Genomic DNA, 224987 nt, shown 5'->3' with positions numbered 1-224987 from the left:
GCAGGCCACCCGCGGCCTCGGCGGTCGTGCGCTCGTCGAGCGCCGTCCCCGGCTGGCGCTGGACTACCGCTCGTCCCGCAACATCACGCATGACTACGACCGTGCCATTCTCGGCGAGGGCATCGCGACGCTGTTCGCGGTGCCGGTGGTCGTCTCGGGCAAGGCGCGCGGGATGCTGTACTGCGGGTCGTGGGCGCAGTCGCCGCTGCAGGAGAACACCGCGCGCAACGCGCTGCAGGTCGCGTCGGACCTGGCGACCGAGCTGCGGGTGCGCGACGAGGTGAACCGCCGGCTGTCGCTGGTCCCCTCCCCCGATGCGACGCCCAGCCTGGATGTCGCGGCGCGCGAAGAGCTGCGGGAGACGTACGCGGAGCTCCGCCGCATCGGCGCCGACGTCGCCGACCTCGGTCTGCGGCAGCGGCTCGGCGAGATCGAACGCCGGCTGGCCGCGCTCTCGCACGACGGCGCTGCGGCTGTCGAGCCGCTGGACGTGAAGCTGTCGCCGCGCGAGACCGATGTGCTGGCGTGCGCCGCGCTCGGCCAGACCAACGCCGAGATCGCCGTCACGCTGGCACTGCGCGAGGGAACGGTGAAGTCGTACCTGCAGTCCGCGATGGCGAAGCTGGATGCTGGGACGCGCCACGCCGCCGTCGCCAAGGCCCGGCGCGCCGGGCTGCTGCCCTAGGCTCCCCTCATGGCCCGCAGAATCGTGCATCAGCTCGTGGATGACCTCGACGGCACCGTGCTGGAGGTGGGCGCCGGCGAGACCGTACTGTTCTCGCTCGACGGCACCGCCTACGAGATCGACCTCACCGACGAGAACGCCGCCGCGCTGCGCGCGGCGCTCGCCCCCTTCATCGCCGCCGCCCGGTCGGTCTCGGCACGCTCCACCGCGAGCGCGCCGCGTCGCGGAAGCAGCGGAGGCGGCGGCCGGGCTCCGCAGCGCCGCTCCGGTCAGCGCGACTACGGCCCCATCCGGGAGTGGGCGAGCGCCAACGGGTACACCGTGTCCGAGCGAGGGCGCGTCCCAGCATCCGTCCTCGAGGCGTACGACGCGGCCCACTGACGGCGCGGCCGACCGGGTCAACCGGTCGGCCGTGATACACGATCCCGCCCGGGACGGCGCCGCCGCCTCGGGCGCCGAGTCCCGCGCCGGCGTCGAACACGGCGGGGGCGTACGCCGTTCCGGTCGCCGCGCTGCGGGCGGCGGCGACGGCACCGGCCACGGCGGCGCGGTCGCGCGTGCGGGCATGGACGACCTCCGCCTGCCCGATCGGCTCGGTGTCGAAGGCGGTGACCTCGCCGCCGAGGGCGCGCGCGGCCTCCTCCGCCCCGCCATCCGCCGTCACCTGAAACTGGACGGTCATCGCGCCGTCGGCGCTGTGGAGTGTCACCCGGCTCTCGCCGAACGGTGGCGTGCTGTACGACCAGCCGGCCGCCACGGGGATCTCGGCCGTCGCGCCGGCCGCCGTCAGGGTCATCGACGTGTCGCGGTCGGCGAGCCGGGTGGTGGCCGCCTGCCAGATGGCCGGGCCCACGATCACGGCCGCGATCGCGATCACCACGGCCGCGGCGGCGAGCGTCGCGATGGCGACCGGAACGCGGTGGCGGGGACGACGGCTCACCAGCCGATCACGCCAAGTCGGCGCCGTTCCCGCGCGCTCCCACGCGGTGATCGGGTCACGAGGTCAGGCGCCGGTGTCGGCGGGCTCGTGGGCGACGAAGACGCGCAGCTCGTCGCCGACGACGCGCAGCCGCAGCACGGCGTCAGCGCCGAAGGCGTCGGCGATCTCCGAGCCGGCGTAGGTGGCGAGGGCGAGGTCGAGTTGGGGATCGAAGGGAGCGATCGCGCAGGCGCCGGTGCCGCTCCTGAATTGGCCCTGCGGGATGGTGATGAAAACGCAGCGCTGCGTCCGGTCTTCGGAGAGCGTCCCGGCGGCTACCTGCATGCCGTGGAAGTCGTCGAACTGGACGATGTCGGTGACCTGATCGTCGAGCGTCTCGTTCGGGGTGGGATCGACCGCGGGGCGCACGACGGCGTCGGGGCGGTCGGCGCCCGCCGAGGTCGCCCACAGGGTGATGCCGCCGGTGATGGCCGCCGTCGCGAGCGCGGTGACAGCGCAGGCGAGGAGCAGGCGTCCACGCGAGCGCGGCGCGGTGTCGGATGCCGCGGGCGCGACGGCCGGGTCTGCCGCGGGGTCTGCGGCCCGGTCGCGGCCCGGGTCGAGGGTGTGGTCGGGGGTGTGGCCGGCATCCGGGCGGGCGTCGGTGCCGGCAACGAGTGACGCGAACACGAACGCGGACGGTGGCGGCGCGACCGCCGGTGCGGCCGGTGCCGATGGCGCGACGGCCGCCTCCCCCATGATGCGGCGGCGCTCCTCGAGATCCCGCAGTCGCGCGAGCGCGACCGGATCGTCGTGGATGTCGGCATCCGCCCCGTACGCGCGGGCTCGCAGCGCCGCAAGCTCGGCATCGACGTCGACATCGGTCATGGACTCACTCTGCCAGGTCGCGCGGCGCGTGGCTCATGGTCGCGCTCGCCTACTCACACGCGAGGCCGTCGCCTTCGCCGTCGCCGTTGTTGCCGGTGCCGTTCGCGAACCAGTCGTACACGGCGGCCTCTGCCGGGTTGTCCCGCGAGAACGGCCCCGTGGGGTGTCCGTTGGTGTTCTTCTTGAGCTTCGTGCACGACGAGTACTGCCGCCACCACTCGTCGACGGCGGGCGCAGCGGGAGCCTGCGCTGCCTGCTGCTCTGCGGCGATCCTGGCTTGCTCGGCCTCAGCGGCGGCCTGCGCCGCGGCGGCACACGCGGTCGTGCTCACGTCGCCGGAGGCGGTGAGGGTGGCGAGCTGGCCGGCACGATAGGCGGTCTCGCGCGGGTGCGCGGGATACCCCTCGGTCGAGTCGTACCGCGCGACGGCGAGGCCCGCGGCGAGCACCGCGGCGGCGACGTCGACGCCGTCGACCGTGTCGACGTAGCGCAGCAGCCTGCCGTGCTGGTCCTGATCGTTCTCACCGTCGGGAAGCTGCAGGACGACGGCATCCCCCGGACGCAGGAGCGACGCGACGAGCGCGGAGGCCTCGTCGTACCCGCATTCGCCGCGTTCGGGCGCGTCGATCCCGATGATGCGCACCGTTCCGGCGCTCGTCTCGATCGTGTCGCCGTCGACGACAGCGTCGATCGTCACCGCGGGTTCGGCCGCCGTACTGGCAGGCGGTGTCGCCAGCGGCGTCGGTTCGGCGGCGCATCCCGCCAGGACGAGGACGGCAGCAGCGACGGCGGCGAGGCCCCAGATTCCACGCATGAGCTCGAGCCTAGGGGCGCGCAGCGCGCCATCCCGGCATCCCCGCCCGACGCCGTGTCGTGGCGACCGCCGGTCGCGCCGGCATCCCTCCGCGGCCGCCCGGTCGCGGTCAGACGAGCGTGAGGAGTGCCGCTGTCGTCGCCTCCGGTGCGTCGAGAGTGGCGACGTGTCCGGCATGCGGGATGACGCGCTCGGTCACGCCCTCGGCCGCGGCCCACCGCGGCATCGCCGTGGCGATGTTGCCGGTACGGTCGTCGGCGCCGCGGATGAGGCCGAGGGGTACCGGTGTGCGATAGGCCGGGTCGGGGTCGACGAGCGAGACCGTGGCGCGCCAGACATCCAGGAACGTGCGCTTCGGCATTCGTCGGAACATCGCCTCGGTGGCGGCGACGGCGGCCGGAGTGACGGCCGACGCCTTCGCCATGAGCCCGGGCAGGCGCCCGGCGGGGATGAGTCCGAGCATCGGAGCCGCAAGGCGCAGCGCGAGGCGCTCCGCCGGGGTGAGGGGGCCGGCGTTCCAGGTGGCGCCGATCACGACGAGGCCGGCGGCGCGATCGGGGTGGCGGCGCACGAGCGCTTGCGACAGGTTTCCGCCGAGCGAGTGCCCGACGAGCACCGGATGCTGCAGATCGAGGGCGTCGAGGAGTGCGGCGAGATCCTCCAGCGCGTCGGCGGCCGTGAACCGGATGCCGTCGTCGAGGGGCGATGCGCCGTGCCCGCGGAGGTCGTGCACGATCGCCCGTCGGCCTGTTGCGCGCACCGCCTGGAGCTGGGGCGCGAAGACGCTGTGGTCCATGCCGGCGCCGTGGTTGAAGACAACCGCCGGGCCGTCGCCGCCGGAGTCGGAGTATCGGATGATCGCTCCGGGGCGGTGGAGCGCGTCGGAGAGGTGAGTCATGTCCCCAACCTCTCACGCCGCAACGAACGGGGCGGCGCGTCCCGGCGTGGCACGCGCAGCCCACCGGTCGTTGAGCGAGCGAGGACGCGATCGAGTCCGGACGTCGAGATGCGCGATTGAGCACTGTTGAGGCACTTGTCGCCGCGACGGATGCGCGTCTGCTCATCGTCGATACCGGTCGGCGCGCGAGCGCAGCCGATACCGCCGAGACACTTCGACGCGATCTCGACGACGCACATCGCGCACAGGCGCTCGTGCAGCTGTCCAGCAACCTCAAGAGCGTGGGCCCGCTCGCGAAGGCGGCTTTGACGACCGATCCGCCACTCCCCCTGGCTCCGACATGGGATGCCGCGATTGCCGGCATCGTTGAGCACGAGCTCACTCGATCCGGATTGCCCTCACCGGCATGGGTCAGCGACGTGCAGGGGCTCCCCGACGGGCGCTGGGATCCGTGGACAGCTGGTCGCCTCCTTCCCGACGCCGACAGGGTGCCCGAACCCCTACGCCGGAGAGGCGTGTGGATTGACGAGGCCGAGTTGGTGAGCGCATGCGCAGCGACCAGGCGCCGGTCAGGCTGGAACGAACGGATGCTGTTCGAGGCCTCCGCGAGCTGATCGCTGAACTCGCCCGCACGTGTACGCCCGCTCGAATCCGATTGGTGGGCGGGGCGGCCATCGCGCTCGCATGACACCAGGCACCCGTCACCGCAGTGCGCGGCGGTAGCGGCGGCGGGCGATCACCTGCGCCACCCGCAGCAGCGGATACGCCGGCCGCCACGGGCCACGCGCGGCCGGCGCTGTCAGTGAGCGGATGCTGAGCAGCACCGCATCCGCATGACGATGGACGACGAAGGCTTCCTCCCCGCGGACGGGGTGCCCCGGCAGCGCGCGGTACGAGAACCCGACGCGGTCGGGCTGTCGGATCACCGCGACGACCTCCACGGGCTCGCGCACGACGAACGGCCCGAGGCGTGCGGTGATGGTGAGCCGCTCCCCCGGCATGACGTCATGCGGTGATGCGACGGCGAAGCCGCTGCGCGTCTTCACGCCCCAGCGCAGCACCTCGGATGCCGCGCGCTGCCAGCACGCGTCGCCGCGGCCGATGACCGTCTCGCTCTGCGCAGCACGGAAGGGGTGAGTGACCCCGGGCTCCCAGGTCACCTCCTCGGGATCGGTCGACGGCGCGACGCCGAGCGCCGTGAGCAAGTGAGCGTTGCGCTGCCGAATGAGGCGCCGGAGATACGGCACCAGCACGACGCGCTCGGCGAGTCGGCCGAAGAAAGGCGATGCCAGCTCGATCGTGTCGGTCATACGGGTGCCGCTACCGACTTGCTCGAACCGGTGCTCGTGCCGGAACGACCGGAACGGCCCGCGCACTTGCTCGTCGACGAACCGGGTCGGCTCTTCGAGTTCGGTGATCCGCGAGGTCATCGTGAACCGGATGCCGAAATGCCGCGCCCGCCAAGTGACGGACTCCTCAAGACCGATCGATCCGCTCGTGACGCCGCCGACGGCGCGCTCGCCCGACTGCCGCATCGACGCGACGTGCGCATCGATGTCGAGCGAGAGCGCGTACAAGGCCTCGGGCGACACCGCGGCATCCGTCACCAGCGTGAACGAACTCGGCATGTCTCGATCCTGCCGGATGCCGGCGCGCACCCGTCAGCCGCGCAGCGCGAGGGCGAACGGCAGCACCGCGGTGGCGCCGGCGCGGCGCAGCTCGTGCGCGGCGGCGGTGATCGTCCACCGGCTGTCGACGAGGTCGTCGACCAGCAGCACCGGACCGGCCGGCACGTCGAGGTCCGCGGCGCTGAACCTCCCCCACACGCCCGCGAGCCGGAAGGCGCTGTTGCCGCCCGGGCCGCCGGTCGGACCGCCGTCCACGAGGGCGAGGGTGCCGACGAGAGGGAGTCGTCCGACCTCGGCGATCCCCCGCGCCAGCGAGGCGACGAGCTGCGGTTTTGACCGCGACGGCATCGCCACGACGGCGACCGGCCGCTCCGCCCACCCCCAGTCCGCGAGCACCCGTACGCACGCGGCGAGCACGTTCGGCGGCACGGGGCCGTCGGCGGCACCGGCTGCGAAGATCTCGCGCAGCGTTCCGCCCCAGCCGAGGTCGGTGAGGCGCGCGAGCGCCCTCCCCTCCTCGTACTGCGACTCCGCCGGGATGCGGCCGCGCAGCGGCAGGCCGAGTCGGTCGGCACCAGTCGGCCACTGCCGGCGCGGCTCGATCGGGACGCCGACGCGGTCGAGGGCGGAGGCCGCGGCATCCGTCGCCTCTTTTCCAATCGACGCCGCGAACCACGGGCCGGCGCAGTTGTCGCAGCGCCCGCACGGCGCGGCGGTGTCGTCGTCGAGCGCGCGCTGCAGGAACTCCATGCGGCACGTCGTGAGCTGCTCGTACTCGATCATGTGCTGCTGCTCGGCGACGCGCTCCGCCGCGATGCGGGTGTAGCGGTCGGCGTCGTAGGTCCACGGCTGGCCGGTCGCGACCCAGCCGCCTTGCACACGCGCGACGGCGCCGTCGACATCGAGGACCTTCAGCAGCAGTTCGAGCGGCGTGCGGCGGATGTCGACCATCGCCTCGAGCGCCGGAGTCGACAGCGGTCCGCTGGCCGCCGAGAGGGCCGTGAGGACGCGCCCGGCGCGATCTTCGTCGGGCATCGACGCGGTCGCGAAGTAGTGCCAGATGTCGCGGTCTTCGGCGCCGGGCAGCAGCAGCACATCGGCGGATGCCGTGGCGCGGCCGGCGCGGCCGACCTGTTGGTAGTACGACACCGGCGACGAGGGCGCGCCGAGGTGCACGACGAAGCCGAGGTCGGGCTTGTCGAAGCCCATGCCGAGGGCGCTGGTGGCGACGAGCGCCTTCACGCGGTTGTCCTTGAGGAGCGCCTCCGACTCCTCGCGTTCGTCGGCGTCTGTCTGGCCGGTGTACGCGCGCACCTCGTACCCGCGGTCGCGCAGCAGCCGGGCGGTGTCGTTCGCGGCCGACACCGTGAGCGTGTAGATGATGCCTGAGCCGGGCAGGTCGTCGAGGTGGCTGAGCAGCCAGGCGAGCCGGCTCTGCGCGTTCGGCAGCCGTAGCACGCCGAGCCGCAGCGAGGCGCGCGCGAGCGGGCCGCGGATGACGAGCACATCGGATGCCGGGGCGCCGGCATCCGTCGACTCTTGATCGCCTTCCAGGGCGCCGAGCTGCTCGGCGACATCGGCCACGACGCGGCTGTTGGCCGTGGCGGTCGTCGCGAGCACGGGAACGCCGGACGGGATGCGGGCGATGAGATCGCGCAGGCGCCGGTAATCGGGGCGGAAGTCATGCCCCCAGTCGCTGATGCAGTGCGCTTCATCGACGACGAGAAGTCCGATGCGCGCGACGAGCTGCGGCAGTTGCTCGTCGCGGAACGACGGGTTGTTGAGGCGCTCAGGCGAGACCAGCAGCACGTCGACCTCGTCGCGGTCGAGCTGTGCGAGCACGTCGCGCCATTCGTGCGCGTTGGTGGAGTTGATGGCGACCGCGCGGACGCCGGCGCGCTGGGCGGCGGCGATTTGGTCGCGCATGAGGGCGAGCAGGGGCGAGACGAGCACCGTCGGGCCGCCGCCGCGGCGCCGGAGCAGCAGCGTCGCGACGAAGTAGACCGCGGACTTGCCCCATCCGGTGCGCTGGACGACGAGCGCGCGGCGTCGCCGGTCGACGAGGGCCTCGATCGCCTCGAACTGCCCGTCGTGGAAGTCGGCGTCGTCGCGCCCGACGAGGGTGCGCAGGACATCGAGCGCCTCGGCGCGGGCGGAGGTCGTCGTGGTCATGCTCCCACTATCGCCGGTGCCGCCGACATCGCGGTCTACGCGTAGAAGCCGTCGCGGAGGTTGATGCCGTGTTCGACCCAGACCTTCAGCGCGGCGAGCATGCCCGTCCAGCCTTCGCAGTTGCCGAAGGCGTGCTTGGCGCCTTCGGCCGTGACGAGCCAGGAGGACTCGCTGATCGTGACCAGGGTGCGGGTGTCGTCGTCGATGGGCTCGAACTCGAAGGTTGTTCGCGTGACGCCCTTCTCCCCCGTCGTGGCGGCGCCATCCCATTCGATGACGATGCGTCGAGGCGGTTCGGCTTCGACGACGGTGACCGGGAAGGCGCCAGGGAAGTCGTGGAAGTCCCAGGTGATGTCCGCTCCCACCTCGAGACGGCCGCGGGCGCCGCCGGTGGTGAAGTAGCGGGACAGCTGCGCGGGGTCGGCGACCGCCTCGTAGACCTCTGCGCAGGGCCGGGAGATGCGGCCGGAAACGGTGAAAGACAGCGCGTCGAGCGGAGTGGCTTCAGACATGTTGTATTTTTATCACATGTCATCCTTCGAGGACCAGAGTGCCGATGACGATCGGGTCTTCAAGGCGCTCGCGTCGCCGGTGCGGCGGCGGGTACTCGATGCGTTGAAGGAGTCGACGCAGACGACCGGGGCCCTATGCACGCTGTTTCCGGAGCTCGATCGGACGACGGTGCTGCAGCATCTGCGAGTACTGGAAGAAGCCGGGTTGGTCACCGGCCGCAGGTCCGGTCGCGAGCGGCACCTCTCGCTCGCCCCGCTGCCGATCAAGCGCATCCATGATCGCTGGATCAGCGAGTACGCCCGCGCTGCGGTGCAGTTGCTCGCAGAGCTGGACGAGGCGTAGCGCGAGGGCTCGCGGGCACTGCCGCCGCACCTGGCGGCCCCTGCGGTTCGGGCGGACAATGGCGCCATGACGGCGCACGAGATCCGAGCGTTGACGCTCGAGACGTATCCGGCGTGGCTCGCGCTGGCCGAGAAGCACAATGGCGTGTGGGGCGGCTGCTACTGCAGCTACTTCCACGACGACACGACCACGAAGGCGGATGCCGGTGGCGCGCTGTTCAAGAAGCGGATGATCGAGGAGGGCATCGCCCACGCGGCGCTCGTCTTCGAGGGCGAGCAGGCGATCGCGTGGTGCGAGTACGGCAGCCCTGCCGAGCTGCCCCGCATCTACCACCGCAAGGAGTACGACGCCGGCGAGGCGCACCCCGCCCCGTGGCGCATCACGTGCTTCTTCGTCGACCGCGACCATCGCCGCCAGGGGGTCGCGCTCGAGGCGCTGCGGGGAGCGCTCGATCTGATCGCGCAGGCGGGCGGAGGTGAAGTGGTGTCGTTCCCGAACATCGTCGAGCCGGGCAAGAGGGTGTCGGCGTCGTTCCTGCACAACGTGACGCCGGGCATGTTCGAGGAGGCGGGCTTCACATTCGAGCGCCGGATCGGCAAGAACAAGACCGTCATGCGCAAGGTCGTCCTGCCGGCGTGAGATCACGGCCATGGTGCTGACGGGTCGGGCTCGAGTTGGCAGTGGTACCGTATCTGGTACGACTTACCTGAGGGGCCAGCATGTCGGCGATCACTGCGAGCGAAGCGCGAAAGAGCCTGTTCGGACTCATCCAACAGGTCAACGATGACCACACGACTGTCGAGGTCGTGTCCCGCAGAGGCAACGCGGTGATCATGTCGAAGGACGACTACGACGCGCTCACCGAGACGGCGTACCTCCTCCGCACCCCCGCGAACGCGGAGCGGCTGCTCCAGGCCGTCGAGCGTGCACGTCGCGGCGAGTTCGAACGGCACGACCTCCTCGACGCGTGACGCGGGCGCTCGTCTTCGACCCGAACGGGTGGGAGGACTACGTGTACTGGCAGACGCAGGACCGCAAGACCGTGCGGCGAGTCAATGCGCTGATCGCGGACATCCTCCGCGACCCGTTCGACGGCATCGGCAAGCCCGAACCGCTTCGTCACGTCCTCGCCGGCGCCTGGTCTCGCCGCATCGATGACAAGAACCGACTCGTCTACTACGTCACGGAGGAGCACATCGTGATCCTGCAGACGAGAGACCACTACTGACGCCCCGACAGACCAGCATGACCGACACGGCGTAGCATCCGACCATGGCCATCGCACTGGAGAACGTCGGCATCGCCGTCCGCGACATCGAAGAGGCGATCGCCTTCTTCACAGACCTCGGACTGAGCGTGGTCGGCCGCGATGAGATCAGTGGCGCGTGGGCCGACACCGCCGTCGGGCTCGACGGCAATCACGCGCAGTAGTGCGCAGGATTCGGCCCATCTCACCCGCGTCGTGCTGCTCGGCGCAAGCGGATCGCTCCGACGAAGCCCAGGATGAGGAATGTGGTCGCCACCAGCAGAGACCATCGAGTTCCGTCGGCGAAGCCCTCGGCCAGGGCGTTCGCGGTGCCGACGGGATCTGCGACGGCGCTCGGGGCTGCTGTCGCGCGCAGCTGAGCGATCGTCGTTCCCGCGGATTCTCGTGTCGCCTCCGCGAGCTGATCAGCCGTCGTGCCGGTGACGCCGGCGTCAGCGAGGGCGACCGGCAACGTGAGGGCGAGCGAGACGGAGAGCGCGGCACCGGCGAAGGCGGTGCCGAGCGCTGATCCGACCTGCCGCACGGTGCTCTGCGTCGCAGATCCTTGTCCGGAGACCTCGACGGGCACGTCCCTCAGAACGGTGCCGGTGAGCTGCGCGGACGCGAGGCCCAAGCCCAGCCCGTAGACGACGAGCGGAACCGCGACCAGCCATCCCGGCGTCGTGCCCGTGATCATCAGCGCGAGGACGAGTACGCCGACGACCTCGAGACCGAGCCCGATCAGAACCGTACCCGGGGGGCCGAACCGCGCGGCGAGATGCCGAGCGGATGCGCCGGAGAGGAAGGCTCCGATCGCCATGGCCGCGAGAACGAGTCCGGCAGACATCACGCTGAGGCCGAGCGCGTTGATGAGGTACAGGGGCAGCACGAAGATGATCGCGAACTCGCCGACGGCCACCATCGCCGCCGTGAGGTTTCCCCACGAGAACGTCGGGAGGAAGAACAGCCGCGGGTCCAGCAGCGCGGATCGACGGACCGTCTCGCGGTGCCGCTCCCACATCACGAAGAGAACGAGGGCGACAGTCGCGATGGCGAATGCGACCGGGACGGCCGAGATGGCGGCATCCGAAGGCCACACCCAGCCGAAGATCTTGAGTTCGGATCTCGGCGTCCACCAGCCCAGGTCAGGACCTTCGATGACGGCGAAGACGAGCGCGCCGAGTCCGATCGCCGCGAGGAGCGCGCCGTCGACGTCGGCACCGGGTCGGTGCTGCACGCCGCGAGTGGCGGGCACGGCGAGGATGCCGGCGACGAAGATGAGGATGCCGAGGGGCACATTCACGAGGAAGATCCAGTGCCACGACGCCCACTGCGTCAACGCGCCACCCGCGAGCGGGCCGACCGCCGCCGCACCCGAGATCACCGCACCCCACACGCCGAAGGCCGCAGCACGGTAGCGGCCCCGGAAGACGGCGTTCACCGTCGACAGCGTGGACGGCATGATCATTGCGGCGCCCACCGCCTGCACAGCGCGCGCGGCGATGAGGGGACCAGCGGCATCCGCCATCGCCGCGAGAATGCTGCCACCCACGAAGACGACGATGCCTGCGAGGAAGAGGTTCTTGCGCCCCCAGCGGTCGGCGAGCTTGCCGGTGGACAGGAGAAGCGCCGCGAGAACCACCGCGTACAGGCTGTTGACCCACTGCGCGTCGGTGAGGTCGAGGTGGAGGTCCGCGATGATGTCGGGGAGAGCGACGCCGACGATCGTGCCGTCGAGAACGATGACGCCGAGCCCGATCGACAGCACCGTCAGTGCGAGCCATTCCCGGCGCGTCGGGGGCGTGTCGATCGGGGCTTCGGTCGTCGTCATGACGCGGGTGCGAGTGCGGGTTCGGCGGATGCGTCCGCCTGCACACGGGCGTGCGTCAGGGCGCGACCGAGGGCAAGGAACAGAAGAACCATCGCGGCAGTGAGGAGGATGTGCCCGGTGCCGGCGATCCCCGCGATCATCTTGCTCGACTCCTGACCGAGGACAGTGAGGATCCCGTGCCAGATGAGCATGGCGGATGTGAGAACGACGCCCGCGTTGTACAGCCAGAAGAACCAGCCGAACATCTTGCTGCGGGAGAGCGTGAACTGCTTCTCGAGGACGAGCACGATCAGCAGCACGATGAAACCGAGCGTGAGCAGATGCGTGTGCGCGAGCCCGAGCTGCGTGGATTGCCCCTCAGGGAAGTCGTTGAGTTTCGTGAACTCGCGATAGAACAGGCCGGAGAGCACTCCGGCGACCATGTAGGTGAACGAGGCGATGTACAGGCGACGCATGGGATTCCTTTCGACGTCACCATCCACGTTCGCAATCATCGGAGCGTCCGGGATCATCCGAACGGTTGAGATGGACGCCGCCCGATCGCGGTCAGAGTAACCCGCCCTCGCGCGCCACCGCCACCGCCCGCGACCGACTGTCGACACCGAGTTTGTCGAACAGGTGCACGAGGTGGGTCTTCACGGTGGCCTCGGTGACGAACAGCGTCTTCGCGATCTCGCGGTTGGAGGCACCGGTCTCGAGGAGGCCGAGCACCTCGATCTCACGGTCGGTCAGGCGCACCCGCGGCGCGCGCATGACCTGCACCATGCGGGCGGTCAGCTCTGGCGAAAGCACGATCTCCCCCGCCGCCGCCCGGCGGATCGCGGAGGTGATCTCCTCGGATCGAGCATCCTTCAGCAGATAGCCGGCGGCGCCGGCCTCCACCGCACGGAGAATCTCGACGTCCCGGTCGAAGGTCGTGAGGATCACGACGGCGGGAGCAGGGTCCAGCGCCCGGAGTCGGCGGGTCGTCTCCACCCCGTCGATACCGTCGCCGAGACGAAGGTCGCACAGGACGACGTCGGGTCGCACGTGGCGGGCCAGGGTGAGGGCCTCCTCGCCCGTCGCGGCCTCACCGACGACCTCCACCGGTCCGTCCAGGGGGAACAGCGACCGCATGCCCGCGCGGACGATGGGATGGTCGTCGACGACGATCAGGCGCAGGTGCGGCCGCGGATCGAGCGGCCGGGCTGCCGGTGCGGCGGTCATCGGGGTGCTCCGTTCGCTGTGATCGGCAGCGACGCCGACAGGGCGACGCCGTCGCCCGGCGTGCTCTCGATGTCGAGGTCGCCGCCGAGTTCGCGCAGTCGCGCGCGCATCGCCCGCAGTCCATAACCCGTCCCGTCGGTACGGCGCGCGGCGTGCGCGTCCCACCCGGTGGCGTCGAACCCGATGCCGTCGTCGGCGATGTCGAGGCGGACCGTGTCACCGGCATCCGTCATCGTCACGACCACACGCCGCGCCGCCGCGTGCGCACGGACGTTCGCGAGGGCGGACTGGACCGTGCGCAGGAGCGCGACCTCCGCGCCCATGGGGATCGCCGGCAGCGCCTCGTCGATGTGCAGATCGGTGCGGATGCCCGTCTCTTCCTCGAGGCGCGCGAGCATGCGCCGGAGCGCATCGCCGAACGCGGAGCCCTCCAGTTCCGCCGGAGCCATCGCGTTCGCGATGCGCCGGACGTCGACGAGGCCCTCGTGTGCCAGCTGCACGATCTGGCCGAGCGCGGTCGCCATCTCCCGCGCCGAGGCGGACTCCGCGCCGCGGGCGATCATTCCGATCGACGACAGCGACTGCGCGACGGTGTCATGGATGTCGCGGGAAAGGCGGGTGCGCTCCATCCCGGCGCCTGATTCCCGCTGCGTCCGAGCGAGCTCGTCCTGCAGTTGAGCTGTCTCCTCCTGGGCCGCGACGAGCGAGGCGATGAGACGCCTGCGCTCTCGGCCGTCGCGGACGAGCTCGAGGTAGCCGCGCGCGATGCCGAAGGCGAAGACGCCGCCCACGACGGGACCGACCACGTTGGCATAGCTCGTCGTGCCGGAGTGGAGGAGCGGTGCGCTGATCACGACCGCGAGGATGGTGACGCTGAAAGCGATCGCCCACGGCAAGCGCAGGACGAACCCGGCGAGCAGCCACAGCGGGAACGCGAGCCACACGAACTCTGCCGAGATCGCGACCGCGCCGGCCCAGATGAGCGACAGTCCGCCGAGCCACCACGTCGCCAGCACGGGGTCGCGCGTGCGAGCGCCGAGGACGAGACCGCCGACGTACCAGCCCGTGAAGACGAGCGCGATCGAGAGGACCCACGCGAGGGGAACGCCGTCGGCAGCTGCGCGGATGGCGGCGACGACGAGAAGCACCGTCGTGATCGCGGTCTGCCCGAGCCGGATTGCCCAGCTCACGCTGCCGCCCGGGCGGCCACGTCGGGACGTGTCACGTCCGCGCGCGCGATGCGGGGTCGGGTTCACTGTCGGTGACGACATGATCCGATTCTCCCGGGTCGACCGGTTCGGCGCCTGCCCCGGGCCCGTTCGGCCACCACATGCGGTCGCCGAGCACCGAGAAAAGCGCAGGGACGACGAGGGTGCGGACGACGAGGGTGTCGACGAGCACGCCGATGCCGACGATGAGGCCAATCTGCCCGAGCGTGACGAGCGGAAGGAGGCCGAGCGCTGCGAAGACCCCGGCGAGGACGATTCCCGCGCTCGTGATCACCCCACCCGTCGTCGCGAGGGCGGTCACCATGCCTTCGCGCGTGCCGACCATCCGCGCTTCGGCGCGTGCGCGATGCACGAGGAAGATCGTGTAGTCGACCCCGAGGGCGACGAGGAACAGGAACGCCAGGAGCGGCACCTGCAGGTCCAGCGCGTTCCAACCGAACAGGATGCGTCCGAGCCAGGTCCCCGCCCCGATCGCCGCGAGAGCGCTGAGAGCGTTGACCGCGAGAAGGAGGAGCGGAGCGACGACCGCACGCAGGAGCACCGTCAAGATGAGGAAGGTCACCAGCAGGATGAGCGGCGCGATCAGAAGGAGATCGCGGACGTTGCCGTTCCGGGCATCCAGATCCGCCGCACCCTGACCGCCCACGAGGGCGTCTGCGTCGGACACGGCGTGCACGGCCTCTCGCAGGTCGACCACAACCGCACGGCTGTCGGGCGTTCCCGGCGACGGTCCACCCACGACGGACAACCGGACGAGGTGGCCGTCGACGCTCGTCGCCGAGACGCTGACCCGGGCGACACCGGGAACGCCTTCGGCTTCCGCCACCACGTCGTCGACCTTCGCCGCATTCGCCACGATGGTGAACGGCTGCGCCTGGCCCGCGTCGAAGTGCTCGGCGAGCACCGTCAGTCCGGCGGCCGCCTCCGATGGAACGCGGAACTTCTCCGCCTGGCTGAGACCGACCGACACCCCGAACGCTCCGGTGGCCATCATCGCGAGGAGCGCGACACCGCCGACCAGCGGCGCCCACGGTTGTTGCACGACGTACCGCGCGACCGTCCGCCAGACACGGCCCCGACTCGCGGTCGCGTCGCCGGCGCGCGGGACGAAGGGCCAGAAGATGCCCCGGCCGCACACGGCGAGGGCCGGTGTCAGCACCAGCAGCACGGCGGCGAGTGCGATGACGAGACCGACGGCGCAAGCGACGCCGAGACCGCGAGTGCCGGGGATGACGGCAAGGACGAGGGTCAGGAGGGACAGGACGACGGTGAGGTTGGATGCCAGGACCGCAGGGAGCGTCGCCCGCCACGCGCCCGCGAGCGCGCGACGGTGGTCGGGCTCCGCAGCGAGAGCTTCCCGGTAGCGGGAGATCAGCAGCAGCGCGTAGTTCGTGCCGGCGCCGAACACGAGGACACTCACGATACCGGTGTCGAACTGCAGGCTGAGGGTGCTCCCGAGCGCTGCGGTCACCTTGCTCGCGGCCTGATCGGCGAGGGCGACGACCACCAGCGGGACGAGCCAGAGCACCGGCGAGCGGTAGGTGAAGATGAGCAGCACCGCGACGATCCCGATCGTCACGAGCAGAAGCGTGACGTCGGCGCCGTCGAAGGCGGATGCCACGTCGACGCCGAACGTCGGGCCACCGGTGACCTGCAGGGCGAGACCGCCCACACCGTTGTCTGCGACGACGCCGCGGAGTTCGTCGACGAGCGCACGGTCGGCCGCCGGCTCGTCGCCGCTGATGGGAGCCGTCACCTGCACGACGGCGGCGCGGCCGTCGTGGCTCGGAAACGGGCCGAGCACGCGCGCGTCGTCCACCCCGGTCAACGCCTCGGCGAGGCTGGTGAGACCGTCGGTCTGAGTCGCCGTGAGCGCGCCGCCGTCGGTCGCAGACGCAACGACGAGAAGTGTCCGGTCATCGGCATCCGGAAACTCGTCGGCGAGCGCGGCAACTCGCGCCGCTTCGGAATCGGGAGGCGCGATCTGGCTGTCTGCGGTCATCGTCGCGCGACCGAACGCTGCGGTGAGCCCGACGAGCACCAGGATCCCGATGATGAGCGACACCCAGGCGCCGCGGCGGGACGTCAGGGCACGGGAGAGAGAGGACGAGACTGAACGCACCTGACCAGTTCAGTCGCCGCCGCGTCATTCGCCATGACCCGTCGAGTCGAGCGGCGTCTCCATCGAAAGATGGACGTCGGGATCGACCACACCTCGCGGCGGCAGTCCGGCTTCAGTTCAGCTGAAGGATTACTACACTGGCGTCATGCTTCCTCTCGCCATCGTGATCATCACCGCCGCGCTCGTCTTCTACAGCGTCGGCGTATGGGCCGAACGAATCCAGCGCACGCTAAAGTGGTGGCACGCGGGCATGTTCGCGATCGGTCTTGCGTGCGACACGACCGGCACGATCCTCATGACCCGGATCGCGGCGGACCAGCGGGCGGCGGGGATCGCGCAGAACGCAGCCGGCACGCTCATGGCGTGGACTGGCACCGCGGCGATAATCCTGATGGCTGTTCACCTCGTGTGGGCGATGGTTGTGCTCGTGCGCGACCGCGAGAACGAGAAGCGCGCCTTCCACCGGTTCAGCATCATCGTCTGGGCGATCTGGCTGATCCCCTACATCGCGGGCGCCGCGAGCGCCATGGTCGGCTGACGTCCTCGCTTCCCGATTCGCCCTGACGGACCGGATCGGACGTCGCATGTCGATTCTTCTGCGAGCAATGCGCTGGACGTCCGTGTATGTGCGGAGTCGTCTCCCGTGAGGCGATGTCGCCTGTATGGCATACGCTCACGATTGATGAGCACGATCGCGACCGAACCCGACCTCGACTTTTGGCGGGTTGCTTCCGAGCTCACGATCACCCCTACCGGTGACGATCTCAGCTCGCGCGCTGGTCGGAGGCGGCTATGAAGCGCCCTGGGTCTGATGGAGACTCGCGCTATTTGATTCCGAACAGCAGATTGTGGTCGTTGGGGACAGCATAGAACGAGGTCTCGAACTCGGCGGGCGGGACGTCGCCGAGGTAGCCGTGGAGGCGCTGCGTGTTGTGCCAGTGCACCCAGCCGAGGGTCGCGAGCTCGAGGTCTTCGACTGTCTTCCATGGCCCGGATCGAGCGGGTCCGCGGACGAGTTCGGCCTTGTAGTAGCCGTTCACCGTCTCTGCCAGCGCCTTATCATAGCTGTCTCCGACGGTCCCGATCGAGGGCGTGGCACCGATCTCCGCAAGTCGTTCGCCGTAGCGAATCGACGCGAATTGAGACCCCGCGTCGCTGTGACACCTCAAATCCTCGTGTCGGGCGCCGCGTGAGCAGCGGGCCATCTCGATCGCGTCGAGGACCATCTCGGTCCGCATATGCGACGCGACCCGCCAGCCGACGATCATCCGCGAGAACACGTCAACGATGAAGCACACATACGCGACACCGGCCCACGTGGGAACGAACGTCAGGTCCGTCACCCAGAGCCGGTTCGGCGCCTCGGCGGTGAACTCCCGCTTCACCAGATCCGGGTGCCGCGCCGACGCCGGATCCGGCCGCGTCGTCTTCACCCGCTTCGACCGTCTGGCGCCCTCGATCCCGGCGACCCGCATCAACCTGGCGGTCTGGTCCCGGCCGATCATGATGCCGGCGCGCCGGGCGGCTTTCCAGAGCTTGCGGACCCCGTAGACACGGTAGTCGGTCTCCCACAGCTCGACCAGCTACGGGACCAGCTCCTCGCCCCGCCGGGTGCGAGCCGAGGGGGCGCGGGTCTAGGCGGCGTAGTAGCTGCTCGGAGCCACCTGCAGCAGTCTGCAGATGAGCTCGACCCCGAGCCGGCGACCATCGACCAGGTCGTCCTTATTCGCGTCGATGAACGCGACTACTTCCGGTAGTGGCGGTCAAGCTCCGCCCCGAAGAAAGACGCCGCACGTTTGAGCACCTCGTTGGCCCGCCGCAGCTCCCGGCTCTCCTGCTCCAACTCACGAACCCGCTGCGCCTCCGCCGAACTCACACCCGGCGTGACGCCGTCGACGACGTCGGCCTGCTTCACCCACACCCGCACGGACTCGACCCCGTATCCGAGCTGCGTCGCGACCCGCTGGACCGTCCCTTGCGTGACGCCAAGCTCGGCACGCAGCGTCCTCACCATCCGCACTGCGGCGGCCTTCTCCTCGACCGAGTAGCGACGCGTCGTCGGCTTCCCATTCTCGGCACAACCCCATCCTCGTTTCCAAGGTCAGCAGCCTCCAACAAACTCAGGGCGCTTCAAATGTCGCCATACTGATGGGCTTTGAAGCTCCCGCGCAGCAGATCCGCGATCGACCAGATGAACGTGGCGTGGTTGTTGCTCAAGACTTGCTACCCCTCATCAGCGCGTGACGCAATCCTAATTCGCGGCGCACGCTGTGCTCTCCGCGGTAACCCCAGATCCGCTCCGGGGGCGCTACGCTTCTGCCCACCGATCAGAGACAGGAGGCGGCGACTGTGAGCCGCGGCGCCAATCAGCCCAGCGTGGGCAACTACAACCAGGCGGTCATTCTGGAACAGATCCGCCGCGCGGGGGCCATGAGTCGGGTCGAATTGGCGTCGATAACAGGACTGTCGGCGCAGACGGTGTCGAACATCTGCCAGCGGATGATCGAAGCCGGCATCATTGCCGAAGGTACGCGTTCGACCACCACCTCGGGGCGCGGAAAACCTCCCACCCCACTCCTACTCGTCGGCGATAGTCGTTTTGCTGTCGGGGTTCATGTGGATCCGAGCGTGATTTCAACCGTGCTGCTCGCGCTGGACGGAACGGTGATCACGCACCGCCGCCACCCAGCGCCTACCGCCGGTGAGCCCGCGAAGACGGTTCGACTCATCAGTCGCCAGGTCGAACGCGTACTGGCGACCGCCGCCGTCGATCGGGAGCGGGTCGTCGGCGTCGGGATCGCGGCCCCAGGTCCGATTGACATCGAACGCGGCGTCATCGTCGATCCACCGAACTTGGGTGCGTGGCATCGAGTCCCGCTGCAGAGGTCGGTCAGCGAGTCCACCGGGCTGCCTGTCGTGCTCGACAAAGACGTCACGGCCGCGGCCGTCGCCGAGCGGTGGCTCTCACCAACGATCAGGGATCTCAACTTCGCGTTTCTCTACCTCGGCACCGGCCTCGGCTTGGGTCTGGTGATCTCCGGCGAGGTCGTCCGAGGCGGGTCCGGGAATGCCGGAGAGATCGGGCACATCGTGGTCGACCCCGCCGGCCCACCCTGCTCCTGCGGACAGCGCGGCTGCGTGGCTGTCACATGCACGCCGGCCGCGCTTGTCGGCGAAGCCGAGAGACTGTCGGTGCTGCCGAGGTCACGGGTCGGCAGCGATCCGCGCAGTGTCGATGACGCTCTCTCCGAAATCGTGTCTCTCGCGCGGCGCGGGAACGCCCTCGCCTCCGACATCCTTGAGCGCGTGGGCGAGCGCATCTCGCGCATGATCACCGTGGTGTGCAACCTGCTTGATGTCGATCGTGTCGTGGTCGGCGGCCCCCTCTGGGCGAGACTCTCGCCCTGGCTCGAGAGTCAGATCCCGCTTGCGCTGACCACCCGACTGGTGGCGCACGGCATCCACGATGTCGAAGTCGTGGGCACGACCCTCGGCGCGAACGTCGGTGCGATCGGCGCCGCCTGCCTCGTGCTCGACGACACCCTGAGCCCGAAGACGGACTCGCTGCTGTTGTCGTAAGCACCCCCTTGACATAATTTACTCCATTCGCTTGGCTTAATGGAGCCAAGGCGCGCGGGGTGCGCCTTGCACCAAGCATGTGAGCAAAGGAGCGACATGAAACTCAGAGCAGCAGTCCCCGTGATCGCCACGGCAGTCCTCGCCACCCTCACCCTCGGCGCTTGCACCGCCGGAGAGACTGATTCCGACGGCGACACCACGGTCACGGTCGTCTATTCGAAGACCGACTCGTTCACCGTTCTCGACACACTTCTGAACACGGCGAAGAGTGAGTTCGAGGCGGCCCATGACGGCGTCACGATCGACCTCGAACCGATCACCGCGACCGACGACGACTACAAGACGCGACTCCAGTTGTCTCTCGGGTCGGCCGACACCGCACCCGATGTGTTCTACGAAGACACGTTTAACGTGCGCTCGGATGTCGAGGCTGGCTACCTCCTCAACCTCGACGATCACCTCGCCGAGTGGGACGATTGGGCGAAGTTCGACGAGGGTGCGAAGAAGGCTGGCCAAGGAGAGGATGGCAGCATCTACGCGCTCCCGCTCGGAACGGACACCCGCGTCATCTGGTACAACAAGCACGTCCTGGAAGCGGCGGACGTCTCGGTCCCGTGGCAACCCGCGACGTGGAAGGACATCCTCGATGTCGCCGCAAAGATTAAGTCGACTCAGCCGGACGTCGTCCCCTTCAATATGTACGCGGGCACCGGAACCGGTGAAGGCACGGTGATGCAGAGCTTCTACGAGCTGCTCTACGGCACAGGGGACGGCGTGGGGCTGTACGACGACGCGAGCGGCAAGTGGGTCGTGGAGTCGCAGGGCTTCATCGACTCGCTCACCTTCCTCAAGACGCTCTACGACGAGGGCTACGCAGTGAGCCCCGACAAGGCGCTCGATCCCAATATCTGGCAGGCGGTGTTCGGGGAAATGTTCCCGAAGGATACGCTCGGCGGCACTGTGGAAGGGTCCTACACGCCTTCGTTCTGGGCGAAGGGCGGATCCTACGAATGGCCGGAGTACGGCGACGTCATGGGTGTGGCACTGTTCCCGACGCAGAATGGGCAGGGCGACGGTGCTGTCTCGATGTCCGGCGGATGGACGCTCGCCGCATCGGCTCACACCAAGGTGCCCGACCTGGCGTTCGAGTTCATGGCCACTGTCCTGAATGAGAAGAACTCGCTCTGGTACGCCATCAACAATGCGCAGATCGCAGTGCGAACGGATGTCGCAGCTGAGTCGAGCTACCTGGAGGCGAACCCGTTCGTCGGGGATGTGTCCGCGGCGGTTGCGGTGACACATTTCCGGCCGGCCAACAGCGACTATCCGCAGATCTCCGTTGCCGCTCAGAAGGCCACTGAGGCGGTGATCACGGGGCAGTCCACACCGCAAGAAGCTGCCGCACAGTACGACGCGGACGTGCGTCAGATCGTCGGCGACGACAAGGTCGTTGCGGGGTAGCCCGAATGTCCGTCCTCACGATGGAGTCGTCCGCGGCGCCGCAACGCCGACGCCGCGGACGTGGCGACCGCGCCACGCCGATGCGGGCACTTCCGATTCTTCCTGCGGTGCTCCTCCTGCTGGTCTTCTTGGCCGGCCCCATTGTCTGGGCGCTTCTCGGGTCGCTCAGTGATCGCGCACTGACCGGTCCCGGCGCCGCGAACCCACAGTTCGTCGGGCTGGACAACTACGCGCGGCTGTTCGCCGACCCCGTGCTGCCGCTGTCGATCGGGATCACGGTCGCGTTTGTGGTCGGATCAGCGATCGTCGGTCAGAACGTCGTGGGAATGCTGCTCGCTGTGCTCTTTCGCGTCGGCAGCCGGGGGCTCAGCGGAGTGGTCGGCGTTCTCGTCGTAACGGCATGGGTGCTGCCGGAGATCGTCGCCGCTTTCGTTAGCTACGCGTTCCTGTCCGCCGACGGCACCCTCAACGCGCTGCTCGCGGGCGTGGGCATCGAGGGACCCAACTGGCTGTACTCGCTACCGCTGCTGTCGATCATCCTCGCCAATACGTGGCGAGGGACGGCCTTCTCTATGATGATCTACCGCGCAGCGCTCGACGATGTGCCACCAGAAGTGACCGAGTCGGCCATGCTCGACGGTGCCGGCGCTTGGCAGCGGCTGCGGTTCATCACGTTGCCGATGATCAAGAGCACCATCTTCACGAACCTCCTGCTCACGACCTTGCAGACTCTCTCCGTCTTTACCCTGATCTGGGTGATGACAAAGGGCGGCCCCGGGAAGCTCTCGACGACGCTCCCCGTCTTCGCGTATACAGAGGCCTTCTCCTTCGGCGACATCGGCTACGGGAACGCCATCGCCGTGGTCATGCTCCTGTTGGGCGCCGTCTTCTCGGTCGGCTACGTGCTGTCCCTACGCCGAAGCGGTGACCGGGAATGACGGTCACGAGCATGGCTTCTCCACGCCGCAGCGCCGGCCGGCTCTGGGCGAACGTCACCTTGGTTGTGGTCGGAGCAGTCTTCACCCTCCCGCTGGCCTGGGTGGTCCTGGCATCGATCGACCCGGCCGCCAGCTATCAGGTGAAGCTTCCCACCCAGCCCACATTCGACAACTTCACCGCAGTGCTCACACCGAGCCTGACTCTTATCCCACTGTTGAACAGCCTGCTGCTGTCGACCGGAGCCGGCGTGGTCACGGTGGTCCTCTCGGTCCTGGCTGCCTATCCGCTCTCCCGCTATCGCTCCCGCCTGAACGGACCTTTCCTGTACGGCATCCTGTTCGCGAGCTGCCTCCCCATCACCGCGATTATGGTGCCCGTATACAGCCTGTTCGTGCAGCTTCGGCTGATCAACCAGCCCTGGGCGGTGGCGCTGTTCCTGGCGGCCAGCTCCCTGCCGATGGCGCTGTGGATGACCAAGAACTTCATGGACTCAGTGCCGACGAGCCTGGAAGAAGCCGCGTGGGTGGACGGCGCTAGCGCAATGAAGGCACTCGCGACCATCGTCGTCCCCCTTATGCGCCCCGCCCTCAGCGTTGTCTTCGTTTTCGTGTTCCTGCAGGCCTGGGGAAACTTCTTTGTGCCCTTCGTCCTGCTCTACTCACCGGAGTGGCAGCCCGCCGCCGTGTCCATCTACTCCTTCTTCGGCCAGTACGGAACTGTCGCGTACGGCCGCCTCGCCGCCTACTCACTCCTGTACTCCGTCCCGGTCCTGGGGCTCTACCTCCTGGTCACCCGCGGGCTGGGCGGCACATTCGCCCTGTCCGGCGCGGTGAAAGGCTGATCGGAAGGCCACACATGCACAACAACGACGTTCTGTCCCTCCAGCGCATCGATCGGCTGTTCCGCGACCGCATCGGCCCGCACCTCTACCGAGCGATCGCCCCCGTCGAGATCACCGCTTGGGAGGTTCCCGGTGAGCCGACGCCGTTCTCTGCCGCCGTGGACAACACCTTCGCACCGATCTCCCCGGGGGCGCGCTGGGGGCGCCCCTGGGGGACCGTCTGGTTCCACGTGACCGGACAGGTTCCCGCGGCCTGGCGGGAGCTGCCGGGTACCGCCGTCGAGCTGGTCGTCGATCTGGGGTTCGATGAGTCCGCACCGGGATTCCAAGCCGAAGCGCTGGTGTTCCACCCGGACGGTTCGATCGTCAAGGCGATCGAACCGCGCAACGCAACTGTCCCCCTGCCCGACGACTCCATCGACCTCTACATCGAAGCGGCCAGCAATCCCAGCGTCGCCGGTACCTTCACCTTCGCCCCCACACCATTGGGAGATCCCGCCACAGCGGGGACCGAGCCGATCTACCGCCTTGACCGCATGGAGGTGGGGCTGCGCGATCTGAACGTGTGGGAGCTCGCCCAGGACGTATGGACGTTGCGCGGACTCGTCGATGAACTCGAACCAGATCGCACGCGACACGCTCGCGTCATCGCCGCGCTCGGCCGCGCCGTCGACGCGCTCGACCCGGACGACGTCGCCGGCACGGCGCCGGCCGCGCGCTCCGAACTGGCCGCGGTGCTTGCGGCACCGGCATCCGCGACGTCTCACACGGTCACGGCGGTCGGGCATGCGCACATCGACTCCGCTTGGCTGTGGCCGATCCGCGAGACCGTCCGTAAGGTCGCGCGAACCTTCTCGAACGTCCTCGATCTCGCCGCGCGCGAGCCCGACTTCGTCTTCACGGCCTCGTCCGCACAGCAGTACGCCTGGATCAAGGACCACTACCCTGAGCTCTTCGACCGGATCCGTGCCGCCGTGCGGGGCGGACAGTTCGTCCCAGCCGGCGGTATGTGGGTTGAGTCCGACACCAACATGCCGGGCTCAGAGGCGCTCGCCCGCCAGTTCATCGAGGGGAAGCGGTTTTTCATCGAGGAGTTCGGGGTGGAACCGCTCGACGTGTGGCTGCCCGACTCCTTCGGTTACTCGGCGGCGTTGCCCCAGATCATCGGCGCGGCAGGATCGCGCTGGTTCCTGACGCAGAAGATCTCGTGGAACGAAACGAATCGGATGCCGCATCACACGTTCCTCTGGGAGGGGATCGACGGGACCCGCGTGTTCACCCACTTTCCACCTGTCGACACCTACAACGCGGAACTCTCCGCCGCTGAGCTTGCCCGCGCTGAGCGGCAGTTCGCCGAGAAGGCGGCGGCATCCCACTCCCTCGTGCCCTTCGGCTGGGGAGACGGTGGTGGCGGCCCCACCCGCGAGATGATCGCGGCCGCTCGCCGGACGGCCAACCTGGAGGGGTCCCCGCGCGTGCGTCTCGGGTCGCCCGAACGGTTCTTCACGGACGCCGAAGCCGAGTACCCGTCCCCTCCGGTGTGGGAAGGGGAGCTGTATCTCGAGTATCACCGCGGCGCCTACAGTGCGCAGGCGCGCACGAAGCGCGGCAATCGGCGCAGTGAGCATCTCCTGCGCGCCGCAGAGCTGTGGTGCACTCTCGCCACGGTGCATCGCGGTGACCCATACCCGTACGACGACCTGGGTCGACTCTGGCGGACGGTGCTCCTCCACCAATTCCACGACATCCTGCCGGGCACCTCGATCGCCTGGGTGCATCAGGAGGCCGAGCGCACCTATGCGCAGGTAGAACACGACCTCAGCGCGCTCATCACCGCGGCGCTGGACACGCTCACCGGCGAGGGCGCGCTCACGCTGACCGCCAACGCGGCGCCCGTCGCCATCGCCGGAGCGCCAGCACTCTCTGTATCGCACACCGCGGTGGACGAAGACCTGCTGTGGCAGCACGTAGGCGACGGATGGGAGGTTCAGCACGCGCGGACCAACTGGCGCATCGACGGGACGGGACGGGTCACACGGATCCGCGACAAGGTGTCCGAGCGCGAACTGGTCCTTCCGGGCGGTGTCACCGCCGCGCTGCAACTCGTCCGGGACACCCCGCGAGAGTGGGACGCGTGGAACATCGACTCAGAAGACCGGACGCTCGTCACAGAGCTCGTGGATGTCGATGACATCACCGTCGAAGGAGCGGAGCTCGTCGTCCGTCGAACCGTAGGTGCAAGCCGCGTTCGGCAGACCTTCCGCATCGACGTCACGACCGGCGCACTCGACATCACGGTCGACGTCGACTGGCGGGAGCGGCAGAAGATGCTCAAGCTCGCTTTCCCGCTCGCTCTGCGCGCGGGTTCAGCCGAATCGGAGATCCAGTTCGGGCACCTGTCCCGTCCGGTGCACGGGAACACGTCTTGGGATGCCGCGCGATTCGAAACGGTGGCACACCGTTGGATCCGTTTGCGCGAAGGCGACTACGGCGTCGCTATCGCCAACGACGCCAGCTACGGACACGACGTGTATCGCGACGGCGGGAGCGACGGCGGCGGTCAGACCGTGGCGCGCGTGACACTTGTCCGCGCGCCTCTGTTCCCCGACCCCAAGGCCGACCAAGGGTCACACACGTTTCGTGTGAGCGTGCTCCCCGCCGCGTCGATACCGGACGCCATAGACGCCGGATTCCGCCTGAATCTTCCGCTGATGCCGGTGCGGGGATCAGCTACTGTCGCAGCCGCGATCACGAGCGATGACTCGGGAGTTGTGATCGAGGCTGTGAAGCTCGCCGACGATCGCTCCGGGGACGTGATCGTGCGGCTCTACGAAGCCTGTGGTTCGCACCGCACAGCTGTGCTCACCCCCGGCTTCGAATGGCTCGACGCGGTGCGAACGGACCTGCTGGAGCGGGAGCTCAGCGACACAACTCCACTACGCCAGGGCGACGGTATCCACCTAACGCTGCGTGCGTTCGAGCTCGTGACCCTCCGCGTTCGCCGCCCGTAAGCGTGACAGGGCCCGATGCGCCCACTAGCCCCTCGTGTCGGGCTGGGGTGGTTCGGTCTGTGCGACGAAGCACCGCCGTACTCGTTGGCGAATCGCTGAAACCACATGCGGATGCGCGCCCGGTCACCATAGACGTGCCACCGTGGGGTGCTGGACTCGAAGGTCAGCCAGAACTCGTCGCCAACATAGGCGAAGCCAAGCTCCGCTGCGTAGACAACGAAGGGCAACCAGTTGCCGCGCCAGTTCTTCTGATCAAAGCCGAGGGCAACCTCGGCGGGTAGGCGCAGCAGAGGAGCCTATGTCTCATTAGCTCCAGGGTTGGAGGTGTTCGTCCTGCGCGCCGAGCCCGACCTGGAGGATCAGAGCCAGCATCCGGACGACTGAACCGCGTTAGATGGCGGTCGCCGATCGCTCGCAGACGGCGGGGCTACATGACGTGCACGTTGGTGAGAAGCACCGTTCCGTCAGCGCTGATCTCAAACTCGACGCTGAGATCGCTCGGCGACTCGTCAACCGTCCACAACGGCGCCGCGCCATAGCAGGAGCCGTCTTCGCGAACCAGGAAGTCGGTGAATGGGTGATCCCAGATTGACTCCGGCTGACGCACGAGCGAAGTTCCTCGCGTCCCGTATCGCCGTACCCAGTACAGCAGCTCGGGTCTTTCCCCGGCTACCAGCGCATCCAGCTCGTGCCGCACGGCCGGGCGAACTGCCCTCGGAATCGCAGCCATAGTCAATCCTTACGGTCGACGCGTCCGATGAGCGAAAGCGCGTCCGTGACGCGCACCGCGTCTCTCGACGGCACGTCGGCGAGATCACGCGCCCCCGAAAGGCACCGCCCGGCCGCGGCTTCGGATGCCCCTCGCTCACCGCAAGGCAAGCCGGGCGAGCACGCGATGCGCGTCGGATGCCGCAACATCACGACGCCGGTAGCCCCAACGCCACAGACCGACCGGCTGGAGCGCGGTCGTCAGCGGCGCGATGACCGCGGCACCGGAACGACGGTCGACCATGCCGCCGTCCGCCTGAACGTAGCCGAGGTCGCTCAGGATCCACGCGGCATGCTCCTCGGCATCATCACGTGTGCTCACCGATCCGTCGGCCAGCGCGATCGCGACGCTGACGCAGGCGGCGCGCTCGACATCCGTCATCCGCTGGCGCAGCAGCATCCGCCCGACGTGCTCGCCGAGCAGGGCAGGGTTCCCGATCGCCGGACGGACGCGGGCCACGACCTCGAGACGGCCTTTCACCTTGCGGATGAGACGCAGCCGTTCCGCGGCTTCCCGGAGGTGGCGCATCGGGATCGTGAGGTCTTCGCGGTTCGCCTCGCCGATCCACTCGTCGCGCCACCCAAGCTCCGTCATCCCTTCGAGAACGGCGGCCGGCGGCATCCACCCTGCTTTCGTCAGCGTCAGACCGTCCGCGCCGATCCGGTCGATCAGCCACGCGTACGGGCGGATGATCTCGGCGACCACGTCGGGAAGAGGCTCACTCGTCAGGAGGTCCGTGCGGCGCAGGTGGCGGCGCAACTCGGAGCGAGATCCCGGCCACAGCCACGCGGCGAACGTCGCCACGGGCGCGTCGGCGGCAAGCTTGGGCGCGTCGCTCACCAGTCCCGACAGGTCGTCGACGCCGTCGCCGAAGAGGATGCCGAGTTCGGCGTTGGCACCGTCGAGGTCGGCGTCGTCAGGGTCTGTGCTCCCCCACGGTCCGACCGCTGATCGGACCCACCTCGCCGTCGAGGCATGGTCGGGGTGGGCGGGCTGGGCGAGGATCTCAAGGGTCTCCGAGTACCCGGTGATGCCACCGCAATCTTCGAACGGCGCGCGTCGCTCGCCGATCACCAGGCTCGCACGTGGTTCTCCGGGCCGCGCGTTGTCGCGGTCGATGAGCTCGATGCGGTGCACCCAGTCGTCGCCCAGGTCGTAGACGTACCAGAGCGGCCCGCCATCGCGCATCGCGTCGCCGATCGTCGTGTCGGCCTCGTCCTCCTCGCCCTCGACCTCGCCCTCGATGTCGCTCTCGGCCAGCGACCACGCGTCGGTCCACGCGCGAGGCCGGCGTCCGATGCGCGGGATGCCGTTCTCCCGCGCCCACGGATCGCCGTCGCTGAAGCGGTGAAGGTGCGAGCTCCGCCAGGCGAACACCTCTTGCAGAACGCGGTGCAGGTCGGCGAGCGACAGGCTCTCGTCGACGTCGACTGTCCGCCAGATCTCCGGCTCGATCCCCTGGATCGTCACACGGAGGCGGAGCATGCGGCGGCGCGGCGTGGGCATGGGATCCACCGTATCGACCCGGCAATACCGCCCGCGTCACCGACCGGGCCCCCGCATCCCGCTACTCTGCTGATCAGCATCAACCGACACTGAAGGACCGATTCGTGACCCCCCGACGAATCCGTGTCGCCGGCGTGCGTGGCGACTTTCTGACGCCCCGCGGCTGGCCCACGCCCACCGACCGCTGGATCCGCGCGAACACCTTCTGGCAGCCGCCGGAGGGCTGGACACCGGTGCCCGGGCTGAGGCCTGCGCCGAAGGGCTGGCGGTTCTGGACGACCAACAAGACGTGGGACATTGCGGCGCGCAAGTATTACGCGCCGCTGCAGGGGTGGATGCGGTCGTTCAACATCGCCAGCTTCGCCGCCACGGCGACGTTCGTCACGGCTTTCCTCGCGCATCTTCCCGTGCTCAGGGTGGCGGGCGTCGCCTTCGCATTGCTCGCGTTGGCGTGCCTCATCGTGCACGAGGTGAAGAAGCGACGCATGACGACGGAGCTGCTGACCCACGTGACGGCGGGCGCTGAGCGCGCGCGGAACGAGCGGTTGGCGCGCGAGTATCAGCGATACCTCGTGGATGCCTCGTGACACTCGACGAGGCGCGGGAGACCCTCGGCGTGGACCGCGGTGCGAGCGTGGCCGAGATCCGGGACGCGTTCCGTCGGCGCGCTCGCGAAGTGCATCCGGATCGGCATCCGTCGGAGACTGAGGCTCGCCGCCGACAGCTCGGCCGCGAGTTCGACCTCGCTCGCCAGGCACACGACATCCTCGTGAAGTTCACGAGCGACGCCGCACGCGGCACGTCGCCCGCCGGCGGGACGACGACGCGCTCTGATGCCCCGCCGCGCACCACTCCGACGACCGCGCCGGGCGGCGACCAACCCCGCACGGCGACCGCTCCCTCACCTCAGCGCGAGCGCGCCCGCCCTCGCACGAGCGAGTCCCGTCCACGCTCAGAGGCGCCGCGCGTCACGATCCGCTTCGAAGACTTCGTGAGGGCGTCGGATGCCGAGGGCTTCGGCCCCGGAAAGCGCACGCGCCGCTGGATCGATTGGCCACGCGTCGTCGCGTGGTCCACGGTCGGCGCGCTGGTTGCGCTGATCGTCGGCAGCACCTACGTCGCCGTCTACGTGCTGTAACTGGCAGACGAGAAAGCAGCGACGCACCGTCCGCAGCGATCTCAGCGCGCACTAAAGGTGTCGCGTCGAATCCATCCGCTGGTGAAGGATGCGAATGACATCGGCGCCGTAGTCAGCATCCCGCTACTTCGCCTTGTTCCGAATCTGCATGCCGCCGCCCGGACGGGGCTCTATGACGAACAGCCCGATCGCCTTCACGAGGTCGGAGAGCTTGGCGTAGCCCCAGTTGCGGGAATCGAAGTCGGGCTGCTGCTTACGCATGAGAGAGCCGACAACTGCCAGGTTCGCCCAGCCGTCCTCGCCGGATGCTGTTGTGATGCATGTGCGCAGGCCTGACACGAGCTTGGTGTCTTGACGGAGTTCCGGCGTTGGCTTGCGCGCCGGAGCCGCCACGGTCGGCTCGGCCTGAGGCTCCTGCAGAACGTCGAGATACGTGAACGTATCGCACGCGTTGCGAAACGCCGCCGGCGTCTTGCGCTCTCCGAACCCGTGCACCGTGACGCCCTCCTCGCGGATGCGCGTCGCGAGCCGGGTGAAGTCGCTGTCGGACGAGACGATGCAGAATCCGCTGAACCTACGCGTGTAGAGCAGATCCATCGCGTCGATGATCAGCGCGCTGTCCGTCGCATTCTTGCCGACGGTGTTCGCGAACTGCTGCACTGGCTGGATGACATGCTCGCTGGCCGCTTGCTTCCACGTGCTCAGCTGCGTGTTCGTCCAATCGCCGTAGATGCGCTTGACCGATGCCGTGCCGAAGCGGGCGACCTCCGAGAGCACCGCGTCGATCTTGGACGCCGAGACGTTGTCGGCGTCGATCAGAACCGCAAGCAGGTCAGCGGGTTGGGTCATTGGTCAAGCATGGCAGGGAGAGAGCGAGCGGCCGGACGTTACTGCTGGAGGTTCTTGCGCATCTCCTGGTAGGAGCCGGTGTCGAGCACCTCGCCGGTCGCGTCGTCGACGAAGCTCACCACCACATCGATATCGTCCGCACCGACTCCGTTGAACTGCTGGAACAGGGCACCCTGCAGATAGAAGCCAAGCGCGAGCAGACTCTGGAGCATGCCGTAGCGGGCCCCATCGACGGAGACGGTGAACGATGTCATCGCCTCGTCGAAATCGACGGCGGTCACAGCGTTCGTCTCATCCGCGACCAGGTCGTCCGCGGTATCCCGGGCCGACGACCGCATCTGCTCCAGCATCTCCGCTTGCTGCGCCGGTGTCATCGAGTACACGACCGTGTCGCCGTCGACAGTCGCCGCGATGCCCTTCTCGCGCGCGGCGGCGACGATCTGCTCGTCTGTGAGCGCGTCGTCCTGATCAAACAGGGAGCGCGCGATGCGGACATCAACGGTCGTGACGGCTTCTTCGACCTCAATCGCCGGAGCCGAGGACGAGGCCCCAGCGGGGCTCTGCACGGTGGCGGCGGAGCAGCCGCCCAGCGCGAGCGCGGCCACCGCAATGAACGACAGAACGACGAGACGACTATTCACAGAACTCCCCAGATGATCACGTCGGCGAACCCGCCCCATCGAGACTATGGGAGACCGGGGACACAGGATCGGCACCGAGTCGGGGTCCGGTCGATCAGTGCGAGTTAGGCTGTGCCGCCACCTCGACGCGGTACCACTCGTCGAGGATCGTGACGAGCGACTCCGCCAGCACGTCGATCTGCTCCAACGGCATCCGTTGGGATGCCGGGCCGACGATCCAGTCGATGTAGCCGGTGGTCAGCCACCTCTCGCTGTCTGCGAAGTGGTGGTCAACGATCGCGAGTTTGCGGGCGTGTGCGCGCCCGTTCTTGGTCTTCGGGTTGACGTGCGCGGAGCTCGGACGCCGGGTGCTGAGATGCAGCTCTTCGACCCGGTCACCGATGACTTCGGTCTGCAACCGCCGCACGGCGTCGACCCACGGCGGTGTGGCACGAGCGTCCCGCGGATAGCTCTTGTTGTCGGCGCGCACGCTGATTCCCACGCTGAAGCGCAGGGGCACCGGCTCACCCGCGGGCGGCATGGCACGCTGAGCGACTTGAAGCACGGCGCGGAGCTGTTCGCCGGCGAACTCTGGCGAGTAGAAGTTGATCGCCGGCATCCCCGAGCCGCCCCGATTACTGTCAATGCGCCACCCGTCGCCGAGCCGCTGTCGGGCCGGATCGATCAGCTGCCGCAGGCGCGCTTCGACCACACTCTTGCCGGCGCGTGCAGCCTGGACCTCTGCGAGTGTGAGGCGGGAATCGGGGAAACATGAGAGCGCCTCGCGCCAGGTCATGACGCTGACGCGATCCCTGTTCGCCACCCACTCTGGAGCGTGCGACCGGTCCAGCAGCAGCACGACGAGCTGGTCCGCGACACTCAGCTCGCGGGCGACCTGATCCTCGGTCAGCGTGTGGTCGAACTTGGCCTCGATGCCGATGACATAGTCGGGGTCCGCGAATGTGAGTGCGACGTCGATCTTCTGATCGCCGTGCTCTGCGCTGACATCGACGAATCGCCCGACCTGACGGTCGCCGATGATGAGCGACAAGGCAGCGACGAAACGCGTGTGATCGTGGCGGATCTCGGCGGCGAGCGCGCGAGTCGCCAGGGGCTCCGTCGTGTAGATGAGCGAGGCAGTCACGCGCTCATCCTGCCACCTGACGGACCCGGCAGCGGGGCAGGCGAGCGAGCACATTGTGATCGAGCGCGGACGCGTGCGCCGGGCGCAACACGCCGCCGGGCTCATCCCCGCTCGAACAGCTCCGCCGGCCTCCCCCTGCCCTCCGCGCGCACGCGGCCGGTGGCGCGCAAGTGCGGCAGCATCGCGCGTCGGAACGTGTCAGGCACGAGCGACTCCCCCAGCACGGCCTCGTGAAGGAGCCGGAGCTGGCGGATCGTGAAGGGCGACTCCAGCAGATCCGCGGGGTCCGGCGCAGTGAGGTAATCGGCGCGCACGGCATCCACGGCGAACCCGACGATCTCGCGATGGTCGTACTTCAGCGCGGGCAATCGGCTGATCGGCGTCAACCGCAGATTCTCGGATGCCGGGAGCCGCTCCACCCGGACGACGTCGACGTGCGCGACAGAGAGCACCCATCCGCGATCATCGCGCGCAGGCGAGTCGAACACGTGCAGCTGGCGGGGCCGCAGCCCACTGATGCCGGCCTTGGCGCGCAACGAGCGCATGACCGCATCCCGCAGCCGCTCCCCCTCATGCAGAAAGGTCCCCGGCAATCGCCACTCGGCTCGATCGCCCTGCGCGCGAACGAGGACAGCGGCGAGCCCTCCCTCGACGACGGTCAGAACCGCGGTGTCGACCGCGACGGACGGGCGCGGGTAATCTTCGAGTCGCCTGCCAGTGCTGTCGGGCCGCATGTCCACGACCTCAATTTAGCGCACTATTGCGCAATGTCGGAGCCCCACGCCATACTCCATTTAGATCGAACGCGAGCTAAATGGAGATGATCGATATGGGCGATGAGATCAGGGGAACGGTTCCCTGCCAACTGTTCGGGGGGCCGCTCGACGGCGCTAAGTACGGTGACCTCCCCGATATCGGGAAGCCGTTCACGAACTCGTCCCTGAGTCTGCCTCTGGGGCAGCCCGCCGACGAGCACCCGCACGCCGTGTACACGTACCACGGCTCCGCCCCGGTGAACGGCATGTGGCAGTTCTTCTACGAGCGGACCGAGTACCCCGCCGTCGACGAGGTGACGCAGAAGATCCTTGCCCTACCGGAGACGCCGACGGGAACCGAGCTGTCGACCGCCCCGTTCGATGGATCCGCGCAGACCGTACTCGCACGCGGTCTCGCCCAGCTCGCTCACCGCGGGCAGGTCGACCGCGACGGCGCACCGTTCATCGCGCATGTGGCCCGCGTGGCCGCCCGCTTCGATCCGACCGCCTACCCGCTCGCGCACGCGGCGGCCTGGCTGCACGATGTCGGAGCGCACCGGCGCCTGAGCTCGGCAGAGCTCGAGGCCGCCGGCATCCATCACGCCATCGTGCACGTCGTCGACCTGCTCACGCGCGGCAGGGGCATGGACGACCCGCAGTACTACGAGCGAATCCTGAGCAACCCGCTCGCTCGTGCCATCAAGCTCGCCGACCTCGACGACCGCTCGCGACGCGACCGGCTCGACGCCGTCGACACCGACACCCGCGATCGACTTCAGCGACGCTACCGTCGCGCGCGCCGACTCCTCACCCCGCAGAAAGCAGGCAACTGATGCACCTCTCCGCACAGCAACTCGATCGCGCCGTCGGCGCCGTCCTCGCTTCCGCCGCCGGCGATGCCCTCGGCTCACAGTACGAGTTCGGGCCGGCGCTGTCTGACAGTCTCACGCCGCAGTTCGGCATCGGATGCTTCGGTCACGCCCTCGGCGAATGGACCGATGACACCAGCATGGCGATGCCGATCCTCCGCGTGCTCGCGCGAGGTGGCACTATCGAAGACCGCGGGTCGATCGTCGAGATCGTCGCCGCTTGGAAGGATTGGTCGCGCACGGCGAAGGACGTCGGCACGCAGACGCGCGCCGTACTCAGTCGGCTCGACGAGGGGGCAGATGAGGATGCCGCGCGTTCCGCCGCCGAGTCGGCGCATGACCGGGCGGGCCGCAGCGGTGGCAACGGGTCGCTCATGCGCACCGGTCCGGTGGCCCTCGGCTACCTCGACCGCTCGCCGGAGGAAGTCGCGGCGGCCGCAGGCAGGATCGCGCAGCTGACCCATTGGGAGGTCGACAACGTCGACGCGTGCGCGCTCTGGTGTCTGGCGATCCGACATGCGATCCTCACTGGCAAGTACGACGTGCGCGCCCAGCTGCGGTGGTTGCCCGCGGAACGCCGCGACCGCTGGGAGCGCCTCATCGACGAAGCGACCGCAGACGGCGTACACCCGCGCGACTTCCAGTCGGGCAACGGGTGGGTCGTTCGGGCGTTTCAGGCAGCCCTCGCGGCGATTGCAGGCGCCACGTCGCTGCGTGATGCACTCGAGCGCGCGGTCCGCGGTGGTGGCGACACCGACACGGTCGCGGCGATCGCGGGGTCGCTCGCCGGCGCGGTGTGGGGCGGTTCTGCCTTGCCGCTGTCATTCAAGCGTCGCCTGCACGGGTGGCCCGGGTTCGACGCGAACGAGTTGACGCGACTCGCCTGCCTCGCCGCTCGGCACGGACGGCCCGACCGCGAGGGCTGGCCGGCGGCCGATCGGGCGACGGTGTACGCCCACAGCGACTACCTGTATCAGCATCCGCACGACGACGGTGCCTGGATCGGATCGCTCGCCGCGCTCGATCGCCTGCCCGCCGAGATCGACGCTGTCGTTTCGCTGTGCCGGGTCGGACGCGCTCAGGTCCCCGCGAGGTGCGAGAGCGTACAGGTGTGGCTGGTCGACCAGGAGGGGCGGAACGACAATCTCGATCTCGTGCTGACGGAGGCATCCGATGTCGTCGCCGCGCTTCGCGCCGAGGGCAAGCGCGTGTTCCTCCACTGCGCCGAGGGGCGCAGCCGAACGGCCGCGGTGTCCGCGCTGTACGGCGCACGGCATCGCGGCGTACCACTGGATCAGGCGTGGAGGGATGTGCGCGACACGCTGCCCGCGTTCGCGCCGGAGCCGTTCCTCCGTAGCGCGGTCGAGCGTCTGGCGCGTCGTGCAGCGGCGGTCGACGCTGGATGAGAGGATCGCGGCGTGACGATGAGTACGGATGCCGCGGAACTGTTCGCGCCGTGGGACATGCCCGTCGATAGCTGGCAGAAGCTGCAGACCTCGATCATCGAGCTGACGAGTATGTACGCGAGCGGGGCGTTCGTCTGGCGCGGTCAGTCAGACGCTGCGTGGGGGCTGCACAGCGCGCTGTCGCGGACGCTCGCTGACGTCATCGGTCGGCACCCACGGAGAGCGAACTGGTCGCGGGTCAAACCGGTTGCTGCGCTGTACGTTTCGAGCGCTTCGACGCCCGTCGGGCAGGGCCATGTGCACGTCGCAAAGACTGAGCCGTATGAGATGGCGTGTCGGATCCCTCTGGAGTCGACACCTCGCCTCCCACGCGGGAGGCCCGCGCGCATGGCGCCAGGATGCGAGCGTTCTTCACGCTATCCAGGTGTTTGTGATTCCAAGTGGCGGGGCTCACCACGAGCGCCTGCGCGCATCGCCACATGATCCTCTAGCCGGGAGCTCTGCCTCCTCATCGCCTCCGTTGTGGCTCCGTCAGGACTGCCGCCTCCGTCTCATAGAATGGGTCGGCTCATTCAGTGCCTTCGTCGGCTGGCCGTCCTTTCGGGCGCGGCGACCGGCAATGTCTGCGCAAGCAGCCAGAATTGACGTGAGCCGACCAGGCTTTACCGCACGCCACGATCGAGGAGCCATCGATGAGCACCGCGCTGCTGCACCCGCTCCGGTCGGGTCTCACTCGATCAGGCATGCCGTCTGGTGGGTCTTCGGTCTCGACGCGCAGTGTGGGTGCCGCGATCCAGTCCCTGCTCGATGAACGGCCCGAAAAGACACGACACAACTGGTTGCGTGCAGTCGCGCGACTAGTGGTCGACAGCCGCCCAGATCTGGGCCGGCAGCTGGCCGAGCATCTCGGCGCAGACCCACTCGATATAGGGAGCCCGCTTCAGGGAATGAGCATCGGCGAGATTGGAGTCGTTTACGAGGCGCTGGTGGCGCTCTCGGACCACCACGATCGCCGACAGCAGGGGCAGTATTTCACCCCCGACGACGTGGCTTCGTATATGGCACGCCAGGCCATGCGATTCGACCAAGGACATTGGCTAGATCCGTGCTGCGGCGTGGGAAACCTGTCGTGGCACCTCGCCGATTCAATGTCAGACCCTGCAGAGTTCGTCGCCATGCGCCTAACGCTTGTCGACCTGGACCCGATCGCTCTGCGCACTGCCGTGGTTCTTCTAGTGGCTAGCTTCGCAGCGGATCACGATGACGAGTGTCTCCCAAAGCTTGCCGCGCGCTGCCAGACACGCGACTTTCTGGACGCAGCGGCATTGCCGGCGCACGACTACGTAATGGTCAACCCACCTTACGGGGCCGCTGCACCCATTACGCGATTTAAAACCCGCGCTACGCGCGAGATGTACGCCTACTTCCTCGAACGCATCTCGGCAGAGTCCAGGGGCTTCGTTGCGGTAACGCCCGCATCGCACTTGAGCGCAGCAAAGTACGCTCCGTTGCGCGAGCTTCTCGAAGCACGTTCAGGTGGAGATGTGCTTGTCTTCGACAACGTCCCCGACACCTGCTTCCGCGGTTACAAATACGGGTCAACGAACACGTCTAGGACCAACTTCGTACGCGCCGCGATCACGGTGTCCGCCCCCTCCGATGTCGGCTGGCGCCTCACTCCGATTCTTCGATGGGCGTCGCGCTCAAGGAGCCGCATGTGGGCAGACGCGCGGAATTACCTCGTCGATCTGCGAAAGGGACCAAGCGGCGAGTGGGCAAAGGTTATGCCGGGGACCGAAGCCGTATGGGATGCTCTCGGCACGAGTTCACGGACCCTCGGAGATCTCGTGTGCCGTGCCCAGACATCGTTCGCGCTTCATGTCGCGTCGACTCCTAGGTACTACATCTCCGCTTCAAAACGAGATCTCGATCGTGGCTCCAAGCACGTCCTGTACTTCCGAAGCAAGGCCGACATGGAGCGAGCGTACGTTCTGTTGAACAGTTCTCTCCCTTACTGGTGGTGGCGTTGCCTCGACGGCGGGATAACGCTTCCGATCCGAATTCTCTCGTCGCTTCCCCTTCCCGCGGGACTCAAAGCCACCCGATCGGTGGTAGCCGCGCTCGAGGCATCCGAATCGAACGATCTTGTCACGAAGCTCAACGCTGGACGACAGAACGAGAACGTGCGCCGTCCACGCCAGCTGGTCGACATGATTGATAAGGAACTCTTGAGCGGCATCACATTCAGCTTCTCTGACGTCTATGCGTCTGACATGTTCGAGGAGGTGCGTCGCTAGCGATCCTGCGCGCGACTGGCCCATGTCCCAACAGCTGTACGACCTTGACTTCATTCCCGCTGGAACGCTGTCCGAGGCCGTCTCTCGTATCGGCGCGCTCACCGGCGCAACTCCCGAGCGCACGCGCGGTGAGAAGAGGGCTCTGCTCGCCCTTCGCGATGCCCTCGAGGTCGACATCCCAACGGTCAGCACTAATGCGCACCTCGGCGCCGCGCTCGCCGAGGTGCTGGGGGTTCCGTGGGAGCCAACTGAGTTTGTCGACAGGACAATGCTCACGTTGGAGGGTGTCAATGCGCTGCTCTACGGCGCATCGATTGCGTATCAGGAAGGATCGCTCAAGGAAGCCGCGGCCAATTCCGGTCCGAAGCTGGACGGCGAAGAGTGGGAAGCCTTCCAACCTGCCGTGTCGAAGATCGAAGCCGTCACGCGAATCTCGTCGCTGACTGGTTCCGGACCGGAGTGGCTCGGCCCGGGCAGCAAAGAACACAAGAGCGTACTTGAGAATCTTGCCACCAAGTTGCTGCCTCATCTGGACCGGAGCGGCCTATCCAAGACTCAGCTCGGTGCTGCGATAGCAGGAGAACTCTCGGTCCCTTGGGGAGACGAGTACATCTCGACGGGCGAAACAATTCGCCTATCTGGATTAAACGTACTTCTGGCGGGCGCAGAACGCATGCTCGGCAAACTTGGTAGTGAATACGCCGCCGGGCTAACTCCCCAGGCCGAGGGTGCGGCACTGGTCGATGCGCTTTGGCAGAAACTCCACCAGGCGCATGCCGAACCGTGGGATGGCCGCAAAGCCACAGCGTGGCTCCGCGACGAGGGCACTCGCCAAGAGAATCAAATGGAGTGGCCAGGGTTCTACTTCGAGTTTCGTGGACGGGAAATTCTTAATCGCGCGTTCCGTCCGAACCCGTTTCCGCCACGCGTGAAGTACGCGAACACAATCTTCGACTATGCGCTGAACCATGTGTGGGATCTGAAGTCTCATACGGCTGAGCAGCATCTTCCACTCTCGAACTCGACTTCGCGACCGAAGGATGCTGACCAGGTCCTCCTCAACGATGTCGACGCCGTACGGGCGTGCGTAGATGACCAGGGACTGGGCTTCCTGATCTTGAGCGGGCGAGGCGTGATGGACGAGGACGGAGCATTCAAGATTTGGCATGACACGTTCAAGGGCAAGACACCGACACCGAGCCTGAGCGGGAAGTCCAGAACCCGCAAGGCAGCCTTCATCCCGATAACCATCGAGGCGTTCTGGATCGCCAACACACCTGCGCTCGACGCTGCAATTCTCGCGGGTGCACTCAAGCCGGTCATCCAGGGACGACAGCAATCCGGCGCCTCTCGTCCAGACAAATTCAGTATGAAGCTTGTCCCAGCCCGCCGCAGCGTGCACGTTGCTGGTCGAAGCTGGTAGCGGCTTCCTTCCGACCTGAGAGTCAGGGCTGGCCAGGCACCGCTACAACAGCGCTCGCAACGCCGACCTCATTGCCTGGATCCCTTCGAGCGTGACCGTCGAACCGCCGCCCGAGATGGATCCGCGTGAGTCATATGAGGCGGAGTAGTAGTGCCCCGCCTTCCTCACGATCGCCTCGCATATCTCGGGCATGGATCCGATGCCTACTCCCACGCGACGCGCGGCTGCAATAAACACGTCGCTGGGGAGGCTGGAGCCGACCGAGACCGTCTGTCTGGGAAGGCTCAGCATGCGGGTGATGTCATCGAGCACGTCCTGCTTCGTCTCGCCGCCGTGGGAGCCATACGAGCCCGAGCGCGAAATCCCGGAGTCCGCTATCGGGCTGCAGAGCGCGCAAGTCGCGGGATCCATAAGGTGCATGCACTCATCCATGCACCCATTCTGGCAGCCATAGTGCGTTCGCTTTCGGACTTCGACACTTCCTCATCCAGCACATGCGCAACTCCGACAGTCAGGGGTGGCTCGCGAAGGCGGTGAAGCGCGCGCAGGCGACGGGTCCGTCCATCCCCCGGCTCAAGCCGCACAACCTCCGTCACATCACCCGCGATCCGTTCCGGCGCCAACGTGAATGACGCGCAGCGGACGCTCGGCCACGCGTCGGCTGCGATGACGCTCGACACCTACGCCGACCTCTTCGATGACAATGTGGATTCCGTTCCGGTGCGACTCCACGACGCCACCTCTCGTGGCGCTGCCGGCGCGCCCACCGACAGCTACCGCCGTCCGCGGGGAGGCCGGACTTGCTCGATTGCGACGTTTCGTCTCGTCGCTGCGCTCCTCGCTCAACCCTGGATCGTGTCAGTTTAGTGCCCCACGCCCGGCCGGAGTGCGGCGATGATGTCGGCGGCTTCCCCCGTTGGCGGGGTGGTCGCGGTGAGTTCGTGTCCGTCGATGGTGATCGTGACGTCACGCAGCGGGCGCAGCGCGCGGACGATACGGCGGACCGTCACGCCGGTGGTCTTGTAGAGGTGCCGGCTGATCGCGAGAGCGCAGAACACGACGGTGAGGTGCGCGTGGATCGAGTCCGCGGTCGACGCGAACATCGGCCTCGCCCGCAGGTCGGTCTTTGCCATCCGGAACGTCGCCTCGACCTGGAACAGGTCATGGTAGGCCGCCACGATCTCTGCAGCGGAAGCCGTCGCGGTGCTGAGGTTGGTGACGTACCCCTTGAGGCCGATGTATTCGCGGGCCTTCTCGACTCTTGCCCAGTTCACGCCGGGCTTGGTGCCGAGGGTGACGAACCGGTCCTTCTTCGCCGGGCGGGTGCCGGCAGCGATCTGCTCGGCGCGTTCGATCTGCTTGTTCAACGTGATGTTGTCGCGGATCTTCCGCTTGTGGGAGTACTGCCACACCACTCGCCGCTCCCGCGCGTTCACACCCGCACCCATGGTTCGGGTGGTCTCGACCGTCTCCCCATCGGTGACGATGTTCCCGACGGTCGCGTAGTGCTCGGCGAGATCGTATGGCGCGGAGGAGGTGCGGGAGCCGACGATGAAACCGAACCCGGCGTCCTCCAGCCGGTTCAGGTTCGCTGCGGACAGCATGCCGGCGTCCGCGACGACCACGACCTCGGTCGCGGAGTGACGTTCGCGGAACTGGTCGAGGACGGGCAGCAGGGTGAGAGTCTCGCCCCTGTTGCCCGCGAACTCGTGGACTTCGAGGGGGAACCCGCCCTGGTCCACGAGGAGGCCGACGAGGATCTGCGGGTCGACGCGGCGCTCTTTGCTCATCCCGACCTTGCGGAGCTTGTCTTCACGCTCCGCCTCGAAGTAGAGGGTGGTGACGTCGTAGAGCACGACGGTGAGCGGGCCAGATCGGGTCGCATGCGCGTAGGCTGCGGCGGCGATCTTCGACCGCCAGTCCTGCTCAACGCTGCGGGCGAGGGTCCGCCACACGGTCGACAGCGACGGCGCACCCGGGACACCGAGCTCGTCCCACACCCGCAGCGTGTCCGCCTTGCTGGTCGGCTCGACGACGCGGGCCAGGACCAGCTTCTTGAATGTGTCGTTGCCGACCGCGTCGAACCCGAGACGGGCGTAGGCGTCCTCGAGGACATCCCACAACAACCTGGACCTCGACCCGGTCACCGTCGGCGCGGTCGTGGCCGGCGGCGTCGCGCCCAGCCCGTCCAGATCGAACGGGACATGCCCGGCCAGCTCCGCGATCCGCTCCCGCGCGATCGCGACCAGCACCGCGAGCTGCTCATCGTCGTGCGCGGAGCCGAGGTGCTCCACGATCGTCCGCACACCACGGGTCTTCGACGCGATCTGCACCGCCGTCGCACCCGACGCGGTGCGCACCTTCCGCACGAACCACCCCACCGAGCGAGTCTAGATCGACGCCGTTAGTGCCCCGCACGAGGCACCAACACCCCCGGAAAATCAAGCCTCAACGATCCTCAACCCGCGAAATCACCCGACGGTGACACGATCCAGGCGATCCGTTCCGGCGCCAACGTGAATGACGCGCAGCGGACGCTCGGCCACGCGTCGGCTGCGATGACGCTCGACACCTACGCCGACCTCTTCGATGACAATGTGGATTCCGTTCCGGTGCGACTCCACGACGCCACCTCTCGTGGCGCTGCCGGCGCGCCCACCGACAGCTACCGCCGTCCGCGGGGAGGCCGGACTTGCTCGATTGCGACGTTTCGTCTCGTCGCTGCGCTCCTCGCTCAACGACCGGGGGCGCGCCCTCCTCGCTCGACGACCGCGGGGCGCACCTGGCTCAATGACCGGGGGCGCGCCCTCCTCGCTCAACGACCGCGGGGCGCACCTGGCTCAATGACCGGGGGCGCACGCTCCCGCACGACCGGGGGCGCACGCTCGCCCAACCACCGGGGCTCTGCTCGCTCAACGACCGGACACGGCGGCCACGCAAGAAATACCCGGTCAAAAGCTGAAAACGACGGTGCCCCTGGAGGGATTCGAACCCCCGACCCGCTGCTTAGGACGCAGTGGCTCTTCCACTGAGCTACAGAGGCTGGCTGTCCTCAATCCTATCCGCGGCGTCGCTTCGGAGCGACGCCGCGGACGGCACCGAGATCAGTCGAACATCCGTCGCCACAGATTGGTGTCGGCGAGATCCAGCAGCTCGTCGCCGCGACCGGACAACACGGTGCGCAGCGCCCACACCGTGAAGCCCTTCGCCTGCGCGATCGTGATCGCCGGGGGCATCGACAGCTCCTCGCGCGCGGTAACCACGTCCAGCAGCACCGGGCCGTCCGACGCGACCATCGTCTCGACGGCCCCGCGTAGATCGGCGCCCTTCTCCACCCGGATGCCGGTGATGCCGAGCGACTCGGCGACGGCGGCGAAGTTCGGGTTCTCCAGGTCCGTCGCGAAGTTCACGATCCCGGCGGCCTTCATCTCCAGCTCGACGAAGTTCAGCGACGAGTTGTTGAACACGACGATCTTGATCGGCAGCTTGTTCTGCTTGATCGACAGAAGGTCGCCCATCAGCATCGCGAGTCCCCCGTCGCCGGCGAGCGCGATCACCTGACGCGACCGGTCCGCCGCCTGCGCCCCGAGCGCCTGCGGCATGGCGTTCGCCATCGATCCGTGCGCGAACGAGCCGAGCAGGCGCCGGTCCCCGTGCATCGACAGGTAGCGCGACGCCCAGATCACCGGGCTGCCGACATCGGCCGTGAACACGGCATCCGACGCCGCCAGCTCATCGAGAAGGCGCGCGACGTACTGCGGGTGGATCGGCTCCTTGCCGTCGTCGACGGCCAAGTCATCCAGCTGCTTGCGCGTCTTCCGGTAGTGCTTGACGCTGTCATCGAGATGCTTCGAGGACCGATCGCCGGAGATCAGCGGACGCAGCGCCACGGCGGTCTCCTTCACCCCGCCGACCAGTCCGACGTCGATCGGGGTGCGGCGACCGAGCTGCTCGCCGCGGATGTCGACCTGAACGATCTTCGCCTTCTCCGGGTAGAACTGCCGGTACGGGAAGTCGGTGCCGAGCATCAGCAGGGCGTCGGCCTGCTCCATCGCGCGATACCCCGACGCGAACCCGAGCAGCCCCGTCATGCCGACGTCGTACGGGTTGTCCTTCTCGATGTGCTCCTTGCCGCGCAGCGCGTGCACGATCGGCGCCTGCAGCGCCTCGGCGAGCGCGATGACCTCGTCGTGCGCCCCCGCGACACCGGATCCGGCGAGGATCGTGACCTTCTTCGCGCCGTTGAGCACATCGGCCGCCGCCCGCAGCTCGCCCTCCCCCGGCAGCACGTGGCTGACCGTCTGGCGGATCGGAGCGGAGGGCCGACGCGCCGGAGCCTCCTTGAAGAACACGTCACCGGGGACCACCACGACGGCCACTCCACGCTTTTCCACCGCGGCACGGAGGGCGAACTCCAGCACCCACGGCAGCTGCGACGGGTCGCTGATCAGCTCGCAGTACACGCTGCACTCCCGGAACAGCTCCTGCGGGTGCGTCTCCTGGAAGTAGTTGCTGCCGATCTCCGCCGACGGGATGTGCGAGGCGATCGCCAGCACCGGCACCCGGTTGCGGTTCGCGTCGAACAGCCCGTTGATGAAGTGCAGGTTGCCCGGTCCGCACGACCCGGCCACGACGGCCAGGTCGCCGGTCAGCTCGGCGTCGGCTCCGGCGGCGAACGCGGCGGCCTCCTCATGGCGCATGTGCAGCCACTCGATGCGGCCGTCGCGGCGCAGCGCGTCGGTGAGGGCGTTGAGCGAATCGCCCGCCAGCCCCCAGATCCGATCGATTCCAGCCCGCTTGAGAGTGTCGATGAAGAAATCCGCAACGTTCGCCATGCCCTCGACGCTACGCCGCACGGTCGACGCGCGCCACGGGATTGACGCGCGCCGAACCTCCGTATTCGGTGTAAGTGGCACCGCAAGGTGTGTCCCCGGTTGCGATCGAGCCCGATTCTCGGAATCGTGGCCGGTCCGCAATCCACGGAAGGAGAGCCCCATGCTCACACTCACCGAGAACGCCACCACCGCGGTCAAGGACCTCGCCGCGAACCTCCCCGCCGACACCGGGGGCCTGCGCATCAGCGAGGCAGCCGACCCCCAGGCCGGCTATGCGCTGAGCCTCGCCGACGGACCCGAGCGCGGCGACACCGTCGTCGAGAACGACGGCGCCCGCGTCTACGTCGACCCCGCCGCCACCGTCCAGCTCGACGACCGCGTGCTCGACGCCCGCGTCGACGAGAACGGCGGCGTCGGCTTCGCCCTCGCACAGCGACGCTGACCCCACAGCGGCGCTGACCCTACACGACGATGCCCCGGAGCGATCCGCTCCGGGGCATCGTCCTGCCCGCCTCAGGCGGAGACTTTCGCACCCTCCAGCACCTCGAGGAACGCCTTCATCCACGTGCCGTTGTCGGGCCACGCCCGCGCCGTGACGAGGTTGCCGTCGACGACGCCGCCGCCGTCCTCGAAGACCCCGCCGGCGGTCGTGACGTCGATCGCCAGCTCGGGGTACGCCGACGACGTGCGCCCGGCGAGCACCCCCGACGCCGCGAGCAGCAGCGGGCCGTGACAGGTCGCGGCGACCGGCGCCTGCCGGTCGAAGAAGTGCCGCACGATGCGCTGCGCGTCGGCGTTGTTGCGGAGGTACTCCGGGGCGCGTCCGCCCGGCACGACGATCGCGACGTAGTCCGCCGGGTCGACGTCGGCGAGCGCGACATCCGCGTTCCAGCGGTGCCCGGGCTTCTCGGTGTACGTGTCGAAGCCGTCGACGAAGTCGTGCACGACGAACTGCAGCGCGCGCTTCTCGGGAGCGCCGATGTGCACCTCGTAGCCAGCCTCCTGCAGCCGGTGATAGGGGTAGAAGACTTCGAGCGTCTCGGCGGCGTCGCCGGTGATGATGAGGATTCTGTCGGCCATGGCCTGTCCTTTCGGAACGTCGGTGTTCGGTGACAGCATCCTGCGCGGCGCACTCCGGATGCCGCGACGTCGATTCTCATCCTGTGCGAATCGGCGCGGGCCTACACTGACGGCATGGGCGACGATGCCGTGGCGCGCGACAGCGGCATCCGTTCTGCCGATCGTGTGCTGCGCATCCTCGACGAGATCGCCGCCGCCCCGCACGGCCTCACCGCCGCCGACGTCGCCCACCGCCTCGACCTGTCGACCGCGACCGCGTACCGGCTGCTCGGCACCCTCGTCGCCCGCGACTACCTCGCCCGCAGCGCCGACGCGCGCTACGTGCTCGGCCGCGCCGTCGACGGACTCGGCCGCGCCGTCCGCTCGCAGCTCGTCGCGACGCCCGAGGTGCGGACGCTCCTGTCGCAGCTGCGCGACACGGCGCGCGCCTCCGCGTACCTCACGGTGTTCCGCGGCGACGACATCGCCGTCGCCCACGCCGCCGACTCGCCGGCCTTCCCCCGCATCGGCCAGCTGCACGTGGGTTTCGCGGAGGCCGCGCACGCGACCGCGTTCGGCAAGCTCATGCTCGCCGCCCGTGACGACGACGGCGTGCGCCGCTACCTGGAGCGCAGCGGCGCCGCCGCCCTCACGCGGCACTCGATCACCGACGAGCGGATGCTGCTCGCCCAGCTCGACGAGGTGCGCGCCCTGCAGATCGCGATCGAGGTGGACGAGTACATGCCGCACCTCGCCTGCATCGCTGCGCCCGTCCGCGCCCGCAGCGGTCGCACCGTCGGCGCGGTGTCGGTCTCGACCAGCAGTGACGACTTCCGCTCGCGCGCGCACGATCTGGAGCGGACCGTGCGCCGCGCCGCCTGGCACGTGTCGAGCAGCCTCTCCTGACGCCGCCGGTCAGTCCGCCACCCGGATCACGATCTTGCCCTGCGCCTGGCCGGCGCCGAGCGCGGCGAAGGCCTGCGGCGCCTGCGCGAGGGGGCAGACCCAGTCGATCACGGCGCGCACCTCTCCCCGGGCGACCCGCTCGGCGAGCGGCAGGAAGTGCTCAGGCCCCTGCCGCACCGCCATGACCCCCAGCCTGCGGCCGGTGAGCGCGCCCGCGAGCGCACCGACGGTCAGCATCCGCAGGAGCGTCCGCACGGTGCCCCCGACGATGAGGCACCGACCGCCCGGCGCGAGCGCCCGCCGGTACGCGAACACCGAGCGGCGCGCGACGAGATCGACGATGAGGTCGTACGGCCCGTGCCGCGTGAAGTCGTCGACGCGGTAGTCGAGCACCCTTTCGGCGCCGAGGGAGCGCATGAGGTCGAGCTTGGCGGCGTTGTCGACGGCGGTGAGACGGATGCCGGCGGCCGCAGCGAGCTGGAGGGCGAACGATCCCGACCCGCCGCCCGCGCCGTTCAGCAGCATCCGCGTCCCGGGTGCGGCCAAGGCGACCGCCTGCTCGGCGATCGCGCCCGACTGCGGGATCGTCGAGGCCACCTCGAAGCTCAGCGCCGCGGGCTTGCGCGCGAGCGCCGACTCGGGCACCACCGCATACTCGGCGAGCCCGCCCTTGCGCATCAGGTTGTCGCCGAAGACCTCGTCGCCCGGGCTCCAGCGCTCCACCCCCGGGCCGACCGCGACGACCCGACCGGCGATGTCCGAGCCGAGCACCGGCCGGCCCGGGCGGAACAGCCCGCCGATCCGCGCGTACGCCGGGGACCCCCGCAGCCCCTCCCAGTCGCTGAGGTTGAGCGAGGTCGCGACGACCTCGACGAGCACGTCGCCCGGGCCGGGCTGCGGGCGCGGCATCTCGGTGAGCGAGAGGCGCTCGACGCCGCCGTACCGGTCGTAGACGAGAGCGCGCATGACCCCAGTGTGGCGGATGCGCCGGAACGGCGGATGTCGCAGGGTGCCCCGGAACGGGTGCGGCGCTCCTTCTCACAAACGGCGAACGCGCCGTGAGAGCAAACGGTTACGCGCCGTCACATCCGCGGCACGACCGGCGAAACATCGCCGCCCTAGCGTCGGGGCATCGGCCCGCGAGGCCGCGCTCCCGTCACGGAAGGCGCTTCACATGACCTACGTCAAGCCCGCAGAACTCGTCTCCACCATCATCGACGCCGGTGCGGCGAAGGTGATGCTCTCGGCACGCGACACCATCATCCGCTCGATCCTCGGCGGGGCGCTGCTCACCCTCGCCGCGGCGTTCGCCGTCACGGTGACCGTCAACACCGGCATGCCGCTGCTCGGCGCGCTGCTGTTCCCGGTCGGCTTCATCATGCTGTACCTCCTCGGCTACGACCTGCTCACCGGAGTGTTCGTGCTCGCTCCCCTCGCCTGGCTCGACAAGCGCCCCGGCGTCACCATCGGCGGCATCCTGCGCAACTGGGGGCTCGTCTTCGTCGGCAACCTCATCGGCGCGATCACCGTCGCGGTGCTCATGGCCATCGTCGTCACGTTCGGGTTCTCCGACGCGCCGAACGCCGTCGGTGAAGCCATCGGCCACATCGGCGAGGGCCGCACGGTCGGCTACGCCGAGCACGGCTTCGCCGGCATGCTGACCCTCTTCGTCCGCGCCGTGCTGTGCAACTGGATGGTCTCCACCGGCGTCGTCCTCGCGTGCGTCTCGAAGGACGTCATCGGCAAGATCATCGCGATGTGGATGCCGATCATGCTCTTCTTCTACATGGGCTTCGAGCACTCCATCGTCAACATGTTCCTCTTCCCCTCGGGCCTCATGCTCGGCGGCGACTTCACGATCATGGACTACCTCGTCTGGAACGAGATCCCGACCGTGGTCGGCAACCTCGTCGGCGGGCTCGTCTTCACGGCCATCCCGCTCTACCTCACCTACGCCCGTGGATCGTCGCGGCGCACGCCCGCCCCGGCCGCGGCCGACGTCGCCCCTGCCACGGCGCCCGCCGCCTGAGCCCAGAAGACGCCCACCACACCCCCGCACGAGACCGGAGAGACCATGGCTCCCCACGTCAAGAACCGGAAACATGGCGCTGACGCCGCCGAAACAGCGCCCGCGTACCGTGACGACATGAGCTCCACCCGCCCCACCACCGCGCACGTCGTGGTGGTCGGGGCGGGAATGGTCGCCCATCGCTTCGTCGAGAGCCTGCTCAGCCGCTCCGGCGACGCGTGGCGCGTCACCCTCATCGGCGAGGAGCGACGCCTCCCCTACGACCGGGTCGCGCTCACCTCGTTCTTCGCCGGCGCGAGCGCCGACGACCTGACCCTCGCACGCAGCGTCACGGAAGACGAGCGCGTCGAGTTCCTCGGCGACGACCCGGTCGTCCGCCTCGACCGCGCCGCGCGTCGCGTCGTCACCCGCTCCGGCCGATCGGTCGGCTACGACCGGCTCGTGCTCGCCACGGGATCGTACGCCGCGCGGCTCGCCGTCGACGGCTTCGACCTCGAGGGATGCTTCGTCTACCGCACGCTCGATGACGTCGCCGCGCTTCGCGACTTCGTGGCGCGGCGCTCCGCCGAGCTCGGCCGCCCGCTCGTCGGCACCGTCATCGGTGGCGGCCTGCTCGGGCTCGAGGCCGCGGGCGCACTGCACGGCCTCGACGTCGACTGCACGGTGGTCCAGTCCTCCGACCGGCTCATGTCGGCGCAACTCGACCAGCCCGCCGGCGATGCGCTGCGCCGCCTCATCGAGGCACGGGGGATCGGCGTGCGCACCGGCGCGATCACCACCCGGCTCGATCCGGATGCCGCAGGTCGGGTCACCGGGCTCGAGTTCCGCGACGGCAGTTACGCCCGCACCGACGTCGTCGTGTTCACCGTCGGGGTGCGCCCGCGCGACGAGCTGGCGCGCCACGCCGAGCTCCAGGTCGATCCGCGCGGCGGCGTCGTCATCGACGCCGCGTGCCGCACCTCCGACCGCCGCATCCTCGCGGTCGGCGAGGTCGCGAGCTTCGAGGGGCAGGCCGTCGGGCTCGTCGCCCCCGGCTATGCGATGGCCGAAGTCGCCGCCACGGGTCTCCTCGGCGGCGAGGCGGAGTTCCCGGGGTTCGACCTGTCGACCAAGCTGAAGCTGTCGGGCGTCGACGTCGCGAGCTTCGGCGACGCGTTCGCGCAGACCCCCGGCGCGCTCGACGTCGTCTACGCCGACCCGATCGCGGGCGTCTACAAGAAGCTCGTGCTCTCGGACGACGCGAAGACGCTGCTCGGCGGCATCCTCGTCGGCGACGCGTCCGCGTACGGCTCCCTCCGCCCGCTCGTCGGCGGCGCGCTGGGCGGCGACCCCGCCGGCTACCTGCTGCCCGAGAACGCCGCCGCGCCGAAGGCCGAGCTGCCCGATGCGGCCCTCGTCTGCTCGTGCAACAGCGTGACGGCGGGAGCGATCCGCCACGCCGTGCACGAGGAGGGATGCGGCGACGTCGCAGCCGTCAAGGCGTGCACGAAGGCCGGCGCCGCGTGTGGCTCGTGCGTCATGACGATCAAGAAGATCGTGGGCACCGAGCTCGCGAAGACCGGCGCGACGCTGAGCACCGCGCTCTGCGAGCACTTCGCCCTGTCGCGCCGCCAGCTCTTCGACGCGGTGCGCGTGTCGGGCCTGTCCACCTTCAGCGGCGTCATCGAGCGGTTCGGCACGGGGCGCGGGTGCGACATCTGCAAGCCGGTGCTGGCCAGCATCCTGTCGACCCTCACCGGCACCCACGTGCTCGACGGCGAGAACGCGACGCTGCAGGACACGAACGACCACGTCATGGCCAACATGCAGAAGGACGGCAGCTACTCGGTCGTCCCGCGCATCCCCGGCGGCGAGATCACCCCGCACGGACTGCTGGTGATCGGTCAGGTCGCGCAGGACTTCGGGCTGTACACGAAGATCACCGGCGGGCAGCGCATCGACATGTTCGGCGCGCGGCTCGAGCAGCTGCCGGCCATCTGGAAGCGGCTCGTCGACGAGGGCTTCGAGTCGGGCCACGCCTACGGCAAGTCGCTGCGCACGGTGAAGTCCTGCGTCGGGTCGACGTGGTGCCGGTACGGCGTGCAGGATGCCGTCGGCATGGCGGTGCGGCTCGAGCTGCGCTACCGCGGGCTCCGCTCGCCGCACAAGATCAAGCTCGGCGTGTCCGGCTGCGCGCGAGAGTGCGCCGAGGCCCGCGGCAAGGACGTCGGCGTCATCGCGACCGAGACCGGCTGGAACCTGTACGTCGGCGGCAACGGCGGGTTCACTCCCCGGCACGCGGTGCTGCTGGCCGAATCGCTCGACGACGACGCCCTCATCACCGCGATCGACCGGTTCCTGATGTACTACATCTTCACCGCCGACCGACTGCAGCGCACCGCCCCGTGGTTCGAAGACCTCGAAGGCGGCATCGAGGGCCTGCGCGCCGTGATCTTCGACGACAGTCTCGGCATCTGCGGCGACCTCGACGCCGCCGTCGCGCGCCACCTCGACGGCTACGAGGACGAGTGGAAGGCCACGCTCGACGATCCCGAGAAGCTCCACCGGTTCGCGTCGTTCGTCAACGCGCCGGACACCCCCGATCCGTCCCTCGCCTACACCGTCGAGCGCGGTCAGCCGCGCCCCGCGACGGAGGAGGAACGGCAAGGCGGCGGCGTGCTCATCGCCGGGACGGTGCTGGAGGTGCGACGATGACGCTGGCGATGACGGATGCCGCGGCCACCGCCACGCGCGCGGCCTGGCTGGACGTGTGCGACATCGCGGATCTGGAAGTCGAGCGCGGGCGCGCCGCCCTGATCGGCAAGGCCCAGCTGGCCCTCTTCCTGCTGCACGACGGCCGCGTCCACGCGGTGTCGAACGTCGACCCGTACAGCGGCGCGGCGGTGATGTCGCGGGGCATCGTCGGCACGCGGGAGGGAATCCCGACCGTCGCCTCGCCCATGTTCAAGCAGGTCTTCGATCTGCGCACCGGCCTGTGCCTGGACACGCAGGGCAAGGATGCGCGCACGCTGCAGCGCTGGCCGGTGTCGGTCGACGGCGCCGGCCGCGTACTGATCAAGTGGGAGGGCGGATCATGACCACGATGCTCGGAGTCTCGTTCGCGGGGCGGGCCGTGCTCTTCGCCGGCGGGGGCGCGGTCGCCGCGCGCCGGCTGCCGCGCCTGCTCGCCGACGGCGCGCTCGTGACCGTCGTCGCGCCCGCGGTGAGTTCCGCCGTGGCCGAGCTGGTCGCGAGCGGGCGGGTCGCCTGGACGCCGCGCCGCGTGCGGGAGGACGATCTCGACGGCGCGTGGCTCGTGCACGCCGCGACCGGCGACCGGCGCACGGATGCCGAGGTCACGCAGTGGTGCGATGCCCGCCGCATCCTCTGCGTCAACACGTCCGACGGCGCCCACGGCAGCGCGCGGCTCACCGCCGAGACCCGATCGGGCGACATCGTGGTCGGGGTGGCGTCCGACACCGGGGTGGACCCCGGCCGCGCCGCGCGCCTGCGCGACGCCGTCGCGGCCCTCCTGCGTGAGGGCACCCTGCCGCTGCGTCGGCGCCGCGCGACGCGCACGGGACGCGTCGACCTCGTCGGCGGCGGCCCGGGGCCCATCGACCTCATGACCGTGCGCGGGCGCCGCCTGCTCGCCGAGGCCGATGTCGTCATCGCTGACCGGCTGGGGCCGGCGGACGAGCTGCCCGCCGTCCTCGACCCCGACGTTGAGATCATCGACGTCGGCAAGCGCCCCGGGCACCACCCCGTGCCGCAGGAGCAGATCAACGAGCTGCTGATCACTCACGCGCGCCGCGGCAAGCGCGTCGTGCGTCTGAAGGGCGGCGACCCGTTCGTCTTCGGGCGCGGGGGCGAGGAGCTCGCGGCGTGCCTGGCCGCCGGCATCGCCGTCGAGGTCGTGCCGGGCATCACGAGCGCGATCGCCGTACCGCAAGCCGCCGGCATCCCGGTCACCCACCGCGGCGTCTCGGCGGGCGTGCACGTCGTCAACGGCCAGGCCGAGATCACGCCGACGACGCTCGCCGCTCTGGTCGATGAGGCGATGACGACCGTCGTCCTCATGGGGGTCGCAGCGCTCCCCCGGCTCGCGGCGGCAGCGCTCGCGGCCGGCGCCGACGGCGACCGCCCCGTCGCGATCGTCGAGAGCGGGCACACCCCGGCGCAGCGCACGACGCGCGCGACCCTCGCGACGGTGGCGCAGCGGGCCGCCGCCGCGGGCGTCCGCAACCCCGCCGTCATCGTCATCGGCGACGTGACCCGCGCCGATCTGCTCCTCGGGGCGAGCGCCGGCGAGAGGATCGGTGAGGCGAGACGGTGACCGCTCCCGCACGCGCCGGACTGTCGGCGGCCCTCGAGGGCTGCTCGATCGTCATCGCCGTCGACCGCCGCTCCTCCGAGCTGGCGGCCGCGCTGGAGCGTCACGGCGCGCAGGTGCGCCGAGCGCCGGCGCTCAGCATCGTGCCGCACATCGACGACGAGGCGCTCCTCGACGCGACGCGTGCGCTCGTGCGCACGGCGCCCGACATCGTGGTCGTCACCACCGGCGTCGGGTTTCGCGGCTGGATGGAGACGGCGGAAGAGGCGGGACTGCTCGACGGACTGCTCGCCTCGCTCGGACGGGCGCAGATCGTCGCCCGCGGGCCGAAGGCGCGCGGCGCGATCCAGCAGGCGGGGCTCATCGCGGACTGGGTCGCGGAGTCGGAGACGTCGGCCGAGCTCGGCGCCTTCCTCCTCGCCGAGGGCGTCTCGGGCCGGCGCGTCGCCGTGCAGCATCACGGTTCGGGTGCGGACGGCCTGGATGAGCTGTTCTCGGATGCCGGTGCCGACGTCGTCAGCCTGACCGTCTACCGCTGGGGACCACCTGCCGACCCGGCATCCGTGACGCGATCGGTGCTCGCCGCCGCGCAAGGCGAGGTCGACGCCGTGCTGTTCACCTCCGCCCCGGGCGCTGCGGAGTGGCTCGCGGCCGCCGATCGGGCCGAGGTCCGCGATGCTCTTCTGGCCGCCGCCGCGACGAGACGGCTTCTCATGGCCGCCGTGGGCCCGATCACGGCCGGACCGCTGCGCACCGCCGGCTTCACCCCGCTCGTGGCGGAGCGCGGTCGGCTCGGGTCGCTCGTCCGTGCGGTCGTCACCCACTTCGGCGGCGGCCACGCCCCCGCCGTCGACACGATCGCCGGCCGGCTCGAGCTGCGCAGCGGCGGCGCGGTGCTCGACGGACGCTTCATCGCCCTCTCGCGTTCGGGCATCGCGCTGCTCGGCGCGCTGATCGCCGCGGACGGCGGCGTCGTGTCGCGAGCGACCCTGTGCAGCGCGCTGCCGCGCTCGGGCGAGAGCGCACACGCCGTGGATGTCGCCATCGCGCGCGTGCGCGAGGCGCTGGATGCCCCGGGCATCATCCGGACGGTCGTCAAGCGCGGCTACCGGCTCGAGCCCGCCGGAACGGAGGAACCACGATGACGACCCTGATCGCCTGCTCGCACGGCACGGCCGACGCGACCGGCCGCGCCGCCGTCCGCACGCTCATCGACCAGATCCGGGGCCTGCTGCCCGGGATCCGGGTGGAGGAGGCGTTCGTCGACGTGCAGGATCCCGCGGTCGACGAGGTCGTGGACCGCTGCGTCGGCGACGGCCCGGTCGTCGTCGTGCCCCTGCTGCTGTCGACGGGCTTCCACACGAACGTCGACATCGCGCGGGCCGTGGCGAAGCACCCGGGGCGCGCGAGCGCGGCACCGGCCCTGGGTCCCCACGAGCTGCTCGCCGACGTGCTGCACGACCGCCTGACGGCGGCGGGCGTGCGCCCCGGCGACGCCGTGGTCCTCGCGGCGGCCGGCTCGAGCGACCCCGCCGCGGCGGTCGATGTGCAGCAGATGGCCGCGATGCTCGCCCGCCGCCTGGACGGTCCCGTCACGACCGGCTTCGCCGCCGGCGCGGGCATCCGCATCGCGGACGCCGTCCGTGCCGCAGGCTCCGGAGCGGGCTCGGACGGCGCGCGGCGCCGCGTCGCGATCGCGAGCTATGTGCTCGCCCCGGGACACTTCGCCCGCGTCATCGCGCGCGGCGGCGGCGATCTGGTCACGCTGCCGCTCGCCCCCGATCCGCGCATCGCCGAGATCGCGGCCGAACGCTGCCTCGCCGCCCTGCGCACGCTGGAGCCGGCCGTCATCTGAAGTCCCGCGAGCGGTGCTGCACCCCCACCCGCAGGTCCTCGAACCCGTCGGCGACGAGGTTCGTCACCCCCTCCGGCGAACGCTCCAGCATCCCACGGGCGATGAGCGCCGGCGAATCGCGCAGCACCCGCCGGTAGCGGTCCCACACCCCCTTCGAACAGATCACGTTCACGAGCCCGTGCTCGTCCTCCAGGTTCACGAACGTGATCCCGGATGCCGTGGCCGGCCGCTGCCGGTGCGTGACCAGACCCGCGACCTCGACTCGCCGGCCGGTCTCGTGGGTGCGCAGTTCGCGCGAGCTGAGCACCCCGCGGGCATCCAGCGGTGCCCGGTAGTGGGTCATCGGGTGGTCGTCCGTGGAGATCCCCGTCGCCCACAGGTCCGCCGCCAGCACGTCGTAACTGGACTGGTCGGCGAACAGCGGCGGCTGCACCGCCACGAGCGTCCCGGGGAGGAACTCCGGCAGGTCCTGCGCCGCATCACCCGCCAGCCAGATCCCCTCCCGGCGGCTGACGCCCATCCCCTCGAACGCCCCGGCCGTCGCGAGCGCCTCGACCTGCGCCGCCGTCGCCTTCGTGCGGCGGACGAGATCGCGGAGGTCCCGGAACGGCCCCTCCGCCTCGCGCGCCGCGACGATCCGCTCGGCCAGCGGCTTGCCCACCCCGGTGACGGCGGCAAGCCCCAGCCGCACGGCGACGTTGCCGTCGCGGCGGTGCGCGGCCGACTCGTCCGGCGCGTCGGGCCGGAACTCCCCGACGGGCGGCTGGTGGCGCTCGGTGCAGGAGGGCATTCCGGTCGGGTCACCGCGTTTCGTCTCGCTCGCTGCGCTCGCTCGCGGGGCGACCGGGGTGGGGTCCCGGAGGGGTTCCAGCCCGGCATCCGCCCCCGAGAGGTGGATGTCGGGGCGCAGCACTCGCACCCCGTGCCGCCGGGCGTCGCCGGTGAGCGTCGCGGGCGAGTAGAACCCCATCGGCTGCGCGCGCAGGAGCGCCGCGAGGAACGCCGCCGGATAGTGCAGCTTCAGCCACGACGACGCGTACACGAGCAGCCCGAACGACAGCGAGTGACTCTCGGCGAAGCCGAAGTTCGCGAACGCCTGGATCTTCGCGTAGATGTCGTCGGCCGCCTCACCGACCAGGCCGTTGCGCGCCATCCCGGCGTACAGCTTCGCCTTCACCGACTCGATCCGCTCGATGCCGCGCTTGGAGCCCATCGCCCGGCGCAGCACGTCGGCATCCTCCCCCGACAGATCCCCCACGGCCATCCCCATCTGCATGAGCTGCTCCTGGAAGACCGGGATGCCGAGGGTGCGCTCCAGCACCGGCTTCAGCTTCGGATGCGCATACGTCACCTTCTCCTTCCCGAGCTTGCGCCGCACGTACGGGTGCACCGCACCGCCCTGGATCGGCCCCGGGCGGATCAGCGCGATCTCGATCACGAGGTCGTAGAACCGCCGCGGCTGCAGGCGCGGCAGGAGCCCCATCTGCGCCCGCGACTCCACCTGGAACACCCCGATCGAATCGGCCCGGCACAGCATGTCGTAGACCGCCGCCTCCTCTTTCGGGATCGCGTCGAGGCTCCAGTGCTCCCCCGTCGCCTCCGCGATGAGGTCGAAGCAGTACTGCAAGGCGGCGAGCATCCCGAGGCCGAGCAGATCGAACTTCACGAGCCCCATCCACGCCGCGTCGTCCTTGTCCCACTGGATGACGGTGCGCTTGTCCATCCGCGCGTGCTCGATCGGCACGACCTCGCCGACCGGCCGCTCGGTGAGCACCATCCCACCGGAGTGGATGCCGAGGTGCCGCGGCGCCTTCAGCAGCTCGCCGGCGTAGGCCAGCACCCGATCGGGGATGTCGTGATCGTGCGCCTCGTACACCCCGTCCCACCGGTCCACCTGCTTCGACCAGGCATCCTGCTGCCCCGGCGAATGCCCGAGCGCCTTCGCCATGTCGCGCACCGCGTTCTTCGGCCGGTACTGGATCACGTTCGCGACCTGCGCCGCCCGCTCGCGCCCGTACGTGTCGAACACCCACTGGATGATCTCCTCGCGCCGGTCGGAGTCGAAGTCGACGTCGATGTCGGGCTCCTCCTCCCGCATCGCCGAGAGGAACCGCTCGAACGGCAGCCGGTAGAAGATCGAATCGATCGCCGTGATGTCCAGCAGATAGCAGACGGCGCTGTTGGCCGCCGACCCCCGCCCCTGACACAGGATGCCGCGGCGCCGCGCCTCGGCGACGATGCCGTGCACGATGAGGAAGTACCCCGGAAAGTCCTTCTGCGCGATCACATCGAGCTCCCGTTCGATGCGCGCCCGGTCCTCGGCGCTGAGGTCGGGGTACTTCCGCGGGACGGCACCCCACACGAGCTCGCGCAGCCACGACATCGGCGTGTGCCCCTCCGGCACGGGCAGCTTCGGCAGCGCGGGCTTCGCGCGCCGCAGCGGGAAGGCCAGCTCGTCGGCGAGCGTCACGGTGCGCGCGATCGCCCCCGGGTAGCGCCGGAACCGCCGGGTCATCTCGGCGCCGGAGCGCAGATGCGCGCTCGCGTGCGACGGCAGCCAGCCGTCGAGCTCGTCGAGCCCCCGATTCGCCCGCACCGCCGCGATCGCCGCCGCCAGGTGCACCCGCTCAGGCACGTCGTAGTGCACGTTGTTCGTCGCGAGCACCGGCAGTCCCCGCTCGGCGGCGAGCGCCGCGAGGACGTCGTTGTCGCGGGTGTCGGTCGGATTGCCGTGGTCGATGAGCTCGACGTTGACGGCGTCAGGCCCGAAGCGCGAGATGAGCAGGTCGAGCTCGGATGCCGCCGCGCCCGCACCCCCGGCCGCCAGCGCCTGCCGGACGGTGCCCTTCCGGCATCCGGTGAGGATCGCCCAGTGCCCGTCCGCCCGCTCCGCCAGCTCGTCCAGGTCGTAGCGCGGCCGGCCTTTCTCGCCCCCGGCCAGCTGGGCGTGGGTGATCGCCGCGGCGAGCCGGTGATACCCCTCCTCGCCGCGGGCGAGCACGAGCAGGTGGGAGCCGGCGGGGTCGGCGACGCCGCTCTGCACGGCGGGCAGGCCCAGCGACAGCTCCGCCCCGAACACGGTGGCCACCTGCAGGTGCTCGGCGGCTTCGGCGAACCGGGCGATGCCGTAGAACCCGTCGTGATCGGTGATCGCGAGGGCGTGCAGGCCGAGGCGCTCCGCCTCCTCCGCAAGCTCCGCCGGCGCCGACGCGCCATCGAGGAAGGAGAAGGACGAGTGCGCGTGCAGCTCGGCGTACGGCACGGCATCCGCGGGACGCTCGATCGCGGGCGGCGCATACGATCCCCGTTTGCGCGAGAACGCCGGCCCGTCGCCGCCGTCCGGCTCGCGGGGTCCGCCGAGGGCTCGGGCGCCGGGCTTTCGCGGCGCATCCGGGGCGCCGGGCGTGCCCGCCGGGCTCGGGGCGTCGAGCAGCCGCGCCATCTCGGCCCAGGTCACCGAGGGATTGTTGAAGCCCATCAGTCGCCCTTCGACAAGCTCAGGGACCGGAAGTCGCAATCAGTCATAGATACCCTCGGCCTGCCAGCCGCCCTCTTCGCACACCAGCAGCCAGGCCGCCTGCGCGTCGTCGACCATCTGGAACCGGTGCGCCCGCCGCGCCCGCGCCGGATCCCACCCGCGCTCGATCACCGGCCAGGGACCGGCCCAGGTGCGGATGCCGCGGCGTCGCCCGGCGACCTCCAGCACGGCGGGGTCCGCGGTCAGCGCGCCGCGACCGTCGACGGCGACCATGTCGTCGTCGGCGTCGAGCACGGCCACCGGCATGCCGGCACGGAACACCGTCGCCGGCAACGGACCCGGAAGGCTCCCGGGCCAGGGCCGGTCGACACTCGCCGCCCGACCGTCCCCCCGATCTCCCCAGGGCACGAGCCGCTGGCGCTCGGCGAGCCACCGGCCCCCGCCGATCTCGGGAGTGAGCACCGCCTGGTGGCCGAGCATCGCCTGCACGCGCGAGAGGGCGCGGTGCACGCGCTCTTCGGGGCCGGAGCCGAACAGCCGCGCGGTGTGGTGGGCGGCGGCATCCACCGCCTCCGGCTCGATCCGCACCCGCACCACGGCGCTGCGCAGACCTCCGGTTCCCTGTCGCCCGGTCTGCTCCTGCTCGGCCAGCTGCCAGCGCACCCGGTCGACGATCGCGGCCGCGTCGAACGCGCCGGGGTGCAGCCATACCCGGTCGCTGCGGTCGCCGTTCTCGCCGGTGAGCACGACCCGCAGCTCGGTGCAGACGAGCCCGGCCTGCCCGAGGCGCGCGACGAACTCCTCGGCCGGCACACGCACCCCGAACGCGATCTGGTCGGCGATCTCGACCGGCGGCTCGAACACCGCCTCGCGGTGCAGCTCCGGCGGCGGCGTGCGCGGCGCCACGAGCCGGGGGTCGCACCCGGCCGCGAGCGCGTGCAGGCGCGCGCCGCGCGCGCCGAACCGCTCGCCGAGCCGATCCGCGCCGAGGGCGGCGACCTCGCCCAGGGTCTGCACCCCGAGCCGGGCGAACAGCGGCGCGAGCTCTTCGTCGAGCACCGTGACTGGCAGCGGCGCGAGGAACGCCGCCGCCTGCCCCGCCGGCACGATCCGCACCGGATCGCCGGGCCGGGTGCCCGACCGGGCGGCCTGCTCCGCCGTGAACGTGCCGTCGGCGATGCCCACCCGCACCTCCGCGACCCCCGTCGCCTGCACCGCCCCGGCGAGCACCGTGGCCGCCGCCGCCTCGCCGCCGAAGTAGCGCGCCGGTCCCCGCGCGCGTAGCGCGCACAGGCCCGGCTGCAGCAGCTGCACCCCCGGCGCCTGCTCCTCGATCTGGGCGATCAGCGGCGCGAACGCCCGGTGGTCGCGCACCGGATCGGCCTCCACGACCGTCACCTGCGGGCACCGTGCCTGCGCGTCGCGGCGCCGCTGCCCCCGGCGCACCCCCTCGGCACGGGCAGCGGCCGAGCAGGCCACGACGACGCCCTTGTGGAAGACGGCGATCGGCTGCGCGGCGTCGAGCGGATCGTCGCCGTCACGCGTGAGTGCCACGATCGGCCAGTCCGGCACCCACACCACGATGCTCCGCGGCGCGGCCTCGGCGGTGTTCGCTCCCATCTTCCTCACCCCACCGCCCGGAGAGGTGCGCTCTCCCTCGCCGCGGCGGGGACGGATGCCGGGGCCTGCCCCGCGGCCAGTCCGCCCTGCGCGTCGGGGAGCAGCACGCGCCCGGACCGCGGCATCGGGAACCGCCGGCTCGTCACGGTCACCGTCAGCTCCCGCCCCTCCAGCAGCCCGTAGCCGTCGCCGAGACCCGACCACGACGGATCGCCGACGTCGATCATCGCCTCGGTCTGCGGCCACGGTCCCTGCACCAGCAGCACCGCCTCGCGTTCGCGCATGCGCGCCGCGAGCCGCGCGATGTCGGCATCCTTCGCCCGCGCCGGCGGACGCACCGCCACGACCGGCAGCACATCGGCCACCGTCGCGGTCACGGTGAGCCACCGCTCCCCCGGCTCGGGCACCAGTACGAGGCGCTCGAGGTCGACGCCCGCCGCGCGGGCCGCCTCAGCGCCCAGGTGCGGCATGCCGATCGCGGCGCACCACGAGCCCTCGCGCGAGGGGCGCGCCAGCAGCGCGAACAGCAGCGAGGTCGAGCGGCCCAGCGAGTACGAGGCGCCGGGGCGCAGGCCGCCGCCGGGCAGCAGCGCCGCCAGCGCGGGAGGAACCGGCAGCACGGGGGTGTCCAGACGTCGGCCCTGCATGCGCTCCAGCTGCGCCCGCAGCGCACGGACGGTGCCCGCGGCATCCGCGACAGCAGCGTTCCCCACGATCGACCTCACCTCGACAGGCTAGAACATTTGTTCTAACACCTCAATCCGTCGAGGTCGAAGATAATCACGGGTTCCGACACGGACCCGCGCGCGGGTCTCAGGCGGCGAGCGACAGGTAGGGCTCCCAGGCCGGCTCGCTCCGCTCGGTGCCCCGCACCGTCCACTGCGCTCCGCGCGGCGGCTGCGGCAGCCAGCGCAGCTCCCACCCCATCTCCTGCGGTGTGCGGTCGCCCTTCAGGTTGTTGCAGCGCAGGCAGCACGCCACGAGGTTCTCCCACGAGTCGACGCCGCCGCGCGAACGCGGCAGCACGTGGTCGATGGTCGTCGCCGCCTTGCCGCAGTAGCCGCATCGATGCCCGTCTCGCCGCAGCACGCCACGCCGGGTCACTGGCACGCGCCGGGCGCCGGGCACCCGCACGTACCGGGTCAGCACGATCACCGCCGGTCGATCGCGCGAGCCGCCGATCCCCCAGACGGGATTCTCCTCGATCCGTTCGATCACGGTGGCCTTCTCGTTCATCACGAGCACGAGTGCCCGCTTGAACGAGACGACGGCCAGCGGCTCATATCCCGCGTTCAGTACCAGGGTGCGCATGCGACTTCCTCTCGACCGGCCGTGATGGCTTCAACGGCGCTCCGGTGTGTGCGAGCTCACGCGGACGAGGCGGCGCAGGCACGAAAAAAGGCGCTGTCATAAAGACAGCGCCCTGATGCCACGACAGAAGTCGCGGCAGTCGTGCACACGATGCCGAAGCACATAGCGACCGAGCGCATTCACGGTTCGAATGCGAGGTGCTGCGTCCATCGGCTCCCCCTCGGCTCTGCGAGCGTCGGGTTCAGGCTAATACAGCGCGAGAGCGGGAAGGCGAAAAGCAGGTGAACGGATGCCGCGTGTCGCGCGCTCAGCCCGCGTTGGCGACGAGCCAGCTCTCCGAGTTGACCCACGACCCGTTGACGTAGATCTCCAGGTGCAGGTGCGTGCCGTAGGCGCGACCGGTGTCGCTAACCTGGCCGATGAGCTGACCGGCCGAGACGGTCTGGCCGACCGTGACGCGGCGGCTGCCGTACATCATGTGCGCGTAGAGCGAGGTGACCGTGTTGCCGCCGATGTTGTGGGCGATCTTCACGTAGACGCCCCAGCCAGGACCGTTCTCGGTCGACTCCACGACGACGCCGTCGGCGATCGCGTACAGCGGCGTGCCGAGGGGTGCCATGTAGTCGGTGCCCTTATGGCCGGCATACGGGGTGCCGAAGCTCGTGAACGACGTGAGCGGACGCACGACGGAGCCGGCCGGCGCGATCGACTGCGCGATGGCGCCGCTGTAGGCGGCCGACGCGGCCGACGCGGTCGAGGCGGCCGCGGCGATGCGGGCCGCGGCGGCGGCCTTGGCCGCTTCCTCGTCCTTCTTGGCCTGGATCTCCTCGGGCGTGGTCGCGGAGTAGCTGCCGCGGGCGAGGGCGGCCGGGGTCGCCTCGGAGGCGACGACGAGCGACTGCGCGTTCTTGGCGGCGACCTGCTGCACCGTCGTGACGGCGGCTTCTGCCGTGTTGCCGCCGGTCGCGGCGAAAGCGGGGATCGCGACGGTGGCGACGAGGCCGGCGACGGCCGCGACGGTCACGAAGCTGCGCACCGGGTGCGCGCCGCCGCGCAGGCGACGGGGCGTGGTCTTCGCGGGGGTGGATGCTGCGGGAGCGGTCGACGTCGTCAGACGTCGAGCGATCGGGACGCGTCGCGCACGGCGCTGATCGGGTGTCGTCGCTTCGGACTCGGGTGTCTCCTGCGGCGAATCGAACTGTTCAGCCAATGGTCCTCCGGCGCCTCCGCCGCCCTCCCCCAGGGGAAGGATGCTGGTTCGTCGGCACTCGGTGTCGGGGCACAGATGTACGGGCTTCACCGCGCGAACGACGAACCGATGAGGCAATTCGTGCGGAGATCCGTGGCGGGCTTCTCGCCGTTGGACTTTTCGAGGCTACCGGAAGGTAACGAATATGTCACGCGGGAGCACGTGTGCCCAGCCGTTTACCGGGCGATGTCCAGGCTCGGCCGCGCGGTGCCGCTCACGCCTGGGGCGCGGCATCCACCAGGAAGATGTGCGATGCGACCTCGACGGGCAGCTCCAGGCCCTCGCTCTGACCGTCCATCTGCACGAGCACGTAGCCCTCGCTGAAACGGTACTGACCGCGGGCCCCGGGAAGCACACCGGCATCGCGCAGCTGCTCCAGCAGTTCGGGGTCGACCTGGGCCGGCTCGGCGAGGCGCCGCACGGTGCCGGTGAGAGGGCCGCCGACCTCGTTCAGCTGCCGTACGAGGCCCACGACACCCTCGTTGAAGGTGTGCGCGGGCACATCCCCCAGCTGGTCGAGCCCCGGGATCGGGTTGCCGTAGGGCGACTCGGTGGGGTGGCCGAGCAGCTCGATGAGGCGGCGCTCGACGAGCTCGCTCATGACGTGCTCCCAGCGGCAGGCCTCCTCGTGCACGTACGCCCAGTCCAGTCCGATGACATCGCTCAGCAGGCGCTCCGCGAGGCGGTGCTTGCGCATGACGTCGATCGCCTTCTGGCGGCCGGGGGTGGTCAGCTCGAGCGAGCGGTCCTCCGAGACGATGACGAGGCCATCGCGCTCCATGCGGCCGATCGTCTGCGAGACCGTGGGCCCGGAGTGCCCCAGTCGCTCGGAGATGCGCGCACGCAGGGGGACGATGCCCTCCTCCTCGAGCTCGAGGATGGTGCGCAGGTACATCTCGGTGGTGTCGATCAGATCGGTCATGGCTGGCCTTGAATCACGGGGCGAACGGGCGAGGACGGTCTCGTTCAGCCTAGTCGTTTGTGACGGCCCGACGTCCGGACGCGGACGGCGGCGACCCTAGAATCAGTCCATGGCCCACGTGACGCTGCCTCGCGAGATCCTGCCCACCGACGGACGTTTTGGCTGCGGCCCGTCCAAGATCCGCCCCGAGCAGGTCGCCGCGCTCGCCGGCCCCGGCGCGGTGCTGCTGGGCACCTCGCACCGGCAGGCGCCGGTCAAGGGCCTCGTCGGCCAGGTGCGCGCGGGGCTGTCCGACCTGCTGCGGCTGCCGGAGGGCTACGAGATCATCCTCGGCAACGGCGGCTCCACGGCATTCTGGGACGCCGCGGCGTTCGGACTCATCGAGAACCGCGCGCAGAACCTCGTGTTCGGTGAGTTCGGCGGCAAGTTCGCCGCCGCGGCGGCCGCCCCGTGGCTGCAGGCCCCCGACGTGCGCAAGGCCGAGCCCGGCACCCGCACCGCCCCCGAGGCAGTGGAAGGGGTCGACGTCTACGCCTGGCCGCACAACGAGACCTCGACCGGCGTCGCCGCTCCCGTCGAGCGCGTTCACGGCGATGACGGCGCCCTGACCGTCATCGACGCGACGAGCGCCGCCGGCGGCATCAACTTCCGCGTCTCCGAGGCGGACGTCTACTACTTCGCACCGCAGAAGAACCTCGGCTCCGACGGCGGCCTGTGGTTCGCAGCGGTCTCCCCCGCCGCGATCGAGCGGATCGAGCGCGTCGCGGCATCCGGCCGGTACATCCCCGAGTTCCTGAGCCTGAAGAACGCGCTCGACAACTCGCGCCTGAACCAGACCCTCAACACGCCCGCGGTCGCGACGCTGTTCCTCCTCGACAAGCAGCTCGAGTGGATCAACGACAACGGCGGCCTCGGCTGGGCGGCCGCGCGCACGGAAGAGTCCTCCGGTGCGCTGTACGCGTGGGCGGAGGAGGCCTCGTTCGCGACGCCGTTCGTCGCCGACCCCGCCGACCGCTCCCCCGTCGTGGTGACGATCGACTTCGATGAGACGGTGGATGCCGCGGCCGTCGCCGCCAGCCTCCGCTCGAACGGCATCGTCGACACCGAGCCCTACCGCAAGCTCGGCCGCAACCAGTTGCGCATCGCGACCTTCGTCTCCATCGAGCCGGACGACGTGCGCCAGCTGATCAAGGCGATCGACTACACGATCGACGCGATGCGCCGCTGACCCCGCCCCACCTCGGTCGTTGAGCGAGCGAGGAACGAGCGAGACGAAACGCCCCACCCGGTCGCGGGAGAGTCTGCCGGGTCAACGATCGGGGTCGTCGTCCTCGTCGTCGGGGGCGGACTCGTCGAGCACGTCGATGTCGACACCGTCGACGTCCCCGGAGTGCAGGATCGGCGAGCCATCGTCGTCGAAATCGGAGGCGTCGAGGTCATCGAGATCATCGAGCTCGTCGTCGTCCTCGCCGCTCTCGTCCTCGTCGTCGTCGAGGTCGTCATCGCCCTCGGCATCCGCGTTCTCGCGCTCTTCGGCGGCGAGGGCCGCCTGGGCGGCCTGGTACTCGGCCAGGCGCACCGCCCACGGCACCCACTCCGGGGCCAGCAGCGCGCCCTCGCCGGGCAGCAGTTCCACCTCGAGCACGGTGGGGTCGGCGTCATCGGTGACCGCGAGGCTCACCGTCCAGTACCAGCCCGGATAGCCCTCCATGGTGTTGCCGAAGCGCAGCGAGACGACGCCGTCGTCTTCGAGGGTGTAGCCCGCGGCGGGACCCACGGTCGACGGCGCGGTGATCTCGTGCAGCGCCGCGAGGGCGAGGTCGTGCGCGGCGAGCAGACGCGGGTCCGGCTCAGGCGTCGAGCTCATCGGCCACCTTGCGCAGGATCGCCGCGACCTTCTTGCTCTGGCCCGCGTTGGGGTAGTGCCCGCGACGCAGGTCGCCGCCGACGTTGTCGAGCAGCTTGACGAGGTCTTCCACGACGATCGCCATGTCGTCGGGCTTCATCCGGTTGCGCTTGGCGAGGCTCACGGGAGCGTCGAGCACCCGCACGGCGAGCGCCTGCAGACCGCGCTTGCCGTCGGCGACACCGAAGTCCAGGCGCGTGCCGGCCTTGAGTCCCTCGACACCGGCGGGAAGTGCCGTCGCGTGGAGGAAGACGTCCTGACCGTCATCGGTGGTGATGAAGCCGAACCCCTTCTCTTCGTCGTAGAACCTGACCTTGCCGGTGGGCATCGCAAACCTCGCTCATCGGCGCCCGCGGGCGCAGTGACAGTGGGGCGGATGCCCCGGTCCCAGCCTACGGCACCGTCACCGGCACGACGGGGCGCCGGTAGTAGTCTGAGCACGATGCCCTCTTCGCCTTCTCGTACCCCTGGTTCCGTCGACGACGTGCCCGTCCGTCGCATCGACCGCATCCTCGCGTTCATGTCGCTGGGACTGCTCCTGCTGTCGGTGCTCTGCTTCGTCGCGATCATGATCGGATCGGCCAGCGGCATGAAGCACGACGACTTCGACGCGGGCCTGTGGCCGGCCGTCGGCACGACGGTGTACATCGCGCCGATCATCGCCTTCGTGCTGCTGATGACGGTGCTCGTCATGACCTTCGTGCGAAAGGCCCGGGTCGGCAAGGGCCGCTGACGTGACCGCCACCGACGCCCGATCACTCGCGCACGATCTGCTGCAGCGCGACGATGCGTCGCTGGTGGCGCTGCTCGTGGCCCGCGGGGTGTCGCCGACGGTGACCTGGAGCGACGCGTTCGACGCCGCGGAAGCGCTCCTCGAGCCGGCGTCGGCGGAGCGGGCGGTCGTGACCGTCACCGCGGCCGAGGCCGACGCGCTCGCCGCGGCCACCCGAGGCGCCGAGCCCGAGGCGATCGCCGCGGGCGCGGTGCGCGACGCGCTGTACGCCCGCGCGCTCGTCGCCCCCGATGGCATCCCGTACCCGGCGATCGCCGACGCCGTGCGCGGGCAGGTGCCGACGGATGCCGCGGCCGCCGCCCCGGCGACGGGGGCGCCCGCGGACTCCGCCCCGGTGACGGATGCCGACGCCGCGGCATCCCGCGACGCGGCCGTCGCCGAGCAGGCGTTCGCCTCGTCGGGATCGCTCTCGGACATCCTGCACATCGCCCTCGCCGCCCCGCTGTCGCGCATCGGCACCGGCGCGCTGGGGGCGACCGAACGGCGCCGCCTCATCGAGTCCGGAGCGGTCGCCGAGCCCGACGCCGCCGACGAACTCGTCGAGATCGCTCACCGCGCGGGCCTGCTGGCGGGCCAGGACCGCCACTGGCTCGTCACGGCCGCCGGCGTGCAGTGGCTGCGCACCGGCACCGTCGCCCGCTGGACCGAGGTGGCCGCCGCGCTGCGCGCGCACCTGCCGGCCGCCGTCCGCACCTCCGCCGGCGGGTGGCGGAGCCTCGACCGGTGGGCCGGCGCCCATCCGTTCGATCCGGCGTGGCCGCAGCGAGCACACAGCGAGGCCGCCCTCCTGCGGCGGTGGGGCATGGTCGCGCCGGACGGCGAGGCTCCCCGGTGGGCGGCACCGCTGGCGGCCGGATCCGCCGTCGACACCGACGGCCTCCAGATGCTCCTGCCGAGCGAGGTCGACCGCGTCTACCTGCAGAACGACCTCACCGCGATCGCCCCGGGACCGCTGCAGCCGCAGCTCGACGTACGGCTGCGGTCGATGGCCCGCCGCGAATCCCGCGCCCAGGCGTCGACCTACCGCTTCACCGCCGACACCCTCGCCGACGCCCTGACGGCGGGCGAGACGGCCGAGACGCTGAGGGCGTTCCTCGAGGAGCTCTCCCTCACCGGCCTCCCCCAGCCGCTGGCCTACGAGATCGAGCGCACCGCCCGGCGCCACGGCACGCTGCGCGTCGGCCCGGACTGGCAGGGCCGCACGCGCGTCACGAGCGACGACGAGGCGCTCCTGCGCACGATCGCCGTCGACCAGGCGCTGCGCCCGCTCGGACTCGTCCGGGACGGCGCCGACCTCGTCTCCCGCAGCGGCGCAGACACCGCGTTCTGGATGCTCGCCGACGCCCGCTACCCCGTCGTAGCGGTCGACGCCGACGGGGCTCGCCGGCGCCTCGACCGCCATCGCCTCGCCGACGAGCCACCCGCGGCATCCGACCCCCTCGCGGTCTACGGACCGCTTCTCGCGCGGCTGCGCGCCGCGCAGGGCTCCGACGCCGAGGCCGCGTGGCTCGGCCGCGAGCTCGAGCAGGCCGTGCGCGCCCGCGCCACCATCGTCGTCGCCGTCCGGCTGCCCGACGGGACCGCGCGCGAGTTCACGATCGAGGCGACGGGCCTCGGCGGCGGCCGGCTGCGGGGCCTCGACAAGATGGTCGATGTCGAGCGCACCCTCCCGGTGTCGAGCATCAGCGGCATCCGTCCCGCCTGACCGCGCCTCGCTGTCCTGACCCGGCAGATCCGGCGCCGCGACGCGCCCGCCGCGGCAAGCGCCGGTAGACTTGACCGTTATGGCTGACGGCCCCCTCATCGTGCAAAGCGACCGCACCGTGCTGCTCGAAGTCGCCCATCCGGAGGCGGAGACGGCGCGGCACGAACTCGCGATCTTCGCCGAGCTCGAACGCGCGCCCGAGCACATCCACACCTACCGCGTCACCCGGCTGGGGCTGTGGAACGCGCGTGCGGCCGGACATTCCGCCGACGACATGCTCGCGACGCTCGACCGCTGGTCGCGCTTCCCGGTCCCGGCATCCGTCTCGATCGACATCCGCGAGACCGTCGGCCGCTACGGCCGTCTCGTCATCGAGCGGGATGCCGAGGGCGCGCTCATCCTGCGCGGTTCCGACGCCGCCGTCCTCGCCGAGGTCGCCAAGAACAAGCGCATCCAGCCGCTGCTCGTCGGCCACCCCACCCCCGACACGTACGTCATCGACGCGTGGGCGCGCGGGCACATCAAGCAGGAGCTGCTGAAGATCGGCTGGCCCGCCGAGGACCACGCCGGCTACACCCCGGGCACCCCGCACGAGATCGACCTGCACGAGGACGGCTGGACGCTGCGGCCGTATCAGCGCAAGGCCGTCGACATCTTCAGCGAGGGCGGCTCGGGCGTCGTCGTCCTCCCCTGCGGCGCCGGGAAGACTCTCGTCGGCGCGGCCGCCATGGCCGAGACCAAGACGACGACGCTCATCCTCGTGACCAACACCGTGAGCGCCCGTCAGTGGCGCGACGAGCTGCTCAAGCGCACGTCGCTCACGCCGGAGGAGATCGGCGAGTACTCCGGCCAGGCCAAGGAGGTCAAGCCCGTCACGATCGCGACGTACCAGATCCTGACGGCCAAGCGGAAGGGCGAGTACGCGCACCTGGCGCTCCTGGACGCCCTCGACTGGGGGCTCATCGTCTACGACGAGGTGCACCTGCTGCCCGCACCGGTGTTCAAGCTCACCGCCGACCTGCAGGCGCGGCGCCGCCTGGGGCTCACGGCGACCCTCGTCCGGGAAGACGGCCGCGAAGGCGACGTGTTCAGCCTCATCGGCCCCAAGCGCTTCGACGCGCCGTGGAAGGAGATCGAGGCCCAGGGCTTCATCTCGCCCGCCGTCTGCTACGAGGTGCGGGTGGATCTGCCGGCATCCGACCGCCTGGAGTACGCCGCTTCCGCCGACGACGAGCGCTACCGCCTCGCGGCCACGGCGCACGCCAAGATCGGGGTCGTCCGCGACCTCGTCGCCCGTCATGCCGGCGAGCAGATCCTCGTGATCGGGCAGTACCTCGACCAGATCGACGTTCTGGCGGAGGCGCTGGATGCCCCGAAGATCACGGGATCGACGCCCGTCGACGAGCGCGAGGAACTGTACGGCGCGTTCCGCGAGGGCCGCATCCCCGTGCTCGTCGTCTCGAAGGTCGCGAACTTCTCGATCGACCTGCCCGAGGCCTCGGTCGCGATCCAGGTCTCCGGGTCGTTCGGGTCGCGCCAGGAGGAGGCCCAGCGCCTCGGCCGGCTTCTGCGCCCCAAGTCGAGCGGGCACACCGCGAGCTTCTACACGCTGATCGCGCGCGACACCGTCGACCAGGACTTCGCGCAGAACCGGCAACGGTTCCTCGCCGAGCAGGGCTACAGCTACACGATCCTCGACGCCGAAGGGCTTGCGGCCGCTTAGTCGCGGCAGGGACCGGGGCGGCGGCGGGGTCGGGGTGTCGGCGGCGCCGGGGCGTCGGCGGGGTCGGGGCGTCGGCGGGGCCGGGGCGTCGGCGGGGTCGTCTCCCCGGGGGTGTCGTCCGGTCTCCCGGCGCGGCGTCACCCCGGGGTCACGTCTCGAAAGCAGGCTGAAACGGCACGTCGACCCGCCGCGAGGGCCGGAAAGCGCAATCCAGCCTGCTTTCGCGACGGCCGGCGTCACCGCCCGCCGGTCGCACCTCCCGGCGGGAGCGGGCAGCAGCGGCGGCGCGGCGCGGCGGCAACCGGCGGGGCGTCACCCCGGCGTCATGTCTCGAAAGCAGGCTGAACCGGCACGTCGACCCGCCGCGAGGGCCGGAAAGCGCAATCCAGCCTGCTTTCGCGACGGCCGGCGTCACCGTCCGGCGTCCGCAGCAGCGGCGGCGCGAACAGCAGCCCCGGCGCGGCGCGGCGGCAACCGGCGGGGCGTCACCCCCGCGCCATGTCTCGAAAGCAGGCTGGAACGGCACTTCGACCGGCCGCGAGGGCCCGAAAGCGCAATCCAGCCTGCTTTCGCAACGGCTGGCGTCACCGTCCGGCGTCCGCATCCGCGGCGGGAGCGGACAGCATCGGCGGCGCGGGCGACGCCGGCGGGGCCGGCGGGGTGAGGATGAGCGTCCGCGGCAGCGGGCGACGGCGCAGCATCCCCTCGACGAGAGCGACGTAGCCGCCGATCAGCAGGAACGACCAGAGGAAACTCAGCCACCCCGTCGTCGACGCCGTCGGGTCTGACCCCGCGGCCAGCGACAGGAGGAATCCGCTCAGGTTGTTCACGACGTGCAGGGCGATCGCCGCCTCGAGGCCGCCGGTGCGCCAGGTGAGCCAGCCGGCGGCGACGGCGAACAGCCCGACGCTGATCTGCCCCAGCACGTCGTACAGGTGACCAAGCACGAACAGCGGCACCGGCAGGAGGATCGCGAAGGCCGGATGCCGCAGCCACCGCCCGATGGCCTGCATGAGGTATCCGCGGAAGATGTACTCCTCCGCGGCGGACTGCAACGGCACGAGCAGGACGATCAGGATGAGCGACACCGCCCACAGCGGGTTCGGCTCCGACGCGGTCGCCGGGGCGTCGGCGGGGAGGAGGAACGACACGCCCGTGAGCACCGCCGACAGCACCGCCGCCACGAGGCCGCACATCAGCATCCAGCGCCACCGCAGCCGGCCGGCAGCCGAGGAGATCAGCCCCACGGGCTTGCCGTTGATGATGAGGGAGGCGAGGAGATACGCCGGCCACATGAGGATGATCGTGCCGAGCAGGAAGACGAGCATGACCGGATCGCCGAGGTTGAACGCGGGGTCCTGGGCGATCGCCATCATCCGGTCGAGGAACGTCGGATCGGCGATCGCCGCGACGATCATGAACACCATGACCATCGCGAGCATCGCGCAGTAGAAGGCGATGCCGAGCCCCGCGACCGCCAGCGGCGTCCACCAGCCGCTGCGCTGCCGGGCGAACACGAGGCGGTGGAAGGCCAGTCCCCCCGCGGTCGCGTCGGCGGGGAGGCGAGGGGCCACGACCGGCGGCGCAACCGGCGCGGGCATCGGGACGGGGGCGAGCGGCGCGGGCGTCGTCATCCATCCATCTTCGCGGATATCCAGCAAAGGGATGGATTCCGGTGCCAGGATGGGGCTATGACCGCACCGCGCATCCTCGTCGTGGACGACGAACCGAACATCCGTGACCTGCTGGTCACGAGCCTCCGCTTCGCCGGTTACCAGGTGCGCGCCGTCGCCAACGGCGCACAGACCATCTCGGCCGTGCTCGAGGAGGAACCCGACCTCATCATCCTCGACGTCATGCTGCCCGACATGAACGGCTTCAGCGTGACCAAGCGCCTGCGGGGTGCGGGGTACACCGCACCGATCCTCTTCCTCACCGCCAAGGACGAGACCGAAGACAAGATCGAGGGCCTCAACGCCGGCGGCGACGACTACGTGACCAAGCCCTTCAGCCTCGACGAGATCGTCGCGCGCCTCCAGGCGATCCTCCGCCGCACGATGCAGGCCGACGAGGAGTCGACGATCCGCGCCGGCGAGCTGACGATGGATCAGGACACGCACGACGTGCTCGTCGGCGACGTGTCGATCGACCTGTCGCCGACCGAGTTCAAGCTGCTGCGCTACCTCATGCTGAACCCGAACCGGGTGCTCAGCAAGGCGCAGATCCTCGACCACGTGTGGGAGTACGACTTCAACGGCGACGCCGGCATCGTGGAGAGCTACATCTCTTACCTGCGCCGCAAGATCGACCCGTACGCGTCCGAGCCGCTCATCCAGACCAAGCGCGGCTTCGGCTACATGCTGAAGGTCGGCAAGTCGTCCTGAGCGGACGGAGCCCCGAACCGTGAGCGGCGAGGGCGTCCTGGCGGCGCACGCGAAGCGCAACGACCGGGTCACGTCGTGGTGGCGTGACGTGAGCCTGCGCGCGAAGGTGACGGGGGTCACGGTCGCCGTCCTCGCACTGGGGCTGCTCGTGGCCGGATTCGGCACGGCCGTCTTCCTGCGCACCGCCCAGATCGCCGAGCGCGACCAGTCGATCAGTCAGACCGTCACGCTCGACCAGGCCTCCAGCCTGCTCGACGTCGAGGTCGTCGACGGCGTCGCCCAATTCGCCGAGCGATCGCCGGTTCCGCTGACGTCGTTCTACATCGCCGTCTATGCCCCCGACGGCACACTTCTCGCCACCGGCGGCCCCGCCTCCGCGAATCCCCCGGAGTTTCCGCCGACGTTCGGGCTCGACAAGGCGCTGGATCAGGGCACGACCCCGTTCGAGCTGACATCCGCGGATGGCAAGACCGTCTTCCATGCCGCCGTCGACATCCTTCAGATCCCGGGCGCACGCGAGAACAACGTGCAGCTGCTCGCGCTGCCGATGACACCCGTCAACCAGACGGTCGCGAACTTCATCGGCATCTACACGATCCTCGCCCTGCTGACGATCGTCGGCGGTGCGCTGGCGACGCGCTGGCTCGTCACGCTCGCCTTCCGGGGGCTCCGGCAGGTGGAGGACACGGCGATGTCGATCGCGGCGGGCGATTTCAGCCAGCGGATGGGCGACATCTCCCCCCGCACTGAGGTCGGCCGCCTCAAGACCGCCATCAACGCGATGCTCGACCGCATCGACCACGCCCTGGGGCAGCGCGATGCCACCGTGCAGCAGATGCGCCGGTTCATCGGCGACGCGAGCCACGAGCTGCGCACGCCGCTCGTCACCGTCCGCGGGTATGCCGAGCTGTACCGCATGGGCGCGATCGTCGGCGAGGAGCAGACGGCGCAGTCGATGGAGCGCATCGAGAAGGAGGCGATCCGCATGGGCGTGCTGGTCGAGGATCTCCTCGCCCTCGCGCGCCTCGACGAGCGGCGCGACATCGTGGTGACCGCCGTCGACCTCCGCCCCGTCGCGCGCGACGCCGCCCTCGATGCGCGCGCGACCTCGCCGGACCGGGAGGTGACGTTCCTCGGTGACCTGAGCGAGCGGCGCCCGCAGGCGCCGGTCACGGCATCCGTCTCGCCCGTCGATCCCGCCACGGGACGGCGGCGCCCCGGCCCGGCCGCGATCGGGGCGACGCTGTCGCTGCTGCGCCGCCGACCGCGCGGTGCAGAGACGCGCGGTGCAGAGGCCCGGGGTACCGAGACTCGCGGTGCCGACACGCGGGGCACGGAAGCGACGCCGGCGGATGCCGGGGACGTCGCGGTCGCGACGGCTCCCGTGGCGGCGGTCCTCGAGCGGGAACCCGTCGTCCTCGGCGATGAGAACCGCATCCGTCAGGTCGTGGCGAACCTCCTCGGCAACGCCCGCCGCTACACCCCCGACGGGTCGCCGATCGAGCTGGCGGTCGGCGTGGACGACGCGGCGGGGATGGGGTGGATCGCCGTCATCGACCACGGCGAGGGTGTTCCACCGCAGATCCGCGACAAGATCTTCCAGCGGTTCTGGCGCGCCGACACGTCCCGCACCCGCGAGACGGGCGGATCGGGACTGGGGCTGTCGATCGTCGCGTCGATCGTCGAGGCGCTGCACGGGTCGATCGAGGTGACCGAGACCCCCGGCGGCGGCGCCACCTTCCGCGTCGCGTTCCCCCTCGCCGAGGCGCGCGACGCCGCCGAGCACCTCTTCATCCAGACTCAGCCGCTGCCGCGTCTGCGCACCGACGGCTGATCCCGGCATCCCACCGCCCTCTCCCCAACCGACGAGCGTGAGGAGTTGTCCACGGATGCCGGGAAGGTCGCGCCGCGACGGGACGGATGCCCGTAGCGTGGGGCCACCTCGTCGAAAGGATCACCCCATGACCGTTTTCAGTGTCGACTCCGACGCCGTCCTGGGCGCCACGAGCGCCATCCGCGCCACGGCCGACCGGCTGCAGAGCGAGACCGCCGCCATGCTCGGGCAGCTGACGCAGCTGCAGGGGTCGTGGACCGGCGGGGCCGCCCTCGCCTTCCAGGGCGTCGTGGACCGCTGGCGCGGCGCGCAGGCCGAGCTCGAGGCCGCGCTCGCCGACATCGGCGGCGCCCTGGCGCACGCCGGCAATCAGTACGCGCAGACCGAGATGGCCGCGGCGGGCCTGTTCCGCTGAGCGCGTCCGGCGGCACACGCGGAAGCGCGTCCGGGCACACGTGAGCGCGTCCGGGACGCACATGAGCGCGTCCCCCGGCACACGCAGAAGCGCCCCTCCCGAAGGAGGGGCGCTTCTGTCAGGGAATGCGACTCAGAAGTCCATGCCACCGGTGGGGTCACCGGCCGGCGCGGGGGTCTTCTCGGGCTTGTCCGCGACGACCGCCTCGGTCGTGAGGAACAGGCCCGCGATCGACGCGGCGTTCTGCAGCGCCGAGCGGGTGACCTTGGCCGGGTCGATGATGCCCGCGGCGAACATGTCGACGTACTCGCCGGTGGCCGCGTTCAGGCCCTGGCCGACGGGCAGCTCCGAGACCTTGTTCGCGACAACGCCGGGCTCCAGGCCCGCGTTGAGGGCGATCTGCTTGAGCGGGGCCTCGATGGCGACCTTGACGATGTTCGCGCCGGTCGCCTCGTCACCGACGAGCTCGAGGCTGTCGAACGCCTTCTTGCCAGCCTGGATGAGGGCCACGCCACCACCGGGGACGATGCCCTCCTCGACGGCCGCCTTCGCGTTGCGGACGGCGTCCTCGATGCGGTGCTTGCGCTCCTTGAGCTCGACCTCGGTCGCAGCACCCGCCTTGATGACGGCCACGCCGCCGGCGAGCTTCGCGAGGCGCTCCTGCAGCTTCTCGCGGTCGTAGTCGCTGTCGGTGTTCTCGATCTCGCGCTTGATCTGGGTCACGCGGCCCTCGATCTGCGACGGCTCACCGGCGCCCTCGATGATCGTGGTCTCGTCCTTGGTGACGATGACCTTGCGGGCCTTGCCGAGCAGGTCGAGGGTGGCGTTCTCGAGCTTGAGACCGACCTCCTCGGTGATGACCTGGCCGCCGGTGAGGATCGCAATGTCCTGCAGCATCGCCTTGCGGCGGTCGCCGAAGCCGGGGGCCTTGACGGCAACCGACTTGAAGATGCCGCGGATCTTGTTCAGCACGAGAGTCGCGAGGGCTTCACCCTCGACGTCCTCCGCGATGATGACGAGCTCCTTGCCCTCCTGGATCACCTTGTCGACGATCGGCAGCAGGTCCTTGATGTTGGAGATCTTCTGGTTCGCGATGAGGATGTACGGGTCCTCGAAAACCGCCTCCTGGCGCTCGGGGTCCGTGACGAAGTAGGGGTTGATGTAGCCCTTGTCGAAGCGCATGCCCTCGGTGAGCTCGAGCTCGGTGCCGAAGGTGTTCGACTCCTCGACGGTGACGACGCCCTCCTTACCGACCTTGTCGATCGCCTCGGCGATGAGCTCGCCGATCTCGGTGTCGGCGGCGGAGATGGATGCCGTGGCGGCGATCTCCTCCTTGGTCTCGACCTCCTTGGCGGAGGCGAGCAGTTCGTCGGAGAGAGCCTTGACGGCCTTCTCGATCCCCTTCTTCAGCGAGATGGGGTCGGCGCCGGCCGCGACGTTGCGCAGGCCCTCGCGCACGAGCGCCTGAGCCAGGACCGTGGCGGTCGTGGTGCCGTCACCGGCGACGTCGTCGGTCTTCTTGGCGACCTCCTTGACGAGCTCCGCGCCGATCTTCTCGTACGGGTCGTCGAGCTCGATCTCCTTGGCGATCGAGACGCCGTCGTTCGTGATCGTGGGGGCGCCCCACTTCTTCTCGAGCACGACATTGCGACCGCGGGGGCCCAGGGTCACCTTGACGGCGTCGGCCAGGATGTTCAGGCCGCGCTCGAGGCCACGGCGGGCCTCCTCGTCGAAAGCGATGATCTTTGCCATAAGTGTGTCGTCCCTCCCGGACGTGAGGATGAGTCTTTAGCACTCGCGAGGAGCGAGTGCTAACTCATTCTGGCACTCTGGCATGACGAGTGCAAGCCACCCCGGTGCCGGGCTCATCCGACGCGAATCGCGGTTACCGGGCCCGATGGCCGCACTTTGCGCCGGATGAGGCCGGGATGCCGGGACTCAGACGACGCGGACCGACTCGGCCTGCGGGCCCTTCTGACCGGCGCCGACGGTGAACTCCACCGTCTGGCCCTCCTCGAGCACGCGGAAGCCCGACATGTCGATGTTCGAGTAGTGGACGAAGACGTCCTGGCCGTCGGTGACGGTGATGAAGCCGAACCCCTTCTCGGCGTTGAACCATTTGACGGTGCCCTGGGTCATGCGAGTCTCCTGATGCTGTGGAACTCCGCCATGTTATGCAGGGCGGATGCCGCGAAACCGCCGATACGGCAACTGTTGACACGGCGGCATCCAAGAGTTCACACGCGCGAAACACGCCCCGCCGGCGCGCGGGTGCGAGCCCGTCAGGGCGCGGTCGTGGCGGCCCCGGCATCCGTCCGGTCGGTGCCGATGACGACGACCAGCTGCTTGACCGATTCGTCGCCCGCGAGGCCCGTGTAGGCGTCGCTGAGTTCGACCGCCGCGCCGCCGATCGCCTGCGCGAGTCCGCGCGCGGCGCCGTCGTCGGCGGCGTCGGAGTAGAACACAGTCGTGGTGGCGAACTCGCTGCCCGCCTCGCCGGCGGTGACATCGTCGGCGGCCCAGCCGGCGGCCACGAGCTCGTCGGCCATGGCGCCGGCCAGTCCCGACTGCGAGGTGGCGTTGAGCACCGTGACCTTGTAGGCGGTGTCGAGCACCGGCTCGGCCGTGACGACGACGGCGGCCGTGGGCGAGGGCGCGGGGAACAGCGTCACCCGGCCGGTGGCGATGAGGGTGCCGAAGATCCCGATCGCGACGAGCGCGAGGGTCGCGAGCACCGACCACAGCAGCACGAGCCCGCCGCGCATGCGCGGATTCTCGGCGCGATGCGCGCCGATGCGGGAAGCCGCGTCGCCGGATACGGGCAGATCGTCGAAGCGGTCTTTCTGCGGCGGGGTTTTCGGCACCAGAGAATGCTACCGGCCGGTGCCGGTGTGGACCGTGCGCACGGCCGGGCCGGCCGCGCGGTCGGCGCGCTCGCGCTCCCGGGCGTCGCGCAGGCGGCGCAGGCGATGGACGAGCATGGCGTCGTGGGCCGCAGCATCCGGCGCGTCGATGACGCGTCCGAGCAGCTGGTAGTACCGCGCCGGGGTGAGGCCGAGCTCGGTGCGCACCGCCTCCTCCTTGGCTCCCGGCGTCGCCGTTCCGCTCCAGCGCGACTCGAAGCGGAGGAGCGACAGATCGCGGTCGGAGAGGGGCACCTGCCCACGCTAAACCCGCACCGGCGCCCCGCCCGCGCGCCACTCCAGCCATCCGCCAAGTGGATCGGCGGCAGCGAGCACCTCGCCGTCGAGCGCGAGGGCGAAGCCGCCGGGCCACGCGTCGGCATCGATCGGGTGCGCCCAGCCCTCGTGCAGGGTGGGGTGGTCCAGCGTGATCCAGCGCGCCCTGCCGCCGGCGACGGCGCGGAGGCCCGCGATCAGCTCGTGGCGGCCGGCCCGAGGGATGTGGGCGAGCACGCCCGGCGTCTGCACGACGAGGGTCGCGTCCGGCGGCGCGGATGCCGCGACCTCCGCCAGGCGCGCCGCACCATCCCCGGCGCGCAGCACCGGCGGGTCGGCGGCGGCGATGCGCAGGGCCGCGGCGACGCGCTCCCGCCGCCCGTCCTCCCCCGGCCAGACGAGGCCGGTGAGCCACGCCTCCGTCTCCGCCGCTGCGGGGTCGAGCGGTGCGAGGTCGATGCCCGCACGCCAGACGATCTCGGGACGGGTGACCGGCGGCATCCGCTCACCCCGCACCTCGCACTCCAGGACGACCGGAGACGGCCCGTCCGGCGGGTCGAGGGCGATCTGCCCGGCCGGGCCGCGGTAGCGGTAGGAGTAGCGGTCGGAATAGAGGCAGAGGCCCGCGCTCGCGCCGATCTCCAGCAGCGCGAGGGGACCGTCGATGAGCGCGAGCGCGGGCAGCAGCGCGGCGCAGCGGAGCGGCTCGTTGGTCTGCAGCGAGCGGCTGGCGCACTCCGCGACGAGGGCATCGGCGTGGGCGAGCACCCACTCCCGCCACTGCGGGTAGGGCGGCTCCCCTGACCCGAGCAGCCGGGCGACGGCGAAGACGAGCGGCGGCTGCCGGTGCCGGGCCGGGATGCGCGCCAGCACCCGCTGCACGGCGGGGTCGGCGGCGATCCCGGTCGCCCACTGCGCGTATCGCTCCGACCGGCCGGGGGCTTCGTCCCGCGCGAAGCGGCCGAAGCGCTCTGCGACAGCGGCGGTGTCGGCATCCATTCGACCATTCTGGTGCGCGCGGAACATCGACCGCTCGCGTCGGGTTGAATGGAAGGGAGTGAGGAGTCACCATGACCTACCGCGTGAACAAGACCGACGAGCAGTGGCGGGCGGAGCTGAGCCCGGAGCAGTACGCCGTGCTGCGCCAGGCCGGCACCGAGCGCGCCTGGACCGGCGAGCTGCTCGATGAGCACCGCGCCGGCCTGTACACCTGCGCCGCGTGCGGGGCGGAGCTCTTCCGCAGCGGCACGAAGTTCGACTCGCACTGCGGGTGGCCGAGCTTCTACGAGTCGGTGCGCCCCGAGGCCGTCGAGCTCATCGAAGACACCAGCCACGGCATGGTGCGCACGGAGGTGCGCTGCGCGAACTGCGGGTCGCACCTCGGCCACGTCTTCCCCGACGGGTTCGGCACGCCCACCGGCGACCGCTACTGCATGAACTCGCTGTCGCTGTCGTTCGCCCCGGAAGAGCCGGCATCGTGACCGACGGCCGCCCCGTGCTGGAGGCGGTGCGCGCCCGGCGTTCGTGGTCGAAGGTGACGGATGCCGCGCCCACCCGCGCCGAGGTGCTCACCCTCGTGTCGGCGGCCGGACGCGTCGCCGACCACTCGTCGCTGCGACCGTGGCGCATCATCGAGCTGCGTGGCGACGACCGGCGCGTGCTGGGCGCGGCGATCGCGAAGGCGGAAGGCGACAGCACGCCGTCGTCGAAGCCGCTGCGCGCGCCGCTGCTGATCGCGGTGGTCGCCAGCTACCGCAAGAGCGACAAGGTGCCGCGCTGGGAGCAGCAGGCCGTGGCCTCGGGCGTCGCGCACATGCTGAGCCTGCTGCTCGATGAGGCCGGCTGGGGCGTCCTGTGGCGCACCGGCCACTACACGCGCAGCAAGGCCGTGGCCAAGGCGCACGGACTGTCCGAGAACGAGGAGCTGCTGGGCTGGCTCTACGTCGGCGGCAAGCCGGAGCGCTCCCGCCCGGGCCGGCGCGAGGCCGTCGATCCGCGCGCCCACGTCAGCCGGATGCCGCAGCGTGCGGATCAGCCCGGCGAGCTCGTGGCCTGGCGCGAAGAGGCGGCCGCCACGGCGAAGAAGAAGTCGGGTGGCAAGAAGTCCGGCGGCAAGAAGTCGGGTGGCAAGGGCGCGAAACCCAAGGAAAAGAAGCCCGTCGACTGGGCCGCGCGGGCGGCGAAGGCCGAGAAGAAGGCCCGTAAGGCGGAGAAGAAGGCGCGGAAGGCTGCGCAGCGGGCCGACGAGGCACGGGAGCGCGCCGGCGGCGCCCCCGCCTGACGCGCCGACCCGTCCGGCGAGCGGAGCACCGCGCTCGTTGGGCGCCGCGTCGACCGGCCCCCGCAGCCCCGCCGGGCTCTCAGCCGCGCACGCGCCGCTGCCACGGCGCCGCGGCCACGACGACGGAGCTGGCGGCGACCACGACCGTGAGCAGTTCCACGAGCCAGCCCGGCCCGGCATCCGCCGGCCAGAGGGCGTCGAGAGTGAAGGCCGTGACGAGCTGCCCGGCGACGGCCCCGAGGCCGAGAAGCAGCACCCCGGTGTGCACGACGAGCGCCGCCGACAGGAAGATGTAGGTCACACCCAGGACGCCGCCCAGGTAGAGCGAGGGCTCGGTCGGCAGCCCCGCGGGCATGCCCACGATCGCGACGTGGATCGCCGCGGCGATCGCGAGCACGATGGTGCCGCCGATGAAGTTCACGAGGGTCGCCGTCAGCGGCGTGCCCACCCGCTGTCGCAGTCGCCCGTTGGTGGCCTGCTGCCACGCGATGCCGATGCCGGTGAGGACCGGCAGCACGAGCATCCACAGCGGGACGCGCTCGAGCACGCCGCCCTGCAGTGAGATGGCGACCGCGACGAGCGCCAACGCCCCGCCGACGACGCGCGGCACGGTGACGGCGACGACACCCGCCGGCCCGTAGCCCATGCGGTCGAGGACGAGGCCGCTGAGCGTCTGACCCGCCACGACGCCGACCGTGAACAGTGAGACGCCGATGATGGCGACGGCCAGTCCCTGGGTGGCGACGGTGAGCGCGCCGGCGAGGCCGCCCAGCAGCATCCACCACGGAATCGTGCGGCGACGGATGCCGGCGCCCAGCGCTCGTGCGCCGCGACGGCCGGCCGGGAGGGCGGCGGACAGGATGAGGAGGACGACGAGGCCTGATCCGAACGAGATGACGGCGGCGACGAACCCGTCACCGATGCGCAGACCGAGCTGGCCGTTGATGCGCGCCTGGATCGCCGTCAGCACGCCGACGAGCACCGCGCCGCCCAACGCCACTCCCGCGGGGAGGCGGTGGGGCGCGGAGGAGGTCACGGGGAGCCAGCCTAGTCCGGCCTCCGACCGCCGCCGTCTTCCGCGGGCGTGCCTGCGGGCCGCCCCGGGTTCGTCGAACTGCAAGGGATCGTGCGCGACACGCCGTGGCACGACGGCGGCGACCGGCGTGTCGCCCCCGCGACCTTGCAGTTGCGCAGGCGCGCCGGCGTGCCGCCGGGGTTCAGTCGTAGCCGAGGATGCAGATGGCTTCGGTGATCGGCTCGGGTTCGCTGCGCGGGTCGTAGTCGTCCACGAGGTCGAAGCTACGGGCATCCGCCTCGTGGCGTGCGGCGCATCGCCGGAGATAACCGACAGCGGAGCGTCACCCGATGGGCGCGGGAAAACGCGGAGGAGACGGTGCCGGCTACAGGACTCGAACCTGCAACCCCCTGTTTACAAGACAGGTGCGCTACCAATTGCGCCAAGCCGGCGGGCGGCGTCCAGTCTAGCCGGGCGCCCGGCGCAGACGACGGCGCCTACGGCGCGACGGTCGGCGTGGGCGTCGCCGACTTCGCCTTCTGGTAGGCGCCGCTCGCGCTCGTCAGCACGAACTGCGAGAACTCCGCGGGGTCGGTCATCTCGCCGACATACTGCTGCCCGTTGACGACGACCATCGGGGTGCCCGTCAGCGACAGCCCGTCGGCACCGGGGATGCCGGTGATCGCGCGCTCGGTGGCGGCCTTGACCCACGACGCGTACGCCTCGGTCTCGATGCACTCGCGCAGCGCCTTCGGGTCGTCGGAGCCGTTGGCCTGCGCGATGTCGGCGAGCTCCTTGTCCGACCAGCCGTCGGAGTCCACCGCGGGCTGGCGCTGCAGCAGGTCGTCGTTGAAGGTGAAGAACGACTCCGGCGCGTACGAGGCGACGCACGCCGCCGCGCTCGCGGCCCGCAGCGAGTACTTCGTGCCGTTCGACTTCGCCGTCAGCATCGACACCGGGTGGTAGGTCAGGGTCACGGCACCGTCGGCGACCCACTGGGTCAGCTGCTGCGAGTTGGCCAGCTGCCACTCCCTTGCGCCCGGCGAGAGGTAGTCGACGTACACGTGGATGTCGACGACGCCGGATGCCGTGGCGGTGGGCGACGGCGCGGCGCTCTCCTCGCCCTGGGGCGTCTCGGTCGGCGCGGGGGTTGCGGCATCCAGCGAATCGATCTGCGACGACCCGGCAGTCACCGACGTCACCGCGAAACCGTCGTTCTGCGCGTCCACGGGAGTCAGCTGCGGGCGACTGGCGGCCGATCCCACGGCCCAACTCACCACGACAGCGACGACCGCCACCGCGCCGACGACGCCCGCCACGAGCGCCGAGCGTCGCAGCATCCGGGCACGCGACTGCTGCGCGTGGACGAGTTGCGCCTTCTCCCGCACCGCATCGCGGCGGCCGGGAGCGGTCTCATCAATCGGAGTGTCGTCGTGGGACATGGAACCTTCTGGAGTGCAGAACTGTGATGCGTCGCCGAGCGCCGCGGAACGTCGCCGGACGGGTGACAGCAACGGGTTCGATGCTATCCAGGCACCCTGGGAAATGCCCAGACAGTCCGGGCGGCTCGCTTTGACAGAGCGTGCGATACTGGTCGCACGCCCAACGTCGGGCGTGCGGGTCAGCCCCCGCTCATTCCATTCACTACGGATCGTCCGGCACGTACCTGCCGGTGAAGGAGAAGAAAACATGGCATCTGTCACGTTCGACAACGCCACCCGCCTCTACCCCGGCGGCACCCGCCCCGCGGTCGACAAGCTCAACCTCGAGGTGGGCGATGGCGAGTTCCTCGTCCTCGTCGGCCCTTCCGGCTGCGGCAAGTCCACCTCGCTGCGCATGCTGGCCGGCCTCGAAGAGGTCAACTCGGGCCGCATCCTCATCGGCGACCGCGATGTCACCGACATCCCGCCGAAGGACCGCGACATCGCGATGGTCTTCCAGAACTACGCGCTGTACCCGCACATGACCGTCGCCGAGAACATGGGCTTCGCCCTGAAGATCGCCGGCGTCGGCAAGGAAGAGCGCGCTCAGCGCGTGTTGGAGGCGGCCAAGCTCCTCGACCTCGAGCAGTACCTGACCCGCAAGCCGAAGGCGCTCTCGGGCGGTCAGCGTCAGCGTGTCGCGATGGGTCGCGCCATCGTCCGTCAGCCCCAGGTCTTCCTCATGGACGAGCCGCTGTCGAACCTCGACGCGAAGCTGCGCGTGCAGACCCGCACGCAGATCGCCTCGCTGCAGCGCCGCCTCGGCGTCACGACGGTGTACGTCACGCACGACCAGACCGAGGCCCTGACGATGGGTGACCGCATCGCCGTCCTGAAGGACGGTCTGCTGCAGCAGGTCGGCACCCCGCGCGACCTGTACGAGAAGCCGAACAATGTGTTCGTCGCCGGCTTCATCGGCTCGCCCGCGATGAACCTGTTCCCGGTCGACCTCGCCAGCGCCGGCGGCATCCAGTTCGGCACCGCCGTCGTCGACGCCGACATCGACAAGCCCACGAACGCCACGCAGGTCATCGCCGGTGTGCGGCCCGAGGACATCGTCGTCAACCCGGCCGACGGCCAGGGACTGTCGGTGACGGTCGACCTCGTCGAGGAGCTGGGCGCGGACGGCTACCTGTACGGTCACACCGACATCAGCGGCAAGCGCACCGACATCGTCGCGCGCGTCGATGGCCGCAACCACCCGAACGCGGGCGAGACCGTGGTCCTGGCCCCCGTGCCGCACCACGTGCACGCGTTCGACATCGAGTCGGGCGAGCGCCTCACCAAGAAGGCGATCGCCTCGGCCTGATCCGACACCGACACGACGCGGGTGGCTCCCGATATCCGGGGCCCCCGCGTCGCGTCATATCCGACCCGCACGACATCGGGAGCCGCACGTGGCCGACTCGCTCAGCATCACCGCCAGCAGCATCGACGCGGGCCTGCTGGCCTTACCCTGGGCGACTCCGCTCGACGAGTGGAGCAGCGATTACATCGTGTCACTGCCGAAGGGGCTCTCGCGCCACCTCGTGCGGTTCGCGAACCTGTCGGGCCGCGTCGTGGCGGTCAAGGAGACCACCGGCGAGATGGCCCGTCGCGAGTACGAGATGCTCGGGTCGCTGGCACGGCTGGACGTCCCCTGCGTCGACCGCGTCGCCGTCATCGACGGCCGCCGCACGCCGAAGGGCGATCCGCTGCCGGCCGCGCTCGTCACCGCCCACCTGAAGTTCTCCCTCCCCTACCGGGCGCTGTTCACCCAGGTGCTCCGCCCCGACACCGCCGGCCGCCTCGTCGACGCCCTCGCGGTGCTGCTCGTGCGGCTGCACACCGTCGGGTTCTTCTGGGGTGACGTGTCGCTGTCGAACACCCTGTTCCGGCGGGATGCCGGCGCGTTCGCCGCCTACCTCGTCGACGCCGAGACGGGCGAGCTGCACGAGGGCGGTCTCACCCGCGGGCAGCGGGAGCACGACCTCGACGTCGCGCGCACGAACATCGCGGGCGAGATCATGGACCTCGAGGCGGGTGGGCGTCTCGAGGGCGGAGTGGACGCCGTCGCGATCGCGGACGGCATCGTCGGCTCGTACCACGCGCTGTGGGCCGCGCTGACGGATCAGGAGACGTTCGCCGCGAACGAGGCGTGGCACATCACCGAGCGCGTGCAGCGCCTCAACGACCTCGGTTTCGACATCGACGAGATGTCGATCGACACGACCTCGGACGGCACGCGGGTCTCGATCCAGCCGAAGGTCGTGGATGCCGGACACCACCAGCGGCGGCTGCTGCGGCTCACCGGGCTCGACGTCGAGGAGAACCAGGCCCGGCGCCTGCTCAACGACATGGACGAGTTCAAGGCGCGCGTCTCGCGCCTGGGGTCCGACGAGGAGATGGTCGCCCACGAGTGGCTCACACGTGTGTTCGAGCCCGTCGTGAAGGCGATCCCGTGGGATCTGCGCAGCAAGCTTGAGCCCGCCGAGGTGTTCCACCAGGTGCTCGAGCACCGCTGGTACATGTCGCAGGAGCGCGGGCGGTCGGTGCCGATCGCCGAGGTGCTCTCCTCCTACATCGACGACGTGCTGCGCCACCGCCGCGATGAGGCGACCGTGATGGGTCCCCCCACCGAGACGACGGCGCTGCCCGTCATCACCGACCCCATCGGCACCCTCGACGACGACGAGGATGCCGTGGACTGGCGCGATCTCGTCTAGTAGCCGACGGTGAAGCGCTCGCGCACGTGGCGCGGGTTCTCGATCTCGTCGAGCACGGCGATCGCGAAGTCGGCTCCCGAGATGAAGGACTCACCGTCGGCATCCGTCACGATGACGTCGCCGCCGTCGCGGTACGTGCCGGTGCGCTCGCCCGGGTTGAACGCGCCGAAACCGCCGGCGGGGTGGATGAAGAACCAGTCTCGGCCCTGGTCCTCGGCCTGCAGATCGTCGAGCACGCCGATCATCTCCAGCGCCTCGGCCTTGAACTCCTCCGGGAACCCGGCGTCGATGACGCGCGGTCCGCCCGGCGCGACGAGGCTGCCGCCGGCGCCGCCGATGACACCCAGCCGCACGCTCTCGGGGAGCACCGCGTTCAGCGCCTCCAGGTTCGGGCGCACCTGACCGGCCATCTCGCCGCGCGGCGAGATGGCGCTGACCACGACGTCGACGCCCTCGAGCTGGGCCACAAGGCCCGGCACATCCAGCAGCGTGCCCTCCACGTAGGTGGCGCCCTCGACGCGATCGGCGGCGACCGAGCGCGAGACGGCGAGCACGTTGTGTCCGCGTGCGACGGCTTCGGAGACGATGTGACGGCCGGCGTAACCGGTTCCGCCCAGGACGGCGATGAGGGCCATGGGGATTCCTTCCGTAGGTGTCGCTCGATCCAGCGTCGCCGGTGCCGGCGCTATTCCCTTTACTCGGACGCGGCGCGGATCGTCGCGACCTGATACAGGGCGACGGATGCCGCGATGCCGGCGTTCAGCGATTCGGTCGCCGCCGAGATCGGGATCGAGACGATCTGATCGCACGTCTCGGTGACCAGGCGCGACAGGCCCTTGCCCTCCGAGCCGACGACGATGACGACGGGGCGGTCGGCGAGTTCCAGCTGCGGAAGCGACACGTCACCGCCGCCGTCGAGACCGAGCACGAACACGCCCTGCTTCTTGAACTCCTTGAGCGTCGTCGTCAGGTTCGCCGCCATCGCCACCGGGATGCGGGCGGCCGCGCCCGCGCTCGTCTTCCACGCCGCGGAGTTCACGCCCGCGGAGCGGCGCTGCGGGATGATGATCCCCTGGCCGCCGAACGCCGCCGTGGAGCGGATGATCGCGCCGAGATTGCGCGGGTCGGTGACGCCGTCGAGGGCCACCAGCAGCGGGAGCCGTCCCTTCGCGGTGATCTCCTCCAGGAGGTCCTGCGGGTGGGCGTAGCTGTACGGCGGCACCTTGAGCGCCACCCCCTGGTGCACGCCGTCGAAGCCGGCCATACGGTCGAGCTCCGGACGGGTCACCTCCATGACGGGGATGCCGCGGTGCGTCGCGATCGAGAGCATCTCCTTGACGCGATCGTCCATCTCCACGCGCTGCGCGATGTAGAACGCGGTGGCGGGGATCTTGGCGCGCAGCGCCTCGAGCACCGAGTTGCGCCCGGTGACGTTCTCGGTGTCGTCGCCGGCTTTCGCCTTGGGCGCGCGCGACGGGCCCGGTTTCTGGCCGGGACGGCCCTTGCCGCCGGCCGCGACGTACCGCTCGGCGGCGGCCTTGCGCTTGCCCGCGACGTGCCAGCTGCGGTCCTCGGCCTTCGGGGTCGGGCCCTTGCCTTCCAGCGCCTTGCGCCCGTGGCCGCCGGTGCCCTTGAGCGGGCCCTTCTTCTTGCCCTTGCCGGCGGACGGATTGCCCGGTTTAGCCATCGTTCACACTCCAATGGGTCCCCTCGGGACCGTCTTCGAGGACGACGCCGGCCGCCGCGATCGCGTCGCGGATGCGGTCGGCTGCCGCCCAGTCCTTGTTCGCGCGCGCCTCGGCGCGCTGGGCGATCACGGCCTGCACGAGCGCGTCGAGCGCCGCGGCCTGCGCATCGTCGCCGGCGCCGCGCCACTGTGGGTCGGCGGGGTTCATCCCGAGGATGCCGGTCATGCGCCCGACCTCGACGAGGGCGCGCGCGGCGGCATCCTTGTCGCCCACGTCGAGCGCAGCGTTGCCGGCGCGCACGGTCTCGTGGACGACGGCGAGCGCCTGCGGCACGCCGAGGTCGTCGTCGAGCGCCGCCGCGAACGCGTCGGGCAGGTCGGCGGCCACGAGCGGGCCCCGGGTGCCGAGCACCCGCGCCGCGCGCTGCTGGAAGGTGCGGATGCGGCCGAGCGCCGCGTCGGCCTCGTCGAAGGATGCCGGGGTGAGATCGAGCGTCGACCGGTAGTGCGCAGCACCGAGGGCGTAGCGGACCGTCAGCGGGTCGCGCTCGGCCACCACATCGGCGGCGAGCAGGTGGTTGCCGAGCGACTTCGACATCTTCTGGTCGCCGACGGTGACGAGGCCGTTGTGCACCCAGTACCGGGCGAACGCGTCGCCTGCCGCGGTGGACTGGGCGAGCTCGTTCTCGTGGTGCGGGAACCGCAGGTCGATGCCGCCGCCGTGGATGTCGAACTCCGGCCCGAGGTAGCGCCGGCTCATCGCGGAGCACTCGATGTGCCATCCGGGGCGACCGGGTCCCCACGGCGAGGACCACACGGCATCCGCCGGCTCGTCCTCCTTCGCACCCTTCCACAGCGCGAAGTCCCGCGGGTCGCGCTTGCCACGGCCGTCGGCGTCGTCGGCCGAGGCGAGATCGTCGATCGCCTGGTGGGTCAGGGAGCCGTAGGCGGGCCAGGACCGGACGTCGAAGTAGACGTCGCCGGCGGCGGCGTAGGCATGCCCGGCCTGGATGAGGCGCTCGATGAGGTCCTGCATCTGCGGGATCGAAGCCGTCGCCCGCGGCTCGTACGTCGGCGGCAGGATGCCGATCGCGGCATACGCCCGGCTGAACTCCTGCTCCATTCGGTAGGCCAGCGCCCACCACGGCTCACCGGCGGTCGCGTTCAGCAGCACCTTGTCGTCGATGTCGGTGACGTTGCGGATGAGCGTGACGCGGCCGAAACGACGCGTCAGCCAGCGGCGCAGCAGATCGAACGCGAGCGCGGCGCGCAGATGATGGATGCCGGGGCCGGACTGCACCGTCGGACCGCAGACGTACATGGTGACGTGGCCGGCCTCACGCGGCGTGAAGTCGCGCAACGCCTGAGCCTGGGTGTCGTAGAGCCGGACCGTCACCGCACCAGCCTACCGGCGCACGGTATCGCGGACCGTAGGCGGTAGAACTGTAACGTGCTGTCCGTCCTCGCCGTGCTCGCCGCCGCCCTGCTGTTCGGCACGACCGGCACATCGCAGGCACTCGGGCCGGAGGGCACGACCCCGCTGTCGGTCGGCGTCATGCGGATGGTGATCGGCGGCACGGTGCTCGCGGCGATCGCCTTCACCCTCGCCGCCCGTTACCGGCGTAACCAGCCGCACTCACCACGCCTCGGCATCCGGCCGCTCGCCCTCATGGTGCTCACCGGTGCGAGCCTCGCCGCGTATCAGCCGCTGTTCTTCCTCGGCACGGCGCGCAACGGCGTCGCCGTGGGCACCGTCGTCGCGCTCGGCTCGGCGCCGATCCTCGCCGGGATGCTGGAGTGGGCGCTCACCCGCCGGCGCCCGACCGCCACCTGGATGCTCGCGACCGGGCTCGCGACGGTGGGGGTCGTGCTCCTGGGCGCGGGCGGCGAGGCGGGCACCGGCGGCGGCACCGATCCGATGGGGCTTGTCGGTTCGGTCGGCGCCGGCGCCACCTTCGCCGTCATCGCCAACGCGCAGCGGCGCCTACTCGACGCCGGGTGGGACCCGTTCACGGTCGTCGGAGCCATGGGCGCCTGCGCGGCGGCGATCTTCGCCTGCGCGCTGCCGTTCGTCGACATCGGCTGGCTCGCCGAGCCGCGGGGAATCGCGATGGCGCTGTGGCTCGGGCTCGCCACGATCGGCGTCGCCTACGTCCTGTTCACGTGGGGTCTCAGCGGCCTCACGGCGGCGACAGCGGCCACCCTCACCCTCGCCGAACCGCTGACGGCCAGCATCCTCGGGGTCGTGGTGCTCGGCGAACGCCTCTCGCCGCTCGCCGTCACCGGGCTCGTCGTCCTCGCCGCCGGGCTTGCGCTGCTCGCGCTCGGCTCCCGCGCGCCCCGCGACCCCGGTCCGTTCGCCGTCGAAGCCTGACGGGCCCACACTGGGACGATGACCGGCTTCCTCATACGCATCGACGACCTCGAGACCGAGCCGCCGCGCCGGCTCATCGCCGCGCACCTCGCGGGCATGCACGCCGTCTCGCCCGCCGAGAGCGTGCACGCCCTCGACCTCGACGCCCTGCGAAGCCCCGCGGTCACCTTCTGGTCGGCATGGTCGGGAGAGGAGATCGCCGGCATCGGCGCCCTCAAGCGCCTCGACGCGCAGCGGGGCGAACTGAAGTCGATGCGCACCGCGGAACGGTTTCTTGGCCGCGGGGTGGGCCGCGGCATCCTGCGCCACATCATGACCCACGCGGCGGCAGAGGGCATGACGAGCCTGTGGCTCGAGACCGGCACGACGCCGGAGTTCGCGGCGGCGCGTCATCTCTACGCATCGGAGGGGTTCGTCACGTGCGGGCCGTTCGAGGGCTACGCGCTCGATCCGTTCTCGACCTTCATGACGCGCACCCTCTGACCGCCCGGGCGACGGCGGCGCGGCTCAGCGCGGGACGACCAGGGCCACGGCGAACGCAGCGACCCCCTCGCCGGCGCCGGTGAAGCCGAGGCCGTCCGTCGTCGTCGCCGAGACCGCGACCGGTGCGCCGAGGGATGCCGACAGCACCGACTCGGCCTCGGCGCGCCGCGCCGCGAACCGAGGCCGGTTCGCCTGCACCTGCACCGACACGTTGCCGATCCGGTACCCGGCCGCCGCGACGAGCGCCGCCGTCCGCCGCAGGAACGCGTCGGCGTGCGCCCCGGCATACTCCGGGTGGTCGGTGCCGAAGTGGGTGCCGATGTCGCCGAGACCGGCCGCCGCGAGCACGGCGTCCACGATCGCGTGGGCGACGGCGTCGCCGTCGGAGTGGCCGTGCAGCGCCGGCTCCCCCGGCCACGACAGACCGGCGAGCCACAGTTCGCCGTCACCGCCGAAGGCGTGCACGTCGGTGCCGACCCCCACCCGCGGTAGCGGCGGCAGCGGCGCGAGCCCGGCGGTCACGGGCTCGATGGGGTCCACCAGCGCGCGCGCCCGGTCGAGGTCGGCCGCCGTCGTGATCTTGAAGGAGCGCTCGTCACCGGCGACCGTCCACACCGCGTGGCCGGCGGCCTGCACGAGGGCGGCGTCGTCGGTGTGGTCGGCGGATGCCGCGGCATACGCGGCCTGGAGGATGTCACGGCGGAAGCCCTGCGGCGTCTGCGCGGCGGCGAGCGACGCGCGGTCGACGGCCTCCACCACGGCGTCCGCCGCGACGCGCTTGAGCGTGTCGACGACGGGGAGCACGGGCAGCACCGCGTCGCGCCCGTCCTCCAGCGCGGCGATCACGCGGGAGAAGACCTCCGGCGGGGTGAGCGCCCGCGCCGCATCGTGGACGAGGACGAACTCCACATCGGGCCACACCGCGGAAAGTCCCGCCGCCACCGACTGCTGCCGGCTCCGGCCGCCGACCACGACCGACGCGATGTCGCGCCGGTCCCCGGCGGTCTCGCCGATCTCGGTGAGGGCATCGCCGACGTGCCCGGCGGGCGCCACGACGACCACCTGCGCGTACGGCGCCGCGAACACCCCGCGCAGCGCATGCCGCAGCACGGTGTGCTCGTCGATGCCGACGAAGGCCTTCGGACGATCGGCGCCGAGCCGGGTTCCCGAGCCGGCGGCGACCACGACGATCGCCGTGCGCGGGCGTGGGAGGGCAGTAGTCGTCATGCGACGAAGACTACCGAGAGGCCCGGGGGCTCAGGAGGCGAGGACCTCGTCGAGGACGCCGGAGGCGTGCTCCTCGTCGGCCTTCAGCGCGAGCGCGATCTCGGAGACGAGGATCTGGCGGGCCTTGGCGAGCATGCGCTTCTCACCGGCGGACAGGCCGCGGTCCTGATCGCGGCGCCACAGGTCGCGCACGACCTCGCTGACCTTGATGACGTCGCCCGACGCGAGCTTCTCCAGGTTCGCCTTGTAGCGGCGCGACCAGTTCGTGGGCTCCTCGGTGAACGGAGCGCGCAGCACGTCGAAGACGCGCTCGAGACCGTCCTTGCCGATCACGTCACGAACGCCGACCAGATCGACGTTGTCGGCCGGGACCTCGATGATGAGATCGCCCTGCGTGACGTTGAGCTTCAGGTATTTCTTGGTCTCGCCCTTGATGATCCGGTCTTTGACCTCGATGATCGTCGCGGCGCCGTGGTGCGGATAGACGACCGTCTCGCCAACCTCAAAAAGCATGCAATTATGTCCTTTCGGCAACGTCAAGCATACCACAGGCGACATACGCTAAGGTTCGCCGGCTGGGAGCTGGAGCCGCCGGCACCGACGACTGAACGGGCGGGTGGGCGGGTGTGCGGCGGCATAGAATGGCGCCACACCATCACACCCTGGGAGCACCCGTGAACTCGCGCCGCCTCGCCTCCGTCGCCCTCGCCGCCGCTGTGGTCTTCGCCACCGCCGGCTGCAGCATGATCTCGCCGCAGGCGACCACGATCGACTACTCCCCCGCGGAGGGCGTGAACCTCATGGGCACCGAGCCGCTGAAGGTGCGCAACGCCCTGCTGGTGGCGAACGAGAGCGGCACCGAGGCGAACTTCCTCGCCGCCATCGTGAACGACACCGACAGCGCCGAGACGCTGCTGGTCGGCATCGACGGCGACACGCAGCGCGTGCGGGTGGACGCGCACTCGAGGGTCAGCCTCGGCTTCGACGGGGCGGACCCGCTGCTGTTCGAGAAGATCGACGCGGTGCCCGGCACCGACGTGGAGATGACCTTCCAGTCCGGCACCGGCGAGGTCGTCAGCTCCCGCATCCCCGCTCTCGACGGCACCCTGGACTACCTCGCGGACTTCGTCCCCGCCGGCTGAGGCGGCCGCCGCGCCCTTCAGGCCTCGAACCGGTAGCCGAGCCCCCGCACCGTCAGGAGCATCACCGGCTCGCTGGGGTTGCGCTCGATGCGCGAACGGATGCGCTTGATGTGCACGTCGAGAGTCTTGGTGTCGCCGAAGTAGTCGCTCCCCCACACCCGGTCGATGAGCTGGCCGCGGGTCAGCACCCGCCCGGCGTTGCGCATCAGCACCTCGAGCAGCTCGAACTCCTTCAGCGGCATCGCGATGACCTCGCCGTCCACCGACACCGTGTGGCGGTCGATGTCGATCACGACGCGGCCGCCGTCGATGACGCGGTCGTCGACCTCGACATCGCCGACCTCGCTGCGGCGCAGCACCGCCCGCATCCGCGCCAGCAGCTCCCGCGAGGAGTAGGGCTTGGTGACGTAGTCGTCCGCGCCGAGCTCGAGCCCGACGACGATGTCGACCTCGGAGTCCTTCGCCGTCAGCATGATGATCGACACCTTCGAGGTCGTGCGGATGACCCGGCACACCTCGGTTCCCGGCATCCCCGGCAGCATGAGGTCGAGCAGGACGATGTCGGCGCCCCGCGCCTCGAAGGCGGTGAGGGCGGCGGGGCCGTCCTCGGCGATCTCGACCTCGAAACCCTCGCGACGCAGCAGGTAGGCCAGCGGGTCGGCGAGATCGGGCTCATCCTCGACGATCAGGACGCGGGTCATGGGTTCTTCTCTCCTTCGGGCCGCGCAGACTCGCGCGGAGGCTTCTTCTTGCGCTTCTTCTTCTTGGTCACGAGCTCCGGCGGCCCGGCCACGGCGGGCAGGCGCACGGTGAAGGTCGATCCCCTCCCGGGGCGCGACCACAGCTCCACCTCGCCGCCGTGGCGCTGCACGGCGTGCTTGACGATCGACAGTCCCAGCCCGGTGCCGCCGGTGCGGCGCGAACGCGCCTGATCGGCGCGATAGAAGCGCTCGAACACGCGATGCTGCTCGCCCTCCGGAATGCCGATGCCGCGATCGGTCACGGCGATCTCGACGACGCGGTCGTCGCTCTTCACGCCGACGCCCACCTGTGCGCCAGCGGGTGAGTACGCGATGGCGTTGGCGACGAGGTTGCCGATCGCCTCGGTCAGCACCTGCACGTCGCCGCGGACGTAGGCGTGGCGCGCGCCGCCGCGCACCACGGTGATGCCGGCGGAATCCGCCGCGATCGACTGCGACTCGATCGCCGCGGCGACCACCTCGTCGATGGAGACGTCGCGCAGCTCGGTCAGATCGTCGGCCGACTGCAGCCGCGACAGGTTCATGATCCGGGAGGTCAGCTGGCCGAGCCGCGCCGCCTCGGCCGTCAGCCGGCTCGCGAAGTGACGCACCTGGTCGGGGTCGTCGGCGGCCGATTCGATCGCCTCGGCGAGCAGGCTCACCGCCCCGACCGGGGTCTTGAGCTCGTGACTCGTGTTCGCGACGAAGTCGCGGCGCATCTCCTCGACGCGCTCGCGCTCGGTGATGTCGCGGATGACGACGAGGGTCAGCCGCGGCGTGATGCCGCTCGCCCTCGCCGATACCAGGCGCGGCTCCACTCCCCGGTGCAGCCGCAGGGTCGCCGTCTCGGCGGCCTCGGCGCGCCGCACCGTGCGCACGAGCGCCCGCAGCTCGTCGCCCGGCAGTGCGACGTCCTCCTGCATGCCGAACAGCTCCGCGGGGGCGGATGCCGCGACGATCAGCAACGACGTGTCCACGACGACGGCGACGTCGTCCATCCCCTGCAGCACGGCGCGCGTGCCGTCGGGCAGCGCCACCGAGGCCTGTACCCGCGCGCGGTCGCGCGCGCGCAGCGCGACGAGCACGAGCCCGGCGAGCGATCCGCCGATCAGCGCGCCGATCGCCAGCGCGATGAGCGCGAGCTGGGTGGGGTCCACCCTCCCAGCGTAGGGTGGGCTTCGACCCCGGATGCGACGTTCCCGCCCCGCCCGTGGGGAACGTCGCCGATGTTCACTGTCGCGGCACCGATCGTTAACCTTCGCCGGGGATGATCGGCCGGGTCAGCCGGTGGCATCGTGCCGCCGGCAGGAAGAAAGGCTTCTGATGCGCGAAGTGTTCCACCAGTCGCTCGAGGACGTCCAGTCCCGTCTCGTGGAGATCGCCGAACTGGTCACCGTCGCGATCGAGCAGGCCACGCGCGCCTTCGGCACGAGCGATGTCGCGCTGGCCGAAGAGGTCATCGAAGCCGACCAGGTGATCGACGACAAGGCGATCGCTCTCGACGAGCTCGCGATCCAGATCCTCGCCCGGCAGCAGCCGGTGGCCCGCGACCTGCGCATCGTGGTCGCGGCCCTGCGCGTCAGCGCGTCGCTGGAGCGCATGGGCGACATCGCCGAGCACATCGCGCAGCTGACGCGCATGCGCTTCCCCGAGCGCGCGATCCCCAAGGGCCTGAAGAGCACCTTCACCCGCATGGGCGAGCTCGATGTCGAAGTAGCCCGCGTGCTGACCGAGCTGCTCCGCACCGAGGACCTCTCCCTCGTGGAGACCCTGCGCGCGCTCGACGACCAGCTCGACGACCGTCACCTGTCGGTGTTCGAGAAGGTCCTGAGCGACAACTGGCAGGGCGAGGCCGGCGCCACCGTCGACGCGACGCTGGCCAGCCGTTACCTGGAGCGCTTCGCCGACCATGCGCTGTCGGTCGCGAAGAAGGTCGCCTACCTCGCGACCGGCGACTGGACCCCCGACACCGACTCGATCGCGATCATCGCCGCCGCCGAGGTGGCCGCCGAGGTCGCCGCCGCTGAGGCCGACATCTCCGGCAACGCCGGCTGAGCAGCCGCACACGACGACGAAGGGGGATGCCGACCGGCATCCCCCTTCGTCGTCGTCAGCGTCGTGTCAGCGCGCGCCGCCGTGTCAGCGCTTGCCCTGGCTCGCGACGGCCGCAGCTCCCGCGGCGGCGGCCTCTGGGTCGAGGTACTCCCCCGGTCCGAGCGGGAGGAAGTCCTCGCCGAGCTTGTAGACCAGCGGGATGCCGGTGGGGATGTTCAGCTCCGCGATGTCGGCGTCGCTGATGCCGTCGAGGTGCTTGACGAGCCCGCGCAGCGAGTTGCCGTGCGCGGTGACCAGGACGGTCTTCCCCTCCTTCAGGTCGGGGATGATCTCGCTCTCCCAGTACGGCAGCAGGCGGTCGATGACCATCTTCAGCGACTCGGTGCGGGGCACCTCGCCATCGATGCCGACGTAGCGGGGGTCGTTCACCTGGCTGTACTCGGCGTCATCGGGAAGCGGCGGCGGCGGCACGTCGAACGACCGGCGCCACAGCATGAACTGCTCGTTGCCGAACTCCTCGAGGGTCTGGGCCTTGTCCTTGCCCTGCAGCGCGCCGTAGTGGCGCTCGTTGAGACGCCACGAGCGCTTGACCGGGATCCACAGCCGGTCGGCGGTGTCCAGCGCGATGTTCGCGGTCTGGATCGCGCGGGACAGCAGCGACGTGTGCAGGACGTCGGGCAGGATGCCCGACTCCTTCAGCAGCTCGCCGCCGCGTGCCGCCTCCTCCCGGCCCTGCTCGGTGAGACGGACGTCCACCCATCCGGTGAACTGGTTGGTCTTGTTCCATTCGCTCTGCCCGTGGCGGAGCAGGATCAGCGTGTAGGGCGCAGTCATGATCGTCATCATACCGACGCGGACGCTGGCATCATGGGGTCATGCCGCCGGAGAAAGCCCCCGTTCGCGGCGGGACACGCCACGCCTCGGGCCACATCACCCGCGGCACGACGAACACCAACCGGCTGCGCCGCGTCGACCGCTGGATCGCGCGGCATCCGGTGCTGCGACGCACGACAGACCCGTTCGTCGTGGACCTCGGCTACGGCGCGAGCGGCGTCACGGCGTTCGAGCTGGAGGCCCGACTGCGCGCCGCGCGGCCCGACGTCGAGGTGCGGGGGCTGGAGATCGACCCGGCACGGGTGACGCGCGCGCAGGAGCAGTTGGCGCAGGTGCGCGCCGGACGCACGCCGTTCGCTCCCGACGCGCACGTGACCTTCGCCCGGGGCGGCTTCGAGGTGCCCGCCGACGGCGGCCGTCGTCCCGCCGTCATCCGCGCGTTCAACGTGCTGCGCCAGTACGACGAGTCTGATGTCGCGGCGGCGTGGGCGCAGATGTGCGCGCGTCTGCAGCCGGGCGGAATGCTCGTCGAGGGCACGTGCGACGAGCTCGGCCGCATCTGCACGTGGGTCGAGGTCGGCGCCGACGCGGTGCCGCGCACCCTCACGGTGTCCCTGCGGCTCACCGCGCTGGACTCCCCCGCCGTCGCCGCCGAGCGGCTGCCGAAGATCCTCATCCACCGCAACGTCCCCGGTGAGCCGGTGCACGCCTTCCTCGCGGCGCTGGATGCCGAGTGGACGCGCGCCGTGGGCACCGCCCCGTTCGGCCCGGTGCAGCGCTGGCGCACGGCCCTGGCTGCGCTGGCCGCCGCCGGATGGCCGGTGCAGGCGCGGTCCCGGTGGCGGCTGGGGGAAGTGACCGTGCCCTGGTCGCTCGTCGCGCCGCGCTGACGCGCGCCGCCCGCGCGTGCGCCGCCGCGCGGCAGGGTTTCAGACGCGCGGCAGGGCGGCGCGCGCCTCGGCGGCCGGCATGCCCGCCGCCGTCATGAGGTCCACGGCCAGCGGACGGAGCGCCCCGATGAGGTTCTGGTCGACGATCGAACTGCCCGCAGCCAGCGCGGCCGGGTCGAGGCGCGAGGCGACGGCGCGCACCGCCTCGCGGGCGGCGGGCTCGTACGCGATGTCGGTGAGGGCGTCGGAGAGCAGGCGGGCGCCCGCGCCGAGCTCGGCGAGCAGGTCGGCCGCGACGGGACGCGACGCGCCGTCGTCGCAGAGGTACACGACCCGACGCGCGATCACCCGGAGGTTGCGCGTCGCGAGGTCGAGGTGCGTGCGCACCCGGTCCTGCCGCTCGAACTCCGGCCGCTGACGGCGCAGGAACGGCGAAATGCGGGCGATCTGCGTGCCCGAGTCGATGCCCTCCCGCCACCGGTCGACGGGCGCCTGCAGCGCCCGCGCCTTCTGCAGCCCGCGGTCGGCGCGCACGACATCGCCCCGGCGGAGGGCCTGCACGAGCGTCGCAGTGGCACTGTCGAACGCCGCCAGCGCTTCGATCCCCTCCCGCGTCACCGCCCGCAGCGGGCTCCGCGGCAGAAGCGCCGTGACCAGCAGCGCCGCGACGCCGCCGACCACACCGTCCACGAGCCGCAGGAACGGGACGCTCGCCGGGATCACCAGGACGATCGCGGACTGGATCGCCGCCGCGATCGCGAACCCGGGCTGCGGCGAGAGGAAGCGCGCCACCGCGAGGCTCGCCGCGAGCGTCAGCCCCAGCTGCCACCAGCCGATCCCCGCGACCAGCACGATGAGCTCGGAGACGAGGATGCCGACGACCATCCCCACGACGGTCTCGAGCACGCGGCGGGGACGGGCGTCGCGGACGAGCCCGAGACTCGACACCGTCACCGTCGCCGCCAGCAGCGGAGCGGCGTGCCCCAGCACGGCATGCGCGAAGACGTAGGCCGCGGTCGCCGCCACCACGATCTGCACGATCGCCGGGGCCGACTCAGTGACCCGCTCCCACCCCGCCCGCGGATGCCAGCGGGCACGCCATCCGGTCGGGATCGCCGCGGTCGGCGGCTCGGCGGCGGGCTCGGGGGCGGCCACGGCGGGGCCGTTCAGCGCCGACGCGAGAGCCGCGGCATCCGAGGCACGGATGCGACCCGCCCGGCGTCGGGGGGCACGATGACCTCCTGCGCCGCCGCGATGCGCGTCGCCTCGACGGCCGCCGTCAGCGCGGCGTCCACGGGCACGGTGCGCTTGAGCAGCGCCAGCGCGATGGGCCCCTCCTCGTGGTGACGCGCGGCCGAGGTGATCGTCCCGACGACATCGTCGCCCGAGAACACGTCGGCACCGGGCTCCGGCACCTGCGCGTCGCTGCCGTCGAGCTGCAGGAACGCCAGCCGGCGCGGCGGGTGGCCCAGGTTGTGGACCTTCGCGACGGTCTCCTGCCCCCGGTAGCAGCCCTTGTCGAGGTGGACCGCCGTCCGCAGCCAGTCGGCCTCGTGTGGCAGCAGTCGGCCGTCGGCGGCTTCGGCGGTCACGCGGGGCCGCCATGCCGCGACGCGCAGCGCCTCGGCGGCCAGCCGGCCCGCGATCGCCTGGTCGCCGTCCGCCGCGGCGCGGGCGATGCGCGCGAACTCGACCTCGTCGACGATCGCCTCCGCCCAATCGCGCTCGGACCCCGGATGCGGCAGCACGGCGGCGTAGCCCCAGCCACCGGCGACGATCCCCGGCCACGGGTCGTGCCAGACCGCCCGCGTCGACAGCGCGGCGACGGCGGCGGCCGTGCCGCCGATGACGTACGCCCGGCCGGTGAGATCCTGCGGGTCCACGCGCAGGCGGAAGCGCATGCGGGTGAGCCAGGTCAGCAGCGCCGCCGCGCGCTCGCGGTCGACGACGAGCCACGTGCGCTCCCCGTCGTCGACGACGCCGGCGGCGTGCTCCACGTGCCCCTGCGGGTCGAGGACGAGCAGTTCCGTGCTCTCGCCCGCGGCGAGCCCGGTGACAGCCTGCGAGGTGATCGAGTCGAGCCACGACAGCCGATCGGGACCCTCCACCGCCAGCACGGCGCGGTCGCGGAGCGGCGCGAGGGCGAGACCCGCGGCCAGGTCGCGCTGCTCGCGGTGCGGCGCGCCGACGTGGGCGAGGCCGGCCTCGTCGACGACGGCACCGGGGATCGCGCGCAGGAGGTCGTCGGTCACGGCGCGCTCACTCCGCCCGCGCCAGGCGCGCCGAGGCGTGCGAGGCGAGCTCGCCTCCGAGCGCGGCGATGTCCCACGCCCACAGCAGGTGGCCGTCGACCAGGCCATACATGCGTGTGGCCGCGGTGTAGACCTTGGCGCTGGACGGGCGGATCACGGCATCCGTCGCAAGGTCGATGCGCGGCCCGCGCACCTGGCCGAGGTAGAGCTCACCGATGCCGTCGGAGTGGACGATCGCCACCTCGAGGTCGAAACCGCCCTCGGCGTTGCGCAGCGCCTCTACGTCGTCCGCCGTCCGCGGTGCAGGACGGGCGGCGGATGCCGGCAGCAGCGCCGGGCCGGCGTCGACGGCCGCCGCGGGGCGGGCGAGACGCCAGTATCCGGTCTCGGCGACCAGCGGCGTGCGGGACTCCCCGTCGCCGAGCAGCCAGGCGCTCGCGGCGTAGTTGACGTAGTCGCCGCCGTCGTGGCTGAAGCTGACGCGGTGCGCGAACTCGCCCTGGAACGCGGCGCCGTCGGCCTCGTAGTCGATGACCCCGGTGCCCTCCCAGACGCCGAGCAGCCACGACAGCGGAACGATGTCCGCCGGCAGATCAGTCGGAAGGTCGATCACGACGTCAGCGCTGGCCGCGGTAGAGGTTCTTGATCACGACGCCCGAGACGAACACGATCGCCAGCGACGCGAGCGCAAGAAGCCCGACGAAGAAGAGTTCGAGTGCGACGAGGTCCATGGGAAACACTCTACCCTTCACCCGAACAGGCTGATCAGTCCCATGCCGAGCCCGAACAGGCCCATCACGACGAGCGCGCCCAGCACGCTCGCCGCGACCCGCCGCAGGAACCCCTCCGCGTGACCGACGCCCAGCTGGACCGCGAACGCGAGGATCAGACAGCCGGCCAGGCCCACCGGCATCCATGCCGCTCGCCAGTCCTCCGGCGCGACGATCCCGATGACGACGGAGATCACCGCGGCGGCCACCCAGACGGCGATGATGCCGCCGAGTCCGGCGCGCGGAGCGAGCCCAGGAACGGTCATGACTCGTATTCTCGCGCACCCGCGACCCCCGCGCACACCCGCCGGTGGCGGGCGCCGCGTGACCAGCCGCGGCGAGGTCCTAGTATTGGGGTCACGGCCCGGTCGTCCGCGCCGGAAGGGACCGCATGGCTCAGCTTCTCGTCTTGAGTTCCGCCGCAGGCGGAGGGGTCGTCCTGCCCGCGCTCGAGCTGCTCAGCCACCGCGTGCGACAGATCCCCGCCGAACCGGCGCACCTCGTCAACGCCCCGAGCGCCGACGTCATCTTCGTGGACGCGCGCACCGACCTCGTGGGGGCGAAGTCGCTGTGCAAGATCCTCAACACGACGGGCCTGGACGCGCCCCTCGTCCTGGTCGTCACCGAGGGCGGTCTCACGGCCGTGTCGACGGACTGGGGCATCGACGACGTCATCCTCGTGGGCGCCGGCCCCGCCGAGGTCGACGCACGGATCCGCCTCGCGGTGGGGCGACAGAGCGCCGAGCAGCCCTCCAGCCGCATCCAGACCTCCGGCATCACGATCGACGAGTCCTCCTACTCGGCGAAGGTGCACGGCAAGCCGCTGGATCTGACGTACAAGGAGTTCCAGCTGCTGCACTTCTTCGCCACGCACCCCTCCCGCGTGTTCACGCGCGAGCAGCTGCTGAGCGAGGTGTGGGGGTACGACTATTTCGGCGGCACCCGCACGGTCGACGTGCACGTGCGGCGGCTGCGCGCCAAGCTCGGCGACCTCGAGCAGCTCATCGGCACGGTGCGCAACGTGGGCTACCGCTTCAACGTCTACGAGGACGACCAGGTGCCCGCGCCGCGGGAGCGGTCGCAGGCCTGAGCGGGTTAACGCGCCGGTCACCTCGCCCTGACATGATGAAGGGATGATCGACACCGACGTTCTGGACACGGGCCTCGGCGACGCCGACGACGACGACTTCGACGAGACCGTCGAGTACGACGATTCGCAGTTGCCCGATCACCGCTACATGGACCGCGAGCTCAGCTGGCTCGCGTTCAACCAGCGGGTGCTGGAACTGGCGGAGGACCCGACACTGCCGGTGCTCGAGCGCGCCAACTTCCTCGCGATCTTCGCATCGAACCTCGATGAGTTCTTCATGGTCCGCGTGGCGGGCCTCAAGCGCCGCATCGTGACGGGGCTGGCGGTGCCCACCAACGTCGGCCGCGCCCCGCAGGACGTGCTCTCGGACATCTCCGAATCGGCCCACGCACTGCAGGTGCGTCACACGCGCGCGTGGCTGGACCTCGTGAAGCCCGCGTTGGCGGATGCCGGCATCGAGGTCGTCTCGTGGGAGGACCTGTCGGCGGACGACCGCGACGACCTGTACGACTACTTCCAGTCGCAGGTGTTCCCGGTGCTCATGCCGCTCGCCGTCGACCCCGCCCACCCCTTCCCGTACATCTCGGGGCTGTCGCTGAACCTCGCGATCCGCATCCGCAACGCCAAGACCGGCCGGCAGGAGTTCGCGCGCCTGAAGGTGCCGCCCATGCTCCCCCGGTTCGTCCAGCTGCCGCCCTCGGGGGGGCGCGCCCGCTACCTGCCGCTGGAGCAGCTGATCGCCCATCACCTCAGTGACCTCTTCCCGGGGATGGAGATCCTCGAGCACCACGCCTTCCGCCTGACCCGCAACGAGGACATGGTCATCGAGGAGGACGAGACCGAGAACCTCATCCAGGCGCTCGAGGCGGAGCTGCTGCGCCGCCGGTTCGGCCCGCCCATCCGCCTGGAGGTGACCGAGCAGATGGACGAGGTCACCCTCGATCTGCTGATCGCCGAACTCGACATCACCGAGCAGGAGGTGTATCGCCTGCCCGGGCCGCTCGATCTGCGGGGACTGTTCGACCTCGCCAAGATCGACCGGCCGGAGCTGCACTATCCGGCACACGTGCCGGTCACGGCATCCGCCTTCCAGCCCGCCGAGCAGAACGGCCGCGCCGACTTCTTCACCGCGATCCGCAAGGGCGATGTACTGGTGCACCACCCGTACGAGTCGTTCACCACGAGCGTCGTCAGCTTCCTCGAGCAGGCGGCGCGCGACCCGCATGTTCTCGCCATCAAGCAGACGCTGTACCGCACGTCGGGCGACAGCCCCATCGTGCAGGCGCTCATCGACGCCGCCGAGCGCGGCAAGCAGGTGCTCGCCCTCGTCGAGGTCAAGGCGCGCTTCGACGAAGCCGCGAACATCGTGTGGGCCCGCAAGCTCGAGAAGGCCGGCGTGCACGTCGTGTACGGCCTGGTCGGGCTCAAGACCCACTGCAAGCTGCTGCACGTCATCCGCGAGGAGGACGGGATGCTGCGCAGCTACAGCCACATCGGCACGGGCAACTACAACCCGAAGACGAGCCGGCTGTACGAGGACTTCGGCTTGTTCACCGCCGACGAGCAGGTCGGCCGCGACCTCACGCGCCTGTTCAACGAGCTGAGCGGCTACGCGATCGAGAAGAAGTTCAAGCGGCTGCTGGTGGCTCCCCTGCACCTGCGCAAGGGCCTGCTGCGCCTCATCGACAAGGAGCGCCGCAACGCCCTGGAGGGAAAGCCCGCCCACATCCGCATCAAGGTGAACTCGATGGTCGACGAGCAGATCATCGACGCGCTGTACCGGGCGAGCCAGGCAGGCGTGCGCGTGGACGTGTGGGTGCGCGGGATCTGCTCGCTGAAGCTGGGACTCGACGGTGTCAGCGACAACATCACGGTCCGCTCGATCCTGGGCCGCTACCTCGAGCACTCGCGCATCTTCGCCTTCGCGGGCGACGGCGACCCGCAGGTGTACATCGGCAGCGCCGACATGATGCACCGCAACCTCGACCGCCGCGTCGAGGCGCTGGTGCGGGTCGTGGCCCCCGGCCACATCAAGGAGCTCGTCGACCTGTTCGACCTCGCGATGAGCGACGAGACGAGTTCGTGGCACCTCGAGCCGTCGGGCGACTGGTCCCGGCACAGCGTGGGCGAGAACGGCAAGCCGCTCGTGGATCTGCAGGAGCGGACCATGACCCAGGTGCAGCGTCGCCGCCGGGCGCGCGCGGTGCGATGACTCAGACGGCTGTCTACGCCGCGGGCGGCGTCGTGTGGCGCCTGGTCGAGGGCAAGCTCAAGATCCTGCTCATCCACCGCACGGCATATGCCGACGTGACGCTGCCGAAGGGCAAGGTGGACCCCGGCGAGACGCTCGCCGAGACGGCGGCGCGGGAGATCTTCGAGGAGACCGGCATCCGCGTCGCCCTCGGCATCCCCGTCGGAGTCTCCCGCTACCGCATGCCCAAGGGCCGCGAGAAGATCGTGCACTACTGGGCGGCCGAGGCGACCGACGACGCGATCCGCGCGTCGGCGTTCGTGCCGAACAAGGAGATCGCCGCGCTCGAGTGGGTGTCCCCCCGCAAGGCGCTCGGCTACCTCTCGTACCCGGTGGATGTGGAGATCGTCGAGGAGTTCCTCCGCTACGTCGAGGACGGAGTGCTCAGCACGTTCCCGATCGTCGTGCTGCGCCACGCGAAGGCCGTCGCGCGCGAGGACTGGGACGGCCCGGATGCCGCGCGTCCCCTCACGGCGCGCGGCGCGCGGCAGGCGAAGGCGATCGTCGGCCCGCTGCGCGCGTTCGGCGTCCGCAAGATCGTCTCCAGCGACGCCGTGCGGTGCGTGACCACCGTGACGCCGCTGGCCGCCGCGCTCGGACGCAAGATCGACCGCACCCCGCTGATCGGCCAGGACGCGTGGGAGGAGGGCACGTCCGACCCGCGCGCCGTCATCGGCCGGCGCGTGCGGTCCCGCAAGCCCGCCGTGCTGTGCAGCCACGGTCCGGTGCTCCCCAGCATCCTCACCGAACTGGCGCTCGCGACCGGCACGCTGCGCGGGTCGTATCTGGGCAGCGCGTCGGCGCTCGACACCGGTGCGTTCTCGGTCGTGCACCTGTCGGCGACGAACCCCGGTTCGGGCGTCGTCGCGATCGAGACGCACGAGCCGAAGGTCTGAGTGACGGACCTCCGTGCCTGTCCGGCCGTTCACCTGTCGTTCACCACCACAGCCCACTTTGGTAAGAGTCGGTGTCTACCGTCATGGCGAGCCCTGCACCAGGGGCGCATTTCCATGACAACCCGAAGGAACACACACGTGAAGCTCACACGCCTCGCCCAGATCGGCGCAGTCGCGGCCGTCGCCGCCCTCTCGCTCACCGCCTGCGCCGCGAACGAAGGCGGCACCACCCCGGCTGCCACCGACTCGCAGGCCCCCAGCCTCACGGGCACCCTCAACGGCCAGGGCGCCTCGTCGCAGCAGGTCGCCGTGCAGTCGTGGACCGCGCTGTTCAACCAGACCAACCCCGACGCCGTCATCAACTACGACCCGGCCGGCTCCGGCACGGGCCGCGAGTCCTTCCTCGCCGGCGCCGTGAACTTCGCGGGCTCCGACCGCGCGTTCAAGACCGACGAGATCGCCGAGGGCGGCTTCGGCGCGTGCGCCGCCGACTCGGGCCTGGTGGAGATCCCTGCCTACATCTCGCCGATCGCGATCATCTTCAACGTCCCCGGCGTCGACGCGCTGAACCTGGACGCCGCGACCGTCGCGGGCATCTTCGCCGGCACGATCACCAACTGGAACGACCCGGCCATCGCGGCCGACAACGCCGACGCGACCCTGCCGGACCTCCCCATCAACCCGGTCCACCGCTCGGACAAGTCGGGCACGACCGGCAACTTCACCGACTACCTGTCGGCCAACGCCGCGGACATCTGGACGTGGGGCTCCGTCGAGGAGTGGCCCGCCGGTGTCGTCGGTGAGGCCGCGGAGAAGACCTCGGGCGTCGTCGAGGCCGTCAAGGCCGGCGAGGGCTCGATCGGCTACGCCGACTCGTCGCAGGCCGGCGGCATCTCGTCGGTGGCCGTGAAGGTCGGCGACGAGTTCGTCGAGCACTCCGCCGAGGGCGCCGCCAAGACGCTCGACGCCTCCGCCATCGAGGACGGCCGCACCGAGGGCGACCTCGCCTTCAAGATCGACCGCACGACGACCGAGGCCGGCGCCTACCCGGTGCTCCTCGTCAGCTACCTGATCGCGTGCGAGCAGTACGAGGACGAGAACGTCGCGGCCCTCGTGAAGGGCTTCTTCGAGACCGCTGTCAGCGAGGCCGGTCAGGAGACCGCCGCCACCAACGCCGGCAGCGCCCCGATCTCGGACGACCTGCGCGAGAAGTCGCTCGCGGCGATCGCCCTCATCAAGTAACGCGCTCGGGCGGCATCCCGCTTTCGCGGGGTGCCGCCCGGCCCGTGACCGGCACCACCCCACCCGAGTTCCCTCACCAGAGAGAGTGCGATGACAGCATCCACCGCCGACGCTCCCCCGCGGATCGCCGCCAAGCGGCGCCCCGGCGACCTGTGGTTCTCCGGCACCGCGGTCTTCGCGGGCTCGATGATCGTCGTCACCCTCGCCGCCGTCGCGATCTTCCTCATCGTCCAGTCGCTGCCGGCCTTCGGCGCCGACAGTCAGAGCGCGTCGCTGCTGACGACGAACTTCTGGGACTACGTCGGCCCGCTCCTGTTCGGCACGATCTGGGCGGCGTTCCTCGCCCTGCTCGTCGCGGTGCCGCTCTCGCTCGGCATCGCGTTGTTCATCACCCACTACGCGCCGCGCCGTCTCGCGCAGGGTCTCGGCTACATCGTCGACCTGCTCGCCGCGGTCCCCTCGGTCGTCTTCGGCCTGTGGGGCATCCTCGTCTTCGCCCCCTCGGTCGTCCCCACCTACAACTGGCTGAACGAGAACCTGGGGTGGATCCCGCTCTTCTCCGGTCAGGTGCTCAACTCCGGCCGCACGATCCTCACGGCCGCCCTCGTCCTCGCGGTGATGGTCGTGCCGATCATCACCGCGATCTGCCGCGAGATCTTCCTGCAGACGCCGGTGTTGCACGAGGAGGCGGCCCTCGCCCTCGGCGCCACCCGGTGGGAGATGATCCGCATGGCGGTGCTCCCGTTCGGGCGCTCCGGCATCGTCTCGGCCTCGATGCTCGGCCTCGGCCGGGCCCTCGGCGAGACGATGGCGGTCGCGATGGTCCTCTCGGCCACGAACGTGCTCACCCTGCAGCTGCTGACCTCGCAGAACCCCTCGACCATCGCGGCCAACATCGCCCTCACGTTCCCCGAGGCCTACGCCCTCAACATCAACGTGCTGATCGCGACCGGCCTCATCCTCTTCATCGTCACCTTCGCGGTCAACGCGGTGGCGCGCTGGATCGTCAGCCGCCGCAAGGAATTCTCGGGAGCGAACTGACATGGCCACCGCCCCTGCTCCCGCGCCGGTCCGCCCGGCCGCCCCCGCGCACATCCCGCTGACCTCCGGTCACCTGCCCCGCTGGGCGCCCTGGGCGCTGCTGGTCGGCTCCCTCGCGGTCTTCGGCGCCATCTACGGGGTGCTCGGCGCCGCCGCCGGCGGCGAGTTCTCCATCGCCGGCTGGCTCATCCTGTCGGTCATCGCCTATCTGGTGCTGATCTACACGATCTCCCGCATCGTCGAGGGCGCGCGCCGCGCGTTCGACCGGTTCGTCACCGGCATCGTCTCCAGCGCCTTCGCCATCGCCATGGTGCCGCTGGTGTCGGTGGGCTGGACCGTCGTCAGCAACGGCATCGCACGGTTCGACGCGACGTTCTTCTCCAGCTCGATGCGCGGCATCGTCGGCGAGGGCGGCGGCGCCGTCCACGCGATCTGGGGCACGCTGCTGATCACGCTGACCGCCGCGATCATCTCGGTGCCGATCGGCCTCATGACCGCCATCTACCTCATCGAGTACGGCCAGGAGAAGCGCCTCGCCCGCGCCATCACGTTCCTGGTCGACGTGATGACCGGCATCCCCTCGATCGTCGCGGGTCTGTTCGCGTACGCGCTGTTCGCCCTGATCTTCGGGCCGGGTGTCCGTATGGGCTTCGCCGGCGCCGTCGCGCTCTCGGTGCTGATGATCCCTGTCGTGGTCCGCTCGAGCGAGGAGATGCTGCGCCTCGTGCCGAACGAGCTGCGCGAGGCCTCGTACGCCCTCGGCGTGCCGAAGTGGCTGACGATCGTGAAGGTGGTGCTGCCGACCTCCATCGCCGGCATCACGACCGGTGTCATGCTCGCCATCGCCCGCGTCATCGGCGAGACGGCGCCGCTGCTGATCACCGCCGGGTTCACCGACGCGATGAACCAGAACCTGTTCGACGGGCGCATGCAGACGCTGCCCGTCTACATCTACTCGCAGTACGCCTACAAGGGCATTCCGCCCGAGGCTTACGTCGACCGCGCGTGGGCCGCCGCCCTCACCCTCATCCTCATCGTCATGGCACTGAACCTCATCGCGCGCATCGTCGCGAAGGTGTTCGCCCCGAAGACCGGCCGCTGACCGGCCGCCCACCGGCATCCGCCCCGTTAGGAACCATCGTGTCCAAGAGCATCGAAGTCAACGACCTCAACGTCTACTACGGCGACTTCCTCGCCGTCGAGGGTGTGGGACTGGAGATCCAGCCCCGCTCCGTCACCGCCTTCATCGGCCCGTCCGGATGCGGCAAGTCGACGTTCCTGCGCACACTGAACCGCATGCACGAGGTCATCCCCCGCGCCCGCGTCGAGGGTGAGGTGCTGCTCGACGGCGACAACCTGTATGGGCCGGGAGTGGACCCCGTGCTCGTGCGTCGTCAGGTCGGCATGGTGTTCCAGCGCCCCAACCCGTTCCCGACGATGTCGATCAAGGAGAACGTGCTGGCGGGGGTCAAGCTCAACAACAAGCGCATCTCCAAGAGCGACGCCGATGCGCTCGTCGAGCGGTCGCTCCAGGGCGCGAACCTCTGGAACGAGGTCAAGGACCGCCTCGACAAGCCCGGATCGGGCCTCTCCGGCGGTCAGCAGCAGCGCCTGTGCATCGCGCGCGCGATCGCCGTCTCCCCCGACGTGCTGTTGATGGACGAGCCGTGCTCGGCGCTGGACCCGATCTCGACGTTCGCGATCGAGGAGCTCATCCAGGAGCTCAAGCAGGAGTACACGATCGTCATCGTGACGCACAACATGCAGCAGGCATCCCGCGTCTCGGACAAGACCGCGTTCTTCAACATCGCCGGCACCGGCAAGCCCGGCAAGCTCATCGAGTACGACAACACGAGCACGATCTTCACGACGCCCTCCGTGCAGGCCACCGAGGACTACGTCTCCGGCCGCTTCGGATAAGCGCGTCGCAGGGGGCGGATGCCGGGGGGGCGGACGCTGGGGGGCAGGAGGCCGGGGGGCGGCTGGGAGCGGCTGGGGGCGGATGCTGGGGGGCGGATGCTGGGGCAGGCGCGCCGCGTCGGGGCGCGCCGCGGCATCCGCCGTACTAACTGCAAGGGATTCTGCGCGACACGCCGCCTCGCGCCGAGGCATCGCGGCGTGTCGCTGACGATCCCTTGCAGTTGGCATCTGCCCGCCCGGGATCATCGCCCTCTCCACAGCCTGCGTTTTCCGGCGACTGTCCACGGATGCTGCGCACGCGCCTCCGAGTCGACCGTGGCACCGCCACGATGGGCCGCATGTGTGATGCCCGCGCTTCCGTTTTCACCACGTCCGGCATGCGCGCCGGCGGCGTCTCCGGGACGATACTGACCGCCCGGATCGCCGACGGGTCGCTGGTCCGTGCCCGCCGCGGGGTGTACGTCGCACCGACGATCTGCCCCGCACTGCGCGCCGTGGCCGAGCACGGCGGCCGTGCCGCCTGCATCACGGCGGCACGACACCTCGGACTGTGGGTGCTGACCGCCGATCATCGCGCGCATGTCTGGCTGTGCAGCGGACAGCGCAGTTACCACCCATCGCAGGCTTGCGCCTGCGTCGAGCATTGGGATGACGGGCCGCGCGGCGCCCCGGCATCCGCCCCGTCTCTTCCCCGGATGCTCCTGCAGATCTACCGGTGCTTCGGGATCGAGGAGTTCTTCGTCGTGCTGGAGTCGGCGCTGGCAGCGGGCATGCTCGGCACCAGCGGCATGCGCTGGCTGCGTATGCATTCCAACGCGGCGATCCGCGAAGCGCTCGCGCTCGCCCGCAACGACGCGGACAGCGGCCTCGAGTCGCTGCTGCGGTGGAGGCTGCGCCGCCGCGGACTGCGGGTGCGGACGCAACGGCAGGTCTTCGCGGTCGGACGCGTCGACCTTCTCATCGGCGAGCGCCTTCTCGTCGAAGCGGACGGCGTGGACAACCACGGCAGCCCGTCACACCGACATAAGGATCTCGTGCGCGACGCGCACGCCGCGTCATGGGGCTACATCACGCTCCGATTCGACTACGCGATGATCGTGCACGACTGGGAGCTGGTCGAGGCGGCGATCCTGGGCGCGCTGAGCACCCTCGAGGGCGCTGGGGTCGGCCGAGTCTGAACGGCAAGGGATCGCCCCGGTCTCCCGGCGTGTCGCACCGAGATATCGGCGTGTCGCACATGATCCCTTGCCGTTGACGAGAGCGAGCGCACCGCACGCCGCGCCGGCGCACCGCCGTGCCGGTCAGTCGCGGGGGCTCAGCAGGTAGGCGTTGACGGCGGCGGTGAGCTCGGCATCGACCGGCACGTCGACGTCGTCGATCGCGGTGATCGGGGCGGCCAGGCGGACGCTGGAGACGAGCCACGCCGCGTCGGCGGTGTGCAGAGCGGATGCCGGGACGTTCTCGTACACCGTCTCGTATCCCTCGGCGGCGAGGTGGTCGAACAGGCTCAGCTGGGTCGTCCCGTGCAGGATGCCGCCGTGCGGGGCGGGCGTGACGAACGTGTCGCCGCGGCGGAGGATGAGCGAGGCGGTGGGCGCCTCGAGCACGAACCCATCGGTCGTGGTGAAGATCGCGTCGTCCGCACCGCGACGGTGCGCTTCGCGCAGGGCCGCCATGTTCACGGCATACGACAGCGTCTTCGCGCCCAGCAGCAGCCACGGGGCGCGCGTGGGCGCGTCGAGCGTGTAGCCCCGGTCGAGCGTCACGACGCGGATGCCGCGGGTGCGAGCCCGGGTGTTGTCGGCGGCGGTGGCCGCCGTCACCCACGCCGTCGGCGTCGGGCCGTGCTCGATCCCCCGGCTGAGGATGAGCTTGATGACGGCCTCGCCCGGTCCGCACTCCGCTGCGGCGCGCGTGACCGCCTCCCGCCACTGACGCGCGTTCGGCTGCGGCAGGTCGCACAGCTGCGCGGAGTGCGCGAGCCGGCTCAGGTGCGCCCCGACCTCCTGCGCGTGACCGTCGACGACGCCGATCGACTCGAAGATCCCGTCGCCGCGCTGGGTGCTGAGCTCCCCGACCGTCAGCGCTGGGGCCGCCGGGTCCACGGCGGTGAACGTCTCGGAGAAGTCGGTGCGGGCATCGTCGGATGCCGCGGGGTCGATCATCAGCGCGAAGTGCAGGGCCATGATCTGAGCCTAGGCGCGGGAATGCCCCGCCGGCCGCGCACGTTACACTGGATCAGCCGGGCCGCAGTAACCCCGGGCTCCATCTTTCGCCGCTGCGAGCGGCCACGCGCCGAGAGGCGTTCTGCGGCCCGGCACTTTCACACCCGCCGAACGTCGCACCGCGGAACGCCTCTCCCGCGCAGCGGCCACGTCAACGGGCGTTCTGCGGCCCGGCACTTTCACACCCGCCGAACGTCGCACCGCGCAACGCCTCTCCCGCGCAGCGGCCACGTCAACGGGCGTTCTGCGGCCCGGCACTTTCATACCCGCCGAACGTCGCACCGCGGAACGCCTCGCCTGCGCAGCGCCCCTCAGGTCAGCGAGTCCCGGCGCCACAGACCCGCGCTCGCGCGGAGGTCGGTCGCGTAGGTGTCCAGCCGCAGCGCCCGCGTCGTGAAGGCGCTCGCCCGTTCCGGCTCGGTCGCGTCGTAGTCGTCGGCGAGGTCGGCCGAGCCTGCCGCCTCGACGCGGCAGAAGGATGCGGCGCGATCGAGCGCGACGGCGAAGTCGCCGCGGAAAACGCCTCGCAGGATCTCGTCGACGAGCGCGGTGAGCTCCTCGGGACCGGCCGGAGTGGGCGCGCCGGCGACGACGTCGTCTGCGGAGCGCAGCACGGCGCGACCCCGCTCGTACAGCAGCGCCGCGGTGCGGGCGTCGTCGCGCACCATGAGCTGCAGCAGGTACAGCCGCCACAACGTCCCGGGCAGCGACTTCGCCGGCGAATGGGACCAGAGCTCGGCGATCGTGTCGATGCCGTGGGCTTCGGTGAAGGTCACGAGGCGCTCGATGACGGCATCCGTCGGCTCGTCGCGCACGCGCGTCAGCAGAGCGGATGCCGTGGCGTGCGCGACCCGGGAGACGTCCGCCGGATCGGTCGATCCGAAGCGGCGGTCGAAGGTGTCCGCGGGACGCTGCACCGGACGGTGGTAGTCGCGCGGCTGGTCACTCACCCGTCAAGGGTACCTGCGCACCCCGGCGGGCGGGCCGGCTCAGACGGTCGGGATGGCGATGATCGGCGCGGTCGTCGGCGCGCCGCTCGGTGAACCGCCGGCAGGTTCGACCGTGACCGCGATGGTGTCGCCGGGCTGCATCGTGCCGGTGAGTTCCGCCGTCGCCGCGCCGCCGTCGGCGTCGAACGTGCCCGCCGGCACCGGCTCGTCGCCGCGCACGAACCACAGCTCGAACGTGCGGTCGGTGGGCAGCTGCGGGAGCCCCTCCGCCACCAGCACGACTTTTCCGACGCTCTGCGACCAGTGCGCCGTCGCCTGGCCGCCGTCGAAGTCGACGGCGGCTGACGCCGCGTCGGGGGCGCGCTCGATCTCGTCCAGGGCGGTGACCGCGGCAGGCGTGTTCCACAGCTTCGCGATGACACCGGTCCCCCACCCGATGCCGACGAGCAGCACGAGGCAGGCGGCCAGGGCGAAGACGCCGCGCGCCCACGTGCGGCGCCCACTGACGCGGACGTGCTTCTCGCGATTCTGCTCTTAGTACCGTCGCGACGACGCGCGATTGCATTCTCGACAGACCTCTTGCAAGCCGTCGACCCGGGAGCGCTTTCGGTTGAACTCGACGCGCGGCTTGAACTTTCCGCAGCTGCCGCACCGCTTCGCGTTAGCGCCGGCCTCTGCGCCGTAAAGAGACATACGTCAGGAATACACCTGAGCCCCAGTCTGGCAGACACACAACATGGTCTCGATCGCATACCCCCGGGTGTATAGTCGATATACCCCCAGGGGTTTATTGATCGAAGGAGTGGGCGATGTGCAGCAGGGTGACGTGTGCAGAATGCGGCAAGGCGACGTGGGCCGGTTGCGGCCAGCACGTTGAGGAGGCGCTGTGGGGTGTGCCCGAGGCGGACCGCTGCCCCGGACACGACCTTGCGGGCGTCGCGTGAGCAGGCCGCGCCCCATCCGGCTGTTGGTGATCCCGCTCCTGCTGCTGGCAGCGGGCACCGTCGCGGCCTGTGCGCCGGCGACGACATCGATCGAGGTGACGACCGGTACCACCGTCGTCGACGTGCGCACCCCCGCCGAGTACGAGGGCGGGCACCTCGACGGTGCGGTCAATCTCGACGTCAGCGCCGCCGATTTCGAGGCCGGCCTCGCAGAGCTCGATCCGACGGCCGACTACCTCGTCTACTGCCGGTCCGGCAACCGTTCCGCCCGCGCCGTCGCGCTGATGGAGCAGGCCGGCTTCACCTCCGTTCACGACGCGGGCGGCCTCTCCGACGCCGCGACCGCGACCGGACTCGCCGTCGTCGACTGACGACGCTGACACGAAAGGCCCGACATGACCACCCGAGAGATCGCCATCCGGGGGTTCCACGACGTCATCGACCAGAACGACATCGTGTTCCTCGACTTCTGGGCTGCGTGGTGCGGCCCGTGCCGGATGTTCGCGCCCGTCTTCGAGAAGGCGGCCGGGCAGCACCCCGACATCGTGTTCGGCAAGGTCGACACCGAGGCGCAGCGCGAGCTCGCGGCGGCATTCCATATCTCGTCGATCCCGACCCTCATGGTGTTCAGGGAGGGGGTGCTGGTGTTCTCACAGCCCGGTGCCCTCGGTGCACCGCAGCTGGACCGGGTGATCGCGGGCGTGCGGGGCCTGGACATGGATGCCGTGCGCGCACAGGTCGCGGCACAGAAGGCGGAGCGGGAGGCTGTGCGATGAGGATCGTGATCGTGGGCGGTGTCGCCGGAGGCATGAGCTGCGCGGCCCGGGCGCGCCGGCTCGATGAGAGCGCGGAGATCGTGGTGCTCGAACGCGGCGCGCACGTGTCGTTCGCGAACTGCGGTCTGCCCTACTTCGTCGGCGGCGAGATCACCGAGGAGCGGTCGCTGCTAGTGCAGACCCCGCAGTCGCTTCGCGCCGCTCTCGCTCTGGACGTGCGCACCGGCAGCGAGGTGACGGCCGTCGACATCTCCGCGAAGACCGTGTCGGTGCGCACGGAGGACGGTACCTACGAGCTGTCCTACGATGCGCTCGTGCTCTCGCCGGGTGCGTCCGCTCTGCGCCCACCGCTGCCGGGGCTCGACTCGCCCCGGGTGCGCACGCTGCGCACGGTGGAGGATGCCGTGGCCCTCCGCGACGAGGTGCTCGCCGGCGCCCGGCGGGCCGTCGTACTCGGTGCGGGCTTCATCGGGATCGAGGCGGCCGAGGCGCTGGCCAGGCAGGGCCTGGAGGTCTCGGTGGTCGAGCTAGCCCCGCACCCGTTGCCGCCGCTGGAGACAGAGCTGGCATGGCTGATCACGCAGGAACTGGGCGAGCTCGGAGTCGAGGTGCGTACGGGGATCGCCGCCGCGAGCGTTGAGCACGGCGACGATGCCGACGTGGTCGTACTCGCCGACGGCGCGCGGCTGGCGGCCGACATCATCGTGCTCTCAGTCGGAGTATGGCCAGACACGGCGCCGTTCGAGGCGGCCGGCATCACCTGTGAACGGGGCGCGATCGTCGTGGATGCGCACGGCCGCACCTCCGCCCCGGGAGTGTGGGCCGCGGGCGACGCGACGGTGTCGGTCGACGCTGTCACCGGCATCCGTCGCCCGGTAGCCCTCGCGGGACCCGCGAACCGCGCCGGACGCCTGATCGCCGACGACATCTTGCGACCGGACGACGCGCGAGCTCTTCCGCACCCGGTCGGCACGGCGATCGTGCGGGTCGGAAGACTCACCGCCGCCCTCACCGGCGCGAACCGCGCAGCGCTTGATGCCGCGGGCATCGAGTACCGCACCCTGCACCTGCACCCGAACCAGCATGCGGGCTACTTCCCCGGCGCCGCCCAGGTACACCTCGTCGTGCACATCCGCACCGCCGACGGTGCGCTGCTCGGTGCCCAGGCCGTCGGCACCGAGGGGGTGGACAAGCGCATCGACGTGCTGGCGACCGCGATCCGCGCGGGCCTGCGCGTCGATGATCTCATCGACCTCGACCTCGCCTACTCGCCGCCATACGGGCAGGCCAAGGATCCTGTCAACCTCGCCGGCATGGTGGGCGAGAACGTCCTCGCCGGCACGCTGCGGCTCTGGTACCCGGAAGACCTCGACGAGGCGCGGGAGAACGCGTTGATCCTCGACGTCCGCACCCCCGCCGAGTACGCCACGGGGTTCGTGCCGAGCTCGCTCAACGTCCCGCACACCGAGCTGCGGGACCGCCTCGACGAAGTACGCGCCGCCGCGGCCGGCCGGGCCGTGCGCGTCATGTGCCAATCGGGCGTGCGATCGGCGATCGCCCACCGCGTGCTGGTGCAGGCGGGCTTCGACTCCGCCTCGCTGTCGGGCGGCATGCTTACGCTGCGGGCCTGGCTCGGCGCGCGGCAGAACGAGGTCTTGGAGCGGCCAGGAGTGCTCGCGCATGCGTAGGCTCGCTGCGGCATCCTGCTCACGCAGCAGGTCAGAACGGGTGCTGATGGCACTTGCCGGGATCTTCCTCGCGGCGCTCTCGCTGAACTCGCTCGACCAGCCCTGGTGCGCGATCCCCGCCGGGGTGTGCGCAACGTTCCTGGCGATCGGCGCGATCACCGGCTAGTGTCCTGATCCGTTAATTCGTTTCAGGTATCGGGCGATGGAGTCGAGGATGTCTTCGGCGGTCTTGGTCCAGATGAATGGTTTCGGGTTCTCGTTCCAGGCTTTCACCCAGTCGCGGAGGTCTCTCTCCAGGGACTGAACGTTGCGGTGGTCGGAGCGTTGCAACAGGTCGCGGGTGACTTCGGCGAAGAGCCGCTCGACCTGGTTGATCCAGGAGGAGTACGTCGGGGTGAAGTGCATGTGGAACCGGGGATGCTTCTCCAGCCACGCCTTCACAGTCGGATGTTTGTGCGTGGAGTAGTTGTCGCAGACGACGTGCACGTCGAGGTGTTCGGGAACGTTCTTGTCGATCTTGGTCAGGAACTTCTTGAACTCAACCGAGCGGTGCTTGCGATGCACCGAGGAGATCACCGTGCCGTCGGCGACGTTCATCGCGGCGAACAGGCTCGTCGTGCCATGCCGGACATAGTCGTGCGTGCGCCGCTCGGGGACGCCCGGCATCAGCGGGAACGCGGGCTGCGAGCGGGCCAACGCCTGCACCTGGCTCTTCTCGTCGACGCTGAGCACGACGGCAGACTCCGGCGGGTTCAGGTAGAGCCCGACGATGTCGTAGACCTTCTCCGTGAACAATGGGTCGTTGGAGAGCTTGAAACCCTCCTCCAGATGGGGCTTGAGTCCGAATGCCTTCCAGATCCGCCCCACCGTCGAGCGCGACAGCCCGGAACGTTCGGCCATCTTCGCCCTCGACCAGTGCGTCGCATTCTTCGGGGTCGATTCCAGAGTGTCGACGATGACCTGCTCAACCCGGTCCACTCCGATCAGCGGCGGCCGTCCCGGCCGCGGCTCGTCGACGAGCCCATCGAGACGCTGCTCAAGGAACCGGGTCCGCCACTTGCGCACCGTGGGCAATGACACCAACAGCCGCCTGGATACCTCGGAGTTGGAGCTGCCCGTCGCGCATTCCAGCACGATCCTCGAACGCAGAGCGAGATCCTGCGCCGACTTGCGGCGACGCACCCACCGCTCCAGCTGATCACGCTCCACATCCGAGAGGGTCAGCTCGGGAAGCACAGGTCCTCGTCGCGACATACTCCATTCTACAAAACTAGAAATGAATTAGCGGTGCAACACACTAGTGCCCCACACAACTACTGAACCGCCGCGATGCACACACGCCGACGAATACGCTCGGCTGCGACGAGGCACGCCAGCCCATCGACACCCACCCCCGGCCCTGAAGGGATCCCACTCATGAGCACCACCGACGCCGACGCGCACAAGCGCATCGTCAACCGCCTGCGCCGCGCCCGCGGCCAACTCGATGCCGTCATCGCGGCGGTTGAGAACGAACGCCCCTGCCGCGAGGTCGTGACCCAGCTCTCAGCGGTGTCGAGCGCGCTCGACCGTGCCGGCTTCGCGATCGTCTCCACCGCGATGAAGGACTGCATCGCAGACCCTGACGCCGCCCGCGACCAGCAGGGCCTGACGACCGAAGAGCTCGAGAAGCTCTTCCTCATGCTCGCCTGAGCACCGAACGAAGGAGAAACCCTTGTGTTACGCCGTCGCCTGCCGAAAGTGCGGCAAGACCACCTGGTCAGGATGCGGTCAGCACGTCGACCAGGTCATGCGCGGCGTACCGGCGGCCCAGCGCTGCCAGGGCCACCAGGGCGAGAAAGGTACCGGGTTCTTCGCGAAGCTGTTCGGACGATGAACGCGGGCGATCTCGGACAGTCGAGCGTGGAGGCTACGACGGCTGCGACCCGGCTCTGGTCTCCTGGACACTAGGGAAGAGCAGCAGGGAGATGCCGATCGCCGCGCCCGCACCGAGAATCTGGGCACCGAGGAACGGGAGCACCGAGCTGGGGGCGATGCCGGCGAAGGTGTCGGTGAAGATGCGGCCGATGGTGACGGCGGGGTTGGCGAACGAAGTGGAGCTGATGAACCAGTAGGCAGCGCCGATATAGGCGCCGACCGCCGTCGCGATCACCGGTGCGGGCCGGCCGGTGCGGCTGAGCCCGATGATCAGAAGCACGAGCCCTGCGGTGGCGACGATCTCGGCGAGGAACGTGGCGGGGGTTGCGCGGTCGGTGGTGGAGATCGCGGTCGGGGTGGCGAACATCGCGTGGGCCAGGATCGCGCCGCCGATCCCGCCTGCGAGCTGCGCCGGCAGATAGACCGATAGTTCGCGTGCGGGCAGCCCGGTGCCGGTTCTGCTGCCGAGGAGGGTGTCGGCGAGCGAGACCACGGGGTTGAAATGCGCGCCGGAGACCGGGGCGAGCAGCAGGATCAGGACGCCGAGGCCGAGCGCGGTGGCGATCGAGTTCTCCAGCAGTTGCAGGCCGGGATCGGTGGAGAGGCGCTCCGCGGCGATCCCCGATCCGACCACGACCGTCACCAGCAGCCCCGTGCCGAGGAACTCGGCGAGGCTGCGCCGCCAGAGCGAGAGCCGCCTCACGACCGGTGAGCCGTGAGGTCGGGCGTGAGCTCGGTGAGCAGCTGCTGGACGTGCTGGCGGATCTCGTCACGGACCGTGCGGATGCCGTCCAGGTCGAGGTCGGCGGCCATCTGCGAGCGGCCGGAGTTCTGCACGCAGACGTAGAGGATCTCCGGCACCGGCTTGCCGATCAGCCCGCGCGACTGCGCCAGGGCGACCAGCCGGTCGCGGGCGAACTTCTCCGCAACCGTAGGCAGGTGCGTGGAGACGTTCGCGGTCCGCGCGAGGGCGGCGTAGGACTCGAACCCCACCCGCTCGACGGTCTCCTCGCTCACCATCCCGGCGAACTGCTGCGCGAGGCGTTCGGCGGCTCGGTGCAGCACCGAATCCGGGGGGAGCAGCCCCTCCTGGCCGCGCTGCGCGTTCATGCCGCCCTCCCCGCGGGCAGCAGCTCGGCGATCAGCGCCTCGACACGGGAGCGGATCTCGTCCCGGATCGGCCGGACGGACTCGATGCCCTGCCCGGCGGGGTCGTCGAGCAGCCAGTCCTCGTAGCGCTTCCCGGGGAAGATCGGGCAGGCATCCCCGCAGCCCATCGTGATCACCACGTCCGACTCGCGCACCGCATCGACAGTGAGCAACTTCGGCGTGCCGCCTGCGATATCGATGCCCTCCTCGGCCATCACGGCGACAGCGACCGGGTTGATCTGATCCTTCGGCTCGGACCCAGCCGACAGCACCTCGACCCGATCCCCGGCCAGGTGCTGCAGGTAGCCGGCGGCCATCTGCGACCTCCCGGCGTTGTGGACACAGACGAACAGAACAGTGGGCTTCTCACTCATGACGGGTCTCGCTTCCTCTCATCAGAAAGCATAGACCACCATCTATCAGTTAAGTGACGGAGGGGCCGATCAACTCCGCCAGGAGGGTGCGGACGCGGCTGTCGATGTCATCGCGGATCTCCCGGATCACGCTGAGCGGCTGGCCGACGGGGTCGGCGAGATCCCAGTCGAGATAGCGACGGCCGGGATAGACCGGGCAGGCGTCGCCGCAGCCCATCGTGACCACGACATCCGCGGCCTTGACGGCGTCGTCGGTCAGCGGCTTGGGGAACTCCCCGCCGAGCGTGACGCCGATCTCGTCCAAAGCGGTCACGATCGCGGAGCGGACCTCGGCCGCGGGGGCGGATCCGGCGGTGCGGACGATGACCTTGTCGCCGGCGAGTTGGCGGAGGACTCCTGCGGCCAGCTGGGAGCGGCCGGCGTTCTGGACGCAGACGAACAGCACCGTCGGCGTCCCCGTCGACGCCTGTTCGACCCGGTGCAGGTCGTCCAGGCGCGCCGCAGTGAACGCCGCCGCCCGCGAAGCCAGCAGCGAGGTGGTGCCGCGCGCGGCGAGCAGATCGCGAGAGTCGGCGAGGGTGCGAGCGACAGTCTCACGGTTGAAGACACCGTGGTAGCGAGCAGCGAGGTCGTCGACCACTCGCTCCCAGTCCGGCTCCTCCGCCGCGAGGGCGGGGGCGCCGAGGAGCGCGGTGATTCGGTCGGCTTCATCGGGGTTGATCGAGTACCAGACCCGCCGCCCCTCCGGTTCCCGGACCACGAGACCTTCGGCGTGCAACGCGGCCAAATGGTGGCTGACCGTGGGCTGACGCAGCCCGAGCTGCTCCGCGAGCCGGCTCACCATCGCCCGACCACCCTCGGCATCACGGATCAGCTGGACGATCCGGGCGCGAGTGGGGTCCGCGAGGACCGCCAGCACCGGGACCTCCACCACCAAATGCATAGACCGCAGTCTATCCGCCCGAGAGGATCGGCGGCCGTTGCGTGCGGAACAGGCAGGATGCCGGACTGGATCCGCCAAGTCGTTCTGGAACCCCTTCCTCACGCGCAGCTGGGCGCAGGCACTTCTGGCGGGCTGGAAGACGCGGCCCTGGGCCGTGGTGATCATCGGCGCGGCGGACGGTGTCCCGCTCCCTCTCGTGTGCGTAGGTGGTGTCGTCACAGGTCGGCTCGCGGTGTGGTCTCGTTGCTTCGCTCTTGACGCGACGGCCGAGCGGAGGTGAGTCCGCTGGGCGGGCCACCGAGAGCGCGCAAAGCGTAGAGGATCGTGGCGAGGTCGACGAGCTCCTGTGTGAGGGCACCGGCGACGGCGGGAATCACACCCGTCATCGCGACGATCATGAGGCCGACGCTCAGGCCGATACCGATCCAGATGGCGGTGAGCGCGACGCGCAGCGTGTGCCGGCCGATCGAGACGGCATCGGCGACCTTCGCGAGCGAGTCGACCAGGATAACGATGTCCGCAGCATCCCCCGCCACCGTCGCACCTTTCGCCCCATGGCCATGCCGATGTCGGCTGCGGCGAGCACGGGCGCATCGTTCACGCCGTCGCCGACCATCATCACAGGCCTCGGATGCAGCTGCGCCGCGAGACGCACCTTCTCGGGAGGCAGGAGATCGGCGTGCACCTCGTCGATCCCGACGTCCTTCGCGATCGTCTCAGCGGTGGCGGCCGTGTCCCCCGTGAGCATCGTGATGCGCTCGAGGCCCTCCTCCCGCAGCCACGAGATCACCGCGGCGGACTCGGGACGCGGATCGTCGGCGAGCACCAGCACGCCCGCGAACCGACCGTCGACCGCCACGTATGCGGCGGCTTCCCCGGCCCTGAGCGACACACGTTCGGTGTCGGCCGCCAGCGACGCGACGTAGGCGGGCTTGCCGACCACCACGGTGCGCCCGTCGATCTCCGCCGTCACGCCGTCGCACAGTCCGAGGGTGCGACGGCGATCGGCAAGGAGGGGACGAGCATCGCGATCTCGAACATCGTCCTCGCCATGCCCAAGCCCCTCGCCCAGACGATCGGCTGGTCGTCCGCGGCGCCAACGTGGACCGACGTGTTCGACGCGGCGGGGGATCCCGACCTCTGGAGCGGCCTCGGCCATCCGGAGTGGGGCGCGTTCAAGCTCGGCAAGACGAGCCCGCTCGTCGCCACGTCGGGCGAGGCCGCCATGTACGCCTCGTACGGCACCGCCGCGGGTTCGCTGGCGGACCTCACGGCCGCCGAGGTCGACGACCCCGCCATCCAGAGCACGGTGCACGCGAACGAGACCGCGACGAGCCACTACATGGCCACGCCCGAGCACTTCCTGTGGCACGCACGGCAGGCGGAGGCATCCGGTTCGTCCGCCGACTTCCTGTCGGCCGTGATCGTCGACGAGAAGTCGGTGTGGGACTACAACCGGGGCATCACCAGCCGCGACGGCATCAACCGCACGCAGGCCGACCCGCCCGCCGAGCAGCTGATCCCGATCTACCCGACGGACGGCTACTACGCGGCCGACAACCCGGCGATGCGTCTCACGGGCTCGTGGATCGACCCCGTCGAGTCCGAGGCCGCCGCCGACTTCATCCGCTACGCACTCACCGCGCAGGGGCAGTCGGTCGTGCGCGGCGCCGGCTACCGCGATCTCAACCGGGCGCTGGACGAGAGCGTGCAGAAGGTCGGTCAGCTCACGGACGAGCTGACCACCGCCCTGCCGTTCCCCGGCGCCGACGTCGTGACGGCGGTGCAGGCCTCGTTCCCCGACGTCCGCAAGCGTGCGAACGTGCTGTTCCTGCTCGACGTGTCGGGCTCGATGGACGAGCCGATCTCGCCCACCGACACCAAGCTCACCCAGGCCCGCAAGGCGATCGAGGCGGCCCTCGGGCACTTCACCACGGGCGACGACGTCGGCCTCGCCGGGTTCGCGCAGGCTCCGGACGGAGCGATGGTGCCGGGCCTCGTCGCGCCCGTGTCCGACATCAGCTCTTCGCGCGACGGCTTCCTGGCGGCCCTGAACGGCGTCGCCTCGATGGGCGACACCCCGCTGTACCAGGCGGTGGACGAGTTCGCGAAGCAGCAGGCGGCGACCTGGACGAGCGATCGCATCAACGCGATCGTGCTGCTGAGCGACGGCAAGAACGACACGCCGAACGCTCCGACCATCGGCGCCGACCAGATGATCGCCGACCTGAAAGACATGCACCACTCCACGCCGGTGCTGATCTTCACGCTCGCCTACGGCGCCGACGCCGACGTGCCGACGCTGCAGTCGATCTCGAGCGCCACGGGTGCGCATTACTACGACGCGACCGACCCGTCCAAGCTCGAGGCCGTGCTGGGCGACCTCGTCACGAGCTTCTAGCGCCGGCCGGCCCGCGCGCCTCACACCTGCCAGAGCGAGGCGACCGCCCACGGCTGCAGCACGAGGTCGATCTCGAGCACGCCCTGGTCGTCGGCGCGCAGCAGACCGTGGACGCGGTGTTCGCATGCTCCGAACTGATGGCATCCGGTGCACTGCGGGTGCTGCAGGCGGCCGGCAGATCCGTGCCGGTCGATGTGTCTCTCGTCGGGTTCGACGATGTGGCGATCGCCACCGCCTCGAACGCCCCGCTCACGACCGTGCGGCAGCCACTCGAAGAGATGGGGCGCACCGCGGCCGAGGCCGTGCTCGCGCGCGTTCGCGGCGAGCAGGTGCCGGCGGAGCACATCCTGCCGACGACCCTGATCCGCCGCGAATCGCTCTGAGCCGGTCGCCCGCGTCTCGGGCCGCGCCGGTCAGGCTCCGGGCCAGGAGTCGGCGAGCTTCGTCAGCAGCCGCGCGAGCTCCGCACGCTCGGCATCGGTGAAGGCGGCGAGCGCGGCGTCAATCGCCTCCCGGCGCTCCCCGCGGAAGCCCCGCACCAGCCGGGTGCCGGCATCCGTCAACGCCACCCGCGTACGCCGCGCGTCGTCGGGGTCGGCCTCTCGCCGCACCAGGCCGAGCTCGACCGACTGCTGCACGAGCCGTGACGCGCGCGGCTGATCGACGCCTACAGCCTCGGCGATCTCGCCCACCGAGAGCGGATGGGATGCCGCCGCCAGCGCCTCGAGCAGACGCATGCGCGCGGGGCCGCCGAAGCGCCCTCCGCCGCCCCAGGTCGGGCCGCCGTGCCCGCCACGGCCCCACGGCCCGCCGCGGCCGGGGAAGGCGCCGGGGTCGTCGGGGTCGGCGCCGTGCGGGGCGTGCCCGTGCGCGCCGTGGGGATGAGGTCCGGCGCCGTGCGGTCCGGCACCGTGCGGACCCTCTGCCCACGGGGGCCGCGGCATGCGGCGTCCGCGCAGCCGGGCAAGGGCTGCGGCGATGGCGTCGGAGGGGTCGTCGGTTGCTGCCGGCATCCTCCCAATTTACATGTGACTTGACATGTACTCAAAGTGCATGTCACACTGCATGTACATGCACTAAGACATGTAATCCGCGGCCGGACGTCGGCCGCCACGAAAGGACTTCTCATGGACGACACGAATCTGAACGACGAGAACGACACCACCCGACCGCTCGGCTACTGGCTGCGCGCGGTCGACGGCCTGCTCACCCGGGCCTTCGCCGAGGCGCTCGCCGCCGAGGGCGTCGACCGTCGCGACTGGATGCTGCTGAACGCGGTGTCGGGCGACATCGACGCGCCCGGCCTGACCGAGCGGCTCGCCCGCAAGGGCAAGCGCCTGCGGTCGTTTGAAGACCGCGGCTGGGCGCTCGAGAAGGGCGACGGCACGTGGGAGCTCACCGACCTCGGCCGCGCCGAGAAGGAGCGCCTCGGCGCCATCGTCGACGGCATCCGCACGCGGGTGACCGGCGCCGTCGGCGACGAGGGATACGCGCAGCTGACCGCCTCGCTCGAGGCCATCGCCCGGGAGCTGGGCTGGGACGAGACCGCTGCCGCCGAGCGCGGCTTCGGACGCCCCCGCTTCGGACGAGGCTTCGGCCCCGGCTTCGCGGGCCCCGGCTTCGGACGCGCGCCGTTCGGTGCCGGCTTCGGTCCGCACCGTCACGGCGGCTTCGGCCCGGGCCGTCCCGGCCGTCCGGCCGACCACGACGGCGAGCCGATGCACGGCCGCAGCGAGTGCGGCGAGCGCCACGGGCACCCGCACGCGGGGCCCGGTCGCCACGGCCACCCGCACGAGGGCGGTCACGACCACCCGCGCCACGGCCACCACCGCCGCGGTCACGGCGGCCGGCGCGCCCAGGAGGCGTACGAGCGCGGCTTCGACGCCGGGTTCGCGCACGGCCGCGAGGACCGCGCCGCCTGATCCCTCCCTCCCTCCCCGCACTCGTGTCCCACCCTTCGCCCCGCGCCGACATCCGTCGGGATGCGGAGGGTGGGACATCCGGGTGCGGGGGCGACCCGAAGCGGGAGCGGGTGCCGCCTCGCCCGTCATCCACGCGACACACGCGGCGGGCACAATGGGGGCGTGACCCGTCCCGCGCTGCTCGCGATCTCGCACGGCACGTCCTCGCCCGCGGGCCAGGCGGCCGTGTCCGCCCTCGTCGTCGCCGTGGCCGCGCGGCTGCCCGACACGATCGTGCGGCTCGGCCACGTGGACGTGCAGCAGCCGGATGTGGCGGCATCCCTCGACGCGATCCCCGCCGACACGCCCGTCGTCATCGTGCCGCTGCTGCTGTCGGCCGGCTACCACGTGCGGGTCGACCTCATCCAGCAGTCCTCGGGGCGGGGCGACGTCACGATCACCCCCGCCCTCGGCCCGGACGCGAGGCTCGTCGACGCGCTCGTCGGGCGGCTCGAGACCCTCGCGCCGGGGCCCGACGACGCGCTCGTCCTCGCGGTGGCCGGATCCAGCGACGACCGCGCCAACGAGGACTGCCGCGTGACGGCGCGGATGCTGGGCGAGCGGCTCGGACGCCAGGTCGCGGTCGGGTTCCTGGCCGCGGCCGATCCGCGGCTCGATGTCGCGGTGACCACCGCCGGGGATCGCGTGGTCGTCGCCGACTACCTGCTGGCGCCGGGGTACTTCCACGACCTCGCGGTGACCCTCTCGGGGTCGGCCCCGGTCGCACCGCCGCTGCTCGGGAGCGATGAGCCGCCGGCATCCCTCGTCGACCTCGTCGTCGATCGCTACCACGGAGCCGTGGGTTTGTCGGACTGAGTCCACAAAGGCGTCGGGCTGCAACTGTGTGACGCCCGGTTACGCCGGTTAACGTCGCTTGACGTTCGGATAGGCCCACGGGGGTGCCGCTTCTAGCCTCACGGAAAGGACTCGCTAGAGTCCCGCCCGGGGCGCGCCCCGGGATCCACCCCGGAGGCACCGTGACCATCAGCGACACCGAACCGCACGCAGCGGACCGCCCGCGCGCCGCCGTGCGTCCTCCGCGCCCGTCGTCCAAGCCGAACGGCCAGTGGAAGATCGACGGCAAGGCCCCGCTCAACGGCAACGAGGAGTGGAAGCAGGTCGACGACGGCCTGAGCGTGCGCGAGCGCATCGAGAACATCTACTCGGTCGGCGGCTTCCAGAGCATCGACCCGACCGATCTGCACGGCCGGTTCCGGGTGTGGGGACTGTACACGCAGCGCAAGCCCGGGATCGACGGCGGACGCACGGCCACCCTCACGCCCGAAGAGCTCGAAGACGAGTACTTCATGCTCCGCGTCCGCATCGACGGCGGGCAGCTCACCACCGAGCAGCTGCGGGTCATCGCCGGCATCTCGACCGAGTTCGCGCGCGGCACCGCCGACATCACCGACCGGCAGAACATCCAGCTGCACTGGATCCGCGTCGAGGACGTGCCCGAGATCTGGCGCCGCCTCGAGGCCGTGGGCCTGGGTACCACCGAGGCGTGCGGCGACGTGCCGCGTGTGATCCTCGGCTCGCCGGTCGCCGGCATCTCGTCCGAGGAGCTCATCGACCCGACGCCGCAGATCGAAGAGATCTCGCGCCGGTTCATCGGCGACCCCACGCTGTCGAACCTGCCCCGCAAGTTCAAGAGCGCCATCACCGGCCACCCCAGCCAGGACGTCGTGCATGAGATCAACGACGTCGCCTTCGTCGCCCTCGAGCACCCCGAGCTCGGCATCGGCTACGACCTGTGGGTCGGCGGCGGCCTCTCGACGACGCCGCGTCTCGGCGAGCGCCTGGGAGCGTTCGTGCGCCCCGATCAGGTGGTGGACGCCTGGCACGGCGTCGCCCAGATCTTCCGCGACTACGGCTACCGGCGCCTGCGCAACAAGGCGCGCCTGAAGTTCCTGCTCGCCGAGTGGGGCACCGAGAAGTTCCGCCAGGTGCTGCAGGACGAGTACCTCGGCTACGCCCTCGCCGACGGCCCGGCCGCTCCGCGCCCGACGACCCCCGGCGACCACGTCGGCGTGCACCGCCAGAAGGACGGCCGCTTCTACGTCGGCGTGACGCCGATCGTCGGCCGCGTCAGCGGTGAGACCCTCACGCGCCTGGCCGAGATCGCCGAGGCGCACGGCTCGAACCGGCTCCGCACGACCCCGCACCAGAAGATCGTCGTGCTCGACGTGCCCGAAGAGCACGTCGATCCCCTCATCGCCGAGCTCGACGCGCTGGGCCTGCAGGCCCGGCCGAGCCTGCTGCGCCGCGGCACGATCGCGTGCACCGGCATCGAGTTCTGCAAGCTCGCGATCGTCGAGACCAAGGTCAACGCGACGGCGGCGGTGCTCGACCTCGAAGAGCGCCTCAAGGGCTTCGAGCTGCCGCATCCGATCTCGCTCCACGTGAACGGATGCCCCAACTCCTGCGCCCGCATCCAGACGGCCGACATCGGCCTCAAGGGACAGCTCGTCACGATCGACGACGAGCAGGTGCCCGGCTACCAGGTGCACCTCGGCGGCGGACTCGCCTCGCAGGACCGCGACGACCCGGGCCTCGGCCGCACCGTCCGCGGCCTGAAGGTCGCGGCCGACGGCATCGCCGACTACGTGGAGCGCGTCGTCACCCGCTTCCTCGCGGACCGGGACGCAGCCGCCGACGAGACGTTCGCGCAGTGGGCGCACCGTGCCGACGAGGAGGCCCTGCAGTGACCGTGAGCCTGGCCCCCCGCATCTCCGTCAAGCGCACGCGCGAAGAGCTCAAGGCCCTCGCCGAGCGCGGCAACGAAGAGCTCGGCAGCCTGACCGACCACGAGGCATCCGCCGCCGACGTCGTCGCGTGGGTCGCCCGCAACTTCGGGGCGGATGCCGCGGCCGTCGCCTGCTCGATGGCCGATGCCGCTCTGCCGCACCTCGTCGCCGAGCAGCTGCCGGGCGTCGACGTGCTGTTCCTCGACACCGGCTACCACTTCACCGAGACGTACGCGACGCGCGACGAGGTGCAGCGCGCGCTCGACGTGCGCATCGTCGACGTCACACCGGCGCAGACCGTCGCAGAGCAGGATGCCGCGTTCGGCGCGAAGCTCTACGAGCGCGACGCTGCGCAATGCTGCGCGCTGCGCAAGGTCGCTCCCCTGCAGGACGCGCTCGGCGGCTACGAGCTGTGGTTCACGGGCGTCCGCCGCGACGAAGCCCCCACCCGCACGAACACGCCGCTCGTGACGTGGGACGAGCGCAACGGACTCGTCAAGGTCAACCCGGTCGCCGCGTGGAGCTTCGACGACGTGCTGGAGTACGCCGCCGCGCACAAGGCGCCCGTCAACCTGCTCGTCGGCTTCGGCTACCCCTCGATCGGCTGCGAGCCGTGCACCAAGCCGGTCGCCGCCGGTGAAGATCCTCGATCGGGCCGCTGGGCCGGGTCATCGAAGACGGAATGCGGGCTGCACGTATGACGATCACGGTCCCCTCCACGAAACTGTCGACGCTCGACCTGCTCGAGGCCGAGGCCATCCACGTGATCCGCGAGGTCGTCGCCGAGTTCGAGCGGCCCGTGCTGCTGTTCTCGGGCGGCAAGGACTCCGTCGTCGTGTTGCACCTGGCCACCAAGGCGTTCGCGCCCGGCCGTGTGCCCTTCCCGGTGCTGCACGTCGACACCGGCCACAACTTCCCCGAGGTGCTCGCGTTCCGCGACGAAACCGTCGAGCGCCTCGGCATCCGCCTCGAGGTCGCCCGCGTGCAGGACTACATCGACGACGGCCGCCTGCAGGAGCGCGCCGACGGCACGCGCAACCCGCTGCAGACAGTGCCGCTCCTGGACGCGATCGCCGCCGGCCGTCACGACGCCGTGTTCGGCGGCGCCCGCCGCGACGAGGACAAGGCGCGCGCCAAGGAGCGCATCATCTCGCTGCGCGACGAGTTCGGCCAGTGGGATCCGCGCAACCAGCGCCCCGAGCTGTGGAGCCTGTACAACGGCCGCCACACGCCGGGACAGCACGTGCGCGCATTCCCCATCTCGAACTGGACCGAGCTGGACGTCTGGCAGTACATCGAGCGCGAGGGGATCGCGCTGCCGCCGCTGTACTTCGCGCACGAGCGCGAGGTCTACGAGCGCGACGGCATGTGGCGCCCCGTCGGCCCGTTCTCACCGCCCCGCGCGGACGAGACCGTCCAGGTGCGCACCGTGCGCTACCGCACCGTCGGCGACATGAGCTGCACGGGAGCGGTCGAATCGGATGCCGCCGACCTCGCCGCGATCGTCGCCGAGGTCGCCGTGTCGACCCTCACCGAGCGCGGGGCGACCCGTGCCGACGACCGCCTCAGCGAGGCGGCCATGGAGGACCGCAAGAAGGACGGGTACTTCTGATGACCGCGACGCTCACCGCCACCCCCACGCTGTTCCGCTTCGCGACGGCGGGGTCGGTCGACGACGGCAAATCGACGCTCGTCGGCCGGCTGCTGCACGACTCGAAGGCGATCCTCGCCGACCAGCTCGAGCAGGTCGCGCGCACGTCGGCCGACCGCGGCTTCGCGCACGGCGCGTTCGACTTCGCGCTGCTGACCGACGGGCTGCGCGCGGAGCGCGAGCAGGGCATCACGATCGACGTCGCCTACCGCTACTTCGCGACGGGCGCTCGGTCGTTCATCCTCGCCGACTGCCCCGGGCACGTGCAGTACACGCGCAACATGGTCACCGGCGCGACGACGGCCGACGCGGTGATCGTGCTCGTCGACGGCCGCAAGGGCGTGCTCGAGCAGACCAAGCGTCACCTCGCGGTGGTGGCCTTGCTGCGCGTGCCGCATGTGATCATGGCGGTGAACAAGATCGATCTCATCGGGTTCTCGGAGGATGCCTTCGCCGACGTCGCCGCGCAGGCGCGGGCCGTCGCTGCCGAGCTCGGCATCGACGACCTGCACGTGCTGCCCGCGTCGGCGCTGGAGGGCGACAACATCGTCGAGCGCTCGGAGCGCACGCCCTGGTACGACGGCCCGGCTCTGCTCGAGCTGCTCGAGGCCCTCCCCTCCGCCGACGAGGTTGATCAGGAGCTCGAGCCGCTGCGGCTGCCTGTCCAGCTCGTGCTGCGCCCGCAGGGCGGTCTCGCTCCCGGCATCGCCCCCGACGAGGCCGAGCGGCTGCGCGATTACCGCGCCGTCGCGGGCCGCATCGCGAGTGGCGTCGTGCGCGTCGGCGACCGCGTCGAGCTCTTCCCCGCCGGCACCGCGGCGACCGTGAGCGGCATCCGCTCGGCGGGCATCGAGGTCGACGAGGCGACGGCGCCCCAGTCCGTATCGCTCGAGTTCGACGCCGACATCGACGCCGCCCGCGGGGCGCTCGTCGTCTCGGCCGGCACGCTGCCCGCGGCCCGGCGCGAGGTCGACGCCGAGCTGTTCCAGCTCGACGCACGGCCCTTGACCCCCGGCATCCGGGTCCTCGTCAAGCACGGCACGGCCACCGTGCAGGCGATCGTGGCGCAGATCGAGTCGCGGTACGACCTCGATGCGCTGACGCACGAGCCGGCACAGGCGCTGCAGACCAACGACATCGGCCGCGTGCGGCTGCGCCTGGCGGCCGATCTGCCGCTGGAGCCGTACCGCAGCAGCCGCCACGGGGGCTCGTTCCTCGTGATCCATCCGTCCGACGGCGCGACGCTCGCCGCCGGCATCGTGCGCGACTGACCCGTCGCGCGCACACATCCCACACCCATTGAGCACCACCCGACCTAAGGAGGCGACACCGTGAACAAGATCGTCCGCACCACGACCGCAATCACCACCCTGGGACTCGTAGCGGCGATGATGGCCGGCTGCGCCTCCGCCGCCGCGACCGACAAGCCCGCCGCAGAGCCCACCTCGAGCGCACCGTCGGTGAACGAGGTGCGCCTGGGCTATTTCGCCAACGTCACCCACGCGCCCGCGCTGGTGGGCCTCGAGGAGGGCCTGTTCGCCGACGAGCTCGGCGACGACGTGAAGATCACCACGCAGGTGTTCAACGCCGGCCCCGCCGCCATCGAGGCGCTGTCGGCCGGAGCGATCGACGCTACCTACATCGGGCCGAACCCGTCGATCAACACCTTCATCCAGTCCGGCGGCGAATCCGCGCGCATCGTGGCCGGCGCGGCCATCGGCGGCGCGGCGCTGGTGGTGCGCGACGGCATCGACTCGCCCGAAGACCTCAAGGGCACGACCCTCGCCTCGCCGCAGCTCGGCAACACGCAGGACGTGGCGCTGCGCAAGTGGCTGAGCGACGAGGGCTACACGACCGACACCTCCGGCGGCGGCGACGTCCACGTCACCCCCACCGAGAACGCGCAGACCCTGACCCTGTTCCAGCAGGGCCAGCTCGACGGCGCGTGGCTCCCCGAGCCGTGGGTGTCGCGCCTCATCCTCGACGCCGGCGCGCACGTGCTGCAGGACGAGGCCGACCTGTGGGACGACGGAGAGTTCCCGACGACGGTGCTGCTCGTGCGCAAGCAGTTCCTGGACGAGCACCCCGACGTGGTCGCCGAGCTGCTGAAGGGCCACGAGGCCGCCGTCAAGTGGATCGCCGACAACCCCGACGAGGCCCCCGCGGTCATCAACGGCGCCATCGAGAAGGAGACCGGCAAGCCGCTCGACGACGCCGTCATCGAGCGCGCGCTGGAGCACGTGACCTTCTCGGTCGACCCTGTCGCCGACACGTTCGAGACGCTCGTGCAGAACGGCATCGACGCGGGCACGCAGAAGAAGGGCTCGATCGACGGGCTGTTCGACCTGCGCCTGCTCAACAAGCAGCTCAAGGCCGAGGGCGAAGACACCGTCTCGGCCGCAGGGCTCGGCAAGGACTGACATGAGCGCCGCTCCCGCTTCCGCCTCCGGGTCCGCCTCCGCGGCCCCGGAGGCGGGCGCACCCGCCCCGGCGGGAACGCCCGCGAACCTGCTCGCCCCGAGCTTCGACGGCGTCGCGCCGGTCGCGCCCGCCGCTGAGGCATCCGCTCCCGCCGTCCGCATCGACGGCGTCTCCAAGCGGTTCGGCAACGGCCCCATCGTGCTCGACGACGTGTCGCTCGACATCGCGCCGGGCGAGTTAGTGTGCCTGCTGGGCGCCTCGGGATGCGGCAAGTCCACGCTGCTCAACCTCATCGCGGGCCTCGACCAGGCGTCGGCGGGCACCATCGAGACCCCCGCCGGCGGGTCGGCGGTCATGTTCCAGGAGTCGGCGCTCATGCCGTGGCTCACCGCCCGGCGCAACGTCGAGCTGGCGCTGCGCCTGCGGGGCGTCCCGCGCTCCGAGCGCGGCGAGAAGGCCCTGTCGCTGCTTGATGCGGTGAACCTCGCGGATGCCGCCGACAAGCGGCCGCACGAGCTCTCGGGCGGCATGCGCCAGCGCGTGGCGCTCGCCCGCGCCCTCGCCCAGGACCGGCCGGTGCTGCTGATGGACGAGCCGTTCGCCGCTCTCGACGCCATCACACGCGACCTGCTGCACGAGGAGCTGGAGCGCGTGTGGCGTGCCACGGGGCGCACGATCGTGTTCGTCACCCACAACGTGCGCGAGGCCGCGCGCCTCGGGCAGCGCGTGGTGCTGATGGGCAGCCGCCCTGGCCGCATCGTGCAGGAGTGGCGGATCACCAAGACGACCGGCCGCCGCATCGCGTCGCCCGAGGTCGCCGCCCTGTCGGTCGAGATCACCGACCAGCTGCGCAAGGAGATCCGCCGCAATGCCGCTTGAGACCCCCACCGTCGTGGGCCGCTCACTGGGCGACCCGGCCACCGTCGTGCCCGACGACCTGCGCAGCCTGGCCTCCGGCCTCGACAAGCTGCAGACTGACGCCGACGCGGGCCCCGGCCGCTGGCGCCGTTTCGCGTCGAGCGTGCTGCCGCCGATCGTCTTCGTGATCCTGCTCGTCGTGGTGTGGCAGCTGTACGTCGTCATCGCGCACCCGCGCCCCGACATCGTGCCCGGTCCGGCGGACGTCGCGGCGGCGCTCGGCGACGCCTGGGACACGGGCCGCCTGCAGCAGGCGGTCACGACGAGCCTGGAGCGCGGCATCATCGGGTTCCTCATCGCGATCGTCGTGGGCACCCCCATCGGACTGCTGCTGGCCGAGGTGCGCCCGATCCGGCGCGCCGTCGGCCCCATCATCTCGGGCCTGCAGGTGCTGCCGTCCGTCGCCTGGGTCCCGGCCGCGATCATCTGGTTCGGGCTCTCGGACGCGACCGTGTACTTCGTGATCCTCATGGGTGCGATCCCGTCGATCGTCAACGGGCTCATCGCCGGCATCGAGCAGGTGCCCCCGCAGCTGCGGCGCGTCGGCACCGTGCTCGGCGCCTCGCGCTGGCAGCTCGCGACGGCCGTGATCCTCCCGGCGGCCCTCCCCGGCTACCTCGCCGGGCTCAAGCAGGGCTGGGCGTTCTCGTGGCGCTCCCTCATGGCCGCCGAGATCATCGCGATGGGCGGCACGATCGGCTTCGGCCTAGGGTCGATGCTGCAGCAGTCGCGAGAACTCGCCGACCTGGCCGGCGTGCTCGGCACGATCCTCGTGATCCTCGCCATCGGCGTGCTCATCGAGCTGGTCTTCTTCGGGCCGCTGGAGCGGCGGATGCTCAAGCGCCGCGGCCTGCTCCTCACGGGAGGCGCGCGATGACCGATCGCGATGGCCGCATTCCCCCGCACGAACTCCTCCGTTCTGGCCGGGACCGGCAGGAACCGGCACTCAGCCGGCAGGATGCCCGCGCGCATCAGGAGTTGGTGCGCAGTGCCCCTGCGACCGGCAAGGTCTGGCTCGTCGGGGCCGGCCCGGGCGACGCCGGACTGCTCACGCTCAAGGGGCTGCGCGCGCTCGAGGCCGCCGACGTCATCGTCGCGGACCGCCTGGGCGCCCGTGCGGTGCTCGACGGGCTCGCGGCCGACGGCGTGGAACTGCGCGCCGAGGTCGTCGACGTGGGCAAGCGCCCCGGACACCACGCGGTGCCGCAGGACGCGATCAACGCCCTCCTCGTGCAGCTCGCCCACGACGGCAAGACGGTCGTACGCCTCAAGGGCGGTGACCCGTACGTGTTCGGCCGCGGCGGCGAGGAGCTCTTCGCCTGCCAGGCGGCGGGCGTCGTCGTCGAGGTCGTGCCCGGCATCACCAGTGCCGCCTCGGTGCCGGCTGTCGCCGGCATCCCTCTCACCCACCGGGGTGTCGCCACCGCGTTCACCGTGGCGACCGCGCACGACCAGATCGAGTCGCTCGGCGGCGGCCGCGACCACACAGTCGTGCTGCTCATGGGCGTCGGCACCCTGGCCAACTCGGCGATCACACTGGCCCGCGGCGAGCGCGGCGGCGACTGCCCCGTCGCGATCGTCGAGGACGGCTACGGCGCCCGCCAGCGGGTCACGGTCGGCACCCTCTCGACCATCGCGCAGCAGGCCGCCGCGCGCGGCGTGCGCTCCCCCGCCGTGGTGGTCGTGGGCGACGTGGTGCGGCTGAGCCCGTACGCGCCCGCCGAGCTCGCGACCCTCGCACGCGAAGACTTCGACCCCCTGATCCGGAAGGCCCCTCTCACGTGACCTCGTCGAATCCCCAGAACCTGCGCGTCGCGATCGTCGGCGCCGGCCCGGCCGGCATCTACGCCGGCAACATCCTGACCAACGCGGTCGCCGATGCCGGCGGCACCGTCGCGATCGACCTGTTCGAGTCGCTGCCCGCGCCTTACGGCCTCATCCGCTACGGCGTCGCGCCGGACCACCCCCGCATCAAGGGCATCGTGAACTCGCTCCACGAGATGCTGGATGCCGGCACCACGCGGTTCATCGGCAACGTCGAGGTCGGCCGCGACATCTCGCTCGCCGAGCTGCAGGAGCGCTACGACGCCGTCATCCTCGCCACCGGCGCCATCCGCGACGCCGCGCTCGACATCGCCGGCATCGACCTGCTGCGCTCGTTCGGCGCGGCCGACTTCGTGGCCTGGTACGACGGCCACCCCGACGTGCCCACCGAATGGCCGCTCGACCAGCGCGAGGTCGCGGTCATCGGAAACGGCAACGTGGCCCTCGACGTCGCCCGCGTGCTCGCGAAGCACGCCGTCGACCTGCGCCCGACCGAGATCGCCGACAACGTGCTCGCCGGTCTCGAGTCCTCGGCCGTCACGGACGTGCACGTGTTCGGGCGCCGCGGTCCCGGCGACATCAAGTTCACGCCCATCGAGCTGCGCGAGCTCGGCGAGGTGCCGGACGTCGACATCGTCGTGCACGACGAGGACTTCGTCGACGCCGACCCCGCGAACGCCGCGAACAACCAGCTCAAGGTCATGCTGCGCATCCTCAACAGCTGGCGCACGCGGGAGTCGACCGGCGCCTCACGCCGTCTGCACCTGCACTTCTACCACTCGCCGGTCGAGGTGCTCGGCTCGCAGGAATCGGGCGTCACCGGCATCCGGTTCGAGCGCAACGAGCCCGTCGGCGACGGCAGGGTCCAGGGAACCGGCGAGTTCCGCGAGTTCGCGGTGCAGCAGGTGTACCGCGCCGTCGGCTACTACGGCACGCCCGTCATCGACGCGCCGTTCGACGTGCGCGCAGGCGTCGTCTCGAACGTCGAGGGACGCGTGAAGGATGCCGCCGTCACGGGCGCCGACGACGCCCCGACCATCCCCGGCCTGTATGCCACGGGCTGGATCAAGCGCGGGCCGGTCGGACTCATCGGCCACACCAAGTCCGATGCGATGGAGACCATCGCGCACCTCGTGGCCGACGCGGACGCCGGCCGCCTCACCGCTCCGACGGTGGACGGCGACGTGCTGGAGCTGCTGGACGAGCGCGAGGTCGCCTTCACCACGTGGGACGGCTGGCTCGCCCTCGACGCGCACGAGCGCGAGCTGGGCGCGGCCCACCAGCACACCCGCGAGCGCGTCAAGGTGGTGCCGCGCGACGAGCAGGTGCAGATCTCGCGCGGAGCGCTCGTCCCGTGACCTACGTCATCGCGCTCCCGTGCGTGGACGTCAAGGACCGCGCCTGCATCGACGAGTGTCCGGTGGACTGCATCTACGAGGGTGACCGCTCGCTGTACATCCACCCCGACGAGTGCGTGGACTGCGGTGCCTGCGAGCCGGTCTGCCCGGTCGAGGCGATCTACTACGAGGACGATCTGCCCGACGAGTGGCAGGACTACTACAAGGCCAACGTCGAGTTCTTCGACGACATCGGCTCGCCCGGCGGCGCCGCCAAGGTCGGCGTGATCCACAAGGACCACCCGATCATCGAGGCCCTCCCGCCGCAGGGAGAGGGTCATGACTGACGCGCCCACCACCGAGGTCGACGTCGTCATCGTGGGCGGCGGTCCCGCGGGGCTCTCGGCGGCCCTCAACCTCGGGCGCGCCCGCGCCTCGGTCGTGCTGGTCGATGCGGGCCGCCCACGCAACGCGGCGACGCTGCGCTCCCACGGCTTCCTCACGCGGGACGGGGTGCCCCCGCTCGAGCTGCGCAAGCTGGCGCGGGCTGAGCTGGGCGCGTACCCGAACGTCCGCATCCTCGACAGGACTGTCGTGAACGCGTTGCAGCCGCGCGAGTGCGGGGAGCGTCGCTTCATCGCCGCGCTCCACGGCCGGGGCGCCGGCATCCCTCCCGCCGTCTCGGCGCGGTCGGTGCTCGTCGCGACGGGGCTGCGCGAGACGCTGCCCGACATCCCGAGCCTGCGAGCGTTCTACGGCATGACCGTGTTCAGCTGCGCGGCGTGCGACGCCTGGGAGCTGCAGGACCGTCCCCTCGCCCTGATCGGCGAGACCCCCGACCTCGCGGCGCGGGCCCGCTTGATCGCCCGCTGGACCGACCGTCTCACCGTGTTCACGAACGGATCGGACGCGGTCGACACCGTCGAAGAGGCCGAGCTCGCGGCATCCGGGATCGTCGTCGAGCGCCGCCCGATCGACGACCTCGAGGGCGACCGCGGCGACGTGTCGGCCGTGCGCCTGGTCGACGGCACGCGCATCGAGATCGAGGGCGGCTTCGTGCGCCCGCAGTGGCATCCCGCCCCCGACTTCCTGGGCGGCATCGAGCTCGACCGCGACGAGTTCGGCAATCTCGTCACCGATCGCTCGGGGCGCACGTCGGTCGCCGGGCTGTATGCGGCAGGGGATGCCGCCTCCCCCGGTCCGCAGCAGCTCATCGTCGCCGCGGGCCAGGGCGCCCGTGCCGCCGCGGTTCTCGTCCACGACCTCATCGGGGTGCGCACCGCGCACTGACGATCCGCGTCAGGCGCCGTCGGGGTGGTCGTGCTCCCACACCTCACGGCCGGGGGCGAGCATGTCGCGCACCTGCGCCTCGTTCGTGCTCGCCGGCGTGACGGTGTCGGGCCAGTCCGCGATCTGCTGCTCGGCCCACTCCGTCCACGGCAGGATGTGGTCGTAGTGGCCGATCATGAACGTGTTCGCGAGCGCGAAGAGGTGCCGCCGCTCGGGGAAGGTGCCTCCGGTGGCGCTGATGTAGGCGGCGTAGCGCGCGAACATGTCCCGATTGGCGAGCGCGCTCTCGCGCGTCTGCTGCAGCGTCGCCCGCAGGTCGTCGAGCGATCCCTGATCGGCGAGCAGGACGCGCACCATGCCCTCGAACTCGACACTCGGCGGCCTCGGCGGGGTGCCCAGCCACGCGGCCAGCGCCTCACGCCCGGCGGGGGTGATGGAGTAGATCGTGCGTGCACGCTTGCCGGTGAGCTCCTGCCGCGTGGCGACGTAGCCCAGTTCGGCCAGCCGGTTCAGCACCGCGTATCGGCCACGATCCGCCGACGGCCACAGCTCCGCCACCCCCCGGCCGAGCTGCTCGGCCAGCTGATAGGCCGACCAGTCGTGCGCACAGAGCGAGAACGAGCAGGACCGGCTCATGCAGGCCCACTACGCCGACGCGATCCCGCTCGCCGTCCTCAAACGAGAGCAAGACCGCATCCTGGGCGAGCTCGACCAAGTGAACCGTCGCCTCGACGCGCACCACGGCGAATACACCGACGCTCGCGCCCACCTGGACGACGCCCTGAACCTGCTCGTGAACTGCGCCGACATCTACGCGCGCTGCGACGACGCCAACCGGCGACTGTGCAACCAGGCGTTCTTCACCAAGGTCTACATCGAGGAGGACGACGAGCTGCGCGTCGAGAACGCCCGGCCTTTCGAGATGCTGCTTGATCCCCAGGTCAACGCCGATGCGCTGACTTGGGCCGCGAACGCGGACAAGGCCCGAACCCCAGCCCTTGATTCTCTGGGGCAAGGTTCGAGCCTTGTGCGTTGGGTGCCCCCACAGGGACTCGAACCCTGGACCCACGGATTAACCTGCTGCACTGAGTTTCCCCAGCCACCGTTTCCCCAGCCACCGAAACGGCTTGCAGTCTGGACTATATCTTCACCTTCGGCCGAGCCGGTCAGGTGCGCCGCGTGTAGTCTCTGAGGTTCCCTTTCGGTTACCTGCTGATCGCCCAATCCCTCGGATTGTCACTGCCCGTGCTCTCGCACGGACGAGTACCTCGGGCTCTCAGGGTGTTCCAGCATATAGCGGCGTTCATCCGGCGTATTTCGACGCCGGCGCTCCATTTTTGTGTTGAAGTCCGTTGCTCTAACCAACTGAGCTATAGGGGCACCTCAAGCCTAGCAAGCGTCCGGGATCTCGACGGCGTGCCCCGAGACGACGATGCCGCCCGATGCGGGGATGTCGACCGTGAGCACGCCGGGCCGCCCGACGTGCGCGCCCTGGTCGACCACGATCCGGCCGGGCACCGTCACCGCCCCTACCGCACGCAGGTAGGCGCCGAGAGCGGCCGCCGCCGAGCCCGTCGCAGGGTCCTCGGTGATCCGGCCGACGGGGAAGAGGTTCCGCGCGGCGAACCGGTCGGCGCCGGTGCGGTGCACGATCGCGATCGTCGCCGGCCAGCCGCGGTCGTCCATGAGCGCGCGCACCGCCGCCGGGTCGAACCGGAACGTGTCGAACGCGTCGCGGTCCGCGATCGCGACGATCGGGTGAGGGTTGCCGGCATGCGCGATCCGCGGGGGCAGCGCCGGGTCGAGGTCGCTGCGCTGCAGTCCCAGCAGGCGCAGGATGCCGTCGAGGTGGCCGTCCGGCAACGACCCCACCACCGGTTCGATGCTCGTGAACGCGCCGCGTGCGCCCTCGGCATCCCGCGATACCGCGATCGAGACCGGGCGCGCCGGCGTCACGAAACGGATCGTCTCGTCACCTCCTACCCGTCCCCGATCAGCGAGCGCGACGGCGGTCGCGACGGTCGCATGGCCGCAGAAGGGCACCTCGGCGATGGGAGAGAAGTAGCGAATGCGCAGCGCGCCGTCGGGTTCCCGCCCCGTGACGAACGCCGTCTCGGCATAATCCACCTCGGCGGCGATGCGCTGCATGGCCGCGTCGTCCAGACGCTCCGCGTCGAGCACGACGCCGGCGGGATTGCCACCCTCGGGGCGCGCGCTGAACGCGGCGTAGCGGAGCACCTCCGGCGCGGGGAGCAGCTCCGCGACGAGCGCCTCGATCCGGGCACGGATCTCGTCGCGGATGCCGCGGACCACCTCGATCGGCTGCCCCGCCGGATCGGCCAGCACCCAGTCCTCGTAGCGTGTGCCCGGGAAGAAGGGGCACGCATCCCCGCATCCCATCGTGATCACGACGTCGGCGCTGCGCACGGCATCGGGTGTCAGAACCGCGGGAGTGCGACCGGCGATGTCGATCCCGACCTCGGACATCGCCTGGACCGCCACGGGATTGAGGTGCTCGGCGGGCTCTGATCCCGCCGAACGCACGGCGATCCGCTCACCGGCGATGGCCGCGAGGTACCCCGCCGCCATCTGAGAGCGCCCGGCGTTGTGCACGCAGACGAACAGGACGGTCGGCACGCTCACGCCGACAGGCCGATCGGAATGCTGCCGAGTATCTGCGCGACGATCGTCGTCGCCCAGGCGATCGCGACGATGACGGCGAGCACGAGCGTGCCGATCCAGACCCAGAGCGGCGCCCACCCGCCCGCCGTGGTGCGCCGGCGCAGCACGACGGTGCGGCCGATGACGTAGACGGCCAGACCGGCGCCGGCCAGTGCGAGCAGCGCCCATGCCCAGTGGAAGGGCACGGGCACCCCGCGGCGGCGGAGTTCACGCCAGTCCAGCCAGCTGAACAGGATGGCCGCGCCGACGAAGACCCAGCTGACCAGACCGATCGTGAGGCACTGCAGCATCCACGCCACCGAGGCGGCGAAGGCGGCCTCCGCGTCGTGGGCTGCCCGCATCGTCGCGGAGATGTACCCCGACGGGTCCAGGAACAGCAGCGAGGCCAGCGGCAGCGTGCTGGCGGCGATGGCAAGCCAGATCCACACCGTGTTCGTCGGTACGTCCACCGGCCGCGGCGCCACGGGCGGCGCGAGGGTGTGCGCGGTCCACTGCGCGCCGTCCCACCAGCGCCCGCCGGGCGCACCGGTCGGGTCGGGGTACCACCCGGCCGCGGCGCTCACTCGGCGTCCGCCGTCACCAGCTCGGCTCCGGCGTGGGCGAGTTCGGCGAGCGCGGCCTGCGACGAGTCCGCCGCGACCCCGGCGACGAGGTCGGTGAGGATCCGCACGTGCAGCCCGTGCTCGATCGCGTCCCGCGCCGATGCCCGCACGCAGTAGTCGGTTGCGATGCCTGTGACGTCGACCTCGGTGACGCCGCGGGCGGTGAGGAGCTCGGCGACCCTCTCCCCGGCATCCGTCGTTCCCTCGAACAGGGAGTACGCCGGGATGCCCTGCCCCTTCTTGACGTGGTGGGTGACGGCATCCGTCTTAAGTCCCGGGTCGTACTCGGCTCCTGCCGTCCCGGCGACGCAGTGCACCGGCCAGGTGTCGACGAAGTCGGGCTCGCCGGCGGCGAAGTGGCCGCCGTTGTCGGATTCGGGGTCGTGCCAGTCGCGTGAGGCGACGATGAGCGCATAGTCACCGGCGCGTACGGCCAGCAGCCGCGACACGCCCACGGCAACGGCGTGGCCGCCGGCCACGCCGAGCGCGCCGCCCTCGGTGAAGTCGTTCTGGACGTCGACGATGAACAGGGCCCGGGTCATGCTCCGAGGTTATCGTGGGGGTCCGGCGAAAGCTCCACGGATTCGGTGGTCTGCGCCCGCAGGGATCGGCGTGTCGCGCCTTCGGGCACCGTTCTTGTGGAGTTTTCGCCGCCGCCGCGCTGGCCGTCCCGGCGCCAGAGCTTCGAGGGCCACCAGATGACCCGGCCGAGGTCGTACGCGGCGGCGGGAACCAGCAGCGACCGCACCACGAACGTGTCCAGAAGCACCCCGAAGGCCACGATGAACGCCAACTGGGCCAGGAAGAGGATCGGGATCACGCCGAGCGCCGCGAACGTCGCCGCCAGCACAAGGCCCGCCGAGGTGATCACCCCACCGGTGGCGACGAGGCCGCGCAGGATGCCAGGGCGCGTGCCGTGCGCCTTCGACTCCTCACGAACCCGGGACATGAGGAAGATGTTGTAGTCCACCCCGAGCGCTACGAGGAAGACGAAGCCGTACAGCGGCACGGCGGGGTCCGCCCCCGGGAAGTCGAACACGTGGTTGAACACCAGGGCGCTCACCCCGAGTGCCGCCCCGAACGAGACGATGACGCTGAGGATCAGCAGCACCGGCGCGACGATCGCGCGCAGCAGCAGCATGAGGATCAGCAGGATCACGACGAGGATGACGGGGATGATGACGGTGCGGTCGCGGATCGAGGTGTCGTTGGTGTCGACGTCGATCGCTGTGGACCCGCCCACGAGCGCGGTGCCCTCCCCGAGGTCGGCGGCGAAGGCGGCGCGCAGATCGCGGATCGTCTCCTCGGCCGCGAGGGAGTCGGCCTCGTGCGACAGCGTCGCGACCAGCAGCACATCGCCGGCTGAGACGGTCGGACCGGCCGGTGTCGCCGTGGGGGGTCCTGCGACGGTGTACACCGGCTCGCCGCCGGAGACGGCCACCGTGACTTGACCCGACGGGGCATCCTTCGACGACGCCGAGACCGCGTCGATGCCGTCGGTCGCATCCAGCACCCCGACGGCGTCGGCGACGCGATCCTCGGGCACGATCACGTACGCGGGACTGCCCGACCCGGCCGCGAAGTGGTCGGCGAGCACGTCCTGCCCGTCGCGCGCCTCGGAGGCACCCAGCACGAGATCGCTCTGCGGCACGCCGTCGGCCTTCAACTGCAGGACGCCGACGGATGCCGCGAGCAGCGCGACGGTCGTGATGATCCACACCGGGCGGGAATGCCGGGCGACGAGCCGCGCCTGCCGGGCCCAGAACCCGCGCACGGGCGCGCCGCTGGAGGCGAGGTCGTCGGGGATGTCGACGGCGCCCGTCTTCGGGATGAACGGCCAGAACGCCGCACGGCCGGTGAGGGCGAGGAGGGCCGGCAGGAAGGTGAGTGCGGAGAGCACGGCGAAGACGATGCCGATCGAGGCGATCGGGCCGAGGGCGCGGTTGCTCGCGAGGTCGCTGAGGAGCAGGCAGAGCAGCCCGGCGATGACGGTGCCGCCCGAGGCGATGATCGGCTCGAAGGCGCCGCGCCAGGCGCTGACCGTGGCATCCCACCGGCGCAGCCCCGACCCGAGCGCCTCGCGGAAGCGCGCGACGTAGAGCAGCGCGTAGTCCGTCGCCGCGCCGATCACGAGGATGAAGAGGATGCCCTGCACCTGCCCGTTCAGGACGAACACCCCGGCCTTCGCGAGCCACCACACCGTCAGCAGCGCGACGCAGAGCGCGAACGTCGACGTCATGAGCACCAGGATGGGCAGCAGCGGCGACCGGTAGACGATCACCAGGATGACGAAGACGGCGCCGAGCGCCACCGCGAGCAGCAGCCCGTCGATGCCGAGGAATCCCTCGACGAGGTCGGCTGTGAACCCGGCGGGCCCGGTGACCCACGCCTGCAGTCCCTCGGGCAGCTGCTCGGCGATCGCAGCGCGCACCGCCTCGACGGTCTCGGCCACGTCGCCGGAGGTGTCGATCGGGACGAACAGCTGCACCGCTTCGCCGTCTTCGGCGGGGAGGGCCGGCGACACCTCCCCCACGCCCTCGACGTCGCCGATCGACGTCGCGAGGTCGTCGACCTCGGCCAGCTGCGCCTCGGTCAGCGTCCCGTCGCCCGCGACGACCACGACGGCCGGGATGGTGTCGCCGCCGGTGAAGTCGGCGAGGCGCTCCTGCACCTGTGTCGCTTCGGCCGAGGACGGCAGGAAGGTCGACTGGTCGTTGGTGGCGACTTCGTCGACCTTGCCGAAGTAGGGCCCGCCGATGGACCCGCCGACGAGCCAGATGAGGACGAGCACCACGGGGATGCCGATGCGCAGCCAGCGGGTGGGGGTGTCGCGGCGTGAAGTCATATAGCTAGCTTATCTAGCAATATCTCTCCCGCGCCACCTCGCTAGGCTGACGCGCGTGATGTCGGCCGTCCTCGCGTTCGTCGGCGCGCTGGTGTACGGCTCCGCAGATTTCCTCGGCGGCCTCGCAGCGCGCCGCCTGCGGCCGCTCGTCGTGACCGGGGTGGCCGCAGCCTCGGGCGCGGTGCTTCTCGGCATCCTCGCACCCCTCGCCGGGGGCACCCCGACCGCAGCCGACCTGCTGTGGGGCGCACTGTCGGGCGTGACGGGCGCGGTCGCGATCGGGCTGCTCTACGCCTGCCTCGCGCGCGGCCCCATGAGCGTGCTCTCCCCGGTGACCGCGGTCGTGTCGGCGGCGGCGCCGATGCTGTGGGGACTTCTCGCCGGCGGTGAGCGGCTGGGCGCCGGGAGCGCCGCCGGCCTCGTCGTCGCGCTCGTCGCCATCGTGCTCGTGGCGCTGCTGCCGGGCGAGCGCATCACCCGGCCCACCGCGCCGGCGCTGGCCATGGCGGTCGGCTCCGGGCTCGCGATCGGTGCGTTCCTGATCCTGCTCGACCAGACGGGCGAGGGCTCGGGGATCGCGCCCCTCGTGCTCAACCGCGTCGTCAACGCCGTCCTCACCGGCGGACTGGCCACCGTGCTCGTCGTCCGCGCGGTCCGCTCGGGCCGCGGTGCGCAGTCGGCCGTGCGTGCGAGCGGAGCGCTGCCGCTGCCGCTGCGGAGCGCGTGGCTCCTCGCGATCACGTGCGGTGTCGTCGACGCGACGGCGAACCTCCTCCTGTTGTGGGCACTGCGCGCCGGCGGCGATCTCGTCGTCGTCGCGGCGCTGACGGCGATGTATCCCGCCGGCACCGTGCTGCTCGCAGCGGCACTGCTGCGCGAACGCATCGCCCCCGTGCAGGGGATCGGGCTCGTGCTGGCGCTCGCGGCCGGCATCCTGCTCGCGGTCGGGTGACCTCAGCCGCGGGCGAAGTAGAGCACCCAGCCGGCGACCAGGCACAGGATGCCGAGGGCCAGCATCCCGCCCGCCGAGATGATCACGGTGCGCAGGGAGGTCGGGCGACGGACCAGCCGCATCCGATCGCGCCACCCGTGCCGGTACCAGACCGTCGCGCGTTCGGCCTCGCCGAGGGTCTGCGCGTCGGCATCCGTCAGCGGCGCGCTGTTGACGTCGCCGTCATCGTCGATCCAGCGCGCGACCGGCCCGCCGCCGTCGCGGTCGATGACCGCGTCAGCGGGCAGCCAGGAGCCATCGGCCGCCCAGAGCCCCACGGCGACGACGGCGAGCGCGACGAAACCGCCGAGACCCACCCAGGTGAACACCTCGATCAGGATGTCGACCGTCTGATCCATGGGTCTGCCTGTAGCGAGGGGAACGGAGAGGAGGAAGTGGAGCCGCCCAAGGGAATCGAACCCTTGACCTTCTCATTACGAGTGAGATGCTCTGCCGACTGAGCTAGGGCGGCGTGCGGGCGCGAGCGCCGTGCACGATGTTCGATCTTACAGGGTCCGCGGGGGTGCCGCGAACCGAGCCTCGACCGGATGCCGCGGCATCCGGTGTCGTCGTGTTACGCCCTGATTCGGACACGTCCGCCGCCCTGCGTACGGTCGAAGAGGCACCGCGACGAGGCGAGCGCGGACAGCCGAGCACGAACGACGATCCTCCGCGCATCGCGGTGCCCCGATCCACGAGGAGCACCACATGTCCAAGAAATCCCTGGCCGCCGCACTGGCCCTCCCCCTCGTCCTGCTGCTGGGCGCCTGCGCGAGCGGCTCGTCCGACCCCGCCGCGAGCGGCGACGCTGCGCAGAGCGAGACCGTCCGAATCGGCGTCGTCGGCGCCGGCGACCCGTACTGGGAGACGTTCACCGAGGCTGCCGCGGACGAGGGCATCGACGTCGAGATCGTGAACTTCGACTCCTACGACCAGCCGAACCCGGCCCTGGCGGCGGGCGAACTGGACCTCAACCAGTTCCAGCACATCATCTACCTCGCGACCTACAACGTCGCCGCGGGAGATGACCTCGTGCCGATCGGTGCGACGGCGATCTACCCGCTGGGCCTCTACTCGACGAAGTACACCGACGTCGACGACATCCCCGCCGGTGAGACCATCGCCGTCCCCAACGACGAGTCCAACCAGGCGCGTGCCCTGCTCGTGCTGCAGTCCGCGGGCCTCATCGAACTCAAGGACGGCGGCTCGATCTTCTCGACCGTCGCCGACATCGAGGACGGCTCGAAGGTCACGGTCGAGGCCGTCGCCGCCGACTTCACGGCCTCGTCGCTGCCGGACTTCGCCGGCGCCGTCGTCAACAACGACTTCGTCGCGAAGTCGGGCCTGACGAGCAAGGAGCTGCTCGCGCAGGACGACCCCGCCGACGCGTCGGCGTTCCCGTACATCAACATCTTCGCCGCGAAGGCGGAGGATGCCGAGAACCCGACCTACCTGAAGCTCGTGAAGATCTACCAGGACACCACAGCGGTCCAGGACGGCGTGCTCGCGGCATCCGGCGGCACCGGCGTGCTCGTCAAGACGCCCGTCGCCGACCTCCTCACCTCGCTGAAGGACACCGAGGACGACATCCGCGCGAACCAGTAACACCCTGCCGTGTGCGGCCCGATCCCACCGGACGGGCCGCACACGCATGTCTCCGGGAGAACCATGACCCTCATCCGCCTGCGCGGCGTGACCAAGACCTTCCCGCCCGCGGCCAAAAGCGCCGAGCCCGTCGTCGCCGTCGACGACGTGGACCTCGACATCGCCGCCGGCGAGATCTGCGGCATCATCGGCTACTCCGGCGCGGGCAAGTCCACCGTGCTGCGCCTGGTCAACGCCCTCGAGACGCCCACCTCCGGCACGGTCGAGGTGGACGGCGTCGACATCACGCGGCTCGGGGAGCGCGACCTGCGGCGCCTCCGCAGCGACATCGGCATGATCTTCCAGCAGTTCAACCTGTTCGACTCGCGGACGGTCGCCGGCAACGTCGCCTACCCGCTCGAAGTCGCGGGGCACCCCCGCGCCGAGATCCGCGCCCGCGTCGCCGAGCTGCTCGAGTTCGTGGGGCTCTCCGGCAAGGCGGGCAACTATCCCGAGCAGCTCTCCGGCGGCCAGAAGCAGCGCGTCGGCATCGCCCGCGCCCTCGCCACGAGCCCGCGCATCCTGCTCGCCGACGAGGCCACCAGCGCTCTCGACCCCGACACGACGCAGGAGGTGCTCGCCCTCCTGAAACGCGTGAACGCCGAACTCGGCGTGACGATCCTCGTCATCACCCACGAGATGGACGTCATCCGCACCCTCGCCGACCGCGTCGTCGTGATGGAGCACGGCCGCGTCATCGAAGCGGGCGCCGTATTCGACATCCTCTCCGCCCCGCAGCACGCCGCGACGGCACGGTTCGTCGCGAGCATCATCGAAGACGTCCCCACCGGCGAGGACCTCGCCGTCCTCCGCGGCCGCCACCCCGGACGCATCGTCACCCTCGATGTGCGCGAGGGTACGGCGGCGCAGGCCGACGTGTTCGCCGCGCTCGCCGCGCACGGCGTACGGTTCGAGGTCGTGCACGGCGGCATCAACGACATCCGCGGCCGCGTGTTCGGACACCTCACCCTCGCGCTGACGGGCGAGACGGATGCCGTGGACCGCGCGATCGCCGCCGCATCCGCCTTCGCCGACCTGACCGAGGAGACCGTCCGTGGATAGGCTCATCGACCTGCTCCCGCAGCTGTGGGAGGCGACCCTCGAGACGCTGTATGTCGCGACCGCTGCGCTCATCCTCGGCGGTCTCGGCGGGCTCGTCCTCGGCATGGCGCTGTACGCCACGCGGCCGGGCAGCCTCTTCCCGAACCGGGTCGTCTTCGGCATCCTGAACGTCATCGTCAACACGTTCCGCCCGATCCCGTTCATCATTCTGCTGGCCGCGGTGCAGCCCCTCGCCCGCGGGGTCGGCATCCCCGGGATCGGCGTGCCGTTCGCGATCTTCGCGATCACGATCGCGTCGCTGTTCGCCATCAGCCGGATCGTCGAGCAGAACCTGCTTACGGTGCGCCCCGGCGTCATCGAGGCGGCGCGGGCCGCGGGAGCGAGCCGATCGCGCATCCTGTTCCGCCTGATCCCCCGCGAGGCCCTCGGCCCCCTCGCGCTCGGCTACACGTTCGTCGTCGTGGCGCTCGTCGACATGACGGCCATGGCGGGCGCCGTCGCCGCCGGCGGCCTCGGCGAGTTCGCGATCAACTACGGCTTCAAGCAGTTCAACCCGTGGGTGACGTGGGCGGCTGTGCTCGTCATCGTCGTGATCGTGCAGGCCGTGCAGTTCCTCGGGAACGGGCTGGCCCGCCGCATCCTCCGCCGCTGACGCCGCGGCGCGCGCGGCGCGGCGCGCACGCGCCTGCCGAGTGGGCCCGTTCCCGTCGAGCGCGCCCGTTATCGCGCGCCCGCAACGGGCGCACTCGGCGAGAACCAGCCCACTCGGCGCGCGGCGCGCAGCGCGCACAGCGCGCGGCGCGCGGGGTCACGACGTGCAGGTGAGGCCGTCCTGCGGCACGGTGCCGGACACGAGATACGCCTCGACGGCCGCATCGACGCACGCGTTGCCCTTGTTGTAGCCGGTGTGACCCTCGCCCTCGCGGGTGACGAGCACTCCCGAGGCCAGCTGCTCCGCCAGCGACACCGACCACTCGTACGGCGTGGCCGGGTCGTTGGTCGTCCCGACGACGACGATGGGGGCGGCGCCGTCGGCGGTGATCCGCTCCCGGACGCCGGTCGGCGGGTACGGCCACACCTCGCACACGTCCACGCCCTGCCAGTACGGCGCGATCGTGGGCGCCTGCTGTTCGATGCGGGCGGTCGCGGCATCCTGATCGGCCTGCGAGGTGTCCAGCGGATAGTCCATGCAGTTGTAGGCACGGAAGGCCTCGGTGGAGTTGTCGCCGTACGTCCCGTCGGTGCGGTTGTAGTAGAAGTCCGCCAGAAGGAACGCCATGTCGGGGTCACCGGAGAGCGCATCGGAGAGCGCCTGCGTGAGATACGACCAGCTGTCCTGGGAATAGAGAGCGGCGATGATCGCCGTCATGAGCGAATCGGCCCCCAGCATCCGGCCGTCGGTCGCCTTCAGGGGCGTCTTGTCGACGCTCGCCAGCAGCGTGCCGAGGTCGGCCATGGCGTCGTCGACCGAGCCGGTGAACGGGCACCCGCGCCCCGCGAGGCAGTCGGCCATGTACGCGCGCAGCGCGGACTCGAATCCAACGGCCTGGGTCGTGCCGACGTCCAGGCCCGACACCGACGGATCGATCGCCCCGTCGAGCACGAGGCGGCCCACGCGCTCCGGGAACAGCTTCGCGTATGTCGCGCCGAGGAACGTGCCGTAGGAGTAGCCGAGGTAGTTGAGCTTCGCATCTCCCAGCACGCCGCGCAGCAGATCCATATCGCGCGCCGCGTTGTCGGTCGTGATGAAGGGCAGGATGCCGCCGCTGTTCTGCTCGCACGCCGCAACGAAGTCCTTGTTGCGGTCAGTCAGCTCAGCCCTCCAGCCGTCGCTGCCGCGGGGGTCGGCGGGGATGTCGAACAGGTACGCGTCCATCGCCTTCGCGTCGAAGCACCGCACCGCCGTGGAGCGCCCGACCCCGCGCGGATCGAAGCCGATCACGTCGTACACGTCCGACAGCGCCGTGCCCACCGCGAAGGAGGCCGACTGCGCGATGAGGTCGTAGCCGCTGGCACCGGGGCCGCCGGGGTTGGTCAGCAGGGAGCCGATGGCATCGCCGTTCGTGGCGGCGCGGCGGATGACGGCGAGTTCCAGCGAGCCGGCGCCGGGATCACTCCAGTCCAGCGGCGCGGTCACCGTCGTGCAGTCGTAGCTGCCGGCATCCGTCCCGCTGCACGGCGTCCAATCGAGGCTCTGCGTGTAGAACGACTCGAACCCCGCGGGAATGCCGTCGAGGTCGGGCTCCCGGCTGGGGGCGGGAGTGGCCGCGGCCTCCGGGGGGATCGCCGCGTACAGACAGCCGGAGAGCGTCGTGACGGCGATCGTGACGCCGGCCAGGGCGACGAGAGCGCGGCGGGCGAGGCTCCGGCGGGGACGAGTCGTGTTCACAGGGTCCTTCCGCTCGCGACGGTCACGAGCATGCTCTCCAGGGCGAGGGCCGGTGCGGCGTTGCCTTCGAGGTTGGTGCGGGTCTGGGCGATCGCGTCGATGACGACGAGCGTGCGCGCGGGGGTCCACGCGGCCGCGAGAGTGCGGAGTTCGTCGCTCAGCTCGCGGTTGATGAGGTCGGCGTCACGGCCGAACTGCAGCATGAAGACGTCGCGGTACATCGACTCCAGGTCGGTGAGCACCCGGTCGATGCCGTCACGGAGACTGCGCGTTGCGCGCCGCTTCTGCTCGTCCTCCAGCGCGCCGAGCTGACCGCGGACGGCGGGCGGCACGGCCGCGCCGGGGGCGATGCCGAGGGTCCGCAGCAGCGCCTCACGCTCGGCCTCGTCGCGCTCCGCGGTGAGGGCCTTGGCGTCGTCCGTCGCCAGCTGCACGATGCGGGCGGCGGTCTCCACCGCTCCCCCGACGCCGCGGACGGCGAGTACCGCGCGCAACGTCTCGTCGCGCCGGGCGCGCGCATCGGCATCCGTCGCGAGCCGCACCGCCATGCCGATGTGGCGCTGCGACAGGCGGGCGGCCTGCTCGGCCGTCGCCGCGTCGGCGCCGGTGCGCGCTTGAATGAGGCGCGCCACGTCGGCGACATCGGGTTCGTGCAGCCGGAGGGTCCGCACGCGGGAGCGGATCGTCGGCAGCAGATCGGCCTCGCTCGGCGCGCAGAGGATCCATACCGTCCGCTCCGGCGGCTCTTCGAGGGCCTTCAGAAGCACGTTGCTGGTGCGCTCGACCATGCGGTCGGCGTCCTCCATCACCATCACCCGGTAGCGCCCCAGCGACGGTGAGAAGTAGGAGCGCTCCACGAGGGCGCGCGCGTCCTTGATCGAGATGATCACGCCTTCGGTCCGCAGCGCCGTGAGATCGGGGTGGGTGCGGGCGAGCACCTGCCGCATCGCGGCCTCGTCGCCCGGCTCGGCGATGAGCGCGGCGGCGAACGCGTAGGCGAGCGTGGACCGCCCCGAACCCGCGGGCCCGGTGATCAGCCACGCGTGCGCGAGCTGAGCGGGGTCGGATGCCGCGGCCTGCAGCTGTCGCAGCGCCTCGTCCTGACCCCAGACATCTCCCCGCGGCAGCGTGGCGGTGGAGACGGACGTCATGCCGACCAGCCTAAGCGGTGCCGCCGACGCGGCGACGCTTGACCCCCGCCCGGGGCGTCCTCCAGACTCGGGATGACCGGGGAGTCGCCCGGCGTGGGTCGCGGTGCCGCAGCCCGCGGGGGCTTCAACCGGCGCAAAGTGTCGCTACCGGCCCGCATAACCGCGATTCGGGTCGGATGAACGCGGGCGGTGGGTGCGGATGCCGGCGTGCCGCCCACCATGCCCCGCGGGCACGCGGCGGCGGCGTTGCGCTCAGTCCAGCAGCGCGGCGACGCGCTCGCGGACGGCGGCCGCGAGCTCGGCCGCGGGGAGGGTGGCGTCCAGGACGAGGAAGCGGTGCGGGTCGGATGCCGCGAGCGCGAGGAACGCGGCGCGCACCCGCTCGTGGAACTCCGCTTTCTCCGCCTCCAGGCGGTCGAACGGCTTGTCCGCCGCATCCAGCCGCTCCCGCGCGACCCGGGGGTCGAGGTCGAGCAACACCGTCACGTCGGGCAGCGCGCCCTCCGTCGCCCACAGCGACAGGTCGCGCACCTCACCGGCATCCAGCACCCGGCCCGCACCCTGATAGGCGACGGACGAGTCGAGGTAGCGGTCCTGGATGACGATCTCGCCGCGCTCGAGCGCCGGCCGCACGAGCGTCGCGACATGCTGCGCGCGGTCGGCCGCGTACAGCAACGCCTCCGCGCGCGGCGACACCTCGCCACGGTGGTGCAGCACGATGTCGCGGACGAGCACGCCCACCTCGGTGCCACCGGGCTCGCGCGTGCGCACGACCGTGCGCCCCTGCTCGCGCAGCCACTCCTCCAGCAGCGTCGCCTGCGTCGTCTTTCCGGAGCCGTCGCCGCCCTCGAGGGTGACCCAGAGCCCGCGGGTCATTTCTTCTTGGCTGCCGGTTTGCGCGTCGTCGTCGCGCGCCGGGTCGTGCGCTTGGGCGCCGGTCCCTTCGCGCGCTTGTCGGCGAGCATCTGCACCGCGACCTCGAACGTGATGTCGTCGGCGGTCTGTCCGCGCGGGATCGTCACGTTCGTGGTGCCGTCGGTGACATACGCCCCGAAGCGGCCGTCCTTGATGCGGATCGGCTTTCCCGACACCGGGTCGGCCTCGAACTCCTTCAGCGACGTCGCCGCGCGGTTGGCGTACTTCGGCTGAGCGTAGATCTCCAGCGCCTGTTCGAGCGTGATGTCGAAGATCTGCTCCTCGCTGCCGATCGAGCGCGAGTCGGTCCCCTTCTTGATGTAGGGACCGTAGGGGCCGTTCTGCGCCGTGATGGGCACGCCCGACTCCGGGTCGACGCCGACGGTACGCGGCAGCGAGAACAGCTTCAGCGCCGTGTCGAGGTCGATGGTCTCGGGCGACATGCTCTTGAACAGCGACGCACGCCGGGGCTTGGGCGCCTCGACCTTCTTCTTCGCGGTCCGCTTCTTGGGCGCACCCTCAACCGCAGGCTCGGCGGCGGGCTCCGGCTCGGCCGGGAGCACCTCTTCGAGGTAGGGCCCGAAGCGGCCGTCCTTCACGACGATGTCGCGCCCGTTCTCGGGGTTCTGACCGAGCACCCGGTCGCCGGCGACGGGAGCCTCGATCAGCTCGCGCGCCTTCTCGGGGGTCAGCTCGTCGGGGGCGAGGTCGCCGGGGACGTTGACGATGCGGGTGGTGTCGTCGCCGTTCGGCACCTCGAGGTAGGGCCCGTAGCGGCCGAACCGGAGGGTGGCGACGTCACCGATGCGCGTCGAGTTGATCTCGCGGGCGTCGATCTCGCCGAGGTTGTCGAGGATGTGGCGGAGCCCCACGTGGTTCTCCGACCCGAAGTAGAACTCGTTGAGCCAGGCCACCCGTTGCTGCTCGCCGCGCGCGATGGCGTCGAGGTCATCTTCGAGCGCCGCGGTGAAGTCGTAGTCGACGAGGTCGGCGAAGTGCTTCTCGAGCAGGCGCACCACGCTGAAGGCGAGCCAGCTCGGCACGAGCGCCTGACCCCGCTTGGTGACGTACTCGCGGTTGATGATGACGTCGATGATCGAGGCGAACGTCGAGGGACGGCCGATGCCCTTCTCCTCGAGCGCCTTCACGAGCGAGGCCTCGGTGTAGCGCGGCTTCGGGCTCGTGGCGTGGCCCTTGGGCTCCACGTCGCGCAGGTTCAGCACGTCGCCGACGGCCATCTGCGGCAGGGACTGGTCTTCCGCCTTGTCCGCGTCGCCGCGCTTCTCGTCGTGGCCCTCCTCATATGCCTCGAGGAAGCCCTTGAATGTGTAGACGGTGCCGGATGCCGTGAACGACGCCGTTTTGCCCCCGGCATCCGCCTCGAGGGTCACCGTCGTCGTCTCGTACTTCGCGTCGGACATCTGCGAGGCGATCGTGCGCTTCCAGATGAGGTCGTACAGGCGCAGCTCGTCGCGGTCGAGGCCCGACGCGACGGACGAGGGTGTGCGGAACGATTCCCCCGACGGGCGGATGGCTTCGTGCGCTTCCTGCGCGTTCTTGCTGTTGTTGCGGTAGCTGCGGGGATTGGCCGGCACGGCCTTGTCGCCGTAGAGGGCGACCGCCTGAGTGCGCGCGGCGACGACGGCCTGCGTGGACAGGGCCGTCGAGTCGGTGCGCATATACGTGATGTAGCCCTTTTCGTAGAGCCGCTGCGCCACGCCCATGGCGTGCTTGGCGCTCATCGAGAGCTTGCGACCGGCCTCCTGCTGCAGCGTGGAGGTGGTGAACGGCGGCTTCGGGCTGCGGGTGCCCGGCTTCGCCTCGATCGCGGTGACGGTCGCCTCGGCCTTCGCCTCTATCGCGGCGGCGAGCTCGCGCGCCTGCGTCTCGGTGAGGACGACGACGGCCTTCTTGAGCTGACCAGCGTCGTCGAAGTCGGTGCCGCGCGCCAGCGGAGCACCGTCGAGGCGGGCGAGCCGCGTGGCGAAGGACTCCGCGCCCGACGCGGCGAGCGCCTCGACGTCCCAGTACGACGCCGAGACGAACGCCATCCGCTCGCGCTCGCGGTCGACGACAAGGCGGGTGGCGGCGGACTGCACGCGGCCGGCGGAGGTGCCCTGGCCGACCTTGCGGCGGGTGACGTCGGAGACGTCCCAGCCGTAGAGACGGTCCAGGATGCGGCGGGTCTCCTGCGCGTCGACGAGCGCGAGGTCGAGCTCGCGGGTGTTTTCGACGGCGGCGCGGATCGCGTCCTTCGTGATCTCGTGGAAGACCATGCGCTTGACCGGCACCTTCGGCTTGAGCGCTTCGAGCAGGTGCCACGCGATGGCCTCTCCCTCGCGGTCTTCATCGGTGGCGAGCAGGAGCTCGTCGGCGTTCTTCAGGGCGCGCTTGAGCTCGGCGACCGTCTTCTTGCCGCGCTCGCTCTCGACGTACAGCGGAGTGAACCCGTTCTCGATGTCGATCGAGTACTTGCCGACCGAGGTCTTCTTCAGTTCGGCCGGGATGTCCTTCTTGTCTGCGAGGTCGCGAATGTGCCCGACCGAGCTGAGCACCTCATACCCGTCCCCCAGGTAGCCCTGGATCGAGCGCATCTTCGTCGGTGACTCGACGATGACGAGCTTCTTTCTCTCCGGGCTCTTGACAGCTGCCACGTGGCGTCCTTTCTCCGATGCACACCATACACACCGCCAGACGCAGAGGATGCTGAGAGCCCCGCCGCGGGCGCGGCGCGCTCAGGGCGGAGGTCCGGCGCGCGCCCGCGCCTGGGCCGCGAGCAGTCCGGCGCCGATCTGCACGCGGACGGTCGCGGTGGTGGCGTCCACATCGCACTGGACGAGGTCGGCTCCGGCGGCCGCCGCGACCTGATGCGCGCGCTCGCAGGGAACCCCGGTGGCCGCGCCGGCCGCGGCGTCCGCGGCGGCGAGGGCCGCGGCATCCGCCGCCCCGCTCGCGCGGGCCGAGAGCACCGCCGCCGCGCCGACGGCGCCGCATCCGACGGCGAGCGCCGCTGTGACGGCGAGCGCACCGACGCCCGCCGCGGTGCCGGCCATCAGCGGCCACCCGCCAGTGCGCACGAGCGGGCGCGCAGCGGCGGCAGCGGCAGCGGCACGCCTGGCGAGACGGTCGCCTCGACGCACACGAGGTCGCCGTCGCCCGCGACGCCGACGACCGCGCCGTCCGCGATCGCCGCGATCACCTCGCCGACGCGGCCGCTCTCCCCGCGCGCCGCCACGCGTGCGGCCTGAGCGACCGCCTGCTCGAGCCGGACCTGCCGGCTGACGGCCGACAGGGTGCCGGCCGTCAGCGCGATCACGAGCACGACCACCGGCACGACGACCGCGAACTCGGCCGTCGCCGAGCCCGCGTCGTCCTGCCGGAGCCTCATGCGACCGTCAGCGCCCGGCGGACGAGGTCGGTGAGGATGCCGCGCACTTCATCGCTGCGCATGATCATCACGAGCAGGCCGGCGAAGGCGACCGCCGCCATCGTGGCCACAGCGTATTCGGCGGTGGCAGCACCTGTCTCGTCGGAGATCAGGCGTCCGCCGTAGAGCGCCCGGGCGCGGCGGGCGGTGAGGGTCGGCAGGTCGGGGGCTCCGGTCACGCGCCGGGTGGTGGAGAGGATGAGGGACATGGTGACTCCTTAATTAGAGGGGGTGGACGGCGGGCACGAGGGCGGGGGCAGTGAGGACGATGCTCGATCCGGCAAGAACGGAGAGCAGCATCGGACCGACCCCGAGCAGAAGGAAGGCGGGCAGCGTGCAGACGCCCATCGGCAGCAGCAGGCGCGCCCCGAGGCGCGCGGCGCGCAGGCGCCCGTCGGTGCGCGCGCGGCGGCGGGCGTCGGCCGCGGCGGCGCGCAGCAGATCGACGGCGGGCGCCCCCGCACGTGCGGACAGGGCGAGGACACCGGCGGTGTCGTCGTCGGGTGCGCCGCCGCCGGCGCCCTCGACGACCGCGAGCGCACGCTCCACCGAGACCCCTCCGGTCAGCGCGATGGCCACGACGTCGCCCTGCACACCGGCGAGTCGATCGTCGGGCTGGGCGCGGGCGACCAGGCGCGACGTCCAGCGGCGTGCGACGAGCATGAGCAGCCCGCCCGCGACGAGACAGGCGATGCCTGCTGGCTGCGCGAGGACGACGGCGACGTCGAAGCCGAGCGCCACCCCGAGCACGACCGCCGCGAGCGGCAGCCACGCCACCAGCCGCGCGGTGGCGGCGGGGTCGGCGAGCGCCACCGCGACGTCGTCGCGTGACTCCTGGGCGTCGCGCAGCGCGTCGGCGAACCGCCGCAGGCTCGCCGCGAGCGGAGCGCCGACGGTCTCGCTGACGCGCCAGGCGACGGCGACATCCCGCCACGCGCCGCCCTCCGCCTCGAGCACCGTCCCGACCGGCGTCCCGCGCGGCGCGGCGACGACGCGGGCGCCGACGATATCGCCGGACTCTGCGAGCAGCTGCCAGGCGCGCTCCGGCGCGATCCCGGCCTCGAGCAGCACGGCCAGGCGCTGCACGGTCGCGGCGGCCGCGGTCCCGGCATCCGTCGCCTTCTCGCGCCTGCTCACTGTGCCTCCATCGCCAGCCGCCCGTCGGCGAGGGCGGGCCGCGCGAGACCGGCGATGCGGCGGATGCCGTCGCCGGCGCGTTCGACGTGGATCACGGTCCCGATCGCACTGACCACCTGCCGCGCGACGGCGCGCTCGTCCATGCCGGCGAGGGCGCCGAGCGCCTCGAACCGGGCCGGCAGATCGCGGATGCTGCCGGCGTGGACGGTGCCCGCGCCACCGTCGTGCCCCGTGTTCAGCGCCGTCAACAGCTCGCGCACCTCCTCGCCGCGGCATTCGCCGACGACCAGCCGGTCGGGACGCATCCGCAGCGCCTCGCGCACCAGCCGCGCGAGGGGCACCGCTCCGGCGCCCTCCAGGTTCGGCTGCCGCGCCTCGAGGCGCACATGGTGGGGGTGGCGCACGCGCAGCTCCGCCACATCCTCGATCGTCACGATGCGCTCGTGGGCGGGGACGCGCCCGAGCAGCGCCGCGAGCAGTGTCGTCTTGCCCGCCCCGGTCGCGCCGGAGATGAGCAGGTTCGCCCGCGCCGCGACGAGGCGCTCGAGCCGATCGAGCATCGCCGCATCGCACAGGCCGCGGCGGGCGAGGTCGTCCAGGTCGGGCAGCTCCACCTGCGGCAGGCGGATCGAGATCGCCGCGCCGGAGCACGCGACCGGCGGGAGCACCGCGTGCACCCGCGCGCCATACTCCCACCGCACGTCGACGAGCGGGCTGCCGTCGTCGAGGTGCCGCCCGCCGATGCCGATCAGCGCGACGGCGAGGGCACGCAGCTCGTCGGCCCCCGCCTGCCAGCCGGCGACCTGCTCGACGCCGCGGCCGCGGTCGACGAACAATCCGTCGGCGCCGTTGATGAAGACGTCGGTGACCTCGGGGTCGCTCAGGACATCGCGCAGCGGTTCCAGCGCCGGATGGTCGGGCAGCCGCCGCGGCGCCGGCATCGACCGCATCTCGACGCCCGCGCCCGGTGCGGTCGCGCGGCTCGGAAGGCGTCGCACCGCCTCGGGTGGCGGCGCGCCGACGCGGCGGCGGACGATGAACGGCTCGGACATGCCCCGACGCTACGTCGCGGGCCGGCGTCGCGGCGGCGCGAGACGGCGATCGGTGGACAGTTCCGCCATCCCGCCGATTGGGGAGAGAGCGATGACGTCCCGCCCCGAATACAGCACCCCGAAAACAGCGCCCAGAACACAGCCCCCGGGAAAGAAGGACCCGGAGAGAAAAAGGGGGCGGCATCCCATCGGGGGGAATGGGATGCCGCCGCGCAGTGTCCCGGCAATGGGGGGTGGTCGGGACACGCGATGCCAGAATCGATGTTTGGCCGCGACCCAGCATACGCATCCGTGCCGGGGCGCTCCACTCCAGCGGGCGTGTCGTCGGCGATATATCGTCGCGGTCATCCCCCACTATCGGCGGTAGTGCCCGGCGGGAGCCGCTGGCTACATTTCCTGCATCGTCCGGGACCGTATCCCGACCCTCGTTCGCCGCAAAGGAGCGCGCATATGAGCAGCCAGATCGACCACCTGCTGACCGAGAACCGCCGGTTCGCGCCGTCGCCGGAGTTCGCCGCGAACGCCATCGGCACCGCGGAGCTGTACGCGCAGGCGGATGCCGACCGTGAGGCCTTCTGGGCCGAGCAGGCGCGCAGCCTGCACTGGCACACCCCGTTCACCGAGGTGCTGGACTGGTCGAACCCGCCGTTCGCGCAGTGGTTCACCGACGGCGAGCTCAACGTCGCCTACAACTGCCTCGACCGGCACGTCGAGGCCGGCAACGGCGACCGCGTGGCGCTGTTGTGGGAGGGCGAGCCGGGCGACGAGCGCCGCATCACCTATGCCGAGCTGACCGACGAGGTCAAGCGGGCCGCCAACGTGCTCGAAGGGCTGGGCGTCGGCCACGGCGACCGCGTCGCGATCTACATGCCGATGATCCCGGAGGCCGTCGCCGCGATGCTCGCCGTCGCGCGCATCGGTGCGATCCACTCCGTCATCTTCGGGGGCTTCTCGGCCGACAGCCTCCGCTCGCGCATCGACGACGCCGGCGCGAAGGTCGTCATCACCGCGGACGGCGGCTACCGCAAGGGGCGGGTCTCCCCCCTCAAGCCCGCCGTCGACCAGGCGCTCGGCGACCGCGGTGCGGGCCCGCAGGAGACCGTCGAACACGTGCTCGTCGTGAAGCGCACCGGCAACGAAGTCTCGTGGGACGACGACCGCGACATCTGGTGGCACGACGCGGTGCCCGCGGCATCCGCCGATCACGAGGCGCGACCGTTCCCGGCGGAGAACCCGCTGTTCATCCTCTACACCTCCGGGACGACCGGCAAGCCCAAGGGCATCCTGCACACGTCGGGCGGATACCTGACCCAGGCCGCCTTCACGAACAAGGTCGTGCACGACATCCACCCGGAGTCGGACGTCTTCTGGTGCACCGCCGACATCGGCTGGATCACCGGGCACTCCTACGTCACCTACGGTCCGCTCGCCAATGGCGCGACCCAGGTGCTGTACGAGGGGACGCCGGACACCCCGCATCCCGGCCGGTGGTGGGAGCTCGTCGAGAAGTACCGGGTCACGATCCTGTACACCGCCCCCACGGCGATCCGATCGTTCATGAAGCTCGGTCGCGCCATCCCGAAGAAGTTCGATCTGTCGTCGCTGCGACTGCTCGGCTCGGTGGGCGAGCCCATCAACCCCGAGGCGTGGATGTGGTACCGCAAGATCATCGGCAACAAGACGGCGCCGATCGTCGACACCTGGTGGCAGACGGAGACCGGCGCGATCATGGTGTCGGCGCTGCCCGGGGTCACCGAGACCAAGCCCGGCAGCGCCCAGGTGCCGCTGCCCGGCATCGCGATCGACGTCGTCGACGACGACGGCAACCGCGTCGGCAACGGCAACGGGGGGCTCCTCGTCATCACGAAGCCCTGGCCGTCGATGCTGCGCGGCATCTGGGGCGACCCGGAGCGCTTCGTCGAGACGTACTGGGAGAAGTTCCAGAAGCAGGGGTACTACTTCGCCGGTGACGGCGCGCGCCTGGACGAGGACGGCGACGTCTGGTTCCTCGGCCGCGTCGACGACGTCATGAACGTCTCGGGGCACCGCCTGTCGACGACCGAGATCGAGTCCGCCCTCGTCGGGAACGAAGCCGTCGCCGAAGCCGCCGTCGTGGGAGCCTCCGACGAGACGACGGGTCAGGCCGTCGTGTCGTTCGTGATCATCAAGGAGAGCTACCTCGCCGCGCACGACCCCGAGGGCCTCGCCGCACAGCTGCGCAGCTGGGTCGGCGAGCAGATCGGCGCGATCGCCCGCCCCCGGGACGTCTACATCGTGGGCGAGCTGCCCAAGACCCGCTCCGGCAAGATCATGCGGCGCCTGCTGCGCGACGTCGCGGAGGGCCGCGAGGTCGGCGACACCACGACGCTCGCGGACACCGCAGTGATGAGCATCATCTCCGCGCAGGTGAAGTAGCGGCGGTCCCGAACGCGCCGTACCGCTGATCGCGGTGCGGCGCGTTCACCGCGCGGGGACACTGAGTACCTGCATCCGCTCGCGCACGGTGCGAAACACCGCAGGGTCGAACGGGAAGTCCGCTCCGTCCTCGCCGACCAGCCGCATGACCTCGTCGCCCAGTGCGATGGAGAAGTTCACGATCATCCGCGCCTCGGTGGTGTGGTCGGCGTCCACCAGACGAGCGGATGCCGGATGCTCATCGAGCCAGCTCCTGATCACCTCCTGCAGGCCGGCGCGACTCGTCCCGGCCGCCCAGGACACCGTCGTCGTCGTTCCCGGCTCACGCGCGAAGAGCGCGAATCGTTTGCGCAGGAGTTCGTCATCCCCTTGCCCGCGTACGGACTCCATCACGATCAATGAGGCCGCAACCACGAGATCGTCCTCGTGCGCCGCGAGGATGCGCTCGGTAAGAGCGAGGTCGTATGTCAACGCCGGCCCGAAGATCGCGTGTTCGAGCGACGGGAAGTAGTTGAAGAAGGTGCTGCGCGAGACCATCGCAATCGCGCAGACGCGGTCGACCGTCACCGCTTGCACGCCGTCGTCGTAGGCGAGCCCGACCGCCGCTTCTTCCATCGTGCGGCGTGCGATACGCATCTTGCGCTCTCTGAGCCCTTCGGTCATCACTCTCCCCTCGATCTGGAGGCCATCCTACGTTCGTAGATATTTGGCTTGTGTGCAAGATTGCACTTAGTCCATAGTTAGAGGAGAACGATCAGAAGGGATGGGCATGCCCCGCCTCACCGAACAACGCCGTCGCGACCGGGTGCCACGCGTGCGCACCCTCGGCGCGCTGTCAGCGATCACCGGACTCGTCCTCGTGACGGTGCCGTTGACCGCCAGCGCCGATGAATCCGAACGTGTGCTCATCACGACGACGATCTCGGATGACATGGCCTCGGCGCCGCTGGGCGGCACGACCGTGAGCGTGTATCCCGCCGACGACCCCGAGCAGGTGATAGCCACAGGCGTCACGGGCGGCGACGGAACCGTTTCCCTCGAAGTCCCGGCGACCGACACCAGCTTCATCGCCGAGGCATCCTGGCGCGGCGCCATCGGTGACCTCGTCGACTCCACGGCGCGGACCGAGTTCAACCCCGTCCTGGGCCATCCGGTCTCCGTCGTGCTGGAAGGTTCATTCGGCGCGATAGGCGGAGCGGTGACGGCGACGACGGATGCGGGACCCGTCTCAGACCTTTCCGGCTCGAGCATCACCATTCTCAGCGGCGGCACGGCCGTGCAGCGCTTCGCCGTCGCCGCCGACGGCACTTTCACCTCCGGCGCCCTGCCGACGACATCCGCCGACGATTACCGCATCTCCTTCGAGCCCGCCGCGGGCTTCACGCTCACGGATACGCAGGCGTCGACCAACCCTGCCTTCGCCCTCCCCCGCGGCGTCGAAAGCCCCAGCCTCGTCGATGTGGCTCGCTCCTTCGCGCTCGTCTCGGATACCGCAGCACCGACCCCCTCACCCACCGCCACGCCCACCGCCACCCCGACACCCACACCCACCCCGACGCCCACGCCCACCGCGACACCCACCGCCACACCCACGCCCACCCCGACACCCACACCCACCCCGACGCCCACGCCCACCGCGACACCCACCGCCACACCCACGCCCACGCCGACACCCACGCCCACGCCGACACCCACGACCACGCCCACACCCACGCCCTCCACCGACCCGTGAGGTTGCCCCCGAATCCCGGACAGGTGGTTGGTTGGTCAGGCTGCCAGCGCGAGCTGGCGGCGTTCGTACTCTAGCGGGCTGAGGTAGCCGATGCCGGAGTGGCGTCGGCGGGCGTTGTACCAGCCGTCGATCCAGGCGTATGCGCCGCGGCGAGCAGCGTCGATCGTGGCGAACACGTGCCGGTGGTAGTACTCGTTCTTGAAGATCGACCAGAACGACTCGGCGGCAGCGTTGTCCCAGCACACGCCGGTGCGGCCCATCGACCGGAGCACCCCAAGCTCCCTCGCGGCGTCCGCGAGCTGGCCGCTGGTGTACTGGGTGCCCCTGTCCGCGTGGAAGATCACCTTCCGCGGCAGCGCACCGCGGAGCGCGACTGCTTGCCGCAGTGCCGCCTCCACGAGGTCGGTGTGCATGTTGTCGGCGACGCAGCGTCCGAGGACCCGGCGGGTGTGCCCGTCGCGGACGACGCACAGGTATGCCCATCCCTCACCGGTGCGCAGATAGGTGATGTCCGAGAACCAAGCCAGGTCCCTCTCACCCTGGTCGAACTGCCGCTCAACGAGGTCGGGGACGGGGAACGGGTCATCCCCGTGGACGGTGGTCGGCGGGTGCCAGGTGCGGGGGCTGATACCCGCGATCCTCTTGTCCCGCATCAGGCTGGCGACCTTCTTCCGCGATACGGCGACACCGGCGTCCTGCAAGTCGGCGTGGATCCGCGGCGCCCCGTAGGTGCCATCCGATGCGGCGTGGAACGCCGCGATCTGGACGGTGAGGTCCGCGTCCCGCTGCTGCCGCGCAGAGGGGCCCGCGGACTGCCGGGCACGCCACTCGTAGAACCGCCGCCGGTCCACCCCCAGCAGACGGCACATCCGGGTGACCGTCATCGTCGTGCTGCCGGCCTTCTCCGCCTCGATCACCGCGAACCGCTCCTCGGGTTCTGCTTCGACGCGAAGAAGGCCGCCGCTTTTCCCAGGAACTCGTTGTCCATCCGCAGTTCCTGCACCTCACGACGCAGCCGTTCCAGCTCGGCCCGCTCGTCCAGATCCAGCGGCGCCGCCTCGCCGTCACCGGTCCGGGCACGCTCGGTATGCACCCACCGGCCCAGCAGCGCCTCGCCGACCCCGATCTCGCGGGCGACCGCCGCGATCGTGCGATCCGTGTCGATCACCAGCCGGGCCGCCTCACGGCGATACTCCGGCGTATACGACTTCCTCTTCTTGCTCGTGCCCATCACGGACATCCTCCCTGACAGGCCCGCGAACACGCGGATCCCGCCTGGTCAGTGTCCGGGATTCGGGGGCAACCTCACTCTTTATCGAGGAGTGCGGGCAAGCTGATGTGTTCTTCTAGTCCGTCATCGTCGAGGTGCGGAGTCGTTACACCAGCGTTCTTCAAGTGATACCGAACGGTGGCTTCGAGCTGTGGGACGAGGATGTGGACGGCGACGCCGAAGTCGCGGTTCCATCCAGCGGAAAGTCCAGCCGCGAACAGCACTTCTCGGCCGGGCGGCACGAACGACGACTTGCGGGCGAGATGCAGGAAGTCAACCCGACTGAGCGTGTGCTCGGCGCGAAGGACCCCAGCGCCGGCAAGATCCTTCCGTGCGTCCTGAGCGCACGACGCACCGCGGCAAGCCGTCCCATCTCGGATTCGACAGCGTCCGGGGTGTCCGCTTTGTCTGTGACTCGGGCGTCTCCGGTGAGAGTGACGGTGGGGACGAGGAGCTGACAGCTCAGCGCCGGTTCCGCCTCTTCACGCTCTTGCGCCTCCGACAGCCATGGGAAGAGGCGGCTGAACCGGTACAGGGCCGGCTCGAGCGAGAGCCCTGCAACATGCTCTCTGACCCCCTCCATCTCGTCGTCCAGGTTGATATCCGACGATTCGATGGCGACCATGTCACCGAGGGCAGCCTCATACAGCTCGGACATTCGTGCCCGCAGGTCGTCCATCCTCTCTTCCACGCGAAGCGGCGCGCGGAACCTGCGAGGCACGGTGCGCAACTGTTGGATGGCGCTCTCAATGCGGCCCTCGTTTCCCGCGGCACCGGGGCTCGATGTCGAGAACGAGACTGGTGACGGCGCTCACTGAAATTCCCCAGTTCTGCTCATCGAAGTTCCCCACCCTGGGTCGCTCCGCCGCATGAGGCGGGCCTCCCTCGATGCTGGTGGTCTCTGACCACGCACCAGCTCGAGAGAGGCCCTGTTCTTCATGCTTTCAGAGGAGGACGACGTGGATATCCACGCGCTCAGACGGCAGGGGATGACGATCAGCGAGATCGCCCGCCGCACCGACCATGACCGCAAGACGATCCGGGCGTATCTGTCCGGGCAGCGCACCCCTGGGGTGCGTAAGCGGACCGTTCCGGACGCGTTCGACGTGTTCGTCGCGTATGTGACCGCGCGGCTGATCGAGGACCCGCACTTATGGGTCATCACGCTGCTGGACGAGCTGCGCCAGCTGGGTTACGCCGGGTCGTATCAGTCGTTGACGCGGCAGATCCGCGACCGGGGGCTGCGGCCGGCGTGCGTCGCGTGCGCGCACGTCACGAAGCGGCCGAACGCGGTCATCGAGCATCCGCCCGGCGAGGAGACCCAGTTCGACTGGGTCGAGCTCCCTGACCCGCCCGCGTCGTGGGGGTTCGGTCACAAGAAGGCCTACGCTCTGGTCGGGTCGCTTGCCCACTCCGGCATCTGGCGGGGCGTGCTGTCTCCCTCGATGGACCTGCCGCATCTGCTGGCTGCGATGACGACCCTGCTGGGGTTGCTGGGCGGCCTCACCCGGGACTGGCGGTTCGACCGGATGACCACGGTCCTCAAGCAGGGCACCAGCGACCTGACGCCGATGTTCGCCGCGTTCGCCAAGCACCACGCGGTGACGGTCATCGCGTGCCGGCCCCGCTCAGGGAACCGGAAAGGCGTGGTCGAGAAGAACAACCACACCGCCGCGCAACGCTGGTGGCGGACCGTCCCCGACGAGCTCACCTTGGAGCAGGCGCAAGCCAGCTTCGAGGCGTTCGCGACGGGGCAGGACGACCGGCCACGCCAGACCGAGACGGGGAACACGACCGCGAAAGCGATGTTCGCCGCGGAGCGGCTGCGTCCGCTTCCCCAGTCGGTGTTCCCCGTCGTGGTGGCCGAGGAGCGCACCGCGACCCGGCAGGCGTTGATCGACTGGCGCGGGAACCGGTACTCCGTCCCGCCAGAACTCGCCGCAGCGAAGGTGATCGTCTCACAGCCGCTCGGCGCCGCAGTGATCGACATCGCCACCGTCTCGGGCGCCGTGATCGCTCGCCACAAGGTCGCCGAGCCCGGCCTCGGAGTCACGATCCGCGACACCGGCCACGTCACCGCGCTTGAAGCCATCGCCCTCGCCTCGGCGCCGCCGGGACGCCCGCACCGGCGCAAGGAACGCATCCCGCCCGGGACCGCCGCACTCCGCGCCGCCGCCGTGCTCACCGGCACCGGCGCACCCTCCACGACCGTGATCGATCTGGCCGCTTACGAGCAGGCCGCGAAGAACAGGAACACCCTCCAATGACCACCCCCGCCAAGACCGCGGCCAGCGTCTACCAGCAGCTGCGCGGCCACCTCACCGACCTGAAACTCGCCGACGCCGCCGAGGCGCTGCCCGCCGTGCTGGACCAGGCCACCGCCGAGGGATGGACCCTCACCCACACCCTGGAGCGGCTCCTCGCGATCGAGGTCACCGCGACCGATGCGCGGCGCCTGACCGGCAGGTTCCGGTTCGCGAACCTGCCCACCGGCGCCACCCTCGACGACTTCGACCTAGATTCCGCCTCCGGCATAGACCGGTCGCTGCTGACAGAGCTGGGCACCTGCCGATACCTCGAGACCGCGACCAACGTGCTCCTAATCGGCCCGCCCGGGGTCGGGAAGACCCACATCGCGACCGGGCTCGGCCACGCCGCCGTCACCGCCGGCTACCGGGTCTACTTCACCTCCGCCGCCGACCTCGCCGCCCGCTGCCACCGCGCCGCGATCGAAGGGAAATGGGCGACCATGATGCGGTTCTTCGCCGGCCCCACACTCCTGATCATCGATGAACTCGGCTACCTCCCGCTACCCGGCGAAGCCGCGTCCGCACTGTTCCAGGTCATCAACCAGCGCTACCTCAAAACCTCGATCGTGCTCACCACGAACCGGCCCGTCGGCGCCTGGGGCGAGATCCTCGGCGACACCACCGTCGCCGCCGCCATGCTCGACCGGCTCCTACACCGATCCGTCGTCATCACACTCGACGGCGCCTCCTACCGGCTCTGTGAGTCTTGAACCGGCTGGTCCGGGACCGGCTGCCAGGATGGTGTCGGCCGCCTCGCTCGGCGTGTGACTCATACCGGCTATGTCCTCCTCGTGGAGTGTCTTCATTGCGGACATGTCCACGCTGAGCGGGTGGCCGGCGCCGTCCCGGCCCACTTGGCGACTTGATCAGAAGACTGCCCGATCCCGCGGGGTCGTGGCCCATCACAGAGCTGTCCCAGTGACTCCTTCCCGGTCCGGCACCGGCCTCAGCGACCGGTCCTGTTCCCAGATCAAGGAAGGAGCGTCGATCGCCATGGCCATCGTCGCGCATACCCATCCATTTGTCATCGGAGTCGACGCTCACGCGAAGACGCATACCCTGGCGATCCTCGCTGCACCGTTGGGAGAACTGGTCGACACTGCACAGTTCCCGACCACTCACGCGGGTCTTCAACGCGCAATCGACTGGGCCGGGCGGCGCACCGGCGCGGACCTGGACGTTTTGTGGGTCATCGAGGGGATCGGCTCCTACGGGGCGCGACTCGCGCAGACGGTCGCGCAGACCGGCTACCAGGTCGCTGAAGCACCCCGGATGAATGCGCGCACGAACCGAGGGGTGGGCAAGTCCGACCCGCTTGATGCCCGCCGAATCGCAGCAGCTGCGCTGCCGCTGGAGATCACGCACCTGAGGAACCCACGCGACGACGACGGTGAACGCGCCGCTCTGCGCGTGCTCGTCACCGCCCGAGAACACATGACCACCGAACGCACCGGCACCATCAACGCGCTCACCGCGCTGCTGCGGACTGTCAACCTCGGCATCGACGCCCGCCGACCATTGACCAGCACTCAGGTCACCGAGATCACCCGGTGGCGTGCCCGGGCCGAAACAGTCGCTGCCGCTACGGCCCGCGCCGAAGCCATCCGTCTCGCCAAACGAGTGACCGCCCTCAATGACGAACTCGCCGAGAACAGGTTACGAATGGAAGCGCTCGTTCATGCCACTCCAGCGGCGACACTGCTTGACGAGCCTGGCATCGGTGTCGTGACGGCCGCGATCACGATGACCGCCTGGTCACACGTCGGTCGGCTCCGCTCCGAGGCCGCGTTCGCGTCTCTCGCCGGTGTCAACCCCATCCCCGCCTCTTCCGGAAACACCGCCCGACACCGTCTCAACCGTGGCGGTGACAGGCGGCTGAACCGAGCCCTGCACATGGCCGTCGTCACCCGCATGCGCTGCGACCCCGCCACCCGCGCCTACGTCGAACGACGCCGCACCGAAGGCCGCACCAACAAGGAGATCCGCCGCTGCCTCAAGCGCTACCTCGCCCGACGGATCTATCGTCAACTGAACCGTGCCGTAACGCCGACTTGACACACATAGAAGAGTCCGCAACCACCACGCCGCAGCCGACGAACTCCGCCGCGCCACCACCGGCACAAACCTGCGCTAACCTACCCACGCGACCTGAGGAACTTCGATGAGCAACTCTGAGGAAAATCGCTGAGCGCCGTCACTGGAGAGTACTTCGTTCTCGCGACTGTACGCCCGGCCCTTTTCCTCCTTGGCGTATGTCAGCGCGGTCGACTCAACGTGGTGTTTCAGTTTCTCGGACCAACCATCTTCGTAGTCGAGCGCTATCTGCGCGATCAGCTGGTTGTTATCGCCGCACAGTCCTTTGACCCTGTCTTCGAGGGCAGGTAGGAGGCCGCAGCACGTTGTTTATCCTCTAGCTCTCGCCCCTCGCGTCGCCGCCAGCGCAGGTCGGAGATACTCGAACATGTGCCCGTTAGCGCGCCACTCCTATGGCTCGGGTCAGACCGACCTCCGACGTTTAACCCCTGGGTCTGGATCTCCGCGTGTCCGGTCAGGCGCGCCGAGCACATTGCTACTCACGGTCTCGCGGGGGTCGAATACCGCGTACGAGGGCCACCGCGCCGACTGCTACTGCCGCAATTGCGAGGAGGAACCCGAAAGAGTTCGTCGGCAGTGCGCCTGAGGCCAGCACAGCCCCGCCGACACCAACCAAGATCAAGATCGCACCCAGGATAGGCATCACGACGGCCCTAACGGTCGACTTGTCGTTCAATTCAACCCCGATCTCGCATGGAAGCACTGAGGTTAGCGTTCGATGTCTGGTACGCCAGTAGATATCCGCCACTTAGAACCGCAGCAGTAGTCAGCGTGATGGCTCTCACCCCATAGAACATGGCGCTCTCTAACCAGACGGTTCCACTGAGCATCATGACACTCCACAGGACCGCGAGCGACAGTACCGTTGCGCCTGACACGCACATCGTAGCTTCAAGGGCGGCGAGGGTGAAGGTGTTTGAACGCGTTGCGCCAGCGATCCGGTAAAGGGCTAGTTCACGACGTCGACTGCGGGCGTTGAGGATCAACGGCGTGAGACAGACCAATGAGGCCACCACCCAGTACCAATTGGACGCACGCCCCTTCCACTCGTCGAGGCGCATATCGTACGTCCGCGCGTAGAGCGCATCCACATTGAGACTTCCGCCCGATGCCATGAGTGCGGGAAGGGCAGCGGCGACCGTCGGCCCGAGACCCCGTGCCGCCTCTACCCAACATTGATCAATGCGGGATGGCCAGTCCGCATGCTGGTACACCCACCGACTCTGCTCAGGCGCCCGAAAGCTAGTATCGACGACGCCAGCCAGCGCCGCCCTGCGTCCAGGGAACGACAGCATCGACCCCGCGGTCACTCCAAGCGTCAACGCGGCATTGTCGCCAGCATAGAGCGAGCCGCGCGACTCTAGATGAGGATCCACTATCGACAGATACGCGCCGCTCGCGACGGCAAGCTGATATGGGTTCCGAGGAGCCTTTTCCGGGCTTTCGACGCCGGCAAGACTTAGACCCCCGACAGCAATCACGCCCCCGACGGTATCTAGGCGTTCGCAGGCTCCTGAAGGCATGGCGCCACGGTCGGGTGTGACCACAAGCACGTCAGCGCCCCGCAGCGAATCGGCCTGCTGGACCGCTGCGAGTTGAGCAACAGCATTCGCCTCGATCCACCCCAGCACACTAAAGAGCAGCACGCATGCAATTCCGGAAATTATAAACTTCCCAGAATGCGCCCGGATGCCTAGAAGAGCTTCCTTGAGCAGTTCGCCTGGATCCATAGTTTGTTCACCCTGCCAGGTCCACGATTGCATGGGCCTGTTGGGCCAGAGCTTGATCGTGAGTCGCGAGGATCACTACTTTGCCGTCCGAGGCAGACTCAATGAGGGCGTCGAACACCAGTTGTGAGTTCAATGAGTCCAGCTGACCAGTCGGCTCGTCGGCCAGGATGATCGGAGCGGCGGATAGAAAGCACCGAGCAATCGTGACTCGCTGCGCCTCTCCGCCGGACAGTCTTTCCGGGGGGTAGTCAGCACGGTCGGAGAGACCGAATCGTGTCAGCGCGTCCAGCGCGCGCGCACGGCTTTCGCCCCTGGGCGAGCCCGTGGCGATAAGAGCGAGAGCCGCGTTGTCAACGGCAGTTCGACCGCCCAATAGCATGTTGTTCTGCAACACCCAGGAGCATCTCGGGCCGATGCGGCTGCTCTCGGCGTCGTGAAGTTCGACACTACCGGAATCTGGAAGCTGCAGGCCCCCGATGAGGTCGAGCAGCGTGGACTTGCCCGTGCCAGAGGGGCCCACAACCGCCGTCACCGTGCCAGCATCGAACGCGTAGGAGAAGTTGAGGAATAGCGGCTCGACTGATCCAGGGTAGGCGAAGGAGACATCCTCGAGTACTACCCGCATGATGGATCCTTCAGCACATCACGAGGGTTGAGCAACACGCTCACGTTGCGATCAATCTTGCCCCTGATCCTGCTCACCCCGATCTCCCCGCCGAGCACCTCCACGGAGATCGCTTTCCACGAGGGGGCAGGTGAGGCGGTAGCGGTGAACACGCAGTACCGTTCGGGATCTCCCGCCTCGACGATGGCGGACGGGGCGATATCGAACCCGGGCACCGGGTCACTCCGTTGCAAAATCCCCGTCGTCGAGGATTCGCCCGAAACGACGGGGTGAAAAACGGCTGGGTCTTCCACCGGGGCACTGGGGATACCGCTATACGGCGTGGAGTCATCACCGACGACCAGGTCCCAGCCCGCGCCCTGAACTCCTGAGAGGTCTGAACGTTCCTGATCAATCGCTGCGCTGACAACAGTCGGGAGTCCGCGCGCCACTTCTGCTCCTGGGGCAGGTGCTGGGGCGCCCACCTTGACCGCTACGGCCCCGACTCTTTGTGTGGGGTTTGGTAGCCAGATCATCCAACCAGGGTCGAACGGCGTGTCGCTGGACGAGGAGGCTCCGAGATCCTGCGCGAGGCGTGACACGCCCAGCTGAGTCTCGTTCGACCACCGGGGGCCCTTCCCGGCTGGAAGCTGCAGCGTCAATAGAAGCTCGTTCAGCATCGACACATCCCAACCAGAGTCCCCGCGCGCGATAGACCGGTAAAATGGTTGCGCAGTGTGCGACGCGAGGCGCCACACCCCGTCGATCTGGACTACTCGGGAACCGGTCTGCAGATCCTTGCCAACGATGGGGGCTACATCCGTGACTAACCCGCTCCATGCCGGTGCGAGCAGTTGAACACCATCGTCGGACACAACTTGAATGGTTACTGGTCTTGAGTCACTCCCGTTCGTCCACGTCACCGTCGTCGTAGCGGCCTCGGGTGCCGAGTCCACTTGGGTCGAGACGAGGCCGCCTACCGCCAGGGCGCTACCAGCGAGCACCGCTGGGGCAATCAAGAAGCCGAGTAGTAGCACGATGCCCCGCGCGGTTCTCCGCGCCTCCTTGCGTTTCCTCACTGCGTCAGTGGCTTTGCCGGCACCGCAAAGAAACCGGGGTACTTCTGGAAGCACTCCTGGCTCGCCTCGATTCCACCGTCCTGATAGATCGCGGCGATGATCTCATCAAAGTCCGCATCCGCGGCAACATCGAAGCCAGCGGCCTGCAGGCAACGGATCACCTTCGGACGAAGGTCCTCACGCTCCTGTGGGGTCAACAATTGCTGCTGCGCCCACACCGCTCCCACGTCGCGGCGATACAGGTTCATGCACTCGTCGGCCAACGTGTTGATCTCATTCACCGCCTCGTCGCTGTCGGCGACCACCTCGTAGTCGAAGGTGAGTTCATTGTTCCCGATCTCATACAGCTGGCCCGCGTCGGCGCCAGCTTCCGTTACGCACTGCCGGTGCGCCAACAAGGCGCTCTCGTACTCTGCGGGGGTCACCACGCCGTCCGTGAGTATCTCCTTTTGAAATTGACTGGTGGACGCTGCGAGCTGTTTCACATCAATCGACGGGCTGGATGGTGTGACGCTCGCGCACCCGCCGCCCATCATCGTGACGACGACGATCACCGCCACACTTACCAGTCGCCTCATGCCGCGCACCTCTCTGCTCTGCGGTCGGATTCGCTACTGAATCGCGACGGTGGGAGCGCCAGAGTTGAGCTTCCCGTCGTGGAATGCGCGGCCCGTCATGTTGGTGTGGCTCTTGAAGTCCTTATTTACCGACGTTGCGGAGCTCCACGCGAGCGGGAAACACCCGCTGTAGGTTCCCCAAGTCTTCGACCAGGCACTCCCACTCAGCAGCGTCCCGTACCCCCTAGCCTGACCATCACAGATAGTTCCGACGGTCACCGGGGGTGAGTAGTTGACCGCTACGGACATGCTCGTCACCCGGTTATAGGTGCCCTTAACTCCCAAGACCACGACGGTCCCGTCGCTCCCGAAAGCAATACCGTTGCCGTCTGCGTAAGCCGGAGCACCGACTCCCGCCACCGAAACGGTTGCCGCAGCGGCGGCGAGGATGATCGCCGCGATCTTCTTCTTCATCTTTGGGCCCCGATTCATATCTACTCTGATGTGATCGTCTGCTCCCATTCAGCAGGCTCAATAGAGGATATGCGGCAGATGACGGGGACGGCTGGACAGCGGGAGCGGGGTGACCAAGCTCACAACCACGTCGTTACTGGGCTCAACCACCCAAACAACGCAAACATGCCGTGCGAATTGAAGCGCCCTGGGTCTGATGGAGACTCGCGCTATTTGATTCCGACCAACGGTTCGCGGTCGGCTTGGACAGCATAGAACGCGTTCTCGAACTCGGCGGGCGGGACGTCGCCGAGGTAGCCATGGAGGCGCTGCGTGTTGTGCCAGTGCACCCAGCCGAGAGTTGCGAGCTCGAGGTCCTCGACCGTCTTCCACGGCCCCGGGCGTGCCGGTCCACGGACGAGTTCCGCCTTGTAGTAGCCGTTCACCGTCTCAGCCAGGGCATTGTCGTAGCTGTCGCCGACCGTCCCGATCGACGGTGTGGCGCCGATCTCCGCGAGTCGTTCGCCGTAGCGGATCGACGTGAATTGAGACCCGGCATCGCTGTGACATCGCAGGCCGGCGTGGTGGTGGCCGCGGGACCAGCGGGCCATCTCGATTGCGTCGAGGATCATCTCGGTGCGCATGTGTGACGCGACCCGCCACCCGACGATCATGCGGGAGAACGCGTCGATGATGAAGCACACATACGCCACACCGGCCCATGTCGGCACGAACGTCAGATCCGTGACCCAGAGCCGGTTCGGGGCGGTCGCAGTGAACTCCCGTTGCACCAGATCTGGGTGCCGCGCCGACGCCGGATCCGGCCGGGTCGTCTTGACCTTCTTCAACCGTCTGGCGCCTTCGATCCCCGCCAGCTTCATCAGCCTCGCGGTCTGGTCACGACCGATCATGATCCCCGCGCGCCGGGCGGCCTTCCAGAGCTTGCGGACCCCGTAGACCCGGTAGTTCGCCTCCCACAGCTCGACCAGCTGCGGGATTAACTCCCCATCCCGCACCGCGCGAGCGGACGGGACACGGGTTTTGGCGGCATAGTAGCTACTCGGAGCCACCTGCAACTGTCTGCAGATGAGCTCGACTCCGAGCCGGCGACCGTCCACGACGTCGTCCTTGTTCGCGTCGATGAACGCGACTACTTCCGGTAGTGGCGGTCGAGCTCCGCCCCGAAGAAAGACGCAGCCCGCTTGAGCACCTCAGTGGCCCGACGCAACTCCCGAACCTCTTGCTCAAGCTCCTTCACCCTCTGCGCCTCAGCCGAGCTCACACCCGGCGTGACGCCGTCGTCGATGTCGGCCTGCTTCACCCACATCCGCACCGACTCGACCCCGTAGCCGAGCTGCGTCGCGACCCGCTGCACCGTCCCCTGCGTGACACCGAGCTCGGCGCGCAGCGTCCTCACCATCCGCACCGCGGCGGCCTTCTCCTCGTCCGAGTAGCGACGCGTCGTCGGCTTCCCATTCGCCAGTTCCTTCGGCATAACCCCATCCTCGTTTCCAAGGTCAGGAGCCTCCAACAAACTCAGGGCGCTTCACATCGACCCCGCCAGTGGGCTTGTAGCGCGGGTTCGTGAATGCGCGGACACTGCCATCGGCGAGGAAATCGCCACCGATAGTGTAGATATCGGCCATAGTTTGTACCTTCCTTTCGGCCGATCCAGGCTGGATCGGCTCTTTCCTGTGGTGTTCAAACCCCTGCCCTTGGAATGAAGAGCAGGGGGTCTCGAGTTCTCGCCCGTGGGGCACTCAGGGTGCGCTGGCCACCAGGTCGAGGCGCTCGCCCGGTTGCAGGTATCTGTTGTAGCGCTCTGCAAGGCCATTGATGCCAAACCGCCGTTCGATACCCCAGGCGGTGTCGCCCTCGGCGACGATGTAACCGATGGGCGTGCCGTTCGCATCTAGCACCGCGGTCCCCGTGGCTGAGTCGCCCGGACCACTGTCTACCGGAACCGTGGCAGGCGCGGTTGCCGTGGCCGTCGAGGACGTGGATGCGAGTGGCGTTGCCGTGGACGTTTCGAGCGGAGCTATCTCGGTCGCAGTGCAAGCTGCTAGGGACAGGGCGACGGCAACGACGGCGACTCCGGTCAGGGCCTTGGTAATGGTGCGCATGACCCGATATTCGCATTCACCGATGACATCGCACCACTTGCGAACGCTCATGAATACGCCTCGCCACAGTATCCGTGAACGACCCTTGCCGCAGCTTCGGGATCCGCAGCTCCATATCTCCGGCCGTGGTCGGTGGGGTCCGCGGGCGGGTGCCATTGCTTTGCGTGACCCAGCTCCGGGCTGCGTTCCAACGGGGCGGCGCCGACGAACACCATCGCACGATGGCTCACCAACGTCCACGACGCCGGCGACCCTGCCGGAAACCCATCATCCCAGGGGACCTCACCGCAGAGAACGCTCCTGATGTTCACCCATTCGGACGAAACCTTCACAACCGGTTCATCGTGGCGAGCAGTGTCAACGGCCAGTAGGAATTGCCCATAGGCGGCCAGCGGAAGTGCCCGCTGGTGGCCAGTGGAACTGCCCATTCGCGGCCAGGAGTTCTGCCCACCGGGTTGTGGTGGCCCTGGCCGCGTGAGGCAGTCCCGCCGGGTCAGGTCATGGGGGTCACCCCCGTGCCGGCGAGGGCCTGCGCGAGGCGGATGGACTCGCCGGTGGTCTGCGCGAGGTGGGCATGGTGGAGGAGCCGGTCGACGGTCGCGGTCGCGAGGGTCTTGGGCATGAGCTCGTCGAACCCGGAGGGGTGCAGGTTCGAGCTGATCGCGATCGATCGTTTCTCGTAGGCGGCGTCGACGAGCCGGTAGAGGCCTTCCGCGGCGTCGTCGCCGACGCCGAGTAGACCGATGTCGTCAACGACGACGAGGTCGGCGCGGAGGATCCGGGCGACGGTGCGGGTGACGGTGTCGTCGACGCGGTGCGCGCGGATCAGCGCGCCGAGGTCCTCGAGCCGGAACCACGCGACGCGGAGGCCTTGTTCGACGGCGTGCTGGCCGAGCGCTTCGAGGAAGAACGTCTTCCCTGTCCCGGCGGGCCCGCAGATCACGAGGTTCTCCCGCCGGTGCACCCATTCCAGGGTCCGCAACGCCTGCTGGGTCGGCGCCGGGATCGTCGACAGGGACTGGTCCCAGGAGTCGAAGGTCTTCCCGGTGGGGAACCCGGCGGCCTTGCGGCGGGCGGCGAGCATGGACCGGGACCGGCCGGCGATCTCGGCGTCGAGGAGTGCTTTGACAACCTCCGCGGGTTCCCAGCGTTGTGCCCTTGCGGTCGCGAACACGTCGGGTGCGATGCCGCGGGCGTAGGGCATCTTCAGCTGCCGCATGGTCTGCTCCAACTCGGCCGGGATCGGCGGGGCGGCAGGGGTCGCGACGCTCACAGCTCGTCCTCCTCGTCCGTCGCGATGATCTCGACGACGGGGACGATCACACCCCGCGGCTGGCCGATCGCGGCCCACCCGGACGTGCCCTGCGCGAGCGACCGGGTCTCCGACGCCGCCCTCGCCGGCGTCGCGGTGATCCGGCTGCCGAGGATCGACGTGAGATCACCGGTATCGAACCGGCCATACGCGGCTGCGGTGCCGAGGGTTTCGTCGACGACCTCGATCCCGTGGATCCGGGCGAGCTGGACGGCTTCCCGCATCTTCTGGTTCATCCGCTGCGTCCCGGCCGCTGCGGCCTCGAGCAGCCAGGCCGCGGCGCCGTGACCGATACCGAGGAACTCCGCCTCCTCGGTGCTGCGGGCCTTGATCGTGTAGTCGCCGGGAACCTTCACCCCCGGCTGGGCGGGGAAGTGGGCGTCGTCGATCCTGGGGGTCCCGGGGCGGGCGCGGTCGTGTCGGGCGACCTCGACGGGCCCGTCGATGCCGTGGTGGACGATCACGACCCGCTCGGAGTCAGCGGCGCCCTGGACACGGACGAACACCTCCGCGCCCATCAGCAGGTGCGGGACGGAATACTGCCCGTTCTCGAACGCGACCATCGGCGTGTTCTCCCCGACCCGCCGGGACACTCCGAACGCGATGGTGTGAGCACGACCCGGGACCGGGTGCAGCCGCTGCTGCTCCTCAGCGAGCACCTCGACCGGGCGCCGCTTGGTCACCCGGTGCTCCCGCCCGTTGACGTCGTCCATGAACGCGTCGCAGGCCGCCTCGAGTTCGCCGAATGAGGCGTACTGGTCGCGGAGGTTCGCATCGGTGGGCACCAGGTCCGCTTTCGCGAGCTTCACCGACGCTTCCGCGCCACCCTTCGAGGCCGGGTCCGCGGGCTGACAGGTCAGCACCGTGACCCCGTAATGCGCGGCGAACGACACCGTCTGCGCGTTGCGGACCGGGACCCCCGCGATATGCATCGTGGTGACCGTCTTCTCGTTGTCGGTGAGGACATACGTCGGCGCGCCCCCGACCGCCCGGAACGTCCGATCCAACGCGGCGAACACGCTCGGGAGGGTCTTGTCGCGGATCGGGATCACCACCCGGAACCGACTGAACGCGAGCCAGGCGACGAACAGCACCGTCTTCACCCCGCCGACCACGGGCCCGTCGCCGAAGTCGTACTGCAACCACAGCCCCGGCTCGGTGACCCACGGCCGATGCACCCGACGGTTCCCCGCCCGCCACGACGCCTTCACCGCAGCGACCGCCCGCCTGGTCGACCGCTCCGACCCTTCGAACCCGATCGAGGTCAGCACCTCGTGGACCTTGTCGGCCCGAACCTTGCCCTTCGTCTTCTCGACCAACTCCTCGACCTTCGGCAGGAACTCGTCGATGACGCGCGGCCTGCGCGCCGCAGCGCCGACAGGCCGGCCCGCGTCCCGCGCCGCGACATACGCGGCGACCGTGTGATGAGAGCAACCCGCGAGCTGCCCCGCAGCCCGATACGACCCCGTCGCATCGAACGCTTCCAGAATCTCCATGACTTCTCCGTCAGACTTCAACACAGCCCCTTCCCGGGCGACGACGACCTAAGCACCCGTCATCGAACCGGGAAGGGGCCCCACCATCGCGACGACGCGCGGGGCGGAACCATCAGACGTGGGCAGAACTCATGGCCACCAACGGGCAGTTCTCCTGGCCACCTACGGGCAGGTCTCGTGACCGCCTACGGGCAGTTTTCCATGGCCACCGACAGAGCAGCTCGGGGACGACTCGTTCCGGCCACAGTTAGCCCAAGACTCCGCTATGTGAGAGCCGAAAAACTGCCCGTTCGCCGATCCGGGTGCGCCTGAACCGCCGGCCGGTGTGGGTCAGTGCGAGTGCCGTCCCTCCGCTAGATTTTCGGCCAGTCGGCTTGAAGCTTGCCGCGGAGACGGAGGCGTGGTGGAGCAGTTGATTACACGTCGTGGAGTGTTATCCGCCGTTGGCGTTCACAGGTCCGAGTCTCGCAACCTCCCGCAGCGACCAGTCAAGTGTCCTGGGTTCCCTGCGAGCCGAGTCGTAGGCGGTCCATCGCACCAGTCCTCTGTCATTAGGAGATGCGCTCATGAAGCAACAACCGAGCGGCAGCCAGTGGCCCTCTACTGGGGAGCGTGCTGAGGCACCCAAGATCGCTATCGGCCCCACGGTCACCGCAGAGCGATCAGGCTTGTCGCGGCGGGCCCTTCTCCTGATGACCGGTGTGACATTCGCGGGCGCGGCTCTGGTCGACATGCTAGCGGCACCGACTACAGCACACGCAGACGCGGGAGACGACACGAGGCCCTCGGTTCGCATCTCTTCAGTGTTGTTCGCGACCTCGTTCAACCTCGACGGCACGCTGAGAACTGAGTTGGATTTCCCAAACGTCCTCGATGTTGATGCCGGCTTTGCCGGGCCGGTCGCCTTGACCTGGGACCCTCGCGCGTTCGACGTAGCGGAGTCGATCATAATCGTGTTCGCTGACGGGCGTCCACGCGCGGAGGTCACAGGAGACCAGAGCGGCCCCGGAGCGCTGACTCTGTCGCTTCCCTCAGGAGCAACCCGAATCCTCCTCCAAGCCCGTCCGTTGCTGCGGTATCCCGCTGATCTGGTCGACGACCTCGCCGCCACGCAGGTCACTGTTAACTCTGAGGTCACTCAGCTACCGCTGCGGACGCAGGCCGCAGCGGCGTGGGGAGCGGAGTTGTATGTCAGCTGGTTCGCGTATGAAGACCGGTACCTTCCGGCTTTGGTAGAAGTTCGCAGTGTGGGTCCGCATCCGACGCCGAGCGGACTCACTGTTGAGCTGCGTGTGCCTCGACCGACGCTGGGCGAGCTGGAGCCGGATCCCTCGGCCGATTCGAGCAGGCTGGATCGTGCAGGCGCGAAGCCCGGGATCAGCATCGTTGTGGATCCGATGCCCGCCGGCGCATCGTGGCAGACGACGTTCGAGCTACCGGAGGACGCAGCAGAGCAAGAACCGTCGAAGCCGGGGCTGACTGTCGTGCCCACAGCTGCCCTGGTGTTCACGGAAGTTGTCGCCGGCGATGCGCGGGACACCGCCCTCTACTCATCCGCACCCGTGACGGCGTCAGGCTCCTCGCTGTCCGATTTCGCCTCCGAGCAGAAGGCGTAGCGATGCCCGGCGACCCGCAGATCATCTCCGTTCAGAACTGGTTGAACACCACCTACGGGTGGCATTCGCAGTGGGTAGCAGCACCCACGCACGGCTTCACCGGCTGGGAAACCATTTACGCGCTCACGCGCGCTCTGCAGATCGAGTTGAACATAACCACTCTCGCCGACGCCTTCGGACCCACGACCCAGTCGCGGTTCGTGAGCACGTTCGGTGTCCTGTCACCCAGCAGCACAGCAGGTAGACCGAACGTTGTCCGCATTCTTCAGGGCGCGATGTGGTGCAAAGGTTACCGCGGTGGGTGGGAACCAGGCGTATTCGACCAAGACCTGCTCGACTCGATTGCCGTCGTAAACGCCAACTTGGGTTTGTCGGCCTCAGTGACCTCGGTCAACGTGAAGCTGATGAAATCACTGCTCACCATGGACGCCTACACGAGGATCGGCTCGGGCACATGGGACAAACGCGAAGTCCAGCAGTGGTTGAACGGCAAATACTCTCACCGACTCGACTTTCCCCTGCTCCCCTGCGACGGCATCTTCTCCAGGAACACCCAACTGGGGCTGATGTTCGCCATCCAGTATGAACTGAACATGGCCGACGGCGTGGCGAACGGGAACTTCGGCCCCGGGACTAAGTCCGGTCTCCAATCATCCGGCTACGTCTCCCTCGGCGCTACGGATTCGACCAAGAACTGGGTGAGGCTGTATCAAGGTGCTCTCCGGTTCAACGACTACTCGACGCCGTTCTCCGGAACTTTCGACAATGACACTAAGAATGCGACTCTGAGCTTCCAAGGCTACGCAGAATTGCCGGCCACGGGTGCAGGGACATACGCCACGTGGGCGTCGCTCCTGATCAGCACGGGGGACTCGACCCGACCGGGGATCGCCAGTGACATGATGACGCAGCTCACTGGCTCGCACTGCAACCTCCTCTATCAGAACGGATACCGCACTGTAGGCCGGTACATCTCCGTGCTCAGCAAGCGATACGCTCCAGGCGAGCTAGGACGCATCTTCGCGGCTGGCCTCAAGACCTTCCCAATCATGCAGGAGGCCAACACTTCCGTCGCCGACTTCTCCCACCAGAAGGGCGTCGACCACGGGTTTCAGGCCCTGAGAAGGCTACGGCAGCTTGGCTTCAAAGGCGGGACTACTGTCTTCTTTGCCGTGGACTTCGATGCGCTAGATGAGCAGATCACGACAAACGTGATTCCCTACTTTCAAGGCGTCGCTGACTATCTGCACTCCACGTCAGTGGACTATAAGGTCGGCGTCTACGGGACACGCAACGTATGCGCTCGAGTCATCAATGCTGGGCTCGCCACGGAAGCGTTCATCGCTTCCATGTCGTGGGGCTGGAGTGGAAACCTCGGCTTCAAGCTCCCCCCGAGTTGGTCGTATGATCAGATCGCCGGCCTGACACTCACCAACTCGGCGACGAGCTTGGAGATTGACAAGAACGTGCAGTCTTCGCGGGCAGTTCCCGCAGGTAGTGCAGATGTACTCCCCACCCCGCTTGTCGTGAAGCCGCCGCTGACCGACTTGCAGTTCGATGAAGACAATTTCTGGTACCTAGTCGAACTCGATGTGCGCGCCGAGCATGCGACGGGACGAGCGGACGGGATTTCTGCAGATTTCGTTCTGCAGTTCCTCCAACACCTCCAATGGCAGTACACGGAAGGCCCGTGGCTCGCGTACACGCCTAACCTGGAGGACTTGATGCCTCCACTAAGCGCTCAACCTTTGCGAGACCAGCGAGCGTCGTTCACTGCGGTCGCTCCCCAGCCCGCTTCGTGGGTTCAACCGAGGCTGAGCCACTGGGCAGCCACCCTGAGGGGATATCGGAACTGGGATCTTGTGGCCTACTCGAAGGGAACCTGCATCCTACCCGACGTCGGAGGATGGGCCGGCGATATCTTGAACGCTTGGAACGACTACTACCTCCACTACCGGAGTTCGTATAGCGGAACACTGCGGCAGTGGTTCCGCGATAATGTGGGAACCACGATCACAGGGTCCCGATTCTCCGCTGATGACCTGAGGGCCGACATCGACGCTTTCCTGTGCAGGATGATGGATCAGTCGGTCTTGTCGCGGCCGATCTCAGACTACGTTCGAGAGATCGAAACTCAATGCGGCCTAGATTCTCATTGGCGCTACGCCCAGTTCTATCAGCAACGATTCGACGGCACTCGCGCCACGGTTGAAGCGGCTGTGGTCGATATTTTCCAGAGCGGCGCGATCTGGGTCCACTTTCCGGTACGGCACTTCATAGATGACAATGCGCGGATGCCGACATCGACAGAAGCGGCGCTGATTGCCCAGGGATTCGCAGATGCACTCCTCGACCGGATCTAGTGCCCGACCCGAAAGCCGCGGCAGGGCCGCTCACCCCACTCGAACGTGGATCGTCGGATGCCTTTACGCCGCGGTCGTGACGGCGGGCGCCTTGATTGCCGCCAACTCCGGCAGCCAAGCAGCCGCAGAGGCGGGCCGTTGTCTTCTCGCGGAGCGGAACGGACTGTGGGGAATCTACGTGACAGCGACCCTGGGAGCGGTGCCCCTGGTCGCGGAGATCTTGTGGGTACGCAGATTCCTCACCCCCACGGCGAGGTGGACAGCTGCGGCGCTGGCCGGGGTGATCTGGATGGGTCACTTCACCCTCCTTGCGCTCTTTGGGTTCCTACTAATTCGGCCGGGGGGGAGCACCGCGTCGAACTTCGCGAACCTAGCGACAATTCCGTTCAGCCTTGCGCCCACCCTCGCCGTCGCATTGACCGCAACGCTGCTGGCGCCCGCCTGGAAAACCCCCACCGTCCGCAGGATTGCCGCGCTCATCACCATCATCGCGTGCACGGCGGCGTCCGCAGTCTGCTGGGTGATTCTGATGACGCGGTGCTGAGACGCGGGTTGTGTGGGTTCGATTGCACGACCATTGACTTCGCGGCGACGCAAGTCATCATTCCCACCGGCATGCGGTTGAACTGATGGGCGTCTGTACTTGGCGTCGCGCGCGGCGCCGCCCGTCGCAATCCGGGAATCCGACTAGGGTGACGCCGTTCCTCGGCCGGTCAGCGCGAACGCGGATTGCCGTCTGCGCACCACCGAAGCTGTCCACGCCGAAGCTGGTGACGGCTCCGCGAGGTCCAACACCACCTCCATGTGGGCGTCGTCCTGCGCTCGCAGAGACTCGATGACCGACGAGCTCCGCTCATCCAACAGGGCGGCAGTTCGCCAAGGGCCCGTGGGTCCCGCGACGTCGACGATCATCCAGCCGCCTGAAGGGAGGCGCGCGGTTCTCGCGAACCGAAGGTTGTGTCCGGCGGAGTTGAGTTGATGCACCAGAAGCGTTGCCGAAACATGCTGCTCGGTCGCGAGTGAGAAGAGAGCGCCGGCATCGGGGACCTGAGTCATGCGGGCACGCGCACGCGGGAGGAGAAGCTCGAACGCGATCAAGTCGCAGAGCCTCTCAATTCCGATCCGCTCGCCGGCGCGGTGAATGATGTCGCCTTGGGCATCGAGGAGTTGATTCGATTGGTGCCGGAGCGCTTGAGCCACGCCCGAACTGACATCGAGGGTGTCGGGATCAAGAAGAGGGTTAAGCAGCAGATGTGCACACTCATGCGCGAGCGTCATCCGTCTGCGACCTTCGGTCTTGGAGATGGCAAGCCGAATCACGGGGCCACGTTCGGTCCAGTCCGTGTAGCCATGCATCCGCGTCGCGCTGTAGACGACGTCCCGCACGCCCAGACGTTTAGTGAGATCGTTCAAGCTGATGAACGGGAGACGGTGGCGACTAGGCGCGAGGCGGTCGCAGACCGTTTGCAGGGCGTTCGTGAGTGCCCAAGAATCTGGTGATGCTGGGGTACGGGCCAAGGCTCATAGCCTCCTGTCGAGCTCCGCCCAGTCCTCGATCTTCATCGTCGATGTTCAGGACCGCGCGAATCTCACTACGCACCGAAGAGGGAGCTTGAGCCCAGTTAACTGGATCAATCCAGAAGATTGCCTGCTCGTATGAAAGGCCGGACCGCTCGAAGAGTGACTGATCGGCCGCCAGAACGAGATCTCCCTCTCGACCGAGCGGCTCGTCATCCCAAAGCATGAGCTTCTCGTGCCGAGCAGCGATTTGATCACCGCAACTATCGAGGAACTCGTTGAAGAGGCCGACGGCTTCCTCACCGTCGCTGAAACGCCGAGCGCGCTGATCGAAGATAGGGCCAGAGTACCGGTCGGGGTTGAGAGGGTCTTCTTCCGCTGCGCTCCGAAGAACGAGGCAGGGAATCATGAAGATGGAGGCAGCCTCCAGCGTACGTCCCGTTCCGGTGCGGCCGCCGGTGGTCAAGACGACGCTCCCTGCACTTCGCAGGATTCCCGACCGAACCAGGTGTTCGTCACTGCTCTTCTCCTGGTGGGGGAAGGCGTAGTCGCTCGTGACCTCCGTCATGTATCCGCGCTGCTCCGCAACCGATGCGAGGCGGAGCATGAGCTTGCGGTTCATCGCATAGGTCTCGTCGTCGACGGCCTGATAGGGCGAGTTGAACTGGATTACAGGGGTGCCCGGATGAAAGCGAATGACGTCTCTCCGGGAATCTCTGGGGTGCAGCCGCTCACCAAGGTGCGCAGTTATTGCTTTGAACTGCTCCTCTGGGTCGAGATCCTGCGCGTTGATGATCGACAAGAGCGTGTCCGCAAAAGGTGAGCGGATCTCCTGCGCCAGTGTTGAGTGAGGTTGCCCCCGAATCCCGGACAGGTGGTTGGTTGGTCAGGCTGCCAGCGCGAGCTGGCGGCGTTCGTACTCTAGCGGGCTGAGGTAGCCGATGCCGGAGTGGCGTCGGCGGGCGTTGTACCAGCCGTCGATCCAGGCGTATGCGCCGCGGCGAGCAGCGTCGATCGTGGCGAACACGTGCCGGTGGTAGTACTCGTTCTTGAAGATCGACCAGAACGACTCGGCGGCAGCGTTGTCCCAGCACACGCCGGTGCGGCCCATCGACCGGAGCACCCCAAGCTCCCTCGCGGCGTCCGCGAGCTGGCCGCTGGTGTACTGGGTGCCCCTGTCCGCGTGGAAGATCACCTTCCGCGGCAGCGCACCGCGGAGCGCGACTGCTTGCCGCAGTGCCGCCTCCACGAGGTCGGTGTGCATGTTGTCGGCGACGCAGCGTCCGAGGACCCGGCGGGTGTGCCCGTCGCGGACGACGCACAGGTATGCCCATCCCTCACCGGTGCGCAGATAGGTGATGTCCGAGAACCAAGCCAGGTCCCTCTCACCCTGGTCGAACTGCCGCTCAACGAGGTCGGGGACGGGGAACGGGTCATCCCCGTGGACGGTGGTCGGCGGGTGCCAGGTGCGGGGGCTGATACCCGCGATCCTCTTGTCCCGCATCAGGCTGGCGACCTTCTTCCGCGATACGGCGACACCGGCGTCCTGCAAGTCGGCGTGGATCCGCGGCGCCCCGTAGGTGCCATCCGATGCGGCGTGGAACGCCGCGATCTGGACGGTGAGGTCCGCGTCCCGCTGCTGCCGCGCAGAGGGGCCCGCGGACTGCCGGGCACGCCACTCGTAGAACCGCCGCCGGTCCACCCCCAGCAGACGGCACATCCGGGTGACCGTCATCGTCGTGCTGCCGGCCTTCTCCGCCTCGATCACCGCGAACCGCTCCTCGGGTTCTGCTTCGACGCGAAGAAGGCCGCCGCTTTTCCCAGGAACTCGTTGTCCATCCGCAGTTCCTGCACCTCACGACGCAGCCGTTCCAGCTCGGCCCGCTCGTCCAGATCCAGCGGCGCCGCCTCGCCGTCACCGGTCCGGGCACGCTCGGTATGCACCCACCGGCCCAGCAGCGCCTCGCCGACCCCGATCTCGCGGGCGACCGCCGCGATCGTGCGATCCGTGTCGATCACCAGCCGGGCCGCCTCACGGCGATACTCCGGCGTATACGACTTCCTCTTCTTGCTCGTGCCCATCACGGACATCCTCCCTGACAGGCCCGCGAACACGCGGATCCCGCCTGGTCAGTGTCCGGGATTCGGGGGCAACCTCACCCGGTACAGCAGGCCTACATCGCGGTCTTCCAGCGCCCGGACGATGTCGGCCTCACCGGCGCTTTCAGCGGCATCTCGGAGCCCGAGCTTGCCGACCTGCTTGCGGCCGCGGCGGGCACACCGAATGTCACATTCCCTCTCCTCAACGGCTCCGGACAGGCGCTCGGCCTCGCGGAGCGGCCGTCTACGAACGAGGCGGCCGCTGCATCCCAGCTGCTGTCGCCGGTGGTCTCCAGGCTGCCGGGCGTGACCGTGAACGAAATCTCGCTCACCGCGTTCGATCTCGAAGGGGCTCTGCGCGCTGTCCAGGATCAGCGTGTCCGGCTGCTCGACCAACAGCTTTCCTCTCAGGTCACAGATGTGCAGAAACGCAACGCCCGCGTGGTCACGCTCAACGCGGCCATCACGGCCCGAATGCATACGTCGCCGGGCCGACTGATGAGTCGCTGGCCACAGCGATCGCGGCCGCACACCCGGCCGTGGAGTCGCACATTCTCCTTTCGGCGACGTCGGACTCGACCGAGGCGAGAACGGCCGCCGCCTCGCTCGTCGCATCGTTGCGCATCGAACTCGACTCCGTCACGAACACTCAGCAGATGGATATGTTGCGACTGGCCGGCTTGACCGACAAGCGCAGTGAAGCGTTCGACCTGATGTCCTCATTCCTGACGAAGATGCAGGGTTCGCAGTCGTCGATCATCGGCAACATGCGATCGACCCCGGTATCGCTCGGCACTGTCCAGTGGGACAGCGCCGCCATCACCGGCAGCTTCAACCTCACCGGCGTCACGGACGGGGAGCACCACCTCATCCTCAGCTTCGACGACATCGGCCTCACCGTCGTTGCCGCGGTGACCGTGCAGCGCAATGAACTCGCCGCGACCGGAGGCGAGTTGAGCCCGGCGCTCTGGGTCGGCGCAGCACTGCTCGTGCTCGGAGCGGGCGCACTGATCGGCTCATCGCTCCGGACGCGGCGCCGTACGCGCGTCTGATGCGGTGACACGGGCGGAGGCCGCCGGCGCCATCGGCGCGGGCGGTCTCGGGCGAGCTCGAGCTGGCGATGCTCCCCATCGTCCGCGAGACTTGTCGCGGTCTCCTCACCGGACCGGGCATCAGTCCCGACGACGAGAATGACAACGTCGCCCCGCCCCGCTCAACCCCAACGAACCGATCGCTGACGCATACTTTGACAACAACCGGTCAGGCGGTCGTCGCGTTCGTCATCATCAAGCAGAGCTACCTCGACGCGCACTCCCCCGAGGGCCTCGCCGACACCCTGCGCCGCTGGGTCGGCGAGCAGATCGGCCCGATCGCCCGCCCGCGCGATGTCTACATCGTGGGCGAGCTGCCGAAGACGCGCTCCGGCAAGATCATGCGGCGTCTCCTGCGCGACGTCGCCGAAGGCCGGGAGGTCGGCGACACGACGACCCTCGCCGACACGGCCGTCATGAGCGTGATCAGCGCCCAGATCAAGTGACCCACTCGCGCCGAGGTCGCCGGTTGCGCGCCGAGGTCGCCGGCGACCTCGCGGACGAACCGGCGATCTCGCGGACGAACCGGCGACCTCGCGGACGAACCGGCGACCTCGCGAGACGGGCCGCGTCAGGCGACGCTGAAGATGACCTCGACCTCGACGGGCGAGTCCAGCGGCAGGACGGGGACGCCGACGGCGGATCGGGCGTGACGCCCGGCGTCACCGAAGATCTCGCCGAGCACCTCGCTCGCGCCGTTGATCACGCCGGGCTGCCCGGTGAACTCGGGCACCGAGGCGACGAACCCGGTGAGCTTGACCACGCCGGTCAGACGCTCGAGGTCGCCGACCGCGGCCGCGGCCGCGGCGAGCGCGTTCAGCGCGCTCTGGCGGGCGTAGTCCTTGGCGTCGGATGCCGGGACCAGCCCGTGCCCCTCGCCGACCTTGCCGGTCGCCGGCAGGGCGCCGGAGACCATCGGCAGCTGGCCGGAGGTGTAGACGAGGTCGCCGCGCACGACGGCGGGGACGTAGGCCGCCACCGGCGGGACGACGGGGGGCAGCTCGATGCCGAGCTCGGCCAGACGCGCGGCGATCGCCATGCTCACGCCTCCTCGAACTGCTTGGCGGCTTGCGCCGCGGCATCCAGCCCCGCGTTCTGCGCGCCCGCGGCGGTGACGGGCCGCTTGAAGTAGGCCACCAGTCCGCCTTCGGGACCGGGGACGACCTGCACCAGCTCCCAGCCCTGCTTGCCCCAGTTGTTGAGGATCGCGGCGGTGTTGTGGATCAGCAGAGGGGTGGTGAGGTACTCCCACGTGGTCATACGGGACTCCGAATCGGGTGGTGCGGGTCGAGCGGAACAGCGAGGCGCACCCTGGCCCACCAAGGGTTCCCCCAGGGTTTTCCCCTAGCATCAAGCCTATGCCTCAACTCAAACGGACGGCCACCGGCGTGCTCGGCGGCCTTGCGGGCCTGGTCGGTCTGAGCGCCGTCGCCGGCATCCTGGTGACCGCGACCGTGACCCCCGCGATCGCCGTGTCCGGCTACGCCGCGACCAGCGCTCTGGACACGTTCGAGAACATGCCGAGCTTCCTGCAGGTCGACCCGCTCATGCTGCCGACGGAGATCTACCGCAAGGACAGCGCCGGCAACGACACCCTCATGGCGCAGTTCTACGACCAGAACCGCATCCCCGTCACCTTCGACCAGGTGAACCCGGTGATGTACGACGCGATCATCTCCAGTGAGGACAAGAACTTCTACACGCACGGCGGCGTCGACCTGCTCGGCACGCTCAGCGCCCTCGCCGGCAACGCGTCCAACGGCTCGAACCGCGGTGGTTCCTCCATCACCCAGCAGTACGTCAAGAACGTGCTGCAGCAGAACTGCGAGTCGGAGGCGACGACCGAGGAGCAGGTGCAGGCGTGCTACGCCTCGACGACGGTGAACACCGGCGCGGAGGGCTACCAGCGCAAGCTGCAGGAGATGCGGTACGCCATCCAGCTGGAGAAGAAGTCGTCGAAGGACGACATCCTGCTCGGCTACCTCAACATCACGAACTTCGGCGGCACGGTCTACGGCATCGGCGCGGCGGCGGAGCACTACTTCAACACCACCGCGGCCAACCTCACCATCGCCCAGGCGGCCACGATCGCCGGCATGGTGCAGGCCCCGAACACGTACCGCTTCGATCTCGGGGATGCCGGGACCACGACCGACAAGGCCGGGAACCCGGTCAACACGACGGCCGACGGGTTCTCGCTCACCCTGGCCCGGCGCAACTACGTGCTGCAGCGGATGTTCGACGACGGCAAGATCTCGCAGGAGGAGTACGACGCCGCCAAGGCGGAGCCGATCACCCCGAACATCGTCAACCGCGACCAGGGCTGCAAGACCGCCACCGGCGCGGAGTTCTTCTGCGAGTACGTCGTCTCCATCATCAAGTCCGATCCCGCGTTCGGCGAGACGAACGAGGAGCGCGCGGCGAACCTGCGCCGCGGCGGCATGAAGATCTACACGACGCTCGATCCCGACCTGCAGCAGACGGGCCTGGAGGCCATCTCCGTCGTCCCCGCCACTGTGTCGTACATGGACCTCGGCTCGTCCGGCGTCCAGGTGGAGGTCGGCACCGGCCGCATCCTGTCGATGGTGCAGAACCGCCCCTACAGCCCCACCGGCGACGTCCCCGGCACGACCCCGGTCAACTACAACGTGCGCGAGAAGAACGGTGGCAGCATCGGCCACTCGGCCGGATCGACCTACAAGGTGTTCAGCCTCATCAACTGGCTGCAGCAGGGCAAGTCCGTCAATCAGGCGATCAACGGCCGGATCGGACCCAAGAAGGTGCAGACCTGCGACGGGGCGACACAGACCGTCCAGACCGACAACACCGGTCAGCCCGGCCACATCGGCAACTTCGAGAACAACAGCGGCTACACCGGGACGATCTACAACTTCACCCGTGACTCGCTGAACTCCGGCTTCCTGTCGATGGCCGAGCAGATCAGCGTCTGCTCGACCAACGAGGTCGCCGGCCAGCTGGGGGTCACCTGGGGTGACGGAACTCCGCTGACCGAGGTGCCTTCGTGGTCGACCGACCCCGCCAACGCGCCGTACAACGTGCTCGGCTCGTCGGCCGTGGCGCCGCTCGACATGGCCGAGGCGTACGCCGCGATCGCGGCCAACGGCATCCTGTGCCAGCCGAAGTCCATCGACAAGGCGGTGGCCGCCGACGGCACGGACATCACGCCGCAGACCACGTGTGAGCGCAAGCTCAGCGAGGCGGTGGCCTCGACCGCCGCCTACACCCTCGTGGGTGTCATGAGCGGCACCGGTGTCGGCGCGCGGATCGGCGACGGTACCCCCGTCTTCGGCAAGACCGGTATCCACCAGTACGAGCAGACCTGGATGGACGGGTCGTCCACGAAGGTCGCGACCGTCGTCTGGGTCGGCAACGCGACGGGTGCCGTCAAGCTCGACAAGCACCGCGAGAGCGGCTATCAGCTCTCCCGCATCCGCAACTCGATCTGGCCCAAGATGCAGGGCGCCGCGAACGCCAAATACGGCGGCGACGCCTTCCCGAAGCCCGACGCGGCACTGACCAAGCAGGTTCTCACCGACCTCCCCTCGGTCATCGGCATGACGATCGACCGGGCGACGCGGACGCTCGAAACCGCCGGATTCTCGGTCATCGTCGGCGACGCCGTGGACGGCGTCGAGTCCGCCGGCACCGTCATCCAGCAGGATCCGGGCGCCGGACGCACCGCCGCCGGCGCGACCGTCACGATCCGGCCGAGCAACGGGCAGGGCGTCGCGGTCCCGGCCGTCAGCGGCAAGCCGGCCGACGCCGTGCAGGCGCTGCGCAGCGCCGGGTTCGGTCTCGTCGAGAGCTCCTGCACGCAGAAGGACGACGCCTCTGACGACGGCACAGTCACGGGCACCGACCCGGCCGCCGGCACCATCGTCAACCGCGGCACGCAGATCACGGTCCAGTACCAGGCCAAGAACTGCGGCGGGCCCCGGTGACCTCAGGCAGAACGGCCCTGGCCGCCCTTTCGGCGGTCGGGGCTGTCGCCGTGGGCGCGACGGTGTGGGGCACCTGCATCGAGCGCTTCCTGTTCACGGTGCGCCGGCACGAGGTCGCGGTGCTGCCTCCCGGCTCGCCGTCGCTGACAGTCCTGCACCTCTCCGACGCGCACATGGCGCCCTGGCAGCACCGCAAGCAGGACTGGATCGCCCGGCTCGCCGAGACGGCGCAGCCCGACCTCGTCGTGAACACCGGCGACAACCTCGGGCACGAGGAGGGACTCGCCGGCATCCGCGCCGCCTTCGCCCCGCTTCGCGGCGTCCCCGGCCTCTTCGTGCACGGTTCCAACGACGTCGTGGCCCCCTCGGCGCGCAACCCGCTGCGCTACTTCCAGGGGCCTTCCCAACGCGCGCACCGTGCGACGCTGCTGGACACCGCCGCGATGGACGCGTACTTCACCGACGAGCTCGGCTGGACCGACCTCGACAACACCGCGGGCGCGCTCGAGGTCGCCGGCATCCGCCTCGAGGCTTTCGGTGTCGACGACGCGCACCGCGACTGGGACGACCTGGCGGCCCTGCCCGACGCCATCGCCGCCACCCGGCGCCCTCGCCTGTTCCGCCGGACTCCCCCGACCGCGCTGCGGCTCGGCGTGACGCACGCGCCCTACCGGCGCGTGCTCGACCGCTTCATCGAACTGGGCGCCGGCATGATCTTCGCCGGGCACACCCACGGCGGCCAGGTGCGCATCCCCTTCTCGCCGTCGGCGCTCGTCGCGAACTGCGACATCCCGCTCGACCAGGCCCGCGGGCTCAGCACGTGGCACGCGGCCGGCCGGAGCGTTCCGCTGAACGTCTCCGCCGGGCTCGGGCACTCGATCTACGCTCCGGTGCGCTTCGGATGCCGTCCCGAAGCCTCCGTGATCACCCTTCGCGCCGCCGATTCGTTGCGAGCGCCCGTCACGGGGTAGACTCGGAGGGTTGCCACGGGGTGTGGCGCAGCTTGGTAGCGCGCTTCGTTCGGGACGAAGAGGCCGCAGGTTCAAATCCTGTCACCCCGACAGCAGAAGGGCTCCGCCGGAGAGAATCCGCCGGGGCCCTTCGTCGCAGAACCCCCGGAATGGAGCCGCCCCGATGCCCGCGCCCCGCCTCGTCGCGTTCGATCTCGATGACACGCTCGCGCCGTCCAAGAGCGCGATCGATCCGCGCATCGGCGACCTGCTGATCGCGCTCGCGGAGCGGGTCGAGGTCGCGATCATCTCCGGCGGGCAGCTGCAGCAGTTCCAGACGCAGGTCGTGGAGCGCCTCCCGCAGGCGGATGACGCGATCCGCGCCCGCTTCCACCTCATGCCCACCTGCGGCACGCAGTACTACCGCCTGCGGCACGAGGGTGTCGAGACGGTCTACGCCCACGCGCTCACCGACGACGAGAAGACCCGCGCCCTGACCGCGGTCGAGGAGGAAGCCCGCCGGCTGGGCCTGTGGGCGGCCGAGACCTGGGGTGACATCCTCGAAGACCGCGGCTCGCAGATCACCTTCTCCGCCCTCGGTCAGACTGCACCGCTTGCGGCGAAGGTCGCGTGGGATCCCACCGGTGAGAAGAAGAACGCCCTCCGCGACGCCGTCGCCGCCCGCATCCCCGACCTCGAGGTGCGCTCGGGCGGATCCACCTCCGTCGACATCACGCACCGCGGCATCGACAAGGCCTATGGCATGCGCCGGCTCGCCGACGTGACCGGCATCCCCCTCGACGACATGCTCTTCGTCGGCGACCGCCTCGACGAGCACGGCAACGACTACCCCGTCCTCGCCATGGGCGTCGCCTGCCAGGCCGTCGACGGCTGGGAAGACACCGCCGCCTTCCTCGACCAGCTCATCCCCACACTTCCGACCCGCTGAGTCCGCTCCGCCGCTGAGCCCGCTGCGCGGCCGCAGCGCACCGAGGGTGCGCCACGGCGCGGCGGGGCTTCGGGTTCCGGGGAGGCGTCAGGCCTTCGCGCGGGCGGGCGCGCGGCGTGCCGGAGCGGACGCAGCCGCTCCGACACCCGCGACGGGCGTCAGGCGCTGCAGCTGCGTCACGTGGCGCGGCTCCAGCTCGGCGATCGACGACACACCCAGCAGCTGCATCGTGCGCTCGATCTCGGTGCGCAGGATCTCGATCGTGCGATCGACGCCGCGGCGCCCGCCCGCCATCAGTCCGTACAGGTAGGCACGGCCGATCAGGGTGAACTTCGCCCCGAGCGCGACGGATGCCACGATGTCGGCGCCGTTCATGATGCCGGTGTCGACCATGATGGTGGCGTCCTTGCCCACTTCGCGCACTACCTTCGGCAGCAGGCGGAACGGGATCGGCGCGCGGTCGAGCTGACGCCCGCCGTGGTTGGACAGCACGATGCCGTCGACACCGAGGTCGATGAGGCGCTTGGAGTCGGCGACGTTCTGCACGCCCTTGATGACGATCTTGCCGGGCCACATCGAGCGGATGATCTCGAGGTCCTCGTAGCTGATCGTCGGGTCCATCGCCGCGTTCAGCAGCTCACCGACGGTGCCGCCGGTCGTCGTCAGCGACGCGAACTCGAGCTTGGGCGTCGTGAGGAAGTCGATCCACCACCACGGCCGAGGAATCGCGTTGACGATCGTGCCGAGCGTCAGCTGCGGCGGGATCGAGAACCCGTTGCGCTTGTCGCGCAGCCGGGCACCGGCGACGGGCGTGTCGACCGTGAACATGAGGGTGTCGAAGCCGGCGGCGGCGGCGCGCGTGACGAGACCGTACGAGATCTCCCGCTCGCGCATGACGTACAGCTGGAACCAGTTGCGCCCGTGCGGGTTCGCGGCGCGCACGTTCTCGATCGACGTCGTGCCGAGCGTCGACAGGGTGAAGGGGATGCCGGCGGCCGCGGCCGCGCCGGCGCCCGCCACCTCACCCTCGGTCTGCATGAGACGTGTGAACCCGGTGGGGGCGATGCCGAACGGCAGCGCCGAGGGGCCGCCGAGGATCTCGACGGACGTGTCGACGCGCTCGGCGGGGCGCAGGATGTCGGGGTGGAACTCGATGTCCTCGAACGCCTGCCGCGCGCGGGCGAGCGAGAGCTCGCCCTCGGCCGCACCATCGGCGTAGTCGAACGCCGCTTTGGGGGTCCGGCGCTTCGCGATGGCACGGAGGTCGCCGATCGTGAGGGCCCCCTCGAGCCGGCGCTTGGTGCCGTCGAGTTCCGGCTTCTTGAACTGCATCAGCTCGAGCAGTTCGGGGATCTTGGGCATCTGACGCTGGACCATGTCGTGTTCCTCTCGTGGCGGCGCGGCGCGCGGCCGTCGGTGGGGGCTCGGGGGCGCTGGGCTCAGGAGCCGGTGTTCGGGGCGGGCATGCCGGCATCGGCGTAGTACCCGGTGATGTGCGCGCGGACGAGGCTGCGCGCGCGCTCGGCGTCGCCCTCCTCGATCGCGTGCAGGATGTCGCCGTGCTCATGGCGCAGCCGCTGGGTTGTCGCGTCCCAGTCCGCGATGCGCTCGATGCCGGCGCGGATGTAGCTCTCGATCGTCGGGCGCAGGCCCGCCATGGTGGCGGCCACGACGATGTTGCCCGCCGCGTCGGTGAGGCGCAGATGGAACTGCGCGTCGAGGGCGAGGAACTCCTCCGAGGTGAGCGCCTCGGCATCCATCGCGGTCAGCGTCGCACGCGCGTCGGAGAGATCCGCCGCCTCGAGCCCGGCGAGGTGCGCGACCGCCCACTCCTCCAGCAGCAGCCGCGTCTCGTAGACGTCCGGGATGGGGAAGCCGTGGGCGGCCACCTGCAGGCGCAGCAGCTGCGCGAGCCCGCCGTGCGGTGTCGCGGTCACGATGGCGCCCGCCGTCGGTCCGGAGCCGGTCGCGGTGCGGATGAGGCCCATGACCTCGAGCACCCGCAGCGCTTCGCGGACGCTCGACCGGCCCACACCGAGGGTTGCGGCCAGTTCGCGCTCCGGGGGCAGCCGATCGCCGGGCCCCAGGGCGCCGGAGAGCAGATCGGCTTCGATCTTCTCGAGCACGACGCGCCAGGCGCGTGCGGGGGTGGTGTCGCTCATGCGTTCCCTTGCCGATGCGGTAATGGTCAGGCCACAGTAACGCACTGTGGCCGGACCGGCAATAAGTCCGAGTGAAACGATACAACACCCGCGGGCGCGCGGCGACACCCGGCGACGCCGCCGGACGTCCGACCGCGTCGGTCAGTGCAGCCGGCCGCCGGATTCGCGCAGATAGCACTCCGCGCACATCGACTCGTACGTGACCTTCTCGTGCGAGAGCTCGTCGATCGCGACCTGATCGCCGTCGAAGACGAACCTCCCCCCGACCAGCCGCGCGTTGAACAGCGCCTTGCGGCCGCACCGGCAGATCGTCTTCAACTCCTCGAGGCTGTGCGCGAGCTCCAGAAGGCGCGCCGACCCGGGGAACGCGCGGGTCTGGAAGTCGGTGCGGATGCCGTAAGCCAGCACCGGGATGCCGTCGTCCACGACGATCCGCAGCAGATCGTCCACCTGGCGGGGATGCAGGAACTGCGCCTCATCGATGAGCAGGCACGCCACATTCCCGCCGATGCCGGCGGCGTGCTCGGCGACGAGGGCGCGCACATCGGCATCCGGTGCGATGAGGAAATCGACCCTCCGCGCCACTCCCAACCGGCTGGAGATCTGGTCGGCGCCCTTCGTGTCGATCTCGGGCTTGGCGAGGAGCACATGCTGACCGCGCTCCTCGTAATTGAAGGCCGCCTGCAGCAGCGCCGTCGACTTGCCGGAGTTCATCGCCCCGTAGCGGAAGTACAGCTTCGCCATCTGCGGAGGATCAGACGTCGATGTCGAGCACGCGCGCCGTCTCGGCGAGCGTCGCCCGGGCGGCGTCGGGCCGCCCGTTGAGCGTCTGGCCGTAGCTCGGGATGAGGCTCTTCAGCTCCGGCTCCCACGCGTCGATGCGGTCGGGGAAGCACGTCTTCAGCAGGCCGAGCATGATGGATACCGCGGTCGACGCGCCGGGCGAGGCGCCCAAGAGACCCGCGATCGAGCCGTCCGCGGAGGTCACGACCTCGGTCCCGAACTGCAGGACGCCGCCCTTGTCGGCATCCTTCTTCATCACCTGCGCACGCTGGCCGGCCTGGATGAGCTCCCAGTCCTCGTCCTTCGCGGTCGGCATGAAGGTGCGGAGAGACTCGACCTTCTTCTTGTGGTTCTTCATCAGCTCGCCGACGAGGTACGTGATGAGGCTGGGGTTGTCGATGGCGACCTTGAGCATCGGCCAGAGGTTGCCGGGGCGCACCTGCGCGACGATGTCGGTGATGCGGCCGTTCTTCAGGAACTTCGGGCTGAACGTCGCGAACGGCCCGAACAGCAGCGACGCCTCACCGTCGACGACGCGGGTGTCCAGGTGCGGCACCGACATGGGCGGCGCGCCGACCGACGCCTGCGAGTACACCTTCGCCTTGTGCTGCGCGACGATCCCCGGGTTGGTCGTCTTCAGAAACTGCCCGCCGATCGGGAAGACGCCGTAGCCGGAGATCTCCGGAATGCCGGAGGACTGCAGCAGCTTGATCGCCCAGCCGCCGGCCCCCACGAACACGAACCGCGCGTCGATCGAGCCGGGCGTCTTGCCGAGGGCGTTGCGGTAGGAGACCCGCCAGGTGCCGTCCGCGTTCTTGCGAAGCTTTCGCACCTCGCGGTTGGTGACCACCTCGACGCCCTCACCGGCGAGGTGGTCGAACAGCTGACGCGTGATCGCGCCGAAGTCGACGTCGGTGCCGCCGGGAACCCGCGTCGCGGCGAACGGCTCGCCCTTCTTGCGCTTCTGCATGAGCAGGGGCGCCCACTGGTTGATGACGCGGGAGTCCTCGGAGTACTCGATCCCGGCGAACAGGGGCTGCTTCTTGAGCTCCTCGTAGCGCTTACGGAGGAACGCGACATCCTTCTCGCCGCGGACGAAGGTCATGTGGGGGGTGGCGTTGATGAAGGTCTTGGGTGCGTCGAGGAGGCCCTGCTCGACGAGGCTCGACCACAGCTGCCGGCTCTGCTGGAACTGCTCGTTGATCGCGACCGCCTTGGTGGGATCGACCGACCCGTCCTTGCCCTCGGGCGTGTAGTTCAGCTCGCACAGGGCGGCGTGACCGGTGCCGGCGTTGTTCCAGGCGTTGGAGGACTCCTGCGCGACCTCGCTCAGCCGCTCGAGCACCACGATCTTCCACTCCGGCTGCAGGCGGTGCAGCAGGGTTCCCAGGGTGGCACTCATGATGCCACCGCCGATCAGGACGACGTCGACGGGTTCACTCACAATGTTCCAGTCTAGGCGCCGTTTTCTCCGGCATCCGCGACTCGCGGCATCCTGCCCCGGCAACTCTCGCGGTTCTTTCGCCCCGCTCAATTCGGCGAGACACGCGCTCTGCACCGAGACGCGCGCTGCGCACCCGTGTCTCGGTGCACGAACGGTGTCTCGCTGGCGGCGGGCGGGCGGATGCCGCGGGGGCGCGGCGAGGCGCGGCGGATGCCGCGGGGCGGGGCGGATGCCGCGGGTCAGGCGGCGGTCGCGCCCAGGCGTGCGGCGACGAGCTCGGCGATCTGCACGGCGTTCAGGGCTGCACCCTTGCGGAGGTTGTCGTTGCTGATGAACAGCACGAGGCCCTTGCCCTCGGGGGCGGACTGGTCGGCGCGGATGCGGCCGACGTAGCTCGGGTCGTTGCCGGCGGCCTGCAGCGGCGTCGGGACCTCTTCGAGAGCGACGCCGGGGGCGGACGCGAGGATCTCGCGGGCCCGATCGGGGGTGATGTCGTCGCGGAACTCGGCGTGGATCGACAGCGAGTGGCCGGTGAACACGGGGACGCGCACGCATGTGCCGGCGACGCGGAGGTCCGGCAGCTCGAGGATCTTGCGGCTCTCGTTGCGGAGCTTCTTCTCCTCGTCGGTCTCGTTGTCGCCGTCGTCGACGAGGTTGCCGGCGAGCGGGATGACATCGAACGCGATCGGCGCGACGTACTTCTCCGGCTGCGGGAAGTCCACGGCGGAGCCGTCGTGCACGAGGTCAAGCGTGTGGCCCTGGGCGAGCACGCCCTCGACCTGACCGAGCAGCTCCTGCGCGCCGGCGAGGCCCGAGCCCGAGACCGCCTGGTAGGTGCTCACGATGAGACGCTCCAGCCCGGCGGCCGCGTCGAGCGGCTTCAGCACGGGCATCGCGGCCATCGTCGTGCAGTTCGGGTTCGCGATGATGCCCTTGGGCGGGTTCACGGCAGCGTGCGGGTTGACCTCGCTGACCACGAGCGGGACCTCTGGGTCCATGCGCCAGGCGCTGGAGTTGTCGATGACGACGGCGCCGGCCTCGGCGAAGCGGGGCGCGTGGGCGCGGGAGCCGGTGGCGCCCGCGCTGAACAGCGCGACGTCGATGCCCGCCGGGTCGGCGGTGGCGACGTCCTCGATGATGATGGTCTCGCCGCCGAAGTCGACGGCGGTGCCCGCCGAGCGCGCCGTGGCGAACAGCCGCAGCTCGCGGATCGGGAAGGACCGCTCGGCGAGGATCTCGAGCATGACCGTGCCCACCTGGCCGGTGGCGCCGACGACGGCGACGGAGAGTCCTGAGTCAGAGATGCGGGTCATGAGGGGTCCTTGCCGGTGGGAGGGGTTGAGTGATTCTATCGGGCACATCGGGCGGACCGGCCGCGCCCGGGGCGGCCGAGCGTCACATGCCGGCGGAATCCTGCCACTGCGGCAGCGCGTGCTGCCTCACGCACACAGGAGAAATCACCGACACAGGACGTGTGATCGTCACCACGTCCTGTGTGCGCAAGATTTCCTGTCTCGGCGAGGCGGCAGGTCGGCGAGGTGGCCGCGCGGGTGGCGCAGGGCAGGCGGATGCCGGGGTCAGCGGCGGGGGCCAGGCAGGCAGGGCAGGCGGATGCCGGGGTCAGCGGCCGGTGCCGGCGTAGACGACGGCCTCGGTGTCGCCGTCGAGGCCGTAGGCGGTGTGCACGACGCGCGCCGCCTCGGCGAGCTCGTCGCCGCGGACGACCACCGAGATGCGGATCTCGGAGGTCGAGATCATCTCGATGTTCACGCCCGCCGTCGACAGCGCCTCGAACAGGGTCGCCGAGACGCCGGAGTGCGTGCGCATGCCGGCACCGACGACCGACAGCTTGCCGATCTGGTCGTCGTGCACGAGGCTCTCGAAGCCGACCCGCGTCTGCTCGCCGGCCAGGGCACGCAGGGCGGTCGCGGCATCCGACTTCGGCAGGGTGAACGAGATGTCGGTGCGCCCGGTGGCGGCCGCCGACACGTTCTGCACGATCATGTCGACGTTGGCGCCGCTCTTGGCGATGACGGTGAAGATCTCGGCGGCCTTGCCCGGCACATCGGGGACGCCGATGACGGTGATCTTGGCCTGGCTGAGGTCGGTGGCGACACCGGCGACGATGGGCTCTTCCATGGGGGACTCCTCTGAGCGGGGCTGGGCGATGCCGGCCGGGACCGACATGCCGGGGGCGAGGACGAAGGTGCCCTGGCCCGAGCTGAACGTCGAGCGGGCGTTGATCATGACGCCGTGGCGGCGGGCGTACTCGACGGCGCGGATGTAGAGCACCTTGGCGCCGTTGGCGGCGAGCTCGAGCATCTCCTCGGCGGAGACGACGTCGAGCTTGCGGGCCTTCGGGACGACGCGGGGGTCGGCGGTGAAGATGCCGTCGACGTCGCTGTAGATCTCGCACACGTCGGCATCGAGCGCCGCGGCGAGCGCGACCGCCGTCGTGTCGGAGCCGCCGCGACCGAGCGTCGTGATGTCGCGGGTGTCGCGGTTGAAGCCCTGGAACCCGGCGACGATGACGATCGCGCCTTCGTCGAGCGCCTCCCGCAGCCGCACCGGCGTGACGTCGACGATGCGCGCGGCGCCGTGGGTGGCGTCGGTGATCATGCCGGCCTGGCTGCCGGTGAACGAGCGCGCCTCGAAGCCCATCGAGTGGATGGCCATCGCGAGCAGCGCCATGGAGATCCGCTCCCCCGAGCTCAGCAGCATGTCGAGCTCGCGCGGCGCCGAGATCGGCGCGACCTGGTGCGCGAGGTCGAGCAGCTCGTCGGTGGTGTCGCCCATCGCGCTCACCGCGACGACGACGTCGTGCCCGGCACGACGGGTGTCGACGATGCGCTTGGCGACGCGTTTGATGCTCTCGGCGTCGGCGACGGAGGACCCGCCGTACTTCTGGACGATCAGCGCCACGTGTGGAACTCCCGGGGACGTGCGGCGCCGCAGCCGCGCGAGGCGGAGCGGGATGCCGGTGGAACACGCAGGGCGCACGGATGCCGCGCCCACCGCACCATTGTAGGGATGCCGACATGCCGGCCCCGCCATGTGACGCGGCCCCGCCCTGTGACCCGGCCCCGCCCTGTGACCCGGCCCCGCCCTGTGACGGGGCCCGCTAGCCTCCGACCATGACGCCGACAGATCTGGCACGCGCGGCCGCGATCGAGCAGTGGCACGACGTCAACGTCGCCATGGTGGGCGCCACGGCCGCCCTCGCCGGCCTCGTGATCGTGGCGGCGAGCGTCAACATCGCCGACATCGTCACGGCGACGTCGCTGACGTCCCGGCTGGCCGCCGCGATCGGCGGCCTGGTGCTCGCGATCTCGGCATCCGCCATCGGTCTCATCCCCGGCATCGGCGCGACCTCGTACGGCGTCGCGGTTCTCGTGATCGCCCTGCTGTTCACGGCGTTCCCGGTGCAGGCGGCGCTGCGCATCCGGGAGAGCCGCGACCCGGTGAACCGGTTGCGTCCGCTGAAGGCCGCGCTCGGCTTCGCGGCGCCGGTGGCCTATCTCGTCGGTGCGCTGCTGCTCATCTCCGGCGCGCCGGCGGGACTCGTGGTGTTCGCGGCGGGCTCGATCCTGGCGATCATGGCGGCGCTGCTGATCTCGTGGGTCGTCCTCGTGGAGGTGCTGCGCTGACGGCGTTCAGGCCGCCGCGATCGGCGGAAGTTCGCCGTCCGCCGGCCGCCGCGGCCTGAGCCGGCCGCCGGTGGCCGCGAGCCAGCATCCGACGATCACCAGCGGGAAGCCGACGAGCAGCCCCGTCGACAGCGCCTCGCCGAGCAGGACGACGCCGAGGACGATCGCGACGATCGGGTTGACGTAGGTGAACAGCGGCGCCCGGACGGGTCCGACCTCGCCGATCAAGGCGAAGAAACCGAGGAACGCGAGCGCCGTGCACAGGATGCCGAGGGCGATCAGCGACAGTCCGCTGCGCAGGGTGGGCATCTCGTGCTGGGTGAGCAGCGCGAACGGCAGGTAGGCGATGCCGACCGCCAGCAGCGCGAGGGTGATGGTGCCGAGCGACGGCACATGCGCGAGCTTGGTTGCGATGATGAACGGTGCGATGGCGTAGAGGAGCGCGACCAGCAGCACCTGGCCGATGGCGCCGAGTGCCTGCGCGGGTTCCGCGACGGCGAGGCCCGGACCGGCGACGATGACGACGACGCCGGCGAACCCCACGAGCAGCCCCACGGCCCGCGCGGGCGAGAGCACCGACCGGTCGCCCCGGGCGAGCGCGATGCCGGCGGCGAACAGCGGCACGGTGGCCACGAGCAGTCCCGTGAGCCCGGAGGGGAGCGTCTGCTCGGCGTGGCCGAGGAGGAGAAAGGGCCCGGCCATCTCGACGGCGCCGAACGCGAGGACCCAGGGCCACACCCGCAACGCCGGCCGCAGTGCGCCCCGATGCAGGGCGATCGGCAACAGCACGGCCGCCCCGAGCAGCGTGCGGCCGGCTACGATCGCGGCGGGCGAGATGGAGTCGACGGCCTCTTTGATGAACAGGTACGGGATGCCCCACAGCACGGCCATGAGCGCGTAGAGACCCCATGCGCGGCCGGAAACGGCGGGTGACATCACACGCTGCGCCGGCCCTCGAAGGCCCGGCCGAGGGTCACCTCGTCGGCGTACTCCAGGTCACCGCCGACCGGAAGGCCCGAAGCCAGGCGAGTGACGCGGATCTCCATGGTGTGCAGCAGCCGGCTGAGGTAGGTCGCGGTCGCCTCGCCCTCGAGATTCGGGTTGGTGGCGAGGATGACCTCCTGCACCGTGCCGTCGGCGAGTCGCTGCATCAGCTGCGTGATGCGCAGGTCGTCGGGTCCGATGCCTGCGATCGGGCTGATCGCGCCGCCGAGCACGTGATAGAGCCCGCGGAACTCGCGGGTGCGCTCGATCGCGGAGACGTCCTTGGCGTCTTCGACGACGCAGATGAGCGTGCCGTCGCGACGCGGATCGCGGCAGATCGCGCAGCGCTCCTGCTCGCTGACGTTGCCACAGATCTCGCAGAACCGCACCCGCTCCCGCAGTTCACCCAGCAGGTGCGACAGGCGGGAGACGTCGAACGTGGGCGTCTGCAGGATGTGGAACGCGATCCGCTGCGCCGACTTCGGCCCGATGCCGGGGAGGCGGCCGAACTCGTCGATGAGGTCTTGGACGATGCCGTCGTACATGGGTTCTGCTCGCCTCACCGCTCCTGGAACCGCGTCGGCGGGCTGTAGGGCTCTTCACGCACGAACGTCGCACCCAGCATCTGACGCACGACGGCCTCGCCGACCCGCTCAATGCCGCGCGACGGCCGCGCACCGTTCGTCGCCCGGCCGGGGGCGTTCTGAGCGCCGCGGGGCTCGACCGCGACCGGCGCGCGCGGCGGCACCGGCGCCTCGGCGTCGACCGGCGGCGGCAGCTCGTCGTCGTCGGCATCGACCACCGCCTCGTCGCGAATCACGTCGCCGTCGCGTTCCAGCGTCAGCACGGGCGTGGCGGATGCCGCCTCTTCGGGCTCGTCGTCCACGGCGAGCCCGGCGGGGACCGGCGCGGCCGCGGGCGGGGCCATCGTGCTGGCGCGGGGGGCGTCGGCCGCACCCGCCTGCGACGCCGCCGGTGGGCCGCCGGGATCGGGCGAGGAAGGGATGCGGGCGACCGCCCACTCCGTCACAGGAGCGGCGGCCGACTCGCGCACCGCGGGCCGCGCGGCGGGCGGCGTCGGTGCGGTCGGCGCGGCGGCGCGACCGGTGGGCGCGGGCGGAGCAGACGGGCCGGCACCGGCATCCGGCCCACCGGAGTCGCGGCCGGTCGAGGGGGCGTCCGGCGGGATGGCGCCGTCGGAGTCGTGCCGGGCGACGTACTTCACCCGGACGCCGAGGACGTCGCGGATGGCCCCGCGGAGGTCTTCGCTCGGCCCCTTGCCGCCGGCGAGCTTCTTGAACGCCGCGACGTCGGCCTGGCTCTGGAAGCTCAGGGTGAGCACATCGTCGGCGAAGGCGACGGGCGTCGAGACGGTCGCGATCATCCACGACGCGCGGCTGATCGGCTCGAGTCGCTGCAGGATCTCGGGCCACGCGTCCCGGACGTGCGCCAGGGTGATCGGCCCCGCCGGCACGACCGGCGGGGGCGGCGGGACGGGCGCCGACGCTGCGGCGGGCGAGGGCGCCCGGGCGGACGCGGTTTCCGCGGCAGCAGGCGCGGGCGCTGCGGCGGCGGAGAGCGGCGCGGTGTCGCGCTCCGCACTCGGCGCGGTAGGCGCCGCCGCCGTCGTGGGCGCGGGCGCCATGGTCGCGGGCGCCGGGGTCGCGGAGGCCGCGGGCGCAGTCGCCGGGGGCGAGGCCACTGCGGGCGCCGCCACGGGAGCCGCCGCGGCACCGGGCGCCGCCGTCGCCGCCGGTGCACCGGCGGGAGCGACCGCGTCGGCGTGCGCGAGGACGCGCGCCACGAGCAGTTCGAGCTGCAGTCGCGGCGAGGTCGCTCCGGTCATGTCGTCGAGCGTGCCGACGACGAGGTCCGCGATGCGGGAGAGGCGGTCGGTGCCGAACGCCGAGGCCTGACGCCCCATGCGCTCGAGCTCGTCGGCGGGGATGCCGCGCAGCACGGCGCCCGCGCCGGCACCGGTCGCCGCGACGATGATGAGGTCGCGCAGGCGCTCGAGCAGGTCGTCGACGAAGCGGCGCGGGTCCTGTCCGGTCTGCACGACCCGGTCGACGGCGGCGAACGCGGCTGCGGCGTCGTGCGCGGAGAACGCCGTCACGACCTCGTCGAGCAGTTCGGCGTGCGTGTAGCCGAGCAGCGACACCGCCCGCTCGTATCTCACCAGGGCGGCCTCGGACCCCGTCGACGGGTCGGAGCCGGCGATCAGCTGGTCGAGGAGCGACAGCGTGTCGCGCGGCGAGCCGCCGCCGGCGCGGACCACGAGCGGCAGCACGCCGGCCTCGACCTGCACGCCTTCCTGGGCGCACAGCTGCTCGACGTACTCGAGCATGGCCGCGGGAGCGACGAGCCGGAACGGATAGTGGTGGGTGCGCGAACGGATCGTGCCGATGACCTTCTCGGGCTCGGTCGTCGCGAAGATGAACTTGACGTGCTCCGGCGGCTCCTCGACGAGCTTCAGCAGGGCGTTGAACCCCTGCGCCGTGACCATGTGCGCCTCGTCGAGGATGAAGATCTTGAACCGGTCGCGCGCGGGGGCGAAGATGGCGCGTTCGCGCAGGTCGCGGGCGTCGTCGACGCCGTTGTGGGATGCCGCGTCGATCTCGACCACGTCGAGCGAACCACCGCCGCCACGGCTCAGCTCGACACAGCTGTCGCACACGCCGCACGGGGTGTCGGTGGGACCCTCGGCGCAGTTCAGGCAGCGGGCGAGGATGCGTGCCGACGTCGTCTTGCCGCAGCCGCGCGGCCCACTGAACAGGTACGCATGACCGACCCGGTCACTGCGCAGCGCCGTCATCAGCGGCTCGGTGACCTGGGCCTGCCCGATCATCTCACCGAACGTCTCGGGACGGTAGCGGCGGTACAGGGCGGTGGTCACCAGAACAGACTACGGTGTGCTCCCGACATCGCGCCCTGGCATCCCACCCCTCCGCTCCCCGCCCCCTGCGCGCTCCCCCTCGCCCTGTCGCCGACCGGGCCTGTTCTCGCCGAGATCACCCCCTGCAGACCGTCCGCAACGGGCGCGCTCGGCGAGAACGGGCGCACTCGGCGGGCGGGGCGGGGTCTGGCGAGGCGAGGCGAGGCGAGGCGGGGGCTGGCGGGGCGAGGCGGGGCGGGAACAGCGGGCGGGCGCGGGCGTTGCACAGGGTGTGGAAGCGCAGCCGGTCGACGTCGTCGTGATCGGCGCGGGGCAAGCGGGGCTGTCGGCGGCCTATCACCTGCGCCGACGCGGCTTCGTGTCGCATCCTCCGCTCGACGGCACGCCGGCATCGTCCGCGCGCGACGCGGATTCGCCCTCGTTCGTGGTGCTCGACGCGGAGGCGGCGCCGGGCGGCGCGTGGCAGCACCGATGGGCGTCGCTGCGGATGGCGACGGTCAACGGCATCCACGAGCTCCCCGGCTTCCCGGTGCCGCCGGCCGATCCAGCCGCGCCGGCGAGCGAGGTGCTCCCCGCCTACTTCGCCGCGTACGAGCGTCGCTTCGACCTGCAGGTGCGGCGTCCCGTCCAGGTGCGGGCGGTCGGCCGCGCCGACGACGACCCGCACGGGCGACTGATCGTCGAGACCGATCACGGCGACTGGGCGGCGCGGTACGTCATCAACGCGACCGGCACGTGGCGACGGCCGTTCTGGCCGCACTCCCCCGGCGCCGAGACGTTCCGGGGGCGTCAGCTCCACGTGCACGACTACGTCTCTGCCGACGCGTTCGCAGGGCTCCGCGTCGTCATCGTCGGCGCCGGCATCTCGGCGGTGCAGCTGCTCGAGGAGATCTCCCGCGCCGCCGACACGTTCTGGGTGACCCGGCGCGAGGTGCGGTGGGATGCCGCGGAGTTCGACACCGCGGCACGCGTCGCCGCGATCGCGGGCGTCGAGGAGCGCGTCCGCCGCGGTGACCCGCCGGGGAGCGTCATCTCCGTGACCGGCCAGCACTGGACGCCCTGGGCGCGCGCCGCGCAGGCGCGCGGCGTTCTCGTCCGGCATCCGATGTTCACCGCCGTCGAGGAGCACGGGGTGCGCATGCCCGACGGCACGTTCGAGCCCGCCGACGTCATCCTGTGGGCCACCGGCTTCCGCGCCGACATCGCCCACCTCGCACCGCTGCGGCTGCGGACGGCGGCCGGCGGCATCCGCGTCGCGAACGGGCGCGCGACCGACGAACCGCGACTGTTCCTCATCGGCTACGGCCCGTCGCAGTCCACCGTCGGCGCGAACCGTGCCGGCCGCGACGCCGTGCGCGCGATCGTCGCGGACCGTTCAGGTGGCGCGACACGCGGTCTCACGGCGACGGATGCCGCGGAACGCGCCACCTGAACGCGCCACCTGAACGCGCGAGGGCGCCCCGCGGCCCCGGGTCAGGTGTCGATGCCCAGCGCTGAATCGTCCCCGCCGACGACCGGCTGGCTGCCGGTGATGACCGGGATGCTGGTGGTCATCGTCGGGACCGACGCCGACAGCAGCGTGCCGTCCTCGCGCAGCGACTCGCCGATGTCGCTCAGCGTCGGCCGGCCGCTGAGCCGGGGGCCCTGGCCGTCCAGCGGCACCGTGACCGATCCGCCGGGCTCGACCGTCACGGACGCGCCCCGCACCGAGAACGAGACCGGACCGCCACCGGCGGCATCCACCGTCATCGCGTCGCGCGTGATGCGCACCTTCAGCTCCGTCCCCCGCCAGTGCAGCGTGTACGACAGCGACGGCCAGGCCTCGGGCAGACGCGGGTCGAAGCTCAGCTCGCCGTAGTGGTCGCGCATGCCGCCGAACCCGGCGACCAGCGCCGTCCACACCCCGCCCGCGGAGGCGACGTGCACGCCGTCGGCGGCGTTGTGATGCAGATCGCCGAGGTCGACGAAGATCGACTGCGCGAAGTACTGCAGCGCCAGGTCCTGGTACCCGACCTCCGCCGCGAGGATCGCCTGCACGACCGCCGACAGGGTCGAATCCCCCGTCGTCAGCGGGTCGTAGTACTCGAAGTCGGCGAGCTTCTCCTCGTCGGTGAAGTGGTTGCCCTGCAGGTACAGCGCGAGCACGACGTCGGCCTGCTTGAGCACCTGGTAGCGGTAGATGACGAGCGGGTGGAAGTGCAGCAGCAGGGGGCGCTGCTCGGGCGGCGTGGACTCGAGGTCCCACACCTCCCGCTCCAGGAACACCGCGTCCTGGGGGTGGATGCCGAGACCCTCGCTGTAGGGGATGTGCATGGCCTCGGCCGCGGCATCCCACGCGTCGGGCTCGGCGGGGTCGAGGTCGAGCCGCTTCGCCATGAGGGCGTACGCCTCCGGCGCCGCCTCGGCCATCTCGCGCACCACCCGCGCCGCGAAGCGCAGGTTGAAGCGGGCCATGACGTTTGTGAACAGGTTGTCGTTGACGACCGTCGTGTACTCGTCCGGGCCGGTCACGCCGTGGATGTGGAACACCTCGGGCTGGCCGTCCTCGTTGTACCGCCAGAAGCCGAGCGTCGCCCACAGCCGGGCGGTCTCCACGGCGATGTCCACGCCCTCCCGGTAGAGGAAGTCGTCGTCGCCGGTCGCGCGCACGTACTTGCCGAGCGCGAAGCTCACGTCGGCGTTGATGTGGTACTGCGCGGTGCCGGCGGCGTAGTACGCCGAGGCCTCCTCGCCGCTGATCGTCCGCCACGGGAACAGGGCACCCGCTTCGTTCAGCTGCGCCGCGCGCCGGCGGGCGGCCGGCAGCATGAGGTACCGCATCCGCAGCGCGTTGCGCGCCCACTGCGGCGTCGTGTAGGTGAGGAACGGGAGCACGTAGATCTCGGTGTCCCAGAAGTAGTGGCCGCTGTAGCCCGACCCGGACACGCCCTTGGCCGGCACGCCGAGGCCGTCGGCGCGGGCGGCGGCCTGCGCGAGCTGGAAGAGGCACCAGCGCGTCGCCTGCTGCAGATCGGCGTGACCTTCGATGACGACGTCGGAGCGGCGCCAGAATCCGTCGAGCCACTCCGCCTGCCGGTCGTACGCGGACTGCACGCCCTCCGCGGCGACCCGGTCGAGCGTCCGGCGCCCCCGGTCGACCAGTTCGCGCGTGGGGACCCCGCGGGAAGTGTGGTAGCTGACGAGCTTGGTAACGGTGACCGGCACGCCGGCCTTCGCCTGCACGCGGAACACGTTCTTCGCGATGTCCGGCTCCACCGAGGTGCGCGCCGAGTACTCGTTCTCGGTGTCGATGAGGTGGTCGGCCACGACGGCGATCGTCATGCCCGACTCGGTCACGCGGTACGACAGGGCGGTGCGTCCGCCGTCCTGCCAGTACTCCTGCGGTGCCAGCACGCGCTCGGCGATCTTCTCGGCCTTGCGCGGGTCGAAGCCGGCGCGCTGCGTGCCGGGGGCTGTGCCGCCGTACACGTCCTCGCCATCCTGCCGGTTCACCAGCTGGCAGACGATCGTGACCGGGGCGTCGGAGTTCAGCACCGTCACCGTCAGCCGCATCACCGCGAGGTGCTTCTCGTCGAACGAGACGAGCCGATCGACATCGATCTGGACGTCCTTGCCGGCGGGGGTCACCCACCGCAGATGACGCGTCAACACGCCGCGGCGCATGTCGAGCACCCGCTCGTACTCGCGGATGTCCGCGGTGTCGAAGTCGAGCGGCTCGTCGTCGACGTACACGCGCATGACCTTGGCGTCCGGTGCGTTGATGATCGTCTGCCCGACCTCGGCGAACCCGTACGCCTGCTCGGCGTGACGGATCGGGAAGGTCTCGTGGAAGCCGTTGATGAACGTGCCGTGCTCGTGCGCGTGGCCACCCTCGGGGTGGTTGCCCCGCAGCCCCAGGTAGCCGTTGCCGAGGGTGAACAGCGTCTCGGTGACGCCGACGTCGGCGAGCGAGAACCTCTTCTCGATCAGACGCCACTCGTCGACGGGGAAACGGTCGCGATCCATCCTGTCCATCCCTTCGGTCGTGCCGTTCTCGGAGGTGCCGCGCATCATCGGACGAACGCCGCGAGGTCGTCCACGACGAGGGTCGCACCGAGATCGAGGAGTGCCTCGGCCCCCGCGCCGCGATCGACGCCGACGACGAGCGCGAAACCCGCCGCGGCAGCGGAGGCGACGCCCGAGTGCGCGTCCTCGACGGCGGCGCTGCGGGCCGGGTCGACGCCGAGCATCCGCGCCCCCTCGGCGAACATGTCGGGTGCCGGCTTGGAACGCAGCCGCTCGCGCTCGGCGACGACGCCGTCCATCACGACGGGGAAGAAGTCGCGGATGCCGGCGGCGCGCAGGACCTCGTCGGCGTTCTTCGAGCTCGAGACGACGCCGATCGGCGTGCCGGCCGCGCGGAGCTGCTCGATCAGGGCGAGCGACCCGGGGTAGGGCGCGATCCCCTCGCTGCGCAGAACGCGCGCGAACACCTCGTTCTTGCGGTTGCCGATGCCGCACACCGTGTCTGCCGTCGGCGGATCGGACGGATCGCCCCACGGGATCTCGACGTCACGCGAGCGCAGCAGGCTCGCGACGCCGTCGTAGCGCTGCTTGCCGTCGAGCCAGCGGAAGTAGTCGTCCTCGGTGTATGCCGGTTCGATCCCCCATGCCGTGAACAGCTCAGTGAACATCGTCTGCCACGCGTGCATGTGCACCTCGGCGGTCGGCGTGAGGACGCCGTCGAGGTCGAAGAGGACGCCGTCGAAGGTCGCGAGATCGGGAAGCTCGTTCGTCACTGTGCCAGCGTAGTCGCGGGGTGTGTCCGGCGCGTGACGTTCTCAGTCGCGCGCTCCGGCGGGGCTCGCGACCTCGAGCGTCTGGCGCGCGATCTCGAGCTCCTCGTTGGTGGGCACGACGAGGACCGTGACGGCGGAGTCATCGGTGGAGATGACGCGGATGCCGCGTTCCCGGCGCTCGTTGCGCTCGGGGTCGAGGCGGATGCCGAGGAACCCCAGCGTCGCCAGCGCCTGCGCCCGCACGAGGGGCGAGTTCTCGCCCACACCCGCCGTGAACGAGATGACGTCCACGCCGCCGAGCTGCGCGATGTACGCGCCGATGTAGGCGCGGATCCGGTGGATGTACACGTCGAAGGCGAGCATCGCGCCGCCGTCGCCCGCCTCGCGGCGCTGCTCGATGTCGCGCATGTCGCTGACGCCCGCGAGGCCCAGCAGGCCGCTGCGCTTGTTCAGCAGGGTGTCGAGCTCGCCCGGAGTCATCTCTTCGCGGCGCGCCAGCACGAGGAGCACCGAGGGGTCGAGGTCACCGGAGCGCGTCCCCATCACGAGGCCCTCCAGCGGGGTGAGCCCCATCGAGGTCTCGACCGAGTGCCCGCCGTCGATCGCCGTGATCGATGCGCCGTTGCCGAGGTGCAGGACGATCTGCGTGAGCTCGCGCAGCGGCTGGTCGACGAACCGGGCCGCCGCTTCGCTCACGAATTTGTGGCTCGTGCCGTGGAAGCCGTACCGGCGGATGCGGTGCTTTCGCGCGAGGTCGCGATCGATCGCGTACGTGTAGGCCGCGGGCGGCAGCGTCTGGTGGAACGCGGTGTCGAAGACGGCGACATGCGGGATGTCGGGGAACGCGGCGCGGGCGGCGCGGATGCCCTGCACGGCGCCCGGGTTGTGCAGGGGCGCCAGCAGCGACAGTTCGTCGATGTTGATCTCGACGAGGTCGGTGATCAGGGTGGGGTGGAAGAAGCGCGCCCCGCCCTGCACGACGCGGTGGCCGACGGCGGCGAGCTGCGCCTCCGCGAGCGACGGGCCGACGTCCTCGAAGGCCTGCAGCATGAGATCGAAACCCACCGCGTGATCCGGGATCGGCAGCTCGATCACGGTCTTGACGCCGCCGACCTCGTGCGTCGCGGCTCCACGCGGCTCGCCGATGCGCTCGACGAGACCGGATGCCAGCGCCTCCTGCGTCTCGACATCGATGAGCTGGTACTTGAACGACGACGAGCCGCTGTTGATGACGAGGACGACGCTCATGCGGTGGGGTCCGTTCCCGCAGGCTGCGCCTGCGCCTGGATGGCGGTGATCGCGATGGTGTTGACGATGTCGTCCACGAGCGCGCCGCGGGAGAGATCGTTGATCGGCTTGTTGAGGCCCTGCAGCACCGGTCCCATGGCGATCGCGCCGGCGGAGCGCTGCACCGCCTTATAGGTGTTGTTGCCGGTGTTCAGGTCGGGGAAGACGAAGACGGTGGCGCGCCCGGCGACCTGCGACTCGGGCATCTTGGTGCGCGCGACGGCGGCGTCGGCGGCCGCGTCGTACTGGATCGGGCCCTCCACCAGCAGCTCGGGCGCCCGCTCCCGCACGAGCGCGGTGGCCGCGCGGACCTTGTCGACGTCCTCGCCCGAGCCCGACTCGCCGGTCGAGTACGACAGCATCGCGACGCGCGGCTCGATGCCGAACTGACGGGCGGTGGCGGCTGAGGAGATCGCGATGTCGGCGAGCTGCTCGGCCCGCGGGTCGGGGATGACAGCGCAGTCGCCGTAGACGAGGACGCGGTCGGCGAGCGCCATGAGGAAGACGCTCGAGACGACCGAGACACCGGGACGCGTCTTGATGATCTCGAACGCGGGCCGGATGGTGTGCGCCGTGGTGTGCGCGGCGCCGGAGACCATGCCGTCGGCGAGGCCCAGGTGCACCATCATCGTCCCGAAGTACGACACATCGGTGACCGTGTCGGCGGCCTTCTCGTACGTGACGCCCTTGTGCTTGCGCAGCTCGGCGTATTCGACGGCGAACCGGTCGACGGTGGCCGGGTCGAAGGGGCTCAGGACGTCGGCGGCGCTGAGGTCGAGGCCGAGTTCGACGGCGCGGCCGCGGACCTCGGCTTCGTCCCCCAGGATCGTGAGGTCGGCGATTCCGCGGGCGAGCACCGTGGCGGCGGCCTTCAGGACCCGGTCGTCCCCGCCCTCGGGCAGGACGATGCGCTTGCGCTCGGTGCGGGCGCGCTCCAGCAGCTGGTACTGGAACATCAACGGCGTGACGACGCCGGAGTGGGCGAGACCCAGCGCCCGGGTGAACTCCTCGGTGTCGACGTGCTGCTCGAAGAGGGCCAGCGCCGTGTCGAAGCGCCGCTGCGAGCCGGCGGCAAGACGCCCGCGCGTGCCCATGACGCGCACCGCGGTGTCGTAGGTGTCGAGGTCGGTCTGGACGATCGGCAGCGACGAATCCAAGCCCGCCATGAGGTCCTGCACGGCCGGCGGGAGGGGGAAGGGACCGTTGAGGATGATGCCGGCGATGGACGGGAACGTCCCGGACGAGTTGGCCAGCAGGAGGCCCAGCAGCACCTCGGTGCGGTCGGCGGGGACGATGACGATCGCGCTCTCGGTGAGGCGCGGCAGGATGTTGTTCAGCGACATCCCCGCCACGACGACATCGAGCACTTCCCGCGTCAGCAGCTCTTCGTCGCCGCGCAGCAGCGTGCCGCCGAGGCTCAGCATGATGTCGCGAACCGCGGGGGCCACGAGGAACACGTCCTCGGGGATCGACCACACGGCGACGTCGGCCTCGCGCTCGCCGTCGACGGCCGGAAGGTCGCGCACCACCTCCGCGATCGCGGCGTTGATCTCGTCGAGCTTCGACGGGTCGGCGCGGTTGGTGATGACGGCGAACAGCTCGGCGCGCTGATGCGTGATGTCCGTGAGCGCGAGCGAGGTCAGCTGGGCCAGCTGCTCGGGCGTGCGCGCCTCACTGATGCCGAGGCGGTCGCCCTGGCCGGCGCGGCCGTTGAGCACGACGAGCACGGGGGCGCCGAGGTTCGCGGCGATGCGGGCGTTGAAGCCGAGCTCGCTCGTGGACCCGACGTCGGTGAAGTCGCTGCCGACGACGACGACCGCGTCGCACTGGGCCTCGACCGCTTTGAACCGCTCCACGATCTTCGACAGCGCGGCATCCGGGTCGCGGCGGACTTCGTCGTACGTGACTCCGACCGCCTCCTCGTAGTCGAGGTCGACGCCGATGTGATCCAAGAGCATCTCGAGGACGTAGTCGCGCTCCGCCGTCGAGCGCGCGATGGCGCGGAACACTCCCACGCGCGGCGTCGACCGGGTCAGTGCGTCCAGCACCCCCAGGACGATCGTCGACTTGCCGGACAGGCCCTCCGTCGAGGTGATGTAGATGCTCTGCGCCACGTCGTCCAGCCTAGGTGCGGCCCGGAGACGGCGGCCAGGGACCGACCGTTCAAAAGGTCCGGCGGGCAAGAGAAAGACTCTCCGCGAACCCGGCAGAGCCTGGTTACCCTTGCTACGTTTCCGTCCTGGGGGAGTTGGCCTGGATGCCGTCTCGCGGAGAGCTGTATGCGAGTTTACCCGACGTCCGGCCGCGGGGTCGCCGCCGCGGGATAGCATCGAGCAAGCACCGCCGCTGAGACAGGAACCCGCATGCTCGACAGTCCCCTCACCGCCGACGCATTCGCCCGCTCCACCGACGCCGTCCTCGCCTCCGTCAGCCGTGTGATCGACGGAAAACCCGCCGCGGTGCGCGCCGCCCTCGTCTGCCTGCTGGCGGAGGGGCACCTGCTCATCGAGGACGTCCCCGGCGTCGGCAAGACGATGCTCGCCCGGGCGCTCGCCGCGTCGATCGACGCGAGCGTGCGCCGCATCCAGTTCACGCCCGATCTGCTGCCGGGCGATGTCACCGGTGTCAGCGTCTACAACCCCGTCGACCGCGAGTTCGAGTTCAAGCCGGGTGCGATCTTCGCGCAGATCGTCATCGCCGACGAGATCAACCGCTCCTCCCCCAAGACGCAGTCCGCGCTTCTGGAGGCCATGGAGGAGCGCCAGGTCACCGCCGACGGCACGAGCCACCAGCTCGCGGACCCGTTCCTCGTCGTCGCGACGCAGAACCCGCTCGAGATGGAGGGCACCTACGCCCTCCCCGAGGCCCAGCGCGACCGGTTCATGATGCGCATCTCGATGGGGTATCCGGATGCCGCCAGCGAAGCGGTCATGCTCCGTCAGCGCGACACCCGCAACCCGCTGGAGCAGCTGACGCCCGTCGTCGGCGCTGCGCAGGTGCGCGACCTCATCGCGTGGGCGCGCAGCGTCCACGTCTCCCCCGCGGTCGAGGAGTACTCCGTCGCGCTCGCCCGAGCCACCCGCGAACACCCGGACCTGCGCCTGGGGGCGAGCCCCCGGGCCACGCTGCAGCTGGTGCGCGCGGCGAAGGTGTGGGCGGCCCTGGACGGCCGCGAGTTCGTCATCCCCGACGACGTCGCCACCCTCGTCGAACCCGTCTTCGCGCACCGCATCATCGCGGCGCGCACCTCGCCGACCGCGCGGGCGCGCTCGGCAGCCGACACCATCAGCGCGATCCTGCGCAGCATCGTCGGCGCGGTCCGCGTGCCCCTGGCCACCCACTGAGGATGCCGCCGTGTCGCCCTGGACGCGCTGGCCGCTGACCGCCCGCGGCACCGGCGCCGCACTGCTGGCGGCGCTGTGCTTCGTACTGGCGCATCAATTCGGCATCCCGGAACTGCTGTACCTGTCGCTGCTGCTCGCGCTCGGCGTGGGCGCGAGCATCGCCACGCTGTACTTCGTCCGCAGCGCCGAGCGGGTCTCCCGCGCGTTCTCCCCCGACATCGCCACCGTCGGGCAGGAGGTGCTCGTCCGGATGCGGGTCGACATCCGCTCCCCGCTGCCCGCCGGGCAGGGACGCTGGCACGACCGGCTCCCCGACGGGGTGAGCGGCGACTCCGGCGGGGTCTTCCCGCAGACGCATTCGGGCATGCGGCAGGGCGGTCCGGCCGTGACCCTCGAGTACACCGCGACGGCGCTGCGCCGCGGCATCCGCCAGATCGGGCCGCTCGCGGTCGTCTCGACCGACCCGTTCGGCTTCGCGCAGCGTCGCCACACGGTCGGCGCCGCGGTCCCGCTGACGATCGCCCCGCTCATCGCGGACTTCGGCGCCCTCACCGACCAGCCCGGTGAGGCCGGCGGCAGCATGCACACCACGACCGATCGGCTGGGTCAGGGCACCGACAACCTCATCCCCCGCCACTACCTGCCGGGCGACTCGATGCGGCGCATCCACTGGCGCGCCAGCGCGCATCGCGACGAGCTGATGGTGCGGCAGGAGGAGCAGGAGACCACCCCCGAGGCGATCGTCGTGCTCGACCGCGGCGTGCGGCGCTGGGTCGTCGAGGCGGCGCGCGCGCCCGGCGTCGATCCGGGCTTCGAGACCGCCGTGTCGGCGTGCGTGTCGGCGGTGTCGCGGCTCGTGCAGGAGGGGTACCAGGTGACGCTCGTCGACATCGACGGCTCGCCGCTCGGCGAGCCGATCGACGGAGGCGACACGACCGGGGTCGAGCTGCTGGCGATCGCGCTGGCCACCGTCACTGCGCGCCGGGACCTGCCGACCGAAGCGCTCGCCCGGCTGGTGTCGGGCACCTCGACGGGTCCGCTCGTGCTCGTGACCGGTGCGATCGACGACGCGGATGCCGCGGCGCTCGCGCCGGTCCCGCACCACAGCTCCCTGCCCGTGCTCCTCAGCGTCTCGGCGCACCAGAGCGTGCTCGCCCACGCCGCCGAGACGGGCTGGCGCGTGGCCGCGATCCCGCCCGACGCGGACCTCGCGGCGGCGTGGAACGGCGTCGTGGACCGGAGAGGCACCCATGTCGGCGCGTGACGCGCAGAACGTGCGGGAAACGCCGGTGGCGCCCGGGACCCCGCCGGCGCGTCCGGTGGGCCGCGCACGCCCGCGCGGCGAGTTCCGGTTGACCCTGGCGCTGTGGATCGGGGTCGTGATGACCCTGGTGCCGCTGACCCGCGTGGTCGCCCCCGGCCCCTGGATCCCCGGAGCGGCGGCCCTGTCGGCGGCGCTGCTGGCCCTCGGGTTCCTGCTGCGACGGCTGCGGGTGCCGGCGGTGGGCGTGACACTGAGCCTGCTGGCGGCGTGGACGGCCGTGATCACCAGCGCGTTCTTCTCCGCCGACGCCCTGTTCGCCGTGATCCCGACCGGTGCGGTCTTCGGCGAGGCGGCACGGCTCGTGGAGGTCGCGTCGGCGGAGATCTTCGTCGGCGTCGCCCCGCTGCCGGTCAGCCCTGCCCTCGCCTTCGTCATCGTCGCGGCGCTGTCGCTGCTGGCCGTCGCGCTCGACCACGTCGTGCTGACGGCGCGGATGCCCCTGTTGGCGGGCATCGCCCTCGTAGCGGTGTGGCTGATCCCCGCCATCGCCGTGCCGGCGGGGGTGGACGTCATCGCGTTCGCGCTGCTCGCGGCATCCGTCCTCTATCTCATCCGCGCCGAGACGCGCACCCGCGAGTCGGCGGCGACGGCCGCCCGATCCGGCGGCGTGACCGCGGTGGCGATGACGATCGGCGCCGTCGCGATCGTCGGCGCACTGGTGGCCGGTCCCGTGCTGCCCGCCCCCGTCGCCGGCGCGGGCACCGGCGTCGCGGCGAGCATCGACCCCACGCTCAACCTCGGCGCCGATCTGCGCCGCCGCAGCGACGTCCCGGTGCTCACGATGCACGGCGACGCGACGACGCTCCCGTACCTGCGCGTGGCGACGCTGTCGCAGTTCGACGGGCAGGTGTGGATGCCCGATCGCACCCGCTCAGTCGCCCTGCCCGACGGCCTCGAACCGCTCGTGGTCGCACCCGACGTCGCGGTGACCGAGCGACGCACCTCGATCTCCGTGTCGGCACTGTCGTCCTCGGCCCTGCCGGTGCCGTACGCCGCCGTCGAGATCACGGGCATCGACGACACGTGGCGCACGTCGCCCTACAGCCGCACCGTGCTGAGCGGGCGCAGCAGCGCGCAGGGTCAGAACTACGAGGTGCTCTCGCAGCAGGCGACGCCCACTCTGGAGCAGATCCAGTCGACGCGGGCCGCCACGGCGGAGTCGAGCATCGACGTGACCTCGCTGCCCGAAGACACCCCCGCCGTCATCGGCGAGCTGGCGGCGCAGGTGACCGCCGGTGCCGGGTCCGACTACGACAAGCTGCTCGCGCTGCAGAGCTGGTTCCGCGGCCCCGAGTTCGCGTACTCGCTCGATGCGCCCGTGGAAGACGGCTTCGACGATCAGGGCACGCTCGCCGTCGCGGAGTTCCTCGAGGTGAAGAAGGGGTACTGCGTGCACTTCGCGGGCGCGTTCGCGCTCATGGCGCGCGCCCTCGACATGCCCTCGCGCATCGTGGTCGGGTTCCTCCCCGGCGACCTCACCGGCGAGTCCGTCGACGGCGAGCCGGTGTCGCAGGTCACGACGAGCCAGTTGCACGCGTGGCCGGAGGTGTACTTCGAGGACATCGGCTGGGTCGCCTTCGAGCCGACCAAGAGCCTCGGCACGCCGACGCGCTTCGCGAGCGCCGCGGACACCCCGGTCGGCAGCGGCGCCGACCCGGAGCGCCCGACCGACGCCGCCTCGCCCGCACCGAGTTCCACGGGCGGCCCCGCGGACCGTCCCGACCAGGGCTCGGTCGACGCGTCCGGTCCGGCGGTGCGCGTCATCGATCTGCGCCCGCTGCTGACCGCTGTCGGCGCCGTGCTGGTGATCGCGCTGCTCCCCGGCGCCGCCGGGGCGTTCCGGCGCTGGCTGCGGCGCCGCCGCGGAACCGCCGGTGCGGCGTGGCGATATCTGCAGGACACCGCCATCGACCTGGGGGTCTCGGTGTCGGCATCCGAGACGCCGCGCGCCTTCGGCACGCGCCTGAGCGCCGTCGCCGACGCGCCGCCCACCGAGACGGCACGGCTCGTGGGCGCCGTGGAGCGGGAGAGCTACGGCGGCGACCGGGCGCGCGACCGCGGTACCCGCGGGACGGAGGCGCGTCGTGCGATGGCGGATGCCGTCGCGATCCGTCAGGCGATGCTCGCGGCGCTGCCGCCGGCCGCCCGCGTTCGCGCGATCGCGGTCCCGCGGTCGCTCGTCATCCGCCCCGGGTCGGCGTTCGCCGACCGCGACGCGCCCGCCTGACCCGGCGACCACCCCCGCCCCCGCCTGACCCGGCGACCGCGACGCGCCGGCCTGACTGGGCGCACCGCCGCCGGAGACGGCGAAGGGGCGGATGCCGCGGCATCCGCCCCTTCGCCGGTGTCGTGCCTCAGGCGCGCGCGGGCGCCGCCTCGAGCTCGTCCTCGGGAGCGTCCGCCGAGTCGTCGGCGAACGGCTCGCCGTCGCGCGGCGCGTCATACAGTCCTCGGTCGAGGATGCCTTCGCGCTTCGCCACGATCGTCGGCACGAGCGCCTGGCCCGCGACGTTGACGGCGGTGCGGCCCATGTCGAGGATGGGGTCGATCGCAAGCAGCAGGCCGACGCCCTCGAGGGGCAGGCCGAGGGTCGACAGCGTCAGGGTCAGCATGACCACGGCGCCGGTCGTGCCGGCCGTGGCCGCCGAGCCCACGACCGAGACGAGGGCGATCAGCAGGTACGAGACGATGTTCAGCTCGACGCCGTAGAACTGCGCGACGAAGATCGCGGCGATGGCGGGGTAGATCGCGGCGCAGCCGTCCATCTTCGTCGTGGCGCCCAGCGGCACCGCGAACGAGGCGTACTCGCGCGGCACGCCGAGGTTGCGCTCGGTCACGCGCTGGGTGAGCGGCAGCGTGCCGATCGAGGAGCGCGACACGAACGCGAGCTGCACCGCCGGCCACACGCCCGAGAAGTACTGCCGGATCGACAGCCCGTGGGTCTTCACGAGAATCGGGTAGACCACGAACAGCACGAGCGCGAGCCCGATGTAGACGGCGACGGCGAACCAGACGAGGGTCGTGAGCTTCTCCCACCCGTAGGTCACGACCGCCGAGCCGATGAGGCCGAGGGTGCCGAGCGGAGCGATGCGGATGATCCACCACAGCACGCGCTGCACGACCTTCAGCGACGACTCGGTGAAGGCGACGAACGGCTCGGCGCGCTTGCCGAGCTTCAGCGCGGCCATGCCCACAGCCACCGAGATCACGATGATCTGCAGCACGTTGAACGAAACGGACGTCACGACCGCGCCGGTGTCGAGGTCAGCCGTGCCCGAGACGCTCAGGCCCAGGAAGTTCTGCGGGATGAGCCCCTTGAGGAAGTTCCACCAGGTGCCGACCGCGTACGGGTCGCCCTCTGCGAGATCAGCGTGGTCGACGCGGTTGCCGGGCTGGATCGTCACGCCCAGGATGATGCCGATCGTGACCGCGATCAGCGCGGTGATGCCGAACCACAGCAGGGTCTGGCCGGCGAGGCGCGCCGCGTTGGTGACCCGCCGCAGCTGCGTGATGCTCGCGACGATCGCGAGGAAGATCAGCGGGATGACCGCCGTCTTCAGGAGCGTCACATAGCCGTTGCCGATCGTGGTGAGCGTCGCGGACAGCCCGTTGGGGTTGCCCTCGGCATCCGGACCCAGATTGAGGGCGAGAATACCGAGCAGGATGCCGGCGATCAGCGCGATCGTGATCTGGAATCCGAAGGAGCGGTACAGCGGCTTCTTGGGCTTGGGGGCGACGGTGCCGGCGGGGGTGTTCGCGGGCGCGGGAGTGGAACTCACGAGGGTGTATCTCCTGGGGGGATCGGCGGATGCCGGTGGTGCGGTTCGTGCGGACGTGCCGGGGCCGCGGGCGGCCCGCATCGACGCTACGGCGAACCGGGCCGGACGACGACGCATGTGACGGGGTGTGACAACGACGACCCCGCCGCCGGCATTCCCCGGACAGCGAACAAGCCCCGACCGGATTCGGTCGGGGCTTGTTCCGTGGCGGAAGTGACAGGATTTGAACCTGCGAGGCGAGTTACCCCGCCTACATGGATTCCAGCCATGCTCCTTAGGCCGCTCGGACACACTTCCAAGGGGAGATCCTATCATCGGCGGCGCGAGCCGCCGTCCGGCGGCGGGCTTCTCGGGCGGGAGGGCGTGTCAGGCGGGAAGGGCGATCTCTCGGGTGCGGTCCCACGGCTCGGTCCACCCGAGCCGGTCGAACAGCGCATCCAGCAGCAGCGCCGTGAACCCCCAGACAAGGTGCCCGTGCACCTCGAGGGCCGGGCCGCGCCACTCCTGCCCGCCGCGCCGCATGACGGTGACGCCGCGGTTCTGCGGGTGGAGGAGGTCGGCGACGGGGGCGCGGAAGACGTCGGCGGACTCGGCGACGTCGACCACCCGCACCGGCGACGGATGTCGCCACCACCCCAGCACGGGTGTGACGAGGTGGCCGGAGAATTCCAGCGGCACCTCGTCGAGCGTGCCGAGCACCTCCACTCCGGCGGGGTCGAGCCCGGTCTCCTCGGTCGCTTCGCGCAGCGCCGCGCCGACCGGTCCGTCGTCGCCCGGGTCCAGTCGCCCGCCGGGGAACGCCACCTGCCCCGGGTGCGAGCGCAGCGTCGTGGCGCGCGCCAGCAGCAGCACGTCGAGATCTCGCGACACCGCGGCATCCTGGGCCTCGTGCGCGCTCGGCAGCGCGTCGAGCACGCCGAACAGGATCAGCACCGCCGCGGGACGTGCGGCCGTGCCGCGCGGCAGGGTGCGCAGGGGCTCATCCCACGTCTGGGGCGATGTCGCCACCCGCAGCAGCTCGGCGCGCGCCCCGGCGACGGCGGAGGGATCGGAGGGCACCCGATCAGGCTACGCCCGCCCGCCGGTCACGGGCGCCGCCCCGGTCCCCTGCCTCCGCCACCCGGGAACAGGGCGGCGAGCAGCGGCACGACGGAGGCCGCCATCAGCACGATCCCGAAGACGTCGTCGACGGGACGCAGCAAGATGCCGCCGATCAGCAGGCCTGCGAAGAGGATCGCCGCCAGCATCCGGGCCGCGAGCCGCTCGAGGCCGTCGATGCGGCGCTCGAGGCGCGACAGGTCGACGGCGACCGTACCCTCCTCGAAGCGCGTGATGATGCCGTCGATGCGCTGCGGCAGGCGCCACGCGGTGCTCATGACGTCGCTGGTCTGCTGGAGGAGGTCGCCGATCATCCCGCGGCTCTCGTCGCGCAGGATCTGCGTCGCGAAGGGCTCGACGGCATCCCAGATGTTGAACTGCGGGTCCAGTGCGCTGCAGACGCCCGAGGTGAGGGACATCGCGCGCACGATCAGCAGGAAGTTCTCCGGCAACTGGAACGGCAGCGCGCGCACGACGTCGCCGAACTCGACTGCGAAGTCGCGGAACTCCCGCGGGTCGACCTCCCGCAGCTGCGCGAACCCCATCCCGCCGAACCGCTGGAACAGCTGCGTGAACGCGCGCTCGAGGTCGGCCGTCCCGGCGCTCGGCAGCAGCGCGCCGACGGCCAGCATCCCCGCCACGAGCCCCGCGCCGTCGCGGGCGGCGACGGCGAGCAGGACTTTACGCAGCCCCGCCCGCAGCGTGTCGTCGACGGTGCCCATCATGCCGAAGTCGATGAAGGTCAGCGCGAACCGGTCAGCGCCTCGGGGCGTGACGAAGACGTTGCCGGGGTGCGGGTCGGCGTGGAAGAAGCCGTGCGTGAACAGCTGCTCGAACATCGTCGATGCGAACGCCGCCGCGACGGCCGCCGGATCGATGCCCGCCGCCCGCAGCGCCGCCACGTCGGTGATCTTGATCGCGGTGACGTCCTGCAGCGTGAGGACGCGGCGGGTCGTCCGCTCCCACACGACCTCGGGAGCGGTGACGCGCTCGTCGCCGGCGACGTCGGCGGCGAAGCGCTCTGCGCTCCCCGCCTCGTGCAGGTAGTCGATCTCCTCCCGACTCGTCGTGGCGAACTCCTCCACGAGCGCGGGCATGTCGACGCGATCGGCGACGATGCGGATGCGCGCGAGCCACCCCGCGACGCGGCGGAGCGCCGCGAGGTCGACCGCGACGATCTCGTCGATGCCGGGCCGCTGCACCTTGACCACGACGGCCTCGAGCCCGGTCAGGTCGGTGTCGGCGGGCGTGAGGCGCGCGCGATGCGCCTGACCGAGGGATGCCGCGGCCACCGGCGTCTCGTCGAACCAGGCGTAGGCGCGTTCCAGCGGCATCCCCAATTCGGCCTCGGCGGCGCCGCGGATCTCGGCGAAGGCGACGGGCGGCACCTCGTCCTGCAGCCCCTCCAGCTCGCGGGTGATCTCCGGCGGCAGCACGTCCAGGCGTGACGACATGAACTGCCCGACCTTGATCATCAGCCCGCCGAGCTCGACGGCCAGCGCGTGGAAGCGCTCCGCGATGCGCTGCATCCGGGCGCTGCGGTTGCCCTCGCCGATGCGACGCAGCCCCACCCTCGGCAGGAACAGGTCGTACCACCACGTCTGCGCGAGGCAGAGCGCGGCGAACCGGAGGATGCGGCGGTATCGGGCGCGCGCGGCCGATGCCACCGTCAGTCCTGCGCGAGCAGGGCGTAGAGGCGCCGGCGGGCCTCGTCGAGGATCTCGACCGCCTGCTGCACCTGCTCCGGGGAGCCGGTGCGGCCGACCTGCGCGGCCGCCTGAGCGAGCTCGAACCCCGCCTTCGGCAGCGCGCTCATGCGTCCGCCGTCGCGCTGGCCGGGCGTCTCCCACGGCGCCGGCTTGTCGGCGGCGGCGTCGGCCTCGGCGCGTCCGGCCGCGGTGAGCGCGTACGTCTTGCGGCCGCCCGCCTCTTCGGCGGTGATCAGGCCCTCGTCGGCGAGCAGCTGCAGCGTCGGGTAGACCGATCCCGCGCTCGGCTTCCACGCTCCGCCGCTGCGCTGCTCGATCTCCTGGATGATCTGGTAGCCGTGCATCGACTGCTCGGCGAGCAGCGCGAGCACGGCGGCGCGGACGTCGCCGCGGCCCATGCGGGTGCCGGTGCGCTGCTCGAACGACGCGCGCAGGTTCTCCATCGCCTCCCACATGCCGCCGGGGCCGCGACCGCGCCCGCCGAATCCGCCGCTTCCGGGACCGGTGCCGAAGCCCGGTCCGGCAAAGCCGTGGCCGCCGAATCCTGCACCTGCGAATGAACCGTTCATGGTGACCTCCCGAGGTCGCGCCGCACGTCGGCGATAGTGAACGATATATCGTTAGGCTGGATCCTCGCCGTGAGTCTGCGCGCGCAGCAACGAGAGACAGGTCACAGCAGGTCGTCGACGGCGAGGGTGCGCAGCCCCCGGTCGTGCAGCACGAACTGCGCCCGCAACGCGACGCCCGCCTCCCGGCAGTCGCGCGCCATCGCCCGCGCCCACGCCAGGTCTGCCGCGCGCAGCACGCTGCCGCCGCGGCGCTCCCACACCAGCACGATCCGTTCGGCGACGCACATCTCGGCGAAGGCGGCGAAGCGCGCCGCCAGCAGCCGGGAGTGGGTGAGGGTGCCGAGGTCGGCGGTGTCGCACTCCGCATCCGGATCGCTCGGGAAGTCCTCCAGCGGCATGAGCGGTCCGGTCACGCGATCGTCGGCGCCGAGCATGATCAGCCAGACCTGCCGCATGTTGGCGCGTTCGAGAAGACGCGAGAGGAGATCGGCGAGGTCGTCGTCGGTGGCGAGAACGCGTTCGGGCGAGAGGAGAGGATCGATGTTCTTCATGCCCGCAACGATGGCCGCCGCCGGCCCGCCGTGGGAGCGCGACCCCGCCGATTGTGGACAACTCGCGCTCGCCCCCGCCTGGGGAGGAGGCGATGATCAGCCGAGGAACTGCGCCGGGTCGAACTCCTCGATGGGGATGACGCGCACACGCGGCAGCACGGCATCGAAGGCGTGCACGTCGTACTCGAGGTCGAAGAACTCGATCCCCGGCACCGAGGCGAACTCTCCGCTGCGGAACTCGTGGAACCCCAGCATCCCCACGCGCCGGCCCGCACCCGTGAGCGCCGCGAGATCGTCGACGAAGTCGCGATCGTGGCTGACCAGCACGACGTCGGCATCGCGACCCTGCAGCGCCTGCAGCGTCCGCTGGATGGCGAGGTCGACGACCTTCGCCTCGGCGGGCCCCGACAACGGGACCGGCGTGTACCCGAGTGCGAGCAGCGCCTGCACGAACGGCATCGGCAGGTGCGTCGTCGCGTTGAGGAAGAACAGCCCGCGCACGTCCTGATGCCATCGCTCCTCGAGGAACGTCAGCAGCCGGTCCCAGCGCGGTCGCTCGTCCGGCTGCGGGCGGCGCCCGAGGATCGACCCGCCGAGCGTTGCGTCGATGTTCTCGCCGTCGACGAGGGTCCAGGTGATCCGCTCCGACACGGGGCCTCCTTCGGCATCCGTCGCGCTGCGCGACGCTCCGAACGCTATCAGGGGGCGGATGCCGGGGTCCCGGCATCCGTCGTGCTCAGTCGGCGCGCGAGGAGAATGCGCCGCGCAGCACGATGAAGACCACGAGGGCCACCACCGCGACGACGGCGAGTTTGCCGATGAACCACAGCACGCTGAACAGCACGTCGACGAGGACCCAGGCGATCACCACCGCGACGATGACACCGACGACGGTCCACAGCGTGCTCTTGTTCATGACTCCAGCCTAGAGGCGCCCGTACGATCGAACAGTGAGCACCGCATCCCTCGTCCTCGTCGCGAACGCCGGCGACGGCTCCCTGTCGACCTTCCGCCTCTCCGACGACCGTCTCACCCGCCTCGCGGTGACAGACGGACTCACCGGCTGTTCGACGTTCGCCGTCGACGCGTCGCGAGACCTCGTCTACGCGGCCGTGAAGGGTGAGCCGGCCGGCATCGTGACGCTGGCCCTCGACCGCGAGCGCGGAACGCTCACCCCGCACTCCCGCCTGGACCTCCCCGCCGGCGGCATGAACTACCTCGCCCTCACGCGCGACGGCACGGGACTGCTCGGCGCGAGCTACGGCGGCTGCTACGGCGTCAGCTGCCCCGTCGCCGACGGGACGGTGGGAGCCCCGGTCGCGCGGATCTCCTACCCGAACCTGCACTCGGTGCTGCCGAGCGCCGACGGCCGCTTCGCCTACTTCGTCTCCCTCGGCGCCGACCTCGTCGCGCAGTATGCGCTGGGCGATGCGCTCGAGCTCGAGCCGCTCGACCCGCCGACCGTCGCCGCGCCCGCCGGGAGCGGGCCGCGTCACCTCGTCCTCAGTGACGCCCAGGATGCCGTGTACGTCATGACCGAGTTCTCCGGCGAGGTGCTGCACTACGCACGCGACACGCGCGAGGGAACGCTGGAGCTCGTCGGCGCCGCGACCGCGTACGACCGGTCGAAGGACTTGGGGCACAGCGTCTTCGGCGCCGATCCCCTCGCCCACCACTACATCTGGGGAGCGGACCTGCACTGGGGCGCAGAGGGCGCTGTGCTGTGGGCGTCCGAGCGCACCGAGAGCACGCTCGGGGCGGTCGCGGTGGCCGAGAACGGCACGGTGAAGGATGCCGAGGCGTTCACCGTCACCGAGCAGCAGCCGCGCGGATTCGCGCTGAGCCCCGACGGCCGGCATCTCGTCGCCGCTGGTGAGAAGTCGACGACGGTGTCGCTGTACACCGTCGACGGCGAGCGGCTGGAGCTGCGCCAGCGCACCGAGACCGGGCGCGGCGCGAACTGGGTCCGGTTCGTCTGAGCCGCGTGAGGCCCGGCGTCAGCCGAACACCTCGATCGCGCACCGCACGCCCGGCGCGCGGGCGAGCCGCGCATCGGCGGTGACGAGCGTCGCCCCGATGTGCTCCGCCAGGGCGACGTAGCCGGCGTCGTACGTCGCCAGGTTGCTGCGCATCTCCCATGCGCGCTCCGCCAGCGCATCCCAGGCCCAGAGGTCGACCGGCATCCGCCCCGCCTGCTGCCGGGCCGCCGTCGCCTCCCCTTCGGACAGGACACGCCCCGCGACGAGTCCGCGCAGGGCGGAGTCCACCTCGACCGGCAGGATGTGCGGCGCGTGGAGGACCGCGTTCGTCAATCGGGCAGCCAGTCGGTCGCCCGCATCGTGGGAAGACGCGACGAGCAGCACGACCGCCGATGCGTCGACGACAACGAGGTCGTAGATGTGGCCGGGAGCCACGTCAGCGCCGCCCCGCGTGAACGGCGTCGGCGATCACGTCCCCGGCGGTCGCGGGATACGACAGCGCGTTCAAACGCGCGCGCGTCACGGCTTCGGCCGCGCTCGGAGTGCGCGCCAGGCGCGTGAGTTCTGCGCTCAGGTACTCCTGCAGCGAGCGCCCGGAACGCGCCGCGCGGGAAGCGAGCTCGTCTCGCACGTCATCGGGCACGTTGCGGACGGTGATGGCGACGGACATGCCTGCATTCTAGCTGCACCGATGACACGGTGACAGCATCCCCTCGTGTCGGCGCCCCCTGGTAGACCGGGAGCATGACAGCGACAAGCGAGTGGCTCGACGGCTATCTGACGGCCTGGCGCACGAAGGATGCCGACGACATCCGCGCCATCTTCACCGACGACGCCGAGTATCTGTTCCATCCCTATGACGCCGAGCCGCTGCGCGGCATCGACGCGATCATCGCGTCGTGGCAGGAGCCCGAACCGGCCGAGCCGGTGGTCGACTTCGAGGTGCTCATCGAGGACGACCGCCTCGGCATCGTGCGCGGCCGCACGGAGTACCCGGGCCACGCCACCTACCTCAACCTGTGGGAGGTGCACCTCGCGGGCGACGGCCGGGCGCGCCGATTCGTGGAGTGGTACATGACGGTGCCCGACGACGACGACGCCGCCGTCGCCGCCGGGGCGACCGGCGGCGACGTCACGTCCTGAGGGCAGGGCTCACGGCGACGGAATGCCGCCGTTGACGTTGAGCGTCTCGCCGAGCACGTAGCTCGACTCGGCCGAGGCGAGGAACACGTACGCCGGCGCGAGCTCCGCGGGCTGGCCCATGCGGCCGAGCGGGGTGTCCTTGCCGAACTCGTCGAGCTTCTCCTCGGGCTGCCCGTAGCTCGGCTGCAGCGGGGTCCAGATCGGCCCCGGCGCGACGGCGTTCACGCGGATCCCCTTCGGCGCGACCTGCTGCGCGAGCGCCTTGGTGAAGGCGTTGATCGTCGCCTTGGTCGAGGCGTAGTCCACGAGGACGTCGGACGGCTTGTACGCCTGGATCGACGTGGTGTTGATGATCGCCGAGCCCGGCTTCAGGTGCGGCAGGGCCGCTTTGGTGATCCAGAACATCGCGTAGACGTTGGTCTTGAAGGTGTCGTCGAACTGCTCGTCGTCGAGGGTGGTGAGGTCGTCGTTGAAGATCTGCTTGCCCCCGTTGTTGACGAGGATGTCGAGGCCGCCGAGTCCGTCGACGGTCTTCGCCACCAGATCGCGGCAGTACCCGGCATCCTTGAGGTCGCCCGGAAGCGTCAGCACCGTGACGCCCGCGTCGCGCAGGATGCCGGCGATGCGCTGCGCGTCCTGCTCCTCGTCGGGGAGGTATGAGATCGCGACGTCGGCGCCCTCCCGGGCGAACGCGATCGCGGTGGCGGCGCCGATGCCGGAGTCGCCGCCGGTGATGAGGGCCTTGCGACCGGTCAGCCGACCGGTGCCGCGGTAGGTCTCTTCGCCGAGGTCGGCCCGAGGGTCGAGCTTCGCGTCGAGGCCGGGCTCGGGCTGTCGCTGCGCGTGCGGCTCGATGTCGGCGTACAGCTTCGCGGGGTCGGTGAGGGTGTACTGGTCACGAGTCATACATCCAGTGTTCGCGCCCCCGCAGGTGCACTGAAGCGGATTGACACCGTCGCGGGCGCCGTGTTAGCCGCGCGCCCGCGCTTCTCCAGGACGAGGTTGACGCCGCCGAACGCCAGCACCAGGGCCGCGGCGATCGCCGGCAGCGACATCGCCGCGGGCAGCGACACCGACTCGGCGACCCATCCGGTCAACGCCGACGACAGCGCCTGCGCGAGGGTGAGCGCCGAACCCAGCAGCGTCATCGTCGTGGCGGCACGTCCCGCCGGCGCCCGCTCCCCCGCGAGGGAGAACAGCGTGACGAGCGTCGGCCCCACCCCGAGACCCATGACGAGCAGCCACACCGTGACCGGGCCGAGACCCGCCGCCGTGGCGTAGCCGACCGCGGCGGCGGCCAGCACGGCCGAGAACACCAGCCAGCGATGCCGCAGGGCGAAGCGCCGCGGCAGCAGCACCACGCCGAGCGCGAGCACGGCGGAGCCGATCCCGATGAGCCCGTACAGCAGCCCCGCCTGCGCCTCATCGCCGTGTGCTTGCGCGAAGGCCGTGAGGGAGGTCAGCGTCGCGCCGAAGAAGGCGCCGACGCCGAACGTCGCCGCGACGAGCACGAGGATGCGTCCGCTCAGCACGGCTCGGAACGGCGCCCGGTCGGAACCGCCGTCGGATCCACCGGGAGCGACGCGGGCGGTGGGGTGCAGGGCGAACGCCGTCACGAAGCCGAAGCTCAGCGCCGCGGCGATCGCGATCGGCGCCCAGGGCGCGATGAGCGCGGCGAGGATGCCGACGAGGAACGGCCCGATGACGAACGCCGTCTCGTCGGCGGCGGACTCGTACGACATGATCCGGTTCGTCGTCACCGCACGGCGTTCGGGCGCCAGACGCCCCGCGATGATGGCGAGCAGCCGACTGCGCGACATGGCCGCCGCCTGCGGCGCGGTGAGCCCGATGAGCAGTGCGGTCGCCAGGACCACGCCCTCCGGCATCCGCCCCGTCACCACGAGCGGGAAGAGCGCGAGGAGGATGCCGTTGGCGAGCCCGACGGGGACGAGCACACGCCGCTGGCCGTGACGGTCGACGAGGTCGCCGATGAGCGGCCCAGCGACGACGACGCCGACCCCGACCGCCGCCGAGGTGAGACCGCCGAGGCGGACGGATCCAGTGACGGCCACGACGAGCATGAGCACGCCGACCGTCATCATCGCGAACGGCAGGCGCGCGATGAAAGCGATCGGCCAATAGGCCCAGCCGGTGTGGCGGATCAGCGAGTGATCGGGTGTCATATCTCTTCCGGAGGAGTCGGCTCGTTGTTCACGTGCCGCCTTACCCTCCGGGGCCGACCGCGGGACGCGTGGCCGGATGAAGCAGGTAGATGCACCTCGACTCGCACCGGACGGCGCGAGCACAGCATTTGATTCTACCGGAACGGGCCCGAGGCGCGGCAGGGCGAGCAGAATGGAGAGCATGACCGACGACGGCAGCATCACGCGCACACCCGGGACCGAGACCGCCATCCTCGCGGGCGGCTGCTTCTGGGGCATGGAAGACCTCATCCGCCGCCAGCCCGGCGTGCTCGACACCCGGGTCGGCTACACCGGCGGGCAGAACGACCACGCCACGTACCGCAACCACCCCGGCCACGCCGAGGCCGTCGAGATCGTGTTCGACCCGGCGGTGACGACGTACCGCGACATCCTGGCCTTCTTCTTCCAGATCCACGACCCGTCGACGCTGAACCGGCAGGGCAACGACATCGGGACGAGCTACCGTTCGGCGATCTTCCCGGTCACGCCGGAGCAGGAGCGCGTCGCCCGCGAGACGATCGCCGACGTCGACGCGTCGGGGCTGTGGCCCGCTCCGGCCGTCACCACGATCGAGCCGCTCGGGCCGTTCTGGGAGGCCGAGCCCGAGCACCAGGACTACCTGCAGCGCATCCCGAACGGGTACACGTGCCACTTCCCGCGCGCCGGGTGGGTCCTGCCGAAGCGCGCCGAGGTCTGACGCGCCCACGCGCCGAGGTCTATCGCTCGAGCGCCGAAACTCCACGGATTCTGCTCTCGCACCCGCGGGGCGCTGCGGCGTTGCGGTGCTCAGACGCCGACGACGCACCGATTCCGTGGAGTTTCCGCGGGCGCGTCAGACCCGGATCGCCTCTGCGATGGGCGTCGAGCCGGCATTGAACCGGATCGTGCGACCGATCGTCGCCGGTTCGAGCACGGCGGCCGCGATCACGGCCGCGACGTCGGCGCGCGAGACGGACGCCGCCGCATCCGCCGTCGTGTCGATGCGCCCGGTCGGCTCGTCGAGCGTCAGCGCGGACGGCGCGAGGATCGTATAGTCCAGGCCGCTGCCCTGCAGGTGGGCGTCGGCGGCGGCCTTCGCCTCGGCATACGCGTAGAAGCCGTCGCCGGGGTCCACGCCGTGGTCCGGCCCCGCGCCGAAGTACGACACCATGAGATAGCGCCGGACCCCCGCCGCGACGG

Annotated in this window: 216 protein-coding genes, 5 tRNA genes, 1 other RNA gene, 8 pseudogenes and 1 other annotated feature (2 of these 231 cut by a window edge); of the genes and pseudogenes, 102 read left to right on the top strand and 128 right to left on the bottom strand. The window is 70.2% G+C overall.

Going from position 1 to position 224987, the window contains the following annotated elements; genetic code table 11:
- Nucleotides 1-685, top strand: the 3' portion of a protein-coding gene (locus JOD60_RS08190) for a helix-turn-helix transcriptional regulator (RefSeq protein ID WP_076690175.1). 170 nt of this gene lie to the left of the window's left edge; only the last 685 of its 855 coding nucleotides appear in the window; its start codon lies beyond the left edge, outside the window; the stop codon is at nt 683-685.
- Between the two features lie 9 nt (nt 686-694).
- Nucleotides 695-1066 carry a histone-like nucleoid-structuring protein Lsr2 gene (locus JOD60_RS08185; protein WP_076690174.1) on the top strand — a complete coding sequence of 124 codons (372 nt, stop codon included), beginning with the start codon at nt 695-697 and terminating at the stop codon, nt 1064-1066.
- 622 nt (nt 1067-1688) lie between these two features.
- On the opposite strand, the gene JOD60_RS08180 is transcribed toward JOD60_RS08185, so the two are convergent.
- The 3 genes from JOD60_RS08180 to JOD60_RS08170 all read right to left on the bottom strand — a co-directional run bounded on the left by JOD60_RS08180 (nt 1689) and on the right by JOD60_RS08170 (nt 4204).
- Complete coding sequence (locus JOD60_RS08180) at nt 1689-2492, bottom strand: hypothetical protein (RefSeq protein WP_076690173.1); 804 nt, start codon at nt 2490-2492, stop codon at nt 1689-1691.
- Nucleotides 2493-2541: 49 nt separating this feature from the next.
- Nucleotides 2542-3306, bottom strand: a complete 765-nt coding sequence (locus JOD60_RS08175) for a thermonuclease family protein (RefSeq protein WP_076690172.1) — start codon at nt 3304-3306, stop codon at nt 2542-2544.
- 109 nt (nt 3307-3415) lie between these two features.
- On the bottom strand, nt 3416-4204 hold the full coding sequence (locus JOD60_RS08170) for an alpha/beta fold hydrolase (RefSeq protein WP_076690171.1): 789 nt from the start codon (nt 4202-4204) through the stop codon (nt 3416-3418).
- Between the two features lie 116 nt (nt 4205-4320).
- Here JOD60_RS08170 and JOD60_RS08165 point away from each other — a divergent pair, with 116 nt between their 5' ends.
- Nucleotides 4321-4818 carry a hypothetical protein gene (locus JOD60_RS08165; RefSeq protein ID WP_157127901.1) on the top strand — a complete coding sequence of 166 codons (498 nt, stop codon included), beginning with the start codon at nt 4321-4323 and terminating at the stop codon, nt 4816-4818.
- A gap of 87 nt (nt 4819-4905) precedes the next feature.
- Here JOD60_RS08165 and JOD60_RS17200 read toward each other — a convergent pair whose 3' ends face one another.
- Genes JOD60_RS17200 through JOD60_RS08145 form a run of 3 tightly spaced genes read right to left on the bottom strand, consistent with a single transcriptional unit; the run spans nt 4906 to nt 8516 of the window.
- Complete coding sequence (locus JOD60_RS17200) at nt 4906-5832, bottom strand: DUF1990 family protein (RefSeq protein ID WP_084201940.1); 927 nt, start codon at nt 5830-5832, stop codon at nt 4906-4908.
- Between the two features lie 33 nt (nt 5833-5865).
- Nucleotides 5866-8004, bottom strand: coding sequence for a RecQ family ATP-dependent DNA helicase (locus JOD60_RS08150; protein WP_076690170.1), 2139 nt, complete (start codon nt 8002-8004; stop codon nt 5866-5868).
- 35 nt (nt 8005-8039) lie between these two features.
- Nucleotides 8040-8516 carry an SRPBCC family protein gene (locus JOD60_RS08145; RefSeq protein WP_076690169.1) on the bottom strand — a complete coding sequence of 159 codons (477 nt, stop codon included), beginning with the start codon at nt 8514-8516 and terminating at the stop codon, nt 8040-8042.
- 16 nt (nt 8517-8532) lie between these two features.
- Between JOD60_RS08145 and JOD60_RS08140 the strand changes: the two genes are divergently transcribed.
- The 5 genes and pseudogenes from JOD60_RS08140 to JOD60_RS08120 all read left to right on the top strand — a co-directional run.
- Entirely contained in the window at nt 8533-8859 is a 327-nt protein-coding gene (locus JOD60_RS08140; protein ID WP_198159143.1) for an ArsR/SmtB family transcription factor, read from the top strand.
- 66 nt (nt 8860-8925) lie between these two features.
- A complete protein-coding gene (locus JOD60_RS08135; protein ID WP_076690167.1) occupies nt 8926-9498 on the top strand; it encodes a GNAT family N-acetyltransferase in 573 nt (190 codons plus the stop codon).
- An 80-nt stretch (nt 9499-9578) separates the two neighbouring features.
- Nucleotides 9579-9830 carry a type II toxin-antitoxin system Phd/YefM family antitoxin gene (locus tag JOD60_RS08130; protein WP_076690166.1) on the top strand — a complete coding sequence of 84 codons (252 nt, stop codon included), beginning with the start codon at nt 9579-9581 and terminating at the stop codon, nt 9828-9830.
- Nucleotides 9827-10087, top strand: coding sequence for a Txe/YoeB family addiction module toxin (locus JOD60_RS08125; RefSeq protein WP_076690165.1), 261 nt, complete (start codon nt 9827-9829; stop codon nt 10085-10087). The genes JOD60_RS08130 and JOD60_RS08125 overlap by 4 nt, the downstream gene beginning before the upstream one ends.
- A 44-nt stretch (nt 10088-10131) precedes the next feature.
- A pseudogene (locus JOD60_RS08120) lies at nt 10132-10287 on the top strand (VOC family protein); the annotation flags it as partial.
- Nucleotides 10288-10310: 23 nt separating this feature from the next.
- Here JOD60_RS08120 and JOD60_RS08115 read toward each other — a convergent pair.
- The 5 genes from JOD60_RS08115 to JOD60_RS08095 form a co-directional block, all read right to left on the bottom strand.
- Entirely contained in the window at nt 10311-11936 is a 1626-nt protein-coding gene (locus JOD60_RS08115; RefSeq protein WP_076690164.1) for an MFS transporter, read from the bottom strand.
- Nucleotides 11933-12391: a DUF2871 domain-containing protein gene (locus JOD60_RS08110; RefSeq protein ID WP_076690163.1), complete on the bottom strand. Its 459-nt coding sequence runs from the start codon at nt 12389-12391 to the stop codon at nt 11933-11935. The genes JOD60_RS08115 and JOD60_RS08110 overlap by 4 nt, the downstream gene beginning before the upstream one ends.
- Nucleotides 12392-12482: 91 nt before the next feature.
- A complete protein-coding gene (locus JOD60_RS08105; RefSeq protein ID WP_076690162.1) occupies nt 12483-13142 on the bottom strand; it encodes a response regulator in 660 nt (219 codons plus the stop codon).
- The gene (locus tag JOD60_RS17195) at nt 13139-14332 is read right to left on the bottom strand and encodes a sensor histidine kinase (RefSeq protein ID WP_232321726.1); all 1194 of its coding nucleotides are present in this window, start codon (nt 14330-14332) and stop codon (nt 13139-13141) included. The genes JOD60_RS08105 and JOD60_RS17195 overlap by 4 nt, the downstream gene beginning before the upstream one ends.
- 31 nt (nt 14333-14363) lie before the next feature.
- A complete protein-coding gene (locus tag JOD60_RS08095; protein WP_307823849.1) occupies nt 14364-16436 on the bottom strand; it encodes an MMPL family transporter in 2073 nt (690 codons plus the stop codon).
- 202 nt (nt 16437-16638) lie between these two features.
- On the opposite strand from JOD60_RS08095, the gene JOD60_RS08090 reads away from it, so the two are divergent.
- The gene (locus tag JOD60_RS08090; RefSeq protein ID WP_076690160.1) at nt 16639-17031 is read left to right on the top strand and encodes an HsmA family protein; all 393 of its coding nucleotides are present in this window, start codon (nt 16639-16641) and stop codon (nt 17029-17031) included.
- Between the two features lie 286 nt (nt 17032-17317).
- On the opposite strand, the pseudogene JOD60_RS08085 reads toward JOD60_RS08090, so the two are convergent.
- A pseudogene (locus tag JOD60_RS08085) lies at nt 17318-18564 on the bottom strand (IS3 family transposase); the annotation flags it as partial.
- Nucleotides 18565-18842: 278 nt separating this feature from the next.
- On the opposite strand from JOD60_RS08085, the gene JOD60_RS08080 reads away from it, so the two are divergent.
- The 5 genes from JOD60_RS08080 to JOD60_RS08060 all read left to right on the top strand — a co-directional run bounded on the left by JOD60_RS08080 (nt 18843) and on the right by JOD60_RS08060 (nt 26324).
- Nucleotides 18843-20072, top strand: a complete 1230-nt coding sequence (locus tag JOD60_RS08080; protein WP_232321725.1) for an ROK family transcriptional regulator — start codon at nt 18843-18845, stop codon at nt 20070-20072.
- A gap of 96 nt (nt 20073-20168) precedes the next feature.
- A complete protein-coding gene (locus JOD60_RS08075; RefSeq protein WP_076690157.1) occupies nt 20169-21533 on the top strand; it encodes an extracellular solute-binding protein in 1365 nt (454 codons plus the stop codon).
- A 20-nt stretch (nt 21534-21553) separates the two neighbouring features.
- Nucleotides 21554-22471: a carbohydrate ABC transporter permease gene (locus JOD60_RS08070; RefSeq protein WP_076692120.1), complete on the top strand. Its 918-nt coding sequence runs from the start codon at nt 21554-21556 to the stop codon at nt 22469-22471.
- Nucleotides 22472-22482: 11 nt separating this feature from the next.
- Nucleotides 22483-23313: a carbohydrate ABC transporter permease gene (locus JOD60_RS08065; RefSeq protein ID WP_232321724.1), complete on the top strand. Its 831-nt coding sequence runs from the start codon at nt 22483-22485 to the stop codon at nt 23311-23313.
- A gap of 14 nt (nt 23314-23327) precedes the next feature.
- Nucleotides 23328-26324, top strand: coding sequence for an alpha-mannosidase (locus JOD60_RS08060; protein ID WP_076690155.1), 2997 nt, complete (start codon nt 23328-23330; stop codon nt 26322-26324).
- A gap of 427 nt (nt 26325-26751) precedes the next feature.
- On the opposite strand, the gene JOD60_RS08055 is transcribed toward JOD60_RS08060, so the two are convergent.
- Entirely contained in the window at nt 26752-27054 is a 303-nt protein-coding gene (locus JOD60_RS08055; RefSeq protein WP_157127899.1) for a DUF7668 domain-containing protein, read from the bottom strand.
- 135 nt (nt 27055-27189) lie between these two features.
- Nucleotides 27190-28599 carry a plasmid pRiA4b ORF-3 family protein gene (locus tag JOD60_RS08050; protein ID WP_076690153.1) on the bottom strand — a complete coding sequence of 470 codons (1410 nt, stop codon included), beginning with the start codon at nt 28597-28599 and terminating at the stop codon, nt 27190-27192.
- Between the two features lie 104 nt (nt 28600-28703).
- Here JOD60_RS08050 and JOD60_RS08045 point away from each other — a divergent pair, with 104 nt between their 5' ends.
- Both JOD60_RS08045 and JOD60_RS08040 read left to right on the top strand, forming a co-directional pair.
- Complete coding sequence (locus JOD60_RS08045; protein ID WP_157127898.1) at nt 28704-29186, top strand: hypothetical protein; 483 nt, start codon at nt 28704-28706, stop codon at nt 29184-29186.
- Nucleotides 29183-29737: a J domain-containing protein gene (locus JOD60_RS08040; RefSeq protein ID WP_076690151.1), complete on the top strand. Its 555-nt coding sequence runs from the start codon at nt 29183-29185 to the stop codon at nt 29735-29737. The genes JOD60_RS08045 and JOD60_RS08040 overlap by 4 nt, the downstream gene beginning before the upstream one ends.
- Nucleotides 29738-29860: 123 nt before the next feature.
- Here the strand turns inward: JOD60_RS08040 and JOD60_RS08035 are convergent, their stop codons facing one another.
- The 4 genes from JOD60_RS08035 to JOD60_RS08020 all read right to left on the bottom strand — a co-directional run bounded on the left by JOD60_RS08035 (nt 29861) and on the right by JOD60_RS08020 (nt 33084).
- Nucleotides 29861-30586 carry an NYN domain-containing protein gene (locus JOD60_RS08035; protein WP_076690150.1) on the bottom strand — a complete coding sequence of 242 codons (726 nt, stop codon included), beginning with the start codon at nt 30584-30586 and terminating at the stop codon, nt 29861-29863.
- Nucleotides 30587-30624: 38 nt separating this feature from the next.
- Nucleotides 30625-31266: a hypothetical protein gene (locus tag JOD60_RS08030; RefSeq protein ID WP_157127897.1), complete on the bottom strand. Its 642-nt coding sequence runs from the start codon at nt 31264-31266 to the stop codon at nt 30625-30627.
- A 55-nt stretch (nt 31267-31321) separates the two neighbouring features.
- Nucleotides 31322-32350 (bottom strand): hypothetical protein, encoded by a 1029-nt coding sequence (locus JOD60_RS08025; protein ID WP_076690148.1) that lies wholly within the window; start codon nt 32348-32350, stop codon nt 31322-31324.
- A 101-nt stretch (nt 32351-32451) separates the two neighbouring features.
- Nucleotides 32452-33084: an NUDIX hydrolase gene (locus JOD60_RS08020; protein WP_076692119.1), complete on the bottom strand. Its 633-nt coding sequence runs from the start codon at nt 33082-33084 to the stop codon at nt 32452-32454.
- Nucleotides 33085-33164: 80 nt separating this feature from the next.
- On the opposite strand from JOD60_RS08020, the gene JOD60_RS08015 reads away from it, so the two are divergent.
- The 4 genes from JOD60_RS08015 (at nt 33165) to JOD60_RS08000 (ending at nt 39100) form a co-directional block, all read left to right on the top strand.
- Nucleotides 33165-33938: a hypothetical protein gene (locus JOD60_RS08015; protein WP_084201938.1), complete on the top strand. Its 774-nt coding sequence runs from the start codon at nt 33165-33167 to the stop codon at nt 33936-33938.
- Nucleotides 33938-35380: an ADP-ribosylglycohydrolase family protein gene (locus JOD60_RS08010; protein WP_076690147.1), complete on the top strand. Its 1443-nt coding sequence runs from the start codon at nt 33938-33940 to the stop codon at nt 35378-35380. Before JOD60_RS08015 ends, JOD60_RS08010 begins: the two co-directional genes overlap by 1 nt.
- Before the next feature lie 692 nt (nt 35381-36072).
- A complete protein-coding gene (locus JOD60_RS08005; protein WP_157127896.1) occupies nt 36073-37677 on the top strand; it encodes an N-6 DNA methylase in 1605 nt (534 codons plus the stop codon).
- A 22-nt stretch (nt 37678-37699) separates the two neighbouring features.
- Nucleotides 37700-39100: a hypothetical protein gene (locus tag JOD60_RS08000; RefSeq protein WP_157127895.1), complete on the top strand. Its 1401-nt coding sequence runs from the start codon at nt 37700-37702 to the stop codon at nt 39098-39100.
- Between the two features lie 42 nt (nt 39101-39142).
- Here the strand turns inward: JOD60_RS08000 and JOD60_RS07995 are convergent, their stop codons facing one another.
- Entirely contained in the window at nt 39143-39532 is a 390-nt protein-coding gene (locus tag JOD60_RS07995; protein ID WP_076690145.1) for a hypothetical protein, read from the bottom strand.
- 62 nt (nt 39533-39594) lie between these two features.
- Here JOD60_RS07995 and JOD60_RS17190 point away from each other — a divergent pair, with 62 nt between their 5' ends.
- A complete protein-coding gene (locus tag JOD60_RS17190) occupies nt 39595-39732 on the top strand; it encodes a hypothetical protein (RefSeq protein WP_198159142.1) in 138 nt (45 codons plus the stop codon).
- Nucleotides 39733-39963: 231 nt separating this feature from the next.
- Here the strand turns inward: JOD60_RS17190 and JOD60_RS07985 are convergent, their stop codons facing one another.
- From JOD60_RS07985 to poxB, 3 genes are all read right to left on the bottom strand, one after another.
- Nucleotides 39964-41481: an IS1634 family transposase gene (locus JOD60_RS07985; protein ID WP_076689818.1), complete on the bottom strand. Its 1518-nt coding sequence runs from the start codon at nt 41479-41481 to the stop codon at nt 39964-39966.
- 590 nt (nt 41482-42071) lie between these two features.
- Nucleotides 42072-42143, bottom strand: a tRNA-Arg gene (locus JOD60_RS07980).
- 61 nt (nt 42144-42204) lie between these two features.
- The gene (poxB, locus tag JOD60_RS07975) at nt 42205-43935 is read right to left on the bottom strand and encodes a ubiquinone-dependent pyruvate dehydrogenase (RefSeq protein WP_076690144.1); all 1731 of its coding nucleotides are present in this window, start codon (nt 43933-43935) and stop codon (nt 42205-42207) included.
- 160 nt (nt 43936-44095) lie between these two features.
- Here poxB and JOD60_RS07970 point away from each other — a divergent pair, with 160 nt between their 5' ends.
- Entirely contained in the window at nt 44096-44377 is a 282-nt protein-coding gene (locus tag JOD60_RS07970; protein ID WP_076690143.1) for a HesB/IscA family protein, read from the top strand.
- Between the two features lie 71 nt (nt 44378-44448).
- Here the strand turns inward: JOD60_RS07970 and JOD60_RS07965 are convergent, their stop codons facing one another.
- Complete coding sequence (locus tag JOD60_RS07965; RefSeq protein ID WP_076692117.1) at nt 44449-45015, bottom strand: DJ-1/PfpI family protein; 567 nt, start codon at nt 45013-45015, stop codon at nt 44449-44451.
- A 114-nt stretch (nt 45016-45129) separates the two neighbouring features.
- Here JOD60_RS07965 and JOD60_RS07960 point away from each other — a divergent pair, with 114 nt between their 5' ends.
- Nucleotides 45130-45900, top strand: a complete 771-nt coding sequence (locus JOD60_RS07960) for an IclR family transcriptional regulator (protein WP_076690142.1) — start codon at nt 45130-45132, stop codon at nt 45898-45900.
- Between the two features lie 9 nt (nt 45901-45909).
- Here the strand turns inward: JOD60_RS07960 and JOD60_RS07955 are convergent, their stop codons facing one another.
- Nucleotides 45910-46866 (bottom strand): NAD(P)-dependent alcohol dehydrogenase, encoded by a 957-nt coding sequence (locus JOD60_RS07955; RefSeq protein WP_076690141.1) that lies wholly within the window; start codon nt 46864-46866, stop codon nt 45910-45912.
- 208 nt (nt 46867-47074) lie between these two features.
- On the opposite strand from JOD60_RS07955, the gene JOD60_RS07950 reads away from it, so the two are divergent.
- The 6 genes from JOD60_RS07950 (at nt 47075) to JOD60_RS07925 (ending at nt 54096) form a co-directional block, all read left to right on the top strand.
- Entirely contained in the window at nt 47075-47929 is an 855-nt protein-coding gene (locus JOD60_RS07950) for a formate/nitrite transporter family protein (protein ID WP_076690140.1), read from the top strand.
- Between the two features lie 117 nt (nt 47930-48046).
- Nucleotides 48047-50623, top strand: a complete 2577-nt coding sequence (gene nirB / locus JOD60_RS07945; RefSeq protein ID WP_076692116.1) for a nitrite reductase large subunit NirB — start codon at nt 48047-48049, stop codon at nt 50621-50623.
- A complete protein-coding gene (gene nirD / locus JOD60_RS07940) occupies nt 50620-51006 on the top strand; it encodes a nitrite reductase small subunit NirD (protein ID WP_076690139.1) in 387 nt (128 codons plus the stop codon). Before nirB ends, nirD begins: the two co-directional genes overlap by 4 nt.
- Complete coding sequence (gene cobA / locus JOD60_RS07935) at nt 51003-52244, top strand: uroporphyrinogen-III C-methyltransferase (protein ID WP_076690138.1); 1242 nt, start codon at nt 51003-51005, stop codon at nt 52242-52244. The genes nirD and cobA (JOD60_RS07935) overlap by 4 nt, the downstream gene beginning before the upstream one ends.
- Entirely contained in the window at nt 52241-53386 is a 1146-nt protein-coding gene (locus JOD60_RS07930; RefSeq protein ID WP_076690137.1) for a uroporphyrinogen-III synthase, read from the top strand. The genes cobA (JOD60_RS07935) and JOD60_RS07930 overlap by 4 nt, the downstream gene beginning before the upstream one ends.
- On the top strand, nt 53383-54096 hold the full coding sequence (locus tag JOD60_RS07925) for a sirohydrochlorin chelatase (RefSeq protein WP_076690136.1): 714 nt from the start codon (nt 53383-53385) through the stop codon (nt 54094-54096). The genes JOD60_RS07930 and JOD60_RS07925 overlap by 4 nt, the downstream gene beginning before the upstream one ends.
- Here JOD60_RS07925 and JOD60_RS07920 read toward each other — a convergent pair.
- The 6 genes from JOD60_RS07920 to JOD60_RS07895 form a co-directional block, all read right to left on the bottom strand.
- A complete protein-coding gene (locus JOD60_RS07920) occupies nt 54089-57574 on the bottom strand; it encodes an error-prone DNA polymerase (RefSeq protein WP_076690135.1) in 3486 nt (1161 codons plus the stop codon). The genes JOD60_RS07925 and JOD60_RS07920 overlap by 8 nt on opposite strands.
- Nucleotides 57575-57613: 39 nt before the next feature.
- A complete protein-coding gene (locus tag JOD60_RS07915; RefSeq protein ID WP_076690134.1) occupies nt 57614-59194 on the bottom strand; it encodes a DNA polymerase Y family protein in 1581 nt (526 codons plus the stop codon).
- A 5-nt stretch (nt 59195-59199) separates the two neighbouring features.
- Nucleotides 59200-59907, bottom strand: coding sequence for a DnaE2-dependent mutagenesis accessory factor ImuA' (gene imuA' / locus JOD60_RS07910; RefSeq protein WP_076692115.1), 708 nt, complete (start codon nt 59905-59907; stop codon nt 59200-59202).
- Nucleotides 59908-60007: 100 nt separating this feature from the next.
- Nucleotides 60008-60505, bottom strand: a complete 498-nt coding sequence (locus tag JOD60_RS07905) for an HNH endonuclease (RefSeq protein ID WP_076690133.1) — start codon at nt 60503-60505, stop codon at nt 60008-60010.
- Between the two features lie 307 nt (nt 60506-60812).
- Nucleotides 60813-61715 carry a M23 family metallopeptidase gene (locus JOD60_RS07900; protein WP_076690132.1) on the bottom strand — a complete coding sequence of 301 codons (903 nt, stop codon included), beginning with the start codon at nt 61713-61715 and terminating at the stop codon, nt 60813-60815.
- Nucleotides 61716-61968: 253 nt separating this feature from the next.
- Entirely contained in the window at nt 61969-62676 is a 708-nt protein-coding gene (locus JOD60_RS07895; protein WP_076690131.1) for an iron-dependent transcriptional repressor DtxR, read from the bottom strand.
- 109 nt (nt 62677-62785) lie between these two features.
- Between JOD60_RS07895 and serC the strand changes: the two genes are divergently transcribed.
- Nucleotides 62786-63904: a phosphoserine transaminase gene (gene serC, locus JOD60_RS07890; protein ID WP_076690130.1), complete on the top strand. Its 1119-nt coding sequence runs from the start codon at nt 62786-62788 to the stop codon at nt 63902-63904.
- A gap of 81 nt (nt 63905-63985) precedes the next feature.
- Here the strand turns inward: serC and JOD60_RS07885 are convergent, their stop codons facing one another.
- Both JOD60_RS07885 and JOD60_RS07880 read right to left on the bottom strand, forming a co-directional pair.
- Complete coding sequence (locus JOD60_RS07885) at nt 63986-64543, bottom strand: DUF3027 domain-containing protein (protein ID WP_076690129.1); 558 nt, start codon at nt 64541-64543, stop codon at nt 63986-63988.
- Nucleotides 64527-64910 carry a cold-shock protein gene (locus JOD60_RS07880; protein WP_076690128.1) on the bottom strand — a complete coding sequence of 128 codons (384 nt, stop codon included), beginning with the start codon at nt 64908-64910 and terminating at the stop codon, nt 64527-64529. The genes JOD60_RS07885 and JOD60_RS07880 overlap by 17 nt, the downstream gene beginning before the upstream one ends.
- Before the next feature lie 114 nt (nt 64911-65024).
- On the opposite strand from JOD60_RS07880, the gene JOD60_RS07875 reads away from it, so the two are divergent.
- From JOD60_RS07875 to JOD60_RS07865, 3 genes are all read left to right on the top strand, one after another.
- Entirely contained in the window at nt 65025-65315 is a 291-nt protein-coding gene (locus tag JOD60_RS07875) for a multidrug ABC transporter ATPase (protein WP_076690127.1), read from the top strand.
- 1 nt (nt 65316) lies between these two features.
- The gene (locus JOD60_RS07870) at nt 65317-67080 is read left to right on the top strand and encodes a helicase-associated domain-containing protein (RefSeq protein ID WP_076690126.1); all 1764 of its coding nucleotides are present in this window, start codon (nt 65317-65319) and stop codon (nt 67078-67080) included.
- Between the two features lie 79 nt (nt 67081-67159).
- Nucleotides 67160-68803 (top strand): DNA repair helicase XPB, encoded by a 1644-nt coding sequence (locus JOD60_RS07865; RefSeq protein WP_076690125.1) that lies wholly within the window; start codon nt 67160-67162, stop codon nt 68801-68803.
- Between the two features lie 584 nt (nt 68804-69387).
- Here the strand turns inward: JOD60_RS07865 and JOD60_RS07860 are convergent.
- Nucleotides 69388-70437, bottom strand: coding sequence for a CPBP family intramembrane glutamic endopeptidase (locus tag JOD60_RS07860; protein ID WP_076690124.1), 1050 nt, complete (start codon nt 70435-70437; stop codon nt 69388-69390).
- A gap of 57 nt (nt 70438-70494) precedes the next feature.
- On the opposite strand from JOD60_RS07860, the gene JOD60_RS07855 reads away from it, so the two are divergent.
- The 3 genes from JOD60_RS07855 to JOD60_RS07845 all read left to right on the top strand — a co-directional run bounded on the left by JOD60_RS07855 (nt 70495) and on the right by JOD60_RS07845 (nt 73436).
- Complete coding sequence (locus JOD60_RS07855) at nt 70495-71187, top strand: response regulator transcription factor (RefSeq protein ID WP_076690123.1); 693 nt, start codon at nt 70495-70497, stop codon at nt 71185-71187.
- Nucleotides 71188-71206: 19 nt separating this feature from the next.
- On the top strand, nt 71207-73021 hold the full coding sequence (locus JOD60_RS07850; RefSeq protein WP_076690122.1) for a sensor histidine kinase: 1815 nt from the start codon (nt 71207-71209) through the stop codon (nt 73019-73021).
- A gap of 127 nt (nt 73022-73148) precedes the next feature.
- Nucleotides 73149-73436, top strand: a complete 288-nt coding sequence (locus JOD60_RS07845) for a WXG100 family type VII secretion target (RefSeq protein ID WP_076690121.1) — start codon at nt 73149-73151, stop codon at nt 73434-73436.
- A 132-nt stretch (nt 73437-73568) separates the two neighbouring features.
- Here the strand turns inward: JOD60_RS07845 and groL are convergent, their stop codons facing one another.
- From groL to JOD60_RS07820, 5 genes are all read right to left on the bottom strand, one after another.
- Nucleotides 73569-75188 carry a chaperonin GroEL gene (groL, locus tag JOD60_RS07840; protein WP_076690120.1) on the bottom strand — a complete coding sequence of 540 codons (1620 nt, stop codon included), beginning with the start codon at nt 75186-75188 and terminating at the stop codon, nt 73569-73571.
- A gap of 186 nt (nt 75189-75374) precedes the next feature.
- Complete coding sequence (locus tag JOD60_RS07835) at nt 75375-75575, bottom strand: cold-shock protein (RefSeq protein ID WP_076690119.1); 201 nt, start codon at nt 75573-75575, stop codon at nt 75375-75377.
- 143 nt (nt 75576-75718) lie between these two features.
- Entirely contained in the window at nt 75719-76300 is a 582-nt protein-coding gene (locus JOD60_RS07830) for a LytR C-terminal domain-containing protein (protein WP_076690118.1), read from the bottom strand.
- Between the two features lie 9 nt (nt 76301-76309).
- Nucleotides 76310-76594, bottom strand: coding sequence for a DUF3263 domain-containing protein (locus JOD60_RS07825; RefSeq protein WP_076690117.1), 285 nt, complete (start codon nt 76592-76594; stop codon nt 76310-76312).
- Nucleotides 76595-76603: 9 nt separating this feature from the next.
- Nucleotides 76604-77614, bottom strand: coding sequence for a DUF2332 domain-containing protein (locus tag JOD60_RS07820; protein ID WP_076690116.1), 1011 nt, complete (start codon nt 77612-77614; stop codon nt 76604-76606).
- Nucleotides 77615-77685: 71 nt separating this feature from the next.
- On the opposite strand from JOD60_RS07820, the gene msrB reads away from it, so the two are divergent.
- Together msrB and JOD60_RS07810 are read left to right on the top strand one after the other, a co-directional pair.
- The gene (gene msrB / locus JOD60_RS07815; protein WP_076690115.1) at nt 77686-78096 is read left to right on the top strand and encodes a peptide-methionine (R)-S-oxide reductase MsrB; all 411 of its coding nucleotides are present in this window, start codon (nt 77686-77688) and stop codon (nt 78094-78096) included.
- A 26-nt stretch (nt 78097-78122) separates the two neighbouring features.
- Nucleotides 78123-78635 (top strand): annotated as a pseudogene (locus JOD60_RS07810) (nitroreductase family protein); the annotation flags it as partial.
- A 340-nt stretch (nt 78636-78975) separates the two neighbouring features.
- On the opposite strand, the gene JOD60_RS07805 reads toward JOD60_RS07810, so the two are convergent.
- The 3 genes from JOD60_RS07805 to JOD60_RS07795 all read right to left on the bottom strand — a co-directional run bounded on the left by JOD60_RS07805 (nt 78976) and on the right by JOD60_RS07795 (nt 81353).
- Nucleotides 78976-79932, bottom strand: coding sequence for a DMT family transporter (locus JOD60_RS07805; RefSeq protein ID WP_076690114.1), 957 nt, complete (start codon nt 79930-79932; stop codon nt 78976-78978).
- 358 nt (nt 79933-80290) lie between these two features.
- A tRNA-Thr gene (locus JOD60_RS07800) sits at nt 80291-80363 on the bottom strand.
- 45 nt (nt 80364-80408) lie between these two features.
- Nucleotides 80409-81353 carry a DsbA family protein gene (locus JOD60_RS07795; RefSeq protein WP_076690113.1) on the bottom strand — a complete coding sequence of 315 codons (945 nt, stop codon included), beginning with the start codon at nt 81351-81353 and terminating at the stop codon, nt 80409-80411.
- 247 nt (nt 81354-81600) lie between these two features.
- Here JOD60_RS07795 and JOD60_RS07790 point away from each other — a divergent pair, with 247 nt between their 5' ends.
- Both JOD60_RS07790 and JOD60_RS07785 read left to right on the top strand, forming a co-directional pair.
- The gene (locus JOD60_RS07790; protein WP_076690112.1) at nt 81601-82701 is read left to right on the top strand and encodes an ABC transporter ATP-binding protein; all 1101 of its coding nucleotides are present in this window, start codon (nt 81601-81603) and stop codon (nt 82699-82701) included.
- 88 nt (nt 82702-82789) lie between these two features.
- Complete coding sequence (locus JOD60_RS07785; protein WP_076690111.1) at nt 82790-84097, top strand: DUF4032 domain-containing protein; 1308 nt, start codon at nt 82790-82792, stop codon at nt 84095-84097.
- On the opposite strand, the gene JOD60_RS07780 is transcribed toward JOD60_RS07785, so the two are convergent.
- Genes JOD60_RS07780 through cysS form a run of 3 tightly spaced genes read right to left on the bottom strand, consistent with a single transcriptional unit; the run spans nt 84094 to nt 87180 of the window.
- Nucleotides 84094-84732, bottom strand: a complete 639-nt coding sequence (locus JOD60_RS07780) for an NAD(P)-dependent oxidoreductase (protein ID WP_076690110.1) — start codon at nt 84730-84732, stop codon at nt 84094-84096. The two genes, JOD60_RS07785 and JOD60_RS07780, sit on opposite strands and share 4 nt — an antisense overlap.
- 59 nt (nt 84733-84791) lie before the next feature.
- Nucleotides 84792-85784, bottom strand: a complete 993-nt coding sequence (rlmB, locus tag JOD60_RS07775) for a 23S rRNA (guanosine(2251)-2'-O)-methyltransferase RlmB (RefSeq protein ID WP_076690109.1) — start codon at nt 85782-85784, stop codon at nt 84792-84794.
- Nucleotides 85777-87180 (bottom strand): cysteine--tRNA ligase, encoded by a 1404-nt coding sequence (cysS, locus tag JOD60_RS07770; RefSeq protein WP_076690108.1) that lies wholly within the window; start codon nt 87178-87180, stop codon nt 85777-85779. Before cysS ends, rlmB begins: the two co-directional genes overlap by 8 nt.
- Before the next feature lie 54 nt (nt 87181-87234).
- Here cysS and JOD60_RS07765 point away from each other — a divergent pair, with 54 nt between their 5' ends.
- Nucleotides 87235-88158, top strand: a complete 924-nt coding sequence (locus tag JOD60_RS07765) for a DMT family transporter (RefSeq protein ID WP_076690107.1) — start codon at nt 87235-87237, stop codon at nt 88156-88158.
- Nucleotides 88159-88176: 18 nt separating this feature from the next.
- Nucleotides 88177-88641: a GNAT family N-acetyltransferase gene (locus JOD60_RS07760; RefSeq protein ID WP_076690106.1), complete on the top strand. Its 465-nt coding sequence runs from the start codon at nt 88177-88179 to the stop codon at nt 88639-88641.
- A 24-nt stretch (nt 88642-88665) separates the two neighbouring features.
- Here the strand turns inward: JOD60_RS07760 and JOD60_RS07755 are convergent, their stop codons facing one another.
- Nucleotides 88666-89868 (bottom strand): bifunctional 2-C-methyl-D-erythritol 4-phosphate cytidylyltransferase/2-C-methyl-D-erythritol 2,4-cyclodiphosphate synthase, encoded by a 1203-nt coding sequence (locus tag JOD60_RS07755; RefSeq protein ID WP_076690105.1) that lies wholly within the window; start codon nt 89866-89868, stop codon nt 88666-88668.
- Between the two features lie 30 nt (nt 89869-89898).
- Nucleotides 89899-90381 (bottom strand): CarD family transcriptional regulator, encoded by a 483-nt coding sequence (locus JOD60_RS07750; protein WP_076690104.1) that lies wholly within the window; start codon nt 90379-90381, stop codon nt 89899-89901.
- Between the two features lie 161 nt (nt 90382-90542).
- On the opposite strand from JOD60_RS07750, the gene JOD60_RS07745 reads away from it, so the two are divergent.
- The gene (locus tag JOD60_RS07745) at nt 90543-91010 is read left to right on the top strand and encodes a DNA modification methylase (RefSeq protein ID WP_076690103.1); all 468 of its coding nucleotides are present in this window, start codon (nt 90543-90545) and stop codon (nt 91008-91010) included.
- Between the two features lie 17 nt (nt 91011-91027).
- Here the strand turns inward: JOD60_RS07745 and JOD60_RS07740 are convergent, their stop codons facing one another.
- Both JOD60_RS07740 and JOD60_RS07735 read right to left on the bottom strand, forming a co-directional pair.
- Nucleotides 91028-91711, bottom strand: coding sequence for a response regulator (locus JOD60_RS07740; RefSeq protein ID WP_076690101.1), 684 nt, complete (start codon nt 91709-91711; stop codon nt 91028-91030).
- Entirely contained in the window at nt 91708-92907 is a 1200-nt protein-coding gene (locus JOD60_RS07735) for a sensor histidine kinase (RefSeq protein WP_076690098.1), read from the bottom strand. Before JOD60_RS07735 ends, JOD60_RS07740 begins: the two co-directional genes overlap by 4 nt.
- A gap of 166 nt (nt 92908-93073) precedes the next feature.
- Here JOD60_RS07735 and phoU point away from each other — a divergent pair, with 166 nt between their 5' ends.
- Nucleotides 93074-93805 (top strand): phosphate signaling complex protein PhoU, encoded by a 732-nt coding sequence (phoU, locus tag JOD60_RS07730; RefSeq protein WP_076690095.1) that lies wholly within the window; start codon nt 93074-93076, stop codon nt 93803-93805.
- Nucleotides 93806-93889: 84 nt separating this feature from the next.
- Here the strand turns inward: phoU and JOD60_RS07725 are convergent, their stop codons facing one another.
- The gene (locus JOD60_RS07725; RefSeq protein ID WP_076692114.1) at nt 93890-94639 is read right to left on the bottom strand and encodes a phosphoglyceromutase; all 750 of its coding nucleotides are present in this window, start codon (nt 94637-94639) and stop codon (nt 93890-93892) included.
- Between the two features lie 41 nt (nt 94640-94680).
- Here JOD60_RS07725 and JOD60_RS07720 point away from each other — a divergent pair, with 41 nt between their 5' ends.
- Nucleotides 94681-95529, top strand: a complete 849-nt coding sequence (locus JOD60_RS07720) for a class I SAM-dependent methyltransferase (protein WP_076690093.1) — start codon at nt 94681-94683, stop codon at nt 95527-95529.
- Between the two features lie 39 nt (nt 95530-95568).
- Here the strand turns inward: JOD60_RS07720 and JOD60_RS07715 are convergent, their stop codons facing one another.
- The 4 genes from JOD60_RS07715 to JOD60_RS07700 all read right to left on the bottom strand — a co-directional run bounded on the left by JOD60_RS07715 (nt 95569) and on the right by JOD60_RS07700 (nt 98817).
- Nucleotides 95569-96684 (bottom strand): FUSC family protein, encoded by a 1116-nt coding sequence (locus JOD60_RS07715; RefSeq protein WP_232321722.1) that lies wholly within the window; start codon nt 96682-96684, stop codon nt 95569-95571.
- Nucleotides 96685-96695: 11 nt separating this feature from the next.
- Entirely contained in the window at nt 96696-97781 is a 1086-nt protein-coding gene (gene ygfZ, locus JOD60_RS07710; protein ID WP_076690090.1) for a CAF17-like 4Fe-4S cluster assembly/insertion protein YgfZ, read from the bottom strand.
- Between the two features lie 7 nt (nt 97782-97788).
- Nucleotides 97789-98394 (bottom strand): heme-binding beta-barrel domain-containing protein, encoded by a 606-nt coding sequence (locus tag JOD60_RS07705; protein ID WP_076690087.1) that lies wholly within the window; start codon nt 98392-98394, stop codon nt 97789-97791.
- A gap of 135 nt (nt 98395-98529) precedes the next feature.
- Entirely contained in the window at nt 98530-98817 is a 288-nt protein-coding gene (locus tag JOD60_RS07700; RefSeq protein WP_076690084.1) for a hypothetical protein, read from the bottom strand.
- Nucleotides 98818-98942: 125 nt separating this feature from the next.
- Between JOD60_RS07700 and JOD60_RS07695 the strand changes: the two genes are divergently transcribed.
- From JOD60_RS07695 to JOD60_RS07660, 8 genes are all read left to right on the top strand, one after another.
- Complete coding sequence (locus tag JOD60_RS07695; RefSeq protein ID WP_076690081.1) at nt 98943-99641, top strand: response regulator transcription factor; 699 nt, start codon at nt 98943-98945, stop codon at nt 99639-99641.
- A 43-nt stretch (nt 99642-99684) separates the two neighbouring features.
- Entirely contained in the window at nt 99685-101853 is a 2169-nt protein-coding gene (locus tag JOD60_RS07690) for an RNA degradosome polyphosphate kinase (protein WP_076690078.1), read from the top strand.
- Nucleotides 101850-102788: an NUDIX hydrolase gene (locus JOD60_RS07685; RefSeq protein WP_076690075.1), complete on the top strand. Its 939-nt coding sequence runs from the start codon at nt 101850-101852 to the stop codon at nt 102786-102788. Before JOD60_RS07690 ends, JOD60_RS07685 begins: the two co-directional genes overlap by 4 nt.
- Nucleotides 102789-102926: 138 nt before the next feature.
- On the top strand, nt 102927-104030 hold the full coding sequence (gene pstS / locus JOD60_RS07680) for a phosphate ABC transporter substrate-binding protein PstS (RefSeq protein WP_076690072.1): 1104 nt from the start codon (nt 102927-102929) through the stop codon (nt 104028-104030).
- Between the two features lie 90 nt (nt 104031-104120).
- Nucleotides 104121-105071, top strand: a complete 951-nt coding sequence (gene pstC, locus JOD60_RS07675) for a phosphate ABC transporter permease subunit PstC (RefSeq protein WP_076690069.1) — start codon at nt 104121-104123, stop codon at nt 105069-105071.
- 1 nt (nt 105072) lies between these two features.
- Nucleotides 105073-106173 (top strand): phosphate ABC transporter permease PstA, encoded by a 1101-nt coding sequence (gene pstA, locus JOD60_RS07670; protein ID WP_076690067.1) that lies wholly within the window; start codon nt 105073-105075, stop codon nt 106171-106173.
- Between the two features lie 38 nt (nt 106174-106211).
- Nucleotides 106212-106991, top strand: coding sequence for a phosphate ABC transporter ATP-binding protein PstB (pstB, locus tag JOD60_RS07665; protein ID WP_076690064.1), 780 nt, complete (start codon nt 106212-106214; stop codon nt 106989-106991).
- A gap of 338 nt (nt 106992-107329) precedes the next feature.
- Nucleotides 107330-108169, top strand: coding sequence for an endonuclease domain-containing protein (locus JOD60_RS07660; RefSeq protein WP_084202136.1), 840 nt, complete (start codon nt 107330-107332; stop codon nt 108167-108169).
- A 123-nt stretch (nt 108170-108292) separates the two neighbouring features.
- Here JOD60_RS07660 and JOD60_RS07655 read toward each other — a convergent pair whose 3' ends face one another.
- The 3 genes and pseudogenes from JOD60_RS07655 to JOD60_RS07645 all read right to left on the bottom strand — a co-directional run.
- Nucleotides 108293-109177 carry an aminodeoxychorismate lyase gene (locus JOD60_RS07655; RefSeq protein ID WP_076690061.1) on the bottom strand — a complete coding sequence of 295 codons (885 nt, stop codon included), beginning with the start codon at nt 109175-109177 and terminating at the stop codon, nt 108293-108295.
- A 350-nt stretch (nt 109178-109527) separates the two neighbouring features.
- On the bottom strand, nt 109528-110166 hold the full coding sequence (locus tag JOD60_RS07650; protein WP_076690058.1) for a DNA-directed RNA polymerase subunit beta: 639 nt from the start codon (nt 110164-110166) through the stop codon (nt 109528-109530).
- A 39-nt stretch (nt 110167-110205) separates the two neighbouring features.
- Nucleotides 110206-110664: pseudogene (locus JOD60_RS07645) on the bottom strand (anti-sigma factor); the annotation flags it as partial.
- 311 nt (nt 110665-110975) lie between these two features.
- Between JOD60_RS07645 and JOD60_RS17380 the strand changes: the two are divergent.
- Genes JOD60_RS17380 through JOD60_RS07625 form a run of 5 tightly spaced genes read left to right on the top strand, consistent with a single transcriptional unit; the run spans nt 110976 to nt 113740 of the window.
- A complete protein-coding gene (locus JOD60_RS17380) occupies nt 110976-111110 on the top strand; it encodes a DUF8730 family Cys-rich protein (protein WP_448262326.1) in 135 nt (44 codons plus the stop codon).
- Nucleotides 111107-111481: a rhodanese-like domain-containing protein gene (locus tag JOD60_RS07640; RefSeq protein WP_232321720.1), complete on the top strand. Its 375-nt coding sequence runs from the start codon at nt 111107-111109 to the stop codon at nt 111479-111481. The genes JOD60_RS17380 and JOD60_RS07640 overlap by 4 nt, the downstream gene beginning before the upstream one ends.
- 24 nt (nt 111482-111505) lie before the next feature.
- Complete coding sequence (trxA, locus tag JOD60_RS07635; protein ID WP_076690055.1) at nt 111506-111886, top strand: thioredoxin; 381 nt, start codon at nt 111506-111508, stop codon at nt 111884-111886.
- The gene (locus tag JOD60_RS07630) at nt 111883-113574 is read left to right on the top strand and encodes an FAD-dependent oxidoreductase (protein WP_076690052.1); all 1692 of its coding nucleotides are present in this window, start codon (nt 111883-111885) and stop codon (nt 113572-113574) included. The genes trxA and JOD60_RS07630 overlap by 4 nt, the downstream gene beginning before the upstream one ends.
- A complete protein-coding gene (locus JOD60_RS07625; protein WP_157127894.1) occupies nt 113567-113740 on the top strand; it encodes a hypothetical protein in 174 nt (57 codons plus the stop codon). Before JOD60_RS07630 ends, JOD60_RS07625 begins: the two co-directional genes overlap by 8 nt.
- Here JOD60_RS07625 and JOD60_RS07620 read toward each other — a convergent pair.
- A complete protein-coding gene (locus tag JOD60_RS07620) occupies nt 113737-114828 on the bottom strand; it encodes an IS630 family transposase (protein WP_076690049.1) in 1092 nt (363 codons plus the stop codon). The two genes, JOD60_RS07625 and JOD60_RS07620, sit on opposite strands and share 4 nt — an antisense overlap.
- A 162-nt stretch (nt 114829-114990) precedes the next feature.
- Here JOD60_RS07620 and JOD60_RS07615 point away from each other — a divergent pair, with 162 nt between their 5' ends.
- Nucleotides 114991-115266, top strand: a complete 276-nt coding sequence (locus JOD60_RS07615; protein WP_076690046.1) for a metal-sensitive transcriptional regulator — start codon at nt 114991-114993, stop codon at nt 115264-115266.
- 22 nt (nt 115267-115288) lie between these two features.
- On the top strand, nt 115289-115450 hold the full coding sequence (locus tag JOD60_RS17375) for a DUF8730 family Cys-rich protein (protein ID WP_448256866.1): 162 nt from the start codon (nt 115289-115291) through the stop codon (nt 115448-115450).
- A gap of 33 nt (nt 115451-115483) precedes the next feature.
- Here the strand turns inward: JOD60_RS17375 and JOD60_RS07610 are convergent, their stop codons facing one another.
- The 6 genes and pseudogenes from JOD60_RS07610 to JOD60_RS17325 form a co-directional block, all read right to left on the bottom strand.
- Nucleotides 115484-116194: an aquaporin gene (locus tag JOD60_RS07610; protein WP_076690043.1), complete on the bottom strand. Its 711-nt coding sequence runs from the start codon at nt 116192-116194 to the stop codon at nt 115484-115486.
- Entirely contained in the window at nt 116191-116601 is a 411-nt protein-coding gene (locus JOD60_RS07605; RefSeq protein WP_076690040.1) for a three-helix bundle dimerization domain-containing protein, read from the bottom strand. The genes JOD60_RS07610 and JOD60_RS07605 overlap by 4 nt, the downstream gene beginning before the upstream one ends.
- The gene (locus JOD60_RS07600; protein ID WP_076690037.1) at nt 116598-117014 is read right to left on the bottom strand and encodes an arsenate reductase ArsC; all 417 of its coding nucleotides are present in this window, start codon (nt 117012-117014) and stop codon (nt 116598-116600) included. The genes JOD60_RS07605 and JOD60_RS07600 overlap by 4 nt, the downstream gene beginning before the upstream one ends.
- 49 nt (nt 117015-117063) lie before the next feature.
- Entirely contained in the window at nt 117064-117957 is an 894-nt protein-coding gene (locus JOD60_RS07595; RefSeq protein ID WP_076690034.1) for a metalloregulator ArsR/SmtB family transcription factor, read from the bottom strand.
- Nucleotides 117958-118172: 215 nt separating this feature from the next.
- Complete coding sequence (locus JOD60_RS17185) at nt 118173-118493, bottom strand: hypothetical protein (protein WP_232321719.1); 321 nt, start codon at nt 118491-118493, stop codon at nt 118173-118175.
- 74 nt (nt 118494-118567) lie between these two features.
- Nucleotides 118568-119116 (bottom strand): annotated as a pseudogene (locus JOD60_RS17325) (HAD family hydrolase); the annotation flags it as partial.
- Between JOD60_RS17325 and JOD60_RS17175 the strand changes: the two are divergent.
- Together JOD60_RS17175 and JOD60_RS07580 are read left to right on the top strand one after the other, a co-directional pair.
- The gene (locus JOD60_RS17175) at nt 119009-120358 is read left to right on the top strand and encodes a VWA domain-containing protein (protein ID WP_084202133.1); all 1350 of its coding nucleotides are present in this window, start codon (nt 119009-119011) and stop codon (nt 120356-120358) included. The pseudogene JOD60_RS17325 and the gene JOD60_RS17175 sit on opposite strands and share 108 nt — an antisense overlap.
- Before the next feature lie 23 nt (nt 120359-120381).
- A pseudogene (locus JOD60_RS07580) lies at nt 120382-120741 on the top strand (substrate-binding domain-containing protein); the annotation flags it as partial.
- A gap of 30 nt (nt 120742-120771) precedes the next feature.
- On the opposite strand, the gene JOD60_RS16685 reads toward JOD60_RS07580, so the two are convergent.
- Entirely contained in the window at nt 120772-121371 is a 600-nt protein-coding gene (locus JOD60_RS16685; protein ID WP_232321718.1) for a MarR family winged helix-turn-helix transcriptional regulator, read from the bottom strand.
- 114 nt (nt 121372-121485) lie between these two features.
- Here JOD60_RS16685 and JOD60_RS07570 point away from each other — a divergent pair, with 114 nt between their 5' ends.
- The 13 genes from JOD60_RS07570 to JOD60_RS07510 all read left to right on the top strand — a co-directional run bounded on the left by JOD60_RS07570 (nt 121486) and on the right by JOD60_RS07510 (nt 134507).
- Entirely contained in the window at nt 121486-122280 is a 795-nt protein-coding gene (locus JOD60_RS07570; protein WP_076690032.1) for a winged helix DNA-binding protein, read from the top strand.
- Between the two features lie 162 nt (nt 122281-122442).
- A complete protein-coding gene (locus JOD60_RS07565) occupies nt 122443-123135 on the top strand; it encodes a sirohydrochlorin chelatase (RefSeq protein ID WP_076690029.1) in 693 nt (230 codons plus the stop codon).
- A 161-nt stretch (nt 123136-123296) separates the two neighbouring features.
- Nucleotides 123297-125027, top strand: a complete 1731-nt coding sequence (locus tag JOD60_RS07560) for a nitrite/sulfite reductase (RefSeq protein WP_157127893.1) — start codon at nt 123297-123299, stop codon at nt 125025-125027.
- On the top strand, nt 125024-125767 hold the full coding sequence (locus tag JOD60_RS07555) for a phosphoadenylyl-sulfate reductase (RefSeq protein ID WP_076690026.1): 744 nt from the start codon (nt 125024-125026) through the stop codon (nt 125765-125767). Before JOD60_RS07560 ends, JOD60_RS07555 begins: the two co-directional genes overlap by 4 nt.
- Nucleotides 125764-126678, top strand: coding sequence for a sulfate adenylyltransferase subunit CysD (cysD, locus tag JOD60_RS07550; RefSeq protein WP_232321717.1), 915 nt, complete (start codon nt 125764-125766; stop codon nt 126676-126678). The genes JOD60_RS07555 and cysD overlap by 4 nt, the downstream gene beginning before the upstream one ends.
- Complete coding sequence (locus JOD60_RS07545) at nt 126678-127988, top strand: sulfate adenylyltransferase subunit 1 (RefSeq protein ID WP_076690022.1); 1311 nt, start codon at nt 126678-126680, stop codon at nt 127986-127988. The genes cysD and JOD60_RS07545 overlap by 1 nt, the downstream gene beginning before the upstream one ends.
- Before the next feature lie 60 nt (nt 127989-128048).
- Entirely contained in the window at nt 128049-129137 is a 1089-nt protein-coding gene (locus JOD60_RS07540; RefSeq protein ID WP_076690019.1) for an ABC transporter substrate-binding protein, read from the top strand.
- 1 nt (nt 129138) lies between these two features.
- Nucleotides 129139-130017, top strand: a complete 879-nt coding sequence (locus JOD60_RS07535) for an ABC transporter ATP-binding protein (protein ID WP_084201933.1) — start codon at nt 129139-129141, stop codon at nt 130015-130017.
- Nucleotides 130007-130933, top strand: a complete 927-nt coding sequence (locus JOD60_RS07530) for an ABC transporter permease (RefSeq protein ID WP_076690017.1) — start codon at nt 130007-130009, stop codon at nt 130931-130933. Before JOD60_RS07535 ends, JOD60_RS07530 begins: the two co-directional genes overlap by 11 nt.
- Entirely contained in the window at nt 130930-131841 is a 912-nt protein-coding gene (gene cobA, locus JOD60_RS07525; RefSeq protein ID WP_307823848.1) for a uroporphyrinogen-III C-methyltransferase, read from the top strand. Before JOD60_RS07530 ends, cobA (JOD60_RS07525) begins: the two co-directional genes overlap by 4 nt.
- A complete protein-coding gene (locus JOD60_RS07520; protein WP_076690014.1) occupies nt 131838-133238 on the top strand; it encodes an FAD-dependent oxidoreductase in 1401 nt (466 codons plus the stop codon). The genes cobA (JOD60_RS07525) and JOD60_RS07520 overlap by 4 nt, the downstream gene beginning before the upstream one ends.
- Nucleotides 133235-133564, top strand: a complete 330-nt coding sequence (fdxA, locus tag JOD60_RS07515; protein WP_076690011.1) for a ferredoxin — start codon at nt 133235-133237, stop codon at nt 133562-133564. The genes JOD60_RS07520 and fdxA overlap by 4 nt, the downstream gene beginning before the upstream one ends.
- Nucleotides 133557-134507, top strand: coding sequence for an NAD(P)/FAD-dependent oxidoreductase (locus tag JOD60_RS07510; protein WP_076690009.1), 951 nt, complete (start codon nt 133557-133559; stop codon nt 134505-134507). Before fdxA ends, JOD60_RS07510 begins: the two co-directional genes overlap by 8 nt.
- Nucleotides 134508-134516: 9 nt before the next feature.
- On the opposite strand, the gene JOD60_RS07505 is transcribed toward JOD60_RS07510, so the two are convergent.
- Nucleotides 134517-135143 carry a PadR family transcriptional regulator gene (locus JOD60_RS07505; RefSeq protein ID WP_076690007.1) on the bottom strand — a complete coding sequence of 209 codons (627 nt, stop codon included), beginning with the start codon at nt 135141-135143 and terminating at the stop codon, nt 134517-134519.
- Between JOD60_RS07505 and JOD60_RS07500 the strand changes: the two genes are divergently transcribed.
- A complete protein-coding gene (locus JOD60_RS07500) occupies nt 135142-135699 on the top strand; it encodes a hypothetical protein (protein ID WP_157127892.1) in 558 nt (185 codons plus the stop codon). The genes JOD60_RS07505 and JOD60_RS07500 overlap by 2 nt on opposite strands.
- A gap of 197 nt (nt 135700-135896) precedes the next feature.
- Here the strand turns inward: JOD60_RS07500 and JOD60_RS07495 are convergent, their stop codons facing one another.
- The 5 genes and pseudogenes from JOD60_RS07495 to JOD60_RS07480 form a co-directional block, all read right to left on the bottom strand.
- Nucleotides 135897-136745: a PhzF family phenazine biosynthesis protein gene (locus JOD60_RS07495; protein ID WP_232321763.1), complete on the bottom strand. Its 849-nt coding sequence runs from the start codon at nt 136743-136745 to the stop codon at nt 135897-135899.
- A 6-nt stretch (nt 136746-136751) separates the two neighbouring features.
- Nucleotides 136752-137150, bottom strand: a pseudogene (locus tag JOD60_RS16680) (arsenate reductase ArsC); the annotation flags it as partial.
- Entirely contained in the window at nt 137147-137752 is a 606-nt protein-coding gene (locus JOD60_RS07490) for a DUF2510 domain-containing protein (protein WP_076690004.1), read from the bottom strand. The gene JOD60_RS07490 and the pseudogene JOD60_RS16680, both read right to left, overlap by 4 nt.
- Nucleotides 137749-138333: an isochorismatase family protein gene (locus JOD60_RS07485; protein ID WP_076690001.1), complete on the bottom strand. Its 585-nt coding sequence runs from the start codon at nt 138331-138333 to the stop codon at nt 137749-137751. Before JOD60_RS07485 ends, JOD60_RS07490 begins: the two co-directional genes overlap by 4 nt.
- The gene (locus tag JOD60_RS07480) at nt 138330-140636 is read right to left on the bottom strand and encodes an MMPL family transporter (RefSeq protein ID WP_076689999.1); all 2307 of its coding nucleotides are present in this window, start codon (nt 140634-140636) and stop codon (nt 138330-138332) included. The genes JOD60_RS07485 and JOD60_RS07480 overlap by 4 nt, the downstream gene beginning before the upstream one ends.
- Before the next feature lie 58 nt (nt 140637-140694).
- Between JOD60_RS07480 and JOD60_RS07475 the strand changes: the two genes are divergently transcribed.
- Nucleotides 140695-141588 (top strand): EamA family transporter, encoded by an 894-nt coding sequence (locus JOD60_RS07475; RefSeq protein WP_232321762.1) that lies wholly within the window; start codon nt 140695-140697, stop codon nt 141586-141588.
- A 2-nt stretch (nt 141589-141590) separates the two neighbouring features.
- On the opposite strand, the gene JOD60_RS07470 is transcribed toward JOD60_RS07475, so the two are convergent.
- Nucleotides 141591-141986: a hypothetical protein gene (locus JOD60_RS07470; protein ID WP_076689996.1), complete on the bottom strand. Its 396-nt coding sequence runs from the start codon at nt 141984-141986 to the stop codon at nt 141591-141593.
- 37 nt (nt 141987-142023) lie between these two features.
- Nucleotides 142024-142099: transfer RNA gene (locus JOD60_RS07465), tRNA-Thr, on the bottom strand.
- 236 nt (nt 142100-142335) lie between these two features.
- Here JOD60_RS07465 and JOD60_RS07460 point away from each other — a divergent pair.
- The 3 genes from JOD60_RS07460 (at nt 142336) to JOD60_RS07450 (ending at nt 144985) form a co-directional block, all read left to right on the top strand.
- Nucleotides 142336-143232 carry a MetQ/NlpA family ABC transporter substrate-binding protein gene (locus JOD60_RS07460; protein ID WP_076689993.1) on the top strand — a complete coding sequence of 299 codons (897 nt, stop codon included), beginning with the start codon at nt 142336-142338 and terminating at the stop codon, nt 143230-143232.
- Nucleotides 143233-143295: 63 nt separating this feature from the next.
- On the top strand, nt 143296-144333 hold the full coding sequence (locus JOD60_RS07455; protein WP_076689990.1) for a methionine ABC transporter ATP-binding protein: 1038 nt from the start codon (nt 143296-143298) through the stop codon (nt 144331-144333).
- A complete protein-coding gene (locus JOD60_RS07450; protein ID WP_076689988.1) occupies nt 144326-144985 on the top strand; it encodes an ABC transporter permease subunit in 660 nt (219 codons plus the stop codon). The genes JOD60_RS07455 and JOD60_RS07450 overlap by 8 nt, the downstream gene beginning before the upstream one ends.
- 156 nt (nt 144986-145141) lie before the next feature.
- On the opposite strand, the gene JOD60_RS07445 is transcribed toward JOD60_RS07450, so the two are convergent.
- The 9 genes from JOD60_RS07445 to JOD60_RS07405 all read right to left on the bottom strand — a co-directional run bounded on the left by JOD60_RS07445 (nt 145142) and on the right by JOD60_RS07405 (nt 154293).
- Nucleotides 145142-146722, bottom strand: coding sequence for an alpha/beta hydrolase (locus JOD60_RS07445; RefSeq protein WP_076689987.1), 1581 nt, complete (start codon nt 146720-146722; stop codon nt 145142-145144).
- Entirely contained in the window at nt 146719-147873 is a 1155-nt protein-coding gene (locus tag JOD60_RS07440; protein ID WP_076689985.1) for a DNA polymerase III subunit delta', read from the bottom strand. Before JOD60_RS07440 ends, JOD60_RS07445 begins: the two co-directional genes overlap by 4 nt.
- 252 nt (nt 147874-148125) lie before the next feature.
- On the bottom strand, nt 148126-148749 hold the full coding sequence (gene tmk, locus JOD60_RS07435) for a dTMP kinase (protein ID WP_076689982.1): 624 nt from the start codon (nt 148747-148749) through the stop codon (nt 148126-148128).
- On the bottom strand, nt 148746-151382 hold the full coding sequence (gene topA, locus JOD60_RS07430; protein ID WP_076692106.1) for a type I DNA topoisomerase: 2637 nt from the start codon (nt 151380-151382) through the stop codon (nt 148746-148748). Before topA ends, tmk begins: the two co-directional genes overlap by 4 nt.
- A gap of 141 nt (nt 151383-151523) precedes the next feature.
- Complete coding sequence (locus tag JOD60_RS07425; RefSeq protein ID WP_076689979.1) at nt 151524-151841, bottom strand: Rv3654c family TadE-like protein; 318 nt, start codon at nt 151839-151841, stop codon at nt 151524-151526.
- A complete protein-coding gene (locus JOD60_RS07420) occupies nt 151841-152176 on the bottom strand; it encodes a TadE family type IV pilus minor pilin (RefSeq protein ID WP_076689976.1) in 336 nt (111 codons plus the stop codon). The genes JOD60_RS07425 and JOD60_RS07420 overlap by 1 nt, the downstream gene beginning before the upstream one ends.
- The gene (locus JOD60_RS07415) at nt 152173-152424 is read right to left on the bottom strand and encodes a DUF4244 domain-containing protein (protein WP_076689973.1); all 252 of its coding nucleotides are present in this window, start codon (nt 152422-152424) and stop codon (nt 152173-152175) included. Before JOD60_RS07415 ends, JOD60_RS07420 begins: the two co-directional genes overlap by 4 nt.
- 13 nt (nt 152425-152437) lie before the next feature.
- Nucleotides 152438-153352, bottom strand: a complete 915-nt coding sequence (locus JOD60_RS07410) for a type II secretion system F family protein (RefSeq protein WP_076689971.1) — start codon at nt 153350-153352, stop codon at nt 152438-152440.
- Nucleotides 153349-154293 carry a TadA family conjugal transfer-associated ATPase gene (locus JOD60_RS07405; protein WP_372431332.1) on the bottom strand — a complete coding sequence of 315 codons (945 nt, stop codon included), beginning with the start codon at nt 154291-154293 and terminating at the stop codon, nt 153349-153351. The genes JOD60_RS07410 and JOD60_RS07405 overlap by 4 nt, the downstream gene beginning before the upstream one ends.
- A gap of 561 nt (nt 154294-154854) precedes the next feature.
- Here JOD60_RS07405 and acs point away from each other — a divergent pair.
- A complete protein-coding gene (gene acs / locus JOD60_RS07400; RefSeq protein ID WP_076689965.1) occupies nt 154855-156819 on the top strand; it encodes an acetate--CoA ligase in 1965 nt (654 codons plus the stop codon).
- A 45-nt stretch (nt 156820-156864) separates the two neighbouring features.
- On the opposite strand, the gene JOD60_RS07395 is transcribed toward acs, so the two are convergent.
- A complete protein-coding gene (locus tag JOD60_RS07395) occupies nt 156865-157482 on the bottom strand; it encodes a TetR family transcriptional regulator (protein ID WP_076689963.1) in 618 nt (205 codons plus the stop codon).
- 106 nt (nt 157483-157588) lie between these two features.
- Between JOD60_RS07395 and JOD60_RS07390 the strand changes: the two genes are divergently transcribed.
- Nucleotides 157589-158551, top strand: a complete 963-nt coding sequence (locus JOD60_RS07390; protein ID WP_198159139.1) for a hypothetical protein — start codon at nt 157589-157591, stop codon at nt 158549-158551.
- Nucleotides 158552-158586: 35 nt separating this feature from the next.
- On the opposite strand, the gene JOD60_RS07385 is transcribed toward JOD60_RS07390, so the two are convergent.
- Nucleotides 158587-159785 (bottom strand): IS3 family transposase gene (locus tag JOD60_RS07385; protein ID WP_372430786.1). Its coding sequence is split into 2 segments (ribosomal slippage): nt 158587-159509 and nt 159509-159785, totalling 1200 coding nucleotides; the frame shifts between segments, so codons are not numbered across the junction.
- Between the two features lie 157 nt (nt 159786-159942).
- Nucleotides 159943-160500 (bottom strand): hypothetical protein, encoded by a 558-nt coding sequence (locus tag JOD60_RS07375; RefSeq protein ID WP_157127891.1) that lies wholly within the window; start codon nt 160498-160500, stop codon nt 159943-159945.
- A gap of 280 nt (nt 160501-160780) precedes the next feature.
- Between JOD60_RS07375 and JOD60_RS07370 the strand changes: the two genes are divergently transcribed.
- The 3 genes from JOD60_RS07370 (at nt 160781) to JOD60_RS07360 (ending at nt 164185) form a co-directional block, all read left to right on the top strand.
- Nucleotides 160781-162088 (top strand): Mu transposase domain-containing protein, encoded by a 1308-nt coding sequence (locus JOD60_RS07370; RefSeq protein ID WP_443673475.1) that lies wholly within the window; start codon nt 160781-160783, stop codon nt 162086-162088.
- Nucleotides 162085-162840, top strand: coding sequence for an IS21-like element helper ATPase IstB (istB, locus tag JOD60_RS07365; protein ID WP_076688511.1), 756 nt, complete (start codon nt 162085-162087; stop codon nt 162838-162840). The genes JOD60_RS07370 and istB (JOD60_RS07365) overlap by 4 nt, the downstream gene beginning before the upstream one ends.
- A 283-nt stretch (nt 162841-163123) precedes the next feature.
- Nucleotides 163124-164185, top strand: a complete 1062-nt coding sequence (locus tag JOD60_RS07360; protein ID WP_076688513.1) for an IS110 family RNA-guided transposase — start codon at nt 163124-163126, stop codon at nt 164183-164185.
- Between the two features lie 716 nt (nt 164186-164901).
- On the opposite strand, the gene JOD60_RS07355 is transcribed toward JOD60_RS07360, so the two are convergent.
- From JOD60_RS07355 to istA, 11 genes are all read right to left on the bottom strand, one after another.
- On the bottom strand, nt 164902-165987 hold the full coding sequence (locus tag JOD60_RS07355; RefSeq protein WP_157127890.1) for an FtsX-like permease family protein: 1086 nt from the start codon (nt 165985-165987) through the stop codon (nt 164902-164904).
- Nucleotides 165962-166579 (bottom strand): ATP-binding cassette domain-containing protein, encoded by a 618-nt coding sequence (locus JOD60_RS07350; protein ID WP_076689956.1) that lies wholly within the window; start codon nt 166577-166579, stop codon nt 165962-165964. The genes JOD60_RS07355 and JOD60_RS07350 overlap by 26 nt, the downstream gene beginning before the upstream one ends.
- Nucleotides 166570-167010: a hypothetical protein gene (locus tag JOD60_RS07345; protein WP_157127889.1), complete on the bottom strand. Its 441-nt coding sequence runs from the start codon at nt 167008-167010 to the stop codon at nt 166570-166572. The genes JOD60_RS07350 and JOD60_RS07345 overlap by 10 nt, the downstream gene beginning before the upstream one ends.
- A 623-nt stretch (nt 167011-167633) precedes the next feature.
- Nucleotides 167634-168197, bottom strand: a complete 564-nt coding sequence (locus tag JOD60_RS07340; protein WP_157127888.1) for a hypothetical protein — start codon at nt 168195-168197, stop codon at nt 167634-167636.
- 51 nt (nt 168198-168248) lie between these two features.
- Complete coding sequence (locus tag JOD60_RS07335) at nt 168249-168668, bottom strand: hypothetical protein (RefSeq protein ID WP_076689950.1); 420 nt, start codon at nt 168666-168668, stop codon at nt 168249-168251.
- Nucleotides 168669-168877: 209 nt separating this feature from the next.
- Nucleotides 168878-170142 (bottom strand): IS3 family transposase gene (locus JOD60_RS07330; RefSeq protein WP_232321716.1). Its coding sequence is split into 2 segments (ribosomal slippage): nt 168878-169839 and nt 169839-170142, totalling 1266 coding nucleotides; the frame shifts between segments, so codons are not numbered across the junction.
- Nucleotides 169709-169843 (bottom strand) — a sequence feature (AL1L pseudoknot). (Overlaps the previous gene by 135 nt.)
- A gap of 22 nt (nt 170143-170164) precedes the next feature.
- Nucleotides 170165-170293, bottom strand: a complete 129-nt coding sequence (locus JOD60_RS17030) for a hypothetical protein (protein ID WP_269746955.1) — start codon at nt 170291-170293, stop codon at nt 170165-170167.
- A 114-nt stretch (nt 170294-170407) separates the two neighbouring features.
- Nucleotides 170408-170821, bottom strand: coding sequence for a LysM peptidoglycan-binding domain-containing protein (locus JOD60_RS07325; RefSeq protein WP_157127887.1), 414 nt, complete (start codon nt 170819-170821; stop codon nt 170408-170410).
- A complete protein-coding gene (locus tag JOD60_RS17320) occupies nt 170787-170885 on the bottom strand; it encodes a hypothetical protein (RefSeq protein ID WP_372430823.1) in 99 nt (32 codons plus the stop codon). Before JOD60_RS17320 ends, JOD60_RS07325 begins: the two co-directional genes overlap by 35 nt.
- A gap of 378 nt (nt 170886-171263) precedes the next feature.
- A complete protein-coding gene (gene istB / locus JOD60_RS07315; protein ID WP_198159083.1) occupies nt 171264-172043 on the bottom strand; it encodes an IS21-like element helper ATPase IstB in 780 nt (259 codons plus the stop codon).
- Complete coding sequence (gene istA / locus JOD60_RS07310; RefSeq protein WP_232321616.1) at nt 172040-173599, bottom strand: IS21 family transposase; 1560 nt, start codon at nt 173597-173599, stop codon at nt 172040-172042. Before istA ends, istB (JOD60_RS07315) begins: the two co-directional genes overlap by 4 nt.
- Nucleotides 173600-174144: 545 nt before the next feature.
- Between istA and JOD60_RS07305 the strand changes: the two genes are divergently transcribed.
- The 3 genes from JOD60_RS07305 (at nt 174145) to JOD60_RS07295 (ending at nt 178101) form a co-directional block, all read left to right on the top strand.
- Entirely contained in the window at nt 174145-175194 is a 1050-nt protein-coding gene (locus JOD60_RS07305) for a hypothetical protein (protein WP_157127886.1), read from the top strand.
- A gap of 2 nt (nt 175195-175196) precedes the next feature.
- Nucleotides 175197-177557, top strand: a complete 2361-nt coding sequence (locus JOD60_RS07300; RefSeq protein WP_076689939.1) for a glycoside hydrolase domain-containing protein — start codon at nt 175197-175199, stop codon at nt 177555-177557.
- 76 nt (nt 177558-177633) lie between these two features.
- Nucleotides 177634-178101: a hypothetical protein gene (locus JOD60_RS07295; protein ID WP_076689937.1), complete on the top strand. Its 468-nt coding sequence runs from the start codon at nt 177634-177636 to the stop codon at nt 178099-178101.
- Between the two features lie 143 nt (nt 178102-178244).
- Here the strand turns inward: JOD60_RS07295 and JOD60_RS07290 are convergent, their stop codons facing one another.
- The 4 genes from JOD60_RS07290 to JOD60_RS07270 all read right to left on the bottom strand — a co-directional run bounded on the left by JOD60_RS07290 (nt 178245) and on the right by JOD60_RS07270 (nt 181571).
- On the bottom strand, nt 178245-178970 hold the full coding sequence (locus tag JOD60_RS07290; protein WP_157127885.1) for an ImmA/IrrE family metallo-endopeptidase: 726 nt from the start codon (nt 178968-178970) through the stop codon (nt 178245-178247).
- A 25-nt stretch (nt 178971-178995) separates the two neighbouring features.
- Nucleotides 178996-179877 carry a hypothetical protein gene (locus tag JOD60_RS07285; RefSeq protein ID WP_076689931.1) on the bottom strand — a complete coding sequence of 294 codons (882 nt, stop codon included), beginning with the start codon at nt 179875-179877 and terminating at the stop codon, nt 178996-178998.
- Nucleotides 179878-179961: 84 nt separating this feature from the next.
- Nucleotides 179962-181160, bottom strand: a protein-coding gene (locus JOD60_RS07280; RefSeq protein WP_372430786.1) for an IS3 family transposase whose coding sequence is annotated in 2 segments (ribosomal slippage) — nt 179962-180884 and nt 180884-181160 — 1200 coding nt in all. Because the reading frame shifts where the segments join, the coding sequence is not laid out codon by codon here.
- A gap of 45 nt (nt 181161-181205) precedes the next feature.
- The gene (locus tag JOD60_RS07270; RefSeq protein ID WP_076689926.1) at nt 181206-181571 is read right to left on the bottom strand and encodes a hypothetical protein; all 366 of its coding nucleotides are present in this window, start codon (nt 181569-181571) and stop codon (nt 181206-181208) included.
- A 260-nt stretch (nt 181572-181831) separates the two neighbouring features.
- Here JOD60_RS07270 and JOD60_RS07265 point away from each other — a divergent pair, with 260 nt between their 5' ends.
- Both JOD60_RS07265 and JOD60_RS07260 read left to right on the top strand, forming a co-directional pair.
- Complete coding sequence (locus JOD60_RS07265; RefSeq protein ID WP_157127883.1) at nt 181832-182227, top strand: hypothetical protein; 396 nt, start codon at nt 181832-181834, stop codon at nt 182225-182227.
- A 200-nt stretch (nt 182228-182427) separates the two neighbouring features.
- A pseudogene (locus tag JOD60_RS07260) lies at nt 182428-182712 on the top strand (AMP-binding enzyme); the annotation flags it as partial.
- A 125-nt stretch (nt 182713-182837) separates the two neighbouring features.
- Here the strand turns inward: JOD60_RS07260 and JOD60_RS07255 are convergent.
- Nucleotides 182838-183305: a RidA family protein gene (locus tag JOD60_RS07255; RefSeq protein ID WP_076689919.1), complete on the bottom strand. Its 468-nt coding sequence runs from the start codon at nt 183303-183305 to the stop codon at nt 182838-182840.
- Between the two features lie 2 nt (nt 183306-183307).
- Nucleotides 183308-183526 (bottom strand): Sp36 family protein, encoded by a 219-nt coding sequence (gene sp36, locus JOD60_RS07250; protein ID WP_076689917.1) that lies wholly within the window; start codon nt 183524-183526, stop codon nt 183308-183310.
- 98 nt (nt 183527-183624) lie between these two features.
- Between sp36 and JOD60_RS07245 the strand changes: the two genes are divergently transcribed.
- From JOD60_RS07245 to JOD60_RS07230, 4 genes are all read left to right on the top strand, one after another.
- On the top strand, nt 183625-186228 hold the full coding sequence (locus JOD60_RS07245; RefSeq protein WP_076689915.1) for a transglycosylase domain-containing protein: 2604 nt from the start codon (nt 183625-183627) through the stop codon (nt 186226-186228).
- Nucleotides 186225-187199: a metallophosphoesterase gene (locus tag JOD60_RS07240; protein WP_076689914.1), complete on the top strand. Its 975-nt coding sequence runs from the start codon at nt 186225-186227 to the stop codon at nt 187197-187199. The genes JOD60_RS07245 and JOD60_RS07240 overlap by 4 nt, the downstream gene beginning before the upstream one ends.
- A gap of 16 nt (nt 187200-187215) precedes the next feature.
- Nucleotides 187216-187289, top strand: a tRNA-Pro gene (locus JOD60_RS07235).
- 73 nt (nt 187290-187362) lie between these two features.
- On the top strand, nt 187363-188127 hold the full coding sequence (locus tag JOD60_RS07230; protein WP_076689912.1) for an HAD-IIB family hydrolase: 765 nt from the start codon (nt 187363-187365) through the stop codon (nt 188125-188127).
- Between the two features lie 87 nt (nt 188128-188214).
- Here the strand turns inward: JOD60_RS07230 and JOD60_RS07225 are convergent, their stop codons facing one another.
- From JOD60_RS07225 to JOD60_RS07200, 6 genes are all read right to left on the bottom strand, one after another.
- A complete protein-coding gene (locus tag JOD60_RS07225) occupies nt 188215-189504 on the bottom strand; it encodes an alpha-hydroxy acid oxidase (RefSeq protein WP_076689910.1) in 1290 nt (429 codons plus the stop codon).
- A gap of 62 nt (nt 189505-189566) precedes the next feature.
- Nucleotides 189567-190289: a FadR/GntR family transcriptional regulator gene (locus tag JOD60_RS07220; RefSeq protein ID WP_076689907.1), complete on the bottom strand. Its 723-nt coding sequence runs from the start codon at nt 190287-190289 to the stop codon at nt 189567-189569.
- Nucleotides 190290-190430: 141 nt separating this feature from the next.
- A complete protein-coding gene (locus JOD60_RS07215) occupies nt 190431-191033 on the bottom strand; it encodes a thymidine kinase (RefSeq protein WP_076689904.1) in 603 nt (200 codons plus the stop codon).
- A gap of 10 nt (nt 191034-191043) precedes the next feature.
- Nucleotides 191044-192516, bottom strand: coding sequence for a malate:quinone oxidoreductase (locus tag JOD60_RS07210; RefSeq protein WP_076689903.1), 1473 nt, complete (start codon nt 192514-192516; stop codon nt 191044-191046).
- A 239-nt stretch (nt 192517-192755) separates the two neighbouring features.
- On the bottom strand, nt 192756-193829 hold the full coding sequence (locus tag JOD60_RS07205; RefSeq protein WP_076689900.1) for an aspartate-semialdehyde dehydrogenase: 1074 nt from the start codon (nt 193827-193829) through the stop codon (nt 192756-192758).
- Nucleotides 193830-194136: 307 nt separating this feature from the next.
- Nucleotides 194137-195438 (bottom strand): aspartate kinase, encoded by a 1302-nt coding sequence (locus JOD60_RS07200; protein ID WP_076692102.1) that lies wholly within the window; start codon nt 195436-195438, stop codon nt 194137-194139.
- A 212-nt stretch (nt 195439-195650) separates the two neighbouring features.
- Between JOD60_RS07200 and JOD60_RS07195 the strand changes: the two genes are divergently transcribed.
- Nucleotides 195651-196163 (top strand): hypothetical protein, encoded by a 513-nt coding sequence (locus JOD60_RS07195; protein ID WP_076689898.1) that lies wholly within the window; start codon nt 195651-195653, stop codon nt 196161-196163.
- A gap of 6 nt (nt 196164-196169) precedes the next feature.
- Here the strand turns inward: JOD60_RS07195 and JOD60_RS07190 are convergent, their stop codons facing one another.
- The 3 genes from JOD60_RS07190 to JOD60_RS07180 are packed head-to-tail and all read right to left on the bottom strand — an operon-like array spanning nt 196170 to nt 200043.
- The gene (locus JOD60_RS07190) at nt 196170-197099 is read right to left on the bottom strand and encodes a DMT family transporter (RefSeq protein ID WP_076689897.1); all 930 of its coding nucleotides are present in this window, start codon (nt 197097-197099) and stop codon (nt 196170-196172) included.
- A complete protein-coding gene (gene recR, locus JOD60_RS07185; RefSeq protein WP_076689894.1) occupies nt 197099-197692 on the bottom strand; it encodes a recombination mediator RecR in 594 nt (197 codons plus the stop codon). Before recR ends, JOD60_RS07190 begins: the two co-directional genes overlap by 1 nt.
- A 14-nt stretch (nt 197693-197706) precedes the next feature.
- Nucleotides 197707-200043 (bottom strand): DNA polymerase III subunit gamma and tau, encoded by a 2337-nt coding sequence (locus JOD60_RS07180; RefSeq protein WP_198159138.1) that lies wholly within the window; start codon nt 200041-200043, stop codon nt 197707-197709.
- A 271-nt stretch (nt 200044-200314) separates the two neighbouring features.
- On the opposite strand from JOD60_RS07180, the gene JOD60_RS07175 reads away from it, so the two are divergent.
- Nucleotides 200315-201475: an NAD(P)-binding domain-containing protein gene (locus JOD60_RS07175; RefSeq protein ID WP_076689889.1), complete on the top strand. Its 1161-nt coding sequence runs from the start codon at nt 200315-200317 to the stop codon at nt 201473-201475.
- 41 nt (nt 201476-201516) lie between these two features.
- On the opposite strand, the gene JOD60_RS07170 is transcribed toward JOD60_RS07175, so the two are convergent.
- The 5 genes from JOD60_RS07170 to ffs form a co-directional block, all read right to left on the bottom strand.
- Entirely contained in the window at nt 201517-204048 is a 2532-nt protein-coding gene (locus tag JOD60_RS07170; RefSeq protein ID WP_076692101.1) for a glycoside hydrolase family 65 protein, read from the bottom strand.
- 44 nt (nt 204049-204092) lie between these two features.
- Nucleotides 204093-204821, bottom strand: coding sequence for an HAD family hydrolase (locus JOD60_RS07165; protein WP_076689886.1), 729 nt, complete (start codon nt 204819-204821; stop codon nt 204093-204095).
- Nucleotides 204822-204863: 42 nt separating this feature from the next.
- Nucleotides 204864-206069: an acetate/propionate family kinase gene (locus JOD60_RS07160; RefSeq protein ID WP_076689882.1), complete on the bottom strand. Its 1206-nt coding sequence runs from the start codon at nt 206067-206069 to the stop codon at nt 204864-204866.
- Nucleotides 206066-208222 carry a phosphate acetyltransferase gene (gene pta, locus JOD60_RS07155; protein ID WP_076689879.1) on the bottom strand — a complete coding sequence of 719 codons (2157 nt, stop codon included), beginning with the start codon at nt 208220-208222 and terminating at the stop codon, nt 206066-206068. Before pta ends, JOD60_RS07160 begins: the two co-directional genes overlap by 4 nt.
- 69 nt (nt 208223-208291) lie before the next feature.
- Nucleotides 208292-208388, bottom strand: an RNA gene (ffs, locus tag JOD60_RS07150) — signal recognition particle sRNA small type.
- Nucleotides 208389-208471: 83 nt separating this feature from the next.
- Here ffs and JOD60_RS07145 point away from each other — a divergent pair.
- From JOD60_RS07145 to JOD60_RS07135, 3 genes are read left to right on the top strand one after another with little or no spacing between them, the layout of a single operon-like run.
- On the top strand, nt 208472-209452 hold the full coding sequence (locus JOD60_RS07145) for an AAA family ATPase (RefSeq protein ID WP_076689876.1): 981 nt from the start codon (nt 208472-208474) through the stop codon (nt 209450-209452).
- Nucleotides 209453-209462: 10 nt separating this feature from the next.
- The gene (locus tag JOD60_RS07140; RefSeq protein WP_076689873.1) at nt 209463-210716 is read left to right on the top strand and encodes a DUF58 domain-containing protein; all 1254 of its coding nucleotides are present in this window, start codon (nt 209463-209465) and stop codon (nt 210714-210716) included.
- Nucleotides 210703-213003 carry a transglutaminase TgpA family protein gene (locus JOD60_RS07135; protein ID WP_076689868.1) on the top strand — a complete coding sequence of 767 codons (2301 nt, stop codon included), beginning with the start codon at nt 210703-210705 and terminating at the stop codon, nt 213001-213003. Before JOD60_RS07140 ends, JOD60_RS07135 begins: the two co-directional genes overlap by 14 nt.
- Before the next feature lie 127 nt (nt 213004-213130).
- Here JOD60_RS07135 and JOD60_RS07130 read toward each other — a convergent pair whose 3' ends face one another.
- The 8 genes from JOD60_RS07130 to JOD60_RS07095 form a co-directional block, all read right to left on the bottom strand.
- A complete protein-coding gene (locus JOD60_RS07130) occupies nt 213131-214555 on the bottom strand; it encodes a dicarboxylate/amino acid:cation symporter (protein WP_372430817.1) in 1425 nt (474 codons plus the stop codon).
- Between the two features lie 205 nt (nt 214556-214760).
- A tRNA-Ser gene (locus tag JOD60_RS07125) sits at nt 214761-214852 on the bottom strand.
- Between the two features lie 69 nt (nt 214853-214921).
- On the bottom strand, nt 214922-215614 hold the full coding sequence (locus JOD60_RS07120) for an NUDIX hydrolase (RefSeq protein WP_076689865.1): 693 nt from the start codon (nt 215612-215614) through the stop codon (nt 214922-214924).
- Between the two features lie 26 nt (nt 215615-215640).
- A complete protein-coding gene (locus JOD60_RS07115; protein ID WP_084201928.1) occupies nt 215641-217320 on the bottom strand; it encodes an ABC1 kinase family protein in 1680 nt (559 codons plus the stop codon).
- A gap of 2 nt (nt 217321-217322) precedes the next feature.
- Entirely contained in the window at nt 217323-217931 is a 609-nt protein-coding gene (locus JOD60_RS07110; protein ID WP_076689861.1) for a PadR family transcriptional regulator, read from the bottom strand.
- A 101-nt stretch (nt 217932-218032) separates the two neighbouring features.
- The gene (locus JOD60_RS07105; protein WP_076689857.1) at nt 218033-218482 is read right to left on the bottom strand and encodes a hypothetical protein; all 450 of its coding nucleotides are present in this window, start codon (nt 218480-218482) and stop codon (nt 218033-218035) included.
- Nucleotides 218483-218578: 96 nt separating this feature from the next.
- Nucleotides 218579-219133 carry an NYN domain-containing protein gene (locus tag JOD60_RS07100; RefSeq protein WP_076689854.1) on the bottom strand — a complete coding sequence of 185 codons (555 nt, stop codon included), beginning with the start codon at nt 219131-219133 and terminating at the stop codon, nt 218579-218581.
- Between the two features lie 85 nt (nt 219134-219218).
- Nucleotides 219219-219398, bottom strand: a complete 180-nt coding sequence (locus JOD60_RS07095) for a hypothetical protein (RefSeq protein ID WP_076689851.1) — start codon at nt 219396-219398, stop codon at nt 219219-219221.
- Between the two features lie 34 nt (nt 219399-219432).
- Here JOD60_RS07095 and JOD60_RS07090 point away from each other — a divergent pair, with 34 nt between their 5' ends.
- A complete protein-coding gene (locus JOD60_RS07090; protein ID WP_076689848.1) occupies nt 219433-220461 on the top strand; it encodes a lactonase family protein in 1029 nt (342 codons plus the stop codon).
- Nucleotides 220462-220479: 18 nt separating this feature from the next.
- Here JOD60_RS07090 and JOD60_RS07085 read toward each other — a convergent pair whose 3' ends face one another.
- Both JOD60_RS07085 and JOD60_RS07080 read right to left on the bottom strand, forming a co-directional pair.
- The gene (locus tag JOD60_RS07085) at nt 220480-220896 is read right to left on the bottom strand and encodes a type II toxin-antitoxin system VapC family toxin (RefSeq protein WP_198159137.1); all 417 of its coding nucleotides are present in this window, start codon (nt 220894-220896) and stop codon (nt 220480-220482) included.
- A 1-nt stretch (nt 220897) separates the two neighbouring features.
- On the bottom strand, nt 220898-221131 hold the full coding sequence (locus JOD60_RS07080; RefSeq protein ID WP_076689842.1) for a FitA-like ribbon-helix-helix domain-containing protein: 234 nt from the start codon (nt 221129-221131) through the stop codon (nt 220898-220900).
- A 74-nt stretch (nt 221132-221205) separates the two neighbouring features.
- On the opposite strand from JOD60_RS07080, the gene JOD60_RS07075 reads away from it, so the two are divergent.
- Nucleotides 221206-221604, top strand: coding sequence for a nuclear transport factor 2 family protein (locus tag JOD60_RS07075; RefSeq protein ID WP_076689840.1), 399 nt, complete (start codon nt 221206-221208; stop codon nt 221602-221604).
- Between the two features lie 9 nt (nt 221605-221613).
- Here the strand turns inward: JOD60_RS07075 and JOD60_RS07070 are convergent, their stop codons facing one another.
- Together JOD60_RS07070 and JOD60_RS07065 are read right to left on the bottom strand one after the other, a co-directional pair.
- Nucleotides 221614-222510: an SDR family oxidoreductase gene (locus JOD60_RS07070; RefSeq protein ID WP_076689836.1), complete on the bottom strand. Its 897-nt coding sequence runs from the start codon at nt 222508-222510 to the stop codon at nt 221614-221616.
- Nucleotides 222507-223787 (bottom strand): MFS transporter, encoded by a 1281-nt coding sequence (locus JOD60_RS07065; protein ID WP_084201927.1) that lies wholly within the window; start codon nt 223785-223787, stop codon nt 222507-222509. Before JOD60_RS07065 ends, JOD60_RS07070 begins: the two co-directional genes overlap by 4 nt.
- Nucleotides 223788-223968: 181 nt before the next feature.
- Here JOD60_RS07065 and msrA point away from each other — a divergent pair, with 181 nt between their 5' ends.
- On the top strand, nt 223969-224505 hold the full coding sequence (msrA, locus tag JOD60_RS07060) for a peptide-methionine (S)-S-oxide reductase MsrA (RefSeq protein WP_076689833.1): 537 nt from the start codon (nt 223969-223971) through the stop codon (nt 224503-224505).
- Between the two features lie 135 nt (nt 224506-224640).
- On the opposite strand, the gene JOD60_RS07055 is transcribed toward msrA, so the two are convergent.
- Nucleotides 224641-224987, bottom strand: partial view of an NAD(P)H-binding protein gene (locus JOD60_RS07055; protein ID WP_076689830.1) — the 3' portion only. The gene runs 298 nt beyond the window's last position; the window shows 347 of its 645 coding nt (coding positions 299-645); its start codon lies off the right edge, out of view — the gene reads right to left on this strand; it ends in the stop codon at nt 224641-224643.

Origin of the sequence: Microbacterium aurum, assembly GCF_016907815.1 — a bacterium.
In the GTDB taxonomy this organism is placed as follows: Bacteria; Actinomycetota; Actinomycetes; order Actinomycetales; family Microbacteriaceae; genus Microbacterium; species Microbacterium aurum.
Note: the sequence above shows the minus strand (reverse complement) of the source record. Positions and strands in the feature narration are given on the sequence as shown.

Bases quoted from the DNA above. Each gene is read 5' to 3' on its own strand.
- istB (WP_076688511.1), top strand. From the start codon at position 162,085: ATGACCACCCCCGCCAAGACCGCGGCCAGCGTCTACCAGCAGCTGCGC.
- rlmB (WP_076690109.1), bottom strand. From the start codon at position 85,784: ATGGCTAAACCGGGCAATCCGTCCGCCGGCAAGGGCAAGAAGAAGGGC.
- JOD60_RS17190 (WP_198159142.1), top strand. From the start codon at position 39,595: ATGCGCAACTCCGACAGTCAGGGGTGGCTCGCGAAGGCGGTGAAGCGC.
- JOD60_RS17200 (WP_084201940.1), bottom strand. From the start codon at position 5,832: ATGCCGAGTTCGTTCACGCTGGTGACGGATGCCGCGGTGTCGCCCGAG.
- JOD60_RS07335 (WP_076689950.1), bottom strand. From the start codon at position 168,668: ATGAAGAAGAAGATCGCGGCGATCATCCTCGCCGCCGCTGCGGCAACC.
- JOD60_RS07685 (WP_076690075.1), top strand. From the start codon at position 101,850: ATGACTCAGACGGCTGTCTACGCCGCGGGCGGCGTCGTGTGGCGCCTG.
- JOD60_RS07305 (WP_157127886.1), top strand. From the start codon at position 174,145: ATGAAGCAACAACCGAGCGGCAGCCAGTGGCCCTCTACTGGGGAGCGT.
- JOD60_RS07915 (WP_076690134.1), bottom strand. From the start codon at position 59,194: ATGGGAGCGAACACCGCCGAGGCCGCGCCGCGGAGCATCGTGGTGTGG.
- JOD60_RS07855 (WP_076690123.1), top strand. From the start codon at position 70,495: ATGACCGCACCGCGCATCCTCGTCGTGGACGACGAACCGAACATCCGT.
- JOD60_RS07780 (WP_076690110.1), bottom strand. From the start codon at position 84,732: ATGGCCCTCATCGCCGTCCTGGGCGGAACCGGTTACGCCGGCCGTCAC.
- JOD60_RS07390 (WP_198159139.1), top strand. From the start codon at position 157,589: ATGCCCCGCCTCACCGAACAACGCCGTCGCGACCGGGTGCCACGCGTG.
- JOD60_RS07845 (WP_076690121.1), top strand. From the start codon at position 73,149: ATGACCGTTTTCAGTGTCGACTCCGACGCCGTCCTGGGCGCCACGAGC.
- JOD60_RS07190 (WP_076689897.1), bottom strand. From the start codon at position 197,099: ATGTCACCCGCCGTTTCCGGCCGCGCATGGGGTCTCTACGCGCTCATG.
- JOD60_RS07885 (WP_076690129.1), bottom strand. From the start codon at position 64,543: ATGAGCTCGACGCCTGAGCCGGACCCGCGTCTGCTCGCCGCGCACGAC.
- msrB (WP_076690115.1), top strand. From the start codon at position 77,686: ATGACCTACCGCGTGAACAAGACCGACGAGCAGTGGCGGGCGGAGCTG.
- nirD (WP_076690139.1), top strand. From the start codon at position 50,620: ATGACGCTGGCGATGACGGATGCCGCGGCCACCGCCACGCGCGCGGCC.
- sp36 (WP_076689917.1), bottom strand. From the start codon at position 183,526: ATGACCACGTGGGAGTACCTCACCACCCCTCTGCTGATCCACAACACC.
- JOD60_RS07300 (WP_076689939.1), top strand. From the start codon at position 175,197: ATGCCCGGCGACCCGCAGATCATCTCCGTTCAGAACTGGTTGAACACC.
- cysD (WP_232321717.1), top strand. From the start codon at position 125,764: ATGACGATCACGGTCCCCTCCACGAAACTGTCGACGCTCGACCTGCTC.
- JOD60_RS16685 (WP_232321718.1), bottom strand. From the start codon at position 121,371: ATGCCGGCAGCAACCGACGACCCCTCCGACGCCATCGCCGCAGCCCTT.
- JOD60_RS07740 (WP_076690101.1), bottom strand. From the start codon at position 91,711: ATGACCCGCGTCCTGATCGTCGAGGATGAGCCCGATCTCGCCGACCCG.
- JOD60_RS07545 (WP_076690022.1), top strand. From the start codon at position 126,678: ATGACCGCGACGCTCACCGCCACCCCCACGCTGTTCCGCTTCGCGACG.
- JOD60_RS07570 (WP_076690032.1), top strand. From the start codon at position 121,486: ATGGACGACACGAATCTGAACGACGAGAACGACACCACCCGACCGCTC.
- JOD60_RS07425 (WP_076689979.1), bottom strand. From the start codon at position 151,841: ATGGCCGGCACCGCGGCGGGCGTCGGTGCGCTCGCCGTCACAGCGGCG.
- JOD60_RS07690 (WP_076690078.1), top strand. From the start codon at position 99,685: ATGATCGACACCGACGTTCTGGACACGGGCCTCGGCGACGCCGACGAC.
- JOD60_RS07895 (WP_076690131.1), bottom strand. From the start codon at position 62,676: ATGACCGATCTGATCGACACCACCGAGATGTACCTGCGCACCATCCTC.
- JOD60_RS07135 (WP_076689868.1), top strand. From the start codon at position 210,703: ATGTCGGCGCGTGACGCGCAGAACGTGCGGGAAACGCCGGTGGCGCCC.
- cobA (WP_307823848.1), top strand. From the start codon at position 130,930: ATGACCGATCGCGATGGCCGCATTCCCCCGCACGAACTCCTCCGTTCT.
- JOD60_RS07605 (WP_076690040.1), bottom strand. From the start codon at position 116,601: ATGAACGCGCAGCGCGGCCAGGAGGGGCTGCTCCCCCCGGATTCGGTG.
- JOD60_RS07395 (WP_076689963.1), bottom strand. From the start codon at position 157,482: ATGACCGAAGGGCTCAGAGAGCGCAAGATGCGTATCGCACGCCGCACG.
- JOD60_RS08075 (WP_076690157.1), top strand. From the start codon at position 20,169: ATGAAACTCAGAGCAGCAGTCCCCGTGATCGCCACGGCAGTCCTCGCC.
- JOD60_RS08175 (WP_076690172.1), bottom strand. From the start codon at position 3,306: ATGCGTGGAATCTGGGGCCTCGCCGCCGTCGCTGCTGCCGTCCTCGTC.
- JOD60_RS07750 (WP_076690104.1), bottom strand. From the start codon at position 90,381: ATGCTTTTTGAGGTTGGCGAGACGGTCGTCTATCCGCACCACGGCGCC.
- JOD60_RS08140 (WP_198159143.1), top strand. From the start codon at position 8,533: ATGTCATCCTTCGAGGACCAGAGTGCCGATGACGATCGGGTCTTCAAG.
- JOD60_RS17175 (WP_084202133.1), top strand. From the start codon at position 119,009: ATGCCCAAGCCCCTCGCCCAGACGATCGGCTGGTCGTCCGCGGCGCCA.
- JOD60_RS07970 (WP_076690143.1), top strand. From the start codon at position 44,096: ATGCTCACACTCACCGAGAACGCCACCACCGCGGTCAAGGACCTCGCC.
- JOD60_RS07905 (WP_076690133.1), bottom strand. From the start codon at position 60,505: ATGCGCACCCTGGTACTGAACGCGGGATATGAGCCGCTGGCCGTCGTC.
- JOD60_RS07595 (WP_076690034.1), bottom strand. From the start codon at position 117,957: ATGCATTTGGTGGTGGAGGTCCCGGTGCTGGCGGTCCTCGCGGACCCC.
- JOD60_RS08035 (WP_076690150.1), bottom strand. From the start codon at position 30,586: ATGACCCAACCCGCTGACCTGCTTGCGGTTCTGATCGACGCCGACAAC.
- JOD60_RS07820 (WP_076690116.1), bottom strand. From the start codon at position 77,614: ATGGATGCCGACACCGCCGCTGTCGCAGAGCGCTTCGGCCGCTTCGCG.
- JOD60_RS07080 (WP_076689842.1), bottom strand. From the start codon at position 221,131: ATGTCCGTCGCCATCACCGTCCGCAACGTGCCCGATGACGTGCGAGAC.
- JOD60_RS07620 (WP_076690049.1), bottom strand. From the start codon at position 114,828: ATGTCGCGACGAGGACCTGTGCTTCCCGAGCTGACCCTCTCGGATGTG.
- JOD60_RS07955 (WP_076690141.1), bottom strand. From the start codon at position 46,866: ATGCGCGCTCTCGTCTACGACCGGTACGGCGGCGTCGAGCGCCTCTCG.
- JOD60_RS07875 (WP_076690127.1), top strand. From the start codon at position 65,025: ATGCCCTCTTCGCCTTCTCGTACCCCTGGTTCCGTCGACGACGTGCCC.
- JOD60_RS07925 (WP_076690136.1), top strand. From the start codon at position 53,383: ATGACGACCCTGATCGCCTGCTCGCACGGCACGGCCGACGCGACCGGC.
- phoU (WP_076690095.1), top strand. From the start codon at position 93,074: ATGCGCGAAGTGTTCCACCAGTCGCTCGAGGACGTCCAGTCCCGTCTC.
- JOD60_RS08005 (WP_157127896.1), top strand. From the start codon at position 36,073: ATGAGCACCGCGCTGCTGCACCCGCTCCGGTCGGGTCTCACTCGATCA.
- JOD60_RS07195 (WP_076689898.1), top strand. From the start codon at position 195,651: ATGACGCCGACAGATCTGGCACGCGCGGCCGCGATCGAGCAGTGGCAC.
- JOD60_RS07660 (WP_084202136.1), top strand. From the start codon at position 107,330: ATGTGTGATGCCCGCGCTTCCGTTTTCACCACGTCCGGCATGCGCGCC.
- JOD60_RS07415 (WP_076689973.1), bottom strand. From the start codon at position 152,424: ATGTCCCTCATCCTCTCCACCACCCGGCGCGTGACCGGAGCCCCCGAC.
- JOD60_RS07790 (WP_076690112.1), top strand. From the start codon at position 81,601: ATGGCATCTGTCACGTTCGACAACGCCACCCGCCTCTACCCCGGCGGC.
- JOD60_RS07455 (WP_076689990.1), top strand. From the start codon at position 143,296: ATGACCCTCATCCGCCTGCGCGGCGTGACCAAGACCTTCCCGCCCGCG.
- JOD60_RS07145 (WP_076689876.1), top strand. From the start codon at position 208,472: ATGCTCGACAGTCCCCTCACCGCCGACGCATTCGCCCGCTCCACCGAC.
- JOD60_RS07700 (WP_076690084.1), bottom strand. From the start codon at position 98,817: ATGACCGTTCCTGGGCTCGCTCCGCGCGCCGGACTCGGCGGCATCATC.
- JOD60_RS07510 (WP_076690009.1), top strand. From the start codon at position 133,557: ATGACTGACGCGCCCACCACCGAGGTCGACGTCGTCATCGTGGGCGGC.
- JOD60_RS07630 (WP_076690052.1), top strand. From the start codon at position 111,883: ATGAGGATCGTGATCGTGGGCGGTGTCGCCGGAGGCATGAGCTGCGCG.
- JOD60_RS07375 (WP_157127891.1), bottom strand. From the start codon at position 160,500: ATGGACGACCTGCGGGCACGAATGTCCGAGCTGTATGAGGCTGCCCTC.
- JOD60_RS07995 (WP_076690145.1), bottom strand. From the start codon at position 39,532: ATGGATGAGTGCATGCACCTTATGGATCCCGCGACTTGCGCGCTCTGC.
- JOD60_RS08115 (WP_076690164.1), bottom strand. From the start codon at position 11,936: ATGACGACGACCGAAGCCCCGATCGACACGCCCCCGACGCGCCGGGAA.
- JOD60_RS07265 (WP_157127883.1), top strand. From the start codon at position 181,832: ATGGATATGTTGCGACTGGCCGGCTTGACCGACAAGCGCAGTGAAGCG.
- JOD60_RS08135 (WP_076690167.1), top strand. From the start codon at position 8,926: ATGACGGCGCACGAGATCCGAGCGTTGACGCTCGAGACGTATCCGGCG.
- JOD60_RS07960 (WP_076690142.1), top strand. From the start codon at position 45,130: ATGGGCGACGATGCCGTGGCGCGCGACAGCGGCATCCGTTCTGCCGAT.
- JOD60_RS07695 (WP_076690081.1), top strand. From the start codon at position 98,943: ATGGCTCAGCTTCTCGTCTTGAGTTCCGCCGCAGGCGGAGGGGTCGTC.
- nirB (WP_076692116.1), top strand. From the start codon at position 48,047: ATGAGCTCCACCCGCCCCACCACCGCGCACGTCGTGGTGGTCGGGGCG.
- JOD60_RS08020 (WP_076692119.1), bottom strand. From the start codon at position 33,084: ATGCGGCCCGACAGCACTGGCAGGCGACTCGAAGATTACCCGCGCCCG.
- JOD60_RS07615 (WP_076690046.1), top strand. From the start codon at position 114,991: ATGAGCACCACCGACGCCGACGCGCACAAGCGCATCGTCAACCGCCTG.
- JOD60_RS07755 (WP_076690105.1), bottom strand. From the start codon at position 89,868: ATGACGACTACTGCCCTCCCACGCCCGCGCACGGCGATCGTCGTGGTC.
- JOD60_RS07600 (WP_076690037.1), bottom strand. From the start codon at position 117,014: ATGAGTGAGAAGCCCACTGTTCTGTTCGTCTGTGTCCACAACGCCGGG.
- JOD60_RS07220 (WP_076689907.1), bottom strand. From the start codon at position 190,289: ATGAGCGACACCACCCCCGCACGCGCCTGGCGCGTCGTGCTCGAGAAG.
- JOD60_RS07655 (WP_076690061.1), bottom strand. From the start codon at position 109,177: ATGGCCCTGCACTTCGCGCTGATGATCGACCCCGCGGCATCCGACGAT.
- JOD60_RS07860 (WP_076690124.1), bottom strand. From the start codon at position 70,437: ATGACGACGCCCGCGCCGCTCGCCCCCGTCCCGATGCCCGCGCCGGTT.
- JOD60_RS08150 (WP_076690170.1), bottom strand. From the start codon at position 8,004: ATGACCACGACGACCTCCGCCCGCGCCGAGGCGCTCGATGTCCTGCGC.
- JOD60_RS08060 (WP_076690155.1), top strand. From the start codon at position 23,328: ATGCACAACAACGACGTTCTGTCCCTCCAGCGCATCGATCGGCTGTTC.
- JOD60_RS07760 (WP_076690106.1), top strand. From the start codon at position 88,177: ATGACCGGCTTCCTCATACGCATCGACGACCTCGAGACCGAGCCGCCG.
- JOD60_RS07480 (WP_076689999.1), bottom strand. From the start codon at position 140,636: ATGACTTCACGCCGCGACACCCCCACCCGCTGGCTGCGCATCGGCATC.
- trxA (WP_076690055.1), top strand. From the start codon at position 111,506: ATGACCACCCGAGAGATCGCCATCCGGGGGTTCCACGACGTCATCGAC.
- JOD60_RS07255 (WP_076689919.1), bottom strand. From the start codon at position 183,305: ATGGCGATCGCCGCGCGTCTGGCCGAGCTCGGCATCGAGCTGCCCCCC.
- groL (WP_076690120.1), bottom strand. From the start codon at position 75,188: ATGGCAAAGATCATCGCTTTCGACGAGGAGGCCCGCCGTGGCCTCGAG.
- JOD60_RS08030 (WP_157127897.1), bottom strand. From the start codon at position 31,266: ATGGGGCGGGTTCGCCGACGTGATCATCTGGGGAGTTCTGTGAATAGT.
- JOD60_RS07535 (WP_084201933.1), top strand. From the start codon at position 129,139: ATGAGCGCCGCTCCCGCTTCCGCCTCCGGGTCCGCCTCCGCGGCCCCG.
- JOD60_RS07245 (WP_076689915.1), top strand. From the start codon at position 183,625: ATGCCTCAACTCAAACGGACGGCCACCGGCGTGCTCGGCGGCCTTGCG.
- JOD60_RS07485 (WP_076690001.1), bottom strand. From the start codon at position 138,333: ATGACCCGGGCCCTGTTCATCGTCGACGTCCAGAACGACTTCACCGAG.
- JOD60_RS08110 (WP_076690163.1), bottom strand. From the start codon at position 12,391: ATGCGTCGCCTGTACATCGCCTCGTTCACCTACATGGTCGCCGGAGTG.
- JOD60_RS07440 (WP_076689985.1), bottom strand. From the start codon at position 147,873: ATGACGTCCGTCTCCACCGCCACGCTGCCGCGGGGAGATGTCTGGGGT.
- JOD60_RS17030 (WP_269746955.1), bottom strand. From the start codon at position 170,293: ATGGCCGATATCTACACTATCGGTGGCGATTTCCTCGCCGATGGCAGT.
- recR (WP_076689894.1), bottom strand. From the start codon at position 197,692: ATGTACGACGGCATCGTCCAAGACCTCATCGACGAGTTCGGCCGCCTC.
- JOD60_RS08070 (WP_076692120.1), top strand. From the start codon at position 21,554: ATGGAGTCGTCCGCGGCGCCGCAACGCCGACGCCGCGGACGTGGCGAC.
- JOD60_RS07205 (WP_076689900.1), bottom strand. From the start codon at position 193,829: ATGACCCGCATCTCTGACTCAGGACTCTCCGTCGCCGTCGTCGGCGCC.
- JOD60_RS07325 (WP_157127887.1), bottom strand. From the start codon at position 170,821: ATGAGCGTTCGCAAGTGGTGCGATGTCATCGGTGAATGCGAATATCGG.
- poxB (WP_076690144.1), bottom strand. From the start codon at position 43,935: ATGGCGAACGTTGCGGATTTCTTCATCGACACTCTCAAGCGGGCTGGA.
- JOD60_RS07505 (WP_076690007.1), bottom strand. From the start codon at position 135,143: ATGAGCCGGTCCTGCTCGTTCTCGCTCTGTGCGCACGACTGGTCGGCC.
- JOD60_RS07865 (WP_076690125.1), top strand. From the start codon at position 67,160: ATGGCTGACGGCCCCCTCATCGTGCAAAGCGACCGCACCGTGCTGCTC.
- topA (WP_076692106.1), bottom strand. From the start codon at position 151,382: ATGCGCTCGATCCAGGGCTACCTGGGGGACGGGTATGAGGTGCTCAGC.
- JOD60_RS07070 (WP_076689836.1), bottom strand. From the start codon at position 222,510: ATGACTCGTGACCAGTACACCCTCACCGACCCCGCGAAGCTGTACGCC.
- JOD60_RS07065 (WP_084201927.1), bottom strand. From the start codon at position 223,787: ATGACACCCGATCACTCGCTGATCCGCCACACCGGCTGGGCCTATTGG.
- JOD60_RS08130 (WP_076690166.1), top strand. From the start codon at position 9,579: ATGTCGGCGATCACTGCGAGCGAAGCGCGAAAGAGCCTGTTCGGACTC.
- JOD60_RS08090 (WP_076690160.1), top strand. From the start codon at position 16,639: ATGCTTCCTCTCGCCATCGTGATCATCACCGCCGCGCTCGTCTTCTAC.
- tmk (WP_076689982.1), bottom strand. From the start codon at position 148,749: ATGACCCGCGGGCTCTGGGTCACCCTCGAGGGCGGCGACGGCTCCGGA.
- JOD60_RS07110 (WP_076689861.1), bottom strand. From the start codon at position 217,931: ATGAACGGTTCATTCGCAGGTGCAGGATTCGGCGGCCACGGCTTTGCC.
- JOD60_RS07350 (WP_076689956.1), bottom strand. From the start codon at position 166,579: ATGCGGGTAGTACTCGAGGATGTCTCCTTCGCCTACCCTGGATCAGTC.
- acs (WP_076689965.1), top strand. From the start codon at position 154,855: ATGAGCAGCCAGATCGACCACCTGCTGACCGAGAACCGCCGGTTCGCG.
- JOD60_RS07215 (WP_076689904.1), bottom strand. From the start codon at position 191,033: ATGGCGAAGCTGTACTTCCGCTACGGGGCGATGAACTCCGGCAAGTCG.
- JOD60_RS07625 (WP_157127894.1), top strand. From the start codon at position 113,567: ATGCGTAGGCTCGCTGCGGCATCCTGCTCACGCAGCAGGTCAGAACGG.
- JOD60_RS07725 (WP_076692114.1), bottom strand. From the start codon at position 94,639: ATGACTGCGCCCTACACGCTGATCCTGCTCCGCCACGGGCAGAGCGAA.
- JOD60_RS07835 (WP_076690119.1), bottom strand. From the start codon at position 75,575: ATGACCCAGGGCACCGTCAAATGGTTCAACGCCGAGAAGGGGTTCGGC.
- JOD60_RS08185 (WP_076690174.1), top strand. From the start codon at position 695: ATGGCCCGCAGAATCGTGCATCAGCTCGTGGATGACCTCGACGGCACC.
- JOD60_RS07470 (WP_076689996.1), bottom strand. From the start codon at position 141,986: ATGGATCAGACGGTCGACATCCTGATCGAGGTGTTCACCTGGGTGGGT.
- JOD60_RS08170 (WP_076690171.1), bottom strand. From the start codon at position 4,204: ATGACTCACCTCTCCGACGCGCTCCACCGCCCCGGAGCGATCATCCGA.
- JOD60_RS08050 (WP_076690153.1), bottom strand. From the start codon at position 28,599: ATGCCCACGCCGCGCCGCCGCATGCTCCGCCTCCGTGTGACGATCCAG.
- pstA (WP_076690067.1), top strand. From the start codon at position 105,073: ATGGCCACCGCCCCTGCTCCCGCGCCGGTCCGCCCGGCCGCCCCCGCG.
- JOD60_RS07075 (WP_076689840.1), top strand. From the start codon at position 221,206: ATGACAGCGACAAGCGAGTGGCTCGACGGCTATCTGACGGCCTGGCGC.
- JOD60_RS07720 (WP_076690093.1), top strand. From the start codon at position 94,681: ATGCCGCCGGAGAAAGCCCCCGTTCGCGGCGGGACACGCCACGCCTCG.
- msrA (WP_076689833.1), top strand. From the start codon at position 223,969: ATGACCGACGACGGCAGCATCACGCGCACACCCGGGACCGAGACCGCC.
- JOD60_RS07530 (WP_076690017.1), top strand. From the start codon at position 130,007: ATGCCGCTTGAGACCCCCACCGTCGTGGGCCGCTCACTGGGCGACCCG.
- JOD60_RS08180 (WP_076690173.1), bottom strand. From the start codon at position 2,492: ATGACCGATGTCGACGTCGATGCCGAGCTTGCGGCGCTGCGAGCCCGC.
- JOD60_RS07160 (WP_076689882.1), bottom strand. From the start codon at position 206,069: ATGAGCGTCGTCCTCGTCATCAACAGCGGCTCGTCGTCGTTCAAGTAC.
- JOD60_RS07095 (WP_076689851.1), bottom strand. From the start codon at position 219,398: ATGAACAAGAGCACGCTGTGGACCGTCGTCGGTGTCATCGTCGCGGTG.
- JOD60_RS07360 (WP_076688513.1), top strand. From the start codon at position 163,124: ATGGCCATCGTCGCGCATACCCATCCATTTGTCATCGGAGTCGACGCT.
- JOD60_RS08000 (WP_157127895.1), top strand. From the start codon at position 37,700: ATGTCCCAACAGCTGTACGACCTTGACTTCATTCCCGCTGGAACGCTG.
- JOD60_RS07420 (WP_076689976.1), bottom strand. From the start codon at position 152,176: ATGAGGCTCCGGCAGGACGACGCGGGCTCGGCGACGGCCGAGTTCGCG.
- JOD60_RS08015 (WP_084201938.1), top strand. From the start codon at position 33,165: ATGGAGATGATCGATATGGGCGATGAGATCAGGGGAACGGTTCCCTGC.
- JOD60_RS07965 (WP_076692117.1), bottom strand. From the start codon at position 45,015: ATGGCCGACAGAATCCTCATCATCACCGGCGACGCCGCCGAGACGCTC.
- JOD60_RS07355 (WP_157127890.1), bottom strand. From the start codon at position 165,987: ATGCAATCGTGGACCTGGCAGGGTGAACAAACTATGGATCCAGGCGAA.
- JOD60_RS08065 (WP_232321724.1), top strand. From the start codon at position 22,483: ATGGCTTCTCCACGCCGCAGCGCCGGCCGGCTCTGGGCGAACGTCACC.
- JOD60_RS08145 (WP_076690169.1), bottom strand. From the start codon at position 8,516: ATGTCTGAAGCCACTCCGCTCGACGCGCTGTCTTTCACCGTTTCCGGC.
- JOD60_RS07920 (WP_076690135.1), bottom strand. From the start codon at position 57,574: ATGGGCTTCAACAATCCCTCGGTGACCTGGGCCGAGATGGCGCGGCTG.
- JOD60_RS07405 (WP_372431332.1), bottom strand. From the start codon at position 154,293: ATGCCGGCGCCGCGGCGGCTGCCCGACCATCCGGCGCTGGAACCGCTG.
- JOD60_RS08010 (WP_076690147.1), top strand. From the start codon at position 33,938: ATGCACCTCTCCGCACAGCAACTCGATCGCGCCGTCGGCGCCGTCCTC.
- JOD60_RS08105 (WP_076690162.1), bottom strand. From the start codon at position 13,142: ATGACCGCCGCACCGGCAGCCCGGCCGCTCGATCCGCGGCCGCACCTG.
- JOD60_RS07460 (WP_076689993.1), top strand. From the start codon at position 142,336: ATGTCCAAGAAATCCCTGGCCGCCGCACTGGCCCTCCCCCTCGTCCTG.
- JOD60_RS07795 (WP_076690113.1), bottom strand. From the start codon at position 81,353: ATGTCCCACGACGACACTCCGATTGATGAGACCGCTCCCGGCCGCCGC.
- JOD60_RS07170 (WP_076692101.1), bottom strand. From the start codon at position 204,048: ATGGATCGCGACCGTTTCCCCGTCGACGAGTGGCGTCTGATCGAGAAG.
- serC (WP_076690130.1), top strand. From the start codon at position 62,786: ATGGCCCACGTGACGCTGCCTCGCGAGATCCTGCCCACCGACGGACGT.
- JOD60_RS07105 (WP_076689857.1), bottom strand. From the start codon at position 218,482: ATGAAGAACATCGATCCTCTCCTCTCGCCCGAACGCGTTCTCGCCACC.
- JOD60_RS07225 (WP_076689910.1), bottom strand. From the start codon at position 189,504: ATGGTCCAGCGTCAGATGCCCAAGATCCCCGAACTGCTCGAGCTGATG.
- JOD60_RS07500 (WP_157127892.1), top strand. From the start codon at position 135,142: ATGCAGGCCCACTACGCCGACGCGATCCCGCTCGCCGTCCTCAAACGA.
- JOD60_RS08055 (WP_157127899.1), bottom strand. From the start codon at position 27,054: ATGGCTGCGATTCCGAGGGCAGTTCGCCCGGCCGTGCGGCACGAGCTG.
- JOD60_RS07880 (WP_076690128.1), bottom strand. From the start codon at position 64,910: ATGCCCACCGGCAAGGTCAGGTTCTACGACGAAGAGAAGGGGTTCGGC.
- cobA (WP_076690138.1), top strand. From the start codon at position 51,003: ATGACCACGATGCTCGGAGTCTCGTTCGCGGGGCGGGCCGTGCTCTTC.
- pstC (WP_076690069.1), top strand. From the start codon at position 104,121: ATGACAGCATCCACCGCCGACGCTCCCCCGCGGATCGCCGCCAAGCGG.
- JOD60_RS17380 (WP_448262326.1), top strand. From the start codon at position 110,976: ATGTGCAGCAGGGTGACGTGTGCAGAATGCGGCAAGGCGACGTGGGCC.
- JOD60_RS07950 (WP_076690140.1), top strand. From the start codon at position 47,075: ATGACCTACGTCAAGCCCGCAGAACTCGTCTCCACCATCATCGACGCC.
- JOD60_RS17320 (WP_372430823.1), bottom strand. From the start codon at position 170,885: ATGGAGCTGCGGATCCCGAAGCTGCGGCAAGGGTCGTTCACGGATACT.
- JOD60_RS07230 (WP_076689912.1), top strand. From the start codon at position 187,363: ATGCCCGCGCCCCGCCTCGTCGCGTTCGATCTCGATGACACGCTCGCG.
- JOD60_RS07475 (WP_232321762.1), top strand. From the start codon at position 140,695: ATGTCGGCCGTCCTCGCGTTCGTCGGCGCGCTGGTGTACGGCTCCGCA.